The sequence below is a fragment of the Streptomyces sp. JLBG701 genome, assembly GCF_058544905.1.
This window is the reverse complement of the sequence record NZ_CM178588.1, coordinates 10,771,303-10,998,916: the sequence shown is the minus strand read 5'-3', so window position 1 is coordinate 10,998,916 and position 227,614 is coordinate 10,771,303. Positions and strand designations below refer to the sequence as shown.

The 227,614-nt window shown below is 69.6% G+C and carries 206 protein-coding genes and 13 pseudogenes (2 of these 219 running past the window's edge); 93 read left to right on the top strand and 126 right to left on the bottom strand.

Going from position 1 to position 227,614, the window contains the following annotated elements:
• Together AC5DRG_RS50350 and AC5DRG_RS50345 are read left to right on the top strand one after the other, a co-directional pair.
• Window positions 1–1,269, top strand: a pseudogene (locus AC5DRG_RS50350) (reverse transcriptase/maturase family protein); it begins 544 nt to the left of the window's first position.
• Between the two features lie 135 nt (window positions 1,270–1,404).
• Window positions 1,405–1,929 carry a transposase gene (locus tag AC5DRG_RS50345; RefSeq protein ID WP_491807072.1) on the top strand — a complete coding sequence of 175 codons (525 nt, stop codon included), beginning with the start codon at window positions 1,405–1,407 and terminating at the stop codon, window positions 1,927–1,929.
• Here the strand turns inward: AC5DRG_RS50345 and AC5DRG_RS50340 are convergent.
• Window positions 1,883–2,317, bottom strand: a pseudogene (locus AC5DRG_RS50340) (hypothetical protein); the annotation flags it as partial. The gene AC5DRG_RS50345 and the pseudogene AC5DRG_RS50340 sit on opposite strands and share 47 nt — an antisense overlap.
• 309 nt (window positions 2,318–2,626) lie before the next feature.
• Here AC5DRG_RS50340 and AC5DRG_RS50335 point away from each other — a divergent pair.
• On the top strand, window positions 2,627–3,184 hold the full coding sequence (locus AC5DRG_RS50335) for a TetR/AcrR family transcriptional regulator (RefSeq protein ID WP_491807071.1): 558 nt from the start codon (window positions 2,627–2,629) through the stop codon (window positions 3,182–3,184).
• Between the two features lie 58 nt (window positions 3,185–3,242).
• Here the strand turns inward: AC5DRG_RS50335 and AC5DRG_RS50330 are convergent, their stop codons facing one another.
• Entirely contained in the window at window positions 3,243–3,527 is a 285-nt protein-coding gene (locus AC5DRG_RS50330) for a hypothetical protein (protein WP_491807070.1), read from the bottom strand.
• Window positions 3,524–4,342 (bottom strand): phytanoyl-CoA dioxygenase family protein, encoded by an 819-nt coding sequence (locus AC5DRG_RS50325; protein WP_491807069.1) that lies wholly within the window; start codon window positions 4,340–4,342, stop codon window positions 3,524–3,526. The genes AC5DRG_RS50330 and AC5DRG_RS50325 overlap by 4 nt, the downstream gene beginning before the upstream one ends.
• Before the next feature lie 70 nt (window positions 4,343–4,412).
• Here AC5DRG_RS50325 and AC5DRG_RS50320 point away from each other — a divergent pair, with 70 nt between their 5' ends.
• The gene (locus AC5DRG_RS50320; protein ID WP_491807068.1) at window positions 4,413–5,198 is read left to right on the top strand and encodes a helix-turn-helix domain-containing protein; all 786 of its coding nucleotides are present in this window, start codon (window positions 4,413–4,415) and stop codon (window positions 5,196–5,198) included.
• Window positions 5,199–5,211: 13 nt separating this feature from the next.
• Here AC5DRG_RS50320 and AC5DRG_RS50315 read toward each other — a convergent pair whose 3' ends face one another.
• Together AC5DRG_RS50315 and ltrA are read right to left on the bottom strand one after the other, a co-directional pair.
• Complete coding sequence (locus tag AC5DRG_RS50315) at window positions 5,212–6,477, bottom strand: RNA-guided endonuclease InsQ/TnpB family protein (RefSeq protein ID WP_491813384.1); 1,266 nt, start codon at window positions 6,475–6,477, stop codon at window positions 5,212–5,214.
• A 60-nt stretch (window positions 6,478–6,537) separates the two neighbouring features.
• The gene (gene ltrA / locus AC5DRG_RS50310; RefSeq protein WP_491805665.1) at window positions 6,538–8,289 is read right to left on the bottom strand and encodes a group II intron reverse transcriptase/maturase; all 1,752 of its coding nucleotides are present in this window, start codon (window positions 8,287–8,289) and stop codon (window positions 6,538–6,540) included.
• Window positions 8,290–8,981: 692 nt separating this feature from the next.
• Between ltrA and tnpA (AC5DRG_RS50305) the strand changes: the two are divergent.
• Window positions 8,982–9,281, top strand: a pseudogene (gene tnpA, locus AC5DRG_RS50305) (IS200/IS605 family transposase); the annotation flags it as partial.
• A 184-nt stretch (window positions 9,282–9,465) separates the two neighbouring features.
• Here tnpA (AC5DRG_RS50305) and AC5DRG_RS50300 read toward each other — a convergent pair.
• On the bottom strand, window positions 9,466–10,044 hold the full coding sequence (locus AC5DRG_RS50300; RefSeq protein WP_491807067.1) for a TetR/AcrR family transcriptional regulator: 579 nt from the start codon (window positions 10,042–10,044) through the stop codon (window positions 9,466–9,468).
• 91 nt (window positions 10,045–10,135) lie between these two features.
• On the opposite strand from AC5DRG_RS50300, the gene AC5DRG_RS50295 reads away from it, so the two are divergent.
• Window positions 10,136–10,582: an anthrone oxygenase family protein gene (locus tag AC5DRG_RS50295; RefSeq protein WP_491807066.1), complete on the top strand. Its 447-nt coding sequence runs from the start codon at window positions 10,136–10,138 to the stop codon at window positions 10,580–10,582.
• 125 nt (window positions 10,583–10,707) lie between these two features.
• Here the strand turns inward: AC5DRG_RS50295 and AC5DRG_RS50290 are convergent.
• Window positions 10,708–11,738, bottom strand: a pseudogene (locus AC5DRG_RS50290) (IS5 family transposase).
• Window positions 11,739–11,830: 92 nt separating this feature from the next.
• Between AC5DRG_RS50290 and AC5DRG_RS50285 the strand changes: the two are divergent.
• Window positions 11,831–11,923 (top strand): annotated as a pseudogene (locus AC5DRG_RS50285) (transposase); the annotation flags it as partial.
• 402 nt (window positions 11,924–12,325) lie between these two features.
• Here AC5DRG_RS50285 and AC5DRG_RS50280 read toward each other — a convergent pair.
• Together AC5DRG_RS50280 and AC5DRG_RS50275 are read right to left on the bottom strand one after the other, a co-directional pair.
• A complete protein-coding gene (locus AC5DRG_RS50280; RefSeq protein WP_491807065.1) occupies window positions 12,326–12,976 on the bottom strand; it encodes a response regulator transcription factor in 651 nt (216 codons plus the stop codon).
• Window positions 12,964–14,931 (bottom strand): sensor histidine kinase, encoded by a 1,968-nt coding sequence (locus tag AC5DRG_RS50275; protein ID WP_491807064.1) that lies wholly within the window; start codon window positions 14,929–14,931, stop codon window positions 12,964–12,966. The genes AC5DRG_RS50280 and AC5DRG_RS50275 overlap by 13 nt, the downstream gene beginning before the upstream one ends.
• A gap of 134 nt (window positions 14,932–15,065) precedes the next feature.
• Between AC5DRG_RS50275 and AC5DRG_RS50270 the strand changes: the two genes are divergently transcribed.
• From AC5DRG_RS50270 to AC5DRG_RS50260, 3 genes are read left to right on the top strand one after another with little or no spacing between them, the layout of a single operon-like run.
• On the top strand, window positions 15,066–15,758 hold the full coding sequence (locus AC5DRG_RS50270; protein ID WP_491807062.1) for a DUF4386 family protein: 693 nt from the start codon (window positions 15,066–15,068) through the stop codon (window positions 15,756–15,758).
• Between the two features lie 9 nt (window positions 15,759–15,767).
• Window positions 15,768–16,691, top strand: coding sequence for an ATP-binding cassette domain-containing protein (locus AC5DRG_RS50265; RefSeq protein WP_491807061.1), 924 nt, complete (start codon window positions 15,768–15,770; stop codon window positions 16,689–16,691).
• A complete protein-coding gene (locus AC5DRG_RS50260; RefSeq protein WP_491813403.1) occupies window positions 16,688–16,870 on the top strand; it encodes a hypothetical protein in 183 nt (60 codons plus the stop codon). The genes AC5DRG_RS50265 and AC5DRG_RS50260 overlap by 4 nt, the downstream gene beginning before the upstream one ends.
• On the opposite strand, the pseudogene AC5DRG_RS50255 reads toward AC5DRG_RS50260, so the two are convergent.
• The 3 genes and pseudogenes from AC5DRG_RS50255 to AC5DRG_RS50245 form a co-directional block, all read right to left on the bottom strand.
• Window positions 16,825–17,022, bottom strand: a pseudogene (locus tag AC5DRG_RS50255) (helix-turn-helix domain-containing protein); the annotation flags it as partial. The gene AC5DRG_RS50260 and the pseudogene AC5DRG_RS50255 sit on opposite strands and share 46 nt — an antisense overlap.
• A gap of 250 nt (window positions 17,023–17,272) precedes the next feature.
• A complete protein-coding gene (lexA, locus tag AC5DRG_RS50250) occupies window positions 17,273–17,944 on the bottom strand; it encodes a transcriptional repressor LexA (protein WP_491807060.1) in 672 nt (223 codons plus the stop codon).
• Window positions 17,945–18,269: 325 nt separating this feature from the next.
• Entirely contained in the window at window positions 18,270–19,376 is a 1,107-nt protein-coding gene (locus AC5DRG_RS50245; protein WP_491807059.1) for an NAD(P)/FAD-dependent oxidoreductase, read from the bottom strand.
• A gap of 253 nt (window positions 19,377–19,629) precedes the next feature.
• Between AC5DRG_RS50245 and AC5DRG_RS50240 the strand changes: the two genes are divergently transcribed.
• Window positions 19,630–20,829, top strand: coding sequence for an AAA family ATPase (locus AC5DRG_RS50240; RefSeq protein WP_491807057.1), 1,200 nt, complete (start codon window positions 19,630–19,632; stop codon window positions 20,827–20,829).
• Window positions 20,830–20,980: 151 nt separating this feature from the next.
• Complete coding sequence (locus AC5DRG_RS50235) at window positions 20,981–22,633, top strand: VWA domain-containing protein (protein WP_491807055.1); 1,653 nt, start codon at window positions 20,981–20,983, stop codon at window positions 22,631–22,633.
• A 524-nt stretch (window positions 22,634–23,157) separates the two neighbouring features.
• Here the strand turns inward: AC5DRG_RS50235 and AC5DRG_RS50230 are convergent.
• The gene (locus AC5DRG_RS50230) at window positions 23,158–23,817 is read right to left on the bottom strand and encodes a YceI family protein (RefSeq protein WP_491807054.1); all 660 of its coding nucleotides are present in this window, start codon (window positions 23,815–23,817) and stop codon (window positions 23,158–23,160) included.
• A gap of 625 nt (window positions 23,818–24,442) precedes the next feature.
• Between AC5DRG_RS50230 and AC5DRG_RS50225 the strand changes: the two genes are divergently transcribed.
• On the top strand, window positions 24,443–24,958 hold the full coding sequence (locus tag AC5DRG_RS50225; protein WP_491807053.1) for a hypothetical protein: 516 nt from the start codon (window positions 24,443–24,445) through the stop codon (window positions 24,956–24,958).
• A gap of 347 nt (window positions 24,959–25,305) precedes the next feature.
• Here the strand turns inward: AC5DRG_RS50225 and AC5DRG_RS50220 are convergent, their stop codons facing one another.
• Complete coding sequence (locus tag AC5DRG_RS50220) at window positions 25,306–26,445, bottom strand: FAD-dependent oxidoreductase (protein WP_491807052.1); 1,140 nt, start codon at window positions 26,443–26,445, stop codon at window positions 25,306–25,308.
• A gap of 544 nt (window positions 26,446–26,989) precedes the next feature.
• The gene (locus AC5DRG_RS50215; protein WP_491807050.1) at window positions 26,990–27,961 is read right to left on the bottom strand and encodes a Clp protease N-terminal domain-containing protein; all 972 of its coding nucleotides are present in this window, start codon (window positions 27,959–27,961) and stop codon (window positions 26,990–26,992) included.
• Between the two features lie 68 nt (window positions 27,962–28,029).
• Between AC5DRG_RS50215 and AC5DRG_RS50210 the strand changes: the two genes are divergently transcribed.
• Complete coding sequence (locus AC5DRG_RS50210) at window positions 28,030–28,389, top strand: excisionase (protein WP_491807048.1); 360 nt, start codon at window positions 28,030–28,032, stop codon at window positions 28,387–28,389.
• Window positions 28,390–28,738: 349 nt separating this feature from the next.
• Here AC5DRG_RS50210 and AC5DRG_RS50205 read toward each other — a convergent pair whose 3' ends face one another.
• The 9 genes and pseudogenes from AC5DRG_RS50205 to tnpA (AC5DRG_RS50165) all read right to left on the bottom strand — a co-directional run.
• Window positions 28,739–29,575 (bottom strand): HD domain-containing protein, encoded by an 837-nt coding sequence (locus AC5DRG_RS50205; protein WP_491807047.1) that lies wholly within the window; start codon window positions 29,573–29,575, stop codon window positions 28,739–28,741.
• The gene (locus AC5DRG_RS50200) at window positions 29,572–29,919 is read right to left on the bottom strand and encodes a PadR family transcriptional regulator (protein WP_491807046.1); all 348 of its coding nucleotides are present in this window, start codon (window positions 29,917–29,919) and stop codon (window positions 29,572–29,574) included. Before AC5DRG_RS50200 ends, AC5DRG_RS50205 begins: the two co-directional genes overlap by 4 nt.
• 302 nt (window positions 29,920–30,221) lie before the next feature.
• Window positions 30,222–31,244, bottom strand: coding sequence for an N-acetylglucosamine kinase (locus AC5DRG_RS50195; protein WP_491807045.1), 1,023 nt, complete (start codon window positions 31,242–31,244; stop codon window positions 30,222–30,224).
• Complete coding sequence (locus AC5DRG_RS50190; protein WP_491807044.1) at window positions 31,237–32,520, bottom strand: 6-phospho-beta-glucosidase; 1,284 nt, start codon at window positions 32,518–32,520, stop codon at window positions 31,237–31,239. The genes AC5DRG_RS50195 and AC5DRG_RS50190 overlap by 8 nt, the downstream gene beginning before the upstream one ends.
• A 33-nt stretch (window positions 32,521–32,553) precedes the next feature.
• Complete coding sequence (locus AC5DRG_RS50185) at window positions 32,554–33,369, bottom strand: carbohydrate ABC transporter permease (protein ID WP_491807043.1); 816 nt, start codon at window positions 33,367–33,369, stop codon at window positions 32,554–32,556.
• Between the two features lie 44 nt (window positions 33,370–33,413).
• On the bottom strand, window positions 33,414–34,412 hold the full coding sequence (locus AC5DRG_RS50180) for a carbohydrate ABC transporter permease (protein WP_491807042.1): 999 nt from the start codon (window positions 34,410–34,412) through the stop codon (window positions 33,414–33,416).
• Between the two features lie 2 nt (window positions 34,413–34,414).
• Window positions 34,415–35,764: an ABC transporter substrate-binding protein gene (locus tag AC5DRG_RS50175; protein ID WP_491807040.1), complete on the bottom strand. Its 1,350-nt coding sequence runs from the start codon at window positions 35,762–35,764 to the stop codon at window positions 34,415–34,417.
• A 143-nt stretch (window positions 35,765–35,907) separates the two neighbouring features.
• Window positions 35,908–37,119, bottom strand: coding sequence for an ROK family transcriptional regulator (locus AC5DRG_RS50170; RefSeq protein WP_491807039.1), 1,212 nt, complete (start codon window positions 37,117–37,119; stop codon window positions 35,908–35,910).
• 429 nt (window positions 37,120–37,548) lie between these two features.
• A pseudogene (gene tnpA / locus AC5DRG_RS50165) lies at window positions 37,549–37,842 on the bottom strand (IS200/IS605 family transposase); the annotation flags it as partial.
• 203 nt (window positions 37,843–38,045) lie between these two features.
• Here tnpA (AC5DRG_RS50165) and AC5DRG_RS50160 point away from each other — a divergent pair.
• Window positions 38,046–39,464 carry a DEAD/DEAH box helicase gene (locus tag AC5DRG_RS50160; protein ID WP_491807038.1) on the top strand — a complete coding sequence of 473 codons (1,419 nt, stop codon included), beginning with the start codon at window positions 38,046–38,048 and terminating at the stop codon, window positions 39,462–39,464.
• Between the two features lie 430 nt (window positions 39,465–39,894).
• On the opposite strand, the gene AC5DRG_RS50155 is transcribed toward AC5DRG_RS50160, so the two are convergent.
• Window positions 39,895–40,809: a peptidoglycan-binding domain-containing protein gene (locus tag AC5DRG_RS50155; RefSeq protein ID WP_491807037.1), complete on the bottom strand. Its 915-nt coding sequence runs from the start codon at window positions 40,807–40,809 to the stop codon at window positions 39,895–39,897.
• Between the two features lie 224 nt (window positions 40,810–41,033).
• Between AC5DRG_RS50155 and AC5DRG_RS50150 the strand changes: the two genes are divergently transcribed.
• Window positions 41,034–41,837, top strand: a complete 804-nt coding sequence (locus tag AC5DRG_RS50150) for an SDR family NAD(P)-dependent oxidoreductase (RefSeq protein WP_491807036.1) — start codon at window positions 41,034–41,036, stop codon at window positions 41,835–41,837.
• Window positions 41,838–41,853: 16 nt separating this feature from the next.
• Window positions 41,854–42,603: an SDR family NAD(P)-dependent oxidoreductase gene (locus tag AC5DRG_RS50145; protein ID WP_491807035.1), complete on the top strand. Its 750-nt coding sequence runs from the start codon at window positions 41,854–41,856 to the stop codon at window positions 42,601–42,603.
• On the opposite strand, the gene AC5DRG_RS50140 is transcribed toward AC5DRG_RS50145, so the two are convergent.
• The 17 genes from AC5DRG_RS50140 to AC5DRG_RS50060 all read right to left on the bottom strand — a co-directional run bounded on the left by AC5DRG_RS50140 (window position 42,600) and on the right by AC5DRG_RS50060 (window position 57,385).
• Window positions 42,600–43,670 carry an MBL fold metallo-hydrolase gene (locus AC5DRG_RS50140; RefSeq protein ID WP_491807034.1) on the bottom strand — a complete coding sequence of 357 codons (1,071 nt, stop codon included), beginning with the start codon at window positions 43,668–43,670 and terminating at the stop codon, window positions 42,600–42,602. The genes AC5DRG_RS50145 and AC5DRG_RS50140 overlap by 4 nt on opposite strands.
• On the bottom strand, window positions 43,667–45,208 hold the full coding sequence (locus AC5DRG_RS50135) for a class I adenylate-forming enzyme family protein (RefSeq protein WP_491807033.1): 1,542 nt from the start codon (window positions 45,206–45,208) through the stop codon (window positions 43,667–43,669). Before AC5DRG_RS50135 ends, AC5DRG_RS50140 begins: the two co-directional genes overlap by 4 nt.
• A 59-nt stretch (window positions 45,209–45,267) precedes the next feature.
• Window positions 45,268–45,588, bottom strand: coding sequence for an EthD family reductase (locus tag AC5DRG_RS50130; RefSeq protein ID WP_491807032.1), 321 nt, complete (start codon window positions 45,586–45,588; stop codon window positions 45,268–45,270).
• Window positions 45,589–45,607: 19 nt separating this feature from the next.
• Complete coding sequence (locus tag AC5DRG_RS50125) at window positions 45,608–45,991, bottom strand: nuclear transport factor 2 family protein (protein WP_491807031.1); 384 nt, start codon at window positions 45,989–45,991, stop codon at window positions 45,608–45,610.
• A complete protein-coding gene (locus tag AC5DRG_RS50120) occupies window positions 45,988–46,338 on the bottom strand; it encodes a nuclear transport factor 2 family protein (RefSeq protein WP_491807030.1) in 351 nt (116 codons plus the stop codon). Before AC5DRG_RS50120 ends, AC5DRG_RS50125 begins: the two co-directional genes overlap by 4 nt.
• Before the next feature lie 92 nt (window positions 46,339–46,430).
• On the bottom strand, window positions 46,431–47,057 hold the full coding sequence (locus tag AC5DRG_RS50115; RefSeq protein ID WP_491807029.1) for a TetR/AcrR family transcriptional regulator: 627 nt from the start codon (window positions 47,055–47,057) through the stop codon (window positions 46,431–46,433).
• 117 nt (window positions 47,058–47,174) lie between these two features.
• A complete protein-coding gene (locus AC5DRG_RS50110) occupies window positions 47,175–47,963 on the bottom strand; it encodes an enoyl-CoA hydratase-related protein (RefSeq protein WP_491807028.1) in 789 nt (262 codons plus the stop codon).
• Window positions 47,960–48,724 carry an SDR family NAD(P)-dependent oxidoreductase gene (locus AC5DRG_RS50105; RefSeq protein WP_491807026.1) on the bottom strand — a complete coding sequence of 255 codons (765 nt, stop codon included), beginning with the start codon at window positions 48,722–48,724 and terminating at the stop codon, window positions 47,960–47,962. Before AC5DRG_RS50105 ends, AC5DRG_RS50110 begins: the two co-directional genes overlap by 4 nt.
• On the bottom strand, window positions 48,721–49,497 hold the full coding sequence (locus AC5DRG_RS50100; protein ID WP_491807025.1) for an SDR family oxidoreductase: 777 nt from the start codon (window positions 49,495–49,497) through the stop codon (window positions 48,721–48,723). The genes AC5DRG_RS50105 and AC5DRG_RS50100 overlap by 4 nt, the downstream gene beginning before the upstream one ends.
• A complete protein-coding gene (locus AC5DRG_RS50095; protein ID WP_491807024.1) occupies window positions 49,494–50,708 on the bottom strand; it encodes an acyl-CoA dehydrogenase family protein in 1,215 nt (404 codons plus the stop codon). Before AC5DRG_RS50095 ends, AC5DRG_RS50100 begins: the two co-directional genes overlap by 4 nt.
• 9 nt (window positions 50,709–50,717) lie before the next feature.
• A complete protein-coding gene (locus AC5DRG_RS50090) occupies window positions 50,718–51,689 on the bottom strand; it encodes a phosphotransferase family protein (protein ID WP_491807023.1) in 972 nt (323 codons plus the stop codon).
• Window positions 51,686–52,897: an acyl-CoA dehydrogenase family protein gene (locus AC5DRG_RS50085; protein WP_491807022.1), complete on the bottom strand. Its 1,212-nt coding sequence runs from the start codon at window positions 52,895–52,897 to the stop codon at window positions 51,686–51,688. Before AC5DRG_RS50085 ends, AC5DRG_RS50090 begins: the two co-directional genes overlap by 4 nt.
• 34 nt (window positions 52,898–52,931) lie before the next feature.
• Entirely contained in the window at window positions 52,932–54,080 is a 1,149-nt protein-coding gene (locus tag AC5DRG_RS50080; protein ID WP_491807021.1) for a thiolase family protein, read from the bottom strand.
• Complete coding sequence (locus tag AC5DRG_RS50075) at window positions 54,077–54,451, bottom strand: Zn-ribbon domain-containing OB-fold protein (protein ID WP_491807020.1); 375 nt, start codon at window positions 54,449–54,451, stop codon at window positions 54,077–54,079. Before AC5DRG_RS50075 ends, AC5DRG_RS50080 begins: the two co-directional genes overlap by 4 nt.
• On the bottom strand, window positions 54,436–55,224 hold the full coding sequence (locus AC5DRG_RS50070) for an enoyl-CoA hydratase/isomerase family protein (protein ID WP_030616158.1): 789 nt from the start codon (window positions 55,222–55,224) through the stop codon (window positions 54,436–54,438). Before AC5DRG_RS50070 ends, AC5DRG_RS50075 begins: the two co-directional genes overlap by 16 nt.
• A gap of 103 nt (window positions 55,225–55,327) precedes the next feature.
• Window positions 55,328–56,461 (bottom strand): acyl-CoA dehydrogenase family protein, encoded by a 1,134-nt coding sequence (locus AC5DRG_RS50065; RefSeq protein WP_491807018.1) that lies wholly within the window; start codon window positions 56,459–56,461, stop codon window positions 55,328–55,330.
• Window positions 56,462–56,578: 117 nt separating this feature from the next.
• The gene (locus tag AC5DRG_RS50060; protein WP_491807016.1) at window positions 56,579–57,385 is read right to left on the bottom strand and encodes an SDR family NAD(P)-dependent oxidoreductase; all 807 of its coding nucleotides are present in this window, start codon (window positions 57,383–57,385) and stop codon (window positions 56,579–56,581) included.
• Window positions 57,386–57,444: 59 nt separating this feature from the next.
• Between AC5DRG_RS50060 and AC5DRG_RS50055 the strand changes: the two genes are divergently transcribed.
• The 5 genes from AC5DRG_RS50055 (at window position 57,445) to AC5DRG_RS50035 (ending at window position 64,841) form a co-directional block, all read left to right on the top strand.
• A complete protein-coding gene (locus AC5DRG_RS50055) occupies window positions 57,445–58,512 on the top strand; it encodes an NAD(P)-dependent alcohol dehydrogenase (protein ID WP_491807015.1) in 1,068 nt (355 codons plus the stop codon).
• Window positions 58,513–58,641: 129 nt separating this feature from the next.
• A complete protein-coding gene (locus tag AC5DRG_RS50050) occupies window positions 58,642–60,024 on the top strand; it encodes an FAD-dependent oxidoreductase (protein WP_491807014.1) in 1,383 nt (460 codons plus the stop codon).
• A 162-nt stretch (window positions 60,025–60,186) separates the two neighbouring features.
• The gene (locus AC5DRG_RS50045) at window positions 60,187–61,056 is read left to right on the top strand and encodes a branched-chain amino acid ABC transporter permease (protein WP_491807013.1); all 870 of its coding nucleotides are present in this window, start codon (window positions 60,187–60,189) and stop codon (window positions 61,054–61,056) included.
• A 12-nt stretch (window positions 61,057–61,068) separates the two neighbouring features.
• Window positions 61,069–63,606, top strand: coding sequence for an ATP-binding cassette domain-containing protein (locus AC5DRG_RS50040; RefSeq protein WP_491807012.1), 2,538 nt, complete (start codon window positions 61,069–61,071; stop codon window positions 63,604–63,606).
• A 38-nt stretch (window positions 63,607–63,644) separates the two neighbouring features.
• Window positions 63,645–64,841: an ABC transporter substrate-binding protein gene (locus AC5DRG_RS50035; RefSeq protein ID WP_491807011.1), complete on the top strand. Its 1,197-nt coding sequence runs from the start codon at window positions 63,645–63,647 to the stop codon at window positions 64,839–64,841.
• Window positions 64,842–64,952: 111 nt separating this feature from the next.
• Here AC5DRG_RS50035 and dapA read toward each other — a convergent pair whose 3' ends face one another.
• From dapA to AC5DRG_RS50020, 3 genes are all read right to left on the bottom strand, one after another.
• Complete coding sequence (dapA, locus tag AC5DRG_RS50030; RefSeq protein WP_491807010.1) at window positions 64,953–67,394, bottom strand: 4-hydroxy-tetrahydrodipicolinate synthase; 2,442 nt, start codon at window positions 67,392–67,394, stop codon at window positions 64,953–64,955.
• Between the two features lie 31 nt (window positions 67,395–67,425).
• The gene (locus tag AC5DRG_RS50025) at window positions 67,426–68,814 is read right to left on the bottom strand and encodes an NAD(P)/FAD-dependent oxidoreductase (RefSeq protein ID WP_491807009.1); all 1,389 of its coding nucleotides are present in this window, start codon (window positions 68,812–68,814) and stop codon (window positions 67,426–67,428) included.
• Between the two features lie 104 nt (window positions 68,815–68,918).
• Entirely contained in the window at window positions 68,919–69,497 is a 579-nt protein-coding gene (locus AC5DRG_RS50020; RefSeq protein WP_491807007.1) for an MFS transporter, read from the bottom strand.
• 297 nt (window positions 69,498–69,794) lie between these two features.
• Here AC5DRG_RS50020 and AC5DRG_RS50015 point away from each other — a divergent pair, with 297 nt between their 5' ends.
• The 5 genes from AC5DRG_RS50015 to AC5DRG_RS49995 all read left to right on the top strand — a co-directional run bounded on the left by AC5DRG_RS50015 (window position 69,795) and on the right by AC5DRG_RS49995 (window position 73,552).
• Window positions 69,795–70,463: a GntR family transcriptional regulator gene (locus AC5DRG_RS50015; protein WP_491807006.1), complete on the top strand. Its 669-nt coding sequence runs from the start codon at window positions 69,795–69,797 to the stop codon at window positions 70,461–70,463.
• Between the two features lie 348 nt (window positions 70,464–70,811).
• Window positions 70,812–71,744, top strand: coding sequence for a transporter substrate-binding domain-containing protein (locus AC5DRG_RS50010; protein WP_491807005.1), 933 nt, complete (start codon window positions 70,812–70,814; stop codon window positions 71,742–71,744).
• Entirely contained in the window at window positions 71,744–72,115 is a 372-nt protein-coding gene (locus AC5DRG_RS50005; protein WP_491807004.1) for an ABC transporter permease subunit, read from the top strand. The genes AC5DRG_RS50010 and AC5DRG_RS50005 overlap by 1 nt, the downstream gene beginning before the upstream one ends.
• Window positions 72,079–72,714, top strand: coding sequence for an amino acid ABC transporter permease (locus AC5DRG_RS50000; RefSeq protein ID WP_491807003.1), 636 nt, complete (start codon window positions 72,079–72,081; stop codon window positions 72,712–72,714). Before AC5DRG_RS50005 ends, AC5DRG_RS50000 begins: the two co-directional genes overlap by 37 nt.
• 31 nt (window positions 72,715–72,745) lie before the next feature.
• Window positions 72,746–73,552 carry an amino acid ABC transporter ATP-binding protein gene (locus AC5DRG_RS49995; RefSeq protein ID WP_491807002.1) on the top strand — a complete coding sequence of 269 codons (807 nt, stop codon included), beginning with the start codon at window positions 72,746–72,748 and terminating at the stop codon, window positions 73,550–73,552.
• 43 nt (window positions 73,553–73,595) lie between these two features.
• On the opposite strand, the gene AC5DRG_RS49990 is transcribed toward AC5DRG_RS49995, so the two are convergent.
• The gene (locus AC5DRG_RS49990) at window positions 73,596–74,261 is read right to left on the bottom strand and encodes a GntR family transcriptional regulator (RefSeq protein ID WP_491813383.1); all 666 of its coding nucleotides are present in this window, start codon (window positions 74,259–74,261) and stop codon (window positions 73,596–73,598) included.
• Window positions 74,262–74,376: 115 nt separating this feature from the next.
• On the opposite strand from AC5DRG_RS49990, the gene glyA reads away from it, so the two are divergent.
• The 6 genes from glyA to purU are packed head-to-tail and all read left to right on the top strand — an operon-like array spanning window position 74,377 to window position 81,560.
• Complete coding sequence (glyA, locus tag AC5DRG_RS49985) at window positions 74,377–75,693, top strand: serine hydroxymethyltransferase (protein WP_491807000.1); 1,317 nt, start codon at window positions 74,377–74,379, stop codon at window positions 75,691–75,693.
• Complete coding sequence (locus tag AC5DRG_RS49980) at window positions 75,690–76,910, top strand: sarcosine oxidase subunit beta family protein (RefSeq protein ID WP_491806999.1); 1,221 nt, start codon at window positions 75,690–75,692, stop codon at window positions 76,908–76,910. Before glyA ends, AC5DRG_RS49980 begins: the two co-directional genes overlap by 4 nt.
• A 10-nt stretch (window positions 76,911–76,920) precedes the next feature.
• Window positions 76,921–77,217 carry a sarcosine oxidase subunit delta gene (locus AC5DRG_RS49975; protein ID WP_030611117.1) on the top strand — a complete coding sequence of 99 codons (297 nt, stop codon included), beginning with the start codon at window positions 76,921–76,923 and terminating at the stop codon, window positions 77,215–77,217.
• Window positions 77,214–80,081 carry a sarcosine oxidase subunit alpha family protein gene (locus AC5DRG_RS49970; RefSeq protein ID WP_491806998.1) on the top strand — a complete coding sequence of 956 codons (2,868 nt, stop codon included), beginning with the start codon at window positions 77,214–77,216 and terminating at the stop codon, window positions 80,079–80,081. The genes AC5DRG_RS49975 and AC5DRG_RS49970 overlap by 4 nt, the downstream gene beginning before the upstream one ends.
• On the top strand, window positions 80,074–80,694 hold the full coding sequence (locus tag AC5DRG_RS49965) for a sarcosine oxidase subunit gamma (RefSeq protein ID WP_491806997.1): 621 nt from the start codon (window positions 80,074–80,076) through the stop codon (window positions 80,692–80,694). Before AC5DRG_RS49970 ends, AC5DRG_RS49965 begins: the two co-directional genes overlap by 8 nt.
• Complete coding sequence (gene purU, locus AC5DRG_RS49960; protein ID WP_491806995.1) at window positions 80,694–81,560, top strand: formyltetrahydrofolate deformylase; 867 nt, start codon at window positions 80,694–80,696, stop codon at window positions 81,558–81,560. The genes AC5DRG_RS49965 and purU overlap by 1 nt, the downstream gene beginning before the upstream one ends.
• Window positions 81,561–81,739: 179 nt before the next feature.
• Here purU and nicT (AC5DRG_RS49955) read toward each other — a convergent pair whose 3' ends face one another.
• The 15 genes from nicT (AC5DRG_RS49955) to solA all read right to left on the bottom strand — a co-directional run bounded on the left by nicT (AC5DRG_RS49955) (window position 81,740) and on the right by solA (window position 99,481).
• Window positions 81,740–82,903, bottom strand: coding sequence for a Nickel transporter NicT (gene nicT / locus AC5DRG_RS49955; protein WP_491813382.1), 1,164 nt, complete (start codon window positions 82,901–82,903; stop codon window positions 81,740–81,742).
• Between the two features lie 203 nt (window positions 82,904–83,106).
• A complete protein-coding gene (locus AC5DRG_RS49950; protein WP_491806994.1) occupies window positions 83,107–84,903 on the bottom strand; it encodes a serine/threonine-protein kinase in 1,797 nt (598 codons plus the stop codon).
• A 146-nt stretch (window positions 84,904–85,049) separates the two neighbouring features.
• On the bottom strand, window positions 85,050–86,222 hold the full coding sequence (locus tag AC5DRG_RS49945) for a N(5)-(carboxyethyl)ornithine synthase (RefSeq protein ID WP_491806993.1): 1,173 nt from the start codon (window positions 86,220–86,222) through the stop codon (window positions 85,050–85,052).
• A gap of 225 nt (window positions 86,223–86,447) precedes the next feature.
• Window positions 86,448–87,731, bottom strand: a complete 1,284-nt coding sequence (locus tag AC5DRG_RS49940; protein ID WP_491806992.1) for an NAD(P)/FAD-dependent oxidoreductase — start codon at window positions 87,729–87,731, stop codon at window positions 86,448–86,450.
• A gap of 14 nt (window positions 87,732–87,745) precedes the next feature.
• The gene (locus tag AC5DRG_RS49935) at window positions 87,746–88,411 is read right to left on the bottom strand and encodes a haloacid dehalogenase type II (RefSeq protein ID WP_491806991.1); all 666 of its coding nucleotides are present in this window, start codon (window positions 88,409–88,411) and stop codon (window positions 87,746–87,748) included.
• A 55-nt stretch (window positions 88,412–88,466) separates the two neighbouring features.
• On the bottom strand, window positions 88,467–89,411 hold the full coding sequence (locus AC5DRG_RS49930) for an aldo/keto reductase (protein WP_491806990.1): 945 nt from the start codon (window positions 89,409–89,411) through the stop codon (window positions 88,467–88,469).
• The gene (locus AC5DRG_RS49925; protein WP_491806989.1) at window positions 89,408–90,868 is read right to left on the bottom strand and encodes an aldehyde dehydrogenase family protein; all 1,461 of its coding nucleotides are present in this window, start codon (window positions 90,866–90,868) and stop codon (window positions 89,408–89,410) included. The genes AC5DRG_RS49930 and AC5DRG_RS49925 overlap by 4 nt, the downstream gene beginning before the upstream one ends.
• Entirely contained in the window at window positions 90,865–91,818 is a 954-nt protein-coding gene (locus tag AC5DRG_RS49920; RefSeq protein WP_491806988.1) for a succinylglutamate desuccinylase/aspartoacylase family protein, read from the bottom strand. The genes AC5DRG_RS49925 and AC5DRG_RS49920 overlap by 4 nt, the downstream gene beginning before the upstream one ends.
• 26 nt (window positions 91,819–91,844) lie before the next feature.
• On the bottom strand, window positions 91,845–93,236 hold the full coding sequence (locus AC5DRG_RS49915; protein WP_491806987.1) for an aminotransferase class III-fold pyridoxal phosphate-dependent enzyme: 1,392 nt from the start codon (window positions 93,234–93,236) through the stop codon (window positions 91,845–91,847).
• Entirely contained in the window at window positions 93,233–94,099 is an 867-nt protein-coding gene (locus tag AC5DRG_RS49910; RefSeq protein ID WP_491806986.1) for an ABC transporter permease, read from the bottom strand. The genes AC5DRG_RS49915 and AC5DRG_RS49910 overlap by 4 nt, the downstream gene beginning before the upstream one ends.
• Window positions 94,096–95,013 (bottom strand): ABC transporter permease, encoded by a 918-nt coding sequence (locus tag AC5DRG_RS49905; RefSeq protein ID WP_491806985.1) that lies wholly within the window; start codon window positions 95,011–95,013, stop codon window positions 94,096–94,098. Before AC5DRG_RS49905 ends, AC5DRG_RS49910 begins: the two co-directional genes overlap by 4 nt.
• Before the next feature lie 2 nt (window positions 95,014–95,015).
• Window positions 95,016–96,161 carry an ABC transporter ATP-binding protein gene (locus tag AC5DRG_RS49900; RefSeq protein ID WP_491806984.1) on the bottom strand — a complete coding sequence of 382 codons (1,146 nt, stop codon included), beginning with the start codon at window positions 96,159–96,161 and terminating at the stop codon, window positions 95,016–95,018.
• On the bottom strand, window positions 96,154–97,254 hold the full coding sequence (locus tag AC5DRG_RS49895; protein ID WP_491806983.1) for an ABC transporter substrate-binding protein: 1,101 nt from the start codon (window positions 97,252–97,254) through the stop codon (window positions 96,154–96,156). Before AC5DRG_RS49895 ends, AC5DRG_RS49900 begins: the two co-directional genes overlap by 8 nt.
• 101 nt (window positions 97,255–97,355) lie before the next feature.
• Window positions 97,356–98,342, bottom strand: a complete 987-nt coding sequence (locus tag AC5DRG_RS49890; protein WP_491813381.1) for a succinylglutamate desuccinylase/aspartoacylase family protein — start codon at window positions 98,340–98,342, stop codon at window positions 97,356–97,358.
• Between the two features lie 5 nt (window positions 98,343–98,347).
• Window positions 98,348–99,481, bottom strand: coding sequence for an N-methyl-L-tryptophan oxidase (gene solA, locus AC5DRG_RS49885; protein ID WP_491806982.1), 1,134 nt, complete (start codon window positions 99,479–99,481; stop codon window positions 98,348–98,350).
• A gap of 262 nt (window positions 99,482–99,743) precedes the next feature.
• On the opposite strand from solA, the gene AC5DRG_RS49880 reads away from it, so the two are divergent.
• Window positions 99,744–100,490, top strand: a complete 747-nt coding sequence (locus tag AC5DRG_RS49880) for an IclR family transcriptional regulator (RefSeq protein ID WP_491813380.1) — start codon at window positions 99,744–99,746, stop codon at window positions 100,488–100,490.
• 30 nt (window positions 100,491–100,520) lie between these two features.
• On the opposite strand, the gene AC5DRG_RS49875 is transcribed toward AC5DRG_RS49880, so the two are convergent.
• The 4 genes from AC5DRG_RS49875 to AC5DRG_RS49860 are packed head-to-tail and all read right to left on the bottom strand — an operon-like array spanning window position 100,521 to window position 107,098.
• Entirely contained in the window at window positions 100,521–101,510 is a 990-nt protein-coding gene (locus AC5DRG_RS49875) for a D-2-hydroxyacid dehydrogenase (protein ID WP_491806981.1), read from the bottom strand.
• Window positions 101,503–102,984: an NAD-dependent succinate-semialdehyde dehydrogenase gene (locus AC5DRG_RS49870; protein ID WP_491806980.1), complete on the bottom strand. Its 1,482-nt coding sequence runs from the start codon at window positions 102,982–102,984 to the stop codon at window positions 101,503–101,505. Before AC5DRG_RS49870 ends, AC5DRG_RS49875 begins: the two co-directional genes overlap by 8 nt.
• Window positions 102,984–105,845 (bottom strand): FAD-binding and (Fe-S)-binding domain-containing protein, encoded by a 2,862-nt coding sequence (locus AC5DRG_RS49865; RefSeq protein WP_491806978.1) that lies wholly within the window; start codon window positions 105,843–105,845, stop codon window positions 102,984–102,986. Before AC5DRG_RS49865 ends, AC5DRG_RS49870 begins: the two co-directional genes overlap by 1 nt.
• Complete coding sequence (locus tag AC5DRG_RS49860; RefSeq protein ID WP_491806977.1) at window positions 105,842–107,098, bottom strand: aspartate aminotransferase family protein; 1,257 nt, start codon at window positions 107,096–107,098, stop codon at window positions 105,842–105,844. Before AC5DRG_RS49860 ends, AC5DRG_RS49865 begins: the two co-directional genes overlap by 4 nt.
• Window positions 107,099–107,446: 348 nt before the next feature.
• Here AC5DRG_RS49860 and AC5DRG_RS49855 point away from each other — a divergent pair, with 348 nt between their 5' ends.
• The 4 genes from AC5DRG_RS49855 to AC5DRG_RS49840 all read left to right on the top strand — a co-directional run bounded on the left by AC5DRG_RS49855 (window position 107,447) and on the right by AC5DRG_RS49840 (window position 112,772).
• Window positions 107,447–108,805 carry an MFS transporter gene (locus AC5DRG_RS49855; protein WP_491806976.1) on the top strand — a complete coding sequence of 453 codons (1,359 nt, stop codon included), beginning with the start codon at window positions 107,447–107,449 and terminating at the stop codon, window positions 108,803–108,805.
• Between the two features lie 39 nt (window positions 108,806–108,844).
• A complete protein-coding gene (locus AC5DRG_RS49850) occupies window positions 108,845–109,510 on the top strand; it encodes an HAD-IA family hydrolase (RefSeq protein ID WP_491806975.1) in 666 nt (221 codons plus the stop codon).
• 44 nt (window positions 109,511–109,554) lie between these two features.
• Entirely contained in the window at window positions 109,555–110,949 is a 1,395-nt protein-coding gene (locus tag AC5DRG_RS49845; protein WP_491806973.1) for an NAD(P)/FAD-dependent oxidoreductase, read from the top strand.
• Window positions 110,950–111,176: 227 nt separating this feature from the next.
• Window positions 111,177–112,772, top strand: a complete 1,596-nt coding sequence (locus AC5DRG_RS49840) for a PucR family transcriptional regulator (protein ID WP_491806972.1) — start codon at window positions 111,177–111,179, stop codon at window positions 112,770–112,772.
• 62 nt (window positions 112,773–112,834) lie between these two features.
• Here the strand turns inward: AC5DRG_RS49840 and AC5DRG_RS49835 are convergent, their stop codons facing one another.
• Both AC5DRG_RS49835 and AC5DRG_RS49830 read right to left on the bottom strand, forming a co-directional pair.
• Window positions 112,835–113,209: a YbaK/EbsC family protein gene (locus AC5DRG_RS49835; RefSeq protein WP_491813379.1), complete on the bottom strand. Its 375-nt coding sequence runs from the start codon at window positions 113,207–113,209 to the stop codon at window positions 112,835–112,837.
• Window positions 113,206–114,132, bottom strand: coding sequence for a DMT family transporter (locus AC5DRG_RS49830; RefSeq protein WP_491806971.1), 927 nt, complete (start codon window positions 114,130–114,132; stop codon window positions 113,206–113,208). The genes AC5DRG_RS49835 and AC5DRG_RS49830 overlap by 4 nt, the downstream gene beginning before the upstream one ends.
• Window positions 114,133–114,214: 82 nt before the next feature.
• On the opposite strand from AC5DRG_RS49830, the gene AC5DRG_RS49825 reads away from it, so the two are divergent.
• Entirely contained in the window at window positions 114,215–115,159 is a 945-nt protein-coding gene (locus tag AC5DRG_RS49825; protein WP_491806969.1) for a LysR family transcriptional regulator, read from the top strand.
• A gap of 111 nt (window positions 115,160–115,270) precedes the next feature.
• Here the strand turns inward: AC5DRG_RS49825 and AC5DRG_RS49820 are convergent, their stop codons facing one another.
• From AC5DRG_RS49820 to AC5DRG_RS49810, 3 genes are all read right to left on the bottom strand, one after another.
• Window positions 115,271–116,287 (bottom strand): DNA-directed RNA polymerase subunit alpha, encoded by a 1,017-nt coding sequence (locus AC5DRG_RS49820; protein ID WP_491806967.1) that lies wholly within the window; start codon window positions 116,285–116,287, stop codon window positions 115,271–115,273.
• Between the two features lie 184 nt (window positions 116,288–116,471).
• Complete coding sequence (locus AC5DRG_RS49815; RefSeq protein WP_491813378.1) at window positions 116,472–117,212, bottom strand: SDR family NAD(P)-dependent oxidoreductase; 741 nt, start codon at window positions 117,210–117,212, stop codon at window positions 116,472–116,474.
• 114 nt (window positions 117,213–117,326) lie between these two features.
• Window positions 117,327–118,178 (bottom strand): LysR family transcriptional regulator, encoded by an 852-nt coding sequence (locus AC5DRG_RS49810; RefSeq protein ID WP_491806966.1) that lies wholly within the window; start codon window positions 118,176–118,178, stop codon window positions 117,327–117,329.
• A gap of 213 nt (window positions 118,179–118,391) precedes the next feature.
• On the opposite strand from AC5DRG_RS49810, the gene AC5DRG_RS49805 reads away from it, so the two are divergent.
• A complete protein-coding gene (locus AC5DRG_RS49805; RefSeq protein ID WP_491806965.1) occupies window positions 118,392–118,754 on the top strand; it encodes a DoxX family protein in 363 nt (120 codons plus the stop codon).
• A 21-nt stretch (window positions 118,755–118,775) separates the two neighbouring features.
• On the opposite strand, the gene AC5DRG_RS49800 is transcribed toward AC5DRG_RS49805, so the two are convergent.
• Entirely contained in the window at window positions 118,776–119,084 is a 309-nt protein-coding gene (locus tag AC5DRG_RS49800) for a hypothetical protein (RefSeq protein WP_491806964.1), read from the bottom strand.
• Between the two features lie 50 nt (window positions 119,085–119,134).
• Window positions 119,135–119,827 (bottom strand): DJ-1/PfpI family protein, encoded by a 693-nt coding sequence (locus AC5DRG_RS49795; RefSeq protein ID WP_491806963.1) that lies wholly within the window; start codon window positions 119,825–119,827, stop codon window positions 119,135–119,137.
• Window positions 119,828–120,213: 386 nt separating this feature from the next.
• On the opposite strand from AC5DRG_RS49795, the gene AC5DRG_RS49790 reads away from it, so the two are divergent.
• The gene (locus AC5DRG_RS49790) at window positions 120,214–120,429 is read left to right on the top strand and encodes a DUF4177 domain-containing protein (protein ID WP_491806962.1); all 216 of its coding nucleotides are present in this window, start codon (window positions 120,214–120,216) and stop codon (window positions 120,427–120,429) included.
• Between the two features lie 197 nt (window positions 120,430–120,626).
• A complete protein-coding gene (locus AC5DRG_RS49785; protein WP_491806961.1) occupies window positions 120,627–121,187 on the top strand; it encodes a hypothetical protein in 561 nt (186 codons plus the stop codon).
• A 14-nt stretch (window positions 121,188–121,201) separates the two neighbouring features.
• Here the strand turns inward: AC5DRG_RS49785 and AC5DRG_RS49780 are convergent, their stop codons facing one another.
• A complete protein-coding gene (locus AC5DRG_RS49780) occupies window positions 121,202–122,047 on the bottom strand; it encodes a DUF1963 domain-containing protein (RefSeq protein WP_491806959.1) in 846 nt (281 codons plus the stop codon).
• Window positions 122,048–122,687: 640 nt separating this feature from the next.
• Here AC5DRG_RS49780 and AC5DRG_RS49775 point away from each other — a divergent pair.
• Complete coding sequence (locus AC5DRG_RS49775; protein WP_491806958.1) at window positions 122,688–123,482, top strand: GntR family transcriptional regulator; 795 nt, start codon at window positions 122,688–122,690, stop codon at window positions 123,480–123,482.
• A gap of 56 nt (window positions 123,483–123,538) precedes the next feature.
• On the opposite strand, the gene AC5DRG_RS49770 is transcribed toward AC5DRG_RS49775, so the two are convergent.
• The 14 genes and pseudogenes from AC5DRG_RS49770 to AC5DRG_RS49705 all read right to left on the bottom strand — a co-directional run bounded on the left by AC5DRG_RS49770 (window position 123,539) and on the right by AC5DRG_RS49705 (window position 140,765).
• On the bottom strand, window positions 123,539–123,880 hold the full coding sequence (locus tag AC5DRG_RS49770) for a metallopeptidase family protein (protein ID WP_491806957.1): 342 nt from the start codon (window positions 123,878–123,880) through the stop codon (window positions 123,539–123,541).
• A gap of 467 nt (window positions 123,881–124,347) precedes the next feature.
• Window positions 124,348–124,674 (bottom strand): GYD domain-containing protein, encoded by a 327-nt coding sequence (locus AC5DRG_RS49765; protein WP_491806956.1) that lies wholly within the window; start codon window positions 124,672–124,674, stop codon window positions 124,348–124,350.
• 178 nt (window positions 124,675–124,852) lie between these two features.
• A complete protein-coding gene (locus AC5DRG_RS49760) occupies window positions 124,853–125,173 on the bottom strand; it encodes a GYD domain-containing protein (RefSeq protein WP_491806955.1) in 321 nt (106 codons plus the stop codon).
• A gap of 328 nt (window positions 125,174–125,501) precedes the next feature.
• Window positions 125,502–125,858, bottom strand: a complete 357-nt coding sequence (locus AC5DRG_RS49755) for a DUF7660 family protein (RefSeq protein WP_491806954.1) — start codon at window positions 125,856–125,858, stop codon at window positions 125,502–125,504.
• A gap of 40 nt (window positions 125,859–125,898) precedes the next feature.
• Complete coding sequence (locus AC5DRG_RS49750) at window positions 125,899–127,665, bottom strand: ABC transporter ATP-binding protein (protein ID WP_491813377.1); 1,767 nt, start codon at window positions 127,663–127,665, stop codon at window positions 125,899–125,901.
• An 860-nt stretch (window positions 127,666–128,525) separates the two neighbouring features.
• Window positions 128,526–130,415: a glycoside hydrolase family 97 protein gene (locus AC5DRG_RS49745; RefSeq protein ID WP_491806953.1), complete on the bottom strand. Its 1,890-nt coding sequence runs from the start codon at window positions 130,413–130,415 to the stop codon at window positions 128,526–128,528.
• Window positions 130,416–130,470: 55 nt separating this feature from the next.
• Complete coding sequence (locus AC5DRG_RS49740) at window positions 130,471–132,786, bottom strand: glycosyl hydrolase family 95 catalytic domain-containing protein (protein ID WP_491806952.1); 2,316 nt, start codon at window positions 132,784–132,786, stop codon at window positions 130,471–130,473.
• 522 nt (window positions 132,787–133,308) lie between these two features.
• Window positions 133,309–133,928 (bottom strand): annotated as a pseudogene (locus tag AC5DRG_RS49735) (glycosyltransferase); the annotation flags it as partial.
• A 230-nt stretch (window positions 133,929–134,158) separates the two neighbouring features.
• On the bottom strand, window positions 134,159–134,995 hold the full coding sequence (locus AC5DRG_RS49730; protein ID WP_491806951.1) for a fumarylacetoacetate hydrolase family protein: 837 nt from the start codon (window positions 134,993–134,995) through the stop codon (window positions 134,159–134,161).
• Window positions 134,996–135,037: 42 nt separating this feature from the next.
• On the bottom strand, window positions 135,038–136,636 hold the full coding sequence (locus AC5DRG_RS49725; protein ID WP_491806950.1) for a sensor histidine kinase: 1,599 nt from the start codon (window positions 136,634–136,636) through the stop codon (window positions 135,038–135,040).
• Window positions 136,633–137,379, bottom strand: coding sequence for a response regulator transcription factor (locus AC5DRG_RS49720; RefSeq protein ID WP_491806949.1), 747 nt, complete (start codon window positions 137,377–137,379; stop codon window positions 136,633–136,635). The genes AC5DRG_RS49725 and AC5DRG_RS49720 overlap by 4 nt, the downstream gene beginning before the upstream one ends.
• 85 nt (window positions 137,380–137,464) lie before the next feature.
• A complete protein-coding gene (locus AC5DRG_RS49715; RefSeq protein ID WP_491806948.1) occupies window positions 137,465–139,246 on the bottom strand; it encodes a CotH kinase family protein in 1,782 nt (593 codons plus the stop codon).
• On the bottom strand, window positions 139,246–139,923 hold the full coding sequence (locus AC5DRG_RS49710) for a DUF4956 domain-containing protein (RefSeq protein WP_491806947.1): 678 nt from the start codon (window positions 139,921–139,923) through the stop codon (window positions 139,246–139,248). Before AC5DRG_RS49710 ends, AC5DRG_RS49715 begins: the two co-directional genes overlap by 1 nt.
• Complete coding sequence (locus tag AC5DRG_RS49705) at window positions 139,920–140,765, bottom strand: polyphosphate polymerase domain-containing protein (RefSeq protein WP_491813376.1); 846 nt, start codon at window positions 140,763–140,765, stop codon at window positions 139,920–139,922. Before AC5DRG_RS49705 ends, AC5DRG_RS49710 begins: the two co-directional genes overlap by 4 nt.
• 492 nt (window positions 140,766–141,257) lie before the next feature.
• Here AC5DRG_RS49705 and AC5DRG_RS49700 point away from each other — a divergent pair, with 492 nt between their 5' ends.
• A complete protein-coding gene (locus tag AC5DRG_RS49700; protein ID WP_491806946.1) occupies window positions 141,258–141,509 on the top strand; it encodes a hypothetical protein in 252 nt (83 codons plus the stop codon).
• 74 nt (window positions 141,510–141,583) lie between these two features.
• Here the strand turns inward: AC5DRG_RS49700 and AC5DRG_RS49695 are convergent, their stop codons facing one another.
• Both AC5DRG_RS49695 and AC5DRG_RS49690 read right to left on the bottom strand, forming a co-directional pair.
• Window positions 141,584–143,194 carry an MDR family MFS transporter gene (locus AC5DRG_RS49695; protein ID WP_491806945.1) on the bottom strand — a complete coding sequence of 537 codons (1,611 nt, stop codon included), beginning with the start codon at window positions 143,192–143,194 and terminating at the stop codon, window positions 141,584–141,586.
• A 48-nt stretch (window positions 143,195–143,242) separates the two neighbouring features.
• On the bottom strand, window positions 143,243–143,857 hold the full coding sequence (locus AC5DRG_RS49690) for a TetR/AcrR family transcriptional regulator (RefSeq protein WP_491806944.1): 615 nt from the start codon (window positions 143,855–143,857) through the stop codon (window positions 143,243–143,245).
• Window positions 143,858–144,011: 154 nt separating this feature from the next.
• Between AC5DRG_RS49690 and AC5DRG_RS49685 the strand changes: the two genes are divergently transcribed.
• The 3 genes from AC5DRG_RS49685 (at window position 144,012) to AC5DRG_RS49675 (ending at window position 149,316) form a co-directional block, all read left to right on the top strand.
• Window positions 144,012–145,229 carry a sensor histidine kinase gene (locus AC5DRG_RS49685; RefSeq protein WP_491806943.1) on the top strand — a complete coding sequence of 406 codons (1,218 nt, stop codon included), beginning with the start codon at window positions 144,012–144,014 and terminating at the stop codon, window positions 145,227–145,229.
• Window positions 145,226–145,900 (top strand): response regulator, encoded by a 675-nt coding sequence (locus tag AC5DRG_RS49680; protein ID WP_491806942.1) that lies wholly within the window; start codon window positions 145,226–145,228, stop codon window positions 145,898–145,900. Before AC5DRG_RS49685 ends, AC5DRG_RS49680 begins: the two co-directional genes overlap by 4 nt.
• A 194-nt stretch (window positions 145,901–146,094) precedes the next feature.
• Window positions 146,095–149,316 (top strand): efflux RND transporter permease subunit, encoded by a 3,222-nt coding sequence (locus AC5DRG_RS49675; protein ID WP_491806940.1) that lies wholly within the window; start codon window positions 146,095–146,097, stop codon window positions 149,314–149,316.
• 244 nt (window positions 149,317–149,560) lie between these two features.
• Here the strand turns inward: AC5DRG_RS49675 and AC5DRG_RS49670 are convergent, their stop codons facing one another.
• The 4 genes from AC5DRG_RS49670 to AC5DRG_RS49655 all read right to left on the bottom strand — a co-directional run bounded on the left by AC5DRG_RS49670 (window position 149,561) and on the right by AC5DRG_RS49655 (window position 153,594).
• The gene (locus AC5DRG_RS49670; RefSeq protein WP_491806938.1) at window positions 149,561–149,932 is read right to left on the bottom strand and encodes an MFS transporter; all 372 of its coding nucleotides are present in this window, start codon (window positions 149,930–149,932) and stop codon (window positions 149,561–149,563) included.
• 705 nt (window positions 149,933–150,637) lie between these two features.
• Complete coding sequence (locus AC5DRG_RS49665) at window positions 150,638–151,288, bottom strand: FMN-dependent NADH-azoreductase (RefSeq protein WP_491806937.1); 651 nt, start codon at window positions 151,286–151,288, stop codon at window positions 150,638–150,640.
• A 99-nt stretch (window positions 151,289–151,387) separates the two neighbouring features.
• Window positions 151,388–152,698, bottom strand: coding sequence for an FAD-binding oxidoreductase (locus AC5DRG_RS49660; RefSeq protein WP_491806936.1), 1,311 nt, complete (start codon window positions 152,696–152,698; stop codon window positions 151,388–151,390).
• Window positions 152,695–153,594 (bottom strand): LLM class flavin-dependent oxidoreductase, encoded by a 900-nt coding sequence (locus tag AC5DRG_RS49655; RefSeq protein WP_491806935.1) that lies wholly within the window; start codon window positions 153,592–153,594, stop codon window positions 152,695–152,697. Before AC5DRG_RS49655 ends, AC5DRG_RS49660 begins: the two co-directional genes overlap by 4 nt.
• Window positions 153,595–153,681: 87 nt before the next feature.
• On the opposite strand from AC5DRG_RS49655, the gene AC5DRG_RS49650 reads away from it, so the two are divergent.
• Window positions 153,682–153,849 (top strand): winged helix-turn-helix transcriptional regulator, encoded by a 168-nt coding sequence (locus AC5DRG_RS49650; protein ID WP_491813375.1) that lies wholly within the window; start codon window positions 153,682–153,684, stop codon window positions 153,847–153,849.
• Between the two features lie 169 nt (window positions 153,850–154,018).
• Here the strand turns inward: AC5DRG_RS49650 and AC5DRG_RS49645 are convergent, their stop codons facing one another.
• A complete protein-coding gene (locus AC5DRG_RS49645) occupies window positions 154,019–155,236 on the bottom strand; it encodes a low temperature requirement protein A (RefSeq protein ID WP_491806934.1) in 1,218 nt (405 codons plus the stop codon).
• Window positions 155,237–156,494: 1,258 nt separating this feature from the next.
• Between AC5DRG_RS49645 and AC5DRG_RS49640 the strand changes: the two genes are divergently transcribed.
• The 4 genes from AC5DRG_RS49640 (at window position 156,495) to AC5DRG_RS49625 (ending at window position 160,735) form a co-directional block, all read left to right on the top strand.
• The gene (locus AC5DRG_RS49640; protein ID WP_491806932.1) at window positions 156,495–157,145 is read left to right on the top strand and encodes an alpha/beta hydrolase; all 651 of its coding nucleotides are present in this window, start codon (window positions 156,495–156,497) and stop codon (window positions 157,143–157,145) included.
• Window positions 157,146–157,281: 136 nt separating this feature from the next.
• Window positions 157,282–158,499, top strand: coding sequence for an acyl-CoA dehydrogenase family protein (locus tag AC5DRG_RS49635; protein ID WP_491806931.1), 1,218 nt, complete (start codon window positions 157,282–157,284; stop codon window positions 158,497–158,499).
• 100 nt (window positions 158,500–158,599) lie between these two features.
• Entirely contained in the window at window positions 158,600–159,244 is a 645-nt protein-coding gene (locus tag AC5DRG_RS49630; protein ID WP_491806930.1) for a TetR/AcrR family transcriptional regulator, read from the top strand.
• Window positions 159,245–159,409: 165 nt separating this feature from the next.
• On the top strand, window positions 159,410–160,735 hold the full coding sequence (locus AC5DRG_RS49625; protein WP_491806929.1) for an amidohydrolase family protein: 1,326 nt from the start codon (window positions 159,410–159,412) through the stop codon (window positions 160,733–160,735).
• Between the two features lie 11 nt (window positions 160,736–160,746).
• Here the strand turns inward: AC5DRG_RS49625 and AC5DRG_RS49620 are convergent, their stop codons facing one another.
• The 4 genes and pseudogenes from AC5DRG_RS49620 to AC5DRG_RS49605 form a co-directional block, all read right to left on the bottom strand.
• Window positions 160,747–161,751 carry an SDR family NAD(P)-dependent oxidoreductase gene (locus AC5DRG_RS49620; RefSeq protein WP_491813374.1) on the bottom strand — a complete coding sequence of 335 codons (1,005 nt, stop codon included), beginning with the start codon at window positions 161,749–161,751 and terminating at the stop codon, window positions 160,747–160,749.
• A 1,011-nt stretch (window positions 161,752–162,762) separates the two neighbouring features.
• A pseudogene (locus AC5DRG_RS49615) lies at window positions 162,763–164,142 on the bottom strand (LLM class flavin-dependent oxidoreductase); the annotation flags it as partial.
• 263 nt (window positions 164,143–164,405) lie between these two features.
• Window positions 164,406–164,891 (bottom strand): hypothetical protein, encoded by a 486-nt coding sequence (locus AC5DRG_RS49610; protein WP_491813402.1) that lies wholly within the window; start codon window positions 164,889–164,891, stop codon window positions 164,406–164,408.
• A gap of 259 nt (window positions 164,892–165,150) precedes the next feature.
• Window positions 165,151–165,378 (bottom strand): annotated as a pseudogene (locus tag AC5DRG_RS49605) (MBL fold metallo-hydrolase); the annotation flags it as partial.
• Window positions 165,379–166,616: 1,238 nt separating this feature from the next.
• On the opposite strand from AC5DRG_RS49605, the gene AC5DRG_RS49600 reads away from it, so the two are divergent.
• Window positions 166,617–166,967 carry a winged helix-turn-helix transcriptional regulator gene (locus tag AC5DRG_RS49600; RefSeq protein ID WP_491806928.1) on the top strand — a complete coding sequence of 117 codons (351 nt, stop codon included), beginning with the start codon at window positions 166,617–166,619 and terminating at the stop codon, window positions 166,965–166,967.
• Window positions 166,968–167,029: 62 nt separating this feature from the next.
• On the opposite strand, the gene AC5DRG_RS49595 is transcribed toward AC5DRG_RS49600, so the two are convergent.
• From AC5DRG_RS49595 to AC5DRG_RS49570, 6 genes are all read right to left on the bottom strand, one after another.
• Window positions 167,030–167,530: a helix-turn-helix transcriptional regulator gene (locus AC5DRG_RS49595; RefSeq protein ID WP_491806927.1), complete on the bottom strand. Its 501-nt coding sequence runs from the start codon at window positions 167,528–167,530 to the stop codon at window positions 167,030–167,032.
• Between the two features lie 722 nt (window positions 167,531–168,252).
• Window positions 168,253–169,290: an SPFH domain-containing protein gene (locus AC5DRG_RS49590; RefSeq protein ID WP_491806926.1), complete on the bottom strand. Its 1,038-nt coding sequence runs from the start codon at window positions 169,288–169,290 to the stop codon at window positions 168,253–168,255.
• A 4-nt stretch (window positions 169,291–169,294) separates the two neighbouring features.
• Complete coding sequence (locus AC5DRG_RS49585) at window positions 169,295–169,726, bottom strand: NfeD family protein (protein WP_491806925.1); 432 nt, start codon at window positions 169,724–169,726, stop codon at window positions 169,295–169,297.
• A gap of 318 nt (window positions 169,727–170,044) precedes the next feature.
• A complete protein-coding gene (locus AC5DRG_RS49580) occupies window positions 170,045–170,716 on the bottom strand; it encodes a DUF2637 domain-containing protein (RefSeq protein ID WP_491806924.1) in 672 nt (223 codons plus the stop codon).
• A gap of 681 nt (window positions 170,717–171,397) precedes the next feature.
• Complete coding sequence (locus AC5DRG_RS49575) at window positions 171,398–172,084, bottom strand: cation efflux transmembrane domain-containing protein (RefSeq protein ID WP_491806923.1); 687 nt, start codon at window positions 172,082–172,084, stop codon at window positions 171,398–171,400.
• Entirely contained in the window at window positions 172,084–172,419 is a 336-nt protein-coding gene (locus AC5DRG_RS49570; protein WP_491806922.1) for an ArsR/SmtB family transcription factor, read from the bottom strand. Before AC5DRG_RS49570 ends, AC5DRG_RS49575 begins: the two co-directional genes overlap by 1 nt.
• 53 nt (window positions 172,420–172,472) lie before the next feature.
• On the opposite strand from AC5DRG_RS49570, the gene AC5DRG_RS49565 reads away from it, so the two are divergent.
• Window positions 172,473–172,673 carry an SbtR family transcriptional regulator gene (locus tag AC5DRG_RS49565; protein WP_491806920.1) on the top strand — a complete coding sequence of 67 codons (201 nt, stop codon included), beginning with the start codon at window positions 172,473–172,475 and terminating at the stop codon, window positions 172,671–172,673.
• 73 nt (window positions 172,674–172,746) lie between these two features.
• Here the strand turns inward: AC5DRG_RS49565 and AC5DRG_RS49560 are convergent, their stop codons facing one another.
• On the bottom strand, window positions 172,747–173,172 hold the full coding sequence (locus AC5DRG_RS49560) for a heavy metal-responsive transcriptional regulator (RefSeq protein WP_491806919.1): 426 nt from the start codon (window positions 173,170–173,172) through the stop codon (window positions 172,747–172,749).
• A 77-nt stretch (window positions 173,173–173,249) separates the two neighbouring features.
• On the opposite strand from AC5DRG_RS49560, the gene AC5DRG_RS49555 reads away from it, so the two are divergent.
• The 3 genes from AC5DRG_RS49555 (at window position 173,250) to AC5DRG_RS49545 (ending at window position 177,103) form a co-directional block, all read left to right on the top strand.
• Window positions 173,250–173,957: a tRNA-dependent cyclodipeptide synthase gene (locus AC5DRG_RS49555; RefSeq protein WP_491806918.1), complete on the top strand. Its 708-nt coding sequence runs from the start codon at window positions 173,250–173,252 to the stop codon at window positions 173,955–173,957.
• A gap of 20 nt (window positions 173,958–173,977) precedes the next feature.
• Window positions 173,978–176,179, top strand: a complete 2,202-nt coding sequence (locus tag AC5DRG_RS49550; RefSeq protein WP_491806916.1) for a heavy metal translocating P-type ATPase — start codon at window positions 173,978–173,980, stop codon at window positions 176,177–176,179.
• 93 nt (window positions 176,180–176,272) lie between these two features.
• Window positions 176,273–177,103, top strand: a complete 831-nt coding sequence (locus AC5DRG_RS49545; protein ID WP_491806915.1) for a DUF2182 domain-containing protein — start codon at window positions 176,273–176,275, stop codon at window positions 177,101–177,103.
• 310 nt (window positions 177,104–177,413) lie between these two features.
• Here the strand turns inward: AC5DRG_RS49545 and AC5DRG_RS49540 are convergent, their stop codons facing one another.
• The 5 genes from AC5DRG_RS49540 to AC5DRG_RS49520 all read right to left on the bottom strand — a co-directional run bounded on the left by AC5DRG_RS49540 (window position 177,414) and on the right by AC5DRG_RS49520 (window position 181,045).
• Window positions 177,414–178,037 carry a DUF1326 domain-containing protein gene (locus AC5DRG_RS49540; RefSeq protein ID WP_491806914.1) on the bottom strand — a complete coding sequence of 208 codons (624 nt, stop codon included), beginning with the start codon at window positions 178,035–178,037 and terminating at the stop codon, window positions 177,414–177,416.
• A 335-nt stretch (window positions 178,038–178,372) separates the two neighbouring features.
• Entirely contained in the window at window positions 178,373–178,630 is a 258-nt protein-coding gene (locus tag AC5DRG_RS49535; protein ID WP_491806913.1) for a heavy-metal-associated domain-containing protein, read from the bottom strand.
• Window positions 178,627–179,718, bottom strand: coding sequence for an urease accessory protein UreH domain-containing protein (locus AC5DRG_RS49530; RefSeq protein ID WP_491806912.1), 1,092 nt, complete (start codon window positions 179,716–179,718; stop codon window positions 178,627–178,629). The genes AC5DRG_RS49535 and AC5DRG_RS49530 overlap by 4 nt, the downstream gene beginning before the upstream one ends.
• Before the next feature lie 113 nt (window positions 179,719–179,831).
• Entirely contained in the window at window positions 179,832–180,227 is a 396-nt protein-coding gene (locus tag AC5DRG_RS49525; RefSeq protein WP_491806910.1) for a hypothetical protein, read from the bottom strand.
• 50 nt (window positions 180,228–180,277) lie between these two features.
• A complete protein-coding gene (locus AC5DRG_RS49520) occupies window positions 180,278–181,045 on the bottom strand; it encodes a cytochrome c biogenesis CcdA family protein (RefSeq protein WP_491813373.1) in 768 nt (255 codons plus the stop codon).
• 116 nt (window positions 181,046–181,161) lie between these two features.
• Here AC5DRG_RS49520 and AC5DRG_RS49515 point away from each other — a divergent pair, with 116 nt between their 5' ends.
• The 10 genes from AC5DRG_RS49515 (at window position 181,162) to AC5DRG_RS49470 (ending at window position 188,504) form a co-directional block, all read left to right on the top strand.
• Window positions 181,162–181,803 carry a class I SAM-dependent methyltransferase gene (locus AC5DRG_RS49515; RefSeq protein WP_491806909.1) on the top strand — a complete coding sequence of 214 codons (642 nt, stop codon included), beginning with the start codon at window positions 181,162–181,164 and terminating at the stop codon, window positions 181,801–181,803.
• 49 nt (window positions 181,804–181,852) lie between these two features.
• Window positions 181,853–182,224: a BlaI/MecI/CopY family transcriptional regulator gene (locus AC5DRG_RS49510; RefSeq protein ID WP_491806908.1), complete on the top strand. Its 372-nt coding sequence runs from the start codon at window positions 181,853–181,855 to the stop codon at window positions 182,222–182,224.
• The gene (locus AC5DRG_RS49505; RefSeq protein WP_491806907.1) at window positions 182,221–183,027 is read left to right on the top strand and encodes a M56 family metallopeptidase; all 807 of its coding nucleotides are present in this window, start codon (window positions 182,221–182,223) and stop codon (window positions 183,025–183,027) included. Before AC5DRG_RS49510 ends, AC5DRG_RS49505 begins: the two co-directional genes overlap by 4 nt.
• 264 nt (window positions 183,028–183,291) lie before the next feature.
• Window positions 183,292–183,819: a cytochrome c biogenesis CcdA family protein gene (locus AC5DRG_RS49500; RefSeq protein ID WP_491806906.1), complete on the top strand. Its 528-nt coding sequence runs from the start codon at window positions 183,292–183,294 to the stop codon at window positions 183,817–183,819.
• Window positions 183,820–183,855: 36 nt separating this feature from the next.
• Window positions 183,856–184,257, top strand: a complete 402-nt coding sequence (locus AC5DRG_RS49495; RefSeq protein WP_491806905.1) for a hypothetical protein — start codon at window positions 183,856–183,858, stop codon at window positions 184,255–184,257.
• A 181-nt stretch (window positions 184,258–184,438) separates the two neighbouring features.
• The gene (locus tag AC5DRG_RS49490; protein WP_491806903.1) at window positions 184,439–184,660 is read left to right on the top strand and encodes a hypothetical protein; all 222 of its coding nucleotides are present in this window, start codon (window positions 184,439–184,441) and stop codon (window positions 184,658–184,660) included.
• Window positions 184,657–186,597 (top strand): copper resistance CopC/CopD family protein, encoded by a 1,941-nt coding sequence (locus tag AC5DRG_RS49485; protein WP_491806902.1) that lies wholly within the window; start codon window positions 184,657–184,659, stop codon window positions 186,595–186,597. Before AC5DRG_RS49490 ends, AC5DRG_RS49485 begins: the two co-directional genes overlap by 4 nt.
• 54 nt (window positions 186,598–186,651) lie before the next feature.
• A complete protein-coding gene (locus tag AC5DRG_RS49480; protein WP_491806901.1) occupies window positions 186,652–187,074 on the top strand; it encodes a hypothetical protein in 423 nt (140 codons plus the stop codon).
• Window positions 187,075–187,176: 102 nt separating this feature from the next.
• Window positions 187,177–187,833, top strand: coding sequence for a thioredoxin-like domain-containing protein (locus AC5DRG_RS49475; RefSeq protein WP_491806900.1), 657 nt, complete (start codon window positions 187,177–187,179; stop codon window positions 187,831–187,833).
• Window positions 187,830–188,504, top strand: a complete 675-nt coding sequence (locus tag AC5DRG_RS49470; protein WP_491806899.1) for a DUF305 domain-containing protein — start codon at window positions 187,830–187,832, stop codon at window positions 188,502–188,504. The genes AC5DRG_RS49475 and AC5DRG_RS49470 overlap by 4 nt, the downstream gene beginning before the upstream one ends.
• 90 nt (window positions 188,505–188,594) lie before the next feature.
• Here the strand turns inward: AC5DRG_RS49470 and AC5DRG_RS49465 are convergent, their stop codons facing one another.
• The 4 genes from AC5DRG_RS49465 to AC5DRG_RS49450 form a co-directional block, all read right to left on the bottom strand.
• The gene (locus tag AC5DRG_RS49465; RefSeq protein WP_491806898.1) at window positions 188,595–189,200 is read right to left on the bottom strand and encodes a cadmium resistance transporter; all 606 of its coding nucleotides are present in this window, start codon (window positions 189,198–189,200) and stop codon (window positions 188,595–188,597) included.
• A 102-nt stretch (window positions 189,201–189,302) separates the two neighbouring features.
• Window positions 189,303–190,823 (bottom strand): FAD-dependent monooxygenase, encoded by a 1,521-nt coding sequence (locus AC5DRG_RS49460; RefSeq protein WP_491806897.1) that lies wholly within the window; start codon window positions 190,821–190,823, stop codon window positions 189,303–189,305.
• A gap of 126 nt (window positions 190,824–190,949) precedes the next feature.
• Window positions 190,950–191,843, bottom strand: a complete 894-nt coding sequence (locus AC5DRG_RS49455; protein WP_491806896.1) for a ClpX C4-type zinc finger protein — start codon at window positions 191,841–191,843, stop codon at window positions 190,950–190,952.
• Window positions 191,844–191,889: 46 nt separating this feature from the next.
• The gene (locus AC5DRG_RS49450) at window positions 191,890–192,297 is read right to left on the bottom strand and encodes a heavy metal-responsive transcriptional regulator (RefSeq protein ID WP_491806895.1); all 408 of its coding nucleotides are present in this window, start codon (window positions 192,295–192,297) and stop codon (window positions 191,890–191,892) included.
• A gap of 51 nt (window positions 192,298–192,348) precedes the next feature.
• On the opposite strand from AC5DRG_RS49450, the gene AC5DRG_RS49445 reads away from it, so the two are divergent.
• From AC5DRG_RS49445 to chrA, 6 genes are all read left to right on the top strand, one after another.
• Window positions 192,349–193,350, top strand: coding sequence for an alkylmercury lyase family protein (locus tag AC5DRG_RS49445; RefSeq protein ID WP_491806893.1), 1,002 nt, complete (start codon window positions 192,349–192,351; stop codon window positions 193,348–193,350).
• A 124-nt stretch (window positions 193,351–193,474) separates the two neighbouring features.
• Window positions 193,475–194,104, top strand: coding sequence for an ankyrin repeat domain-containing protein (locus AC5DRG_RS49440; RefSeq protein WP_491806892.1), 630 nt, complete (start codon window positions 193,475–193,477; stop codon window positions 194,102–194,104).
• A 143-nt stretch (window positions 194,105–194,247) separates the two neighbouring features.
• The gene (locus AC5DRG_RS49435; protein ID WP_491806891.1) at window positions 194,248–195,231 is read left to right on the top strand and encodes a hypothetical protein; all 984 of its coding nucleotides are present in this window, start codon (window positions 194,248–194,250) and stop codon (window positions 195,229–195,231) included.
• A 299-nt stretch (window positions 195,232–195,530) separates the two neighbouring features.
• The gene (locus tag AC5DRG_RS49430) at window positions 195,531–196,175 is read left to right on the top strand and encodes a hypothetical protein (RefSeq protein WP_491806890.1); all 645 of its coding nucleotides are present in this window, start codon (window positions 195,531–195,533) and stop codon (window positions 196,173–196,175) included.
• A 22-nt stretch (window positions 196,176–196,197) separates the two neighbouring features.
• Window positions 196,198–197,400, top strand: a complete 1,203-nt coding sequence (locus AC5DRG_RS49425) for an NAD(P)-binding domain-containing protein (RefSeq protein WP_491806889.1) — start codon at window positions 196,198–196,200, stop codon at window positions 197,398–197,400.
• Window positions 197,401–197,642: 242 nt separating this feature from the next.
• The gene (gene chrA / locus AC5DRG_RS49420) at window positions 197,643–198,827 is read left to right on the top strand and encodes a chromate efflux transporter (RefSeq protein WP_491806888.1); all 1,185 of its coding nucleotides are present in this window, start codon (window positions 197,643–197,645) and stop codon (window positions 198,825–198,827) included.
• Window positions 198,828–198,988: 161 nt separating this feature from the next.
• Here the strand turns inward: chrA and AC5DRG_RS49415 are convergent, their stop codons facing one another.
• Window positions 198,989–200,152: a cysteine desulfurase family protein gene (locus AC5DRG_RS49415; RefSeq protein WP_491806887.1), complete on the bottom strand. Its 1,164-nt coding sequence runs from the start codon at window positions 200,150–200,152 to the stop codon at window positions 198,989–198,991.
• Complete coding sequence (locus AC5DRG_RS49410) at window positions 200,149–200,817, bottom strand: ArsR/SmtB family transcription factor (RefSeq protein WP_491806886.1); 669 nt, start codon at window positions 200,815–200,817, stop codon at window positions 200,149–200,151. The genes AC5DRG_RS49415 and AC5DRG_RS49410 overlap by 4 nt, the downstream gene beginning before the upstream one ends.
• An 86-nt stretch (window positions 200,818–200,903) precedes the next feature.
• Between AC5DRG_RS49410 and AC5DRG_RS49405 the strand changes: the two genes are divergently transcribed.
• The 5 genes and pseudogenes from AC5DRG_RS49405 to AC5DRG_RS49385 all read left to right on the top strand — a co-directional run bounded on the left by AC5DRG_RS49405 (window position 200,904) and on the right by AC5DRG_RS49385 (window position 206,284).
• A complete protein-coding gene (locus AC5DRG_RS49405) occupies window positions 200,904–202,262 on the top strand; it encodes an MBL fold metallo-hydrolase (RefSeq protein WP_491806885.1) in 1,359 nt (452 codons plus the stop codon).
• Window positions 202,259–203,512: an MFS transporter gene (locus tag AC5DRG_RS49400; RefSeq protein ID WP_491806883.1), complete on the top strand. Its 1,254-nt coding sequence runs from the start codon at window positions 202,259–202,261 to the stop codon at window positions 203,510–203,512. Before AC5DRG_RS49405 ends, AC5DRG_RS49400 begins: the two co-directional genes overlap by 4 nt.
• Window positions 203,513–203,885: 373 nt before the next feature.
• The gene (locus tag AC5DRG_RS49395) at window positions 203,886–205,394 is read left to right on the top strand and encodes an ISL3 family transposase (protein ID WP_491813372.1); all 1,509 of its coding nucleotides are present in this window, start codon (window positions 203,886–203,888) and stop codon (window positions 205,392–205,394) included.
• 54 nt (window positions 205,395–205,448) lie between these two features.
• Window positions 205,449–205,583: pseudogene (locus AC5DRG_RS49390) on the top strand (DUF3105 domain-containing protein); the annotation flags it as partial.
• Window positions 205,580–206,284, top strand: coding sequence for a DUF305 domain-containing protein (locus tag AC5DRG_RS49385; RefSeq protein ID WP_491806882.1), 705 nt, complete (start codon window positions 205,580–205,582; stop codon window positions 206,282–206,284). The pseudogene AC5DRG_RS49390 and the gene AC5DRG_RS49385, both read left to right, overlap by 4 nt.
• A 59-nt stretch (window positions 206,285–206,343) precedes the next feature.
• Here AC5DRG_RS49385 and AC5DRG_RS49380 read toward each other — a convergent pair.
• From AC5DRG_RS49380 to AC5DRG_RS49360, 5 genes and pseudogenes are all read right to left on the bottom strand, one after another.
• Window positions 206,344–207,643, bottom strand: a pseudogene (locus tag AC5DRG_RS49380) (MFS transporter).
• Window positions 207,640–208,749, bottom strand: a complete 1,110-nt coding sequence (locus AC5DRG_RS49375) for a PLP-dependent cysteine synthase family protein (RefSeq protein WP_491806881.1) — start codon at window positions 208,747–208,749, stop codon at window positions 207,640–207,642. Before AC5DRG_RS49375 ends, AC5DRG_RS49380 begins: the two are co-directional and overlap by 4 nt.
• A 105-nt stretch (window positions 208,750–208,854) precedes the next feature.
• Window positions 208,855–209,103 (bottom strand): hypothetical protein, encoded by a 249-nt coding sequence (locus AC5DRG_RS49370; protein WP_491806880.1) that lies wholly within the window; start codon window positions 209,101–209,103, stop codon window positions 208,855–208,857.
• Window positions 209,104–210,207: 1,104 nt separating this feature from the next.
• Entirely contained in the window at window positions 210,208–210,834 is a 627-nt protein-coding gene (locus tag AC5DRG_RS49365) for a DUF305 domain-containing protein (protein WP_491806879.1), read from the bottom strand.
• 86 nt (window positions 210,835–210,920) lie between these two features.
• Complete coding sequence (locus AC5DRG_RS49360; protein WP_491806878.1) at window positions 210,921–211,337, bottom strand: DUF6153 family protein; 417 nt, start codon at window positions 211,335–211,337, stop codon at window positions 210,921–210,923.
• A 403-nt stretch (window positions 211,338–211,740) separates the two neighbouring features.
• On the opposite strand from AC5DRG_RS49360, the gene AC5DRG_RS49355 reads away from it, so the two are divergent.
• The 6 genes from AC5DRG_RS49355 (at window position 211,741) to AC5DRG_RS49330 (ending at window position 217,178) form a co-directional block, all read left to right on the top strand.
• Window positions 211,741–212,115, top strand: coding sequence for a BlaI/MecI/CopY family transcriptional regulator (locus tag AC5DRG_RS49355; protein ID WP_491806877.1), 375 nt, complete (start codon window positions 211,741–211,743; stop codon window positions 212,113–212,115).
• Complete coding sequence (locus AC5DRG_RS49350; protein WP_491806875.1) at window positions 212,112–213,023, top strand: M56 family metallopeptidase; 912 nt, start codon at window positions 212,112–212,114, stop codon at window positions 213,021–213,023. The genes AC5DRG_RS49355 and AC5DRG_RS49350 overlap by 4 nt, the downstream gene beginning before the upstream one ends.
• A 157-nt stretch (window positions 213,024–213,180) precedes the next feature.
• A complete protein-coding gene (locus AC5DRG_RS49345) occupies window positions 213,181–214,206 on the top strand; it encodes a C40 family peptidase (protein WP_491806874.1) in 1,026 nt (341 codons plus the stop codon).
• Between the two features lie 33 nt (window positions 214,207–214,239).
• Window positions 214,240–215,112: a F510_1955 family glycosylhydrolase gene (locus AC5DRG_RS49340; RefSeq protein WP_491806873.1), complete on the top strand. Its 873-nt coding sequence runs from the start codon at window positions 214,240–214,242 to the stop codon at window positions 215,110–215,112.
• Window positions 215,113–215,163: 51 nt separating this feature from the next.
• On the top strand, window positions 215,164–216,474 hold the full coding sequence (locus AC5DRG_RS49335) for a type II restriction enzyme NmeDI-related protein (protein ID WP_491806871.1): 1,311 nt from the start codon (window positions 215,164–215,166) through the stop codon (window positions 216,472–216,474).
• 143 nt (window positions 216,475–216,617) lie between these two features.
• A complete protein-coding gene (locus AC5DRG_RS49330) occupies window positions 216,618–217,178 on the top strand; it encodes a hypothetical protein (RefSeq protein WP_491806870.1) in 561 nt (186 codons plus the stop codon).
• A gap of 49 nt (window positions 217,179–217,227) precedes the next feature.
• Here AC5DRG_RS49330 and AC5DRG_RS49325 read toward each other — a convergent pair whose 3' ends face one another.
• The gene (locus tag AC5DRG_RS49325; protein WP_491806869.1) at window positions 217,228–217,779 is read right to left on the bottom strand and encodes a hypothetical protein; all 552 of its coding nucleotides are present in this window, start codon (window positions 217,777–217,779) and stop codon (window positions 217,228–217,230) included.
• Between the two features lie 11 nt (window positions 217,780–217,790).
• Window positions 217,791–217,958, bottom strand: coding sequence for a hypothetical protein (locus tag AC5DRG_RS49320; protein ID WP_491806868.1), 168 nt, complete (start codon window positions 217,956–217,958; stop codon window positions 217,791–217,793).
• Window positions 217,959–218,071: 113 nt separating this feature from the next.
• On the opposite strand from AC5DRG_RS49320, the gene AC5DRG_RS49315 reads away from it, so the two are divergent.
• From AC5DRG_RS49315 to AC5DRG_RS49305, 3 genes are all read left to right on the top strand, one after another.
• Window positions 218,072–218,731, top strand: coding sequence for a TetR/AcrR family transcriptional regulator (locus AC5DRG_RS49315; RefSeq protein WP_491806867.1), 660 nt, complete (start codon window positions 218,072–218,074; stop codon window positions 218,729–218,731).
• A gap of 142 nt (window positions 218,732–218,873) precedes the next feature.
• Window positions 218,874–219,995 (top strand): Nickel transporter NicT, encoded by a 1,122-nt coding sequence (gene nicT / locus AC5DRG_RS49310; protein WP_491806866.1) that lies wholly within the window; start codon window positions 218,874–218,876, stop codon window positions 219,993–219,995.
• Window positions 219,996–220,063: 68 nt separating this feature from the next.
• Window positions 220,064–220,876 carry an aminoglycoside adenylyltransferase domain-containing protein gene (locus AC5DRG_RS49305; protein ID WP_491806864.1) on the top strand — a complete coding sequence of 271 codons (813 nt, stop codon included), beginning with the start codon at window positions 220,064–220,066 and terminating at the stop codon, window positions 220,874–220,876.
• Between the two features lie 225 nt (window positions 220,877–221,101).
• Here AC5DRG_RS49305 and AC5DRG_RS49300 read toward each other — a convergent pair whose 3' ends face one another.
• Entirely contained in the window at window positions 221,102–221,716 is a 615-nt protein-coding gene (locus AC5DRG_RS49300) for a DUF2218 domain-containing protein (protein ID WP_491806863.1), read from the bottom strand.
• 28 nt (window positions 221,717–221,744) lie between these two features.
• Window positions 221,745–222,377: a class I SAM-dependent methyltransferase gene (locus tag AC5DRG_RS49295; RefSeq protein WP_491806862.1), complete on the bottom strand. Its 633-nt coding sequence runs from the start codon at window positions 222,375–222,377 to the stop codon at window positions 221,745–221,747.
• Between the two features lie 223 nt (window positions 222,378–222,600).
• Between AC5DRG_RS49295 and AC5DRG_RS49290 the strand changes: the two genes are divergently transcribed.
• From AC5DRG_RS49290 to AC5DRG_RS49265, 6 genes and pseudogenes are all read left to right on the top strand, one after another.
• A complete protein-coding gene (locus tag AC5DRG_RS49290; protein WP_491806861.1) occupies window positions 222,601–223,014 on the top strand; it encodes a hypothetical protein in 414 nt (137 codons plus the stop codon).
• Window positions 223,015–223,219: 205 nt separating this feature from the next.
• Window positions 223,220–223,951: a hypothetical protein gene (locus AC5DRG_RS49285; protein WP_491806860.1), complete on the top strand. Its 732-nt coding sequence runs from the start codon at window positions 223,220–223,222 to the stop codon at window positions 223,949–223,951.
• Between the two features lie 94 nt (window positions 223,952–224,045).
• A complete protein-coding gene (locus tag AC5DRG_RS49280) occupies window positions 224,046–224,303 on the top strand; it encodes a hypothetical protein (protein WP_491806859.1) in 258 nt (85 codons plus the stop codon).
• 52 nt (window positions 224,304–224,355) lie between these two features.
• A complete protein-coding gene (locus AC5DRG_RS49275; RefSeq protein WP_491806858.1) occupies window positions 224,356–224,778 on the top strand; it encodes a hypothetical protein in 423 nt (140 codons plus the stop codon).
• 180 nt (window positions 224,779–224,958) lie between these two features.
• Window positions 224,959–225,557, top strand: a pseudogene (locus AC5DRG_RS49270) (carbonic anhydrase).
• Window positions 225,558–225,646: 89 nt separating this feature from the next.
• Window positions 225,647–227,086 carry a SulP family inorganic anion transporter gene (locus tag AC5DRG_RS49265; protein ID WP_491813371.1) on the top strand — a complete coding sequence of 480 codons (1,440 nt, stop codon included), beginning with the start codon at window positions 225,647–225,649 and terminating at the stop codon, window positions 227,084–227,086.
• Between the two features lie 133 nt (window positions 227,087–227,219).
• Here the strand turns inward: AC5DRG_RS49265 and AC5DRG_RS49260 are convergent, their stop codons facing one another.
• On the bottom strand, window positions 227,220–227,614 hold the 3' end of the coding sequence (locus tag AC5DRG_RS49260) for a tyrosinase family protein (protein WP_491813370.1). It continues 436 nt past the right edge of the window; 395 of the gene's 831 nt are visible here — the last part of the coding sequence; its start codon lies off the right edge, out of view; its stop codon occupies window positions 227,220–227,222.

The window sequence follows — 227,614 nt, the reverse complement described above, 5'->3', positions numbered from 1 at the left end:
ATGGCCGGTTCCTGCGGCTGATCCGGGCCATGCTCAGGGCCGGATACTTGGAAGACTGGCGGTGGAACGCCACGCTGAGTGGGGCTCCCCAAGGCGGTGTGGCATCGCCCGTCCTATCCAACATCTATCTCGACAGGCTCGATCAGTTCATTGAGCAGAAGCTGCTGCCGGAATACAACCGCGGCATCATCCCGAGTACCATCGGCTCGACAGCCGGATGTACTGGGCGAAGCGGCGCGGAGATCGCGCCGCAGTACGGCAACTCCGGCTCCAAATGCGGAGCCTGCCGAGCAAAGACCCTTATGATCCAGGCTTTCGGCGCCTACGGTATGTCAGGTATGCCGACGACTGGCTGCTCGGTTTCGCTGGGCCCAAGCACGAAGCCGAGGAAATCAAGGCGCGGATCACGGAATTCCTGCTGAATGAACTCCGGTTGGAACTCTCCGAATCCAAGACCCTGGTCACGCACGCCACCAGCCAGGCGGCGCGCTTCCTCGGCTATGAGGTGAGAGCCCACCGATGCGACACGAAGCTCACGGGACCACGACGCTCAGTCAACGGTGCCATCGGGCTTTCGTGCCACGTGAGGTAATCAGGCAGCGTTGTGCCTCCTACATGGGTGGCGGTAAACCGAAACTCCGTGGTGTGCTTCTCCACGACAGCGATTTTTCAATCGTGGCGACATACCAAGCCGAGTACCGGGGACTCGTGCAGTACTACCTTCTCGCCCAGGACGTCGCCCGCCTGAACCGCCTGCAATGGGTGATGGAGACGTCCATGCTCAAGACACTGGCATCGAAGCACAGATCGACCGTCACAAAGATGGCCCGCAAGTACAAGGCGACCATCGACACCCCGGACGGCCCTCGAAAATGCTTTGAAGTCATCGTCGAGCGCGAAGGTGAGAAGAAGGCACTGGTTGCCCGCTTCGGCGGCATCCCGCTCAAACGGCAGCGCACAGCGGTAATGGCCGACCGAGAGCCGTTGAAACCCAACAACATCAGCACCACCGAGTTGGTGAAGCGGCTCCTCGCGGACTGCTGCGAGATGTGCGGATCAACGAGCCGGATTGAGGTCCATCACATCCGGAAACTCGCCGATCTCAAGCAACAGGGCCGAGCCGAGCGCCCCGCGTGGGTGAAGTTGATGGCAATGAGACGACGCAAGACCCTGGTCGTCTGCCGGCCTTGCCACGAGGACATCCACGCGGGACGAGCGACCTCATCCACCCGGAAAAGATCACTGGAGAGCGGTGTGCTGGGAAACTAGCCCGCACCGTTCGGGAAGGGGCCGTCGGAAAAGGACCCGGGCCACGGGCACCTCGTCGGCGGCCTACTTCACTCCGCCGCTGGCGCGACCACGGGCTGATCACCGAGTTCCACGACCGGCTGCGCGGACAGGTCCGTGAACGCGAAGGCCGCGAGGCCGAGCCCACGGCGGGAATCAACGACGCGCAGTCGGTGCGGGCCGCCGCGACAGTGCAGGCCGCCTCACGCGGCTACGACGGCGGGAAGAAGGTGCCGGGCCGCAAACGGCACATCCACCCTCGGTCTGCTCCTGGTCGTCGCGGTCACCGCCGCGAACATCGGCGACCGGGACGCCGCGGCGGGCCTGCTGACCCGGCTGCACCGCCTGCACCGCGACATCACCCTCGTCTGGGCTGACGGCGGCTACACCGGCGCCCTCGTCGGCTGGTGCCGGGACAAGCTCGCCCTGGCCTTGGAGATCGTCAAGCGCACCGACGACATGGAGGGGTTCGTGGTGCTGCCGAGGCGGTGGGCGGCAGAGCGCACGTTCGCATGGCTGATGAACTCCCGCCGTCTGGCCCGGGACTACGAGACCCTGCCCGCCACCAGCGAGGCGATGATCCGGTGGTCGATGGTCACGCGGATGAGCCGGCGTCTGGCACAGGCCGCCGACCTGCGCTGAACGCCCCCGACGCCTCCAGGAGGAGCCACCCGCGCTCCGCCAGGCGCCGGGCTTTCGACCGCAACCCCTCGACCTTCGCCGGCGTCGCCCCAAGGCCCAGCTCCACCGCGATCTCCTTGGCCCGAAGAGGCCCTTGCCCCATGGATCGCTGCTGTTCCACCACGCCCAGAATCCGCTGATAGTCCTCCGCCAGAACCGTCACCGGCAGCCCTTCCCGCCAGGGCGGCATCGGCGAGCCCGGCACCGGCACGAGCGACAGCGTCGCTTCCTCCTCCGCCTCGGTCCCGGCCACAGCAGTGGACTCCGCCGCAGAGACTGCCAGGGCCTCGACCAGTTCCTCCCGCGCGATCACCCGCTGGTCCAACTTGATCTCCGCAGCCCGCTCGACCAGCGTCTTCACCGGCCCGTCCGCGCACAGCACCGCGTCGGTGAGCTCGAAGAGCGCATCCGCGTGGGCGTAGAGGCATTCGTAGAACTCGACCCGAAAGCGGGACAACACGTCCAACGCCTCGCCTGCGGGCGCGTCGACAGACAGACTCACCACAGCGGTCGTTCTCTTGCACTTCGTGACTCGACATCTCGAAGCGTGGACAACGGCCGCCTCCGCTGTCTCGGAAAGAACCGCAGATCAGCAAGTCGAGTGACCTGCGACGTTAAACGCCAAGCTGAGGGGCTGCGGGAGCGCAAGAAGCGGCCGTTGCGGCAGCAGCTGTCCGACACGGCCACCGAGATGTTCATGGAACGGGGCTTCGACGCCGTGCGCGTCTCCGAGATCGCCGAAGCCTGCGGGATGTCGGAGAAGACCGTGTTCAACTACTGCCCCACCAAGGAGTCCCTCGTCCTGGACCTGGGCGAGGCCACGTTGGGCTCTCTGCGGACCACACTGGCCGATCCGGATCTCTCGCCGGTCGAGGCCGTGCTGAAGATCTTGTCCGGCGAGCTGGCGGCCATCACATCCTGGCTGACCGAACAGGACGACCTCGCCCAGGCGAAGAACATGCTTCTGCGCTTCGGCATGCTGATCAGATCCACTCCGTCGCTGCGGGCATATCAGCGCGACATGGCTGACCAGCAGGTCGCCGTAGCCGCCCTGCTCGCCCTGTGGCCCATCCAGTTCCAGGCGCTACGCAGGCACCTGAACCGCGTCCAGGCCCCCGAGCAGCTGCACGAGGTGGTTGGCGCCGACGTCCGACGCGCAGCCCACCTCATCGACACGGGACTGGCCTCGCTCGCCCACGTCCGGCGCAGCAAGTGAAATCGCCCTGGAGCGGCGCCCGACGCCGCGCCCCAGGTGAGCGGCGGTGCAGCTCGGCTCACACCGCAACGAGTTTCTCGAAGAAGAACTCGTGCTTGAGGAACGACGTCTCGTGCTCCGCCCCCGGATACGGCGGGATGAGCTGGGCGGCCTGGATGAGGCGCCAGCCGTCCTGCAGTGCGGCGACGGCGCTCTCGTACGGCGGCTCGTCGCTGTCGCCGGTGGTGGGGCGGGTGGCGCCGGTGCCGTCGTAGCGGGCCCATCCGACGACCGGGGAGTCGAGCGCGGATGTGCCCAGGTACAGGACGAGGACCTGCTGCCGCACGGTGTTCGAACTGGTCATGCGTTGCTCCTCTGCGCGGGCCGGTTGGCGATCCGGGTGGCCCAGTACTCGATGTCGAAGTCGGGGTCGGCGGACAGGAAGCGCCAGAGCTTGATCCGGTTGTGGATCTCCAGGCGGCCGGTGGCCGGTTCGTACCAGGGGAAGGTGCGCCCCAACTCCTCGCGCACAGCCGGGTCGTACAGGTCCGCGGTGTCCCAGAGCCGCACCTGTGGCACGGTCGGGTTGAAACGGATCTTGTACATGTGGCGGACGGTGTCGCTGTCGTTGCGCCGTCCGCCGTGCCAGATGCCGTGGTGGAGCAGGATGACGGTGCCCGCCGGGCAGGTCAGGCGGGTCTGGCCGCGCAGGTTCTGGTAGCGGCCGGTGTCGGACTCGTTGGTACGGCGCAGATGACTGCCGGGGACGATGAGCGTGCCGCCCATGTCCGCGGTGACCTCCTGCGGGTAGTACATGAGCTGCACGTCGAAGGCGTCGGTGCGGACGTCGATGAGGGCGTCTGCGTGCAGTGGTTGCGCGCCGCCCTGGCGCGGTTCGCGGGTGTGCACGTAGTGGTGGTCGACGGTCGGATCCGCACCCAGCAGGCTCTCCAACGCGCCCGCGACGGCGGGGAGTTCGACGAGCCGTCGAGTGAAGGAGCCCTCAGGGAACGCCTTCGGCACAGGAGTGCCGTACGGCACGGAGGGCAGCCCCGCGGCGAAGACGCCGAGCGCCTCCTCGTTGAGCTCCCGGGGCACGACACCGTCCAGGCGCAGGAAACCCTGGGCCACGAACCGCGCCACCTGGGCAGAACTCAGCAGTTGTCGTGTGGTTGGCATACGGCAACCGTAGGAAGAGGCAGGCCCGAAGTAGTGGGCTGCAATCGGCGTCCACTGGTAATTTTCCGCCATGACGGATTCCGTGGAGCTGACCCTCGACCTGCCTCCCCAGGTGGCGAACGCGGGCGTGGGTGTCCACGGGTACGCCGGCCCCCACGACGTGTTCCGGCTGCCGCGGCTGTGGCAGCTCCATCTGTACGGCTACTCCGGCACCCTGGAGTTCGGCGGCTTCCGGCATCCGATCCGCCCCGGGCACGTGAGCCTCGTACCGCCTGACACAGAGGTGCACTTCCACTACGACACCACACCGAGCGAGCACCTGTACGCGCACTTCCGGCTGCCGGGCGAGGGCGAGCGGCGCCGCGTTCCGGTGATGCAGGACGCAGGTCCGGACGCCGCGGTGCTCCGCGGGCTGCTGCGGCAGACGGTCGCGGCCGGCACGCAGTCCCCGGCGCGGGCCGCCGCGGAGCTCTGGACCGTGCTGTGGCGCATGACCGGCCTGGCCGGTGCCTCCGGGAGCGGCGAGGAGTCCCGGCATCCTGCGCTGCGGACGGCCATGGCCCACATCGAAGAGCACCTGGCCGCGCCGCTGGGCGTTCCGGACATCGCCCGTGCCGCCGGGATCTCGCACACGCAGCTCACGCGGTTGTTCCGTAAGCACACCGGGCTCACGGTCGTCGGCTACATCCGGCGCCGCCGCATGGAACGTGCCCGGCACCTCCTGATCGCCTCGACGCTCGCCATCCCGGCGATCGCCGCGACCGTCGGCATCCCCGACCTTCAGGCGTTCAACAAGACCTGCCACAGGGAACTGAGCGCCTCACCGCGAGCTGTCAGAAGGTCAGCACTCAGTTGACGTGCTCCCTGGCCTAAAGTCCAGGGTTTCCGGCCTGGGTCGGTTGACCCTTCCGGGGGCTTCCTGCTTCACCGCGCTGTGCCGGGACTTTCGTCCTGGTCTTACCGGCGCTCCACGAGGCGTTTAGCGTCTCCGCCCGTCCGGCGGCGACGATTCGGCGTCCTTCGAAGAGGACGTTGCGGGCTGCGTTGTGGTCGCGGTCGTGCACCGTGCCGCACTCGCCGCACGTCCACTCGCGGACGTGCAGGGGCTTGGGTCCGTCCCGGAATCCGCAGGCCGAGCAGGCCTGTGAGGACGGGAAAGCGCGGTCCACCTTGGCGAAGGTGCGGCCATGCCGGACCGCCTTGTACTCCAGCATGCCGACGAACGCGGACCATCCCGCGTCGTGCACGGACTTGGCGAGCCGGGTACGCCCCAGCCCGGACACCGCGAGGTCCTCCACGAACACCGCTTGGCTGTCGCGGATGATCTGTGTGGATGCCTTGTGGTGGAAGTCCCGGCGTCGGTCGGCCACCCTGACGTGCTGGCGTGCGACCTTGATACGGGCCTTGGCCCGGTTCTTCGATCCCTTCGCCTTGCGGGACAGTTCCCGCTGCAGGCGCCTGAGCTTCTTCTCGGCCCGGCGCAGGAAGCGGGGGCTGTCGATCTTCCGGCCGTCGGACAGGACGGCGAAGGCGGACAGGCCGAGGTCGATGCCGGTGTCCGCCTCCACGCCGGGGAGGATGTCCGGCTCAGTGTCCACGACGAAGCTGAGGAAGTACCGGCCGCAGCTGTCCTTGGTGACGGTCAGGGACGTGGGTGCGGCCGGCAGCCGGCGGGACCACTTGACCTTGAGGTTGCCGATCTTGGCCACGTACACCGTGCCGTTGTCCTGGAGGGAGAAGGCGTTGGCGTTGAGGCGGATCGACTGCCGGGTGTCCTTCTTCGACTTGTACCGGGGAGGACCGGCCCTGCGGCCCTGCCGTCTGCCCCTGAGGCTGTCGAAGAAGTTCTTGTAGGCGGTATCGAGGTCCCGCAGGGACTGCTGCAGGACGACCGCCGACACGTCGGCGAGCCAGGCACGCTCATCGGTGCGCTTGGCCTGGGTGAGACGCACCCGGGACAGCTCCGCCGATGTCACATACGCCAGCCCCGCCGCGTGCGCTTCCCTGCGGTCGCGCAGGCAGTCGTTCCACACCACGCGAGCGCACCCGAACGCCTGCGCCAGCGCACGGCGCTGGGAGGTGTCCGGGTAGGCGTCGGGTAGCCGGGATGCATTACTGCATCCCGGCCCCCTCAGAACCGTGCGTGCACCTCTCAATGCACACGGCTCAAGCTCGCCCCATGGGCCAGCGCAGTTTCACTTGGTCTGCACGTCATCTTTGGCATGGAGCTGTCGATGGCATGCGGAGTGCACGAGACGGAGGTTGGTTCGATTGTCGGAGCCGCCGTCTCGCCGGTAGACGAAGTGATGCTTGTGGAGCATCTTCTTCGAGGCCGCGAACCAATTGATCCACTCACGTGGACTGTCCGGCTCGTACTCGGCCCCGGCAATGAGCGCCTGATTGCAGAGCGGGCACAGCCCCCTCTGCTTGTATGCCAAGGACAGACTCACCTTGTCCATCGGCGGTGGCGCCTTCTTGCGGCGGCGTCCTTGCCAGTATCCGGCCAGGGCAGGGTCGTCGGGAGACGCCGCACCCTTCACCTGTACATGGCGGACAATCTTCGTCCAGCCGAACTTGGGGAGATAGGCACCGCTGACACGGTCGCCGAACACCCACTTGTCGTTTCTGGACTCGTTGAACCTGCCGAAATATCTGTGGGCTACCCAGACCCTCGACTTCCTCGGGTGGCTCCTTCTCGCCCATTCCCAGAGCAGCCCCCACACGTAGTGGTCGAGGCTTGAGAATGTTTGAGAGGAAACCGCCTTCCGGTAGTACGCCGACCATCCACGGATGATGGGCGTTAGCGCCCTCAGCATTCCTGCCGCGTTGGAGCCGTACAGCCCCTTCACTTCGGTGCGTAGGGTTTCCCGGAGTCTCTTGACAGCATCAGCACTTGGCTTGATGAGTAGCTTTCCGTCGTAGCGGCGGATGTTGAAACCGAGGAAGTCGAACCCGTCCTCCATGTGGACGATTCGGGTCTTTCCTTCGTTGAACCGAAGTCCTCTCGGCTCCAGCCACTCTGCCAACCGTTCCTTGATCTCTTCTGCTTCGGACTTGCTGTGGCACATGACCACAAAGTCATCCGCATAACGGATCAGGATCGGGGTCCTAGGGGCAGCCTTCGGCTCGTATGTCTTCGCCTCGGCTCCCCAGTACCGACACCCTGCTGCCTCTTCCATCCCATGAAGTGCCACGTTCATCAGCAGCGGACTGATCACACCGCCTTGTGGAGTTCCCTCCTCAGTTGGCGTCAAGCGGCCCTCTTCGACCACACCGGCCCTCAGCCACGCACGGATGAGACTCCGGCCGGGGAATCCCCCGACGGCGTTCATCAGGCGAGGATGGTCGATGCGGTCGAATGCCGCCGACAGATCAGCATCGAGAACCCAGAGGCGCTTGGCGTTCTTGCGTGCCGTTGCCCCGAAGATGGCCTCGATCGCGTCGTGGCACCCTCTCCCCGGACGGAAACCATACGACCGGGGTTCGAAACGGGCTTCCCACTCGGGTTCCAGCGCATTCTTGACACGGGCCTGCATGGCCCGGTCTCGAATCGTCGGAATACCGAGCGGGCGTTGCTTCCCGTTACTCTTCGGGATGTACACCCGCCTGACCGGCAAGGCTCGCCAGGGTTTCTCGACCCGCTGGACCTCTGTCGCGAGATTCCAACGAGCCTCGGGCGTTACCGCCTTCTTCCTGTCGACGCCGGCCGTCTTGCGGCCAGTACTCAGCTGAGACACTCGCCTCACGCTTACCAGCGTGTTGGAGTAGCTCCGCAGCATGAGTTTTTGAAGATTTCTGACCTTGGGCCAGTCCTCTTCCTGCGCGGCCTTGAAGATCCGCTGTCTCAGTCGCCGTACTTCCCCCTCGTATTGGCTCCAGTCGATCTGGTGCCACAGCGTGGAGGCGTCCTCGGGTCCGTTCGCCGGGCTGAGCGGCAGAGCAGACACGTCCACCGTCCTCCCGGTGTCTAACTTGCCCCTCGGTTCGGGCTTCTTCTCAGTTCACTTCAAAGGCTTACCCGGTTCACGTCTGCTCCCTTTCGGGCCGGGGAAAGCCCCGTATCCGGCAGGTTATACGGGCGCGTTCGCCCGATTTCCCTCTCCCTTTCGGGGACCGGCATTCGCTTCTTGAACCATCCTGTCCGGCTGAGGGGTTCCGCTTTCCTTGCGGTCGGCCTACCAGATCCCTCTGGACCTCATCCGGGTTTCCACGTTCCGCACCGTCAAGATGCGTCCGGGGAGGGTGCCCCCTATTGCCCCGTGGCCAGCGGTGTTCGCGAACCTCGGGTCCGAACCCTCGGCTCCGCTCGACGTCTCTCAACGTCCGGGCCATGACCGCCACTCGTGCACGGCATCGTGCGGGCTACAGTGACGAGGCTTTGACAGGGGTTCACTTTCGTTCACCCTTCCGGACTGTCCCTCGGCCTGTGACGTCAGATGCCTTGACGTTCTTGGGCCTTGAGCGTTCAGCTTCACACCCCGCCGTTGCCAGCGACGCATGTGAGCGTGGGACCAGACCTCAGAACACTGGTCTGGGATAACCCCGTTGAGGCGGTGTTGTCCACTTGAACGGTGCGACCTCGTGTCGCACACGGAAGCTGTACCGAAGCTGCATGACAACCACCGTACATACGTGAGTTATGGGCGAGATGCATAAGATCAGAACTGGTCGGCACTGTATTTTCGTGATGCATGTTCACTTGGTCTTCGTGACCACGTTCCGGCACAGAGTGTTCACCGATACTCATCGGACGCGCATGGAGGAGATCATGCGGTCGGTGTGTGCGGACGTCGAGTGCGAACTGGTGGAGTTCAACGACGAGGACCACCACGTCCACCTCCTGGTGAACTTCCCGCCCAAGGTCGCCGTCACCAAGCTCGTCAACTCCCTCAAGGGCGTCTCTTCCCGCCGTCTGCGCCAGGAATTCCCCGACCTGGTGCGGCACTAGGGCGCGTATCGGGTCGTGATCAATGAGCATCGCAGCTTGCGGGGCGGGTGCCCGTCTGGGGTACGGGCCCCGGCGGTCTGCGGCTGCGCCGTGCGGGCGCGAGTGACCGGAAGCAATGCCGGAGGCAGGCAGCGGGGTCCGGGGACCCCGGCTGCGTGCCCGCTGGGGCAGCGTGTCAGACCATGGCGAGCCGGTCCACCAGCAGCTCCACCCTGCGCTCGGTGTCCTCCGGCGGGAGCCGTCGCGCCCGGGTCAGGGTGGCCAGTCCGTGCAGGGCCGCCCAGAACACCTCGGTGAACAGTCCCGGGTGGACGCCGTCCCCGGCGACCTCGCCGAGGCTTTCCAGCAGGGCGGCGAAGGCGTCCTTCAGAGGCTCCGGGGTGTCCTCGTTCGCGAAGGCCAGGCCGCCGTCGAGCTGGAACAGGGCGTCGTAGACCGCCGGGTTGCGCTCGGCGAAGTCGAGGTAGGTGCGGGCGAGGGCGGTGACCCGGGTGCGGGGGCCGTCCGCGGCGGAGGTCGCGGCCCGCAGCGCCGCGGCCATCTCGGTGGCGCCTTCGAGGGCGACGGCGCCGATGATCTCGCGTTTGCCGCGGAAGTGGCTGTAGAGGACGGGCTGGCTGTATTCGATGCGCTCGGCGAGCCGGCGGGTGGTGACCGCGTCCCAGCCCTGCTGCTCGGCGAGTTCGCGGGCTGTCGCCACGATGAGGCGTTCGCGCTCCGCCCGTTCGCGCTGCTTGCGTTCCTGTACCGACATGACTTGATCCTAGCATCGCTAGACAATCGAGCGGCAGTAGTACTAGCGTTGCCTCGCCATCTAGCGACACTAGATTTCAGGAGGGGTAGTCATGCTCAACGCACTTGAGGTCTTCACCACCGTGGTCGTCGGCCTGATGGTGGGGGTGGAATTCTCCGTCGCCTTCGTCATGAACCCGATCCTCAACGCCCTCCCCGAGGACAGTGGCCAACTCGGCCACGCCCACGGGGGCCGGATGCTCGGCGCCCTGATGCCGTTCTGGTACATCGGCTCGCTCGTCCTGAGCGCGCTCTGGGCCATCGCCGGATGGCATCACCACGGCGCCGGCCTGGTCGTCATCGCCGCCGCGCTGCTGATCCTCAGCGTGATCATGTCGCTCCTGCTGCTCGTCCCGATCAACAACCGGAACAAGACGTGGACCCCCGAGAACCGGCCCGAGGACTGGAAGGAGCAGATGAACCGCTGGCTCCGCTTCCACTACGTCCGCGTCGCCGTCATCATCGCCGCCTTCACCCTGCTCGTCGCCGCCCTCGCCTGAGCCCGCGGGCCGACACCACGCTGGCGGCGCACAATCCCCACGCCCCGGGCGGCAGCGGGCCACCGAAATCCCGACATCCGGGAATGCGACTGCCGCTGAGAGCCCGCCACTGCGATCCCGACAAGCTACGCCCTTCGGTGACCTGCGCGGCTCTTGGCTCTGGTTCGGGTGAGGTCTTTGATCCAGATCACCGAGGCACGCAGGTGAAACCCGGCGAGGCAGCTTTCCGGGGTCTTGTCGAAGCGGGTCGCGATGCCCCGCCACGCCTTGAGCTTGTTGATCAGGCGCTCGACGGTGTTCCTCTCCTTGTAGAGCTCGGCGTCGTGGTCGACGGGGCGTCCCCCTTTGCGGCCCTTCGTCTTCCGGTCGGCGGCCTGGTCCCGTTTCTCCGGGATGACGGCCTTGATGCCGCGCCTGCGCAGGTGGGCGCGGTTGCCGCGGGACGAGTACGCCTTGTCCCCGGCGACCGCGTCCGGGCGGGTGCGAGGCCGCCCCACTGGGCCGCGGACCCGGATCTTCCCCAGCACCGGGATGAACTGTGGGCTGTCGGCCGCCTGTCCCGCGGTCAAGACGAACGCCAACGGCCGGCACTTGCGGTCGGCGGCGAGATGGACCTTTGACGTCTGCCCGCCCCGTGAGCGCCCCAGCAGAGCGGCCTTCAGCCGGACCCTGCGCCGGCGCCGGGCGCGTCGCCGCTCGTCCCGCTCGGGATCGGCACCACCGTCCTGCCCGCTTCGTCCCTCGGGACCGCCCCCTTTGACCTGGCCTCCTCCTCTTCGGCGGCAGCCTTCTCCAAAGCGGCGAGCACGTCCTGGCTCGTGTGCATCCCGGCGGCATCGTGATGGGCCCGCACGGTGGTGGAGTCGATACTGACCAGCGACAGATCCACCTCACCCCGCTTCGCGGCCTCCGCGATCAGTCCCTCCAGCAGGGCCTCGAACACGCCGGCGTCACGCCACTGCCGGAAACGATTGGACACCGTCGCCCAGGCACCGAATTCCGGCGGCATCTCCCGCCACTGCCCGCCGGTCCTGAACCGCCAGACCACGCCCTCGAACTGCTGGCGCAACCGCTCGAGGTACGGGCCATACTCGCCGATCGGCAGGTACGGCTCGATGAACTCCCACTCCACATCGGTCAGCTGCGCACGCGTCACGCAAGACGATCTACCGGATCGAAGATCAGCACGAGGGGAGAACCCGCTCATTGATCACGACCCGATACGCGCCCTAGTGGCGCGCCAACAAGCTCTGGTCCGGTTCTTACTTCGCCGCAACCGTCGGCGGCGCCCCGCTCTCGGTGGTCAGGCAGTACATAGAACAGCAGAGCCGTCCCGTGTGAGCATCGCCGGGCTCCGCCGGGAACAGCCCTCGCGACGCTCCGTGCCACGGGTGGGGAACACCATCCGGCTCCGCCGGACAGGAACCTGCGACGCTCCGCGTCGCAACCATCAGATTCGCTTCACCACCGGGCCGAAGCCCGATGCACTGCGAAGGAATTCCGGTAGCGCAGGGTCTGCGTGGACAGCGACAGCCGGCACTGGTGGACAAGCTCGGTGTGGTCCCCGGCCGGGACCGTTTTTGTAGGCATACTTCACCAACCCGTGCCGAGGACCCGCCCGTTACGGGCTGACGGGCGGGGATCACAGCCGGGTGGTGAAGGTGCCGTTCGGGAGTTTGTGCAGCCAGCCCCGAGCGGCCGGCTTCGACAGCTTCCCGCGCCGACGGTTGCCTGCGGCTCAGCTCAGCTCCAGTCGTGCACCGTCCGCAGATGCGCCAGGACCGCGAGCACGCGGCGGTTGCCCTCGTCGCTCTCGGGAATGTCCAGCTTCAGCAGGACATGACGTACGTGCGCTTCGACGGTGCGTTCACTGAGCACCAGCCGCCGCGCGATGCCGGTGTTGGTCAGGCCTTCGGCCATCAGCTCGAGCACCCGTCGCTCGCGCTCGGACAGCCGATCCAGCGGGCTGCCGGACGCCGCCTGCACCAGCGTTGCGACGACCGCCGGGTCGAGTGCAGACCCGCCCGCGGCGACCCGGCCTGCGGTGGTGAGGAACTCGTCGACCTCAAGCACCCGGTCCTTGAGCAGATAGCCGAAGCCCGGCCGGCCGACGAGGTCGACCGCGTGCGTCGTCTCGATGTGCTGGGAGAGCACGAGTACGCCGACTCCGGGGTGCCGGTCCTTGATCGCCCGGGCCGCCCGCGTGCCCTCGTCGGTGTAGGTCGGTGGCATCCGGACGTCGACCACGACCAGGTCGGGGATCTCCCGATCCACGACCTCGACCACCGAGTCGCCGTCGCCGACGGTGGCGACGACCTCGTGCCCGCCGTCGACGAACAGCCGCGCGAGCCCTTCGCGCAACAGCACCTGGTCCTCGGCGATCACGGTACGCACGGCAGCTCCGCACGGAGGGTGGTCCCGCAGCCGCGGACGCTGTCGACCATCAGACGGCCGCCGCGCGCGGCGACGCGGTCGGACAGGCCGGTCAGCCCGGACCCGCGCCCCAGGGCCGCGCCGCCCACTCCGTCGTCGGCGACCCTCACGACCAGGGTCGAGTCCTGGCGCGCCACCTCGAGCCGCACCTCCGCCGCGCGCGCGTGTTTGACCGCGTTGGTCAGCCCCTCGCACGCGACGAAGTACGCGGCGGTCTCGACATCGGACGGGAACCGGTCGCTGGGCGCGGACACGACGACCGGCACCGGCGACCGGCTGGCCAGCTCGCGCAGTGCCGGGCCGAGACCCGCCTGCAACAGCGCCGGGCGCAGTCCGTGCGCCAAAGCACGAAGCTCTTCGATCGCAGTGCTGATCTCCACGACGGCACCGTCCAGCGTGCGTCGAGCCTCCTCGGGATGCCCGGCCAGCTCGTGCTGCGCGTGCCGGAGCGCGAGGCCGATCGAGACCAGCCGCTGCTGGGCACCGTCGTGCAGGTCGCGTTCCAGGCGCCTGCGCTCGTCGTCGGCGGCAGCCGCGATGCGAGCGCGGGACTCGTCCACCTGGTCCAGGCGCTGCCGCAGCTCCACCCGAAGACGTGCCATCTCGATCGCGATCGACGCCGCGGCGATGACTGACGGCAGGAGGGCACGGTCCGCGTCGCTGCGCGGGGACCAGACGACCTGACCAAGGGTCGTCCCGCCCCGCTGGACCGCGACGCTTTCGCGATCTCGGTCGACTCCCGCGGCCGGCCGCCCACACTCATCGACGGGAGGCTCGTCGCGTTGCAGGACGAACCGCAGCTCGAGGCTCGGGTCCCGCATCGCCGCACGAAGCGCGTTCGCGACCTCCTCCGGCTCGGCGCGGTCGTGGTGCAGGTCATCTGCGAACCGGGACATCACGCTCAGCGCGTCGTGGCGTTGCGGGCGGAAGCGCCGGTCCACCTGCTCCTGCACGCGATGGTGGAGGAGCTTGAACGTCGCGGCGGCGAGCAGCGTGGCCCCCGCGGTTGCCCACACTGATTGGCGACCGATGACCGCGCCGAGGGCGACGACGGCGCCGGCGTACACCGCGGCGAGAGCTGCCGTCAGCGTGGCGTAGGTGAAGGTCAGGCTGATGACGAGGTCGATGTCGTAGAGCCGGTAGCGCAGGATCGCGACGCAGATGGCGATTGGCCAGGCGGTGACGACCAGCGCCGGGATCACGTGCGTGATCGGTGCGAGCCACCACAACGCGCCCGCGAGCGGCAGCCCTATGGCGAGGGCGCCGCTGGCAAGAACGAACCACTTCAGCTGTAGTCGTTCGACTCCGGTCGTTGTCCGGAACCGGACAACGACGGCGACCAGAGCAGCGAGCAGCGACACCGCCACGAGCGAGAACCCTCCGACGAACAGCGCGCCGGTCGGCAGCCATTCCACGGCGTACGGGTTGTGCCCGGCGACGTACTCGCTGCCGGCGCTCGGGTTGAACACCCAGCCGGGCTCGGCGGCCAGCACCCCGATGACGCTCAGCCCGAGCACCAGGGACCATCGCCTCGCGAGCAGACGTCCCGTTGGGAACAGGAGCAGCACGGCGACCCCAAGCGGCGCCGTCGGTAGCCAGCTCGCGGTCCCCACGAACTCGGCCGGCTGGGCGAGTGGCCAGCCCTCGGCCGCCGCACGCCGCCCCCACCCCTGGGCAAGGTCGCCGCCCAGCGCGTCCGCGAGGCCCTGCGCGGCCAGGAGCCAGCCGATCGCATGCCGGGGGTGGCGGCTGAGGATCAGCGCACCGGCCGCAGTCGTGACACACGCGGACACGGCGAGCAGCAGCGTGTCCCATGCCGGCTCAAGGCCCCAGGACAGCACAACGGAAGCCAGCTCCGCCAGCACAGTGAGTGCGAGCAGCGAGGCGGGAACGGGCCGGAGCCTCGGGAAGGACACGCACAAATCTTCCTGTCGCCACGAGCACCGGCGCAATGGTGGGAGCACTGCACGCGGAATGAGTGCTGGCGCTGATGTGGAGCGCCGTCGGGGGTCCCTACGGTCGAGCAGACCCCTCACCGACGGAGGACCCGATGACCCAAAACACCGCCACGCCGGACGCCGTCGCATCGACCCGGCAGCGTCTGCATCTCGCCCGCATCACCGGGGCGGCCGGCCTGATCACCCTGCTTGTCGTGCTGGGAGTCTCGCTCGCCAACGACTATCAGAGCGCTTCCGTCACCAGTGACGCCGAGGAGACCGTCGCGTTCTTCCGGTCGATCGACGACGCGTTCGGAGCCTTCAGCTCGTTCGCGACCGCGGTCGGGCTGATCGCGATGCTCTGGTTCGCCCTCGGCCTCGCCCTGCTGCTGCGCCGCTACGAGGACGAGCTGCCGTGGCGCTCGGTCTTCCTCGGCGGTGCCGGCGTCGTCAGCGTCGTCTCGGGGCAGATCGCGACGTGGGACGCCGCGGCATTCCGCTCCGACGACATCGACCCGCAGGTGGCGCGCTACGCGTTCGACCTCGGCAACCTGTCGTTCGCGAACGGCTGGGTCGCGGCCGGCGCCGTCGGGATCTGCACGGGTGTCATCGTGCTCAGGACTCGTGACCTCCCGCACTGGCTGGGATGGTGGGCCCTCATCGCCGGTGTCGGCTCGGTGCTCGCGCGGGCGGTCTGGACCGAGGGCTACGCGTTCGTGCCGTTCACCGCGTTCTGGATCTGGGTGGCGGTCTTGTCGGTGGCACTGATGATGGGTCGCTTCGCCGTCACCAGGGCCGAGCGGTGATGCCCAGTCATGGCCCGCGCAGTGGAGCTGAGAGGCCTCACCAAGACCTTCGGTGACTTCCTTGCCGTCGATGACGTCAGCGCCGTCGCGCTCCCGGGGCGAGTGACGGCGTTGCTCGGGCCGAACGGGGCCGGCAAGACCACGACCTTGCGGATGCTGCTCGGGCTCGTGGCGCCGAGCAGCGGCACCGCCACGTTCGACGGGCAGCGCTACAACGAGTTGTCGGACCCGGTCCGCCAGGTCGGCGCCCTGCTCGAGGCGTCCGGCTGCCATCCCGGGCGTACGGCATTGGCCCACCTGCGCATCCTTGCCACCGCGGCCAAGTTGCCGCGGCAGGCGCCCGAGCGGGTCCTCGAGGAGACCGGCCTCGCAGGGGACGCACGGCGACGCGTGGGTGAGTTCTCCCTCGGGATGCGCCAGCGGCTGGGTCTGGCGGCCGCGATGCTCGGTGACCCCTCGGTACTCGTCCTGGACGAGCCGACGAACGGCCTGGACTCTCCGGGTGTGCGCTGGCTGCGGGAGTACGTGCGTCGCCTCGCCGACGAGGGGCGGACCGTGTTGCTGTCCAGCCATGCGCTGAGTGAGGTGGAGCTGACCGCGGACCACGTGCTCGTGGTGGCCCATGGCCGGCTGCTCCGGTCCTCGACGCTCGCCGAGGTCCGTGCCGAGGCCGGGGTCGGTTCCCGCGTGCGGACCCCCGACCCGGGTCGGCTCGGCGCGGCGCTCTCCGCCGCGGGCCATGCCTACCGGCTCACCGACGACGGGCTCGCCGTCGAGGCGCCACCGGAGCGGGTGGGTGAGGTCGCGGCGGCGCACGGCGTGGTGCTGCACGGCCTCGTGGGGACGGCGGATCTGGAGCAGGCGTTCTTCCGGCTCATCCAGGAGGGCGAACACGTCGCGTCACCTGAGTCAGCCCAGGAGGCGGTCTCATGAAGGCGCTCATCCATGCGGAAATGCTCAAGCTGCGGACCACGCGGACGCCGGCGTGGCTGCTGCTTGCGACGCTCGCCCTGGTGGTGCTGGCCGTCGCCGTGAACCTCCCGCAGGCAGGCGACGAGGTGTTTGGGGCCTTGGAACGGGTGCGCAGGTCCTCGATTCCCTCGGCCTGGTAGCGGCGGTACCACGTGTAGTACGCCTGCCGGCTGATCCCGAAGTACCGGCAGGACATCGCGACGTTGCCACTGACCTCTTCGACATGGCGTATCACCGCCAGGCGCCGCTTGGCCTCACGGTCGAGCGGCGGGGTGGGGTTGGACTTCGACATGTGGATCTCCGTAGTGATCAGAGACCCAGGTGTCAACGATGATCGGCAGTTTTGGACAGCCACCGCAACAGGGCGAACGCTGCTTGAAGCGGCATGAGAGAGGCGTGGTCCGCCACCACGGGGGGAGTGACGGGCCACGCCTGCCTCCACGGTGCCATACCCCTCCCTGACGCGCGCGGCCTGCGGGTGAAGTCGTTGCGGAACAAGGCGACTTCGTTCGAGCAGGCCCTTCACGCACGGGGCCCACCGTTCAGAGCAGGCGCATAACGCCGACGACCTTGCCGAGGATCTGCGCGTGGTCGCCGGGGATCGGCTCGTAGGCCCGATTGCGGGGCATGAGCCACACCTGCCCGTCCTGGCGGCGCAGCACCTTGACGGTGGCCTCGTCGTCCAGGAGGGCGGCGACGATGTCTCCGTGGTCGGCGCTGTCCGTCTTGCGTACGGTGACGATGTCGCCGTCGCAGATCGCCGCGTCGATCATGGAGTCGCCGGAGACGGTCAGCGCGAACAACTCGCCGTCGCCCACGACCTGACGGGGCATGCAGTAGACGTCCTCGACCATCTCCTCGGCGAGCAGGGGCGCGCCGGCGGCAATCCGCCCGACGAGCGGCACGGCAACCAGGGCTTCGCTCCTGTCCCCCAGGTCGGGTGCCCACGAGGGACGCACACGGTACGCGCGGGGAGTGTGCGGGTCACGGTAGACAACACCCTTGCGCTCCAGAGCCATCAGCTGATGGGCGACCGACGACGTACTCGCAAGATCGACAGCCTGGCCGATCTCCCGCATCGACGGCGGGTACCCCTGCCGGTCGACCGCCAGCGCGATGCAGCGGACGATGGCCGCCTGGCGGGCCGTCAGATCCCCCTCAGCGGCCCGCGCACCCGGGGGACGGCCCCGACGGGCGGGCACGGCTTTCTCCATCCGGGACACCTCCATGCAAGATCACTCGCAATGACCCTAACCCGCCCCGCCCCACAAATGGAACACCTAGTCGAATCCCCGAAGTCCGGGAGGCGGGTGTCCCGTCTCAGATGATCCGGTTCTGTGTCCGTGGCCACCGGACCCTGGGCGTGTGCCGGCACCGTGTGAGCGGCATGCGCCGGGCCGAGCCCTGAACGGATCACGGCCGCCCCAGCCGGCCCCGCGCACCGTACCGGCCGCGCCCAGCCGAACACGCGGACGGCCAGCCCACGTCACCAGGGGCCAGGGGCCGGGGGCCGGGGCGGTGTTGAACTCGCGAGGGCTGTCACAGGGGGAACCGCTCCGGGCGGAAGTCCGCAAGCAGCTCGTCTCTCGTCCCGCTGAGGATCTCCGAAGCGAGCAGCCGGCCGATGACCGGCCCGAGCGTGATGCCACTGTGGGAGACGGCCTCGTAGTAGCCCGGCACCGACGGCACCGCTCCCACCGAGGGGAATCCGTCGGCCGGGATCGGACGGAAGGCCACCCGGGTCTGCGCGACGCGGGAGTCGCCGAGATCGGCAACGACGTGCCGCGCCGATGCGTGCAGCAGCCGTGCCAGTTGCGCCGGGTCTTCGCCAGTGTCGATGAGTGCGTCGATCTCGCGGCTGTGGAGGACCATCGACGCGTCCGAGTCAGGACGGATCTCGATGTGCGGCGCGTGCACGGCCCGGTGAACGGGAAGCTGGGCACAGTCGATCCGGGTGACGACGCCGGGTTCCCGGCGTATCGGCAGCTGCCGTGCGATGAGAGCGGCGACCTGGGAGGCGGCAGGGCCTGCCGCGTTCACGACGACGTCGACGTCCAGACGGCTCCCGTCGGACAGAACAACCCTCCGGACGCTCCCGTCGCCACCGGTGCCGATGTCCGTGACCGCGGTGCCCGACCGGAGCCCGGCACCGGACGCGACGGCCTGGCCGACCAGGCGGCCGACGAGATGACGCCCGTGCACCCAGGCCTCGTCCGGGTAGAACAGCACCGGAACCTCGCCGGGCATCCTGAGAGCAGGCTCCAGGCGGCGCGCCTCGGCCCCCGTGGACACCTCGACCCGGTAACCCCAGTCGGCCAGCAGCCCAGCCGTCTCCAGGAACCCCGCCTCCACCACGGGATCGTCCGCCCACCGCAGGTGGCCGCCTGGAAACCACCACGAGTGCGGCCCGATGACCGCGGCGAGCTCACGGTGGGCTGCCATACCCGCGACATTCAGGTCGAAGTAGGACCTGCGCACGGTCTTGTTGCTGGCATTCACCCACGAGAAAGACCAGTTGGTGACACCCTCACCCGGGCGGCCGGCGTCGATGAAAACCACCCGGGCGCCGCGCCGGGACAGATTCCAGCCCACGCTGGCCCCCACAATGCCCACCCCGACGACAGCAACACGTACAGCCCCCTCCACAGACCCCACCCCCACGAACGCCCCCCACCCCAGACCACCGGTGAACACCCGCTTCCAGCATGCAAGCACGCCGAACAGCCAGCGGGGAACGGTCGCTGCCCTTCGGGTTCCGGCACAGATCCTGGGGAGCGGTCGCGGAGGATCACCGCGGTGGTCGATCAGGCCCTCGGGGAGCTACTTTTCACCTCGTCGCAGCTGTGGCGGGAGGGCCCTCTCGTAAGCCCGACAGGGCGTCGCAAGCAAGGAGTTGAATGTGGACTTAACGGACGCGCAGGACACGGCCACGAGGCTGCGGGCGATCAGCGACGAGCTGTCGGACCGTTTCTACGAGCGGGCCGACGTGGTGCGGACGCTGGTGGTGACGCTGCTGGCCGGGCAGCACTCGCTGGTGCTCGGCCCGCCCGGAACGGCCAAGTCCGAGATGGCCCGGGAGCTCACCGGCAGGGTCGAGGGGGCGGCCTACTGGGAGATCCTCCTGTCGAAGTTCACCGCACCGACCAGGATGTTCGGCCCCATCGACGTCGCCGCCCTGGCCCGCGGCGAGTACCGCCAGGTCTACGACGGACGCGCCACGACCGCGCACATCGCGTTCATCGACGAGATCTTCAAATGCTCCACCGCGGCACTCAACGAGACACTCGGCTACCTCAACGAACGGATCTACCACCCCGAAAGCGGCGGCCAGCCGATCCACTGCCCCCTCATCGGCGCCATCACCGCGAGCAACGAACTCCCCAGCGGAGACGATACGGCCGCCATCTACGACCGGCTGCTGGTACGGATCGAGGTCGGCTACCTCGAAGACCCCTCCAACTTCGCCGCACTGGTCCGCTCCGCCGTCAGCCGCCCCGCAGCCCCGGCCCGGACCACCATCGAACTGGCCGCGCTGCAGCACGCCGTGACCCAAGCCGTCCCGGCCGTCGACGTCCCCGACCTGATCGTGGACGCGGTGTGCACCCTGCGGGCCGCCCTGCGCCGCAAGGAACTCCACGCATCCGACCGCCGCTGGCGCCAAGCCGTGAGCCTGCTCCAGGCCTCCGCCTACCTCGACGGCCGCCCCGCCGTCACCGAGAACGACCTGTCCGTGCTCACCCACGTGCTGTGGGACTCCCCCGCCCAGCGCCCGGCCGTCGAACGCGAGGTACTGCACCTGGTCAACCCCGACGCCAAGGAGGCCCTCGACCTGGCCGACACCATCGACGAACTGGAAGCCCAACTCGACGCCATGGCCGGCCAGTCCCGCGAGGCACTGAGCGAATGGGTCATCAAAAAGGCCCACAACCAGCTCGCCACGGCCGGGACACGGCTGGAGAAACTGCGCCAGGAGGCCGCGAGCGCCGGCCGCTCCACCGCCGCCATCGACCGGGTCACCGGCCGGCAACGCGCCGTCCGCGCCCGCGTCCTCACCGAAGCCCTCGGCATGGACGCCAGCATGCTGCAGACCCAGCCCTGAACACCGGACAACACCTCGAACACCGCGACAACGCCTCGAACGCCGGGATGACTCTTTGAACACCGGGACGACTCTTTGAACACCGGGACGACTCTTTGAACGCCGAGGCAACGGGGACGGGGCAACGGCCACAGGAGGAAGGATCAGGCACATGGGCGAAACACCCGGCACGCTCGACGACCTGGCACGCCGGGCCGGGAAGCGGCTGAGCCCGACCGCCACAGCTCCCGAGCGGCACACCGCGGCCGTGGCCGCGGACCGGTTCGACCAGATCACATGGCGCGACACCTACCAACAGTCCGCCGCTCTGCGCGAGCTGGCCGGGGAACTGACCGAGCTCTACGACCACTCCACCGCCGGCCTCCTGACCACCGCCGACCTCCTGACCGACGTATTCCTGGCCGCCTACAAGGTCCGCCCCCATGTGCGCGAGCCCTCGGAAATGGACACCTCCCGGCTGGTCAACCACCAGATCGTCACCTCGCTCATGGCGTCACCGGAGTTCGCCGAGTTGCACCGACAGACGGCAGGCGATCCCTACGCCGCCGCCATGGCCGTACTCGCCCAAGCCACCGCGCTACGCCGCATGCTGGAGCACTCCCGGGCCGCCCGGGAACAGGCCGAGCAGGCGAAGAAAGCACAGCAGGACGCCGAAGACGCGGCGACCGCCGTGGGCAAGGCACTCCAGCAAGCTGGCGACGAGACCGGCGGGACCGACGAGGACCGCACCGTGCCGGCCCCGGCCGCCGCCGAGGCCGTACAACAGGCGATCGAGACAGCCGAGACCGCTGAGCACTCTGCGCGGCAGGCCGCCCAAGCCGCCGCGCAGGCCCTCGCGGCGGCCGTCCCTGGTATCCGTGCCAGCGCGCGGAACGCGGCGGCGCAGGCCGCCGAGGCTCTTCGGGAAGAAGCCGCGCTGATGCGGGCATGGGGCGTTGGGCCAGGCCGGCTGGAGCGGATGCCGTTCGACCAGCGCGCCCATCTCGCCGAGCGACTGCGCACCAGCCGCCTCGCACAGTGGGCCGAACTGATCGGCCGTTTCCGGCAGATGGCCGACGGCGAGCGCGCCCGCAAAGTGGAGAACACCACCGGAGAACTGGTCGGCGTCACCCTCGGCAACGACCTCTCCCGCGTCATCCCCTCCGAACTGGTGGGCCTCGGCCTGCCCGAACTGCGTGCCGTCTTCGCCGCACGCTACGCCGCCGGCCAGCTGATGCTCTACGACAGCCAGGGAGAACAGGCCACCGGCCAGGGCGCCGTCATCGCCTGCGTCGACACCTCACACTCCATGTACGAGGCAGGGCCCGGCAACGTCACCCGGGAGGCGTGGGCCAAGGCGTGCGCCCTGGCCCTGCTGGACCAGGCCCGCCACGCCGGACGCGATTTCGTCGGCATCCTCTTCTCCGCCGCCGACAAACTCCAGATTTTCCGCTTCCCCGCCAACCAGCCCGCCGGCATCACCCACGTCCTCGACTTCGCGGAAACCTTCCTCGGCGGCGGAACCAGCTACCAGACGCCGCTGTCAGCGGCCGCGAGACTGCTGGAGGAGGAGTTCAACGACACCGCCCGCACACGCGGCGACATCGTGATGATCACCGACGACGACTGCGGCATCACCCAGGAATGGATGCGCGGCTGGAACGACGCCAAACACCGGCTGGGCTTCCGCGTCTTCGGCGTGGCCGTCGGCACCCCCCGCACCGCCGAAGCCGACTCCGTCCTTCAAGCCCTGTGCGACAACCTCCGCTCCCTCGAGGACCTCACCGACGTCCACGCCGCCGCCGACCTCTTCCGCCTGATCTGACCCCACCCCCACAACCCTGACACAAGAGAGGAACCACTCCACCGCGCACAGAAACAGGACGACGGCTGTACAGACACTTCCGACACACCCCCAGGACAGATCCCGAGCATCCGAGCCCGTTCAGCGGACTGCTCCAGCAGGGCTCGTGTGTGTCGGTAACAGCTCATTGAGCCGTTACCGACATCGGTATGCTGCCGGGAAAAAAGCGGACGTCCTTGGCAGCGTCAACCGACTGTCCTTACGCGCGGGCCCGGGAACCAGCGTCCGCCGCCTCCGGCCGGGCCCCGCAGCGGTATCGCGCACCCTGGCAGCTGCCGGTCGGGCCGACTACCCCTGAACCTCGGCGGCTTCCGTTTGGTCTCGGATCGCCGATGCGAAGTCGAGTAGTGCGTACGCGACGGCCGCGAGGCCCTCCCCCATCGCGTGGGTCAGGTCATGGCCCAACCGCGGCAGCCCGGGCCCGAACCTCCCCGTGGTGGCCTGGTGCCTCGAAGACGCATCTGTGACGCGCGCCGGGTATTGGGTCAGCCGACCGGGGCGGTACGGATGGCGGCGATGTCGAGTTGCAGGCGCACCTTCTCACTCACCATGGCGCCGCCGTCGGCCAGTCTGTTGCTGTAATGCAGGCCCCAGTCGGAGCGGTTGATCGTGGTGGTGCCGTCGAAGCCCACCCGCTGGTAGCCGAAGGGATCGGTGACGTAGCCGATGTAGGTCAGCTCCAGCGTTACGGGGCGGGTGGTGGCCTTGATGGTGAGGTCGCCGGTCATGCGGTAGACGTCGGCACCGGCCAGTTCCACGGCGGTGCTGGTGAAGCGCATACGCGGATAGGTCGCCGCGTCCAGGAAGTCGCGGCCCACCAGGTGGGCGTCGCGCTGTTCCACGTCGGTGTCGACGCTGCCGGTGGACAGTGTGATCTCGGCCTGCGAGCGGGCCGGGTCGCGGCCGTCGAAGTAGAGGCGGCTTTGGTAGTGCGTAAAGGATCCACGCACCGTGGTCACCATGGCATGCCGCACCGAGAAGCCGATCCTGCTGTGGGCGGGGTCGATCACCCATTCCCCGGTCAGGGCCGCCAGAGTGGGATCCGGCAGGACCGCTGTCGCGGCAACCGGCGCTCCGGCAGGGGGCAGAGGAGGCGCGGCGGGCTCCGGGCGGCGCAATGAGGCGCCACGGCTGAACAGATTCATGATTCACGTAATTACTGCACGGGAATTGCTGTCGCAAGCCGTCATCGGGCGCCGGGGCTTTCCCCACCCGCACCCCGCACAGTGGCCATTTCTCGCACATACGAGGGGAACAGAAAATCCACATCTTCGCCCGCACGGCACCCGTGAAGCAGAAGGGGGAATCGGCCCACCGCACGCTGGCCCGCCCTTCCGCGACGCCGGCGACTCAAGGACCTTGAATGCGAGTGTCGTCATGCTGGGGGCGCAGATGTGGCGCACCCCGTTTCCGGTCAGATCTGCCGCAACGGCTCGCACGTGTCCGCGCCGATACCGAACGGCCAGGCTCTCCCCCACGTGCCATACGTGTCGTCGCCCGTGGAACGGGCGTGACGCAACAGGCGTACAGCTCGAACCCGTCTGCGCGGCTGAACGCCGGACCATCGCCCTGGTCCAGGCGTCCCGCGTCGCGCGCCACGGCGGTCAGGCCGACCAGGGGGTTATTGTTCCCTGAAGCCGATCCTGCTCGCGTGCCCCGCCGCGACGGCTGTCCGCGCCGGCGTTGGTTGGTTGGGCATTGTCACCGGAGGCTGGTCACCACTAGGTTCGAGCCGCTGACGTTCCAGCGACAGGGGATGCGGAGCCTGGGGTGGCACTGCTGGACACACTGCTGACAACGGCCGTCGGGGCGCTGTCCGCCACGATCGGGGTCCTGGTCGGCGGCATCGTCACGCACCGGGCCCAGGACCGGCAGTGGCTGCGGGACAAACAGCTGATCGCCTACCAGGAACTGATCAGCCACTACGCCAAGTTCACCATGACACTCAGCCGCGCCCATGGCGGCCGACAAGGATGGGACTACGACTGGAGCGAATGGAGCGCAGCTCTGACCCGCGCCAGCCTCGTCGCCCCCGCGTCCGTCGCGGCGGAGATCGACAACTTCACCGAGGCCATCGGCACCTTCCTGGACCAGGTGGCGCGTGACCCGGCGCGCGACCCGGCGCGTGATCCGTTGAGCGCGGAGGAGTTTGCCCAGGCCAACCGTGCGCCCGCCCAGGCGCAGGTGAGGTTGGTCAACGCCATACGACGGTCACTGAGCAAAGACCAAAAGAGCCTGCCCTTCTGGATGGGCGGATCCCTCGCGGGCCGTCCCGACGACACCTGACAGAACCATGCCGCCTCCAGCAACTTGACCGAAGTGGCCGGACCCGAGGTCCTCCAGCAACTGGAGCGCCACCGCTCCCACAAGCTGCCCGTTGGATCACAACGCGCACGCAGCACTCAACGCCTCGACCAGCACAGCTACTTCGCTCCCGACGATGCAGATGCAGTGGCCGACCCCTTCACCCCGGTGGTGTCGCCCTGCTGGGCGGCGCCCTCTCGCCGTCGGCTTTGCCTCTGTCCGGGCACTGACACTCATGTCGCGTAACATCCCGTGAGACAACCGAGGGACCTGAACCGCGGGTGATCGCACTGGTGGGCGGCCGGTTGCTTGGTCGTATTCGGTTGCCTTCAGCCAGGTTGGAAGAAAGCGAGCATTTTCCGGCCGGCGTCCGGCGACATGAGCATTTCCTGGATGCGCGCGGACTGCCGACCGACGGCGCTGGTGCGTTCGAACATCTCGCGTTCGTATTCCTTGACGGCGGCGGGACAGTCGTCCGGGTGAGCGGCCAGTGTGAGGCCGAGCAGGGCGCCGTCGAGCAGCGCCATGTTGGCGCCCTGCCCCACCGGCGGCATCAGGTGCGCGGCATCGCCGAGCAGTGTGACGTCTGGCGTCGACGGCCAGGTCAGACCGACCGGGAGTGTGGTTATCGATCGCCTCCAGACGGTGTCGTCGCAGGCGGCGATCAGTGCGGTGAACCGTGAGTCCCAGCCGGTGAACAGCTCGATCAGCCGCACCCGGGCGGCGGCTGGGTCGTCGAACGGTATCCCGCTGGTCGCGAACCAGTCCTCTGCGGTGTTGTAGAAGCTGACGTAGATGCGTACGCGGCCGTCGCCGTTGCGCTGTGCCGAGAGGGATTGTCCGTTGCCGAGCACCCAGTAGTTGCCGCGCCCGACCATCGCCGCGAGGTCTGGGTGGGTGCGGTCGATGTCGGGAATGCCGAGCTCGACGGCGTTTTGACCGGTGTGTGCCGGGCGGGCGTCGGTGAGCAGTGCGCGGACCCGGGAGTCCGCGCCGTCGGCGCCGACCAGCAGGTCATACGTCGCGCTACTGCCGTCGGCGAAGTGCAGCAGGCCGTTGTCGGCAGATTCGAACGCGCGCCCCCAGCGAACCGCGTGTTCGGGGAGGGAGTCCAGCAGCAGGTTGCGCAGATCGGCGCGGTCGACCTCGGGTCGTTCGAGCGGGGCGTCGTCGGGCGTGTCCTCCTGTAGCAGCAGGGTGCCGTCCGGCTCGAGAAGTCGCAGGTCCTGGCCTTCACGACGGGCAATCGCATGGAACTGGTCGATCAGTCCGGCCTCGCGCAACGCCCGCTGCCCGGTTCCGGAGTGCAGATCGAGCATGCCGCCCTGACCGCGCGCGCCGCGCGACGATTCCCGTTCGTAGACGACGGCGTCGATGCCGTTCATGTGCAGTACACGGGCAAGGGCCAGGCCGCCGAGCCCGGCGCCGACGATGGCGATGGTTGTGGCTGTGGTCGTGGTTGTAGTCATGGTCGTGGGTGCCTCCGATTCGGCGTGTTACCTGTTCGCGGGAGATCGACCCGTAGTGCGCGGGGGCCACCACCGGCGGGGCGCCGTACGCGATCCCGGACTCGCCGATCGCCTCGGCCCGTTCGGTGACCAGGTCGTTTCAGCCGGGCGGTGAGCCGCTCGGCAGGCCCGCGGGAGTCGGCGAACACGATCGTCGACCGACGTTCGCCGTCCGGCGGCGCCCGCGGGTTGCGCTCAGCGTCCACTGGCGGCGCCTTCAGCGGCGACACATGCGGCGACAGGCAGCATGCCGGCGGATCCGCCGGCGCCGGGCCGGTGGCCGGCCGGTGCGGTGCGCGGAGAAGCACGGCCGACCTCATGCCGAAGCCGCTTGGCGCGACTACCAGCGCCCTGCCAGGCGCCGCGCTGCGCCTTGGTGGGCGCGGCGAACTCGCCTGTGAACACGCCCTGGTCGCCGGCGAGGACGGCGTCGGCGTATCGCCGCCCGCCACGACCCCGTCCTCGCCTGTTCCACCGGCAGTTTCCGGCCCGCTGATCAGCCGGTTCACCGGCGGAGCCGAGGCGCGAGCACCGTGCGCACGACCTTGGCCACGTTGCTCGCGGCGGATCCGCCCTCTTCTTCGGGTTCCGGTTCCAGCACGCGCTGGATCTGCAGCAGCAGCTGGTTGGTCGACCGCCAGAGCGGGACGAACATGCCGGCCACCGGTCCGACGCCCTGGATCGGGCCGCCGGACAGCTCGGTGACCTTCTTGGCGATCGTGACCGTTGTCGGGTCCCGCAGGATCAGGTGCACCTCGTCGTCGACCAGCCGGATTTCCATTCTGCGCGCGGCGGTCTCCTCCGGGTTCGCGTCTGTGGTCGTCTCCGGATCCAGTTCGTCGATCTTGGCGGCGACCGTGTCCGGGTCGACCCCGAGTTCGCGCAGCACCCTGGCCGCCATGCTGTTCTCCGCCCGCAGCATCGCCTCGAGCAGGTGATGGCTGCCGACCGGTGCGCCACCGGCGAGCGCGCTGGCGGCGGACACGGTGTCCTCGGTGGCAGGTGTTCCGGTCGGCCATGGGCCGGCCGCGACGTCCTGTGATCCCTCCAGCGATGCCAGCACCGCGGTACGGATCTTGCCGATCGGATTGATCCGCTCGGCAAGGACCTTCGCGCCGACGCCGTCACTTTCCCTGACCAGGGCGAGCAGGATGTGTTCCGTTCCGATGTAGGTGTGGTGCAGGTGGAGCGCCTCGCGCAGGGCGAGGTCCAGCGTCTTCTTCGCGCTCGGCGCGAACGGGATATGGCCGCTCAGCTCCTGTGTGCCGGGCTTGACCACCGCGGCGATGTCGACCTGGGCCGTCTCCTTGTGGTACCCGAGCTGGTGCAGAACTTTCGCCGCCATGGTGTCCGGCGCGTCGAGCAGCCCCAACAGGATGTGCTCCGTGCCGATGTGGTTGTGCTTGAGCAGCCTCGCCTCCTCCTGAGCCGTGACGACCACCTTGCGGGCTTCCACCGTGAACCGTTCGAATGCCATGGTTCCATGCTCTCAACCATGTCAATACACTGTTATTGATAGGGTCACCATGGTGAAGGGAGGGTGTGATGGAGACACCGTCGGACTGGGAGGACCGGCTCGCGCGCTGGCAGAACGAGCTGGAGCTGTTCGAGCAGCTGGACGAGACACCCTGGGTCACGCTGGCCAAGGCGGCAGCCGAGACCGGCGTGTCCCGCTCGGCCCTGCGGTCCTGGTACCGCAACGGCGAGATCGAGTCCCGGCTGGTGGACGGCCCGAACGGGCCGCAGCGCCTGGTCCAGTTGGACGCGGTGATCGAGCGCGCCTCAGCGTCACCGCGCATCCAGCGCAGGGCGGAGCGGGAAGTCAGCCTGGAAGCCCAGGTCACCCTGCTACGGCACCGGGTTGACCGGCTTGAGCTGCGGCTGGCCGCACTGGAGCGGAAGTGACCGGCGCGAGCAGCGCCACGCCATCATCGGCCCGGAACGGGACCGCCGTCACCGGCCAGTGGGCGCCCTCACGACCTGTCAGGTGCCGTTTCGGGCTGGTGAGGTTGGTGTCGCGGAGGACCGGCCCGGCTCCGGCCCCACGACGGTTCCGCCGGGTTTCGCCAGGCCTGGATGAGCTGGGCCAGGCGGCGGGCCGGTGTCTCGCTGGGAATGAACAGAACGACCACTACCAGGACAAGAGCGCCTGCCGTGAGCCCTGCCATCGCCCAGGCTGACAGGCCTCCGCGCGCCATGGCCAAGACGAAAGCTGCCGCCGCCCCCAACACGCCGCCGAAGCGGGCCGCCATGCTCACCATCGTCGTTCCCGGCAGGCCGGGCGGCGCAGTGTCAGGGACAGCCTGGGTGTGCCGAGCAGGACTCGGAAGGTGAAACGAGTGCGGGTACGGCGCGTGGGGAGAGTGGACAGTTCGGCGTGCCATTCCTCCCTCCATCGGGCTCGCTGCGGGGTGGGGAGGAGCAGGGTGAGCATGCCCAGCAGGCGTGGGGTGACGGCGAACGCGGAGAATGTGGGTCGGAGGACGGCTGCGGAAAGGTCGTGCAGTTCACGGCCCATGTCGGTCAAGCCTGCCGCCCTAGCCAGCGGCGCGAGGACGTCTAGGGTTTCGCGGGCTTTGCGCTGCTGCGTGGCCGGGGACAGGAACGTGATGGTTCGCAGGTTGTGGAGCCGGTCGGCGAGGCGGATGGCCAGTACGGCCTGCTCCCGAGTCGGCGGGGCAGCCAGCCTTGTGGCTTCAAGATCGAGGCTGTTCGGTGGGATCGCACCGAGGTTGGCGGTGCGGACGGCCGACACCAGTTGGGCGATGTCCTGGCCGAACTGCTCGACCACACGGTTCGGCGGGCAGAGGGTGTCGTCGATGTCGTGCAGCAGAGCTGCGCAGACCACGGCTGGTGGCATGCCGAGGTCTGCGACGATGGCGGCGACGGCGAGGCAGTGGGTGATGAATGGGTCTCCGCTGCGGCGGGTTTGTCCCTCGTGCCAGCGGGTGGCCTCGTCGTGGGCGTGTTCTATGAGTGAGACGTCGGCGGCGGGGTGGTGAGCACGTACGACGGCCAGGATCCTGTCCAGGGATGGGGTGTTGCCGTGGCGCTTGCTCAGCCGGGGCGCTAACCGGTGCCGGGCCTTCATGGCGCTCCCCCGTCAGCGATGGGACGGGTTGCCGCCCAGCCGGGCAGGGGCTGTTTGCGTGCGCGGTAGGCCCTGGCGAGAGCACCCCGCGCCTGTTCTGCGCCGTCCTCGGTGATCTGGTAGAAGCGGCGGCGCGGGCGGCCGGCGGCTTCGTGGACTGTGGGGTCTTCCCAGGTGCTGTCCAGCCAGCCGGCTTGTTCCAGGCGGGCGAGGATGGGATAGATCGTGCCTGACGGCAGTCCCGCCAGTTCGCACAGCTCAAGGCCGTAGCGCTGTGTGGCGGGGTCTTCCAGCAAGGCCCGCAGGACCAGTTGGGTCTGCAGGGTCATACGCGGCATACCCATACTCGTACTCTACATAGCCTATATAAAGGCTGTCTAGAGAAAGCCGCATCGCGTCAACGCCTGACGGGTTCTCGGGGCAGCCGACAGGCACTCACACGCGGCGCCGCAGGGCGGCCCTCGTGAAAGGCGAAGCGGGTAGGGGGCCGTACGGGGCGCCCCGCGAAGGAATCCCGCACAACCGCCGAGGCCCGCAAGACCGCGGAAGCCCGCGCGGCGGCCCGGGTACGCAAGAGCCGCTGACGCCGGGCAGAGGGCGGTTCATCACCGCGGGCGAGCCGGGGTCTCCCCGAGGGCACGCCCCGCTACGGCGGCGGGCCCTCGGCAGCCCGCGCGAGCAACGGCGGCGGTTTCCGGTCGGCGATGGCCTCGCGGAGGCGGCGTTGAGCGGCGTTCAGGGCGCCTGCCGTCAGGAGTGCCTCCCTCAGGGCGCCCGCGACCGGAGGGACATCGAGTACCCGGGGCCGGGCCAGCGGTGCCTCGGTGGCCAGGCGGGCCGCGATGTGGTCCCGGAGCAGGACCTGGTCGTTCTGCAGCGTGCCGCCGCCGAGTACCACCGGGGTCGGGGTGCGCAGGAGGCGCAGTCGGCGCAGGAGGGCGGTCACCATGACGACGATCTCGTCGCCGAGGCGTTCCACGATGCCGCGTGCCACGGCGTCGCCGCCGGCCGCGGTGGCAAAGACCAAGGGTGCCAGGCCGTGCAGTGCGGTCACCGGTATGTCGCCGCTGCTGACGGCCAGCGCCACGGACTCCACGCTGTCCAGGCCGAAGTACCCGGCCAGTTCCTGCCGCAGCCGGGTCGCCGGTCCCCGTCCGTCGCCCGCTCGGACGGCGGCGCCCAGGCCCGCCCGGGCCACGGCGAGTCCGCCGCCCCAGTCCCCGGTGATGTCGCCGAGGGAGAGGAAGCGGGCCGAGCGGCCTCCCGGGTGGACCGCGGCCGCGTTGATACCGGCGCCTGAGACCACCGCCACTCCCCAGCCGTCCGGTGCGCCGGCCTGCAGGACGGCGAGTGTGTCGTTGCGTACGAGGGTCTGCTCGGCAACTCCCAGCCCGGTCAACTGCCGTAGTGCCAGCCGCTCCTGGGCCCGGCGGTCGACGTTGGCCAGGAAGTACGCGCCGACCGAGACCGCAGTGGTGTCGGGAAGGCCTGCCTGCGCGAGCGCGTCTCGGCCCAGGCGGGCGAGCCGCTCCGTGGTGGTCTCCATGCCCTCGGTGTGCGGGCGGGTGCCCGCGCCGCGCACCCAGGACAGCAGACGTCCCTCGGTGTCCGCGAGGATCAGGTCGGTCTTGGAGTTTCCTCCGTCGACGCCCACCACGAGGTCAGGCATCGGCGGCCTCGCTCGCGAAAAACCGGGGCAGATGGCGGCGGTTGGCCTCCAGCAGTGCGTCCAACAGTGCGTCTGCCCGCGCCCATTCGCGGACGAGCGGGTTGGTCATGAGGGCGCGCCGGGCTATCGTCCGGTCGCCCGTCAGGGCTGCCTCGACCGTCAGCGTCTCGTACGCGGTGACCGCCTGGACGAGCCCGAGCATCTCGGGCGGCAGGGGCTGCACGGGGACGGGGTGCGGTCCGGCGGTGTCGACGTGGGCGGGCACTTCGACCACGGCCTCGTCCGGCAGGCCGGAGAGGACGCCGCCGTTGCGTACGTTCACGTAGTGGTGGGCGCCGTCGCCGGTGAGCAGGCTGGTGACCAGGGCGGCCGCGGCCTCGCTGTAGTGGGCCCCGCCCCGTTGCTCCAGCAGGTCGGGTTTGCGGTCCAGGCCGGGGTCCGCGTACAGGGTGAGCAACTCCCTTTCGATGGCGAAGACTTGGTCGGCGCGGTGGGTTCCGTTCTGCTGGGCTTGGACCTCGTCGTCCGTGCAGTAGAAGTAGTGGAGGTAGTACGAGGGGATGGCGCCGAGGTCGCGCAGTGCCCCGGCGGGGATGCGGGTCTGGGCGGCGAGTTCGTCGAGTGTGTCGCCGCTGAGCAGTTCCGGCAGGCGCTCCACTCCGTCCACGGTGACCGAACGGATCCAGGACAGGTGGTTGAGGCCGGCGTGGCCGAGCCGTACGCGGTCGTGGGTGGTGCCGAGCCGGTCGGCCAGCTGCCGCTGGAACTTGATCGCCACGTTGCACAGGCCGATCGCGCGGTGCCCGGCGTCCAGCAGGGCGCGGGTGACGATGCCGACCGGGTTGGTGAAGTCGACGATCCAGGCGCCGGGTTGGGCGCGGCGGCGTACTTCGGCGGCGATGTCGAGCACCATCGGCACCGTGCGCAGGGCCTTGGCGAAACCGCCGGGGCCGGTGGTCTCCTGGCCGAGCAGGCCGAACCGGTTGGGCAGGGTCTCGTCGACCAGTCGGGCCGCTTGTCCGCCCACCCGGAGCTGGACGAGCACCGCGGCGGCTCCCTCCACCGCGTGGGTGAGGTCGGTCGTGGTGGTCAGGCGGCCGGGGAAGCCGTGCCGGGCGAGGATACGGCGGGACAGGCCGCCGATCACGGCAAGGCGCTCGGCGTCGATGTCGTGCAGGACGAGTTCGTCGACCGGCAGCACGTCGGCACGCCGGGCGAAGCCCTCGATCAGTTCGGGTGTGTAGGTACTGCCACCGCCGACAACAGTGATCTTCATTCTGCTCCCAGAAGTATGTGCGGGTGCGGGAGTTCAGCCCTTGACGCCGGTCAGCGCGATGCCCTCGACGAAGACCTTCTGGGCCAGGAAGAACAACACCAGGACGGGCAGCAGGAACATCAGCGAGGCCGCCATCTGGAGTTCGTAGGCGTTCTGGTGGCCGTTCTTGGCGAGCTGGCTGAGGGCCACCGCGAGGGTCTGGCCGGTGTCGCTGTTGCCGGTGTAGAGCAGCGGGTTGTAGAAGTCGTTCCACGCGTACAGGAACGCGAAAAGCCCCACGGCGGCGATCGCCGGTTTGGCCATGGGGATCAACACCCGGCACAGGATGCGCAGTTCGCCCGCGCCATCGACCCGGGCCGCCTCGGTGAACTCGTCGGGGATGGTGAGGAAGAACTGGCGCAGCAGGAAGATACTGAAGGCGTCGCCGAAGAAGGCCGGGACGATGAGCGGTTTGAGGGTGCCCACCCAGCCGATGTGGGCGTACATGACGTACAGGGGCAGGCTGGTGACCTGGGCCGGGATCATCATCGCGGCGAGGACGACCAGGAAGACGCCCTCGCGGCCGCGCCACCGGAGCCGGGCCAGCGCGTAGGCCACGGGAACTGAGGACACGACGACGCCGATCGTGGAGAGTCCGGCGTACAGCATGGTGTTCAGCAGGTCGCGGCCGAACGGCATGGCCGAGAAGACCTTGCGGAAGTTGCCGAACTCCCAGGGCGAGGGCCACAGCGAGCCGGTGCCGGCCTGGTGCTCGGTCATGAACGCGGTGAGCACGCCGATCGTCAGCGGCAGCAGGAAGCAGAGTGCGATGGCTACGGCGGGCGCGTGCTCCGCCAGGAGGTACAACAAGCGCCGCCCCACTCGGGATTGACGCTTCGTCACTTCGAGAGTGCTCATCGGCCACCGCCCGCGTGGTGCACGAAACGGCGCGAGAGGCGGATGAACACCACGGTCGCCGCGAAGATGACGAGGAACAGCAGCCAGGCCATGGCCGAGGCGTAGCCGGTCTTGAAGTACGAGAAGCCCTGCCGGTACAGCTCCGTGGAGTAGAACAGCAGCGACCCCGCGGGATAGCCGATCAGGTCGTTGCTGGAGGAGGTGGCGTTCGCGGAGCTGGAGGCGACGAACGCCTCGGTGAAGTACTGGAAGGTGTAGATCATCCCGGTGAGCAGGGCGAAGAAGATGACCGGGGAGATCGCCGGGAGGGTGACGCTGCGGAACTTCTGCAGCGCGCCCGCGCCGTCGAGTTCGGCGGCCTCGTACAGCTCGCGCGGTACGTCGAGCATGGCGGCGGAGAAGATGACCATCACGTTTCCACTGGCCCACAGCGCCATCATGACGAGGCTGGGCTTGGACCAGGCGGGATCGGAGAACCACCCGGGACCGTCCACGCCCACCCAGCCCAGCAGCCGGTTGAGCGGTCCGACCGGGTTGAGCAGCACGATGAACGACAGGGCCGCGGCCACAACCGGCACCATGGACGGCAGGAAGAACAGTGTGCGGTACACGGCCCTGCCGCGCTTGACGCGGATGATCACCCAGGCGGTGAGCATGGCCCAGCCGGTGCGCAGCGGCACCATGACGAGGACCATCCACAGCGTGTTGCGCACGGCCACCCAGAAGGTGTCGGACTGGGTGAACAGCGCGCGGTAGTTGCGCAGTCCGACGAACTGCACCGGCCGGTAGGAGCCGGCCTGGAAGTCGGTGAGCGAGTAGTAGAGCGTGGCCGCCACGGGGTACAGCACGAAGACGGCGAAACCGATGACGAACGGGGACAGGAAGCCGAGGACGACCCACCAGCGGGCCCTGCTCGGACGGCGCCGCCCGCCCCGGGCGGGGCGCGTTCGCGCCGAGCCCGGGGCCTCACCGACAGGGGCGAGAACGGTCGTCATCTCTACTGCCCGCTCTCGGAGTTGAGCGAGTCGATCTTCTTCCCGACCGTGGCCAGTCCGCCGGCCGCGTCCTTCACCTTGCCCTGCTCGTACTCGAGCAGGAACGCGCGCCAGGTGTCCATGTCCTCGATGCCCGCCGGGGTGAGCGTCTTGTAGGAGGAGTGCGGGTTCTCGAAGATGTCGACGAACGGCTTCCAGTGCGGGTCGTCCGCCTTGTCCCAGGCCTTGAGCGCGGCGAACGTGGAGGGGATGTTGTAGACGGTGTCGGCGAGGGTGTTCAGGAACGTGGTGTCGGTGGTGAGTTGCTGGAGCGCGAAGAACGCCTCCTGCTTGTGCTGCGAGCCCGCGGACAGGTAGGCGACGGTGCCCAGCGTGCTGCCCGCGCCGTAGGTTCCCGACGCTCCGTCCAGGACCGGCATCGGCACCACGCCGTAGTCGAAGTCCTTCTTGAAGGAGGCGATTTCGCCGATGTGCCACTCGCCGTCGAGCTCCATGGCGGCGGCGCCGGTCAGGAGCGGGTTGCCCGCGTCGTCGGCGTGCGGCTGGTAGCGGCCGACGAACTTCTGCACGTTCGCCGTGCCGTAGTAGTCGATGAGGTCCTTGTCCCAGGTGAGCAGCTGCTGCCACTTGGGGTCGGAGGCGAAGGTGGTTTTGCCGTCCTTGCCGTAGAAGTCGGTGTCGCTGTGCGCCCCGGTGAAGAGGTACCGGTTGACGTCGAAGTCGGAACGCGGGACGAAACCGAAGGTCTTGATGGAGCCGTCCGCGTTCTTCACGGTCAACTTTTTCGCGGCGGCGGTCAGTTCGGCGAGCGTCGTGGGCGGCTTGGTGATGCCGGCCGCGGTGAACATCTTCTTGTTGTAGTAGAGCGCGAAGGCGTCGGTCAGCAGCGGCAGCGCGCACTGCTTTCCCTGGTAGCGGGTGTAGGCCAGGGTCGCCGCCGGGAAGGTCTTGGCCGCGTCGGTCTTGGCCGAGGACAGATACGGGCCGAGGTCGGCGACCGTGCCGTTGTAGCAGAACTTCGCCACGTTGTCGGGCACGGAGCCGATGAACACGTCGGGCGGATCGCCCGCGGCGACCGCCTTGGCGTAGGCCGCGTCGTCCTTGTTGGGCACGAACTTCACGGTCAGCCATGGGTACTTGGTGTGCAGCCGGTTCAGTGTCGCCTTGAACGCCGCGACCTCGTTGGGAAGGTGGTTGAACGTCCAGACGGTGACGGTGGTGGCCTTGTGCGAGGCGCCCGGTGAGATGGCGGAGTCGGGCTGTGAGGAGTTGGGTCCGGCGGACGTACAGCCGGCCAGCAGCAGTGCGCCGGCAGCCGTGGCGGCTGCAGCCCCGGTGATACGTTTGAACACTGATCGTCCTTCCTCGGAGATGGCATTCCCTGGGTGACGGATCGGTCGACAGGTCGATCGGGCGCGGCAAACGTCCGGTGACCTCGGCGGCGACGCTGTCCGGCAAGACGGCGTCGCCGCGGTGTATCAGGACAACAGGTGGTTCAGGACAGAGACGACGGTGGCTCTGCCGCTGCGACGGGAGTGGTGGCGGCGGCGAAGGCGGCCTCCCTGGCCAGCTCCGCCGACATGGTCGTGGCTCCGGAGAGCACGGCTTCCTGGCCGAGGGCCGACGCGACGATGGGCGGCCGGAACGTGGAGAAGTCGGCCAGGTGGCGGGCGACCGGTTCCAGGAGCAGGTCGCCGTTGGCGCCGATGGCGCCGCCCAGCACGATGAGTGCCGGGTCGATGAGGGGTACGACGCAGGCCACCACGTAGGCGACGCTGCGGGCGGTGTCGTCCACGATCTCCAGCGCGCCGGGGTCGCCGGTGCGGGCGAGTTCGAAGACGGTGCGCGGGCTGCCGTCGCCGGTCAGTTGGCGCCGCTGGGCCTCGGCGCTGATGTAGCGCGCGCCCAGGTGTTCCTGCACGAGGTCCCGGCGCTGTCCGGCCGGCGCGACCATGCGGTCGCTGGGCAGATAGCCGGCCTCGCCGGCCACGCCCGTGGCGCCTCGCCGGACCCGGCCGTCCACCACCAGGCCGAGGCCGAGCCCGACCCCCAGGCTGACCAGGACGAAGTCGTCGGTGTTGGTGCCCAGTCCATGGGTGCGCTCGGCCAGTGCCGCGAGGTTCACGTCGTTCTCCAGGACGAGCGGTACCGGGATCGCGCGGCCGAGTGCCTCGCCGAGCCCCCGACCGGCGTCGGGCAACCCGGCGGCATACGACAGGTGGCGTCCGTCCGGGCCGACCGCGGCCGGCAGTCCGGCGACGACCTGGGTGATGTCCCGCAGCGATCGCCCTACCTGCCCGGCCAGGCCCTCGCACATGTCCAGGATCTGTCCGACGAGCGCGTCACCGCCCCGATGCCCCTGCTGCTCGGACTCGGCACGCCCCCGTACCCGGCCGGTGACGTCGGCGAGCGCGGCGCGGATCTTCCGGTGTCCGACATCCACGCCGATCGCGAAGGCGCAGTCGGCGTTCACCCCGTACTGCGCCGGTGCCGGACCCTTGCGGCCCGTCACCGGGCCCACCTCGGTGATCACTCCGCGCTCCAGCAGCAGCGCGACCGCGGCGGCCACGGTGGGCCGAGACAGCGTGATCCGGCCGGCCAGGTCAGTGGTCGTGACCGGGCCCGCCTCGTCGATCGCCTCCAGCACGGCACGGCCGTTGAGCGAGCGCAGCAAGCGCTGCGGGCCTGCTGGATAGCGGCGGGTCACGGTGTCCTCGTCTCGGCATCAAGTCTCTGTAAGAAAGAAAGTTGCTTATTTATACGCTCGCGCATGTCCTGAATCAACTGTCAGTGCACAAGGAATACGTGCGCGAAGGGTTCGTAGGGGCGACCGCGGCTGTGGCGGTGATGGCCGTGGCCCTCACCGCCGTACCCGCGTCCGCGGAGCCGAGAGTGGCAGCCGCCCACCACCGCGCGACGCGGCAGGCGATCTGGCCAAGGACAGGCGCGGGGTCTGGAAGGCCACTTCGGGTGTCGGCGATCTGGAAACCGGCGAGCCGCGCAGCGCCCGTGACCGGTACCGCGCGGGCAGCATCACTCTGATCTTGGCCAGTGCTCCGCCGTTTGCGGCGGGGGTGAAGGCCATCTCAGGGCTGCTGTGACCCGCGCTGTGTGCACGGGTCCCGCGGTGTTGTCCTCAGCCGGCGGGGCGTTGCTGGTTCTCGATGTACTGCTTGACGACGGTCAGGGGTGCCCCGCCGCAGGAGCCGGCGAAGTAGGAGCCGGACCAGAAGTGTCCGCCCCACAGGTAGCGGCGGACGTGGGCGTCGTACTCCTGGCGGAGCCTGCGGGAGGAGACGCCCTTGAGGCTGTTGACCAGCTTGGAGAGCTGGACCTTGGGCGGGTAGTGGACGAGGAGGTGGACGTGGTCCTGTTCGCCGTTGAACTGCTTCAGCTCGGCCTCGAAGTCCTGGCAGACCTCGCGCATGACCTCAGGCTCCAGAGTTTAGACAGAAGCAGCGCACGCAACCTCCACGAGGCCCCGAAAACTGGAACCGCGAGGTCCGCACCATCGAAAACCAGCCGCTGGGCTCCCGCTGGTAAAATGGGGTCACGCTTCGACACTGCTGGGGCCCGTACCGAAGGGGTACGGGCCCCGGCGCGTTCCGGGCGCCACATCAGAAAGGTTCCCCCATGAACGCGAAGCCGCCCGCCCCTGGACGCTCCCCTGCCGGCAGGCCCCAGCGGGCGACAGCGCCGCCCGGCGAGATCTCGACCCCGCAGACGGTGTCCCCTGGCCTGCCGCCGGCCGAGTCCTTCGACGCGCTCGGGCTTCCGCCGGAGGTGCTGAAGACGATGACCGGTCTCGGTGTGACGGAGCCTTTCCCGATCCAGGCGGCGACCCTGCCCAACGCCCTGGCCGGCCGCGATGTGCTGGGCCGTGCGCGGACCGGCTCCGGCAAGACGCTGGCTTTCGGGCTTGCCCTGATCGTCCGGACGGCAGGCCTGCGAGCGGAGTCGAAGCGGCCGCTCGCGCTCATCCTGGTGCCGACCCGGGAGCTCGCGCAGCAGGTGGGCGACGCGCTGACGCCGTATGCGCAGACGCTGAACGTGCGGCTGGCGACGGTGGTCGGCGGGCTGTCGATCAACCGGCAGCAGGCGTTGCTGCGGACCGGTGCCGAGGTGCTCATCGCGACGCCGGGGCGGCTGGCCGACCTGGTGTCGCGCCGGGACTGCCACCTGAACCAGGTGCGGATCACGGTGCTGGACGAGGCGGACCAGATGTGCGATCTGGGGTTTCTGCCGCAGGTCTCGGACATCCTGGACCAGGTCCGCGCCGACGGACAGCGGCTTCTGTTCTCCGCCACGCTCGACCGCAACGTCGACGAGCTGGTGCGCGGCTACCTTCACGACCCGGTTCTCGCATCGGTCGACCAGGTCGCGGGCTCGGTCACCACGATGGAACACCACCTCCTGAACATTCACGCCGCCGACAAATACGCCACCGCGACCGAGATCGCCGCACGGGACGGCCGGGTCCTGATGTTCCTGGACACCAAGGCCGGCGTGGACCAGTTCACCCGACACCTGCGGGCCAGCGGCATCCGGGCCGGCGCCCTGCACAGCGGGAAGTCGCAGCCGCAGCGCACGCACACGCTCGGCCAGTTCAAGGACGGAGAGATCACCGTCCTGGTGGCCACCAATGTCGCCGCACGCGGCATTCACATCGACACCCTCGACCTCGTCGTCAACGTCGACCCGCCTGCCGACGCCAAGGACTATCTGCACCGTGGCGGGCGCACGGCTCGCGCCGGGGAGTCCGGGACCGTGGTCACCCTGGTCACTCCCAACCAGCGGCGCGAGGTGAACCGGATGATGTCCGACGCCAAGATCAGGGCGACGGTCACACAGGTGCGCTCCGGCGAGGAGCAGCTGACCGCCATCACCGGGGCGAAACGCCCGCCTGCCGGGGTGAAGACCAGCAGCGGCAACGCCCCCTTCCGCGGACTCGGCAATCGTGCGGGGCGCCCCGCGAAGGAATCCCGCAAAACCGCCGAGGCCCGCAAGGCCGCGGAAGCCCGCGCGGCGGCCCGGGTGCGCAAGAGCCGCTGACACCAGGCAGACGGCGGTTCATCGCCACGGGCGAGCCGGGGTATCTCCTAGGGCACGCCCCGCTACGGCGGCGTGTCCTCGGCTGCCTGCGCGAGCAACGGCGGTGGTCTCCGGTCGGCGATGGCCTCGCGGAGGCGGCGTTGTGCGGCGTTCGGCGCGCCTGCGGTCAGGAGTGCTTCTCTCCGTGCGCCTGCGACCGGAGGCACATCGAGTACCCGGGGGCGGGCCAGCGGAATGTCGGTGGCCAGGCGGGCCGCGATGTGGTTTCCGGAGCAGTACCTGGTCGTTTTGGGTGCCGCCGCCGCCGAGTACCACCGGGGTCGGGGTGCACAGGAGGCGCAGTCGGCGCAGGAGGGCGGTCACCATGACGACGATCTCGTCGCCCAGGCGTTCCACGATGCCGCGTGCCACGGCGTGGGCCTGCCGCAGATCACGGCTCCGACGTCTCGGATTCGAGCGAGGCCCGGGTCGCCGCGCCGTAGACGCCCGCCTCGTCCTGGAGGATGAGGCGGGTGAGCTGGTAGCCGCGGACCGCGTTCTCGACCTCGCGGTCGTAGTCGCCGTCGGCGTCCCCGTCGTAGACGCCGATCTGCCGCATGCGCAGCTGGAGTTCGACGACCTCGGGCCCCTTGTCGCCGAGGCGGAGGACCGGGGCCGGTCCTTCCGACTCGCTCGGTGCGGGGGCCGCCGTGCCGGTGGCCCCGGACGGGGTCGCGGTGGGGACGCCGGGGCCGATCGGCGTGATCGCGCTTGTGGCCGGGGCCGTATCCGGTGAGGAGGCGGAGGGATCGGGCGACTGTGCCGAGGGTGCCGTCCGGGACGGGCTCGCTGACGACGGGCCGTTGCCGGACGACTCCTCTGGTACGCCCGCGCGCACGCCCCCGGTCACGGAGCCGTCGCGCGAAGGGCTCTTGTACGAGAAGAGTCCCCCGACGAATCCTCCCGTCACCACGACGGCCGCGGCAGCTCCCAGCCCGGTGGTGACCATCAGCCGCCGGCGCCGAGGGGCGTGGGCGCTGTCCGTCGGGGACTGTGTGGGCGGCTCGTCGGGGGGTGGAGGGGCGACGCCGCGCGGCTCGTCATCGATCTCAGCCGTGGGTGCGTCACCCGGGTTCGGTAAGGAGATGGGGTGTTGTGGCTGCTCGGCATCCTCCGAGGTGTCGTCGCCGACCTCCACGAACCGCCGTATGCGCACCGGGTCGAAGTCCTCCGCGGCCGCCGCCTCCGCCGTGCGTGTCTGGCGGTGGGCATCGGAGGCACGACGCGCGCAGGAACAGGCTGGAGTGCCGTCCGCCGTCCTGGACACACCGCACTCCGGGCAGACGGGGCCCGTCCCTTCACCCACGTGCGCATCCTCTCCATGCAGGCTCCAGAGTTTAGACAGAAGCAGCGCACGCAACCTCCACGAGGCCCCGAAAACTGGAACCGCGAGGTCCGCACCGTCGAAAACCGGCCGCTGCGCGGAGAGCCTCAACCCTGAACCTTGTCGCCCACACGACAGGAATCTAGACTCGCACCCAAACTGAAGTTGGTTCAGTTTTGCGATTCTTGTGGACTGGAGTGGACGGGATGGCGGGTTCCCTTGAGGGCAGGACCGCACTCATCACTGGCGCAGGCCAGGGCATCGGGCGGGCGATCGCCGTGGAGATGGCCCGCCAGGGGGCGTCGGCAGTGGCCGTCGCCGACCGGAACGGCGACACCGCGGCCGAGACGGCCGAGCTGGTGCGCGCCGCAGGGGCCAAGGCCGAGGCGATCGTGTGCGATCTGCGCGTCCGCGACGGCATCGAGGCCATGGTGACGCGGACGGTCGAGCGCTTCGACGGGCTCGATGTGCTGGTCAACAACGCCGGGGTGATCGAGACCGCGTTCACCACGGATCACAACCGCGGCGTCGACTCGCTCGCCGAGGAGGTCTGGGACGCCGTCTACGAGGTCAATCTCAAGGCCGTCTGGCTGACGATCAAGTTCGCGGCACCGTTCCTGCGCCGCTCCCCGCGCCACCCGGCGATCGTCAACACCGCCTCGGTCTCCGGTCTCGTCGGCTTCCCCAACTCCCCCGCCTACGGCGTCACCAAGGCCGGTGTCATCCATCTGACCAAGGTCACCGCCGTCGACCTGGCCCCGGTGCGCTGCAACTGCTTCTGTCCCGGCGTCATCGACACCCCGCTGGCGCAGGACTTCTTCGCCTCGGCGGAGGATCGCGAGGCGATGGAACGGGAGTTGGTGGCCCCGCAGTTGGTGGAGCGGATGGGCCGGCCGGAGGAGGTGGCGCAGCTCGCCTGCTTCCTGGCCTCGGACAGCGCGGCGTTCATCACGGGTTCCGCCTATGTGATCGACGGCGGCGCGCTGGCCTGGCGCGGGGTCAAGGGCTGAGGGCGGGGTGGGCGTGATGGAGGCGAGGCTGGCCGGCAAGGTGGCGCTGGTGACCGGCGCCACGGGAGGCATCGGCGACGCCGTCGTACGGCGGCTCGCGGCCGAGGGCGCCGCGGTGGTGGTGACCGACGTGGACGCGGAGCGCTGCGAGAAGCTCGCCGATGACGTCGGAGGTGGGGCCCTGGGGCTGGCCCTGGACGTCACCGACGAGTCGGCCTGGCGGGCGGTCGTCGACCACGTGATCGGCCAACTGGGCTCTCTGGACGTGCTGGTGAACAACGCCGGCATCGCCGCGATGGGCACCGTCGAGACGGAGACGAGGGAGACCTGGGACCAGGTCATCGGGGTCACCCAGACCGGGGTATGGCTCGGCATGAAGCACGCCGGCACGGCCATCGAGCGCTCCGGCGGCGGCTCCGTCGTCAACGTCGCGTCGATCTTCGGGACCGTTGGCGGCTTCGGCGCCCAGTTCTCGTACCACGCGGCCAAGGGAGCCGTACGCCTCATGACGAAGAACGCCGCGCTGCACTGGGCGAAGCGCGGCGTCCGGGTCAACTCCCTGCATCCCGGTTTCATCGAGACGCCCCGCTCCCGCGAACTGTGGCGCGGCACGCCCCGGTTGACCGCCATGGTCGAGGGCACTCCGCTCGGGCGCCTGGGTACGCCCGAGGAGGTCGCGGCGGCGGTGGCGTTTCTCGCCTCCGACGACGCGAGCTTCATGACCGGCTCGGAGTTGTACGTCGACGGAGGCTGGACGGCGCGCTAACCGGGGACGGCGGTGCCGTGGACGGCGGTGTAGTGGTCGACGCCGCCGTCCGAGCGCGTGTGCCGGGCCAGGCCGCGGGCCACCAGCACGTCCAGGTGGGCCGCGGTCTCGTTGACGGCGAGCATCTGGTTGAAGGCGTTCAGATCGGCGAAGGACACCTTGCGCCGCGTCCAACCCAACTCCCCCGCCACCGCATGGGCGTTGAGCGTGCGGTCGCCGAGGACCGCGAGGGTCTGGGCGAGCCGGTCGTCGTGATGGGCCAGCAGCTCACCGACCCGGGTGTGCACGCTGTCGCCGACCGGGCCGTGCGCGGGCAGCAGTCGGGCGTCCGCGAGGGTCGTCATCCGGCGCAGCGAGTCGAGATAGTCGCCCAACGGCAGTGCGGTCGCGCCGAGTTCGAAGCCGATGGACGGGGTGATGTGCGGCAGGACGTGGTCCCCGGAGAAGAGCAGCCCGCGCGCCTGGTCGAGGTAGACGACATGTCCCCGGGTGTGGCCTGGTGTCGGGATGACCCGCAACTGCGCCTCGCCGAACCGGAGTTCCTCCGCCTCCAGCCAGCGGTCGGGCGCCTCCCACACACTCGGGTCGAAGTCGCCGTGGTCCATCGCGGCCACCCGCTCGGCGAGTTCATGGGCTCCGGCCCTGCGCAGCGTCTCCAGCGACCCGGCGGGCTGAGTCGTGCTCAGTGATCCCAGCAGCTCCAGGCCGGGCCGTTCACCCGAGCCGAGGTAGACCCGCGAGCCGAGCAGTCGGCGCAGCTCGACGGCCTGGGTGTAGTGGTCGCGGTGGATGTGGGTGACCAGGATGTGGCTGATCTCGCCGAGGTCGTGGCCGAGGTCGGCGAGCGCGTCCTCCAGCGCCTTGCGGGACTCGGGGATCGACCACCCCCCGTCGACCAGGACCAGCCCCTCCGCCAGGCCTTCCAACGCGTAGACGTTGACGGCCCGTAGTCCGTCGTCCGGCAGCGGGAGCGGGATGCGGTGGACGCCGGGTCGTACGGTCTCGGCTCCTGCTTCCGCCCAGCGGCCGCGGTCGAAGCGGGGGGTGCGGGTCGTGGGGGTAGTCATGCATCTCCTTGCTGGTGCGGTTGCCTGGTCGGCTCCGAGGCGAGCCGGGCGTGCAGTTCGTGTGCGAGCCTGCGGGCTCCGGACCGGTCGAGTTTGCCGACCGTCGTCTGGGGCAACTCGCCGACGGTGAAGGCGAATTCGGGCCACTTGGCCTTGGAGAGACCGGTGCGGTCGAGGTGTTCGGTGACCTCGTCGAGACCGATGCCGTCGAGGCCGTTCTCGGTGACCACGAGCACGGCCGCCCGTTCGCCGAGCAGCGGGTCCGGAACGGGCACCACACACACCCGGGCGATGCCCGGGTGGGCGGCGACGGCACGTTCGATCTCGGTGATGTCGAGGTTGCGGCCGCCGCGGATGATGACGTCCTTCTCCCGGCCCATGATGGTGACCGTCCCGTCGTCGCCGGTCATCAGCAGGTCCCCGGTGGGGAAGAAGCCGTCCGGGGTGAGGGCGGGCGGCTCGACCTTGCCGTCGCGGGCGTAGCCCTGGAAGAGGGAGGGGCCGCGGACCTGGGCGCGGCCTGTCCGGCCGGGACCCAGGACGGTGCCGTCGGGGGCGAGGGCGCGCAGTTCGGTGCCGGGGAACGGACGTCCGTCCCGGTCCAGGCGGATCTCCTCGGGGTCGTCGGGCCGCGGCGAGGTGTGCCCGAGGCACTCGGACATGCCGAAGACCCGCAGGATCCGTGTGCCGAGGGAGCGTTCGGCGCGGGCGAGGGCGCCGCGGTCCATGGGGCCGCCGCCGACGGTGAGGGAGCGCACTCCTGCGAGGACGCGGGATCCGGCTGCCGCCGAGCCCATCTGGAGTGCCATGGTCGGCACGCACATGGTCCACCGGACGTCGTTCCCGGCCATCCGGGCGAGGGCTTCCTCGCGGTCCCACCGGCCGCTCAGGACGAGGGGTCCGCCGAGCATCAGGGCCATGCAGACGCCGAAGCAGTACGCGGCGGTCGAGGAGAGGGGCACGACGGCGGCCACCGCGTCGCCTTCGCGCAAGCCGTTGATGTCGGCGGTGCAGGTACAGGCGTAGCGCAGCGCGCTCTCGGACTGGACGACCCCTTTGGGCCGGCCGGTGGAGCCGGAGGTGAGGCCGATGAGCGAGCCTCCGGACCAGCGGGAGGCATCGCGCGGGCCATGGCCGGCGAGGACCGTCCAGCCGTCGAGAGCCTCGGCCGTGATGGCTGCGTCCGGCGCGCTCCGGCGTGCCTGCCACTCCTCGAACGCGGACGGTTCGGCGATGACGACGTCGGGGCGGATGTCCTCCAGGGCCGCGGAGAACTCGGCCTGCGTGGTGTGCCGGTTGACCAGTGCGAGGACACCGCCCGTCATCCCCACGGCGAGGGTCGCGGCGACGGTGCGCCAGCAGTTGTCGGCCTGCAGGAGGACGGTCCCGCCGGGCGTGCCGTCCGCTGTCATGGCGTCGGCCAGTTCGGCCGCCCGCTCCAGCAGGTCGCGCGCACTGTGCCGTCCGTAGTCGTCTACGACGGCTGTGAAGTCCGCTTTCTCGGCGCGTTCCTGGAACTCCCGCACTGTCTGTCGCATCCGCTGCTTCCTCGCCTCGTCGCGCGAAAGGTGGTGGTGCCTGCCTTGGGCGGGCGTGATCAGCCCGCGTACATCTCCATCTCGCCGCCCATGACGGCGATCCGCCGGCCCCGCATGTCCCCCACCTGCGCGACGGCGGCGGCCCACTCGGAGCTGTCCAGTGCCTTGCGCAGGTCCTCGGCGGTGTCGAAGCCCAGGACGGAGACGCCGTCCCAGCCTTCGGAGCGCGGTTCGAGGGCCGCGTCGATGTCGGTGTGCCGCCAGGACCTCAGTCCGGGCAGGGTGCGGGTGAGCTCGGCGTGGTCGCCGCGCCACCAGTCGATGAACCGCTCGTGCGTCCACTCGGGCGGGCGGGCGGCCAGCAGGACCAGGGTGTACATCGCGCCCTCCTCGGGCTTCTCAGGTGAACAGCACCGCGGGTGAACGGCCGATGAGCAGCCGTCGTACCCGGCCGGTGTCGTCGAGCCGGGCGCCGGCCACGAAGGTCGCCTCCGGTTCGCCGCAGCGGCGTACCTCGCCGAGGAACAGTTCGTCCCGGCCGACGGTGGACGCCGTGAGCAGGTGGTGCGTGCGGACGCCCACCTCGCGCTGGGCGAGGTAGCCCTCCATCTCGGCCCGGCCGCCCCGGAAGTCGGTCGCGCCGTCGCCCCCGGTGGAGAACAGGATGGAGAACTCGAAGTCGTCGCTGGTCAGGTCGAGGATCCGGTCGGCGTCGTCGCTGTCGAGGATCGCGAACCACCGGGTCAGGAACGGAGCGGTGGACGACGGGGCCGGCGCGGTCACGGCCGGTCCACCAGGTCGAATTCGGTGGTGAAGAAGGACTGGTAGCGGGCCATCAGCCCGCCGGGCGAGACCTGTACGGCGGACAGGAACGCCCCCGTGGTCACCCCCTGCTCGACCACGAAGCCGTACGCCGTCTCGACGTCACCGTCGACCGCGTACCGCTTGATCTCGTGCCTACGGTCCACCGCCTGGCGCCCGGCTATGTACGCGGCGAAGTCCGCGCGCGACTCCCCGCTGCGCTGACCGCCGGGCAGGGCGATGAGGAAACGGAAACCGGGCTCCACCAACTCCAGGGCCTTGTCCGGGTCCTGGCCGTCCATCCGGGCCATGTATTCGCGAAGCACCACTGCTGATCGCCCTCCCCACGAAACAAGCTGAGTTCAATTCAGTTTGACTGTAAGACGGTCGCCCCGCCCCCGACAAGAGGGCGGGGCGGAGGCTATTCGGCGACCATGCGCACCACGCATTCCTCGATCATCTCGCTGATCTCCGAAAGCGGGATCGCCCCGGTCGGGCGGTACCAGCGCCAGACACTGACGATCATGCCGAGAACGGCCAGGCCGAGGGTGTGCGCGTCGCGGACCGGGAAGGCGCCCTTCGCCATGCCGCGCATCAGCAGGCTCGTCCAGTCCCGCTCGACCATCTGCACCAGCTGGCGTGCGGCGACCCGCTCGGTCTCCTCGCGCTTGGACTTGCGCGGGTTGGCCAGCAGGGACATGTTGGCCTGCAGGATGCGCATCTGGTGGATCTCCTGCTCACTGACCGCGAAGGCAGAACGGACGGCCGCGCGCAACGCGTCCACCGGGTCCGACTTGTCCGCCGTGGCCTCGACGAACATGTCGTGGGAGCGCTGGAGTTCCAGACGCATGATGGTGAGCAGGCAGTGGGCCTTCGACTCGAAGTAGTGGTAGAGAGCGGTCTGCCCGATGCCGACGCGCTCGGCGACCTCGGACCACTTGGTGTTCTCGTAGCCGTCCTCGCCGAACCGCTCCACGGCGGCCACGAGGATGGCCGCCCGCTTCGACCTGGGCCCCTCTTCCGGATCCACGATCCGCGCCCTTGCCATCGTCTCTCCCTCTCCTCCACGACCGGATCCGATCACCGCCCGGTCGTCCGAGAGTAGACCCAAGTTCAGGTTGGCTTCGAGTCGAGGCGGCCGCGCCCTCATGGGCGACCTCGCTGTTCACCGGGCCACCGCTCGCGCGAAGTCCGGCCGCCGCTTGGCGAGGAACGCGGCCACGCCCTCCCTCCCCTCCGCGGACATCGCGGCCGCACCCAGCAGGCGAGCCTCCTCGTCGAGCTGTTCGTCCAGCCCGGCCGACAGCGCCCCGGCGACCAGGCGCCGCGTCACGCCGTAGGCCCCTGTGGCCCCGCGCGCCAGCACCCGCGCCGCGCCGGCGGCCTCCTCCTGGAGCCGCTCCGGCTCGACGACCCTGCTCACCAGCCCCATCTCCAGCGCCTCGACGGCGCAGATCCGGCGGTTGGTGAGCAGCAGGTCCATCGCCCGCTTGGGCCCGGCCAGCCGGGGCAGCAGCCAGCTGACCCCCGCGTCCGGCGAGTAGCCGATCCCCGTGTACGCCGCAGTGAAACCGGCGTCCGCGGCGGCGAAGCCGAGGTCGGCGGCGATGGCGAGCCCGAGTCCGGCCCCCGCCACAGCGCCCTGCACGGCTGCGACCAGCGGCGCGTCGAGGCCGGCGAAGATCCGCAGCGCCCCGTGCAGCGCGTGGGTGACGTCGGTCAGATGCCCGGCCAACTCCTCGCCGGACAGCCCGCCGAACTCACTCAGGTCGCCGCCCACACAGAACGACCGCCCCTGTCCGGTCAGCAGCACCGCTCGTACCCGCACCGCCTCGCACTCCCGCGCCGCGTCCAGCAGCCCCCTGGCCATCGCAAGGTCGATCGCGTTGCCCGAACCCCTGCACATCTCGACGTGGGCCACCCCGTCGCCGTCCACCTCGACGGTGACCCTCATCGCGCCGTCCACCCGCCGTCCACGGTGAGCACCTGGCCGGTGCAGTACGAGGACGCGTCCGAGGCCAGGTACAGCAACGCCCCGTCAAGCTCGCCCTGTTGACCGCCTCGCCCCAGCATCGTGCCGCGCCCCACCCAGCGTCGTGAGCGCTCGTCGGCGAACAGCCCCTCGGTCATCTCGGAGCGGAACCAGCCCGGGGCGAGGGCATTGACGCGTACCCCGGCCCTCCCCCACTGCCCGGCCAGCTCACGCGTCAGCCCGATGAGCCCGGCCTTGGAGGCGGCGTAGGCCGCACCCCCGAGCGGGGCGCCGGACACGAGCCCGAGAACCGAGGAGACGTTCACCACCGATCTCGTAAGGTCGCCACCGCACGGCGTCTCGGCCAGCAGCCGAGCCAGGTGGAACGGCGCCACCAGGTTCACGGCCAGCACATCCGAGAAGTCCCCGGGGCTCTCGTCCTGTGCCCGAACGGCTCCGGGCGCCGCCGCGTTGTTGACCAGGACGTCGAAGCGTCCGCTGTTCTCCAGGGCTGTCTCGACCAGCTGTTGCCGGTCCTCATCGCGTGACACGTCGCAGACGACCGGGTGGATGCGCGGCTCGCCGTCCGCCAGTTCCTTGAGCCGGTCCAGTCTGCGAGCCGCCGCGAACACGGTGGCGCCGGCCGCGGCGAGTACGGTCGCGAATCGGGCACCCAGCCCGGACGAGGCTCCGGTGACCACGGCCGTGCGGCCCTCCAGCGAGAACAGGTCGGCGACGGTCATCCGTCCACCCCGATCGGCAGCGCGGTCGCCCCGCCGTCCAGGACCAGCGTCTGCCCCGTCATCCACGACGACGCCTCGGAGGCGAGGAACACCGCCGCGTTCGCCACGTCCTCCACCGTTCCCAGCCTGCGCAGCGGCAGCTTCGCGGTCAGGACCGGCTCCCTCGGCTCCCACACGGCCCGCGCCAGCTCGGTCTTGATCAGACCGGGCGCGATCGCGTTGACCCTGGCATACGGACCGAGTTCGTAGGCGAGCTGCCGGGTCAAGTGGAGCATCGCCGCCTTGGTGGCGTTGTACCAGCCGATCTGCGGATCGACGACCAGCCCGCCGACGGAGGCGATGTTGACGACCGCTCCCCCGTGCTCCCGCATCCATGCCCGCCAGGCATACCGGGTCCAGACGACCATGCCGTACTGGTTGACCTGCACGGTCTTCTCGGCCCGCGGCGGGTCCAGGTCGAGGAGCGGGCCCATGTACGGGTTGGTGGCCGCGTTGTTGACCAGGACGTCGAGCCGCCCGAACCGGGCCATGCTCTCCTCGACACAGCGCTCGGCGTCCTCCGGCCGGCCCGCGTGGGCGACCACGTCGTACACCTCGCCGTCGCCCTTGACGCGCAGCAACTCCTCACGTGCGGCGGCCAGTCCGTCCGGCTTGCGGGCGGCGATCACCACATGGGCGCCCGCCTCCCTGTACGCCTTGGCTATGCCGAGGCCGATCCCCCGTGAGCCGCCGGTGATCACGGCCACCCGCTCGTCCAGCACCTGTCCGTTCACACCGACTCCTCGGGATACTTGGCGAGTTCACGCCGGGCGACGGTCCGCAGATGGACCTCGTCCGGCCCGTCCGCGATCCGCAGCGCCCGGGTGATCGCGTACAGCCGCGCCAGTACGGTGTCGTCGCTGACGCCGGCCGCCCCGTGCGCCTGGACCGCCCGGTCGACCACCCGGTGGGCCACCTCCAGTGCGGCCACCTTGATCGCGGCGACTTCGGTACGGGCGGCCGCGTTGCCCGAGGTGTCCATCAGCCAGGCCGACTTGAGGACCAGCAGCCGTAGTTGCTCGATCTCGATCCGGCTGCGGGCGATCCACTCGCGGACCACGCCCTGTTCGGCGAGCGCACCTCCGAATGCCCTGCGGGTCAGGGCACGGCGGCACATCAACTCCAGTGCGCGCTCGGCGAATCCGACCGCGCGCATGGCGTAGTGCATACGGCCGGGCCCAAGGCGCCCCTGAGCCAGGGCGAACCCCTCCCCCTCACCGCCCAGCAGCGCGGACACCGGCACGCGTACGTCCTCGAAGAGCACGTCGCCGTGGCCGCAGCGGTCGGTGTAGCCGAACGTCGGCAGGTCACGGAGGATCGTGATGCCCTGTGTCTCACGGGGGATCAGCAGCATGCTCTGCTGCCGATAGGTCGGCGCGTCGGGGTCGGTGACCCCCATCAGGATGATCAGCCGGCAGTCGGGATCGAGGATCCCGGACGTGTACCACTTATGGCCGTTGACGACGTACTCGTCGCCGTCCCGGGTGATCCGGGTACGGATGTTGCGCGCGTCGGAGCTGGCCACCTCGGGCTCGGTCATGGCGAAGCAGGACCGGATCTCGGCGGCCAGCAGGGGCCGTAGCCAGCGGTCCTGCTGTTCGTGCGTGCCGAAGAGGGTGAGCAGTTCCATGTTGCCGGTGTCGGGGGCCGAGCAGTTGAACACCTCGGGGCCGATGACGGAGCGTCCGGCCAGTTCGGCGAGCGGCGCGTATTCGAGGTTGGTGAGGCCCGCGCCCCAGTCGCCGTGTGCGAGGAAGAGGTTCCACAGGCCCTCGGCCCGCGCCTTCTCCTTCAACTCGCACATGATCGGTGGCAGTTGGTGTGGGTCGTCCGCCTCGGTGAGCTGGCGGTCGTAGACGGGCTCGGCGGGCAGGACGTACTCCTCCATGAACGCGGCCATGCGTGAACGGAGTTCGTCAGCCCTCGGTGAGAGTCCGAAATCCATGAGGCTCCTTCAGGACCGTCGGGCGAGGATGCCGCGGGCCGTGCGGATCATCGCCGCGATGGTCGGCGGCAGCCGCTCCTGGTCGGGGTCGTGGTGTTTGCCCTCGCGGTGCCGGCGCAGGTTGTGGCCCATGATCGCGGCCATCTTGGTGCGGGCCAGGGCGCGGAACCAGTCGAAGTCGGGGGGTGCGGGTCGTCCGTCGAGGTAGGCGCTCAGCAGCTCCTCCTCGGTCGGCAGGCCGGGGACGGCGCGGCCGAGTCGGGGGAAGTTGCGGTGGTCGGCGAAGAGGAGGAACCACGCGAGGTCGATGCGCGGATCGCCGTACCCCCAGATCTCCCAGTCGACGACGGCGACCGGCCGCTCGTCCTGACACAGGACGTTGCCGAGACGGAAGTCGCCGTGCGTGAGGGTGGGTTTGATGTCCTTGGGGAGTTGCGCGGCCAGGTCGCTCAGCAGGTCCTCGACCCCAGGGCGGAGTTCAACCGGCACCGCACGCATGGTGCGGGTCCACCGCGTCAACTCCCCTGCCATGTCGAGGGGTTCGGCGGCCTCGGTCTTGGTCGTCCCGTGCAGATCTCGCAGCACGTCGGCCAGGGCCAGCATCCGGGTCCGGCACAGTGCGGGGTCCAGGTGGTGCTCGTCGAGGACGGGCTCGGTCGCGTCGCCGTCGACGAACTCCATGGCGAACCAGCCCGGTTCACGTTCGTCGACGGCGACGACGCCCGGCACAGGCACCGGTGATCCGGCGAGCGTGCGCAGGACCCGGACCTGGCGCAGCACATCGTTGCGACCGACGGGCCGCTGTCCCGGCGGTACCGCCTTCACGACGTACGAGACCGGTCCCGCTGTAATGGAGTAGGTGAGTCCCGAGTGGCCGCCGGGCAGGGTCCGCAGGTCGCCGAGGGGGTCGGCGGGGTGTCGCTCGGCGAGTCGCTCACGGACTCGTCGCGCGAGTTCCGTCACCTCGGTCGTCGTACTCAACTCCCGGCCCCCTTCGACTCCTTGGGCAGTCGCAGCACGCGCTCGGCCAGGATGTTGTGCTGGATCTCGTCGCTGCCGCCGGCGATGCGATAGCCGGGAGCGCCGAGCAGGTGCTCGGTCCAGGCGAACGTGCCCCACTCCCCCGTGTCGGCGGCCAGGCGCGGCCCGAGGAGTTGCTGGACCAGGTCGGTGGTGGCGCGCATGGTCGCCGTGGCGTGCAGCTTGCCGACCGAGGCCTCGGCGCCCGGTTCGCGGCCGGCCGCCAGGGCAGCCGTCACACGTAGTCCGGTGAGCCGCTGGACGAGGGCGCGGACGTACAGGTCGGCCGTCTGCTGTTGTTCCCCGCCGGTGAGCGGGCGGGGCAGGTGCCGTGCGAGGTCGACGGCCCGTTCGGCGTTGTCCAGGCCGAGGCCGCCGGAGTCGAGGCGTTCGGCGGCGAGGACGGTGAGGGTCACCCGCCAGCCCTCGCCGACGGGACCGAGCCGGTCGGCGTCGGGGACGAACACGTCGTCCAGGTAGACCTCGTTGAAGCTGGAGCCGCCGGTCATCTGCCGGATGGGCCGTACGGTCACGCCGGGTGCGTCCATGCGGACCAGGAAGACCGTGATGCCCGCGTGCTTGGGCACATCGGGGTCGGTGCGGCAGACGGCGACGCCCCAGGTGGCGACCCGGGCGCCGGACGTCCAGATCTTGTGGCCGCGCAGGAGCCAGCCATCGCCTTCCCGCACGGCCCGGGTGCGGACGGCGGCGAGGTCGGAGCCCGCCTCGGTCTCGGAGAACAGCTGACAGGCGAGTTCGTCGGTGCGGAGCATGGGGCGCAGCCAGCGCCGCTTCTGCTCCTGCGTGCCCCAGCTACGGATGGCGGGGGCGACGAGTTGCTGGGTGACGGGGAAGATCTCGGTGCGCCGTGGCACGTCGAAGGCGGCCTCTTCGGCGCGGTACAACTGCTCGTAGTACGACGGCAGTTCACGCCCTCCGTACTCCGGCGGCCAGTCGAGCGCACCCCAGCCGTGGTCGTATCGGGTGCGTTCCCAGTCCCGCGTCCGGTCGGTGTGCGTGCGTTCCTCGGCTTCGGTCCAGTTCTCGAAGACGGCCACCGAGTCGTCGCCGCGGCCCTGTTGCTGGCGTGCGGCCCGCTCTGTGGCCACGCCGGTCAGCCAGTTCCGGGCTTCGGCGCGGAACTCCGCGGGCTCGGGAATGCCGCTCATGGTGCTCTGCCCTCCCTTCTCCTCATCGTTCGACTCAGCGGGTCAGTACGGTGCAGGCGCTGACGCCCGGCGCCCCGTACACGTGGGTGAAGCCGGCCGACGGATCGCCCGGCACCTGCCGCTCGCCCGCCCGGCCGCGCAACTGCTGGACGACCTCGTGGACTTGGCGCAGTCCGGAGGCGCCGATGGGCTCGCCGTTGGCGATGCAACCGCCGTCGGTGTTGACCGGCAGCGAGCCGCCGATCCCGGTCGCCCCGAACGGGATGAGCGACTCCTGTTCGCCGTGTTCGCAGAACCCGCACTCGGCCATGTGCATCACCTCGGCCCCGCTCTCGGTGTCCTGCAGCTGGCACACGTCGATGTCCCCGGGCCCCAACCCGGCTTCTTCGAAGGCGTGTCGCGCGGCGTCCGCGCTCACACTCGTCGGCGTCCCGGGCGGCGCCCAGGGGCTGAACACCTCGAAGGAGCCGAACCGGCGGGTCCGTACGACGGCCGCCCGCAGCGCGATCGGTGTTCCGCCGAGTTCGCGGGCCACCGCCTTGCTGCACAGGATCAGCGCGATGGCACCCTGGCCGGGCGAGCAGAACATGTAGCGGGTCAGGGGGTCGTTGACCATGCCGGACGCCAGGATCTCGTCCGCGTCCAGCGGCTTGCGGCGCCAGGCGTGGGGGTTGAGAACTCCGTTCGCGTACGCCTTCTCGGCGACCTGCGCGAGGGTGCGGGGGCTGATGCCGTGGTCGTGCATGTACCGCTGGATCTTCATGGCGAAGAACTGTGTGGTGACCATCAGCCCGTCGCGGCCGTAGGCCTCGTCGAGTCCCCAGTCGGCGGGCCGCGGGGCGAAGGCGCCGCGCGGGTGTTTGTCGAAGCCGATCGCGAGGGCCACGTCCGCCGCCCCGGAGCGAATCGCGTTGACGGCCGACACCAGCGCGCTGCCGCCGGTAGCGCAGCCGTTGCGCACGTTGGTGAACGGCACCCCGGTCAGGCCGAGTTCGGCGACCAGCGTGTCGGCGTTCCCGGAGGCATCGCTGCCGCCGTACGCGGCCCGCACCCGGGACCAGGGCAGTCCGGCGTCGGCGAGAGCGGCCCGTACGGCCTGCACGGCCAGCTGTCGGCCGCTCGCCTCCGTACGGGCGAAGGAGGTGATCCCGGCGCCGCAGACGAGTACGTGCTCGCCGCTCATACGACGGCTCCCCTGGCCCTCGGCACGCCGTCGCCCACCGTGATCGTGAGCGGCATGCCGATCTCCGCGTCCTCGGGCCGGACGTCGAGGGCGACCAACACGCGGACGCCTTCGGGTAGTTCGACGTAGCCGACGGTGAACGGTGCGAATCCGGCGGCTGGAGGCACGTACGGCGGCGACTTGGGCGCGTACCGCTGCACGGTCCAGGTCCACAGGGTGCCCGTACCGGAGAGCGCGACCGGCTCGGCCGGTCCCCCGCAGCGCGGGCAAGCCGGCCCGGCGGGATAGCTGGCCACCGCGCAGTCGGCGCACCGGGAGCCGCGCAGCCGCCTCCCGGTCTCCTCCGGCAGGGCGTTCAGCGGCCCTTCCACTGCGGCTCCCGCTTGTCCAGGAACGCCGCCACGCCCTCCGCAGCGTCCTCGGAGTTGAGCATCACGCCGACCGCGAGGTGCTCCATGACCATCAGGGACTGGATGTCGGCGTCGAGGCTCCGGTCGATGGTCATCTTGGTGATCCACATGGTGAACGGGCTCTTGTCGGTCAGGTCCCCGGCGAACTCCTCGACGGTGGCGTCGAGCTTGTCGGCGGGCGCCGAGGCGTTGATGAGGCCGAACTCGGCGGCCTCGACGCCGGTCAGCAGCTTGCCGGTGAGCATGAGTTCCTTGGTCTTGCGGACGCCGATCATGCGCGGCACCCGGTAGATCGGCCCCGCCCCGCCGAACAGTGCGCGGCGGATGTGGAAGTCGCCGATCAGGGCGTCGTCCGCGGCGATCGCGAAGTCGCAGGAGATCATCAACTCGAAGCCGCCCGCGGTGACATGCCCTTCGAGGACGGCGATCGACGGGGTCCTCATCGAGTACAGCCGGTCACAGACCTTCGCCGACAGCACGGCGACGTCGATGGCGTTGGACCTGCCGACGAAGTCGGCCTGGAGGCTGTCCAGGTCGAATCCGGAGCAGAAGGTGTTGCCGCGTCCGCGCAGGACCAGCACGCGCAGTTCGGGGTCCGCGTCGACCTCGGTGATGATCTCGTCCAGCCGGTTCAGGATCGGCACGGTCACGCAGTTCTTCTTGTGCGGGCGGTTCAGCCAGACCCGCGCCACATGACCGTCCCGCTCGAACTGGATCTCGTCTTCGACTGCCATGAGCTCCTCCAAACTGAACTGAATTGAGTTCGATTCTCTGGCCAGTAGTTGCCCGTGTCAATGGACCGGGAAGCAATGGCCGCTCCGCGCGGCCCGCGCAGGATCAGTCCGCAGGACCGGTGAGTCCGAGCAGACCGGCCAGGCGCAGACGGTGGTCGTCGCCCGTACCGAACAGCGCCTCGTCGGCCCGCGCCCGGCGCAGATAGAGATGGGCGGGATGCTCCCAGGTGAAGCCGATTCCGCCGTGGAGCTGGATGTATTCCGTGGCGGCAAGGCGGTACGCACCGGTGCACGCGACCGTAGCGGCGCTTGCGGCGAGCGGGAGTTCCGGTGTCTGCGCGGCGAGGCAGGCGCTCGCGTACGCCGACGCAGAGCGGGCACCCTCGACCTCGACCAGAAGATCGGCCAGTCGGTGTTTGACCGCCTGGAACGACCCGATGGCGCGACCGAACTGTGTTCGGTGCGAGACGTATTGCACTACGGCCCCCAGGGCGTGCCCGCTGCCGCCAACGTGTTCGGCGGCCAGCGCCACCCGCCCGGCGTCGAGCACGGCGGCGACGATTGTCGACGCCTGCCCGGCCGCACCGACCGGCTCGGCCGCCGCTCCGCCGAAGCGGACGTGCGCCTGACGGCGGGTCGGGTCGAGGACCCGGCGAGCCGTACGGTCGCAGGTAGCGGCGTCCGGCTCACAGGCGAACACCCGCTCCCCGTCCGGCGCGTGGGCCGCGACCAGCAGCAGATCGGCACCCTCTGCGTCAAGCACGAAGTCGACCTCGCCGCGCAGTACCCAGCCGTCGGGGCCGCGCTCGGCCGTCACGTCCGCCCGGTGCGGGAATCCGGCCACGGTGGCCGTGAGCGCGCCGGAGGCGACACCGGGCAACCAGCGTTCGCAGGCCCGCCGGTCGCCGCTGCTCAGCAGGGCCTGACCGGCCAGCACGAGGGTCGGCAGCAGCGGCACGGGACACAGCACGCGGCCCGTCTCCTCCAGGACGACGGCGAGTTCGGCGAAGGTATACCCGGCCCCGCCGTACTCCTCGGGCAGGGCGAGCCCGTGCACTCCGATCTCGCCGGCGAGCCGGCCCCACAGCACCTGGTCGTATCCGCGCGGGCTCTGAGCCTGCTTGCGGACCTCCTCGGACCCAGAGGTCTCGGCGAGCAAGTCCCGTAGGACAGCCCGTAGTTGGCGCTGTTCGTCTGTCTCCAACAGCAGCAGGGGATCGATATCGACCCGAAACATCAAAACCTCCCTCGACCACACCCACCCCAGGGGCGCGGGGCTGTGACATATGCGGCTCCGCCGCGTGGGCGCGACCAGCCACGAACAACCCGCAGCCGACCACCCGGAGTTGAGCCCTCACACCGTGAACCGCCCCCCATTGGCCAGCAGCACGGCCCCCACGAGATTCGCCGCCTCCTCACTCGCCAGAAACAGAGCAATGTCGGCAATCTCCTCCGGCGTGGCATACGGACGCACACGCCGGTTGACGAACCCCTGCCGAAGCGCCGTCGGCGTCCGCGCCGCCATCCCCGTCTCCGTCGGCCCCGGCGCCACCGTGTTGACACGGACGCCGAACGCGATCGCCTCCTTGGCGACGGCCTGGCTCAACGCGTGCACTCCGGCCTTCGACGCCGCGTAGTGCGGATAGCCGGCCTGGGTGTCGAAGGCCGACGACGAGCCGACGGTGACGACGGCGCCGCGGCCTTGGGGCACCATGACGCGCAGAGCGGCACGCAGAACGTGGAAAGTGCCGTCGAGGTTGACGCGCAGGACGCGCCGCCAGGCGTCGTCGCCCAGTCTTCCGGTCACCTCGGGCGGCCGGCCGGCGAGCAGCGCGTCGGCGATCCACTCCTTGGCCGTGGGGTCGTCGACCCCGGCCGCGTGCACCATGACATCCAGGCGCTCACGCATCCGTACCGCCTCGTCGAAGGCCCGCTCGACCTGGACGGAGTCCGCGACGTCCATGGTCAGCGCGTGCGCTCCGGGAAGGTCCTTGGTGACGGCCTCGGCCGCCGCGCCGTCGATGTCCGCGGCGAAGACCTCGGCACCCTGCGCCGCGAGCCGCCGGGCGACCGCCGCGCCGATGCCGGAGCCCGCGCCGGTGACCAGGGCGACTCGTCCGGCGAAGCGTTCCGTCCGCCCGCCGCCGAGCTCGTCATCCATGCCGGATCACCCCTCGCTCGGTCTACTGAACTGACTTCATTTTTGCTAACGTCTCACACATGTCAACAGGCGGGACGAGAGCGGTCCGGCTGACCCGCTGGGGCGGCCCACCGGTCCTCACCGAGGTGCCGCGGCCCGCGCCGGCGGGCGAAGAGGTGCTGGTGCGGGTCGAGGCGGCCGGGGTGTGCCGGTCGGACCTCCACGTGATCGACGCCCGGGCGGGCAGCCTCCCCTACCGAACTCCCTTCACCCTCGGCCACGAGGTCGCCGGCCGGGTGGTGGAGCGCGGCCCGCGGGCCGTGGGTCCGGGGGTCGGTGAGCGCGTGGTCGTGTACGGCCCCTGGGGCTGCGGGCACTGCGCGCGGTGCGCGTCGGGCGCCGAGAACTACTGCGATCGGCGCGCGAGGCTCGACGCGGAGCGGACCGGTACCGGAGTGGGACTCGGGCGCGACGGCGGGATGGCCGACGTGCTGCTCGTCCCGTCCGGGCGCTTGCTGGTCCCGGTCGGCGACTTGACCGCGATCCAGGCGGCGCCTCTGACGGACGCCGGGCTCACCGCGTACCACGCCGTGGCCACCGCCGGGCGCTCACTCGTCGACGGCGGAAGCGTGGTCGTACTCGGCGTCGGCGGGCTGGGGCATCTGGCCGTGCAGATCCTGCGGGCCACGACGACCGCGCAGGTGCTGGCCGTGGACGTACGGGAGGAGGCCCTCGCTCTGGCCGACGAGTGCGGCGCGCACTTCGGCACGCTCCTGCGGCCCGGCACCGCGGAGGTCCTCCGGCGTTGGACGGGCGGGGCTGGAGCGGTCGCCGTGCTCGACTTCGTCGGCAGCCGCTCCAGCCTGGAGCTCGCGGTCGCCGTCCTTCGGGCGGGCGGGGAGCTGGCCCTGGTCGGCAGCGGAGGCGGCGAGCTGACGGTCCGTAAACCCGGTGCGCTCCCGCCTGGAACGCGGATCTCGTTGCCCTTCTGGGGAACCTTGCCCGAGCTGGAACGGGTCGTCGAGCTGGCCCGCGAGGGCTTCTTGACCGTGGAGGTCGAGCAGTTCGCGCTGTCGCGAGCGACAGACGTGCTGGAGAGGCTTCGCGCGGGCGCTGTGCGGGGGCGTGCGGTTCTCGTTCCCGACTGACCCCCGACTGACCGAAACCCGCACTTCCCTACCGCACCTCGACCGAGCTATCGACTACAGAAGTGAGTTCAATTAGCGTCTGGTCCCGCGCGACTTCCACTCGGCGACACGAGGGCGGTGGGACCCGCTATGGGTGCGGACACGGTGGATCTGTTGGTGATAGGCGGCGGCATGGCCGGTCTCTCGGCCGCCGCCCGGGTGGCCGCCGAGGGCGGCTCGGTGGTGCTGGTGGAGAAGGCGGAACGCACCGGCGGCTCCGCCCGCTTCGCCGGTTTCGTCTGGACCGCCCCGACCGTCGAGGAGTTGCGCCGGGTCAATCCGGACGGCGACGCGGGACTGGTCGGCGCCCTGGTGGGCGGGTTCGCCGACGGCGTGGCGTGGATCCGGTCGCTCGGCGTGGAGTGCAAGCCACCGGTGCCCGTTCTCGGCTTCGGCCGCGGGCATCAAGTCGACACCGGCCACTACCTCGACACATGCGAGCGGCTGATCCGCGACCGGGGCCAGGAAATGCTGACCGGCACCTGGACCCGCACGCTCCTGACGGAGAACGGCATGGTCAAAGGGGCCGAGTGCCTCCTGCCCGACGGCTCCGAACGCCGGATCGAGGCCACCTGGACCCTGCTTTCCACCGGCGGCTTCCAGGGCGATCCACGCCTGCGCGCCCAGTTCCTCCACCCCCAGGCCGCGGACATCGAACTGCGGGCCAACCCGCACAGCCGGGGCGACGGACTCGCGCTCGGCCGAGCCGCGGGAGCGGGGTTCGGCAAGAAGGACGCGGGGTTCTACGGGCATCTGATGCCGGCGGGCGTCTCCCTGTCCGACCCCGCGCGCTTCGTCGACCTCGCGCTGTACTACAGCGAGCACGCCCTGCTGTTCGACACGACGGGCGAGCGCTTCGTCGACGAGACGGTCGGGGACCATCTCACCACCATGGCACTGCTGGAACGGCCGGGCGCCCGCGGCCTGTTGGTGGCCGACGCGCGCGTGCACCGGGAGTGGATCAGCGCCTCGTACGTGCAGGGCATCCCCGGCGTGGACAAGTTCCAGCTGTGCCATCGCGCCGGCGCTCGCAGCGCGGTGGCGGACAGCCTGGAGGACTTCGCGTCGATGCCCGAGGAGTGGGGCTATCCCGGCGCCACGATCCGGGACCGTATCGAGGAGTTCAACGCGACCGTGGGCGCGGGCGGCATCACGATACCCGGGCGCCTGCTCGACTCCCGGCCGTTGGACGAGCCGCCCTTCTACGTCATCGAGGCCGCCCCGGCGATCACGTTCACCTTCGGGGGCCTGCTGATCGACGCCGGAGCCCACGTCATGTCCGCAGATGCGGACGGGGACGGGGGCGCCGACACGGGCGGGCACAGTCCGGTGCCCGGCCTGCTGGCGGCGGGTGGGGACGCGGGCGGGCTGTACCGACGTGCCTACGCGGGCGGTCTTGCCCCCGCGCTGGTGTTCGGTCTGGCAGCGGCACGGACCGCGCTCACGGAGACGCCGACGGCCGCCGGACGCTGAGCCTCGGCCGGGCAGGCGGCACAAATCCCGTGCACGAGTCTTGCCCGCCCGGTACCGCAATGCCTAGCTTACTGAAGTGAGTTCACTTTAACTTCGCGATACGTGATGTTGACGCGCTGCCTTCCTGTGTGGCGTGAACGCGCTCTTCCAGAGGGAGGGACTGTGAGTCAGTTCCTGCTTGTCCTGGTCAGCGGCGTGGCCAGTGGGGCCGTGTACGGCCTCATGGGTCTCGGGCTGGTCATCATCTACCGGGCCACGGACGTCGTGAACTTCGCGATGGCGTCCCTCGCGACCCTGGGCCTGTATGTGGCGGTCTCGCTCCACGACCGCGGTGTGGCGACGGTGCTCGGCCTGCTCGCCGCCGTCGCGATCACCGTCGCGGCGGGCCTGCTGGTGCGCGAAACGGTGATCAGACCGCTGGGGCAGGGACAGTTGTTCTCCGCGCTCGTCGTGACCATGGGCGTCTCGCTGGTGGCCGAGAGCCTGGCCGGATCGGTCTGGGGCGACCAGCCGAAGGCCTTCCCCAGCCTGGTCGACGGCACCGTGCGCTGGTCGGGCGCTGCTGTGCCGGTACAGAGCCTGGTGACGATCAGCGTCGCCGCGGTGGCGATGGCACTCGTGGGCTATCTGTTCTCGCGCACCACGCTCGGCTCGGCCATGCGCGCCGCCGCCGAGTCGGCCGGAACGGCCCGCGTCATCGGCCTCGGCGCACAGCGCCTGGCCCGGATCTCCTGGGCACTCGGCCTCGGCCTGGCCGCGCTCGCCGCCTGCCTGTACGCACCGCGGTCCGGCCTGGCACCCACGGCACTGGTCGCGCCCCTCTTCCGGGCCTTCGCCGGAATCTTCCTGGGTGGCCTGACCAGCATGTACGGCGCCGTCCTCGGTGGCCTGACCATCGGCGTCCTGGACAACCTGGCGGCGAACTACGTCTCCGCCAGCTTCCGGGACACGTTCGTTTTCTCCTTCACCGTGCTGGTGCTGCTGATCCGCCCCCAGGGCATGTTCGGCACCCGCACCTTCCAACGGGTCTGAGGGGTCGCATCCATGGTCTTCAACCGTTCCCTCCTGGCGAAGGCCGCCCTGGGCCCGGCCGCCGGCGCGGTGCTCATGGCGTTCATGGCCTCCGGCGCGATCCCCGCGTACCAGATGTACTCGGTGGGACTCGCGGCCGTGTACACGATCGTCGTGCTGTCGGTCGGCCTGCTCGCCGGCTGGTCCGGCATCTGGTCGGTGGGCCACCCCGCGTTCTTCGCCATCGGCGCCTACTTCGCCGCCTACGGCAGCGGCCACGACTGGCCCCTGGAAGCAGTGGTCATCGGGGCCGTCGCGACCGGTGCCGCCCTGGGCGCCTTCCTGGGCTACGCGGGCGCAAGGTTCTCGGTGCTCTACATCGCCCTGCTGACCCTCGCCTTCACCACGGTGACCCTGGAACTGGTCAACCGCTGGAGCAGCGTGACCGGCGGCGACCAGGGAGTACCGGTCCTCCAGCTGCGCAGCGCCCTCGGCCTGGGCACCCTCCTGGGTGGTGGCACCGAGGCCCAGTACCTCGCGGTCGGCGCCGCCGCCGCCGTACTGGGACTCGCCGTGCCGGCCGCCGCCTCGGGGCTGCGGATGCGGCTGGTGGCCGCCAAGTCGCATCCCCTGGCCGCCCGTACGGTCGGTATCGCGCCGGAGGCGCAGTCGTCGCTGTCGTTCGCGGTGAGCGGGGCGTGCACCTGCTTCGCGGGCGTGCTGCTCGGACTGCTCACCGGGTTCGTCAGCCCGGATCCGTTCTCGCTGGCCTTCGGCATCTCACTGATCGCGGCCTGTGTGCTCGGCGGGGTCGGCACCATCCTCGGCGCGGTGGCCGGCGGCATCTACCTGACCTGGAACCCCTCGCTCTCCTCCGCCGTGGGACTGCCCCAGCCGGTCGTGCAGGGCCTCGTACTGATCGGGGTCCTCCTCTTCCTCCCCGGTGGAGTCGTACCGTTCCTCGCCAGGCCCGCGCGCAGCGTCCTGCGGCGCGTGCGGCGACGGCCGGACGCCCAAGTCCCGTTGCCGGCCGAAGCGTCGGCGGACCTCTCACCGCTGCGGCCCCCGTCCGAGGCTGCGGGCGGCGGCCCCGCACTGCTGCGCCTGGAGCATGTGTCGGTCTCCTACGGCGGACTCAAGGCCCTGGAGGACGCCTCGCTGACCCTCCGGCAGAACGAGATCCTGGCCGTCATCGGCCCCAACGGGGCGGGAAAGACAACCCTGTTGAACGCCTTGTCGGGGCTGACCGGCAACGGCCGGGTGAGCGGGAGCGCCGACTTCGCCGGCCGGCCCCTTCTCAAGGCGAGGGCGACCGCACGGCGGCGGCTGGGCATCGGCCGCACGTTCCAGCACGCGGAGGTCTTCTCCGAACTCACCGTCGCGGAGAACGTGTTGTGCACCCGTCGCCGCATCACCGCCAGGGACCGGGCCGATGTCGCGCGGCTGCTGCACTCCGTCGGTCTCGCGGACGTGGCCGAACGCCGCCCCGGAGAGCTGCCGTTCGGCCTCCAGAAGCGCCTCGACCTGGCCCGCGCGATGGCCGAGGAACCGAGACTGCTGATCCTGGACGAGCCGTTCGGCGGCCTCGACGCGGGCGAACGGGCGTTGCTGGCCCAGCACATCAGGCGCTTGCACGCCGACGGCACCGCCGTGGTGGTCATCGACCACGTCCTCGACGACCTCTTCTCCGTCGCGCACCGGGTGCTCGCGTTCGACTTCGGCCGCACGATCGGCGAGGGCACCCCGGACACCGTTCTGCAGGACCCGAAGGTGCGCTCGTCGTACCTGGGAACGGTCGACGGCAGGACACGGCCGCCCGAGCACGTGGGCGAACGGAGCATGGTCCGCCTGCACGGGGTCGGCCACACGTACGGCGGCGTGGTCGCGCTGCGAGGCGTCGACCTCGACGTCCGCCAGGGGGTCGTGCTGGGAATCGCCGGAGCCAACGGAGCGGGCAAGAGCACGCTGGCCGGCATCCTGCACGGCTCGCTCCAACCAGCCAGTGGAGTACGGGAATTGGGCGGAACAGTCCGCACCAGCCTGGCGCCCGAAGGTCGGGCCCTGTTCAAGACGCTGTCCCTGCGCGAGAACCTCGAAGTCGCCGCCTACGCGGCGGGCATCACCGGCGCGCCGCTGCGCGAGCGGATGGAGGAGACCGTCCAGTGGCTGCCGGCGCGGCTGCGCGACCGGATGTCCGCCTCCGCCGGTGGACTGTCCGGCGGAGAGCAGCAGATGCTGGCCATCGCCCGGGCCCTGATCGTCGCGCCGGACGTCCTGATCGTCGACGAACCGGCACTCGGGCTGGCCCCCGCCCTGGTCGACGAGGTGTACGACCGGCTGGCCAGGCTGGCCCACGACGGACTGACCGTCGTACTGCTCGAACAACTCCTCAGCCGGGCCATGTCCGTGTGCCACGAGGTGGCCGTGCTGCACGAGGGCGTCGTCGCGGCCCACGGGCGGGCTGGCGACCCGGAGTTCGCGGGCCTGGCGGAAGCGGCCTACTTCAACGGCGGCCCGGACCCGGCCGCCACGACCGCGGCGGTCAACGCCCGGACCTCCCCAGTGAATTGACAATCCCGTTGTGAACGAGGTGGACCGTGTTCCGGACAATGAGAAAATTCCGCCGCGCCGCAGGCGCGATGGCCGTCCTGGCGGCGGTGGCGCTGACCGCCAACGCGTGCGCCGGTGAGGACTCCGCAGGGGCCGCCGACAGCTCGTCCGAGATCCATATCGGCGCGTGGCTTCCCCTCACCGGCGCCACCGCCACGTACGGCGTGGCCGAGAAGGCGGGCGCCGACGCCTACTTCAAGATGGTCAACGCCCAGGGCGGCATCAACGGCCGCAAGGTCCGATGGACCGTCAAGGACAACGCGGCCGACCCGCAGCAGACCGTGCAGATCGCACGCGAACTGGTCGGCCAGGACAAGGTCGTGGCCATCGTCAACGCGAACGGCACCTCCCAGGCGGAGGCGGCCTTCCCGTTCGTCCTCAACCAGTCCAAGGTGCCGGTCCTCAACGAGGTGGGCGGCACCGAGTCCTGGTACGAGCCGCCGCGCCCCGGCCTGTTCGGCACCCAGACCCTCTACGAGGACCAGGCCGCGGCGATCGCCGCCTGGGCGGTGCAGGACGGCGCGAAGAAGATCCTCGTCGTGCACAGTGACCCGGCGGCGTTCGTGAACGTGGCCGAGCAGGTGGAGCCCATCGCGAAGAAGGTGGACCCCTCGGTCGAGGTCGACAGGCTGCCGGTCAAGTACCAGACCACCGACTACACCCCCGTGATCAGCAAGGTGAAATCCGCGAATCCGCAGGCGGTGGTCCTGATCCTCACCTCCCCCGAGGCGGCTGCGTTCCTCAACGAGGCCAAGTTGCAGGGTCTTTCCCTGCCCACCTACGCCTACGCGCCGGTGGCGGCGGAGTCGACGGTCTCCCTGGCCAAGGATGCCGCCGAAGGTCTCAAGGCCGTACAACTGGTCAAGGCGCCCACGGGCGCGGACCCGGCGGTGAAGGAGTTCCGTACCGCCATGGCCAAGTACGAGCCCGGTCAGACCGCGGGGTTCCTGGCCCTCTGGGGGTGGAGCAACGCGAAGGTGTTCGCCGAGATCGCGAAGACCGTCAAGGGACCCGTCACGGCCCAGTCCCTCACCGCGGCGTACGAGAAGGCGACCAAGGTGGACCCGGGGGTTTCGCCGGTGATGAACTTCAGCACGAGCAACCACCTCGGCACACGCAGCGTGCAGCGGGTGGTCGTGAAGAACGGCGTCTGGACCTCCGTCGGCGACTTCTACACTCCCCCGGCACGCGACTGAGCGCCTGCGCCGGCACGACCGGGCACTGCGTGCGCAGGTGGTGCCGGCCGGGGACGGGTTTCTGCTACCCGCTCCCCCGGCCGACACCGGCGCCCGGCGGCAAGGTCGAATTCAGCGCCCGTGGTTGTGCATCACGTGCTTGGTGCGCGAGAAGTCGTCCAGTGCGTAGATCGACAGGTCCCGTCCGTAGCCGGATCCGTTGAAACCGCCCCAGGGGACCTCGCCGGCCAGTACCAGATGGGAGTTGACCCAGACGGTTCCGAAGTCGAGGCGTGCGGCGATGTCGTGGGTGCGGCGGGCGTTCTCGGTCCACACCGACGCCGACAGGCCGAGCGGGACGTCGTTGGCGCGCCGCACCGCTTCCTCCTCGTCGGCGAAGGTCTCGACCGTGATCACGGGGCCGAAGATCTCCTCGCGGGCGACTTCGGCCCCTTCGGGGACGTCGACCAGCACGGTCGGGGCCACGAAGTAACCGGGCCCGTCGAGAGCCCCGCCTCCCGTCGCCACTCGGACGCCGTCGTGCTTCGCCCGCTCCAAGTATCCCGTGACACGGTCGAAGTGTGCCTTCGAGACCATGGGGCCGACCTCGACGTCGTCGCCGGAGGTCGGCTCACCGACGACCAGAGACCGGACCTCGTCGACGAGTTGCTCGACGAACTGCTCGGCGACCGATTCGTGGACGAGTACGCGGCAGGCGGCCCCGCATTCCTGGCCCGAGTTCCAGAAACTGGCGGTGCGCAGGGAGGATGCGGCGGCCGCGAGATCGGCATCCGGGAAGATCACGACCGGGGCCTTGCCGCCGAGTTCGAGGTGCACGCGCTTGAGGGTGTCTGCGGCGGCCCGGGCGACGGCACGACCGCTGTTGACCGAACCGGTCAGGGCGATCATGTTCACGTCCGGGTGCTCGGCGAGCCGTGCGCCGGCGACCGCGCCGTAGCCGTTCACCACGTTCAGCACACCGGGCGGCAGGAGGTCGGCGACGAGTTCGGCGAACTTCAGGGTGGTCAGCGGAGTCTGCTCGGACGGCTTGATGACCAGGGTGTTGCCGGCGGCGAGAATGGGCGCGATCTTCCAGGCCGCCATGAGCAGGGGGTAGTTCCACGGGGTGATCACGCCGATCACGCCGAGGGGTTCGCGCAGGATGACCGAGAGGTGGTTCTCGGCGTAGTCGCCGGCGGCCATGGAGGTGGTCGCGCGCATCGCACCGGCCATGAAGCGGAAGGTGTCGATGGTCATGGCGACGTCGTCCCGTGACACGGAGAGGGGCTTGCCGGTGTTGGCCGACTCCAGTTTGGCCAGGAGCTCGGTGTGCTCGGCCACTCGGTCGGCGATGGCGTGCAGCACCTCCGAGCGGTCCTTGGGGACCAGCCGTGCCCACTGGTTCTTGGCCGCGACCGCGGCGGCGACCGCCCGGTCGATGTCCTCGGGGGTTCCTTCGGGAATCCGGGCGATGACGCTCTCCGTGCTCGGGTCGACCACGTCGATGAGGCGGTCGGTCGAGCCGTCGAGGAATTTCCCGTCGACGAAGTGGCGGGCAGGGGGAAGGTCGGCCTCGGAGATCAGGGGCGGTGCGTCCGCTACGCGTCGCACCGTGGGCGTCGTCGGACCGGCGGTGGTGGTCATGAACGGTGACTCCTTGAGTGTGCCCGGGGGGTACAGCGGCGCCGACAGCTGCGGAAGCGCCTCGATCAGGGAGGTGATCGTGGCGGTCGTGGCGGCGTCGAGGCCGCGCAGCGGCTCGCGGGGCGGTCCGACGGGGATTCCGACCGCGTTCAGGGCGGCCTTGACCGCCGGAATGAACGGGGCGGACATGATCGCGTCCATCAGCGGGTAGATCCGGGCCCATTCGGCTCGCGCGCGGTCGAGGTCGCCCTCGCGCAACGCGCGGTGGACCGAGACGAGTTCGGCCGGCATCACGTTCGCGGTGCCGGCCATGACACCGGCAGCGCCCTCGGAGAGGGCCTGCAGAAGGAGGCTGTCCCAGCCGATGAAGGTGGAGATGACGTCGCCGTAGCGGTGGATCAGCTGCCCGGCCTGAGCCATGTCGGCGCTGGTGTCCTTGATGTACTGGATGTTCTCGACCTCGCGGGCGAGCTGTCCGACGGTCTCCGGGGAGAGATTGACGCCGGTGGCTCCGGGCAGGTTGTAGAGCATGATCGGAATGTCCACGGCGTCCGCGACAGTGCGCAGGTAACGCAGCGTCTCGTCGAGCGTGAGCGGCTCGTAGTACGGGGTGACCACCATAAGGATCGACGCTCCGGCGGCCTGTGCGTGGCGGGACAGCTCGATCGCTTCCCGGGTGCTCACCGCACCGGTCTGGGCGATGACCGGAACACGTCCGGCGGCCTGCTCTACGACGGTCTCGACCACCTGGCGCCGTTCCGCTCCGCTCATGGCCGCGAACTCGCCCGTGGATCCACAGGCGACGACGCCGTCGACCCCACCGTCGATGCTGCGGTCGACCAGACGGCGCAGTGTCTTCTCGTCGAGCTTCCCGTCCGGCGCGAACGGTGAGGCGAGGGCGGTCAGCACACCGCTCAGCTGTGACGACATTCTTGGGTCTCCTTAGGGGGAAGCAGTGTTCTTACGACGCGACATGCACCGGCGCCAGGCCGTGCGGTGTGGTCTGCCGGTCGGTGGCCAGCAGGCTCTGGGCCTCCTGCGCCGCCGACAGGCCGGTCTGGATCGCGGTCTCGGTGTAGAGGGTGCCGAGGTAGTCGCCGGCCAGGAGGACCCGTCCGGTGCGGCGGGTCAGCGTCTGTTGGAGCTTGCCGCGGCCGGGGAAGCAGTAGGGGGCGCCGGTGGGCCAGCGCTGGATCTCGGCTTCGACGACGTTTTCGGCGAAGCCGGGCAGAACCTGGTCCAGGTCGTCGAGGTAGATCCGACGGATCTTGTCGTCGTCGTGCTCCAGCAGTTCGCGTGCCAGGCTGCCCGGCGAGAAGGTCATGATGCTGCTGCCCGGCCGGCGCTCCTGCTCGTAACCGTGCACGACGTTGGACATGTTCAGCGCGACGTTGAAGGACCGCTTCGGCGTCGCGATGCCATAGGCGTCGTCCCAGACCTGGCGCTCGGTCTCGTTGGTGAGGAACGCCGCGCTCACGTAAGGGCCGTAGACGATCTTCGACAGGGCCTCGCGGACATCGCGGTCGAGGTCGACGGCGACCCGGTGGCTGACGGTCGCGGGAGTGGCCAGGACCACGCAGCGGGCCTCGACCTCCTTCTCGACGCCGTCCTGCCGGTAACGGACCACGACGGAGCCGTTCTTCTGCACGATCTCGTCGACGGTCGCGTTCAACCGCACCCGGTCCGACAGGGCCGCGGCGATGCTCTCGGTGAGGGTGGACGGGCCGCCGAGGATGCTCTCCGAGAGGCCGGCGCCGATGTTCCACACCAGGCTGAAGTAGCCCACGCCCGCGCCGGCCGAGAGCTGGTCGATGTCGGCGGCGGAGCGGGTCACGGTGGGCTTGAACAGGGCTTCGGCGTCCTCGGGCAGGTCGCCGATGAAGTCCTTGAAGGAACGGTCGTTCATGAAGTCGTAGACCCGCTGCTGGCGTTGGGCCTCGGTCTCGCCCCGCCGCCGCTGCACGATACGGGCGTAGCGGGCCACCGACAGGGCGACCTTGGCACCCGCCTTGACCATGCCGACCCGCGCCGACATCGGCATCGGGATGCGGAACGGGTAGGTCTCCACCCGGCCCTTGAGCAGCAGTTTGCCGTTCATCGACAGTCCGGCCAGTGAGCCGGGCACCGGTATGGAGTCGACCCCGGTACTGTTCAGCAGCCACGACGTCGCCGAGTTCCCGCCGGCGTAAACGTGCCCGCCCCAGTTGAGCCAGTACGGTCCCCGGCGTTCCGACCGGATGCGTCCGCCGATCCGTCCCTCGGACTCGAGCAGGAGCGTGTCCCAGTGCCGCAGTCGCCAGCCCGCGGCCAGTCCCGCGATGCCGCCTCCCACGATCACTACATCCTTCATCGGTACCCTCCTGCAGGTTTTCGGGTCAAAAAATTCGTGCACGAGGAACCTGGCCGTGCTGCCAGGGCCGGGCAGGCCCCAACAGGTGGGGCCCGCCCGGCCGATCAGACGCCCACGGGGCGGACGGCTGGTTCGGGTCGGGGTGTCAGCGCGGCGGATTCGTGCAGGGCCATGCCGCGTGTCTCGGGTGCCCACAGGATCGAGACGACGGCGCCTACGACGTTGATGGCGGCGGCCGCGAGCATGGTGCCGCCGATGCCCCAGCCGGTCAGGGCCATCGGGACGAGGTAGGTGCCGACGGCGGCGCCGATCCGGCTGGCGGAGGAGGCCAGGCCCACGGCGGAGCCGCGTACCTCGGTCGGGAACAGTTCGTTCGGGTAGACCCACTGGAGGATCTGGGTGCCGCCGATGACGATCGCGTACAGGGCGAAGAGGGTCATGACCACGCCCGAGGGGGCGTCGGGGAAGAGGCCGATGAGCGCGGACGCGCCGATGAGGCCCTGCGCGGAGTCGGACAGGTTCAGCTGCGGCGTGATCTGCACCATGGCGACACCGATGACGCTCAGGACGTAGCCGTCGAGGAACGGCCCCCCGGAGGAGTACAGCGCCAGCTTCTTGTGGAAGCGCGACAGGGGCGCGTCATCCAGTCTGTTGCCTGCGATCGGTCCTGCGTCTGCGGTCATCACAGCCTCCGGGAGCGGTTCCCGGACTCACCCTTCAAAGGTAGGTCCGGGCCAGGTGGGGGTTGATGTCTTGTTGTCGCGGGGACGTCGTCACGCGATGCCCGAGGGAGCTCCGGTCTCGCCTCGGCTGTCCGCCACCATAAGATGTGATCACAGATCACACAATGGGTTGAGTGGAGTTCAGGTGGAGTTTTCGAACACTGCTCCCTGTCGGGCCGCGCAGTCGAGGGCACGGCGGGCGTGAGCGTTCGTCGAACCCCTGCCGCCGACCAGGCTGTTTATGATTCAGTCGTGCGTATGTCCAAACGTGTCGAGCCCGCGCCCTCCATGGCCGATCAGGTGTACGCGGTGCTGCACGCGGCGATCACGAGCGGCGAGTATCCCGCCGGCTACCGCTTGCGCATCCGCGACCTCGCCGCGGAAGTCGGCACCAGCGTGATGCCGGTCCGTGAGGCGATCCGGCGCCTTGAGGAGGCCGGCTTCGCCGAGCGCGTCCCGCACAAGGGCTCGGTGGTGAAGGGCCAGCACCTCGCCGAACTGCTCCACATCTACGACACCCGCCAGATCCTGGAGGTCGAGGCCGCGCGCCGCGGTGCCGCGCAGATCAGCGAGGCGGACGTCGCCCGCATGCGTGAGGAATTCGAGCTCATGCGGACTGCGATCACCGAAGGTGCCGTCGTGCCGTACCTCGACCACGACGAGGCCCTCCTCACGATCCTGTACGAGGCCGCCGGCAACCCCGTACTCCTGAACACCATCCGCACCCTGTGGCAGCACTGCCGCGCCTACAAGATCGTCGGCGCCCGGGCGTCCCTCGACACACTCGAGGACGACGCACTGTGGCGATACCAGGAGCAACTACTCAAGGCCGCCCATACGCACGACGCCGACGCGGCGGCCGCCATCAACAACGAGTCGCTGGCCAACGCCACCGACCGGATCAAGGCGCAGCTGGTTTCGCGATAGACGCCTCGGCGGACCGAGCAGCGACGCGCGACTGGTCATGTTCAGCCCCACTGATTTCCAACCGGTTGCCGAATTGCCAAGAGTCGCGATGACCCGCGCGGCCGGATGGACGAGGGGTGCGAGCGGGGCGTGATCGCCCCCGCGCTCGCTTGTCAAATTCGTTACCGGAGACTTTCCCCAGGTCAGAGCAGGTTTCACGAACGTCGAGACAAAATTGATCTGTGATCACATCTTGTCAGACCTCGGTGAAGGTGCGAAGTTACCTGCCATCACCGAGCCCTGAAGACTTCCGACACAGGGCCCATGTCGTGATTAATCCGCTCAGGCATTTCAGCCACAGGGAGAGTCATGAAGCGTCTACGCGATTCACGTCTGGTTCGCTTCGGGGCGATCGCCGGATCCGTCGCCCTCATCGGGTCGACGGCGGCGTGCGGGTCGTCCGCCACCGATTCGTCCACCACCGCGGCGGACACCGTGTCGAAGAAGGTCGACTCGATCGCCGCCATGGTTCCCAAGTCGATCGCCTCGAAGGGGACCTTGACGATCGCCGCCGCCACCTACCCGCCCGCGGTGATCGAGCCGGCCAACGGCGCGACTCCCACCGGCTGGGACATCGAGAACGTGCGTCAGATCGCCGCGGTCCTGGGCCTGAAGGTCCAGATCAAGATCGCCCCGTTCAACGGCATCATCACCGGCCTGCAGGCAGGCCGTTACGACGCCGCGACCGGGGAGATCTACGCGACGGACGAGCGCACGGCGACCGTCACATTCGTGACCAACCACTCGTCGAGCGACGCCCTCATGGTGCCTGTCGGCAGCAAGATAACCAGCGCCGCCAGCGAAACGGATCTCTGCGGTCACACGCTGGCCGCATCGCTCGGTTCCGCCGAGGCGGCGCTGGCCGAGAAGCTCGCCGACAAGTGCAAGAGCGCCGGCAAAGACCCGATCACCGTCAAGACCTTCGACTCGCAGGCCAACGTCAACCTCGCCCTGAAGGGCGGCCGGGTCGACGCGGCGGTCAGCAGCGCGAGCCAGGTGGCCTATGTGATGAGCCAGGCCAAGAACCAGTTCAACCTGGTCGAGTTGGACTGGGCCCCCAAGTACAAGACCGGCATGGTGCTGGCGCGCAACAGCGACACCGAGAAGTTCGCCGAAGCGGTTCAGGCGGCCACCGACCACCTGATCGAGAACGGTGAACTGCAGAAGATCCTCGACAAGTTCAACGCCGGCCAGGGGCTGATCAAGAAGGCCGAGATCCTTCCCGCGACGGGGAGCAACTGATGAAAGCAACCACCGTCATGGACTCCACACGCGTGGACCCGTCCGCCACCCCGCCCTCGGAACTCGTTCCGATGCGCTATCCCGGCCGGCGCCTCGCCGCCCTGCTCGTTCTCCTCGTAGCGGCGAATCTGGGCTACTCCATGATGACCAACGCCAACTTCGAGTGGCCGGTCGTCTGGGACTACCTGTTCCACCCCGAGATCATGGCGGGCCTGCGCACCACACTGATCCTCACCGCGTCGTCCATGACGCTGGGCATCATCCTCGGGATCATTCTGGCCGCCTGCCGGATGTCGGAGAACCGGGTGCTCTCCACGCTGTCGGGCGCCTACCTGTGGTTCTTCCGAGGTACGCCGCTCCTCTCCAGCTGATCTTCTGGTTCAACCTCTCGGCCCTCTACCCCCGGTTGTCGCTCAGCGTGCCGTTCGGCGGGCCTGAGATCGTCGGCGCGGCCACCAACGGCGTGCTGAACCTGTGGGCCGTCGCCATCATCGGCCTGACCCTGAACGAGTCGGCCTACATGGCCGAGATCGTGCGCGGTGGCCTTCTCTCGGTGCCCAAGCACCAGAGCGAGGCGGCCATCGCGCTCGGGATGAACCGGTGGCTGACCTTCCGCAGGGTGGTCCTCCCCCAGGCGCTGCGGGTGATCGTCCCGCCCACCGGCAACCAGGTCATCGGCATGCTGAAGCACTCCTCGCTGGTGAGCATCATCGCTCTCGCCGACCTGCTGTACTCGGCGCAACTGATCTACTCGCAGAACTTCCGCACCATCCCGCTGCTCGTCGTGATCTCGCTCTGGTACCTGGTGTGTACCACTGTCCTGTCCTACGCCCAGAGCCACATCGAGCGTCACTACGGGCGCGGCGTCCACGTCGGCGGGCAACGACCCGGCGGACTCGCCAAGCTCCGCTCGCTCGGATCCCGGCTCTCGCAGCGGTCCCAGTCGAACGACAACCCGACTCCGGCGTAACCGGCGTAACGAAAGGACCGGTGAAGATCCGATGAGCGCAACGACATCAGCACCCGACGGCACTGACACCTCGATGGCCGATCCCATCGTCCGGATCATCGACCTCCACAAGAGCTTCGGACCCGTCGAGGTCCTCAAGGGCGTAGACCTGGAGGTGCACCGCGGCCAGGTGGTCGTCATCCTCGGACGCTCCGGCTCGGGCAAGAGCACCATGCTGCGCTGTGTCAATCACCTCGAGCGCCCGTCCCGCGGCACCGTCGTCGTGGACGGCGAGGTGATCGGTTACCGCATCAAGGGCGACAAGCTGCACGAACTGTCGCCCTCGGCCATCGCGAAGCAGCGCACCAAGACCGGCATGGTCTTCCAGGCCTACAACCTCTTTCCGCACATGACGGTGCTGGAGAACCTCATCGAAGCGCCTCGCCGCGTCAAGGGCGTGGACAAGGCCCAGGCCGTGACGGACGCACGGCAGGCGCTGGAGGAAGTGAGCATGGCCCACAAGGCCGATGTCTACCCCAGCACCCTGTCCGGCGGCCAGCAGCAGCGCGTGGCGATCGCGCGAGCCCTGGTCATGAAGCCCAGCGTCATGCTCTTCGACGAGCCGACCTCGGCCCTGGACCCCGAGCTGGTCGGTGAGGTGCTGGCGGTCATGAAACGGCTGGCGACCAGCGGCATGACGATGATGGTGGTCACCCATGAGATCGGCTTCGCCCGCGGCGTCGCCGACGAGGTGGTCTTCATGTCCGAGGGACGGCTCGTCGAGAAGGGGCCGCCGTCCCAGGTCATCGACGCGCCCGTACACGAGTCGACGCGCACCTTCATCGACAGCATCCTTTGACCCCTCCCCCAGCTCAGCCCTCCCCGAGCTGAAGCAGGGAGATTCAGATGGCGTCGCGGATGGCCTGTTCGAAGCCCTCGACATGGCTGCGGGCGAGCCGGGCCGCCGTGTCGGAGTCACCTGCGACGATCGCCTCGATCAACGGCTTGTGCTCTTCGACGTGGCCGGCCATGCCGGGCAGTCGGTCGATGAACAGGCACCAGATACGGGTCGCCAGGTTGTCGTGGCGGACGAGGGTGTCCTCCAGGTACGGGTTGTGCGTGGCGGCGTAGGTGGCGCGGTGCACCCGGAGGTCCAGGCGCATGAGCTCGGCGGCGTCGTGCCGACGGGAGTCCACGCTCTCCAGGTCCCGCAGCAGGGCCGTCAGGGTCGCGCGATCCGTGGCCGTGGCGCGCCGCGCGGCCTGGGCGGCGGCCAGGGGTTCCAACTCCTGGCGTACCTCGGAGATGTGGGCCAGGTCGGTGATGTTGACGTCGGTGGCGAAGGTGCCGCGTCGGGGATAGGTCGTGATCAGGCGCTCGTACTGGAGCCGCTTGAGTGCCTCGCGCACCGGGGTCCGTCCGACGCCGAGGGACTGGGCCAGTTGGTCCTCGTTGATCGGCGCGCCCGGTCGGATGTCGAGCATCACGAGCTGGTCGCGGATGGCGCGGTAGGCGCGCTCGGCGAGGGAGAGCTCCTCGCCCGTGGGCTCGGTCGCCACCTGCTGCATGAAGCCCCCTACCTGCTGCATGAGGCCCCCTTGACCTGTTCGGCAGACTCCCATACCGTACCGCAGAGGCTGATATATCAGTTGCTCTTTAGTTGGCTCTCAGGATGGTGCACAGATGGCAACGAACCCGTCGCTCACCCCGGTCGCCTCCCCTCTCTCCCGCCCGCTCAGCGTGCTCGACCCGGAGGTCGCCGCCGCGGTGGACGCCGAGCTGCGGCGTCAGCAGTCGACCCTCGAGATGATCGCCTCGGAGAACTTCGCCCCGGCCGCGGTCATGGAGGCCCAGGGCTCGGTCCTGACCAACAAGTACGCCGAGGGCTACCCGGGCCGCCGCTACTACGGCGGCTGCGAACACGTCGACGTCATCGAGCGGCTCGCCATCGACCGGGTGAAGGAACTGTTCGGCGCCGAGGCCGCCAACGTGCAGCCGCACTCGGGCGCCCAGGCCAACGCGGCCGCGATGTTCGCGCTACTCGACCCCGGCGACACGATCCTCGGCCTCGACCTGGCGCACGGCGGGCACCTGACCCACGGCATGCGCCTCAACTACTCCGGCAAGCTCTACAACGTCGTGCCCTACCACGTACGCGAGTCCGACCTGCGCATCGACATGGACGAGATCGAGCAACTCGCCCTCGCGCACCGGCCCAAGATGATCGTCGCCGGCTGGTCGGCCTACCCCCGCCGGCTGGACTTCGCCGAGTTCCGGAGGATCGCCGACTCGGTGGGCGCGTATCTGATGGTGGACATGGCGCACTTCGCCGGCCTGGTGGCCGCCGGCCTCCACCCGAACCCGGTGCCCTACGCCGACGTCGTGACGACCACCACCCACAAGACCCTCGGTGGCCCGCGCGGCGGCGTGATCCTCAGCCGTGCGGGCCTCGCCAAGAAGATCAACTCCGCGGTCTTCCCGGGCCAGCAGGGTGGCCCGCTGGAGCACGTCATCGCGGCAAAGGCGGTGGCCTTCAAGGTGGCGGCGGGAGAAGAGTTCAAGGAGCGCCAGCAGCGCACCCTGGACGGCGCCCGCATCCTCGCCGGACGGCTGCTGTCCGACGATGTGGCCGAGGCCGGGATCACGGTGCTGACCGGTGGCACCGAAGTGCACCTGGTCCTCGTCGACCTGCGGAACTCCGCGCTCGACGGGAAGCAGGCCGAGGACCGGCTGCACCGCGTCGGCATCACCGTCAACCGCAACGCGGTGCCGTTCGACCCCCGTCCGCCGATGATCTCCTCCGGGCTACGGATCGGCACCCCCGCCCTGGCCACCCGCGGCTTCGGCGCGGAGGAGTTCCGCGAGGTCGCCGACATCATCGCCCAGGCCCTCAAGGACGAGCAGCTCGGCGACGAGCGCGCGGGCCTGTTGCGCGACCGGGTCGAGAAGCTCGCCTCCGCCTTCCCTCTCTACCCCCACCTGAACGGAGACGCGGCATGACCAGCACGCCGCTGCCGGAGCACCCGGACTTCCTCTGGCGCAACCCCGAGCCGCGCTCCTCGTACGACGTCGTCATCATCGGCGCGGGAGGCCACGGCCTGGCCACCGCCTACTACCTGGCCAAGAACCACGGCATCACCAACGTGGCCGTCCTGGAGAAGGGGTGGCTGGCGGGCGGCAACATGGCCCGCAACACCACGATCATCCGCTCGAACTACCTGTGGGACGAGAGCGCGGCGATCTACGAGCACGCGCTCAAGCTGTGGGAGCAGCTCCCGGAAGAACTGGGCTACGACTTCCTGTTCAGCCAGCGCGGTGTCCTCAACCTCGCGCACACCCTGCAGGACGTCCGCGAGGGCATGCGCCGCGTCAACGCCAACCGCCTCAACGGCGTCGACGCCGAGTGGCTCACCACGGAAGAGGTCGGCGAGGTCTGCCCGATCGTCAACCTCTCCCCGCGCACCCGTTACCCGGTCCTCGGCGGCACCTTCCAGCCGCGCGCCGGCATCGCCAAGCACGACCACGTGGCCTGGGCGCTGGCCCGCCGGGCCGACGAGATGGGTGTCGACCTCATCCAGGGCTGCGAGGTCACAGGTTTCCTCAAGGACGGCGACCGGGTCGTCGGCGTCGAGACCAACCGCGGCCGTATCCACGCCGGCCGGGTCGGACTTGCGGCCGCCGGGCACAGCAGCGTGCTGGCCGAGCGGGCCGGTTTCCGGCTGCCGATCCAGTCGCATCCGCTGCAGGCGCTGGTGTCCGAACTGCACGAGCCCGTGCACCCGACGGTCGTCATGTCGAACCACGTGCACGTCTACGTCTCCCAGGCCCACAAGGGCGAGTTGGTGATGGGCGCGGGCGTCGACTCCTACAACGGCTACGGTCAGCGCGGCTCCTTCCATGTGATCGAGCAGCAGATGGCCGCCGCCGTGGAGCTGTTCCCCGTCTTCGCCCGCGCGCACGTGCTGCGGACCTGGGGCGGCATCGTCGACGTCACCCCGGACGCCTCCCCGATCATCGGCACCACACCGGTGGAGAACCTCTACGTCAACTGCGGCTGGGGCACCGGCGGTTTCAAGGCCACTCCGGCCGCCGGCTGGGCCTTCGCGCACACCATCGCCACAGGCGAGCCGCATCCGCTGAACGCCCCCTTCGCCCTCGAACGCTTCACGACGGGCGCGTTGATCGACGAGCACGGCGCCGCAGCCGTGGCCCACTGAGGAGGACACCGTGCTGCTGATCACCTGCCCATGGTGCGGACCACGGGACGAGACCGAGTACCACTACGGCGGACAGGCCCACGTCCCCCACCCCGAGACCCCCGCCGACCTCACCGACGAGCAGTGGGCCGAGTACGTCTTCTACCGCGACAACCCCAAGGGCCCCTTCGCCGAGCGGTGGATGCACAGCACCGGCTGCCGGCGCTGGTTCAACGTCCTGCGCGACACCGTGAACTACGAGGTGCTCGCCGCCTACCGGCTCGACGAGCCCCGCCCCGAACTGCCCCAGGCCGGAGGGAACCGATGACCGACCAGCACTTCCGGCTGCGGCAAGGAGGCCGCGTAGACCGCGGCACCGTGCTGCGATTCACCGTCGACGGACGGGAGTTGACCGGGCACCCCGGCGACACCGTCGCCTCGGCGATGCTGGCGAACGGCCTCGTCGAGGTCGCTCCGTCGATCTACCGCGGCCGCCCGCGTGGCATCGTCTCCGCCGGTGTCGAGGAACCCAACGCCCTGTTGCAGATCGGTGGTTCGTACTCGGAGGGCATGCTGCCGGCGACGGCGGTGGAGCTCTACGACGGCCTGTCCGCCACGACACTGTCCGGCATGGGCCGACTCGACCCATCCCCCGACCCCGCCGTCTACGACAAGAAGTACGTGCACACCGACGTCCTCGTCGTCGGCGCCGGACCGGCCGGACTCGCGGCCGCCGCCGCTGCCGCCGGCTCCGGCGCCCGCGTGATCCTCGTCGACGACCAGCCCGAGCCCGGCGGTTCGCTGCTCTCCGGTGCGCAGGCCGACCTCACGTGGGTCGCCGACGTCCGCGCGGCGCTCGACGCCGCCCCCGAGGTCGTCGTACTGCAACGCACCATGGCCTTCGGCTCGTACGACGACAACTACGTGCTGGCTCTCCAGCGCCGCACCGACCACCTGGGCGCGGACGCCCCCGAAGCCGCCACCGGTGTCTCGCGCCAGCGGCTGTGGCACATCCGGGCCCGCCAGGTGGTCCTCGCGACCGGCGCGCACGAGCGTCCGCTGGTCTTCGCCGGCAACGACCGGCCCGGGGTGATGCTGGCCGCGGCCGTGCGTACGTACCTCAACCGGTATGCGGTGGCGCCCGGTTCGCGGGCCGTGGTGAGCACGACCAACGACAGCGTGTACGACACGGTCGCCGACCTGCACGCCGCCGGGATCGCCATCGCCGCCGTGGTGGACGCGCGCCCCGAGCTGTCCAGTCGGGCCGCCGAGGTCGCCGTGGCGACGGGGGTGCAGGTGCTGACGGGCAGTGCGGTGGTCGACACCGCGGGCGAGGGCCGGCTCACCGGCGTCACCGTCCAGGGCCTCGACGCCGAGGGCCAACTCACCGGCGCACCGCAGTCGTTCGACTGCGACCTGCTCGCCGTCTCCGGCGGGTGGAGCCCGGTGGTGCACCTGCACAGCCAGCGCCAGGGCAAGCTCCGCTGGGACTCCGGGCTCGTGGCGTTCGTGCCCGACGGCACCGTACGGGACCAGCAGGTCGTCGGTGCGGCGCGCGGGACGTACGACCTCGACGGCTGCCTGGCCGAAGGGGCGCGGGCCGGTGCGCGGGCCGCGACGGAGGCCGGGTTCACGGTTCCCGTGCCCGCACCGCCTTCCGGGGATGCCCAAGGCCCGGGCCCGGTGCGGGCGTTGTGGCTGGTGCCTGCCCCCGAGGGCGAACCCGGCTCCTGGGACACCCACTTCGTCGACCTGCAGCGCGACGTCACGGTCGCCGACGTCTGGCGCTCCACCGGCGCCGGCATGCGCGGTGTCGAGCACGTCAAGCGCTACACCTCGCTCGGCACAGCCAACGACCAGGGCAAGACGTCCGGCGTCAACGCGATCGGCGTGATCGCCGAGGCGCTCGGCGGTTCACTGGGAGAGATCGGCACCACGGCCTATCGGGCGCCCTACACACCTGTCGCCTTCGCCGCCCTGGCCGGGCGGGAGCGCGGCGAGCTGTTCGATCCGGAGCGCACGACCTCCGTCCACGACTGGCATGTCGCGCACGGGGCGTTGTTCGAGGACGTCGGGCAGTGGAAGCGCCCCTGGTACTTCCCCCTGCCCGGTGAGGACATGGACGCCGCCGTGGCCCGCGAGTGCTGTGCGGCCCGTGAGGGGGTGGCGGTCCTGGACGCCTCCACCCTCGGCAAGATCGAGATCTGGGGCGCGGACGCGGGCGAGTTCCTCAACCGCATTTACACCAACGCCTTCAAGAAGCTCAAGCCCGGCCTCGCCCGCTACGGCGTCATGTGCAAGCCCGACGGCATGATCTTCGACGACGGCGTGACCCTGCGCCTCGACGACAACCGCTACTTCATGACCACCACGACCGGCGGCGCCGCCAATGTCCTGGACTGGCTGGAGGAGTGGCTGCAGACCGAGTGGCCCGAACTCGACGTCCACTGCACCTCGGTGACCGAACAGTGGACGACGATCGCCGTCGTCGGCCCCAAGTCACGCGAGGTCGTCGCCCAGCTCGCGCCCGACGTCGACCTGTCCGCCGAGGCGTTCCCCTTCATGGCCTTCCGCGAGACCACCCTGGCCTCCGGTATCCCGGCCCGCATCTGCCGGATCTCCTTCTCCGGCGAACTCGCCTACGAGATCAACGTCTCCGCGTGGTACGGCCTCTCCGTCTGGGAGCAGGTGTACGAGGCGGGGCAGCCGTACGGCATCACCCCGTACGGCACCGAGACGATGCACGTCCTGCGCGCCGAGAAGGGCTACATCATCGTCGGCCAGGACACCGACGGCACCGTCACCCCGCAGGACGCGGGCATGTCCTGGGTGGTCTCCAAGCAGAAGGACTTCATCGGAAAGCGGTCCTACACCCGCGCCGACACCGCCCGCACCGACCGCAAGCAACTGGTCGGCCTGCTACCGGCGGACCGCACGACCCGGCTGCCCGAGGGTACCCAACTCGTGGCCCCCGACATCCCCTTGGAGACGGTGCCCGTGCCGATGCTCGGCCACGTCACCTCCAGCTACCACAGTCCGGCCCTCGGCCGCCCCTTCGCCCTCGCCCTCGTGGCCGGCGGGCGGGCCAGGATCGGCGAGACCCTGCTCGCCCCGGTGGGCGACGAGCTGGTGCCCGTCGAGGTGGCCGACTTCGTCCTCTACGACCCCGAAGGGACCAAGCGAGATGGCTGAGCTGACCGAGGCCGGCCCGGTGCACCTGCGCCGCAGCCCGCTGGCACATCTGGAAGAGCGGATGCGCGCCGCCGCCGTCACGGGCGCCCGCGGCGTCACGCTGGCCGAGTGGCCGTTCGTCACCATGGTGAACCTGCGCGTCGACCCCGCCTCCGAGGCGGCCGACCGCATCGGGAAGACCCTGGGGGCACCACTCCCCCGGCAGTGCGGCGACACCTCCGCATCCGGCCCACACACCGTCGTCTGGCTCGGGCCCGACGAGTGGCTCGTGCTGTCCCAGGCCGAAGAGACCGTCGTGGCCGCCGAGTTGAAGGAGGCACTCGGAGGAGACCCGGGCTCGGCCGTGGACGTCTCGGCGAACCGCACCACGCTGGAGCTGAGCGGCCCGGCCGCCCGGCAGGTGCTGGAGAAGGGCTGCCCGCTGGACCTGCATCCCCGGGTCTTCGGTCCCGGCCGGGCGGTGTCGACGATGGTGGGACATGTCGCCGTGCTGCTCTGGCAGGTCGACGAGACGCCGACGTATCGGCTCTTCCCACGCTCCTCGTTCGCCGACTACCTGGCGCGCTGGCTCATCGACGCGATGAGCGAGTACCACGGTCCGGAGGTGCCCTGATGGACACCACACCGGATGTCGAGTACGTCCTCACCCTCGACTGCCCCGAAGGTCCCGGCATCGTGCTGGCCGTCTCGCGGTTCCTGGTCGAGCACGGCAGCGACATCATCGACAACCAGCAGTTCGGCGACCGCCGTGACGGCCACTTCTTCATGCGGGTGCACTTCACCTCCTCCGGCGGCGAGAGCACGACGGAGACCCTGCGCCGCGACTTCGCCACCATGGCGGCCCCCTTCGCCATGCGGTGGCACCTCGAACCGGTCAGCACCCGGCGCCGCGTGCTGATCATGGCGTCCCGCTACGGCCACTGCCTCAACGACCTGCTCTTCCGCACCCGCAGCGGCGACCTGCCCATCGACGTGGTCGGGGTGGTCTCCAACCACCGCGACCACGAGTCGCTCGTCGCCTGGCACGGCATCCCGTTCTTCCACGTGCCGGTCACCGCCGCGACCAAACCCGAGGCCGAGGCCCGACTCCTGGAGATCATCGACGAGTTCGCCGTCGACCTGGTCGTGCTGGCGCGCTACATGCAGGTGCTCTCGAACGACCTGTGCAACCGGCTGGCCGGCCAGATGATCAACATCCACCACTCGTTCCTGCCCAGCTTCAAGGGCGCCAAGCCCTACCACCAGGCCCACGAACGTGGCGTCAAGCTCGTCGGCGCGACGGCCCACTACGTCACCGCCGACCTCGACGAAGGCCCGATCATCGCCCAGGAGGTCATCGGCGTCGACCACAGCCACACCCCCGACGACCTGGCCGCCATCGGCCGCGACGCGGAGTCGGCAGCCCTGGCCCGGGCGGTCCGCTGGCACTGCGAAGGCCGGGTGTTCGTCAAGGGGAGGCGCACGGTGGTCCTCCGTTAGCAGCCCGCGCGCACGGCCGACAGGGCCGGCGCGCCAGCCGCAGCGCGTCCCCACGCCGCTGCCCCGGACACACGCATCACCCGCGCGCAGCATCACCGCGAGCTCGTCCGGGGCGGCGACGGCGGTCGCGCTCGCGGGGCGGGGAAGACGTCCGGGATCTCTGTGACGGGCCCTTGGCCCTACTCGGCGCCTTGTTCGCCGGTGGCGGGCTGGGCCAGTCCGGCTGTCCACTTGTCCTCGATCCGGCCTACCTTCCACACCAGCATGGCCACCGCCCAGGTGGCGAAGAACAGTCCGACGATGACGTATCCGATGATGTTGAGGTCGAGTCCGGAGACCCGGTCCCAGAACGGACCGTGCAGGTCCGCCTGTTCGGCGATCAGGCCGAGGAGTTCGACCGTGCCGATGATGAGCGCGACGGCGACCGACAGGCCGGTGATGGTGAGGTTGTAGTAGACCTTGCGGACCGGCTTGGAGAACGCCCAGCCGTAGGCGAAGTTCATGAACGAGCCGTCGATCGTGTCCAGGAGTGACATGCCGGCCGCGAAGAGGACGGGCAGGCACAGGATCGCGTACCAGGGCAGCCCGGAGGCCGCGCCCGAACCCGCGAGGACGAGGAGCGCGATCTCGGTCGCGGTGTCGAAGCCGAGGCCGAAGAGCATGCCCAGCGGGTACATCTGCCACGGCTTGGTGATCGACTTCATGAGGCGGCCCAGGAGGCGGTTCATGAAGCCCCGATTGTTGAGCTGCTCCTCCAGGGCCTCCTCGTCGAAGTGGCCGGTGCGCATCCGCCGGAAGACCTTCCAGATGCCCGTCATGATCACGATGTTGATGATCGCGATGACGTAGAGGAACGTCCCGGAGACGGTGGTGCCGATCCAGCCGGTGATGTCGTGCAGTTGGGAGTCGTCGTTCTCGACCGGTCCGGCCACCGCCTTCACGCCGAGGGAGAGCAGGAGGGCGAGCACGAAGACGATGGTGGAGTGGCCCAGCGAGAACCAGAAGCCGACCGACAGCGGGCGCTGCCCCTCGCTCATCAGCTTGCGGGTGGTGTTGTCGATGGCGGCGATGTGGTCGGCGTCGAAGGCGTGCCGCATGCCGAGCGTGTAGGCGGTGACGCCGATGCCGACACCGAAGGTCTTGGTGCCCAGGCTGTAGTGCTCCGGGGCGACGATCGCGACCAGTGTGAACCAGCCGATGATGTGCAACGCCATGACGAAGGCGGCCATCCCGCCGAGGCTCGCCCACTCCTTGCGGGTCATCGACGTACGGATGCGGTGCCACGAGACGCCGCGTCCGCCGACTGTCATGGCCGGGCGGGCGGAATCGGGAGCGGTGAGCATGGGGACGGTGGCCTTACGTCTCGGCAAGTGGCTGTCTTCAGCCACACCCTCCAGGCTTCTGCGAATGAGTTGCAGGTACAAGCTTAGAGCGGCAAAGACCGGGCCAGGTTTCGGCCAGCGGCGGGAAAAGCTCGCCGACGACGAGCTCATCCCCGGTGGACCACCTGCGGCAGATCGAGCGCCGAGGCCACTGGGGTGAGCGGTCAGTCCTCTGCGGGTACCACCCGGGTCACCTTGCCGGTGATGTCGGCCTCCAGGAAGCCGGTCTGGTGGTACTTGTCGGTCAGGTAGACGGTCATGTCAGCCGGAGTGTCGAAGGTGTCGTTGGGCCCGCTCACCGACAGGTAACGGGATTCCGGATCCGAGATGTTGAGTTTCCTGTCCGCCTCCTTGAGGAGTGCCGGGACTTTGTCCCACTTGAAGCCGTCCAGGCTGACGGGCTGATTGCCGCCGGACAGGGTGCCCGAGCTGGAGCCCTTCTCCACGCCCTGTCCGGGACGGTAGCTGTAGACGTCGTACTTGCTGTTGCTGCCGCTGACCATCATCTGGGCCGACACGTAGTCCGCGTAGACGCTGAAGTGACCGAACATGTCCCGGCCGGACTCCTTCTTGATCGCCTTGATGGCGGTGCGGATGGCGTCCGGGGTAAGCATGTTGGCGCTCTCCGGCTCCTGGGACTGCTCGGCGGCCGGGGCAGCGGTGGTCTGCGAACCGGTCGTCGACGGCCCCGACGTGCTCGACGAGGCGTCCGCGCCCGAGTCCCCGGTGCCGTCCCCGAACGGCTGAAGCCACCACAGCAGGACCAGCGTGCCGGCGAGCACCGTTCCCGAGACGCTCAGCAGGACGCTCAGGCCGGGGAGTCGTCGGCGCTCGGTGCGCATGGGCGAGGTCACCGGCCGAGGCGTGGCCTGTACCGGCCCGGGGTAGGCGGGTGGCGGCCCGAACCCGGGAAAGGTTGCCGCACGCGCCGGATCGGGCGTGCCAGGGCCGTCGGGTGTGCCGGAATCGGGGCGAAGGACCGGGGGCACAGGAGTGCCGGCCGTGGGCGGCTCGGCAGCAACCCACGGGGGTGAAGGAGCTGGAGAGGCGGAGACGGACGGCGGGCTCAACGGGTAGGACGTGGGCTCCTCGCGCGAGGACCCGGGAGCGGACGGCCCCGCCTCGGCCTCGGCCAGCCGTCGCTCCAGCACGGCGGCGGACGGCCGCGCCGACGGGTCCCGTACGAGCACGCTCATCAGGACATCCCGCAGGGCACCGGCCCGCACAGGTGGCGGGACTTCGTCGTTCAGGACCGCTGCCAGGGTGGCAAGGGTGGTGGCCCGGCGCAGCGGATGGCGGCCCTCCACGGCGGTGTACAGCATCATCGCCAATGACCACAGGTCAGAGGCGGATCCGCCCTCGTGGCCCGAGATGCGCTCCGGTGCCATGAAATCGGGCGTACCGATGATGGACCCGGTGGCGGTGAGGCTGGTCGCCTCGCGGATCGCGGCGATGCCGAAGTCGGTCAGGAGGGGGCGGCCGTCGGGCCGTAGCAGGACGTTGGCGGGTTTGACGTCGCGGTGCTGGATGCCGGCGTCGTGCGCGGCACCCAGGGCGGCCAGCACCCCCCTGCCGATGCGCGCCGCCTCGGCCGGCGGCATCGGCCCCCGGGCCAGCCGGTCGGCCAGCGAGCCACCGCTGACCAACTCCATCACGAGCCAGGGGTACGTGCCCTCTCCGCCGTCGACTATGTGGTGAATCGTGACGACGTTGGGGTGGTCGATCCGGGCCAGGGCCCTGGCCTCGCGCAACACCCGCTCCCGCAGCTCCCGCGCGCCGGCCGGATCGTACTCGGCGAGGTCCCGATCAGGCGGGCGGACCTCCTTGACCGCCACCAGCCGGTGCAGCACCAGGTCCCTGGCCCGCCAGACCGTCCCCATCCCACCGCCACCGAGGCGGGCCTCCAACTCGAAGCGTCCGTCGACGACTCGTCGCCCGGTGCCTCTGTCTGACTCACTCATATGCCGGAGCTTAATTGCCCCCACCGACACCATCCGCAGCAGCGGAGCGGACAGCTCATCGGCGACAACGAACCGCCCCGCAGCCGACGCCCGGTCAACCCCCTTGCCCAACTGGATCGACCGAGAACACCCACCATGAACGCCCGCTAGACCTCTGAGCCCAGTGGAATCGCCAGGACCTCGGGAGCGTGGGGGTAGGCCGCTGACCGGTGCTGGAAGGAGAGGATCTTCGGGTTCTGGACGACCCCGTCGCGGATCTCGATGGCCTTTCTTACCGTGACGTCGGTGTCCCATGCCACCGGGCCGCTCATGACCTTGCGCAGGTAGGGAAGAAGCGCCTCACTGATTTCCCAGGTGGCGGAGTTCCACAGGTGCGACGGGCTGTGGTCCACCGCGTAGTAGTGACAGCCCGACCCGACCGAGGGCATGGGGTCGCCGAAGGTGGTCGGGTGGGCCCATCCGAAGCCCATGCCCTCGTCGCAGGCGACGTCGATGAAGAAGGTTCCCGGACGGAAGAGGGCGAGTTCCTCGTCGGTGACGAACGTGAGCGGCGCGTCGGTGTCCTGCAGGACGCAGTTGACGATGATGTCGAATCCGGCCAGGTATTCCGCCAGCGGCATGGAACCGGCCGCGGTCACTGCCCGCAGGCGCGTCGGATCGTCCTCCCGCTCCTCGAAGTGGGCCATCACCACAGAAGGCATCGGTGAGGCCACCGCCGCGGCGGCGCGCTGGGTGAGCACCGTGACGTCGGTGACCCCCATGGCGCCCAGGCCCGTGACCGCTCCGCGCGCAGTGGCGCCGAAGCTGATGACCACCGCGCGCAGGCGGCGGCCGTAGTGGCCGGTCAGCCCGCCGAGCTGCAGGGCGTGCAGCACCGAGCAGTAGCCGGCGAGTTCGTTGTTCTTGTGGAACACATGGACGCTGAAGGCGCCCGTGGAGGTCCAGTGGTTCATGGCTTCCCAGGCGATCAGGGTCAGCCGTCGGTCGATGGCGATCTGGGTCATCTTCGCGTCCTGCACGCAGTGCGGCCATCCCCACAGCACCTGGCCCTCGTGCAGCTCTGCGATGTCGTCGTGCATGGGTTTGGGCAGCAGCAGGACGTCGCACTCGGCGAGGAGTCGCTCGCGGGAGCGCAGGTCGGCCACGAGGGGGCGCAGCGCGTCGTCGGCTACGCCGAAGCGTTCGCCGTAGCCCTGTTCGAGGAAGATCCTCTCGCGTATGTCCGGGGCGATCCGGTCGAGGTGGCGGGGGTGCAGCGGCAGCCGGAACTCGTTCTCCTTGTGGGAAGAAGCAAGTACTCCGAGACTCATCAGGCTCATGTGGGGCGGCTCATTTCCTGCCGGACGCGATGCGTTCCGGTCCCTGCCGTTCCCCGAGGGCGACGCCGAAATGGATGACGGCGTGCGAGGTGCGCTCGGTAACGCCACCGTACTCCCGTCCCGGCCGCGGAGCGCCCGCCGCTCGTTTGAGCTCGAAGAATCCGCAGGTCCAGGTCCCGCGGTCGCTCCTGGCGGGCGTTCGTGCGATGTCAGTGTGGCGGGCGCTCAGCGCAGCCGGTCCTTGGCCTTGTAGTAGGCGCCGCCGAAGGGCAGGAACCAGGCGGTGCCGTTGTAGAAGGGGACGGGGACCTTCGGGAAGCCGAGGCCGCGCAGGGGGTTGGCTTCGGGGTGGCCGTCCATGACCTCGGCGATCGCCCGGCCCATGTAGGTGGCCATCTGGACGCCGTGGCCGCAGTACCCCATGGAGTAGTACAGGCCGTTCACCTCGCCCGCGTGCGGGATGCGGTCCCAGGAGAAGCCGACGCTGCCGCCCCACACGTAGTCGATCCGGACGTCGGCCAACTGCGGGAAGATCTCCGTCAGTTCCCGCTTCAGGACGTCTCCGCTCCTCAGATCGGAGGCGGGGTTGGAGGGCGCGAAGCGGGCCCGGCCGCCGAAGGCGAGGCGGTGGTCCGGCGTGAGGCGGATGTAGTGGCCGATGTTCTTGGAGTCGACCACCAGGCGGGAGTTGGGGATGAGTTCGCGGGCGCGCTCCTCGCCGAGCGGTTCGGTGACGACGATGAAGCTGCCGACGTTGATCAACCGCTTGCGGAACCAGGGCATCGCCTTGTCGGTGTACGCGTCCGTGGCGGCCATGACCTGTTTGGCGCGGATGGTGCCGTGCAGGGTCTCGACCAGGAAGCCGCCGTCCGGCAGTCGGGTGAGGCCGGTGGCCGCGTTGCGTTCGTGGATCTGCGCGCCGGCGCGTTCGGTGGCCTCGGCGAGGCCGTGGACGTACTTGCCGACGTGGAGTCCCGCGCTGAGCGGGTCGAGGAGGGCGCCGTGGTAGTAGTCCGAGGCCAGCTCCGACCTGAGTGCGCTTGGGGAGAGCAGGGTGGTCTCGTGGTCGAAGTTCTGGGCCAGGTCGCGCTGAGTGGCCTTCATCGCCTCGAAGTGCTGCGGCTTGTACGCCACTCCCAGGCGCCCGGAGCGGTTGAAGTCGCAGTCGATCTGCTCCTTGTGCGTCAGCTCCTCCACGACGTCGACGGCCTCGCGGAACGCGCCGTACAGCTCGCGGGCGCGCTGTTGTCCGAAGCGCTTGCGGGCCTCGGCGACGCCGATGGTGATGCCCTGGGTGCACATGCTGCCGTTGCGGCCAGACGCACCGGAGCCGACTTTGTCCTTCTCTACGAGGACGACGTGGGCGCCCTTGCCGGCGGCGTGGTAGGCGGTGGACAGGCCGGTCAGGCCGCCGCCGATGACGACCACGTCGGCCGACTCGGGCAGGTCCCTGCCCGAGCGGTCGGGCAGGGGCGGGGCGGTGTCCAGCCAGTAGGGGATCTGCTTCATGGCGGGGCTCCTGATCAGCAGCCGAGGAGGGCGGGCAGGCCGGACAGGTCGGGCAGTTCGTCGTAGGGCTGGTAGGCGGTGCTGCCGGGGCGGCCGTAGCGGTTGATCCACACGCGGCGCTTCAGGCCGAGGTCACGGGTGGGGATCAAGTCGTACTCCCAGCCCTGGGCGGTGTGGATGACCTGGGACGGGTCGACGCCGATGGTCTGGTAGGCGTGCTCGAAGGTCTGGCGGTCCGGCTTGTACGCCTTCGCCTGCTGGGCGGTGATGACGTGGTCGAACTCGACGCCGATGTGGGCGATGTTCTGCGCGATGAGCTCATCGTCGGTGTTGGAGATGATGGCGATCTCGTAGCGGGCCTTCAACGCGCGCAGGGCGTCCGGGACTTCGGGGAAGGGACCGAAGGTGGGGACGGCCTCGACGAGGGCGTCGCCGTCGGATGCGCGGTACTCCAGGCCGTGCAGGCGCATCGCCATCCGAAGGCTGGAGTGCAGGACCTCGTGGTACGGGCGGTAGGGCTCGAGGACTGCCTGGAAGCGCATGACGCGGAAGTCGTCCATGAACTCGTCGACGTCCAGGCCATCCAGGTCGAGTCGGTCGGCGAGGACCTTGAGGGTGGTCGGGCCGAGCTGGAAGTCGACCAGGGTGCCGTAGGCGTCGAAGGTGACGATCTCTCGCATGAAGTCAGCCTCGTTTCAGGGGAGTTCAGGGGGGTCAGGGGTTGGGCTTCGGTGGTCAGACGACCCGTTCGCCGGGGTGCACGATCTCGTCGAGTGCCGCCAGGTCGGCCGCGTCGGGGATCCAGTCGGCCGCGGCCGCGTTGGCGGTGACCTGCTCGGGGGTCATCGCTCCGCAGATGACCGAGCCGACGGCCGGGAGGGCGGCGAGTCCGCCGACGGCCACCTGCAGCAGGGTCAGTCCGCGTGTGGTGCCGTAGGCGGTGAGTGCCTCGACGCGGTCGAGGGCGGCGTCGGTGAGCCAGCCCTGCCGCCAGGACAGCCGACTGCCGGGCGGGGGCTGTTCGCCGCGCCGGTACTTGCCGCTGAGCAGGCCGTTGGCGAGCGGGTAATACGGCAGCAGACCGACGCCGGCGCGCAGACAGGCGGGGATCAGGTCGGTGTCCGCGCTGCGGTCGAGGAGGTGGTAGCGGGCCTGGGTGCTGACGAAGGCGTCGGTGAGTTGCGCGGCGGGGAGGTTGGAGCAGCCGATGTGGCGGATCTTGCCCTCGGCGATGAGGTCGCGCAGGGCTGCGAGGGTTTCGGCGAGCGGGGTGGCGCCGTCGGGCTCGTGGTACTGGTACAGGTCGATCCGGTCGGTGCCCAGCCGGCGCAGGGAGGCTTCGACGGCGTACCGGATATAGGGGCGGGAGCCGCGGGGACCGTGTTGGGCGGCCTCCCCGTCGGGGGACATCTCCATGCCGAACTTGGTGGCGAGGACGATGTCGTCGCGGTGGCCCTTGAGGGCGGCGCCGAGGAGTCGCTCACCGTCGCCGCGTGCTCCCCCGCTCTCGCCGAAGCCGCCGTACACGTCGGCCGTGTCGAACAGCGTGATTCCCGCGTCCAGCGCGGCGTGGACGACGGCCTTCGTCCCGTCCTCGTCGAGCCGGGAGCCGAAGTTGTTGCCGCCGAGGCCGACCACCGAGACGGTCGGCCCGCGCTCGCCCAGCGTGCGGTACCTCATGACCCGTTCCCGAAGCCTATGCAGACGTTCTTGGTCTGCGTGTAGCTCGCCAGCGCTTCCAGTCCTTTCTCCCGGCCCCAACCGCTGTGCTTGTAGCCGCCGAAGGGGAGCTCGATGCCGGTGCCGACGCCGGTGGCGTTGACGTAGACCTGGCCTGCCCTGATCCCTTCGGCCATGCGCATCGCCTTGTTGATGTCGCGGGTCCAGATGTACGAGGCGAGGCCGTACGGGGTGTCGTTGGCGATCGCCAGGGCTTCCTCGGTGTCGTCGAAGTCGATGACCGTGACGACGGGGCCGAAGATCTCCTCGCGGGCGCAGCGGGCCTGGTTCGTGAGGCCGGTGAGGACCGTCGGCTCGATGTAGTAGCCGTCGGCGAGTGCGGGGGCGGCGGGGGCTCCTCCCCCGGTGCGCACGTCGGCTCCCTCCTGCCGAGCCAGGTCCAAGTAGCCCTGTACCCGGTCGCGTTGGCGGGCGGCCACGAGCGGTCCGACGTCGGGGTCGTCGAGGCCTGGGCCCAGCCTCAGCGAGGCGGCATGGGCGACCAGCTTGTCGAGGAACTCCTCGGCGCCGCGTTGGAGCAGGATCCGGGTGCCGGCCGAGCAGGTCTGTCCGGCGTTGCCGAAGGCGGAGCCCGCGACGGCGCCGAGTGCCAGGTCGAAGTCGGCGTCGGCGAAGACCACGACCGGTGACTTGCCGCCCAACTCCACCACCGAGGGCACCACGTTGGCCGCAGCCGCCTGGGCGACCTTGATGCCGGTCGGCACCGAGCCGGTGAAGGTGACCTGGTCGATGTCCGGGTGTCCGGCGAGGGCGGCGCCCGTCTCGCCGTCGCCGGGCAGGACGTTCAACACGCCTGGCGGCAGTCCGCATTCGAGGGCGATGCGGCCGATCTCCAGTGGTGTGAGGGGCGCCTCCGGGGAGGGCTTGAGTACGACGGTGCAGCCGGCGGCCAGTGCCGGGGCCGAGCCCCTCGCGGTGTTCTGGAGGGGGTAGTTGAACGGGATGATCTGGCCGGAGACTCCGATCGGCTCGCGGACGGTGTAGTCGAGGAGACCGGGGCCGAGCGGGATGGTGGAGCCGCCGAGCTTGTCGGCCACGCCCGCGTAGAACTCGAAGTAGCGGGCGGTGGCCTCGACATCGGCCTTCGCCTGGCTGAGCGGCTTGCCGACGTCCCGGCTCTCCAGGCGGGCCAGTCGCTCGCCGTCCGAGCGAATCGCCGCGGCGATGCGGTTCAGGAGCCGGCCCCGGTCGGCGGAGCGCATCCGGGCCCATTCGGGTGCCGTGAAGGCCGCCTGGGCCGCGGCCACCGCCTGGTCCACGTCGGCCGCACCGGCCAGCGCGACGCGGGCGATGGGCGTCCCGTTCGACGGGTCGAGGACGGTGAAGGTACGGCCGTCGGCGGCTGGCAACTGCTTGCCGTCGACCAGCAGTTCGGTCAGCACGAGGTCATCGCTCACGGCCGGATCTCCCCCTCCACCGCACCGAAGATGACGACCTCGTCGCCGGGGTGGACCGTGCGGATCCGGCGCACCCACAGCACGACGCCGTCCTGCGGGGCGCGGACCTCCTCCAGCGTGTTGCCGTAGTGGTCGACGACGTGGGCGATCAGGTCGCCTTCCTTGCAGCTCTCCCCCGGCCCAGCGTGTCCCACGAAGAAACCGCCGGCGCTGGAGCGGGCGAAGGTTCCGGTGACCGCCGTGTAGGTGTCGCGCAGTTCGGGCTCGCCGTCGGTCATGCCGAGCTGGCGCATGATGTTGCGCACGGAGTTCATGTGCAGCTCGACGGTGGACTCGCGGTAGGTGCCGCCGCCCGCCTCGATGGTGATGGCGGGCTTGCCCGCCGCGAGCGTGGGGTGGCGGACCGTGCCGCCCCACTTGCCGCCCTTCCACACCAGCTGGTGCCCGGCGGCCAGGCCGATGCCGGTGGCCAGGTCCTCGTAGCCGCCCTGGACGATGACCAGCGGGGCGATCTCGCCGAAGGTGCCGCCGGTGTGCAGGTCGACGAGGACGTCTATGGCGGGGACGACCTGCTCGACGAAGGTGGCGGCCAGGCGCAGGGAGTACGAGCCCTCGGCGTCGCCGGGGAAGATGCGGTTGAGGTTGAGGTGGTCGAGGCCGCTGCTGCGGGCGGCGGCCTCGAAGGCCGGGGTGTTCATACAGGGGATGCCGACGAGCGTGCCGCGCAGAGTGGCCGGGTCGGTCTCGGCGAGAACGCGGCGGATGGCTTCCTGGCCGTCGTACTCGTCGCCGTGCACGCCCGCGTCCACGCACAGCACCGGGCCGGGCTCGGTGCCGTTGACGACGATCAGCGGTATGCCGAGTTCCACGCCGTAGGTGCTGGTGCCGACCGGGATCAGGCCCTGGGCGCGCTCGCCGGGGGCGACGGTCAGCGGACCGATGGAGTACATGAGTTGCTGCCTTTCGGATGCGGGGGTCACAGGCGGGCGGACGCTTCGTCGAGGGTGTCCGCGATGATGTCGGCGATACGGTCGAGAAGCTGGCGGTCGCTGATCAGCGGGGGCGCGATCTGGACCAGCGGGGCGGCGCGGTTGTAGACACGGGCGAGGAGGCCGGCCTCGCGCAGCCGGCGCGGGATGAAGTCTGCGACGAGTGCGGCGCGGGTCGGGTCGCTGAAGCCGCCGTCCTCCAGGTCGCCGACGAGTTCGCAGGCGTAGAAGAAGCCGGCGCCGCGGACGTCGCCGACGATGGGCAGGGTCGCGAGGGACGTCATGCGGGTGGCGAGGTGGTCCTGGAGGGCGCGGACGTTGTCGAGGATCCGGTCGCGTTCCATGATGTCGAGGCTGCGCAGGGCGATGGCCGCGCTCAGCGGGTGTCCGGCGAAGGTGTAGCCGTGGTTGAGGACGGCGCCGGGCTGGTTGAGGACCTCGGTGACCTTGGTGCTGACGAGGGTGGCGCCCATGGGGGCGTAGCCGGCGGTGATGCCCTTGGCGACGGTGACGATGTCGGGGCAGACGCCGTAGCGGTCGCCGCCGAACCAGTCGCCGAGCCGGCCGAACGCGGTGATCACTTCGTCGGCGACGAGCAGGAAGCCGTGGCGGTCGGCGAGCGCCCTGAGGCCGGGCCAGTAGCCCTCGGGCGGGGTGATGCAGCCGCCGCGGTTCTGCACCGGCTCGGCGATCAGCATGGCGATCGTCTCCGGGCCCTCGGCCAGGATCGCGGCCTCCAACTCGCCCAGCAGATGGGCGGTGAAGGCGGTGTCGTCCGCCAACTCGCCCGGTAGACCGAAGCGGTTGGTGTTGGACACGAATCGGGTCTCGATCGCGGGCGGGCCGTAGGGCTCCTTCAGGCCGGGGTCGTCGGTGAGGGAGAGGGCGCCGATGGTCAGGCCGTGGTAGGCGCCGCGTCGGGCGATCGCCTTGGTGCGGCCCGTATCACCGCGCAGGGCATGGTACTTGCGGGCGATCTTCCAGGCGGTCTCGACGGCTTCGGCGCCGCCGCCGGAGAAGAAGGTGTGCTCGATGTCGACGGGGGCGATCCGGGACAGCCGTTCGGCGAGTTCGATGGCGACCGGGTGCGCGGAGGCGGACCACAGCGGGCTGAAGCACAGTTCGCGCAGCTGCCGGTCGGCGGCCTCGGCGAACTCCGCGGCGTAGGAGTAGCCGAGCTGACAGCAGTACAGGCCTGAGAGGCCGTCGATGTAGCGTCTGCCGTCCGCGTCGACGACGTACGGGCCCTCGCCGCGCCGTACGACGAAGAGGTTCTCTCCCTCGGTGCCGAGCGAGCCGCCCGGGGTCATGTTCAGCAGCAGGTGTCTGGCCGCGGAGGCGGACAACTCACCTGACGGGGTGCGGGTGCTGGTGGTCATCGGGTCTCATTTCCGGCGGGTAGGCCCACGGCGGTCTCCGTCGGCAGCAGGCCGTCCTGCCTGCCGGAGCCGCCGAGCCGGCGCACCACGCCGACCAGTGCGAGGGCCACGACGGCGACCGCGATGAGCAGCGCGCTGACGGCCGTCACGGACGGGTCGACGTCGTACTGGAGGACGTTGAACACCTGGACCGGCAGCGTCACGGTGTCCACGGAGGACAGGAACTGGGAGATGAAGAACTCGTCGAAGCTGGTGATGAAGGAGAAGATCGCGGCGGCGACCAGTCCGGGCATGGCCAGCGGGAAGGTGATGCGCCGGGCGACGGTGAGACGGCCCGCTCCCATGCTGGCCGCGGCGTCCTCCAGCCGTTCGTCGATGCCTTTCAGCGTGGCCATGAGGATCATCACGGCGATCGGCGAGGCCAGCACGGTGTGGCCCAGTGCGATGGCGATCGGGCTGCCGAGCATCGCGGCGGGCTCGAAGAGCAGGAACAGGCCGAGGGCGATGACGACTTGGGGGATCACCAGCGGGGCGAGGACCAGTCCGTAGACCGCCGAGCGCAACGGCAGTTCGCTGCGGACCAGCGCGGTCGCCGCACTCAATCCGAGGACGAGGGAGAACACCGTGGTCAGCGCGGCGACCAGGGCACTCAGGGACAGAGCGGCCGGCCATTTGCTGCCGTCGGCGAACAGCTGCTTGTACCAGCCGAGCGTCCAGGAGTGGGGCGGGAAGGAGCCGAAGGCGTCGTTGCCGAAGGAGGTGACGACGATGACGACGATCGGCATCGCCAGGAAGAGCAGGATCAGGGTGGAGAAGACGGCCAGACTGATGCGTCCGGCGAGGGTGGAGCGCAGCTCGATCACGAGGCCGTACCCCGTTTCCGGTATGCCTCGCCCGCCGACTTCAGGAGCCGCAGGAGCAGGAGCCCCACGAAGGTGAGGAGCAGCAGGATGATGCCGAGCGCGGAGGCGCCGTTCCACTGGTTCTGCTTCATGACCTGCTCGTCGATGAGCGAGGCCACCATGGTCTGCTTCGGGCCGCCCATCAGGGCCGGGGTGAGGTAGTAGCCGAGGCAGAGGATGAAGCACAGCACCCCGGCGTTGACCAGTCCGGGAGCGACCAGCGGCAAGTAGACGCGACGGAAGATGGTGATCCGCCCCGCGCCCATGCTGGCCGCTGCGGCGAGCAGCCGCCGGTCGACGCCGCGCATCACGGCGTACAGGAGAAGCACGGTGTACGGGAGCATCACGGACGTGGTGCCGATGACGACCCCGACCTCGTTGTAGAGCAACTGGAAGGGTGCGCCCGGGATGTGAAGGTCCGTCAGGACATTGTTCACCACGCCGTGTTCGCCGAGCAGGATGATCCAGCCGTAGGTGCGCACCAGCGCGCTGATGAAGTGCGGGACGACGACCACCAGCATCACCAGGCCCGCCCACAGCGGCTTGAGCCGGGACACGGCGGAGGCCAGCAGGAAGCCGATGACCAGGCTGAGCAGGGAGGTCTCGGCGGAGATGCGCAGGGTGGTGAGCAGGATCTCCAGGTTGGCCCCTTGGAACGCGTCGGCGTACCAGTGCAGGGTCCAGCCGCCTTCCTCGCCCTTGAGGCTGAGGAGGAGGGTGCTGAAGATCGGGTAGACGAAGAGGATCAGGAGGTAGACGACGACCGGTGCGGCGTTGAACAGGCCGAAGCGGGTGCGGCGGTCGTTGAATGCCCGGCGCAGGCGGCCGGGTGCGACGGTGGGTGCGGGCTTCGTGGCGAGGAGGGATCCGGCCATGCTCACCCCTCGTGTTCCGGGTCGGGGAACACGCTGACGTCGGCCGACTCGGCGGTCAGGCCGACGCGTTCACCGAGAGCCGGGGCGCGTCCGGCCGGAAGCTCCAGCCGTACGGCATCGGCGTCCGCGCCGCCGGCAGGGCGGACCGTGACACGTACCAGGGTTCCGACATAGGTGACCGTCTCCACGGTCCCGGTACAGAATCCGTCGCCGGCGGGACACAGTCCGATCCGGCCGGGCTGGATCGCGGCCCGGACCCGTCCGCCGTCCGCGTCCGCCATGGGGCGCGTCTTCAGCAGACCGCCCGTGTCGAGCCGTACGAGTGTGTGCTCCGGTGCCCGCTCCTCGACGCTGCCCTCAAGGAAGTTGGCGGCCCCCAGGAAGTCCGCGACGAACGGGGTGCGCGGGCCCTCGAAGAGCTCCCTCGGGGTGTCGAACTGGTCGATGCGGCCGTCCCGCATGACCGCGATCCGGTCGGAGAGGACGAGGGCCTCTTCCTGATCGTGCGTCACATAAATGACGGTGAGGCCGAGTTCGCGCTGGATGCGCTTGATCTCGGTCTGCAGCTGGTCGCGCAGCTTCTTGTCGAGGGCGCCGAGCGGCTCGTCCATGAGGATCACGGGTGGCCGGTAGACCAGGGCCCGGCACAGGGCGACGCGCTGCTGCTGGCCGCCGGAGAGTTCGCGCGGGCGGCGCCGGGTCATGCCGTTCAGCCCGGCCATCTCCAGCGTCTCGCCGACCCGGCGGCGCAGCTCCGCCTTGGGTACGCCGCGCAGTTGGAGGGGGAAGGCGACGTTGTCCCAGACCGTCATGTGCGGGAAGAGCAGGTACTGCTGGAAGACGAAGCCCAGGCCGCGCTTCTGCGGGGCCAGCCGGGTCACGTCACGGCCACCTACGACGATGCTGCCGGAGTCGGGTTCGCAGAACCCGGCGATCATCATCAGGGTGGTCGTCTTGCCGGAGCCGGAGGACCCCAGGAAGGTGACGAACTCGCCCGCCGCGATCTCCATGGAGACCTCGTCGACGGCCGTGACGCCGCCGTACGTCTTGCGAAGTCCCGTCACGGACACGGGTTTTCCGGTGCCGGTGCCGGTCCCCGGCGGCGCTGACGCCACCGAGGGCTCGGACCGCACGTCCAGTTCAGGCATGCGTCCACTCCTGCCAGCGCTTGGAGACGGCTTCCTGGTTCTCGATCCACCACTCGACGTCCAGGTCGAAACCGGACTCCAGGTGCGCGGCCGAGCCGGCGAGGTTGGCGGCGGTGGCCGTGGAGAGCTTCTTGTAGGCGGCGGGCACGGTCGGGGCCATCGGGTACAGCTCGGCGTAGTGCGCCTGCACCTCGGGTCGCAGCGAGAAGTCGATGAGCTGGTAGGCGGCGTCGAGGTTCGAGGCGCCTTTGGGGATGGCGAGGCCGTTGCTCTGGCGGCGGGCGCCGTTCCACTGGTAGGCGAGCGGCGAGCCCTGTTTGATGAGGGCGTCGAGGCGGCCGTGCCACACGCTGGAGGCGACGACCTCGTCGCGGCCAAGGAGCACGCCGGGCAGGGCGCCGGTGTCCCAGAACTTCTTGACGTCGCCCTTGATCGCGTCGAGGGACTTGAAGGCCCGGTCCACGTCGAGGGGGTAGAGCTTGTCCGGGTCCACGCCGTCGGCGAGGAGCGCGAACTCCAGCTCGGGCAGGTCCGCGTCCAGAGCCTGCAGGGCGCGGCTGCCCTGGAACGTCTTGGTGTCCCAGAAGTCGGCCCACGAGGACGGCTTCTTCCCGCCGAAGGCGTCCGTGCGGTACGCCATCACGCTGGCCCAGTAGTTCTTGCCGACCGCGTTGGTGGTGAGCAGGGACTTGGCGATGCCGGCGTTCTTGGAGTTCTTCAGCCGGTCGTAGTCCAGTGTCTCGGTGGCGCCCTCCTGCTTGAAGAGCACGAAGTCGGCCATCGAGTCGTCGATGACGTCGAACTGGGGGCGGCCCTGTTTGATCTGGGCGAGCATCTGCGCGTACTCGATGTTCACCACCTTGACCTGGATGCCGGTCTCCTTGGTGAACGGGTCGTAGATCGCCTTCTGGTTGGCGTCGCCGTAGGTGCCGCCGCTGTTGCGGACGACGAGCGTCTTGGAGTTCTTGCCGTCGCTGTCGACGGACCGGCTGGTGCCGGTGCCGCAGGCGGTGAGCGAGGTGGCGGCGATGCCTGCGGCGACTCCGCCGACTCCGCGCAGGAACACTCTGCGGTCTATCCGGACATCTCTCACCGGGGGCCTCCTGGTGGTGCGGTACGTGATGAGGGCATTGCGTGCTGGGTTCTCGTGCCTGTCGTGCGGTGGGGGGTGGCGACTTGGGAGGGACTCGGGCGTCAGTGGCCGGAGTCTCGGGGAGTGGCGATGGCGGCCAGTTCGGCGCCGGGCGTGACCGTGAGGCCGTGCATCCCGTAGAAGACGCGTCCGCCGGCCGGGGCGTGGACCTTGTGTTCCTGGCCGTCGGCCGGGTCGATGACGCGGCCGATGACCTGGCCCTTCGTCACGTCGTCCCCGGCGGTGCACTCCGGGTACCACAGGCCGGTGGCCTCGGCGGTGACGCCTGCGGCCCAGACCCATTCGCGTACGGGGGCGGCCTCGTCTGCCGTGTCCTGCGGCTCGATGACACCGAGTTGGCGCAGCAGTCCGTACAGGCCGTCGACGAGGCGGGCGGCCGTGTCCGGGTCGCGTTCGCCGAGTTGGCCGGTTTCGACGAGGATCGCCGGGATCCCCGCACGGGCGGCGGCCGCGTGGCTGTTGCCGCCTTCGGCGTCGAGGCCGAGGATGATGTCCTCGATGCCGAGTGAGCGGGCCATGTCGGCGGTCTTCGCATCGAGTTGGGCGTCGCCGGTGAGGCGGTAGCCGACGAAGTCGCGCAGGACCTCGTCGATGCCGCCGGCGTGCAGGTCGACGTAGGCGTCGGCGCCGTCCAGCAGGTGGGCGAAGAGCCAGGCGGCCAGCCGTGCGGTGGGGCCGCCGTCGGGGTCGCCGGGGAAGACGCGGTTGATGTTGACGCCGTCGAGCGGGGAGATGCCGAGCCGTCCCTGGTAGACGGCCGGGGGGTTGGCGACCGGGCAGATGATCACCTGGCCGTTCACCTGGCCGGGTTCCAGGAGCGAGGCGAGCCGGGTGGCGGCGTCGATTCCGGTGAACTCGCCGCCGTGGACACCTGCGGTGATCAGGACACGGGGGCCGGGGTGGGTGCCGTTGACCAGGGTCAGCGGGATGTCGACGGTGAGGGTGCCGAGGTCGGCGGGGGCGGTGCCGCGGGTCTTGGTGCCGAGGGCGGCGCGCAGAGTTCCGACGGACAGAAGGTCGTTGGTCATCGCCGTCACGCCGCCGCTCGTTCGAGGGTGGAGATGAAGTCGATGGGCTGCGGCGAGGCGCCTTCCAGCGCGAGGTCCGCCGCGATGTCGCCCATGGCGGGCGAGAGTTTGAAGCCGTGGCCGGAGAACCCGGCGAGCAGCACCACGTTGTCGTGGCCCGGCAGCGGGCCGACGAGCGGGCGGCTGCTCTCGGTGTAGCCCTCCATGTAGACGGAGAGGCGGACCGGGTCGGGATGCAGGTCGGGCAGGTAGCGGCCCAGCAGTTCGGTGAAGACGTCCAACTCCCCTGGATCCACGGTCCGGTCGAGCCGGTTCGGGTCGCCGGCCGGGCGGTGCAGGGCGCGGGAGAGGCCGAACTTGACGGAGACGCCGTCCGGGGAGGGCAGGCCGTAGCAGTGGGTGGGCGCCGTACGGATGAAGGCCGGGCGTTCCTCGCCGGACCAGTCCTCGGTGGTGGGCACGTACCAGGCGTTGATGAGCCGGCGGATGTCCACCTCCCACGGCAGGTCCGGCAGCAGGTCGTTCACCCACGGGCCGACGGTGACCACGGCCGTGTCGAACCGCTCGGTGCCCGCGTCCGTGCGGATCTCCACTCCCCCCGTGACCGGCACGATCTCGCGGACCGGGGTGTAGCGGTGGATGCGGGCGCCGAGTTGCTCCGCGCGACGGGCAGCGGTCTGGATCGTCAACTCGGGCCGGATGAAGCCCGCGTGGCGGTCGAGCACGGCGGCGTCGCCGTCCTCGATGCGGAACTGCGGGAAGCGTTTGGCGAGTGCCTCGGCGTCGAGGACCTCGTGGTCGAGGCCGTGCTCGGCGATGGACTGAAGGACGGTCGCCATCTGTTGGTGTTCCGTGGGACCCATCAGGAGGCATCCGGTCAGGCGGCGCAGTTCGCGGCCGGTCTCCCGCTGGAGCTCCTCCCACAGGGCGTCGGCGTGCTTCAGCAGCGGGACGTAGCGGGAGTCCTCGAAGTGGGCGCTGCGGAAGATCCGGGTCTCGCCGCCGGCCGCGCTGCGGTCGTGGCCGGGGGCGAAGCGGTCGTAGCCGACGACCTCGGCTCCGCGGGCCGCCAGGCGCCAGGCGGCCTGGCTGCCCATCGTTCCGACGCCGACGACGGCGACGCGCTTGCTGGCTGACACGAGGGGTTCCTTTCGTATCCCGGGGGCAGAAGTGCCGGACATCCCGGTATGCGGAGTTGGAAATTCCGGTAGAGGCGGCGGCTGCGGGGTCACATCTCGCGCTGTCCGGAGGAGCGGGGCCGCGGAACACTCCCTTGAAGAGCCGTGCCACAATGTGGCACGCTGTGCTAGAATCTGGCACGAGAATGGCAGTGGCCGTGACGGGGGTCAAGAGGTTGCCGTCAGACCATTCGCAGGATTAACAGGGGGAAATCAGATGGAAATGAAGAGCGTGACCAGGTCACTGCGCATCCTGGAGGCGGTCGCGCAGCACCAGCCGGTGACGGTGGGGGAACTGACCAAGCTCTTCGGACTGCCCAAGTCGACCGTGCAGCGCACGCTGGTCACGCTGAACGAGGCAGGGTGGCTGCGCGCCAACCGCAAAGACACCACGCGCTGGGAGATCGGCGCCCGGGTGCTGGCCGTACGACCGGCGGCGCTCCAGGGATCGAGCCTGTTCGCGGCCGCACGGGAACCCATGATCCGGCTGCGGGACGCGGTCAACGAGACCATTCACCTCTCGGTACCGGACGCCTTGCAGTGCATGGTGGTCGTGGACCGGGTGGACTGCGATCACGCGGTACGGACGTTCCACACCATCGGCGACACCTCGCCGCTACACGCCACCGCCACGGGTCGCACGATCCTCGCCCATTTGCCCAGGGCCGACGTGGACGAGCTCGTCGGCCGCGGGCTGGAGAGCTACAGCGAGTCCACGCCCACGGAACCCGACCGCCTGCGGGCCGAGTTGGAGCGGGTGCGGACCGACGGCTACGCGCTCAACCGCAATCAGTACCGGCCGGATGTGTGTGCGGTGGCCGCGGCGATTCTGGACGAGGACGGCACGCCGCTCGCCTCCGTGGCCGTGTCCATGCCGGACTCGCGGTACGAGGCCGAACGGCTCCCCGAATGGGGGCGGCTGGTCGCGGACACGGCTGCGGAGATCGCCGCACGGCGCATGGGGGTGTGAGGCGGGCATGGAGCGGACCGGCGCCCGAACTCAGCGCGGCTCCATGGCAGTTGCGTCCCTGACGTAGCCCTTCTCCTTGTCGACCACGTTCCGCAACGGCCGCCCTTGTCTCCTGCGTCCGAGGTTCTCCAGGAACAGGTCCGCCAGGTCGGCGCGCCAGCCGGTCACCTCGCCCGCCGTGTGGGGGGAGACGATCACGCCGGGCATGTCCCACAGTGGTGAGGCGGCGGGCAGCGGCTCCTGTGCGAAGACGTCCAGGGCCGCTCCGGCCAGGCGGCCGTCCGCGAGGTGCTTCACGAGCGGCTCCTCGTCGACGAGGCCGCCCCGGCCGACGTTGACCAGCCGGGCTCCCGGTTTCATCGCCGCGAGGACGGAGGCGTCGACCATGCAGCGGGTGGCCGGTGTGAGCGGGGCCGCGAGGATGACGTAGTCCGCCTCGGCGAGCGCGGTCCGCACACTCGCGCCGTCGTGCACCGTCCCGAAGTCCGGATCGTCGGCGCGTGCGGTGCGCCCGGCGCCGCACACCCGCATGGCGACGGCGCGCAGCATGCGGGCCACGGCACGGCCGATGGGCCCCGTCCCCCACACCAGTGCCGTGCGGCCGCCGATGCGCTCGCTGTCGCGGGGCCGCCATTCGCGGCGCCGCTGGTGCTCCCAGGTGCCGGGGAAGTCCTTGGCGAGGGCGAGGATCAGGCCCAGTACGTATTCGGCGATGGCCTGGTCGTAGACGCCCCGCGAGTTGGTCAGCACCACGTTCGGGTTGTCGACCAGCGCCGGGAAGAGCAGCGGGTCCACTCCGGCGGCGGCCACGTGGACCCAGCTCGGGGCCACGGCCGGATCCTCGGGCCAGGCCGCGGCGACCGCGGAGGTGAGCGAGTGCCAGCACAGGAGGATGTCCGCGCCGGGCAGCAGGAGCGGCAGTTCCTCCTCGGTGGCGTACACCGTGTCCGCGAGACGTTCGATGTGCTCGGCGTTCGGCGGCAGGACACCCTGGTGCAGGATGACCAGCCGGTCAGCCACGGCCGTCCGCCACGGAGACCACGGGGATGGCAAGGTACTTGTACTCCAGGAACTCGTCGATGCCGACCCGTCCCCCCTCACGGCCGAGCCCGGACTGCTTGACTCCGCCGAAGGGCGCGGCGGGGTTGGAGACCAGGCCGGTGTTGATGCCGACCATGCCGGTCTCCAGCCGCTCCCCCACGCGCAGCGCGCGGTCGAGGTCCTGGGTGAACAGGTAGCCGACCAGGCCCCATTCGGTGTCGTTGGCTGCGCGGACGACCTCGCCCTCGTCGTCGAAAGTGAGGATCGCGGCGACCGGGCCGAAGATCTCCGCCCGCATCAGCTCCGAGTCCGCGCGGACCTCGGTGATCACCGTCGGCGGGTAGAAGTGGCCCGGCCCGTCCGGGACTTCGCCTCCGGTCAGCACCTTGGCGCCGCGCGTCACGGCGTCCTGGACGAGGCCGTCGGCCTTGACGCGCCCGGCGGCGTCGATCAACGGGCCCACCTGGGAGCCGGGTTCGGTGCCCGGCCCGACAGCGAGTGCGGCCATGCGTTCGGCGAGCCGTGTGGCGAACGCGTCCGCGACCGCGCGGTGCACGAAGAAGCGGTTGGCGGCGGTGCACGCCTCGCCCATGTTCCGCATCTTCGCGACCATCGCGCCCTCGACCGCCCGATCCAGGTCCGCGTCCTCGAAGACGATGAACGGCGCGTTGCCGCCCAGCTCCATGGAGGTGCGTACGACGGTGTCGGCGCACTGGGCCAGCAGCAGCCGCCCGACCTGGGTCGAGCCGGTGAAGGACAACTTGCGCACACCGCCGCCGCGCAGCAACGGCTCGACCACCCCGGCGGCGTCCGTCGTGGTCACCACGTTGAGCACACCCTCGGGCAGCCCCGCCTCGGCGAGGATTGCGGCGAGCGCCAGGCTGGAGAGCGGGGTCTGCGGGGCGGGCTTGAGGACCATGGTGCAGCCCGCCGCGATCGCGGGACCAATCTTGCGAGTGCCCATGGCGAGCGGGAAGTTCCACGGCGTGATCAGCAGACAGGGGCCCACCGGCTGCCGCATGACCAGCACGCGGTTGGCTCCGTCGGGGGTCCGGGTGAACCCGCCGTCGATCCGCACCGCCTCCTCGGAGAACCAGCGGAAGAACTCAGCCGCGTAGCCGACCTCCCCGCGCGCCTCGGCGAGGGGCTTGCCCATCTCCAGGGTCATCAGGAGGGCGAGTTCCTCGCGCCGGTCGAGGATGATCTCGTAGGCGCGGCGCAGGATTTCGCTGCGGGCGCGGGGCGCGGTCGCCGCCCAGGCCTCCTGCGCCGCCACCGCTGCGTCGAGGGCGCGTTGCCCGTCGGACGGTGAGGCGTCGGCGACCTCGCACAGCCGCTCGCCGGTCGCCGGGTCGTCCACGGCGAAGCGGCCGCCGTCGGCCGCGTCCTGCCAACTCCCGCCGATGAACAGCTGCTTGGGGACATTGTCGACGACAGACGTGGTGGTGGTCATCAGCGGGTGCCTCCGGGCGGGTTCGGGTCGAGCAGTTGGGCCAGGTGCCGGGCCTGCGGACCGTCGGGGCCGGTCAGGTGGGCCGCCTGGGTGCGGCAGCTGAAGCCGTCGGCGAGGACGGTGGCGTCGGGGTCGAGTGCGGCGAGTTTCGGGGCGAGGGAAAGGGCGCCGACGGCCATGGAGGTGTCGTAGTGCTCCGTCTCGAAGCCGAAGTTGCCGGCCAGTCCGCAGCAGCCGTTCGCCTCGTCGACATGCCCGACGCCCAGGCGGCGCAGCAGCACGCTCTGGGTGGTCTCGCCGAAGACGGCGTACTCGTGGCAGTGGGTCTGGAGGGTGACGCGGTCGGGGACGGCCGCGGGTTTCCAGTCGGCGTCGGCGAGTTCGGTCAGCGCGCCGGAGAACGTGCGGATGCGTGCGGCGACCCGGCGTGCGGCGTCCGTGCCGAGGAGGGCGGGTGCGTCGTGGCGGAGTGCGGCGGCGCAGCTCGGTTCGGGCACGACGATCGGCAACTCGCCCTCGGCGTCGAGTCGTTCGACGGTACGGGTCATCACGCGCCGGGCGATGCCGAGTTGGCCGGTGCTGACCCAGGTGAGCCCGCAGCACAGCCCGTCGCGCACGGACGCGGGGACACCGGCATCGGCCAGGACCCGGGCGGCGGCTGCGGCGATGTCGGGGCGGAAGGCGCGGGTGAAGGAGTCGACGAGCAGCACGGCGGCCGGGGTTGCCGGCTGTGGCGGCAGGTGCGCGCGAAGCGCTCGACGCGGGGCGAAACCCGGCAGGGTGCGCTCAGTCGTCACTCCGCCGAGCCGTACGACCAGCCGGCCCAACGGTCCGCCGAGGACGGCGTTGACCGGGCGGGCGAACCAGCGGGCCAGCGCCGCCCACCAGGGCAGCCAGCCCAGGCTGTAGTGACTGCGCGGGCGCAGCCGACGCCGGTAATGCCGGTGCAGGAACTCCGACTTGTACGTCGCCATGTCGACGCCCACCGGACAGTCGGCGGCGCAGGCCTTGCAGGACAGGCACAGGTCGAGGGCGTCATGCACCTCCGTCGAGCGGCTGCCGTGGGTGATCACCGTCTCCGGTCCGCCGCGCAGCATCTCCTGCAACAGCCGGGCGCGGCCTCGCGTGGAGTCGCGTTCGTCGTGGGTGGCGCGGTAGCTCGGGCACATGGCTCCGCCGGTGTCGCTACGGCAGCGGCCCACACCGATGCAGCGGCTGACCGCTTCGGCGAGGCCGCCCGGGTCGTCGGGGAAGGTGAAACCCCCTTCCGGCGCACGGGAGTTGATCGGATAGAGCGCGAGGTCGGCGTCGACAGCCGAGGGGTCGACGATCACCCCCGGATTGAGGATGCCGTCGGGGTCGTACAACCGCTTGTAGAAGGCGAACGCAGCCCGCATCCGCGTGCTGTACATGGTGGCGAGGAGCGCGCTGCGGGCGCGTCCGTCGCCGTGTTCGCCGGACAGGGTGCCGCCGTGCGAGACGACCAGCGCGGCGGCTTCCTCCAGGAAGGCGCGCATGGCCGCGGCGCCCTCCTCGGTCGCGGGGTCGAAGTCGATGCGGACGTGGATGCAGCCCGCGCCGAAGTGCCCGTACAGCACGCCGGTGAAGTCGTGCTTGGCGAGGAGAGCGCGGAAGTCCCGGAGATAGTCGGCGAGTTGGCGGGGGTCGACAGCGGCGTCCTCCCAGCCCGGCCAGGACGTGCCGCCGTCGACGAGGCGGGCGGCGAGTCCGGCGCCGTCCTCGCGCACGCGCCACAGGGAGCGGCGTTCGGCCGGGTCGTCGATGACGCGACCCGCCACCATCCGCTCCCCCGCGCGGAGTTCGCCGAGCAGATCGGCGGCCCGCTCGTCGGCGTCGGCCTGGTCGGTGCCGTCGAGTTCGACGTACAGCCAGGCGGCACCCTCGGGCAGACCGGTGACCGCCTGCGGGCCACGCCGGTGACGCAGGGTCGCCACGATGGCCTCGTCCATGCCCTCCACCGCGGTGGGTCGGTGACACAGGATCTCCGGGACGTCCAAGGCGGCGTCCACCACGTCCCGATAACCGAGCGCGAGCAACGTGGTGGCCGCGGGCAGAGGATGCAGTCGTACGGTCGCGCGGGTGATGATCGCGCAGGTGCCCTCGGTACCGACCAGGGCGCGGGCGGCGTGGCGGCCGTGCTCCGGCAGGAGGTGGTGGAGTTGGTAGCCGGAGACCTGGCGGGGGATGCGGCCGAGTTCGGTGCGCAGGGCGGCGAGGTTGTCGTCGACGAGCCGGGTCAACGAGGTGTCGAGGGCGGCGATTTCCGCGGCGTGCTCGCCCTCGATCGCGCGCACTCCCCCGGCTCCGGCCACCGCGCGCACACCCGTGGACGTCACGATCTCCAACTCCTCGACATGCTCGACCGTCCGGCCGTAGCGCACCGAGTGGTTGCCGCACGCGTCGTTCCCGATCATCCCGCCCAGCGTGCAACGGCTGTGGGAGGACGGGTCGGGGCCGAAGAACAGGCCGTACGGTGCGGCGGCGCGCTGGAGGTCGTCGAGGACGACGCCGGGTTCGACGACGGCGGTGCGCGTGTCGGGGTCGACTGAGATCACCCGGTTGAGATGGCGGGAGAAGTCGAGGACCACACCGGGCCCGATCGCGTTGCCGGCCATGCTGGTGCCCGCCCCGCGCGCGGTGAGCGGGATACGCAGGTCGCGGCAGGCCCGTACGAGTGCGACCACGTCCTCGGCGGAGCGCGGGAAGGCGACGGCGAGGGGCGGCACCCGGTAGTTCGACGCGTCGTACGCGTACTGGGCGCGCCGCCCGTCACCGGAGTCGACCTCCAGGCCCGGAGCCGTCCGGGCCAACAGGTCGACCAGGGAGCGGGCGTCGCTCATCCGGCCGTGCCCGCCGCGACCGCGGCCGACCAGGCGCGCAGCCCCTCGTCGATCGCGGCCGAGTCGACGATCAGCGGCGGGATCATGCGGACGACGTTGCCCCAGGGGCCGCAGGGCAGCAGGAGCAGCCCCTCCTGGACGGCGGCCCGCATCACCTGGGACGCCGTCTCGGGGTCGGGCTCGCCCGTCTCCGTAACGAACTCGCTCGCCAGCATCAGGCCAAGGCCGCGCACGTCACCGATCGCGGGGTTCTTCGCGGCGACCTCCTCCAGCCCCGCGCGCAGCCGGGCGCCCATGGCGGCGGCGTTCGCGACCAGGTTCTCCTCCTCGACGACGTCGAGCGTGGCGACGGCCGCGGCGCAGGCGACCGCGTTCCCGCCGTACGTACCGCCCTGCGAACCGGGCCGGGCCTTGCGCATCAGCTCGGTGGAGGCGGCGATCCCGGACAGGGGGAAGCCGCTGGCCAGGCCCTTGGCCGTGATGAGGATGTCGGGGCGGACGCCGAAGTGCTCGTGGCCCCAGAAGCGGCCGGTGCGGCCGACGCCGGTCTGGATCTCGTCGAGGATCAGCAGGATGCCGTGGCGGTCGGCGCGTTCCCGCAGGCCTTGCAGGAAGGCGGAGTTGGCGGGGACGTAGCCGCCCTCCCCGAGAACCGGCTCGACGATGATCGCGGCGGTGTCGTCCGGGTCGGAGACGGTCTGCAGCAGCTGGTCGAACTCGCGCAACGCGAACCGGGTCGCCGTCTCCTCGTCCCAGCCGTAGTGGAACGCGTGCGGGAACGGTGTGATGACGACACCGCCCATGAGGGGGCCGAACCCGGTGCGCACCTTGGTACCGGAGGTGGTCATCGACGCGGCGGCGACCGTACGGCCGTGGAAACCGCCGTGGCAGACGACGACGTTGGGGCGGCCGGTGGCCTGGCGGGCGAGCCGCAGCGCCGCCTCCACCGCCTCGCTGCCGGAGTTGGCGAAGAAGAGGCTGTCCAGCCCCTCGGGCAGGACCGTCCCGAGCCGCTCGACGAGACGCTTCAGCGGCGGGTGCATGACCGTCGTGTACTGGCCGTGGATCAGCGTGGCCACCTGCTCCTGCGCGGCGGCGACCACCCTGGGATGGCAGTGGCCGGTGCTGGTGACGCCGATGCCCGCGGTGAAGTCCAGATAGCGGCGGCCGTCGGTGCCGAAGAGGTGGACTCCCTCGCCGCGTTCGGCGACGACCGGTGTGGCCTGGCGCAAATGCTCGGACAGTTGGCTCATACGGCGGTCTCCCACGGCGTAGAAGGTGCGGGCGGGGCACCTTTCACCCTGTGGGCGGTGCGGCAGGAGGGTCAACGGCCAACATGTTCCCCCGGCACGCCCGGTGTGGACGGTCTGTCAACCGGAAGGCGGCCGCGGAACAGACTGTCCACCCGCCGCACGCAAAGCGAACACGGTGTTCATTGACGGTGGCCGTGCGCTGAACCAGGGTGAAGGCCAACCCCGGACCGCCTCACCGCCCCACTTCTCACCTCGGTGACCTGTCGGTCTCTCCGGCGTACAGCGGCGTACGCCTTCGAATGCTTGACGCACGACCTCCTCCGCCCCGCGTCCCCAGGAGCCTCAAGCATGTCCGTGACCTCGTCCTCCACCACCCCAGGGGCCTCGTCGCTCGACGACGCGCCCGTCAGTTCCTTCCACCGCCGGATCATGGCGGTCGCCATGGGCGGCCCGTTCTGCGACGGCTATCTGCTCGGCGTGATGGGCGTCGCCCTCGGCCTCATCACCCCGGCCCTCGGCCTCGACACCCTGTCGACCGGCCTCGTCGCCGCGTCCGTCCTGATCGGCGTGTTCATCGGCGGTGCGGTCTTCGGACCGATCACCGACCGGGTCGGCCGTCATCTGATGTACGTCCTCAACCTGGCCGCCTTCGTGGTCTTCTCGGCGCTGCAGTTCTTTGTCACCGAGGCCTGGCAGCTCATGGTGCTGCGGCTGCTCATCGGTATCGCGATCGGCGCCGACTACCCCATCGCCTCCGCCCTCACCACCGAACTGGTCCCCCGCCGGCTGCGCGGCCCGGCGCTGTCCGGCCTGGTGCTGGCCTGGTGGGTCGGGTACGGCGTGAGCTACTGGGTGGGCTGGGCGCTGACCGGTCTCGGTGACGACGCCTGGCGCTGGATGCTCGCCTCCGGCGTGGTGCCCGCGGTGATCTTCCTCGTCTTCCGGGCCGGCATACCCGAGTCGCCGCGCTGGCTGGCCTCGCGCGGCCGGATCGACGAGGCGCGGGCGGTCGTACGCAAGCACCTGGGTCAGGAGGTCGACACCGCCGAACTCCTCTCCGAGACACGTCAGGAGAAGCGCGGCGGTTCGGGTCTCGGCAACCTCGTCGAGATCTTCAAACGCGGCTACGCGGTCCCGGTCGTCTTCTGTTCCGTCTTCTGGATCTGTCAGGTCGCGCCCGCCTTCGCGGTCCGCTCCTTCCAGCCGCAGATGCTGTCCGCGTTCGGCGTCGAGAGCACCTACGGCGCCAGCGCGCTGATCACCACCATCGCGGTGGCCGGCATCGCGCTCGGCCTGGTGGTCGTCAACCGGATCGGCCGCCGCCCGCTGCTGATCAGCACCTTCGTCTGCATCAACGTCTCACTCATCGCGCTGGCCGTGCTGCCGCTGCACTGGGCGTTCCTCGTGGTGGCCCTGTTCGCCGCCTTCCAGTTCTTCGAAGCGGCAGGCAGCGGGCTGCAGTTCGTGTACCCGAGCGAGCTGTTCCCGACCGACCTGCGCGCCACGGGCGTGGGCATCGCGACCGCGATGAGCCGGGTCGGCTCTGCCACCTCCACCTTCCTGCTCCCGATCGCCGCCGACGACCTCGGCGTGCGCGGCACGCTCGGCATAGCGGTCGTCATCACCCTGGTCGGCCTCGCCGTGTCGTACTTCCTCGCCCCCGAGACCAAGGACCTGGGCCTGACCGAGGCCAGCAGCCGTTCCTGAAGATCCTGAACACCCCTCCCCCAGCAAGGAGTTCAGTCCATGCGCAAGGTCGTCAGCTTCGACTGCTACCGCACCCTCATCAACTTCGACACCCGGGCCGCCACGCACGAGATCGTCAAGGACCGGCTCGCCGAACTCGGCGTCGACCCGGACCAGTTCCACCACGACGCCTACGTCATGCGCTTCCAGGGCGTCGTCGACGAGTACCGCCCCTACCGCGAGATCGTCCGCCGCACCCTGCGCAACGTCATGCTGCTGCACGGCCTGGAGTACCGGGACGACGACGGCGCCGCGCTCATCGAGGCCATCACGAAGTTCAAGCCGTTCCGCGAGGTCCCGGACGCGCTGCGCCGCCTCAAGGGCGAGTACGACATCGCCATCCTCTCCAACAGCGAGGACGACCTCATCTCGTACGCCGTCGACGAGTTGGGCGTCGAGTGGGACTACGTCCTGACCGCCGAGCAGGCCGGCGCGTACAAGCCGCTGCCGCAGGCCTTCGAGTACCTGATGAAGGCGACAGGGCGTGGCCCGGAGGACATCATCCACACCGCCCAGGGCTGGGAGTACGACATCATGCCGACCAAGCGGTACGAGGGCATGCGGCGGATCTGGGTGAACCGGTACGGCTTCCCGGGCTCGGCCGCCTACCAGCCGTACGAGGAGATCAAGGACCTGTCCGAGCTGCCCGGCCTGCTCGGCGTCTGAACTCCCGGCACCCGCACGCCCAGCCGCTTCGAAAGGAACACCCCGTGAGCGCGACCACGCTCGGCCGGCCCGGCCCGGTCAACGGCCGGATCTCCCACTGGTTCACCGAACTCCCCACCCCCCGTCCGGCGTTGCCCGGGGACCGCGATACCGACGTGTGCATCGTGGGCGCCGGTCTCACCGGACTGTGGACCGCCTACTACCTCAAACTGGCCGACCCCACGCTGCGGATCACCGTCCTGGAGGCCGAGTTCGCCGGTTTCGGCGCGTCCGGGCGCAACGGCGGCTGGGCGTCGGGGCTGGTCCCCGGGGCGCGTGACCGGCTGGCCAAGCGGTACGGCCGGGACGCCGTGCTCGAATTCCAGCGCGCGATGAACGAGGCCGTCGACGAGATCATCGCCGTCGCCGAACGCGAGGGCATCGACGCCGACATCGTCAAGGGCGGCACTCTGCGCGTGGCCCGTACTCCGGCGCAGGCCACCCGGTTGCGCCACAAGACCGAGGCCGATCACGAGTGGGGCGTCACGGACGCCGTGCTGCTGACGCCGGAGGAGGCTGCCGAACGTATCCGCATCGAGGGGATGACGGCGGCGGCCTGGACGCCGCACTGCGCCCGGCTGCAGCCGGCGGCTCTGGTGCGCGGGCTCGCCGACGTGGTCGTACGACTCGGTGTGAGCCTCTACGAGCAGTCCCCGGTCACGGTCGTCGAGCCGGGGCGGGCGGTCACCGCGCACGGCACCGTACGCGCGCCGATCGTCCTGCGCGCCACGGAGGGGTTCACCGCGTCGCTGAAGGGGCTGCGGCGGGCCTGGCTGCCCATGAACAGCTCGATGATCGTGACCGAGCCGCTGGCGGAGGGGGTGTGGGAGGAGATCGGTTGGGCCGGGCGGGAGACCTTGGGTGACACCGCGCACGGCCATCTGTACGCCCAGCGCACGCCGGACGACCGGATCGCTATCGGTGGGCGTGGGGTGCCGTATCGGTTCGGATCGCGGACCGACTCCGATGGGCGGGTGGCCAACCGGACGATCGGCGAGCTCACGGACACCCTGTACAACGTGTTGCCGCAGACCACCGGCGCCCGTGTCGACCATGCCTGGTGCGGGGTGCTCGCGGTGCCGCGCGACTGGTCGGCGACCGTGGGGCTGGACCGTGCGAGTGGGCTCGGCTGGGCCGGCGGCTACGTGGGGCATGGTGTGACCTCGACGAACCTTGCCGCCCGGACTCTCACCGACCTGGTGCTGGGTCGTCAGTCGCGGCTGACTCGGCTGCCGTGGACCGGGCATCGGCCCGGTACCTGGGAGCCGGAGCCGTTGCGGTGGCTTGGTGTGCGTGGGCTTTACGTTGCCTATCGGCTGGCGGATCTGCATGAGGCGGGTGGGCGTGTGCGGACGTCGCCGATCGCCACGGTTGCGGATTTGATCGCTCGGCGGCCCTGAAGTGGGTGGCGCCTTCGCCGCTTCGCCGTAGGGCGCCTGGTGCGTTGGCGACTGGCGGTTCGTTGGGGTTGTTCGCGCAGTTCCCCGCGCCCCTTTCGGGGCGCTGCCGTGTACCGGCTCTGAGCAGCGCCGTCGGGCCTTGCGCTGCACGCGCCCCACCCTTCAGAGTGGGGCGGAACCACGTGTCGCAACCGTCGGCACGACGTCCCCGGGAGCCAGCGCCGCCCATGCCGTTTCTCACGGTCGCTGACGTACTGCGACTCCCCGTCATCGCCGCCGGTCTGCCCCGGGTGGCGGCCGGCGAGGGGCAGTTGGGGCGCACGGTCCGCTGGGTGCACGTCACCGAGCTCCTCGATCCCGCCTCGTTTCTGGAGGGCGGGGAACTGGTCCTCACCACGGGCATGCCGCATCCGTCGGACCCGACACAACTGCGTAGCTACGTCGACCAGTTGGCGGACGTCGGGGTGGCGGGCCTGGTCGTGGAACTGGGCCGCCGGTATCAGCAGGCGCCCCCGGACCTCGTCACCGCGTGCCGGGAGCGCGACCTGCCCCTGATCGTGCTGGCACGCGGGGTGCGCTTCATCGAGGTCACCCAGACCGTGCACGCCCTGATCCTGGACGCGCAGGGCGAGTTGCTGCGCCGGGCCCAGCATGTGCACGAGCTGTTCACGTCACTCACTCTGCGCGGCGCCGAACCGGAGGAGTTCGTGCAGACCGCCGCGGATCTCGCGGGTTGTCCGGTCGTACTGGAGAACCTGATCCACCACGCCGTGATCTGGGCGGCGGCCGGCTCCACGGACGGGCAGGTCCTGGACGCCTGGCCCCGCCGCTCGCGCACCGCCGAGACACCCGACCGGGCGGCGGTCAGCGGACCCGAGGGCTGGCTCGTGGCCCCGGTCGAGGAGCGCAGCAGCCGCTGGGGGCGACTGATCATGCTGCCCCTCGCGGCCGGACCGCCCTTCGGCCCGGAGCACACGATGATCCTGGAGCAGGCCGCCACCGCCCTCACCCTGGCCCGGCTCACCGGCCACCCCGAATGGGACCGCCGTGCCCACAGCTCCGTACTGCTCGATCTGCTGCACTGGCGCTATCGCAGTCGCACCGAGGCCCGCCTGCGGGCCGAAGCGCTCGGACTCCCCACAACCGGCCACCGCCTCGTCCCGGTCGTCGTCGACCACTCGGGCGTAGAGGCCGGCGACACCACCGTGACCGGCCACCTCGCCGGAGAACTCCACACGTCCGGCGTCAAGGCCCTGGTGGGAGACCTGTCCGGGCGGCGCACCGGACTGCTCCTGGCACTGGCCCGCGCGAGTGCCTGGCAGCCCGTCGTGGAACGCATCGCCCGCGACCTGCGGGCCACGTTCGGGGAGGACGCCGTCATCGCCGTCGGCCCGGGCGTCACCGAACTCGGCCAGGTCACCCGGTCGTTCCGCGAGGCCGAGCAGGTGGCCGACGCCATCGGCCCCACCTCCCGAGGCCGCCCCTTCCATGTCGCCTCCGACGTGGGCCTGCCGGAACTGCTCTACTCCCTGCGCGACGACGTCCGGGTCCAGAAGTACGTGGAACAGCGGCTCGGGCGCCTCGTCCAGCACGACGCGCGGCACGGCAGCGACCTCCTCACCACCCTGCGCGAATACCTCGACGCCGCCGGCAACAAGTCGATCGCGGCCAAGCGCGTGGGGCTCTCCCGGCAGGCCTTCTACCAGCGCCTGCACACCATCGAACGACTCCTGGGCGCCGACCTGGAGTCCGGCGCCGAACGCACCCAGTTGCACGTGGCCGTGACCGCCCTGGAGGTCCTGCACGGGACGTCGACGGACTGACCTCCGGCGCATCGCAGTGGAATCAACTCGCGGACACGATGCGATGAGAGGGGACAGGTGCGTCAGTACGAGCCCGGACTGGCGATGCGCTCGACGCGCGGTTCGGCAAGCCTGGCGCAGTCCACGCCGGAGATGGCCAGCGAGCGGTCAAGACAGGCGGCGTTGAAGTAGAGACGGGGCTGGGCGATGACGTCCGGGTCCGCGACGACTTCGAGTTCGGGGTCGAAGCTGAAGGGCAGAACGCCACGCCGGTCCCCCGGGACGACCGCGAGGACGTGGCGAGTGACGCGACGGTCGATCTTGACGATCAGGATGAGGCATTTCGCGGGTTCCGACACCGGGTGTCCGCGCAGTTCGCTGACGGTTTCGGTCGTGCCTTCCGGTTCGTGGTCGATGAGTTTGTACGCGGTTGCGGTGCTGTCGAGCAGGCTGATCAGGCGCTGGTAGGTGCCAGGGTCCGGCGTGGGGACTCCTCCTTGTCGGTGGTGCGGTGGGCGCGTTCGATGTTCTGTCCCCAGTACGTTCCGGAGACCATGAGCGCCGCCCCGAGGCCGGCAAGGATGGTGAACTTCTCGCCGCCGAGGCCGATGCCGATCACGAACGCCCAGACCGGTTCGGTGCCCAGAAGCAGACTGGCCCGGCTGGCGGAGCTCTTCTGCACCGCCCAGGTCTGGGCGAGGAAGGCGAAGACGCTGCAGAACAGGGCGAGATAGACGAGCTGGCCCCAGACCACGGCCTCGACCTGAACCAGCGCCGGCATGCCGCTCGCGGCCGGCACGGCGAACAGCGCCGAGCCGACAACCGTCTGGACGGCCGTGAGCTGCAACGACCGCACAGCGCGGCCCTTGGTGAGCCGCCCCACGAGCGCGACATGCGCTGCGCGGACCACTGCGGCGGCGAGCATCAGCAGGTCGCCCGTCCGGGGCGTGTCGAAGCCACTGCCCGACATGAGCAGTACGACGGCGAGCAGGCACACGCCCGTGGCGGCGAAGAAGCGCGAGGGCAGCCGCCCCTTGCCTGCGGTGCGGTCCAGCAGCGGGGTGAGCACGATCGTGAGGCTGATGATCAGGCCGGCGTTGGCCGCACTGGTGTGCGCGACGCCATAGGTCTCAAGCAGCAGGACAGCAGCCTGTGTAACCCCCAGGACTGCCCCGACACGAACCTCATCTCGCGTGTAACGCCCCTTCCGGCGGCGGGCGGCGACGAGCACGAGGCAGGCGATCGCGGAGATCGCGTACCGCGCGAACAACACCATCAGGACCGTCAGGGCAAAGGTGGCCGTCTTCGCGGCCAGGTAGCTGGAGCCCCAGACGATGGCGACTAGGAGAAGCACTGCGTCAGTGCGGCGGGCTTGAATCATCCCCCTACGCTGCATCGCTTCCGCCCTTGAAGCCAAGGACGAGGTTCTTCAATAACCTTGAAGTATTACTACACTCAGAGAGATGAACGAACGGCAGTTGCAGATTTTGCGGGAGCTCGGCGAGCTGGGAAGTGTCACCGCGACCGCCGAGGCGCTGTTGATGACGCCCTCGGCGGTCTCCCAGCAGCTACGGTTGCTGCAACGTTCGATCCCGGTCCCACTCACCGAACGTGACGGTCGGCGGTTGGTGCTCACCGATGCCGGGCAAGTCCTGGCCGGCGCGGCGATCGCGGTGGAGACCGCGCTGGCCAGAGCGCGGCACACCATCGAGGAGTTCGTCGACCAACCGGACGCGGGTGTGTCGGTGGCGGCCTTCCACAGCGCGGCCGCCACATTCTTCCCACTGCTGCTCGGCCAGTCCGGCCCCGGACGCCCGCAGCTCTCGCTCGCCGACGAGGACGTCGCACAAGACCATTTCCCGCGACTGACCCGGGACTACGATCTCGTACTCGCCCACCGTCTCGACCAAGCACCACCCTGGCCGACCACGGTCACTGCCGGCACGCTGCTGCGTGAACCGCTCGACGTCGCCCTGCCGGCCGACCACCCCTTGGCCGCCAAACGACGCCTCACCCCGCAGGACGTCGCGGACGAACCCTGGATCACCGTGCACGACGGCTTCCCGCTGATGGCCACCATCGACGCCGTCTCGACTGCCGCGAACCGACGGCTCGACATCGTCCATCGCATCAACGACTTCGCGGTGGTCGCCGAAGTCGTGGCCGCCGGAGGCGGCCTGGCCTTGATGCCCCGCTGGACTACCCGTCCGCACCCCGCACTGATCCTCAGACCTCTCAGCGGCGTGCACACCCGACGCCATATCGATGTGCTCCATCGCCCCGAACGTGCCGCACGGCGAGCCGTAAGGATGGTGCTCACCGAACTGCACCGCGCAGCCGCAACGATCCGGGACCGAGACATCAGCGCGGGTTCCGACGCGGATGAGACTCGCACTGTCGAAACCTGAGGCGGCGGGTCGCCTTCTGAAGTCTCACCTCGAAGGGGCGCGAGCCGGAAGGCCTCGTCATCTGCCTGGTCGCGCGGTCCACAGTGGCTCCCGCGCGACCCGGCAAAGCCCTCAGTACTGCTCGGTCTCCACGAAACCGGCGTCCGCGTTGTCGTCCGCGCCGAAGGCGGCGGCGGTCGGGTCGAATCCGGGCGGGCTGTCCTTCAGGCCCAGACCCAGACCCGCCAGCTTCGCCTTGACCTCGTCGATCGACTTCGCACCGAAGTTACGAATGTCGAGCAGGTCGGCCTCGGAACGAGCCAGGAGTTCACCCACGGAGTGGACGCCCTCACGCTTGAGGCAGTTGTACGAGCGGACCGTGAGCTCAAGCTCCTCGATCGGCAGGGCGAGATCGGCGGCGAGGGCGGCGTCCGTCGGGGACGGACCCATGTCGATGCCCTCGGCGTCGATGTTGAGCTCGCGGGCCAGCCCGAACAGCTCGACCAGCGTCTTACCGGCGGAGGCCATCGCGTCACGCGGACGCATCGCCTGCTTGGTCTCGACGTCGACGATCAGCTTGTCGAAGTCGGTGCGCTGCTCGACACGGGTCGCCTCGACCTTGTAGGTGACCTTCAGAACCGGCGAGTAGATGGAGTCGACCGGAATACGACCGATCTCCTGGCCCACCTGCTTGTTCTGCACGGCGGAGACGTAGCCGCGACCGCGCTCGACGGTCAGCTCCATCTCCAGCTTGCCCTTGCCGTTGAGCGTGGCGAGGACCAGGTCGGGGTTGTGCACCTCGACACCGGCCGGCGGCGCGATGTCGGCAGCGATGACCAGACCCGGGCCCTGCTTGCGCAGATACATGACGACGGGCTCGTCCTGCTCCGAGGAGACGACCAGCTGCTTGATGTTGAGGATGAGGTCGGTGACGTCCTCCTTGACGCCCGGCACGGTGGTGAACTCGTGCAGGACACCGTCGACACGGATGGACGTGACAGCCGCACCCGGAATCGAGGAGAGGAGCGTGCGGCGCAGAGAGTTGCCGAGGGTGTAGCCGAAGCCCGGCTCCAGCGGCTCGATTACGAACCGGGAGCGGAACTCGTCGACGACTTCTTCGGTAAGGGACGGACGCTGAGCGATCAGCACGGGGTATTGCCTCCAGTGTTTGGCGCCCGCTATGTGACGCCGTAGACAACACGAAGGGTACGTGCGATACGGCCCCCGGAGAGACCGAACCGCCCGACCCCGCCCGACGGCCGACCAGTCGGCGGACCGAACTCCAGCTGAAGCGGAACTTGACGATCAGCTGCTGCGGGGAGTCAGTCACCCGTCAGGCGGTGAACCCTCCGTCGACGTTGATCGCCGCTCCGGTGATGTACCCGCCGTCCGTGCTTGCCAGGTGAGCGACGGTGGCGGCGATCTCGGCCGCGGCTGCATAGCGGCCCAGCGCGGTGAATCCGGCGATCGCCGCCGCGTTGGGACCGTCGGCGGGGTTGGCGTCCGTGTCGGTGGGACCGGGGTGAACCAGGTTGACGGTGATGCCGCACGGGCCGAGTTCCCGGGCCAAACCCTTGGTCATCCCGACCAGTGCCGTCTTACTCATCGCGTACAGGGCCAGGCCCGGGAAGACCGCGCGCTCCGCCACATTGCTGCCGATACTGACGATGCGTCCGCCCAGGCCCATATGACGCGCCGCTGCCTGGGACGCCACGAACGGCGCCCGGACGTTCACCGCCAGGGTGCGATCGATCTCCTCCGCACCCATGTCCTCAAGCGGGCCGACAGGGAAGGCGCCGGCGTTGTTGACCAGGACATCCAGCCTGCCGAACATCTCCACGGTCTCCTCCACCGCCGCCGTCAGCCTCTCCGAGACCGCGCTGTCGGCCCGAATCGCCAGCGCCCGGCGGCCAACGGCCTTGATCTGCTCCACCACCCCGGCCGCAAGCTCTGTGCTGTTCTCGTACGTCAGGGCCACATCGGCGCCCTCTTCGGCCAGCCGCAGCGCCACGGCAGCGCCGATCCCCCGGCTTCCGCCCGTCACCAAGACCACAGTCCCTACAAATCGGTTCATGGCGTCGAGCTTCACGCCGACCACCGCCGCACGCTGGCGCAAATCGGACCTCGTTGTAGATCTGCGAGGAGCTGGAGGCCCTGAGTACCGTTGCCGCGCGCGCGGTTGGGATGTTCACTCGCGGTAGGCGGCCGTGGCGATCTCGGCGAACGACCGGATCAGCGGGTTCGTGTCGTCCTGGTTCCACGCCACCACCACGCGGCTCGGGGCCATGTCGATCAGCGGGACCACGGCCAGTTGATCGGACGGGTCGTGCCCGAGCGGGGTCATTCCGACCGTGCCGTTCCAGAGCACGGCCTGCAGGCACTCCTGTACGGCGCGCACCACCGGGCCCGGGCGGGGCTCGCCGCCGTTCCAGTACGACTGCCAGATCGGGTCGGTGCCCTCCGGAAACTGGAACCAGTGCCGGTCGGCCAGGTCGGCCAGCTTCAGGTGGTCGCGGTCGGCCAGCGGATCGTCGGCGCGCAGTACCGCACCCACCGGGTCACTGCGCAGCTCATGCACCGTCAGACCGGTCTCGTCGAACGGCCCGCGGGTCAGGGCGACGTCGACCAGCCCGGCGCGCAGCCCGCAGGTCGGATCGGTCAAGTCCGTTTCACGGATGCGGATTTCGATGCCGGGATGCCGAAGGCGGTAGGCGGCGGCCAGCCGCGTCGCGCCCCGGTCGGTGCTGTCGCCCAGGATGCCGACGGTGATGGCCACGGCACCGGCCGCCGCGGCCACGCGCACGCGTGCCTGCTCGGCCTGGTCGAGCAGGGTACGCGCCTCGTCCAGCAACGCCGCCCCGGCCGACGTGAGCGTGACCCCCGCCGAAGAGCGGTGCAACAGCAGGGCACCGACGTCGGTCTCCAGTTGCTTGATCGCGCGGCTCAGTGGGGGTTGGCTCATGTGCAGCCGTGCGGCCGCCCGGCCGAAGTGCAGCTCCTCGGCGACCGCCACGAAATAGCGCAGCGTGCGTAGCTCCATGACCGGCGACGATACCCGTACAGTATCGGCCTTACTCAATCGGTCTTGGACGACCGGGGTACCCGGCCGCTGGAATCGGAGCATGACTGACGAACAGAGGTCCGGCGAACCGATGGCCGACCCCGCCGTATCGGTGATCGGTCCGGGCGACGGTGCACTGACCTCACGCGCGAACATTCAGGCCCCGAAGCCGGAAGGTCGTGGAGAGGAGTCGTGAATATCGCCTACTGGATCATCGCCGGCCTGCTCGCCCTCTTCTACCTCTACGGGGGTGGAGCCAAGGTGGTCCAGAGCCGTGAACAGCTCCGCCCGATGATGGCCTGGGTGGACAGCACACCGATGTCGGTCGTGAGAGCGCTCGGGGTGATCGAAGTGCTCGGTGCGATCGGGCTGATCCTCCCGCCGCTGACCGGCATCGCGCCCTGGCTGGCCCTGGCCGCGGCCATCGGCTTCGTGATCCTGCAGATCGGCGCGATCCGAGTCCACCTGAGCCGCGGGGACCGTCAGATCGCCCTCAACATCACGCTCGTTCTCACTGCGGCCGTGACCGTCTGGCTGGCGACGACATGGCTGTGACGCGAGCGGTGGTCGGCTCAGTCAGCGCTGCTGGGGTCGGCGCCGGCCGCTGACCTTCGAGGAAGGCAGGCGACCCGCTTTTGACTTACCAGTGAGAACGTCACCCTCGATGGTGACTTCGAAGGTCAGATTGAGGCGCAACGGCTTGGTGACCGCCTGCTTCCACGTGATCCGTTCGCCGTCGACGACGATGTCCTGGAGGGGCACCTCCTCGCCCAGGCCAAGAGCGACTCCAACGAGCATTTCGTCCTCTCGGCTGAGTTCGATGACGGGTTTGATGCGCCCGATGGGCGTGGCGATGGTCAGGTCCCAGACGCCTTCAATGGACATGGATGGTGCTCCCCTGCGCGAGTCGGAACGGGTGAGTGCCGGGTCGGGTGTCACATGGCTGCGGGGGCAGGGCCGTCGGCCCGCCAGGTGGTTCCGCGGCGCTCGTGTGCGAACAGTTCCTCGACGGCGTGGGCGATCTGGGGACCGATTTCGCGCTCCAGCAGGTACAGACCCAGGTCGAGGCCGGAGGTGACACCGGCGCCGGTGACCAGGTCGCCGTCGTCGACGACGCGGGCGTGCACGGCGTGAACGCCGGTGGCATCGAGCATGTCCAAGCCCAGATGGTGAGTGGTGGCGTGACGTCCCTCGATGAGTCCGGCCATGGCCAAGACGAGCGAACCGCCGCACACCGCGGCCATGGTGACCTGCGGGTTGTCCATGGCGGCCTTCAGCAGCCCGGGCAGTTCGGTGGTCAAGGTGCGTCCGAGCAGGACGGGGATGAACTCGTCCTGCTGCCACTCCGCGGCACTGCCGACGTTGGCGTCGGGCACCTCGCCCGGCGTCCCGACACGGCCGGAGGCTCCGGGCAGGAGCACGAGACCGGCGCGGGCAGGATCGAGTGTGCCGGTGGCTCGCAACATCAGGCCACCGGTGCCGCTGACAACGTCCCGGGGCCCTTCGGCCGAGACCAACTCCACGGTGACGGCGCCGCCGGAGGCCGTGCCGCCGGCATGGAGGACCTCGAAGGGAGCGATGACATCGAGCGGGTCGAAGCCGTCGAACAGAACGATCTGGACGTGCACTTGGCGTCCTTCGTAGGAGCGGGTGCCGGCCTGCTTCCGGCTTGTCCCTCGACCGTAAAAGGGGGGTACGGAAGGCAACCAGGGAGGTGAGTGACAGGTACCGACGGGATCTCGCCACGCCCCCTGCCATGCAGGGTTGTCTGCTCAGGGGCGGCGGTTCAGTCGCGCTCAGGGCTACGGAAGGCTGCACGGTAGCCGTGCGGCGTGGTCCCGGTGACGCGCTTGAAGCGCTCGCGGAGCGAATCCAGACGTCGTGCCAACTCGCGTTTCCCCACAGGGTGCGGACCGCACCGGCCGACCCCTCCCCCGCCGATAAGGATGAGCGTCGCTCCATGATTGGCTGGCCCCGGCCACCGCAAATCAATACGCAGGAGGACACCCCAGCCATGAGCAACGCGTACGCCTACGAGTACAAGGTCGTCAACTTCAGGGAATCGCTGATCGGTGACGCACTGGACAGCGACAAGCTGGAGAAGGTCCTCAACAAGCATGCCGAGGACGGTTGGGGGCTCAAAGCGATCACCGCCGCCGATGTCAAGGGCCGTATAGGCCCCGGAGCGGTCGAGGGCCTCCTCCTCACCTTCGAGCGCCCCCGCGCGTAACACCGGCGACACCACCGCGCCCGGCAGGGGCCCGCACAATCCACGGGCGATCGGCAAGAAGAGCCGCCACCACCGCCCATGACGCTACGGTGACCCCAACTGAACGGCCCCGGGGCGGACATGACCCCGGGGCCGCTCCACCGGCTGACGGGCGACCCGGCGGTGAGCACGAACAGCCTGACGGCGAGGGGAAGTCCATGGAAGCGCAGACCTGGGACGCACTGGTCGCATCGATGCAGCACGCCTACGCCACGGGCTTGAGCGAGGGGGCGGTACCCCGCCCGGTCATCATGCCGCTGGTCCGAGGCGAACTGGTCGCACTGGTCTGGGCCCGCCCCCTCAAGCCCGGAAAGGACGCGCTCACCGGCATCGCCGAACTCTCCAACATCGCCGCGGCGGCCGGCGCCGACGAAGTCGTCCTCGCCTGGGAGACCAACGACGTCGCCACCGCCTGCGAACTGCCCATCACAGGCCCGGCCCCGTGCCTGAACATGGTGCACGCCACGAAGGACGCCCACGTACTCCACCAGTTCCCCTACACCCAGCAACTCCCTGAGGGCACGGCCTCGACCGAACCCCAGTGGCTCCCCGCCCCACAACCCCAGCCGAACGGCGAACTGGTCCCCCCGATCCAGGCAGCGGTCGACTTCTCCTTCACCCCCCTCGAACTCGACCACCCCTCCCCCTTCGGCGTCACCGTCGTCCTGATGGAGGAAGACGGCTACACCGTGCGCCTGACCGAGACGTTCACCCCCTGAGCCCCAGGAACAGGTCAGGGGTTCCAGAACACGCTGGTGAAGGCTCGGTCGAAGCGCCGCGCGGTCAGGTCCTCGCGCTGGATCACCCAGTGGACGGTGGAGCTCTCCCAGCCTCGTACGTCCATGCCGACCACCCAGTCGGCCAGCAGTACCCAGTCCGAGACGTCGTCCGACACCGGTCCGTCCCACTCGCCTGCTGCCACGGCGTCCACCGCCCTGGACACGGCGTTGCCGACCGGGTCGAGTTCGATGGCCTCCTCGTCGGCGTATCCCCCGATCTGGAAGGGCCCCTCGGGGGCTATGTCGGCACGGATACTCTCCCAGACCGCGACGAGCTCCGCGGAACGGGGATGCCCGGGAAGCGGCCCGAACCTCGGCTCGCCGGACTGTTCGACCATGTGATGGCAGGGCAGCGACACATGGGCCGTCGCCCGCAGCGGCCCCTGCGGGAACTCCTCGAGCATCGCCTCGTTCTCCTCCCAGCCGAAGGAGTCCCAGGCGAGCTTGTCCCGTTCCACCACGGCCGTGCCGACGGGGAGGTACACGACACTGCCATTGGATTCGCAGCCGTCGCTCTCGGGGAAGGCGAAGAACAGCAGCTGGCCGTCGGGAGGCAGGGGCAGGTCCGTCATGTCGGCGGGCAGAGCCGCGAGGTCGATGGTGGCGACGTAGGGGTGCTCGGGGTCCGGGGTGTCGGCCGGAAGCAGGAGCGGGCCGCCGAACCGGCCCACGATCGGGCCGTCCCCGTCCCGTGTCAGCGTCGCGCAGGGTCGGGCGGTGGTCAGCCATCGCTCTACGTCGTCGGCCGGTATGCCCTCCGCGATCGCCTTGTCACGGAAGGGATTTAAGCGGTCCCGCATCTCAGGAGTCATGCGCAAACCCTAGAGGGAGGGACTGACACAGCGGCTTCGAACCCGTGGCGGGCCGCCGAGGAGCCGCCTGGAACGGAGTGAAGGGCCGTGCAGGGTATTCCGTCGTACACCCTTTGGGGAGGCTGCTGCCAGAGTCGGGGTAGTGGGCTGTACGGCAGACGGCATGCGGGCATCCCTCATCGAGTCTGGATCCACCGCCAACCCGCAGCGACCATCCCAGAGCCCATGGCCGCGGCGGCACCGCGCACCGCAGCGAACATCGCCGCCCTGACTAGGCGCCGCCTCGTGGACCTGCCTGCCATCCACCCCACCTCCTTGACCAAGCGCCGGCCGCACTGCGGCCTCTTCAGCTATTGACGCGCTCGTCGGCGCTCAATGGCAGCGATGTCGGATGACGTCGGAAAAACCGGAGTCTCGGGCCACACACTGCTTTTCCGAGTCGGAATTTCCGACGGGGGCTCGGAGGGGGAAGCTTGTGGTTGCCCGGCGTTCGCCCTCCGATTCGGCTCCTGAGGTTCTGATAGCGCTGAGGGCTCTGTGGCAGGCTGCGCAGGAGCGCCTGGGCACGGCCGGTTCCCGGCTCACCCTCACTAGAGCCAGCCGTGCCACCGGCGTACCTGTGGCTACCGTGAGCGACTGGTTGCGTGGCAACCATCTGCCGCGCGAGGCGGACGAGTTACTGAAAGTCGTTGATCAGCTGGCTGAATGGGCCGGGCAGACGCCACCTTCACATGTCCGCTGGCGACGTCTACTCGAAGCGGCTGGTCAGAGGGCAACCTCGTCGGCGTCGCCAGGCGTCTCATCGTCCGGCCAGGCTTCCACTGTTGCCGCTCTGGGGGATCGACTGACGGCCGCGTTCGCTGAGCAACACGTGCGTATCGACGCGATGTGTCTGAACGGACAGTCACTGTCTATTGCCATGGGGCGTCCCATTCACGCCATCCATACTGGTGATGTCCGCCCCGAACGGATCAGCCTGCGGGTCATGCTCCCCAGCCGCGACATCGACCTGGCCTTTCCCTGCGCCGCATCCGTCGACGAAGACCAGCCGCAAATCGTGCACCGACGGTGGTTGTCACAACGCAACGCTCACGGACAGTCCGTGAGTGCTGCCTTACGATCACTGCGCGACACACACGACATCGACGTTGAGGTCAGCTACCGAGCCTTACCCTTTACCCCCATGGCCAAGCTCTACCTGGTGAACGGCAAAGAGGCTCTCTTCTCCTACTACACCATCGTGCGTCGGCAAGCAGAGATCGAACAGCGCCCGATCGAGGTGTTCGACCCAAGTCCCATGGGGTTGGTTCGGCTGTTTGGTACCGACAGCACCAGCGATGACACGGCGTTCGTCAAACAGTCCCAGCTCTGGTTCGACTCCCTGTGGGAGTCTGTCACCACCGACCTCACCTTTAGTAGCTGAGCCTGCAGAGTGGAGGCTTCGGATGCTCGTACCGGACCGAAGCCGAGCACTCCGTGTCAGCCCCAGCCCAGCTCGTGAAGGCGTTCGTCGTCGATTCCGAAGTGGTGAGCGATCTCGTGGATCACGGTCACGGCGACCTCGTGCACCACGTCTTCCGTGGTCTCGCAGAAACGCAGCGTCGGTCCCATGTAGATCGAGATGCGGTCGGGGAGTACTCCCGCGTACCACTCGCCACGGTCCGTGAGCGGGGTGCCTTCGTAGAGGCCCAGTAGCTCGGGGTCATCGGCTGGGGGTTCGTCCTCCACGAACACGGCAACGTTGTCCATGACCCGGGTCAGTTCCGGCGGGATCTGGTCCAGGGCCTGGCTCACGAGTTCCTCGAACGCGTCGCGTGTCATCTCCAGCGCAGAGCCATTGTCAGGGACGAGGCGTCTGTGGCGGAGACACGGAGGGCTCTTGTCTCTGTTGGGGGGAGATAGCCGGTGGCTCCTGTCCATGGATCCGTCCGCTCTCTCAGGGAAGAGCGCGCGGGCGCACGTTGGCGAGCATCAGCTTGGGAAGCTGCGGGGCTCTGGGACCTACCGGGCCGCTGACCTGTGCGAACGGGTGGTCAGCGTCCTCGTTGGTCACGGCGGCTTTCACCGTGATTCCCCGCTGTTCCCCGCTCGATCCGGTGTGCTTGTGGTGCGCCCGAACTCACGACCTCTTCGTCCCGAACTACCGGCGGGACAGTCGTTGATGCCATTCGGGCCGATCACTCGGGGGATGCAGGCGTGCGACGCATGGTGGTCGTCACGGTTGCTGTGCTTCTCTGCAGTACCGCAGCCTGATGCCTGAACCCGGTTGCTGTAAGTGATCTGGACCGCTACGCGCCCGGAGGCCGGTACTGGACTTGCTCGGCTTTGCGCAGGGCATCCATGGTTTCTTCGACGGTCAGGAGAACAGTCGTCTCAAACGAGCTGAGCGCGCCGCCTCCACTGATCGCCAGGCCAACCGCGGCCATGGACACGTTGTCGGGGGCCTCCCACAGGTTGTAGCCGTCGTGGGTGCCGAAGGCGTACCAGAAGCCGTGGAGCTTCCCGCCGACGGACTCGATGTACGACTGAGCGGCCTTTGCGCGGTCTTCGGGGTGGCCGATCAGCCTCGCCCAAGTCTCCGGCGTGTAGCTGAACCTCGATAGATAGAGCGGCATCATGTCTCCCTTTCGTTCCGTCAAGGGATGCCCCCGCGGGGCAGGAAACGCGCCGGAGGCGGCCCGCGTATCCCCCGAACGGCCGGAGACGATGACCGGCACGGTCATAGCCGCCGGGTGAGCGATGCACCCGGCGGAGCCATGCTCCAGAGCTCTGGATCGGCCGCGGGGTGGTGTGTCAGGCGCCGGGTGCCCGGTACTCCACCTTCTGGCGGACCGCCTCGTCGATCTCCGAGGGTGTCAGCAGCACGACCGTGCTCGTGCGAACGCCACCGGCCGCCGACGTGACCAGACCCATGGCGGCGGCGGACGTGTTGCCCGGCAGCTCCACCGTGACGTAGACGTCCTCCTCGCCGAATGCCCAGTACATCGATTCAAGCTGGCCTCCCAGGCTTTGGACCATGCGTTCGACGACCTCGCGGCGCCCAGCGGCGCCCTCTTTGAGCAAGCCCTTCAGTCCATCCACGGTCAACCTGACCCTGAAGAGATACTTCGGCATGGGTTTCCACCTTTCGCCTACTTCTCTGCAATCCCCCTTATCCGAATCCTCCTTCTGCTCCGCGTCCACCGTCGCGAGGACCGCCGCCATACGGCTTACGCCCTGGCCGAGACGGTGTCGAAACGATGGCGGCGTAACCGCGCTCTGGGCTTGGGAAGCTAAGGGCTTTTAGGGCTTGCTCCTGGGCTGACCTGCGGGGGACATGGAACAGCGGCCGAGCGGCTGCTGCCTCGTTTCCCCGCTGTTCCCCGTGGTTGTCCGCGAGATCTGGCACGTATCTGGCACGTCTATTTGATGCATGGCCAGTCGCTAGCCAAGCGCGCGAGTTCTACTCGTACATGGTCGCTGCCCGTGGAGCCCGTGCAAAGAAGTTCCAGTCGCCGTTCGGGGGCAACTCGCGGCCGGCATTGCTGTACCAGCCGTCGGCGTCGTCGATCCATGCAGCCAGGGCCTCCAGGAACCCAGCGAGGTCCTGGTTCTCCCACGAGTCGTCCTCCTCGGCTTGGCTGCGCCTGGCCCGCTCGCCCATCGGCACACCGAACATCATGAACTCCTCGTGCCTTCGTGCGAGCCGCCATCGCCGCGAGTCCGGGGAACCGTGGTGCTCGGACACGGTGATCCGCGCACAGCCCAGCCGGTCGGCCCACTCCGCCATGTCCAGGGCAGCGGCATAGCGGTCCGCCATGGCCGTCCCGGCCAATGACCCTCTCATAACCGACGCATGCTCAGGACGCCTGTCCGCCGTAGTAGTAGTCGGCGGGGCCGTCGGGCAGCGAGTACGGGTCCCTGGGAGTCTCCTTCCGGGAAGTGTGCAGGCGGGCGTAGGTTCCGCGCAGGGCGAGGAGTTCGTCGTGGCGTCCCGTTTCGGTGATGCGGCCCTGGTCGATGACGAGGATGCGGTCGGCGTCGGGTGCCAGGTCAAGGTCGTGTGTGATGACGATGGTGGTGCGGCCGGCCATCAGGCGGCGCAGCGGCTCGACGATGCGGCGGGCGGCGATCGCGTCCAATCCGGTCGTCGGTTCGTCGAGGACGAGGACCGGCGCGTCGCGCAGTACGGCCCGGGCGATGGCGAGGCGCTGCATCTGACCGCCGGACAAGCGTGCGGAGTTGGGGTCGACCCGGGTGTCGTAGCCGTCGGGGAGCGCCGTGATGAAGTCGTGCGCGTCGGCCGTGCGGGCCGCCTCCTCTATGGCGTGGTCGCTGGCGCCGGGCCGGCCGCAGGCGATGTTGGCGCGGACCGTGTCGTGCAGGACCAGAGTCTCCTGCGGGAGAAGGGCGACGTACTCGCGCAGCCGTTCCAGCGGGAAGGCGTTCAGCGGGGTGCCGTCCAGGAGGACGGAGCCGGAGTCGGGGTCGTAGAAGCGCAACAGGAGTTTGGAGAGGGTGGACTTGCCGGCGCCGCTCGGCCCGGTGATGATCACCAGTTCGCCCGGTTGGACGATGAAGGACAGCTCTTGGAGTGCCGCCGTGTCGGTGCCCGGGTAGCGGAAGGACACATCGCGTACCTCTACGGTGCCATCGGGGCGCCCGATCCCGGTGTGCGCGGGGGCGGCCGAGTCGGTGACGGCGGGCCGGGCGTTGAGCACCTCGATGAGCCGTTCGGCGCCGGCTGTGGCGGCGGTGACGAGGAGGCCCAGTTGGGCGAGGCTGCGGATGGGCGGGTAGAGGTAGCTCAAGAGGGCGGCGAACGCGAGCAGTTGGCCGAGCGTCATCTGACCGGCGGAGATCTCCCACACGCCGATGCCGATCACGGCCAGGACGCAGATTGTTTCGATGACCTGGACCAGTTGCCCGTACGCCTGGTTGAGGCGGGCCGAGCGCACGGAGGCACGGAACCACGCCGTCGCCTCCTGCTTCAGCCGGCGGCGCTCGGCGTCCTGGCGGCCGTACGCCTGGGTGAGGACGAGGTTGCCGAGTGACTCCTCCACCACGGAGGTGACCGCGCCGTCCGCCACCCGGCCTTCCCGGGCTACGGACTTGACGCCGGCGGAGAACCTCCGTGCGGCCAGCCAGAACAGCGGGGCGAGGGCGAAGGTGACCGCCGCGAGATCCCACTGCAGCCAGAACGCGGCTGCCGCGTAGAAGACGGCGCTGAACAACGCGGAGGCGGTGCCGATGAGCCCGGAGACGGCCATCTGCTCGATGGCCTCGATGTCACCGGTCAGCCGGGAGAGCAGATCGCCCTGACGGTGACGCTGGAAGAAGTGCGGGGGCAGTTTCTGCACGTGGTCGAAGACGTGCTCGCGCAGCCGCATCACGAACCGCTCCGACGCCCACACGGAGAGGGAGCCGCCCGCGTAGCCGATGACCGCGCCCACCACGGCGATGCCGAGCCACTGGGCGGCGGGGGTCCAGAAGGCGTCCAGTGAACCGTTCTGCAGCGCGTTGTCGGTGAGATCACCGAAGAGCAGGATGGCGGCCGTCTCGGCGAGCGCGCCGAGCACGGTGCACAGCCAGACAGCCACGAGCCAGCGCCGCAACCCCTTGGTCATGGGCCAGAAGCGGCGGAACGCGGTGCGGGCGGGTACGGAGGGGGTGCGGGTGGCGTACGGGTCGTCGTACGCGTCGTCCGGTTCTTCGTCGTCGCCGAACCTGCCGTGCCCCTCGTACTGATCGTACGATTCGTAGCCTTCGAAGCCCTCGCCCTTTTCCGAGTTCCCGGGCGGGCGGTCGTCGTCCGGTGGCGCATTTTCGCGTGCCCGGACAATAGGAAACCCGTACGCGGACAATTCAATGCCCGGCGGGACGCTTCGAGGATGGTCAATCCCTGAATAACCCTTGGTCGCGCGCATTTTTCTCCTGTGCTGCATGACCAGGAGCACGCTTCGAATACGTTACGAACCGAGCTCCCGCAGTTTCCGGGACTTTGCCCGATCGCCAGGTGTTTCCGGGGAGATCCACAGTCCGCGCACAGCGCTGCGGAGCGGATCGGACATGCCGGGAGGGTCGGTGGTGCACCACCGACCCTCCCTCGTGAGCAGGGCTTTTACGTCAGTTGCCGGCCCTGGGCGGCACGGGCTCCCCGGGACGCGGGCGGCGACGGCGCGCCTGCTGTGCCTGCTGCGGGGGCGGCGGGAACTGATCGGCGTTCGGGTCCGCGTTCGCGTTCCGCCGGGGGGTAAGCGGGGCAACAACCCTGAAGCTCATACTGACTCCTTCTGAGTTTCCAGTACTGCACGGGAAGGGAATTCCGCACGGACGGAGAGGTGATCAGAGACATCGTCCTGAGCAACCCCGCCGCTCGATGAAAGGAAACTTAACACAGCCCCGTGCGACCTAAGTTGAAATCTCAGAATTCAATTCCCATGTACATGCTGTGAAAACCTTGGTAATTCCTGGGTTTCGATTCCACTCAGCGGTAGCAGCTTGTCATGCCCCGGTGCCAGGGGCAGGCAATGCCCGCGAAGCCGCCGCCCGCGACGACATCGATGCTGAGCGTGTCCCCGCCGCGCAGTACCTGCTGGTCCTTGACCAGGCCGTCGGTGCCGTCCCGGATGGTTTCGACCAGCCACTGTCCGGGGCCGATGGTCAGCGGTACGTCGGCCGTGTGGGCGGCGCCGGCGTACACCCCTCCCAGGAACCAGCGGTCGCCGCTGCGTCGGGCGAGGGCCGCCTCCTGGCCGGGTACACCGGCGAGCAGCCGGGTGTCCTCCCAGGCGGCGGGGACCTGGTCGAAGAAGTCCCGGGCGAGCGGCCGGGCGTCGTAGGACTCGGGGGTGCCCGCGAACATCTGCAGGCCCGACTCGTAGACGACGGTGAGGCCGACCTCGGCCGCGTCGGAGTTGGGGCGCAGGCCCACGCGTTGGAAGGCGCCGGGGGTGAAGTCCATGGAGCCGATGACGTTGCGGGTGAAGGGGAGGGTGGTGAGGTGGGCGGAGGTGTTGGTGCGCTTCTCCTCGCCGCCGACGCCTTCCAGGGTCATGACCTGGGGCCAGGTGCGCTGGATGCCCTTGGGGACGGTGGAGCCGTGGAAGTCGACCATGAGGTGGTGGGCGGCCGTCTCCGCGAGGATGGCGTCGTACCACTGGAGCATGGACTGCGCCTCGGAGTTCATGAAGTCGATCTTGACGCCCTTGACGCCCCACTGCTCCAGGGTGGGCAGCCACTGGGCGCGTTCTTCGGGTGTGTCGAGGTCGCGCTGGTGGATCCAGACGATGATCCCGACGCCCTTGGCGCGCGCGTAATCGACAAGCTCCGGCATCCAGCTGTTGGTCTGCCAGTTCGGGTCGGTGGTGTCCCACTCGTCCGTCTTGAAATACCAGCCCGCGTCGACGGCCTCGTAGGGCCAGTGCCGCTCGGCGGCGTAGTCGACGTAGGCCTTCTGAGCCGTGAGGCTCTGGCCTGCCGCGCGGCCGCCGGCGAGCCAGGTCCACAGCACGGTGCCGGGCCGGATCCAGGAGGTGTCGGCGACCTCGGAGGCGGGTGCGAGGTCGTCGGTGAAGGTGGAACGGGTCACGGTGGCGAGGTCGCCGGCGATCACGGCCCGCCAGGGGGTGGCGAGGGGGCCGTCGGTGTGGATCCGGTCGTCGGCGAGTGCGATCCGGTAGGTGCCGGTGCCCTGTTCGTGGGCGAGCCGTGAGCCGGAGTAGCTACCGGTCAGGTCGGACTCGGCGAGCAGGGTGTAGCCGCCGTCGGTCGCGAACAGCGCCTGGTCGGAGTAGGCGCCGGTGGGGGCGGTCGCGGCGGTGTACTGATTGAACTGGCCCTCGTTGTCGACCCGGTAGGTGCTGAGCCACGCGCCCGCGTCCGGCGGCAGGTTGAACGCGGAGGTCTCGCCGAGCACGTCGCCGTACCCGGAGGGCACAACGTACCGGTAGGCGACTCCGTCGGCGGAAGCACGGACGACGAGGTCGAGACGGGCGCCGGCGGGGGTGGCGTACGACAGGCGCGTTTCGTTCATGCGGACCCGGCGTTCCAGTCGTTTGCCGGACTTCGTCCGGTACCGCTCGTCGACCAGCCGGTCCTTGCGGTACAGGAAGCGCAAGTTCTGGGAGAAGTCGGCCTGTTCGGTGACGATACCGACGGGCGACGGTTCGATGACGGTGCGGCCGTCGCGGGACACCGACAGGCTGAGCGTGCCGGTGGTGTCGTCCAGGGAAATCTGCGCGCGCGGTGCGTGCGCTGTCGCGGAGACGGCCCAGACATGGTCGTTCTGCTCGGCCCGTGCGGGCGCGGTCGTGCAGAGTGTGGCCGCCAGCCCGGCGCAGAGCGCGGCGACCGCTGTTCTGAGGGGAACAGCCATGAAAACCCTCCCTGTTCATGAGGTGGGGTGGTGTGGGTGGCCGAACGGGCGATCTCTACGGCAGTCCCCAGGCGGCGCCCGGTTCGCTGACGGCGACGGGTGCGATGACGAGGTCGGGCCGGGAGCCGGAGTGGACGAGTACCTCGCGCCCCCGGGGCAGGTCGATGGCGAGAGTGCCGTCGCCGAGGTCCTGGGTGCGGGCCGGGGTGCCGTCGTCCAGCAGGACCGTCACGGTCCCGCTGAGGCCGTGCCGGAGTTGGAGCGGCTCGCCCGCCAGGCTCCTGATCCGGATGAACCGAGTCTCCCCCGCCTTGCGCACGGCACTGACCAGGAAGGCGCCCTGGGTACGGAAGTTGTGCAGGGTGACGTCCGCCCAGGCGGTCGGAACGGCCGGGAAGACGCGGATCACGCCGCCCCAGCTCTGGCAGAACATGTCGTGCAGGGACTGCGAGGCGGACAGCGGGGTCTCGATGACCGGACCGGCCTCGGTGTAGTGCGTGTTGGGCCGGCAGGGGTAGCGGGTGGTGGTGTCGAAGAACTTCCGCAGGTACCCGATCGCGGTGTCGCCGTCGCCGGTCATCGCGTACATCGAGGCGGCCCCGGTGTAGCTGTAGCCCCGGTGGGCGCCGGTCAGCGCGTGCCAGCGGACCACCGACTTCGTGATCAGGTCGCGGCTTTCGGGCTGGTCCCAGTTGACGAGGTACAGCGGGTAGACCATCAGGAGGTGCGAGTAGTGACGGTGGGACTGGGCGTACGGCGTGTCGGCTCCGATCATGAAGCCGTTGTCGTCGACCGGGTACGGCGTGAGCCTGGCCAGTACCTCCTGCCAGCGCGGGATCAACTCGTCGTCGATGCCGAGGAGTTCGGCCGACTCGATGAGCGTCTGGCAGCCCCAGCGGATCAGGGCCAGGTCGTAGTTGGTGTCCTGCGGCGGCACGACGGGGTATTCGGGCGAGAGGGTGCTCGGCAGGTGGAGCTTGCCGTCGCTGCCCGGGGTGAGGAAGTGCAGGTAGTAGTTGATCGCCCGGCGCAGTACCGGATAGATCGTGTCGCGTAAGAGGGCCTTGTCCATGGAGTGCTGGTAGGTCAGCCACACGTTGTGGAGCGCCCAGGTGAGGTCGCCGGTCTCGGCGCCGGTGCCCGGCTCCCCCACCGCCCGGTTGGCGAACATGTCGGAGCTACGGCCGATTCCTGAGCTGTCGGCGCGGTAGGCGGCTGGCACGTTGGCGATGAGCTGTTCCTGGCTCTGCCGCAGTGTGGTGGCGAGCGCGTCGAGTTCGGGGTGGTTGAAGCCGTGGATGAGCCAGTACTCCAACTGGACGTTGAGGTTCCACCAGACCGCCGGCCAGGGCGTGGGCTCCAGCCACGGCCCCGAAGTGGCCATGACGGGGCCGCCCGCGCGGCTCGCGGAGGCGACCTTGTAGAGCTGGATCCAGTGGAAGCTCTGCAGCCGCTGGTCGGGGAAGGAGACGAAGCTCTTCTGGTAGAAGGCGTGCCACCAGCGCGTGTGCCGTCGCCTGAGGGTGTCGTACGACCTCACGCGCCGCAGCTTGCGCAGCGAGTCGGTCTCGGCGGCTGTGTCGGAGGGCGAGCTGTGGCCGACACTGAGCAGCAGGTCGTCGCCGGTGCGGTGGTACGCGGTGGCGGTCTGGCCGCCGGTGAGGGGCTGGAGCACCTGCTCGGTGCCGTCGGCGGAAGTCCGCGTGGTCCAGGGCGGGTTGGCGGTGTAGCCGGCGGGTGGAGCTTCGCTGATCTTCCGGGGGCTGATGGCCTCCTCGGGGTGGAAGGTCCAGGTGGCCTGTTCGCCGCCGTCGGCTGTCACCCGTACGGCCAGGACCTCGTCGTGGATGAGGGCGGCGAGGGTGAGTGTGCCCGCGGTGGTGGTGACGGTTCCGGTGAGTTCGGCGTTCCACAGGCTCAGTCGCCAGTCGACGGCGGTGATGGTGCCGGCCGGTTCGAGCGTGAGGTGCCCTACCGGTAGCCGGCAGGTGCCCCAGCCGCTGCCGAACTCGGGCCGGTGGTCCTGGACATGGCCGTGCTGGACGGTGAAGCGGACCTGGTTCGCGCCCGGTTCCTGGTAGACCATGCTGCCGAGCAGCCCGTCGCCGAGGAACGGGCCCTCGTACCAGAGGGTCGGCAGCCTGGTCCACAACAGGTCCTGGCCGCGCAGGAATCTCTCCCAGGCGCCGTCGGTGGTCATGGTGTCGCGGAGTCTCCAGGGGTGTCTGCCGTCGCTTTCGGTGGACACCGTCTGTTCGTGCTGCTCGGCGTGGGCCGTGCCCGGCAGGGCTGCGGCTGCCGCTCCGCCCAGTGCGGTGCCGAGTACGGCTCTGCGGGGCACCTTCGAGTGTTTCTCCGGCTGTGAGGTCATCATCGTCCTCCAGACCTGACGGATCATCGATACATCGGGTGTATCGGCGAACCTAAGCGCGCTTCGTGTACCTGTCAATTACTCTGACGGTTGCGAAATCGGGCTCACTACAGGTGGATAGCAGATAGATTCGGACGCCACGCCTAACGCCACACCCCGCCCGAAGCCCTCAACTCATCCGATGTATAGGGGTGGTCTACGCAAGGGGCACCAGGCAGGTTCGGGCCACCCCGCTACAGGTCTGGGCAACTACCGACACCGGTGCTGTGGTGCCCATGCCAGCTTCTTTCTCACACCGGAGGAGTGCCAGCATCGTGCGACATCTCGTGGCCGCCGCATCGGTCCTGACGCTGTTCGTCAGACCATCCGCTGCCGGAGCACCCCCGCCCCCAGCTCACCCGGCCCGACTGGGCCAATCTCAACGGGATCTGAGACTTCGCGGTGACCGCTCGTGACGCCGGGCTAGCTGGCGACGTTCGGTAAGCGTATCCGGGTGCCCTTCGCACCGGAGTCCGCGCTCTCGACCCGGGCGTCGCCGGAGGCCTTGAGGCGCGCCATGCGCCACAGGCCCCGCAGGTCGTCCCTGGCGGTGCTCACCACGTCCACCCGGGTGTCGACGTCCTCGACCCAGTCGACCGGTACCTCGTGGACGCGCAGTCCGTTGTGCTCGGCAAGCAGCAGCAGCTCGGTGTCAAAGAACCACGCGTCGACGAACTCGCGGCGTGGGCCGCGCACCGTGCGCGCGCCGGGAGCCGGCCGGGAGCCGATCGCGAGGTCCGAGTGCCCGCTGGCCAGCGGTGCGACGAGCGGGAGCAGCCCGTCCAGGCCGGTGGACAGGTCCACGTCCATGTACGCCACGATGTCCGCGTCGCTGGCACCCCAGACGGTGCGCAGTGCGAGCCCGCGGCCCTTGCGGTCCAGGTGGACGACGCCGACGCCGGGCAGCTCGTCCGCGAGGCGGCGGGCGGTGGTGAGGGTCTGGTCGGTGCTGGCGTTGTCGGCGACGGTGATCCGCCAGGGGAAAAGGAAGCCCGCGCGCTCAGGCGGGCGTGGAGCGTGCGCAGGCAGCCGGGCAGGGCCCGTTCCTCGTTGTAGACCGGCACGACGATGTCCACCGTCGCGTTACCGGCGTGCGGGAGCACAGAGCGCTCGGCGGGCTGGAACTCGGCCGGACGCTCCGTGCGGACGGCGGATGCGGTGAGGTGGGGGTGGGAGTCCTGGCTTCCTCAGGCATGAGGGGACGGCAGACTGCGGCTCACAGGCCCTGATCCAGGGCCGCGACCTCACTGTTGCCGCCTCGACTGTGGGGGTGGGGGGAGAATGCAGGGAACTGACGGTGAGTCAGATCAATGGCCGAAATCGTTCCCGCAGTTCACTGTGAGCACGACCGCATCACGGCGTTCCGGAGTTCACCGACACCTTTGATCGAGGCGACCACCTTCATTCCCGGATGGAGGCACATCCCGGGTTCGCGGCCGGTGCGCGAGGCGGCCGGCGTTCCGGTCGTGATCAGGTCTCCGGGCAGCAGAGTGACGACGGTACTGACGTGGGCGATGACCGTGGCGACGTCGAATATCAGCTCCGAGGTGTTCGCCTTCTGTCTGACTCGTCCGTCGACGAGGCCGTTCATCGTCAGGCCACGACCACCCATCGGTGCGTCCTCGATGGTGACGAGGGCGGGCCCCACAGCGGTGGCGACGGCTGGAGACGGCCCGGCGTCGAGGACACCGCCCGGGCGACTTCGTACGGTGACGTCGTTGACCACGGTGTAGCCGGCGACGTGGCTCAGGGCGGTTTCGGCCGTGACCCCACGGGCCCGGCGCCCGATCACCAGGCCCAGCGCCACGCCCCAGTCCACGTCCTGTTCCTCGGACGGCAGGCAGATGTCGTCGTGGGCACCTACGACACGGCGGCCGTCCCGCACGCGGAACTCCGGAACGGCCGGGATGGGCCGCCCCGTCTCCCGGGCACGGGCCGCGTAGCCGGGATCGACGCTGACGACCTTGCCCGGCCGGACGATCAGTGGCGCGTACGAGACATCGTCCAGTCTGTGACGCTCTCCGGTCTCGGCGGCGGCCCGTTCCCGCCAGCCGTCGCCGGACGCGATCAGCGCTCCGACGTCCCGGTACGGCAGCACCACGCAGTGCTTCTTCTGCAGACGCGCGGCGGCCGTGCGGTCTCGTCCCAGTCGTACGGTGCTGAGCTTCACCGGTGGAACTCCTTCGGTAGGGAGAACGGACAAGGGGCCGCGTCAGGTGCTGGAGGCCGGAATGGGCAGCGGTGGGTCCGCCCGTTCCCCGGGGCATCGGGTGAACTCGGTGGCGGGACGGTACGGCAGGAGCAGGCGGAAGGTGCAGCCCTCGCCCGGCCGAGTGTCGAGCTCCAGACGCCCGCCGTTGGCCTCCGCGGCGCTGGCGGCGATCGCCAGTCCCAGGCCGGAGCCCGCCACGGCCCGCGCGGCGGAGTCGGCGCGGTAGAAGCGCTCGAAGACCCGCCGCGCGTCCGGCGCGGCGAGGCCGGCCCCTTCGTCGGCCACCTCGACGGCACAGACACGGATGCCTGGGGCCAGCGGTGGGTTGACGCTCGTACGGCCCGGCACATCCGTGCCCTGACCGTGCGGGCGGACGCGGAAGGTGCCGACGCGCACCTGGATCCGTGTCCCGGGCGGGGTGTGGAGGCAGGCGTTGGTCAGAAGGTTCGTCAGGACCTGCGCCAGCTGATGAGGATCACCGACGGCATCCACGACGTCCAGCGCGGCCTCGTCACCGGAGTCGTCCCGGCTGTCCGTGAGGGCACCGAGGCCGATACCGCGATCGGGATGGCGTACGGCGACGGCAGCGATGCTGTCGGCGGCCAGCGAGAGCAGGTCGACGGACTGCCATCGCGTCGCGGGCAGGTCCCCCAGCCTGGCCAACTGGGACAGGCTGTCGACGAGACGGCTCATGCGCTCGGCGTTCCGCACGATCAGCTGCTGCGCCTCCTGGCGTCGCTCCGGACTCATCCCCGGTTCCTGTTCGAGCAGTTCGGCGAAGCCCTGCAGCGAGGTGAGCGGCGTGCGCAGTTCGTGGCCGGCATCCCCCAGAAAGTGGCGCAGCCGCTGTTCGGACGCCTCGGCCCGGTGCAGGGCGGCCCGCAACCGGTCGAGCATGGTGTTCAACGCGCGGCTGAGGTGACCGACCTCGGTGGCCACGTGCCGGTCCGGAACACTCAGCTGCAGTTCACCATCGGCGATGCGTCGGGCGGTGCGCTCGACACGAGCCAGCGGCCGCAGTCCCAGTCGCACGACAAGATTACCGAAGACGATGACGCCGGCCGCGACGGCCGCTCCCACAACGAGGCTGAACCACAGCATCCTGGAGGTCGCGTCGTCCACCTCTCTCAGAGGCAGCGCCACCACGACCCTGGTGCCGTCGGTGCCGGTTCGGGCGATCACTCGCCAGGTGCTGCCGCCATCGGTCGCGGCGACCGTGGTGGGCCGGCCGTTCTTCAGGCCGAGGGCCGACTCCGCTCGCGGCAGCCGTGGCCCGCCACTGCCCCCGCTACCGTTCAGCGACGTGGCCAATCTGTGACCGCCGCTGTCGTAGAAATACACCCGGTAGTCCGAGGGGAGCGTGTCTTTCCCGGCGGGCTCCCCTGCTGCTGTCCGGCCGTTGGCCGCGTCCTGGTAGAGCTGGGGCACTGGCTGGAAACGGGTGAGCCTGCCGTCGACCTGGTCGGTCAGCCACGTGTGGAGCAGGGCGAGCCCCGCGGCCTGGCAGAGCAGCACCGCCGAGGTGGCCAGCAGGGTGGCCCCGAGAACAAGCCGGGCCCGGAGCGAACGCGGCTTCAGTCGCCGCAGCCAGGGCCTCACAGCGCCGCCGCTCCCCGGCCGTGGTGTTCGGCCCGCAGACAGTAACCGACGCCGCGGATCGTCTGGATGAGCTGAGGTTCGAACCGGTCTATCTTGCGCCGCAGATTGCGTACGTAGGTGTCGACGATGCGGGCGTCGCCCGCGAAGTCGTAGTGCCAGACCTGGGACAGGATCTCCTTCTTGCCCACCACACGTTCGGGCTGGGTCAGCAGACAGACCAGCAGCCGGAACTCGGTGGGTGACAGCTGGATGGGCAGGCCGGCCCGCCGCACATCGTGGGTCTGCTCGTCCAGGTCCAGATCCGCGTACCGCAGCGGCACCCGCTTGGTCCCGCCGCCCGGTGGCATGTCGCTGCGGCGCAGGATGGCGCGGATACGCAGCAGCACCTCCTGTACGTGGAACGGCTTCGTGACGTAGTCGTCGCCACCGGAGCTGAGGCCGATGATGCGGTCCTCGACGTCGGTACGGGCCGTCAGGAACAACACGGGTGTGTAGACGCCCTCCGCTCGAAGGTGCCGGGTCACCTCGAAGCCGTCGGTGTCGGGGAGACCGACGTCCAGCACGATCAGATCAGGCTGGCCGCGGCCCGCTTCGAACATGGCCCTCTGGCCGGTGTCGGCGGTGCTCACCGCGTATCCGGCGGCATGAAGGGCTGAGGTGAGCAGGGTGCGGATGCTGGGGTCGTCCTCGACGACGAGCACGGTGTGCCTGGGCTTCGCGGGCCCTGACGGCGCGATGGGCATGGAAGTTCCTTCGCTGGTACGGGGTTCGAGGTGCACCGAGAGCCCGGACGGCGTCCCACGGGGAACGCCGTCCGGGCCCCGGAGATCAGCCGGTCACCTCCTTGTCCTTCGCCAGCGCCTCGGAGCGCTCGGTGACCGTCTTGCGCAGCTTCTCGACAGCGGAGTTCAGTTCCTCGCCGTCGGCGCCGGCCTGCCGGGCCTGTTCGGCGATGCCGTCCAGGTCCTTCAGGGCGGTGCCGGAGCCGTAGAACTTCTCGTACAGCTCCTTGTACGCCTTCTTGTAGACGGAATCGAAGGCGTCCGAGTCCAGGAAGCGATCCTTCAGAGGGTGGCCCATCATGCTGCCGAACCCACCGGCTTGGCCTTGATCGCCCTGGCCGTTCTGGTCGCCGCCTGCCGCGCCGCCCGGCATGCCCGACGGCATTCCTTCCGGCATTCCTTCCGGCATTCCTTCTGGCATTCCTTCTGGCATGTCCGATGGCATTCCCTGGGGCATCCCAGACGGCACTCCCTCCGGCAGGTTCTCGGGCATCCCTGACGGCGCCCCGGAGGGCGTGTTCTGCTCGCTCTGGCCGCCTGTGCCCTGGCCGCCTTGCTCGCCCTGCCCATTGGCGGTGCCTTCGCCGCCACCGAAGGCACCGCCGATGCTTATCTCATCGTCAGGCCCCGACGTCGCGTCGCCGGTGAAGGTGAGGTTGTAGTCCCAGCCCAGGACCGAGAACTTCTTGGTGTCCAGGTCGTAATAGAGCATGTAGTTCTTGCCCGGGCCGGCCATGTCGTCGAAGTTCAGCAGCAGGTTCTGCGCGGCGAGGTACGTGGCCAGGGACTCTACGTCCACGTACTGGTCGAGCTCCTCCTCGAACTCCTTGTCCGATGCCTGGTCGGCCCACTTGATGAGCTTCATGACCGGCTCCAAGTCCTGGCTGCCGACCTTGTTGAGCTGCTCGAAGGAGGTTTCGTAGTCGGTCGGGTCGTCTCCGCGGTACTCGAAACTGCCGCCTGCCCGGGCCTTGTAGAGCACCCCGTTGCCGTCCCCGACGGACTCGGCGTACTCGGTGTCGGGGCTCTCGACCATCAGGCGGGTGGTGACCGGGCGGTTGTTGACCTTCACCGAGGTGAAGGCGTACCGCTCGTTCTTCTGACCCGTGGTGTCCGTCAGGCTCAGCGAGAGTGCCTCGTTCACCGGCACCTGGCCGTCGCTGCCGGGCCGCAGCGAGATCTCTCGTTCGCCCTGGTAGGCACGGCCTTCGACATACTCGTCGATCTTGATGAGCCAGGGCAGTTCCTCCGGCTTCTTCTCGGAGAGGTTGTACTGGGTGATCCCGCCCATGCCCCCGGCCATACCGCCGGCTCCTCCGCCGTTGCCCTGCCCCCCGGCCCCGTCGCTCTGCGACGGGGCGGGGTCGCCCTGCGCGACACCTTCGGGCATGTCCCGGCCGCCACCGGGCATGGTCCCGCTGCTGCCGCGCAGGGACATCAGGGTGGAATTCCCTTTAAGGCGGATCCCGACGTCCTCGAGATACACGCCGTCGATGGTGAGGTCGGCCTCGATGTACTCCTTGGTGCCGTCCTCCCGGAACTCCTTCATCATCTTGTCGAACTCGGTCTGGTCGTACTCGAGTTGGACGGAGTGGGACACGGACGTGTCATACAGGCCGACTGTGCCCCGCACGTCATCCGTGATGATGTCGGCCTCCACGCTGGAGGAGGAGGTGACGTACGGCGATATGCGGGCGTCGCCGAAGAAGAAGACCATCACAGCCAGACCCGCGCACAGGGCCGCGGCCGGCTTCCAGTGGTGCCGCAACCGTACGGGGACGCGGTCCCGCAGCCGCCGCGGCCTGCGTGCCGTCGCCTCGCCGCTCATCACAGGTCGGTCGTGTCGTAACCGGTCAGGACGGTGACCCGCTGGCCGGATGTGCGTTCCTGCAGCGCGATCACCAGGTCGCCGGGTTCGGTGCCCTTCTTCATGCGCACCGTGTAGAACACCTCGGTCAGCGCCCCGCCCCGGATCGTCTCGGTGCTCACCAGCTCGAACTCGCTGGTGTAGCGGATGAGGACGTCACGAATGTCCGACGAGTAGTCCTCGCCGGCCGGCACCTGGACCTTGACGACCTGGCGCTGGACGTTGAGCGCGAACCAGTTGAACTTGAACATCACGATGATGACGACGCAGATCACCACCGCGGCGACCGCGGCGAGGGTGTAGAAGCGTGCGCCTGCGGCCATGCCCACGGCCATGGCCAGGAAGATGAAGCCGACGTCCCTGGTCTCCTTGACCGCGTTCCGGAACCGGACGACGGACAATGCTCCGACCAGCGAGAATGCCCGGGCCAGGTTGGACCCGACGACCAGCATGATCAGCGCGACGATCATGCCGACGATGACGAGGGTCTGGACATAGGACTGGCTGTAGGAGACGTTGCGGTGCGTGTACCGGTACACGTAACCGATCATCGTGCTCAGGATGAACGACAGCGCCATGGCCACGACCACGTCGGTGACGCTGAACGTACCGCTGAGTTCCTGCAGATCGAAGTTCACTGTGCTCCTGCTTTCCAGGGCGCCTCGGGCGCCGACCGCTGCTGGGGCAGCGACTGCTCGGTGGGGGTGGGCGGCGGGTAGTCCGCCTCGTTGACATGGAAGACGGATCGGGGTGCCAGGCCGAACGCCTCGACGGACTGCACGTACTTGGAGATCCGGATGAGGTTGAGGTTCCGGCGTGCGGCGAGGTCCGTGATCCAGTGCGGGGTGCGCTCGTTGACCTTGATCTCCATCACCGACATGTGGGGTGGGATGGTGAACCGGTTCTCGGGTCCGGCGATGCCGAAGTGGAAGTCCCGGTCCCGGCCGCGGATGCGCCGGTCGAAGGTCACCCGCAGTCCGGTGTCAGCGTCGCGGCCGACCAGTGCCTCGCGCTGGTAGCCGGTGATCGCGGTGGGCTGCAGGTTCAGCCGTACGACCAGTTCGAGCACCTCGTGGATGAAGGCCCGTTCGTTGGGTGAGTGCTCCACCAGCTGCCGGCCGTCGCACAGTTGCCGGGCGGTGCCGTAGGGGAGAGTGATGCGGCGCTTCTGCGTGACCCGGTTGACCCGTTGCTTGATTTCCACGCAGACCGGAGACTCGTCGGTGACGCCGTCCAGGTTCCCGTAGTGGCGGATTCGCAACTTGCGCCGGAACTTCAGGCCCTCGATCTTCTCCCAGTAGAACCGCAGCTGCGGGGTGTCGTAGTACAGGCTCCATACGCCGTAGCCTCCGACCGGGCTGTTCAGATCGCGGTCCATCCGTTCGGCCAGCTCGTCCCGGATCTCGGCCGCCTCCTCGACCGGCACGAGGTACTTCAGCTCGAACCGGTTGAACGCGTGGAGCCTGCTGGCCACGTGCAACGGCTGCTCCCCCGCCGGGTCCTGGTCCTCCTCCTGGCTCGGGGACTTCCGCCATGTGGTCACCGGTAGTGCCACTATGCGCCTCCTTCGTCGTACGGCCCGGTCGGGCGACGCAGCACACGAAACCGGCGGGACGTGAGAAGCCACTGAGAATTGCGGGGTAATTTCAGGAGTATCTGACGTGACCATCTGGTGAACTGCGCGCGTTGGCAGAAGCACCAGTGCGGGCAATTGCCGCATTTAGTTGACGTGTGACCGTCGGGCTACAGGACCCGGACCGTCACGTGACGACCTCGTCCTCGTCAGTTCGCATTCCGTGCCGCGCCCTCACGGCTCTCTCGCCGTTCTCCGCGCCATGTGCAGGGCGTCGCGGTCGTAGCGCAGAGGCACCCGGGCGACGTCCACACCAGCGGACCTACTCGCCGGCACGGCGGAAACGTGGTCGCCCTGAGAGGGGTTCCCGCGAGCAGATCCACCTCTACGGCTGCCGCCGTGGAACCGACCGACGACGAGGGCGTCGTCCACGTGACCTTGCTGGCCGAGAAGCCCTCCCGCCAGAACGCGCCGAGCGCCTACGCGGTCATCGGCCAATTCGTCGCCGACGGCACAGTCCAAGGCGTCGACTTCGACGGCCGCATCACGGCACCAGCGACAAGGCGGACCATCTGTGCACGATGGTTCAGCTGGCCTGCGACAGCCCACACTGATGACACGTTCGTACGCGGTCACGTACCTGGCGCGTGACTCGCATAGCCGGGCGCACGTGTCAGCGGGGAACAGGGGAACCCGACGATCGTTCTTCTCAGCTCCCCCTTCCATCATTTCCGCTTCAGCGCCGCGGCCTCACTCGTATCAGGTCCTGTATCACCGGCACTTGGAGTCACCGGATCCGTTCCGGGGCCATTGCCGTCGGACAACCTCTTCTCCGGGAGGAGGAAGGCCAGCACGAGGCCGAAGGCGAACAGCGGGGTCATGTAGCGGAACACCGGGGTCAAGGCCTGTTGGTAGGCGAGGATCACGGCTTCCTGGATCTTGTCCGGCAGTGCGTGGACGAGGGCCGGGGTCAGCGAGTCGGTCGAACCCACGACCTTGGCGTCGGCGGCCGAGAGCCGACTGGTGAGCTGATCGGTGAGGCGGTGCGTGAACACAGCACCGACCGCGGCGGTGCCCAAGGTGGCGCCGATCTCGCGGAAGAAGTTGTTGGCGGAGGTGGCGGTGCCGACGTCACTCGGCGGGAAGGCGTTCTGCACGGCCAGGACGAGGTTCTGCATGATCAGGCCAACGCCCGCACCCAAGAGGAACAGGTATCCGCAGACGACCGCGATCGAACTGCCGGTGTCCAGGGTGGACATCAGCCACACGGTGACGCCGGCGACCGCGGTGCCGAGGATCGGGTAGATCTTGTAGCGGCCGGTCCGGCTGATCAGCTGCCCGGACGGGAGGGCCGTGGCGATGATGCCGACGACCATGGGGATGAGCAGCAGTCCGGACTCGGTCGCGCTCTTGCCATACACCATCTGCAGGTAGGTCGGCATATAGCCGATGACCGCGAACATCCCGACGCCGATCACGACCATGCCGAGCAGCGTGGCGATGTTGAAGATCCGGCTCCGGAACAGGCGCAGCGGGATGATCGGTTCGGCCGCGCGGCTCTGGGAGAACAGGAACAGGGCCCAGGCGGCGACGGCGCCTGAGGCGAGGCCGAGGACCAGCGGGTCGGTCCAGGCGTAATCGGTGCCGCCCCAGTCGGCGACGAGCACGGTGCAGGTGACGGCGACTGCCATCAGCGTGATGCCGAGGTAGTCGATCGCGACCTTGACGCTCCGGCGGGGCAGGCGCAACGCGAACGCGGCGACTGCGAGGGCAAGCGCGCCCAGCGGCAGATTGATCCAGAAGGCCCAGCGCCAACCCACACCGTCGGTGAACCAGCCGCCGAGCAGCGGTCCGGCAACCGAGGAAAGGCCGAAGACGGCACCCATCGGCGCCATGTACTTGGCGCGCTGCCGCGGCGGCACCAGGTCGGCGATGATCGCCTGCGCGGTGATCATCAGGCCCCCGCCGCCGAGGCCCTGTACGGCACGGCCGATGATCAGCACGGTCATGTCCTGCGCCATGCCCGCGGTCGCGGATCCGGTGACGAAGACGACGATGGCACCCAGGAAGAGCGTCTTGCGGCCCATCAGGTCACCGAGGCGGCCGTAGACGGGCATGGCGATGGTGGCGGCCAGGATGTACGCGGTGGTCACCCAGGCCATGTGGTTCACGCCGTGCAACTCGCCGACGATGGTCGGCAGCGCGGTGCTGACGATGGTCTGGTCGAGCGAGGCGAGCAGCATCGCGGTCATCAGACCCGCGAATATCAGGCCGAAGTGTTGCGGAACCCCGGAGAAGCCCTGCTCCTCCGTCTCCGCCGGGTTCAGTCCACTCATGAAGTTCCTCAACAACGAAGGGGGACAAGGTCACACAAAGGGCGGGGATCAGTCGGCCGACAGGGTGCGGAGGAGTTCCATGGCCCGCTCGACGTACGGGATCGGAGAGTCGTCCTCGGCGCTCTGCGGGACCTCGCGCGACCAGCGCTCCAATCCGGTGCGCACCGCGGCCAGCGCGAGTGCCGCGATAAGGCTCGGCACCTCGTCCTCCGGTCGCTGCCCCATCCGCTGGGCGACCGCGTCGGCGAGGGACCTCTGGAAGCCCTCGATACGAGCCAGCAGCGCGGCATGGATGGGGGGATGCGTCTGCGCCAGCGCGAAGACGTCGTGCATCGTCGCGCGCTCGGGCGAGTTGTCGGCCATTTCCCGCAGGAGCAGCCGGGTCACATCCGCGAGCACCTCCCTGGGTGACGCGGCGCCGGCCGCGACGAACTCCGCGGCCAGCGCCGGGGGCACCTCGGTCGGCCCCAGCAGCAGGGCCGCCTCCTTGTTCGGGAAGTAGTTGAAGAAGGTACGGGGCGAGACCCCGGCCTCCGCGCTGATCATGTCGACGGTGATCTTGTCGAAGCCGTGCTTCCGGGCCAGCCGCAGTGCGGCCCTGTGGATTTCCAGCCGCGTCTCGCGACGCCGTCGGTCACGCAGACCTTCACCCTGGGGAGTCATGGAACAATTCTTGCATGCTCTGCAAACTTTGCGGACTATGCAAGATATGCCGCTGATTCGATACCTGAGCCGCCGTCCGTACCGCGATCGCGGTACGGACGGTTGCCGCACCTGGGTGACGAGCCGTCGCCGTGCCGCCACCTACGCTGACGCCATGCGAACGATCGGCCGACGCGGCAGAGCGGCGGTCCACGGCCGGCTGAGGGAGGCTCGCCTCGTCGGATGCGTGGGCCTGACGTCCTTGGCGACCGCCTGCGGTGATCCGACCCGGTTTCCCGGGTGGCCCACCCCACTGGACATCGTCTTCGCCTGCCTGGCGAGCGCCGTGCTGCCGGCCCGCCACCGCAGTCCGCTCGGGGTGCTTGGGGCGGTCTCCGCGCTGTCCGTGGTCCATCAGGCCGGTGGAGGCCCGTTCGTCCCCTCGCTGCCTCCGCTCATGGTCGCCCTGTACACCGTCGCGCTCCGCTCCGGTCGGCGCCAGGCCTGGACCGCCGCCGCACTGACCATGGCCGCCCTGTCCCTGACGGCCATGTTCTTCCAGGCCGGGCCGCTGCTGGGTCCACAACGCGTGGGGGCCATTGCCTGGATGGGCCTGGCCACGGCCGTCGGCGACTCGGTCCGCAACCGTCGCGCCTACGTGCGGGCTCTAGAGGAACGGGCCGACCGGGCCGAACGGACCCGCGAGGAGGAGGCCGCCCGCCGTGTGGCCGGGGAACGGATGCGGATCGCCAGAGAGCTGCACGACGTCGTCGCCCACGAACTCACGCTGATCAACGCCCAGGCCGGCATCGGAGTCCATGTGGGACGGGGCGATCCGGTCCAGATGGCCGAACTCCTCGAGGCCATCAGAGACGGTTCGAAGGGCGCACTCGGCGAACTGCGTTCCATCGTGGGGCTACTGGGCCAGCCCGGGGACCCGGTGGCGCCACGCGAGCCCAGCCCAGGGGTAGGCCGGCTGGAGGACCTCGTGGTCTCCTTCGACCGGGCCGGACTGCGGGTGGCCGTGGACCGGGAGGGACAGGAACGGCCGGCGCCGTCCGCGGTGGACGTGGCGGCGTACCGGATCGTCCAGGAGGCACTGACCAACGTCCGCAAGCATGCGGGGGTGGACACCGCGCGGGTACGGCTGCGCTACGGCCACGACGCGCTGCACGTCACCGTGGAGGACGACGGCAACCCGCTTCGGCGTCCGGGTGAAGGGGACGGCACCGGACGTGGCCTGATCGGCATGCGCGAACGCGCCGCCGCGGTGGGCGGGAGCACGGCGGCCGGTCCGCGCCCCGGCGGCGGGTTCGTCGTGGAGGCGTGGCTGCCGCTCAGCCCCGCGCGCGTCCCGGTACGTGAACGAGTGGGGAACGAGGGCGACCAGTGACGATCCGGGTCCTGCTGGCGGACGACCAGGCGCTGCTGCGCGGCATGCTCAGACGGCTCGTCGACAACACTCCGGGCATGGACGTGGCGGGCGAAGCCGCGGACGGCGCGGAGGCGGTCGAGCTCGTACGAGCGAGGGGCGCGGACGTGGTGCTCATGGACATCCGGATGCCCGGAACCGACGGCATCGAGGCCACCCGGGCCATCACCGCGGATCCGGCTCTCGCCGACGTGAAGGTGCTGATCCTGACCACGTTCGAGATCGACGAGTACGTCGCCGAGGCGGTGCGGGCGGGAGCGAGGGGTTTCATCGGCAAGGGGGCCGACCCGGAGGACCTGCTGGCGGCGATCGAGACCGTCGCGGCCGGTGAACCCATGTTGTCGGCGGCGGCGACGGCCGCCCTCATGGCGCGTTTCCAGGCCCATGCCCCGCGTCACTGGGCGAAGGAGACGGAGCGGCTGGCGGAACTCACGCCCAGGGAGCGCGAGGTGCTGGTTCTGGTGGCGAGCGGCCTGACCAACGACGGCATCTCCCAGCGTCTCCGGCTGAGCCGACATACCGTCAAGACGCATGTCAACCGGGCCATGACCAAGATCGGCGTCAGTGAGCGCGCGCAACTCGTGACGCTCGCCTACGAGAGCGGCTTGGTGGAGCCGGGCGAGATGCTCTAGAAGCGCGTGGGTCCTCGGACGCGGTAGGACACCGTACGGATAACGCGTCCGCGGTAGGCGAAAAGCACCGCGAGCGGCTGACGACCGTGCGCCCGGGTGCGGGACAGGCTGGGGCACGCCGCCCCGAGGCCGGGCGAATCCGGCCGGGAGGGCTCGTACGACTCCATCCGTTCCCAGAAATGAGACCCGTCTCGATGTCCTGGCTGTCCCGGATCAGTCTGGCCAACCGCAAGTTGGCCGCCCTGATCACGATCATCGTCGTCGCCTTCGGGGCGTACGCCGCCTCGTCTCTCAAACAGCAGCTGATCCCCAACATCTCCTTCCCCGCAGTCACCGTGACCGCCACCTACGCCGGAGCCTCACCGCAGGTGGTGGAGGACCAGGTCGTCAAGCCGATCGAGGACGCGGTCAAGAGCCTGGACGGGGTCGAGACGGTCACCTCCACGTCCCGACAGGGCTCCGCTTCCGTCCAGCTGCAGTTCGACTACGACGCCGACGTCGCCACCAAGGCGAACGAGGTCCAGCAGGCACTCTCGAAGGCCTCCACGCAACTGCCCGAGGCCGTCGACCCCCAGGTCCAGAAGGGCAGTTCGGACGATCAGCCGACGATGACGCTGGCCGTGACCTCCGACGAGGACCAGCAGGACCTGGCGAAGATGCTCGATGACAAGGTGGTACCCGAGTTCAAGGCCGTCGACGGAGTCAACCAGGCCACGGTCACCGGGGAGCGCGACCGGGTCGTCGTCATCACGCCGGACGTCGGCGAACTTGAGGACAACGGCCTTTCCGTCCAGTCCATCAAGAGTGCGCTGACGACGAACGGCTCGGCTTCTCCCGGCGGGTCCGTGAACTCCGACGGCAAGTCGCTCAGCATCCAGGTCGGCGGTGCCCTGACCTCCGTCCAGCAGATCAAGGACCTGTGGCTGAGCACGGACTCCGGTTCCGGCAACGCCTCGGGGGCGAGTGGCATCAGCGGAACGCCGTCGACCGGATCCTCCGCTTCCACCGGCGGTTCCGCCTCTCAGAGCCCCGTACAACTCAAGGACGTGGCAACGGTCGAGCTGAAGGACTCCGACGCCACCACGCTGACCCGGACCGACGGCAAGGAGAGCCTCGGCGTCTCGATCACGATGGACCAGGACGGCAGTTCGTCCTCCATCTCCGAGGACGTGCGCGGCAAGCTGTCCGGGCTGGAGAAGGACCTCGGCCATGACGCCCGGATCACCGTCGTCTCCGACAACGGCCCGCAGGTACGGCAGTCTGTCGTCGGCCTGTTCGAGGAGGGCCTGCTCGGGCTGCTGATGGCGGTCGTCGTGATCGTCCTCTTCCTGCGCTCCGTCCGCTCCACCCTGGTCACAGCCGTCTCGATCCCGCTGTCCCTGCTCATCGCGCTGACGGCGCTGTGGATGAAGGACTACTCGCTCAACGTCCTCACTCTCGGCGGCCTCACCCTGGCGGTCGGCCGGGTCGTCGACGACTCGATCGTGGTCCTGGAGAACATCAAACGGCACCTCGGCTACGGCGAGGACAAGCGCACCGCCATCCTGACCGGGGTGCGCGAGGTGTCCACCGCGGTCACTCTCTCCACCCTGACCACGGTGGCGGTGTTCGTCCCCATAGCGCTGGTCAGCGGGCTGGTCGGGGAGTTGTTCGGCCCGTTCTCGATCACGGTCGTGGCGGCGATGCTGGCATCGCTGCTGGTCTCACTCACGATCGTGCCCGCGCTCGCCTACTGGTTCCTCAAGCCACCGAAGGAGGCCGAGGGCGCCGACCCGGAGGAATTCCGCAGGAAGGTCGAGGAAGAGGAACGAAGCGGCGCGCTGCAACGTGCGTACGTCCCCGTCATCGACTGGGCCGTCGGTCACCGCAAGTCGGTCCTCGGTATCGCGGCCGTACTGCTCGTCTTCACCTTCAGCCTGGCCGCCGGCCTGAAGACGAGCTTCCTCGGCGACTCCGGTTCGGACTCGGTGAGCGTCACCCAGACCCTGCCCGAAGGCACCAGCCTGCAAGCTACCGACGGGGCTGCGAAGAAGGTCGAGAAGGCCATCTCCGCTGTCGACGGGGTCGACTCCTACCAGGTCACCATCGGCTCCTCGGGCGGCTTCGCCGTCATGGGCGGCGGCAGCAGCGCCAACAGCGCCTCGTACAGCATCGCTCTCAAGGACGACGCCGACTCCTCGACGGTCGAGGACACGCTGCGGGACAGGTTCGACGACCTCAAGGGCGCCGGTGACCTGACGGTCGGCTCCAACAGCGGCATCGGGTCCAACAACGACATCCAGGTCGACGTCAAGTCCGACGACGACACGGACCTCAAGACCGCCACCGACAAGATCGAGAACGCACTCAAGGGCGTCCGGGAGGTCACCGACGTCAGCAGCGATCTCTCCACCCAGTCACCGCAGATCAGCATCCGGGCCAAGGGTGAGGAGGCTGCCTCGTACGGACTGGGCGACACGAGCATCGCCTCGGCCGTCAGCGAGGCCGTCCAGGGCAGCACCGTCACGCAGATCACCGTCGACGGCTCGACGCGCGACGTGCTCGTCAGCACCACCTCCACCGCGCCGAACAGCGTCAGCGCCCTCAAGTCGCTGACGATCTCGACCTCGCAGGGAGAAGTTCGGCTGGACAAGGTCGCCACGGTGACGCAGACCGAGGCGCCGACCAAGCGACAGCGCGTCGACGGCTCCGGGGCCGCCTCCGTCACGGCCACCCCGGTCGGAGACAGCACCGGCACCGCGAGCACAAAGGTGCAGCAGGCGATCGACAAGCTGGACCTGCCGTCGGGCGTCACGTACGAGATGGGCGGCGTGACGGCCAGCCAGGGCGACGCCTTCAGTCAGCTCGGCCTGGCGATTCTGGCCGCGATCGCGATCGTCTTCCTGCTGCTGGTCGGGGTTTTCCGCAGCATCCGCCAGACCCTGGTGTTGCTGGCCTCCATTCCCTTCGCCTTCACCGGCGCGTTCGCCCTGCTGCGCATCACCGGCGCTCCGCTCGGCGTGGCAGCGCTGATCGGCATGCTGATGCTCATCGGGATCGTGGTCACCAACGCCATCGTGCTGATGGACCTCGTCAACCAGTACCGGGCGCAGGGCATGAGCATCGAGGAGGCGGTCCGTGAGGGCGGTCGTCGCAGGCTCCGCCCCATCCTGATGACCGCGCTGGCGACCATCTTCGCGCTTCTCCCGATGGCCCTTGGCATCACCGACTCGGGTGGCTTCATCTCCACCCCACTCGCCGTGGTGGTCATTGGCGGTCTCTTCAGTTCCACCCTGCTCACCCTGGTCCTCATCCCGACCCTGTACACGATGGTCGAGACCCGGCGCGAGCGCCGCGCACAACGCCGTGCCCGCCGGGCCGCGCGGAAGGCCGCTCCGGCAGCACAGGAGGGCCCCACGCTGCAACCGCAACCGTAAATGCTCCGTCAAGAACGCCGTGTGTCCTGCGGTCCTGGTGCATCGGGCCGCAGGACACACCTGTCGATGAGCCGAGTCACCGGTCCTCCTGTCCGGCGGAAAAGACCCAGCAACACCCTCAGCTCCAGAGCTCTGCGCGCCGGTCGAGAAGGAATGTCAACGGCCATTTGTAATCCCCGGTGGCGGCCAGATGTCCCTCGCACAGTCATCACCACAGGCCCTGCGGAGGCGTCAAAGGCGTGGATCACCTCGGGCCGGGTTCCGGGCAGCAGGAGCGCGCGGGAGCGTTTCTCGAAGCTCCGGTCGGTGGCGGTGAGGCGGCTGTGGTGCTGGGGGGGAGATACTCGGCCCAGGAACCGACCAGGTAGTTCTCGATGAACCGGCCGGGTTCGTTGCCATCCTGGAACAGCCCCCAGGTGAGGGCACCGGTCCGGCGTTGGGAACGGGCGACGTGGTCCATGGCGTCGATGAACGCGGCGCGATCTCCCGGCGCGACCTGGTAGACCACGGAGACCAGCACCGGACCGTCGTTCGGGCCGGGCTCGAAGACCAGAGGCGGGGTGGGCCAGTGGTCGGAGAGCGTGGGGTCGATGCCCTCCGACTTCCTGCTGAGCAACGGCGATCTCCTCGGCAGTCGCCCCACTCAAATCGGTGTCCGTGGCCCACTCCAGGCGCGACAGCAAGTCGGCCAGAGCCTGCTTTTGAGCGGGATGAGTGACCGGCACAGAGTCGAGGTCCGTGCTCATCAGCCAGTCGAACAGCACGATGGCATCCGCACGCCACAAGCGCACCGTCACGGTCGGGAGATCGTCTTCCGTCCGCCAATGGTGTCCGGTCGACGGCAGTGCCTCGACCAACCCGCACGACCCCGGGGGTCGATTTTCCGGGACTCGCAGGTGTTCAACTTTGCGAGAGCGTTGACAGGCCTGGCCCAGCGGACGGTCGGCCGCGGTCAGCGTACTGCCGGTGGTCGGCATGCCCGCCTCGGAGGCCACCCTACTGGTGACCGAATTGCGAATAGACCGGCGGCCTACCGGACGATCTCTCGTCCTGCGAAACGCCGCAGCCCCAGCGGTCCTGAAAAACCTGGCCTCGACGGTTGAGTAACCACGGGTGAGGACCGCGCGGCAACAAAGCACCCCGTCGATAGCGCGAAGCGGCGTGTGGGTACCTCCGCCAGCAACCCCTGCGGGGCTCCGGTCGTTGACGTGCTCGGCGTACCAGGCGGACACGCCGCGTACAACTGCGGCACACGGCCTCCTGCTTGCCCTGGCTTCGACAACCGCGAGCACACCACGCAGGTCGGAAGGACAACGACTTCTCATGCGGCGAGGCGTGCGGCGAGGGCTTTGGCCTTGGCGGCCGCGTCCTGGTGAGCGCGGTCGCGGGAGGTCTCGAAGAGCGGGATCAGTTCGGCCATGGCCGGGTTGTGGGGGGCCATGGTCAGTTCCGGGACGATGAAGTCGACGTCGAGACTGAGGGTGTCGGCGAAGATCGCCGTCAGGTAGTTCACGACGTACTCGTAGGGCTCCTTCGGGGTGCCCGGCCTGTAGGAGCCGCCCCGGCTGGCGACGACCGTGACGGGGGTGCCCTGGGCGGAGGGGGTCTCGCCCGAGGTGCGGCCGAAGAGGATCACGTTGTCCAGCCACGCCTTGAGCGTCGACGGGATCGAGTAGTTGTACATCGGGGCGCCGATCAGCAGCGCGTCCGCCTGCTCCAACTCCTCGATCAGCTTGAGACGTTCGGCGAAGGCCGCGGCCTGCCCCGGCGTGTGGGCGTCCGGATCGGCGAAGCCGGCGGTGTGGGAGTGGGCGGTGATGTGCGGGACCGGGTCGGCAGCGAGGTCGCGGTAGATCACCGTGCCTTCCGGGTGCTGCTCCTCCCAGATCCTGCGGAAGGTCTCCGTCACGGCGCGGGAGGCGGAGGCGCCGCTCGCGAACAGGGAGGAGTCGATGTGCAGCAACGTGGCCATGACGTATCTCCAGTAAACCAGTAAGGGGGTGGCATGAAGGGGTGGGCACCCGCGGCGGGTGCCGCGGGGCTCGTGGTCGGTGAGGCCCGGGGGGGGTGGTCAGGCCTGCGGTTGAGGGCGCAGGACGCCGTCGGGGTCGTAGCGCCTCCACAGGTCGGTGACGCGGGTGCCGGTCGGTCCGGGGTAGGCGCGTGCGAACGTGGCCTCGTCGGGGGCGCTCTCGAAGTTCACGTAGGCGCCGTCGGTGTGCCGGGCGAGAGGGGCCCAGGCGGCGGCCAGCATCGCGCGGTCGTCCGGCGGGAAAGCCGAGGCGACGACGAGGGTGTTCTGGTGGCGGTGTGCGAACGCCATGGCCGAGGGGGCCGGATCGTGGGTCGCGCCGCCGAGCGACCGCAGCTGGATCAGGACCGGGTCGGGGGTGGCCGCCGCCGTGACCAGGGCGCGAGCGGCGCCCGGGGTCATGTCGGTGAGCAGTCCGTTGGTCGTGCTGGACGGCATCTGCCCAGCGTTGGCGTGCAGATGGAGCGAGGGGACCAGCTCCGTGTAGGGGACGACGTGGGCCTGCTGGGCCGTCACGTCGCCGATGCCGAGCAGCGGTTCGACGACGTCACGGATGACGGACGGACTGTCCGAGGACACGACCGCGGTGATGAACGCGGCAGTGGTGGCGCCCTGCGAGGACAGCATCACCGCCGTCGAAAGCTCGCGTGGCGCCCGCGCCATGACGTCGGCCCAGCGACGCAGCGTCTCCCCCGCCGGGTCCACTGCCGCGACCAGTTGCGCATAGCCGATGTCACGAAGCTCCATGGCCTCGATCTCGAAGGCCACCGCGATCCCGGCTCCCGCGCCGGCCCCGCGCATCACCCAGAGCAGGTCGGGCTCGGCATCGGCGTCCGCGCGTACGAACGTTCCGTCGGGCAGGACGATCTCCACGGCACGGATGTGGTCGACGGTGAGTCCGTACTGCCGTACCAGCCAGCCGACGCCGCCCCCGGTGGCGATGCCGCCGACGCCGACGTTGCCGTGGTCGCCCGAGCTGATGGCGAGCCCGTGCGGGGCGAGCGCCTGGGCGACCTGGGCCCAGCGGGCACCCGCCTCGACACGGACCAGTCGGGAGCTGCGGTCGAGGACGTCGACCCGGTGCAGCGCGCTCAGGTCGATGACGAGCCCGCCTTCGTTGGTGCCGCTGCCGGACAGGCCGTGCCCGCCGCTGCGGACGGCCACCCGAAGCCCCGTCTCCCGCGCGAACCGCAGCGCCGCCGAGATGTCGCCCGCGGATTCGGGAAGTGCGACGGCTGCCGGGCGTCCCACGGTGGTGTAGGTGGAGCGGAGCAGCCCGTAGCGCCGGTCGTCGCGGGTGACCACCTTGCCTGCCAGTTCGGCCGGCACGGTGTCGAGGGTGGCGCTCATCGTCCGCTCCGGACAGCGTCGACGCGCTGGCGTACGGCGGGCACGATCTCGCCGGCGAAGAGCGCAAGCTGCCGCTCGGGATCGGTGGCGGGCCAGAACACGAAGGTGTCGAAGCCGAGTTCCACGGCCCATTCGGTGAGGGTGTCCACCCACCGCCGCACATCGCCGACGAGCCCGGGGCCGTCTCCATGGTCGCCGATCACGCCGATGACGTTGTAGACGCGGCGCAGTGTCCTCGGGTCGCGGCCCGCGTCGGTGGCCGCCTGGTCGATGATCCGCTGCCGTGAGGGCACCTCCTGCGGCGGAACGTAGATGTTCAGCGGAGAGATCCAGCCGTCGGCCACCCGGCCGGTGACCGCGAGCATCCTGGGCTTCTGGGCGCCGAGCCAGAGCTCGACGGGCTTCGGGGGCACCGGTCCGGCGCGGTAGCCCGCGACGGAGTGGTACTGACTGTGCAGTTGTACGGCGCCTCCGGACAGGGCCGTGCGCAGCAGCCCCAGGGACTCCTCGGCGAACGCCACCATGTCCTGGCCGCGTCGTGCCGGTCCGCCCATCGACGCGATGGCATCGGGGATGCCACCCCCTCCGAGACCGAGCTGGATCCGTCCGTCGGTGAGCACGCTCAGCGACGCGGCGGCCTTGGCAAGCATCACCGGCGGCCGCAGCTGCAGGTCGGCGACGTCAGTGAGGAAGGAGATGCGGTCCGTGACCGCGGACAGGTGGGTGATCAGGGTCCAGGCGTCGAGGTGACCGGGCTGGTAGGGATGATCCTGGATGGCGAGATGGTCCAGTCCCAGGTCCTCCGCCGTCCGGGCGAGGCGCCGGGCCTCGGGCCATGTCCCGGCGGAGGGGTCGAGGCTCAGTCCGAAGGAGAGTGGGCGCTGGTAATCGGTCATGCCTCTACGGTGCGCCGGTCCGCCCCAACGGCAAAACAATAGGTAAGGCGCTAATCTTTTGTAAGTGGACACCATTCATGACGACACCTGCCCCGCTTCGGCGAGTACCGGGCAGTGATCGACGGCATCTCCGACCGGCTCCTCTCCCAGCGTCTGAAGGAACTCGAGACGGTGGACCTCATCGAGCAACCCGGCCATCCCACCAACCCGTACAGATCCGCTGCCAACTCGCCCCGGACGGCCAAGCATTGGTGAACCGCCGGATGCTGATCTCGGGTTGGACAGGCCTTCACCGGCGAGCCCGGCCGTCCGCGGTTCTCACAGGGTCGTCAGATCGGTGCCGGTCTCGACGGTCCGCTCGCGGGGCGCCCTCCCCTTCGGCCCGCAACCAGGTTCCGGCTCACCGATGCGCCTGCACGCCCCGTCAATCCCCTGGCCTCGAAGAGGCTTCAGCGGCATCGGGATCCGTGGAGCCCCCGAAGTATCCCGAGTCGAATGGAGCCGATTCACTCTCGGTGGTTCCGGGTCCGCGCGCCAAGATGTGGTGGTCGACGGCGGCGACCACCGCCAGCAGAACCACGACGGCGGTCACGCCTGCCCAGCCCGCGAAACCTGCCGTGGCCCCCAATGGCACCGCGCAGGCCGCCCCGACCATGCGGTCGACGATCCGTCCGCTTCCCAGCAGACCACGGTAGATCGCGTGCCCGACGAGGAAGACCGCGGTACCGGACCCCAGCCACCACCGGTTCGCATGCCCCTCGAAGTGGTGGATGGCGTCCGTGATGCCGGCTGCGACAAGGATGATGCCGATGATCATCACAAGGTGCGCGCCTGTGAACGCGTAGTAGGCCAGCATCTGTCGCCGGTGCTCGGACGCCTTCTTGAATTCGGACTCGGCCCGGACCTCGTCACCGTCGAAGTACACCCACCACAGACCCGACGCAACCGCGATGCCCAGTGCCACCCCCAGCGCCAGGGAAGCGTCCACCGGGTGGTTCTCCGAGCCCTCCGCGCCGATCCCGATGGCCACCACCGATTCGCCCAGCACCACGAGCAGCAGCAGGGCATGGCGTTCCACGAAGTGATGCGGCTCGATGACGAATCCCCGGATGCGCCCCAGAAACGGCGAGAGGTAGAGGACCGCCACCGCCGCTGCCCAGGAGACCCAGCCCCATACCTCTGGCAGATGCGGCGCGATAAGTACGAGAACGCCGGCGGCGGCGTTGAACGGCGCGTTCCGCAGGATCGCCTGACGAGCGGAGGGAACGCTGGCCGTGACATACACGAGGCAATGGATGGCGACCACGGCGAGATACGCCAGAGCGAAAGCCCAGCCCTCGGGTTCGAAGGCGTACGGCACATCCAAGCCCATGATGAAGAACGCCACCATCGCGAGCGTCAGAAGGAGGCGTACGGGCACCGCGTCGGGCCGCACCGCGTTGGTGAGCCATCCGAACCCGCTGAACATCCACCACGCGACGACCATGGGGAAGAGGCCCTTGAGGAGGCCCTCCCAGCCAGGATGCGTCTCCACCGCATGCGTCACCTGGGTGACCATGAAGACGAACACCAGATCGAGAAAGAGCTCCGGCGGCGTCACTCGACCGCTGGCACCCTCGGAATTCCACAGGCGCCGACGCACAGGGAAAGTAGTGGTCCGTCCCGTTGCCCTCATGGCTGTTCTCTTACCTCCGCGGCACGTCGGACGGCCCACTCGTCGCGCGACGCCGACCGCCGCGATGAACAGACTCTGCATCACGATGCTCAGTCCTTACAAGGGCCGCTTCGGACTGCCGCACCGACCCTGCCGACCGCACGCACGCGGCAGGTGACGACAACGTCTCCGGGTGCTACCCGGAGGTGATCGGTCACCGGCGGGCGCCAGGAGCGCTGCCGCCGTGGCCATTCCGTCGTTTCCTGCAAAAGCCCTGATCACTCGGTGACCGGTACCACCGGGCCGGTCCAGTGCCACCCAGGCCCGTCGAGCTCCGGCCCGGCCCGGAAGGGCACGTAGCGCTCGGCCATCAGCTGTTCACGCATCCAGGGAAGCGACATGTCCACGCCCCGTTGCGCTCAGTCCTGCGTCCGTTGCCCGGCTCGGGTGCCGACCTCCATCTGATCAAAGGGGCAGTGATCGTTACCCCTGTACGCCCGCTCTCATCGACGTCGATGCCATGACGGGCGGGCGGCAATAACTTGTGTCCCGCACGGGCTTGTTGCCGCGTCCCGCGGGCAGTACTCCTCGCCTCCGCATTGGTGGTGTCGACGGCTCCTACAGAACTGCTGACGGTGAGGCCTGTGCCGGCGGTAGTGCATCGTCTTGAGTCGGTGCTTCAGATAGTGGGTTCGGAGGTGTCCCTTCGCCACAGGGCTCGAACACTGGGCGTTTTCCGTTGCGTACCTCGCCGTGGTCGCCATCCATGGGCCGATCCGTCCGGCGGTCGATGTGCCGTCCGTGCGGCAATCGCGCCGCAGCACTTCGCAGAGTGGCACGCACTGCTGTCGCCGGTGGTCCTGGGCGAGTCGGTCGACGCCATCGGGGTCGGGATCGGCGCCGAAGGCTCCGAGAGCCGCTCCGGGAGGCCCGGGGTACGGCGGCTGTACAGCAACGTTCCTCATCGGACACGCGATTGGTCGTCCCGCGACGGCGGCGCCGGTGTGATGTCGAAGGTACGACAGGCCGGGCCGGCATCCGTCCGGGCCTCATTCGACCTCATCATCCCCCTCGCCTCCTCGGCCGCATCCCTGCGCGAGCGCACGATTGATGGACATCACGTTGGACACCCTGTCCGACGATGCGTAAGCTGCAAAGCAGGCACCATCGGGCGCCTCATATTCCAGACGGATCAGGAAAGTTGACTATCGTGACTGACGGGCCTTCAAGGCCGACTCTCCTACTGGTGCACGGGGCCTGGCACGGCGCGTGGTCCTGGGAGAAGCTGACACCGGTGCTGGGCGCCGAGGGATGGCAGACCCGGACGGTCGACCTGCCCAGCGCAGGCGGGCGAGCCGGTGTACAGGAAGACACGCAGGTGATACGCGCCGAGTTGGAGAGCATCGACGGCCCGGTGGTCGTTGTCGCCCACTCCTACGGAGGCATACCGGCAAGCCAGGCCATCGCCGACGCCGGCAACGTGACCCGCATCGTCTACCTCTCGGCGTTCCAACTCGATGTCGGGGAGAGCCTTCTCGGCTTCTATGGTGTGCCCGCTTCAGCGGAGCGGGAGGACTTCGAGACCTGGCCGGGCGATCCTGTCGAGATGTTCTACGGGGACCTGCCCCGAGCCGAGGCCGAGGAGGCTGCCAAGCGGCTGGTGCCGCAGAGCGCGAAGTCCTTCAGCGACGCCCTCACCAAGGCGGGTTGGCACACCGTCCCGTCGACCTACATCGTCTGCGAGGACGATCAGGCCCTGCCCGCGCAGAGCCAGCAGGCGCTGGCGGCGCGGTCCGGCACCGTCCACCGGATCGCCGGCGGCCACTCGCCGTTCCTGGCGAAACCGGTGGAACTCGCCGCCCTCTTGGCGACGATCATCCTCGAACCGGACGCGTGACCCGGTCCGCGAAGCCCTCACAGCAACCCAGATCACCTTCCGGCAGCGTTCACTGCCACCTTCTGCACGCCGTCGGGCGGGCAGGCGCGGTCGGGCAGTCCTGCCGGGCGGGAACAACATGAACAAGGAGAACGTGGTGAACAGCACCAACTCACAAAACCATGCGGGCGCACCCTCCCGGGAATCCGTCAGGGCAGGCCTCGTGGCACGAGCCGTCGAGCTGCAGCCCCTGCTGCGGGAGAACGCGGCGCACGGCGAGGCGGATCGGGTCCTGCCGGCGGAGGTCGTCGACGCTCTGGCCGAGGCGGGCATCTTCCGGCTGCTGACCCCCAAGCGGTACGGCGGTCACGAGACCGACCTGCGGACCCTGACCGAGGTGAGCGAGGCCCTGGGGGAAGCCGATGGGTCCGCGGCCTGGGTCGGGATGATCATTGCCGTGACGAACTGGCTGGCGTCCCTCTTCCCGGACAAGGCCCAGGAGGAGGTGTTCGGAGCCGACCCGGATGCTCGAGTGGCCGGCGTAGCAGCTCCGACAGGCATGGGCGAGCGGGTGCCCGGCGGCTGGCGCGTCAGCGGGAAGTGGTCGTACAACTCCGGTGCGCCGTTCGCCACTTGGGCGGCGGTCGGTGCGCTCCTGAAGGGTGAGGACGGGAGCGTCCAGGACCAGGCGCTCGTCCTGATCCCAGCCTCCGACCTCGCTGTCGAGGACACCTGGAACACCGCGGGGATGAGGGCCACGGCCAGCAACACCCTGATTGCGTCGGACGTGTTCGTGCCCGAACACCGTGTGTTGTCAGTGCCCGCGGCCGCGGAGGGCGTCTACCCGCGCACCGTCGGGGACGAGGCACTGTACGCGTCGATGTTCGGGCCGATGCTCCTGCTGTGCCTGGTCGGACCGCTGCTCGGGCTGGGCAGGGCGGCGTTGGGGACCGTGGTGGGCGACGCCACGGCGAAGCCGCTGTCCTTCACCGTCCACCGTCGGCAGGCCGACTCGGTAGGTGTCCAGATACAGGTGGCCGAAGCGGCACTCAAGCTGGAGACCGCCCGCCTGCACACCTATCGAGCCGCTGACGAGGTGGACCAGGCCGCCCGCTCCGGCGAGCTGCTGGACTACACGGCACGCACGCACATCAGGGCGCGCGCGGGTCTGGCGGCGCAGCACGTGCTCGAAGCGATCAACATACTGTTGAACGCCCACGGCTCCTCCGGATTCGCCGACGACAAGGCGCTGCAGCGGGTCTGGCGTGACGCCAACGTCGCCGCGCGCCACGCCGGACTCGTCCCGGCGGTCGGCCTGGAGGTCTACGGCAAGTCGCTGCTCGGCGTGAGCGAGCGCGTCAGCCTCATGGTGTGAGTGCGCTGTGAGCCCTTGAACGCCGGACATCTCCCGGCGTTCAGGGCCCACACAGTGAACTGCGAAATGTGCTCCCCGGTCGGTTCTCTAGGATGTTGACATGGCTTCCACTACTCGACGTCCCTCCAGCGCGGCCGACCGGCGGGCGGCACTCGAAAAGCGGATTCTGTCCGTGATCGAGGACTGTCTGCGCACTGGTGTGACGTACACCGAGCTGAGTGTGGAGCAGATCGCGAAAGCCGCGGGCGTCTCCCGCTCGACGTTCTATCTGTACTTCCGCGACAAGGTGGACGTGTTGCTTCGGCTGAGCGGTTCGCTCAAGCAGGAGAGCTTCGCGATCACCGCGGCCTGGAGGCCCACGGGTCCCGGCGGCGGCGTCGGCGGCCTGGCGCGCACCTACGAGCTGATCCTTCGTCACTACCGCGAGCACGCGGCCCTGTTGGCCGCGATCAATGAGGTGGCCGCGTACGACCCCCTGGTGCGCGAAGCGTGGAGCGCGGACCAGGACCGCTTCGTCGAAAACCTCGTGACAGTGCTGGAGGAGGAGCAGCGGGCCGGCCGGACTCCGGCCGACATCGACCCCCGGCTCGCCGCCAAAGCGATCGTCCAGGGGGGCAGCCAGGTCATCGCTCAGCAGGTGTCCGACAGCGATGGCGCCGACGACGCCGCCGTCGCCGGTGAGCTGGCCCGCGCGTACTGGTACGGCGTCTACCGCCGGCCCGCAGGAGACCCTGCCGCGGGCTGACGTCACCGCCCGCCGTTCGGCGCCTGATGCAGCGGCCCCGGCCGCACATGCTCCTCGGACCAGGTCGTGACAAGCCCGACTTCGGCCTGCTCCCCGTTTCGCAACCGGACTGTTTTCTACCTGATTCCCGGCCTGTCCGTGCGGCCGGAAAACCCTGGAGCAATCATGAAACTCGCACGCCGTTTTCACGCCCCTGTCGTCCTGCCCGCCGATGCGACGTTCTCGGTCGTCCGGGACGCTGTAGTCGACGTGGGAAACGACGGCCGCATCACGTACTGCGGGCCTCTGTCCGAAGCACCCCCGGCCGACGGCAGGCCCGTCACCTTACTCCCCGGCATCCTGATGCCCGGCCTCATCAACGCGCACGCGCACAGCGCCATGACCCCCCTACGCGGCGCGGGAGGCGACCTGCCGTTGATGTCATGGCTGAACGAGGTCATCTGGCCGGCGGAGGCCCGTATGCGGCCGTCGGACGCCTACGCCGGCATGCTGCTCGGCTGCGTCGAGATGCTGCAGCACGGCGTCACGACCAGCGCCGAGATGTACATGCACGGCGAGTCGGTGGTGCAGGCGGCACTCACCGCGGGCAGCCGAATACTTCTCGCCCCCGCCTACTTCGACCGGCCCGGAGAGGGATGGCAGAGCGCTCTCAAGGAGATCGAGAAGTGGATCGACGCGGACGGCCTCAGGTTCGGCCCCGGCGACCGGGTCGAACTGTGCTACGGCCCGCACTCCGCCTACACCCTCCCCGTCGAGGCCCTGCGGGCGACAGCCGAGTCGGCCGCCGCCCGAGAAGCCCTGGTACACATCCACGTCGCAGAGTCCCTGGCGGAGGATCAGGCACAGCGGGCGGAGTACGGATCCGTCCCCCAACTCCTCGGCAAGACAGGGCTTTTGAACGGGCGTCTGCTGGCGGCACACGCCGTGCACCTATCCGCCCACGACATCCGGCTCCTCGCCGACCACGGCGCGGGAGTCGCCCACTGCCCGGGATCCAACGCCAAGCTCGCCTCGGGGGTGGCCAGGCTCACCGCCCTGCGGGCCGGCTCCGTCGCCGTGGGCCTGGGCACGGACGGCCCGGCCAGCAACGACGACCTCGACCTGTGGGAAGAGATGCGCCTCGCCATGATGCTGGCCCGCGCTACGACCGGAAATCCGCTCGCCCTGACCGCCAAGGAGGCGCTGTCGATGGCGACGCGCGGCGGAGCCGCAGCACTTGGGCGGGACGACATCGGTGTGCTGAGCCCGGGCGCGTGGGCCGACCTGGTTCATGTCGCGGTGGACGGGCCGTACTTCGCCGCGGGACTGGACGTGCCGGACCCGCAGCTGCTCGCCAACCTGGTCTGGGCCGCGGGCTCCCGAGCCGTTCGCGACGTCTGGGTCGCCGGTGAGCAGGTCGTCGCCGCCGGAGAGCCCCTGCACGTCGACCGTGTCGCCGCCCAGCAGGCGGTCGCCGCGGCGGCAGCCCACATGCTGCCTGCCGCGGCGTAGCACGCGCTCGGTCAGGCACCGCGGAGGGCGCCGGTGGCGTACTCCCAGAGCCGGTCCGCCGCCTGCGGGTCGAGCGCGTGGGCGGCCACGCCACCACTGGGCTGATCCTCCTCATCGGCCGGGACGGTCCGCGCCTCCTGGTTGTCCTCGAAGTAGCGGCCGGTGACACCCTTCAGCAGGGGCGAGGCGGCCAGGAGGACAGACGTGGCGGCCCCCTGGGCGGGATTCTTGTAGTACGGCAGCGGAGTCAGATTCCCTTCGCTGTCCATCACGCCGAACGCACGCATGGTGTCGTCGTCGAGGTGCCGCTGAAGACGAGTGAGGATGTACCCAGGGTTGAGCGCGTTGGCCGTGATCCCGTCGGCTGCCCAACGGCGGGCCCCCACCGCGAACAGGACATCGGCAGACTTGGACTGCCCGTAGGCCACCCAGGGGTCGTACGGCCGCCGCTCGAAGTGGGGGTCCTCGAAGTCGAAGGGCACGCCCAGGTGGGCGCCGGAGCTGACGGCCACGATGCGGGCGGAGCCGGCGTCCCGCAGTGCCGAGTGCAGACCGGTGGCCAGGGCGAAGTGCCCGAGGTAGTTGGTGGCGAGCTGCATCTCCCAGCCGCCCGGGGTGAGGGTGCGCGTGGGAAGAGCCATGATCCCGGCGTTGGCGACGAGGATGTCGAGAGGCCCACGCCATGCTCGCACGAAGGCGTCGACCGAGGCGAGATCGGCAAGATCGAGTGCCTCGACGCGTACCCGGCCCGCGCCGTCGACGGCGGCGAGCTCCTGGACGAGCGGCTCCGCGAACTCCGGACCGCGGGTGGCGATCGTGACCTCCACTCCGGCGGTGGCCAGGGCCCGGACGGTCTCGGCGCCGATACCGGAGGCACCGCCGGTGACCACGGCTCGGCGACCGGTGAGATCCACGCCGTCGATCACCTCTGTGGCACTGGTGTGGGAGGAGAAGGGAGTGGTCAGGAGGTCGGTGTCGTTCACTGAGAGCCTTTCGGGCGGGAGGATTGGCGTCATGGAGGATCTTGACGGGGGCAAGGTGCCGTGGAGGACGGGCCGTTCGGTGATGCACAGTGCCGCCGAACGGACGTGTGGCCAGGGCTTGTTCACTTGACCGGCGCGGTGAGGTCCGTGTCGTGTGCCAGTGCGGCGTCGTCGCTCGGCGCCGGCGGGATGTTGAAGTTGCGGTTGAAGACGTCGTCCGGGTCCCAGGCGGCCTTCAGGGCCCGCAGGCGGGTCAGGACGGGCTCCGGGAAGGCGTCGAACAAGCGGGCCGGGTCGGTGTCCGTCTCGAAGCTCAGGTACGTGCCGTTCAGGTGCGGGTAAAGCCGGGCCCAGTGGCTGTCCATGCGCGGGACCCACGTCGGCGCGGTGGCGGCAACGACGGAGAAGTGCTGGGTGCGGTGTGTGTGACCAGGCCATGGCGTCCTTGGGTATGTCGTGCACCGCGCCGCCCATCGAGCGGAACTGCATGACCAGGACGTCGCCCGACTTCATCGTCTCCTCGATGATCTCGGCGGCCTCCCGGGTGATGTGCTCCAGCAGCCCGCTGCGCGTCTCCTCCAGGCCCTGGCCCTGGTGCTGGTTCCCGAGCGGGGCGACGATCAGGTGGTACGGGACGAGCTGCGCCTGCTGGTCGATGACAGGCCCGGTGCCCAGGAACGGGGTGAGGGCCTTCTGCGCGTCCTCGACGTCGTCCCCGGCGTACACCAGAGTGACCTGTGCGGTCACCGGATCTCTGCGCCGGGCGGGGAACAGGGACAGGAATCTGGTGATCTCGCGCGGGGCAGCCTCGACCAGGCGCCCCCATTCCATGAGGAAGTCCGCCGTGTCGGTCGCGTCCATCACGAGCGTCGCGTAGGTGACGTTCTTGAGGTCGTACGCCTGGAGCTCGAACGCGCTCACGATGCCGAAGTTGCCGCCCGCGCCGCGGATCGCCCAGAACAGGTCGGGATGGTGCTCGGCGTCGACACGGAGCCTGCGGCCGTCGGCGACGACGATCTCGGCGGCCGTGATGTTGTCGATGGTCAGCCCGTACTTGCGGGCCAGGTAGCCGAGACCGCCGGCCGTGGCGAGGCCACCGACGCCGACATCGCCGTAGTCGCCCGAGCTCATGGCCAGGCCGTACGGCGCCAGCGCGCGGGCGACGTCTCCCCAGCGCGCGCCGGGCTCGATCCGGATGCGTCCGGTGGCCCGGTCCAGGACCTCGACGGAGTTCATCTTCGACAGATCGATGACGATGCCGCCGTCAATGGTCGACCGGCCGCTGATGCCGTGGCCCCCGCTGCGCACCGCTATGCCGACGTCCTGGCCGCGGGCGTAGGCGAGGGCCGCCACGACGTCGTCGGCGTTCTCGGCCAGGACGACCAGTGCGGGGGATCCGGTGCGGGTGTAGGTGTGACGCACGTTCTCGTAAGCCCGGTCGCCCGGCTCGACGACCTTCTTCGCGAGGGACTCCGGGACGGCGTCGTAGCTGATGGTGCCGTGCCGCTCGGCGAGGGCGACGGCCGGGCGGGCGGGCGCGGCGCTCGTTCCTGCCGTCGCCCGCTCACGCGCCACCGCCTCGCGCAGCGCGGGGGCGACCTCCTCGCCGAAGGTGCGGACCAGCCTCGGGTCGTCGCGGCCGATGAAGAACCCGGAGAAGCCATGGTCGAGGACGAGCGTGAGTAGCTCCTCGACCCACTGCTCCGGCGGTCCCTGCAGGTGGCCCCGGCGCACGGAGGAGAAGTCCACCTTCATGACGTTGAGCAGACGCCGGATCTCGCGCGGATCGCGCCCCGCCGCGAGCGCCGCGTCGTCGATGATCTTGTTCGCGTCCGCCATCACCGGGGTCTCGATGTACTCCAGCGTCGGCAGCCACCCGTCCGCCTTGCGCCCCGTCAGCCGGAGCATCCGCGGCTTGTAGGCGCCCAGCCAGATCCCGATGTCGTGGGCCGGACGCGGACCACGCTTCATACGCGGGATCTTGTAGTGCTCGCCGTCGAAGCGCAGCGGTCCGGGCTGATCGATGTCCCAGACGCCGCGCACGATGTCGATCGCCTCGTCGAGGGCGTCGACACCCTGGCCCGCCGTCAGGCGGCGGCCGCCCATGGCGCGTACGGGGTCCGGAAAACCGCCCGCGCCGAGCCCGAGTTCGAACCGGCCGCCCGAGAGGAGGTCGAGGCTCGCCGCCGTGCGCGCGAGCACCGCCGGGGGCCGCAGGGGCAGATTGGTGACGTTCGCCGAGACATGGATGCGGCTCGTGCGGGCCGCGACCCAGGACAACAGGGTGTAGGTCTCCAGGAAGTCCGCGTTGTAAGGGTGGTCCTGGAAGGTCGCGACATCCAGCCCGGCCGCTTCGGTGAGTTCCGCCAGCACCACGGCCTGTGCCGGGTCGTGCGCGGTGGGGGTGATGAAAGTGCCGAGCATGAGCTCATGGCCGTAGTCGGGCATCGAGTGATCCTCTGGTCGCCTGGTTGCCGTGCGTGGGCGCTGTGCAACTTCTCGCGGTGGGTGCTTCTGTCTGGGCGCGCTTCATTTCCGTGCGCTGCCCCGTGGTGGGGTGAGTCCCGCGTTGGAGGGCGGGTTGGCGGCTTGGAGAACGCGCCGACGTCGCCGATCTCGGCCTTCTGTCCGGCCGAGGGCGCGGGCCGCCGGATGCCGTCGCTCGCGCCCCGTGATCGGCATACTGATCAGGCGATGCAGAAGGGACCGCCGTTGCCCTCGGCCTGGTAGCCGTGGTGGGTTCGCTCGGTGCGGGTGGTTTCCGCGACGGTCCACGCCTGGTACTTGGTGAACACGGTGGCGCCTGCGAGACGCTCCGGCCAGGTCTGGCCGTTGGACGTGGTCTTGGTGAGCGTCTTCTCGGTAGCGTAGTTGGCGCTCGAGTTGATCCAGTTCTCGGCGCCGACCATCTGGTGCTCGCGGCCCAGCCCCACGACGAAGCCCTGCAGGGCCTCGGAGTTACTCATCTCCCTCAGTGCCTCCTGGGAGAAGTCCAGTACGTCGTGCCAGTACTCACGCGCGATCTCCACGTCCTCCCGCGTGCCCCAGCGGGAAATGTGACCGCCTATCAGGGCCTTGAAGTCGTAGGACAGGATGTCGTCGTGGGCCTGGTAGAACCCGCTGATGTTCTCCGAGGCACCGCAGTGCATGAACATCACCGAGCCGGGACTCACGATGTCGATCTTGGTGAGTACCTTCTGCGCCGGCCCGTAGATGTAGATGTTGCCCGGGCAGTGGCCGGCGCCCTTGTAGGACAGCTCGAGCCTGGTGCCGCCCGTCGAGGGTCTCGTCGGTGGTGAACGTGTCGGTGGGCAGCGGACGGTACTTGTCGGGGAAGCGGGTCAGCAGTTCCCGTGTGATGTCATGCGCGATGATCTTGACTTCGGAGCCGAACTGGGACGCCGCGCCGATATGGTCGGAGTGCCAGTGGCTGTAGATCAAGTGCGTGACCGGTTCGTTGGTGACGGACCGGATCGCCGACCGCAGGTTCTCGCCGAGTCCGGGCGGGGCGTCGATCACGACGACGCCGCTTCCCGTCACCACGAACCCCGCGTCGTAGCCGGCCGGGCTCGTGACCCAGTAGAAGTTGCCACCGTCACCCACGTTCTCCAGGTGGTAGCCCTTCCCATAGAACGCCGGGTCGTTCAGGTACTCGGGCATGAACTGCTTCGGAGAAGGTGCGTGTTCCGGAGCGAGGGCCTTAGGAAAGCCCCACTTCGTCGGGTAGAAGTCACCGAACTTGGTCGACATACTTCTTGCTCCTGTTGGTGTCGGGCGGTCTCCGCGAACGCCGTGTTGATGACGTCGAATTCGTTACTGATGATCTCGGCGTCGTGTCGCCGAAAGGTCGCCGAGACCTCCAGGTCAGACGCGCCTTCGTCGGGCGACATCACGCCCGGAATCTCAGTAGAACCGCACCAGCCAGTGGCTCGGGATGACATATCGAGCGCGAACTCGGCGGGGTACAGCGGCGTCCGGTGCCGCGCCGGTGTTCTCGCAGAGCCCGCTGAGCGGCTACTGCTTCGAGGTGAGCGTCACCCTGGCCGGACTCCAGCCTGCTGTCCATGCGACTGAATGCGCCCCGGGACAAATCATGTGCGCGGTCTGTCTCTCGATCGTGGTGATCTCGCGCCCTTCGTACTGGTTCGCTCCCATGAGGCCCAGGAAGTCACGTAGTCCGTTGGGGGAGGATGGCATCGGCTTTGGACCCTTCAGGCGGCGGGTGGCCGGAAAGGCGATTTACGAAAATGATTGCGTTACAACTCTTCCCGGGCGCGGCCCAGATCGCACCCGGGTAGGACACTGGTCGAGTCCCTGGCGCGAAGGCGAAGGTGCGGTCTGCCCTCGGTTTGAGGTGTTACGGCGCTGCCGACGGGGTTGGGAGACAGTCGTCGGCCAGGGACCAGGTTCTGTGGAGCTGCCTGCGTGAGGTGACGCCGAGCTTGCCCAAAACCTTGCGCAGACACCATTGGACGTGCGTGGGCCGAGGAAGAGCCCTGCCCCGCTTTCGAGGTTCGTGAGGTTCTCACGAGCCGGTGCGGCATTACGACCGTCGAAAGCCCGCGCGACGAGCTGTGCGAATCCGACGTGGCGAAGTTCGACGGCTTCGATCTCGAAGGCCACCACAATGCCCGCGCCGCCCCCGATGGTGAGCCCGTCATACCGTACAAACCATCCGAGCCGCCGACAGTGACGAGGCCGCCGACACCGATGTTGCCGTGGCCACTGAAGCTGGGCACGGCGGCGTCAGGGCAAGGTGCCGGGTCTCGGGCCATGTCACAGCGGAAGGATCGAGGCTCACCCCGCAGGAGAGTGGGCGCTGGTAATCGGTCATGCCTCTACAGTGCGCCGGTCCAGCCGCATGGCAAAACGACGAGTAAGGCGCTAACCTTTTATAAGTGGACACCATTCATGACGACACCTGCCCGAGCTTCGAAGGCACACTCGAACTGATCGGACGCCGCTGGACAGGATCGGTACTCCAGGCCGCCGCCCAAGGAGCCCGACGCTTCGGCGAATACCGGGCACTGATCGACGGCATCTCCGACCGGCTCCTCTCCCAGCGCCTGAAGGAACTCGAGGCAGCGGACCTCATCGAACGCACCGTCATCCCCACCACCCCCGTACAGATCCGCTACCAACTCGCCCCGGACGGCCGGGCACTCGTGAACGCCCTGCAACCGCTCGCGCAGTGGAGCATGCGACGCGCCTCGAGCCCCAGCAGCGCCGGACGGGTCCAGGCGGCCTGACCTCCGGAACCCACACCATCAGCCCGACTCCCCCGCCGAACCAAGGCCGCCGGCCCACACCGTCACCGGCGAGCCTTGCCGTCCGAGGGTCTCGCGGGGTCGGATCCGTCCGGAATCGTGCTCTGGAGTTGTCTGCGTGAGGTGACCCCGAGCTTGCCGAAGATCTTCCGCAGGTGCCATTCGACCGTACGCGGACTGATGAAGAGACGGGCTCCGATCTCGGCGTTCGTCAGGCCCTCACGGACGAGTCTGACGATCTGAGTCTCTTGGGAAGTGAGTTCGCTCTGGGTGTGGGCGGTGCGCTTGCGGACGTTTTCGCCCGTGGCGAGCAGCTCACGCGTGGTCCGCTGCGCGAAGGCCTCCATGCCCATCGTGGTGAAGAGCTCGTGGGCGATGCGCAACTGGTCGCGGGCGGCCTGCCGACGGCGCTCGCGGCGTAGCCATTCCCCGTAGAGGAGGTGGGCGCGGGCCAGCTCCCCGCGGACAGTGGTGCGGCCCAGCCGGTCGATCGCTTCCCGGTAGTGGCCTTCAGCCTCTGCGGTTTCGGCCAGGAGGGCACGCATGCAGGCCTCTATGCCCCCGGTGCCCAGTCCGTGCCGCTCGGCCGAGTCAGCTCCATGAGGCGGCGCACGGCATCAGGGCAAGCTCCTGGTGTGCCTCGGGCGGCAGTCTCGATGTACTCGACGAGGGTGAAGGTCGCGGTGCCCATCGCCAGTTGGCGGTATCCCTGGATGACCCCTTCCGCGGCCGAGAACGCCTCCGTGTAGCGGCCCTGTTGTACAGGAGGGCCCTGGCCCAGCCGCCGATTTTGGGACCGTTCCCCTCACCCCGCGAGTGGCCCCCTCGGCGGCATCCTTGATCAGGTCGGTACATTCCGCCTCACGGCCTCGCCAGGCACTGAGCAGGAGCGCGCCGTAGAACGGAGCCGTGGTTCCAACCGCCCCGGAGACCGTATGTACTTCTTCCACCAGCGATACGGCCTCGGCCAACTCGTCGGCGAAAACGTGCACAGCGCTGCGCATGGCCAGGGCAAGCGGAAGTCCCGCAACCCGTCCTATCTCCCTGGTCAGTTCCAGGTGACGGGTAGCCAGCAGGGCCCAAGCTTCGTCGTCCCACGGGCTCGTGGCGGTCACACCGGCCACCCACAGGCAGCGCAGTCCCTCCTGGTTGGAAAGGTCCGGCTCGTTGAAGGCACGGAGGGCCAGTTTCAGGTTGGGCGCACCGGCGGCGTGGCCTTCGACGATCCGTGCCGCGAGGCATGGATGTTCGGTAATTGTCGCCCCGGTCAGCGAGGGGGCTGGGACGGAAGGGCATCAGGGGTAACGCGATCGACCTTGGCTGCGTCGGCGAGGGCGGCGGCAGCGGCTTCCGCGGCCTGAGCCGTGTCGTCGGCTGCCTGGGCGGCCGTGTCGTCCGTGGGTTTCTCGCGAGTGGCCGGCGACTGCGGCAACACCTCACTGAAGGCGCGGGACACGCCCTGGAGGGCAGCGGTGACCTCGCTGGGAATCACCCAGAAGGTGCTGCCCGGGCCCTGCGCGAGTTGGGGCAGCATCTGGAGATACTGCCAGGCGAGCAGCTTGGGGTCGGGGTCGTTGCGATGCACGGCCTGGAAGACCTCATCGATGGCCCGGGACTGGCCCTCGGCCTGGAGGATCGCAGCGGTCCGGTTGCCCTCCGCGCGCAGAACGGCGGCCTGCTTGTCGCCCTCGGCGGTGAGAATCTGCGCTTGGCGCTGCCCCTCGGCCCCGAGAACCGCGGCCCGCTTGTCCCGCTCGGCCCGCATCTGCTTCTGCATCGCGTCCTTGATGGTCTGCGGAGGGTCGATCGCCTTGATCTCCACCCGGTTGACCCTCAGCCCCCACTTGCCGGTGGCCTCGTCCAGCACGCCACGCAGCTGGCTGTTGATGGTGTCCCGTGAAGTGAGGGTCTTTTCCAGGTCCATGGACCCCACGACGTTGCGCAGGGTGGTGACGGTGAGCTGCTCCACCGCCTGCAGGAAATTGGCGATCTCGTAGAAAGCCGCTCGGGGGTCGGTGACCTGGAAGTACAGGACGGTGTCGATCTCGACGACCAGATTGTCCTCGGTGATGACCGGCTGCGGTTTGAAAGACACGACCTGTTCCCGCAGATCGATCACCGGATGAACGCGGTCGATGAAAGGGATGACGAGGCTGAGGCCGGGTTTGAGTGTCCGGTGGTAGCGGCCCAGTCGCTCGACATTGCGAGCGCGCGCTTGGGGCACGATACGCACCGCCCGCACCACGGTGAAAATCGCGATCAGTGCGACGATCAGGCCGGCAATGAGGAACGCCGAGGTTTCCATGGTTTCAGTCCCGGGGGTAGACGATCGCGGTGGCGCCGCTGATCTCTATGACGTCGACGGTCTTTCCGGCAGGAATCACCAGCGTCTCGTCGTAGGCGCGGGCCGTCCATTCCTCGCCGTCGATACGGACCCTGCCGCCCAGGCCCGTCACCTCCGAGACGACATAGGCAGCCCTGCCGACCAGCGCGTCCACGCCGAACCGCTCCGCCTGGGGCTGGAGCACGTGGCGCAGCGCAATGGGGCGCACAAACAGCACAGTGACTGTGGCGACGATGGTGAACACCAAGAACTGGAGGGGCAGCGGCAGCCCGACCGCGGCGGACCCCGCCGTGACCAACGCGGCCGCACTCAGCATGCCGAGCGCAGCGGTAAGGGTGAAGATCTCCGCCGCAGCCAATACCGCCGCGATGATCAACCAGATCAGCCATGGATCCATTGCGTGCCTCTTCTGACCGGTGCGGGCGCGGAAGGGCTGACTCTCACCATTGGACCCCGATACGGGACAGCCGCGATACCCCTGGGAAAGGAAACCCTCCCGGACGAGCGGAGATGTAATCGCGCAACGCATCCCAAGCGATCACTTCGCACATCGACAGCGATTTTACCTGTACAGAGAAGGTCGCTCCTTCGTAAAAGGTCGCCGCAGGGCGACATCCAGGGCCGCTCCGGTTGCCTGTGCCACGCTTCGGGTCCGTACGGGGCTCCACGCCTTCAGGTACCGCGGGTAGACGAGTCCGCAGTACGCGCCAGGCACTCAGCGAGCGTTGCCGCTACGGCTCGCACGCACCAATGCCACCAACTGCCTCGACCGGTCAGCGCCAATCCGCAGTGCCTTCCGAAGCGACTCAGCCGAGACAGGACGCTGATGTGCTTCCCGGTGTCGAGCATCCAAGTGTCGGGCACGCTCCAGCAGCGGATCAGCCTGGGCGCGATCACGGCCTGCGCCGCTCTCGGCTTCCTCCCAAAAACCGAGTTCCGCCTTCGCCCTGACGACAGGCCGGTGAGCCAACAGCTCCACCGAAAGCAACAGCGCGACCGGCGGCCACCCGGCAACCAGCACCGGCTTCCAGGCCAGCACCGGCGCAGCCGCGACGTTGGCCGCCAGCGACACCGCGATCCCCAGCAGAAAAGCCAGCCAAACGGCGTAGCGCGCCCGGCACCCACCACGTCCCGACGGCTTCAGCAGCCCGACTGTCGCCAGCAGCAGCAACCCGTCAACCGACAGCGGCCACAAGGACGCGCTCACCTCATCCGCACCGCCCTGCAAGGCGAAGTCCCGCTGATGGACGTACGAGGCATACGCCGCAACCCCCGCGACCACCAGCGCACAGCCACATCGCAGCCAGGCATCAAGATCAGGCGACTCTCCCCTCGCCGTCCGGCGCGGCCCTTCGCTCGGGACAGACCCCATGTCCGGGTCGCCCATCACACCGACCCATCCCACGCCGCAGGACAGAACCGCCCCTCCACCACCAGCCGCCCGACAGGAAACCGCTGGTCAGCCCTGCAACCATCTGCATGTGGCCCCGCCGGGGGCACCAGTCACACTCCGTGTTCTCGCAGGTCAGGGCCAACAACGGCCCTACCTGCGAGACTACCTATGGTTCATACGTAAGCGGCCACGCAGGACGATCACATGCGTCCACAACGTGCCCTCACACGCCATTACCGCAGGTGAGGGGCACCACCACAGCGGTCTAAGCCACGCTGGGTGACCATCGCAGGTTCGAACCATACGGGGACTTCCAATAGCAGGCACTTCAGTCACGCTCTGCAGTTCGACCTGGTCAGGGCTCCTTGTTGCGCTCGCACCGTTAGATCACTCTTCTCGACTGTTCGAATGCCCGAAGGGCAACCAACGCGAGCTGCGAGGCATGAGCGTGCGAGAGACGAACTGGCGGTGTCGGACGTGTTCGAGATGCCGCTGCGACAGCTCGACTCCGCCCAGCCGCGGATGTTCGCCGGCTGGGTCCGGTGTTCAGTACGGCGGTAGGTGTGGTGTTCCTGGTCCTGGCCGCGCTGGCTCCGTTCCAGAACTGGTTTCTGCCAGGACTGGAGCATTCGGGGCCGTCGATGCGGCCGATGACGTAGGCGGCTGAAGGGTTGATCAGCCGCAGCAGTCGGCCACCCGCGGTTCAGCAGCAGTCGCATCCCGAGCCGGGGTCGCGCAGCACCCCTTGCCCTGCCAGGCGTCGCGGCCTTCCTTGACCGCGATGGCGGCGATGACGAGTGCTGCGACGGGGTCGGCCCAGGACCAGCCGAGGGTGGCATTGGCGACCAGGCCGATCAGCAGGACGGCGGAGAGGTAGGTGCACAGCAGGGTCTGCTTGGAGTCCGCGACCGCGCTGGCGGATCCCAGTTCGCGTCCGGCCTTGCGCTGGGCCGCGGACAGGAACGGCATAACGGCCAGGGACAGGGCGGCGATCACGATACCGGGAAGAGAGCGGTCGGCCTCGCCGGCGCCGGCCAGGGCGCGGACGGCGTCGACGGTGACGTACGCGGCGAGCGCGAAGAACGACACCGAGATGATCCGCAGTGTTGTCTTCTCGCGCGCCTCGCGGACCGCGTGCTCGCGGGCGGAGAACTGCCAGGCGACCGCGGCGGCGGAGGAGACTTCGATGACCGAGTCGAGGCCGAAGCCGATCAGCGCGGTGGAGGAGGCGATCGTTCCCGCGGTGATCGCGACGATCGCCTCGATGACGTTGTAGGTGATGGTGGCGGCGACCAGCAGACGTATCCGTTTGGCCAGCGCGTCACGGCGGGTCGGGGACGGCCCGAGGGAGATGGATGCCATCAGCAGCAGCCCTTCGTCTCCGCGTCCGGGCAGCTCTTGTCCGCCTCGACCGCGGCCACGGCGCTGCGCAGGTCGTCCAGCGCGTGCCCGAGGCGTTCGTCGGCCAGTTCGTAGCGGGTACGGCGTCCGACGGGCACGGCGACGACCAGGCCGCAGTCCCGCAGGCACGCCAGGTGGTTCGACAGCCTGGTGCGGGAGATGCCGAGCGCGTCGGCGAGGTCGGAAGGGTGGGCCGGGGCCTCGCGCAGCGCGAGCAGCAGCCGGCAGCGGATCGGGTCGGCGAGCGCGCGGCCAAAGCGGGCCAGCACCTTGATGTCGGAGGCAACAGTCAGCACCCCACGAGAGTACACATGATCCTGAATTCAGGAAATCATGGACTATCGGGTGGGTGCGCGGCGCCTGGACCGACCTGCACAGAGACCTGATCGCCGAGGCCGCGGAAACCGGCGACGCCCGGGACGACGTCGCGCCCGACGAGCTCGCGGGCTGCTGCCTCCACTCCCTCGCGGCGGCAAGTGCCCTGCCGTCCAAGGCCGCGGTCAGCCGACTCGTCAACGTCACTCTCAGCGGGCTGCGCCCACCACACTGACCTCGGACGAGCAGGCCCACCCCTGACCGGCAGCCGGAATCCCGCCGCCGAACGTCAGTTCCGCATCGGCAAGTTACGCCCCCTCGGGCTCCGCCGCCGGGGCCGCGTTCTCGATGATCCGGCAGACCAGGGCTTCGTCCCCGCGGCCTGCGGCCTGGTCCGCCTGGGCGTGAGCGCGCTGGAGGGTCGTACGGAGGGCCTGGAGGTCGGCGATACGGCGGTCTATGTCGGCGAGGCGCTTGTCGAGGAGGTCGGTGACGAGGCCGCAGGGCTGCTCGCCGCTGCGCTGCAGGTCGAGGACGTCCTTGATCTCCTTGAGGCTGAGGCCGAGGGCCTGGGCCTGGCGGATGAAGCCGAGGACGGGGACGGCGTCGTCGGTGTAGGTGCGGTAGCCGGCGGCGGTGCGCTCGGGCGGGTCGATGAGGCCATGGGCCTCGTAAAGGCGTACGGCCTTGGGGCTGAGCCCGGTCTGGGCGGCGATGCGGCCGACGGTGAGCATGGTGGGGCTCCGTTCGTGGTGCGTGTTTCCAATGTCGCCTTGACTTTGCCCTAAGGGCAAGGTTTTAGCGTCCAGGCATGAGCACGGATCAAGGGGACGGCTGTCCGGCGATGACGGTGGAGCCGCTGAGCGCCGCGTGTGCGGCCGTGGTGGCGCGGGGCGAGCATGCCTGCTTCGGGATCAGCCCGTTCAACAGCTACTTCTCCACGAACCGGATCCGGGACCTGGCGGCGTGGGGGCTCGCCCGCTTCGAAAGGGTGGACTTCCTCGTGCCGGACGCGCCCAGCGCCTTCACCTTCGAGGCGTTGGGGTACGCGCCGGAGAAGGCCGCGTGGAAGGCGCGTCGGCAGGGCCAGTACACCCGCAACAAGATTGCTACGGGCCTGAGTTCGCTGGGGGTGACCGACCCCGGCGCGCGGTTGCTGGGCTGGGCCGAGTTGGAGAGCAATGCGGCCTTCGGGCGGCTCCACGAGCACGGGCTGAAGCGGTACGCCGAGGACGCGGACTTCCGGGACGCCTGCCGGGAGGCGTCCGGCTGGGTGCTGGCCGGCAAACCGCCCGCCGGACGGACGCCGGACGAGGAACAGATCGAGCGGGCGGTGCGCTACTTCGTCGCCGAGCTGCCGCTGTTCCTCGACACCCCTTCCATCGTCGGGGCCGGGATATCGGTCTTCTGCTACCACCAGCCACCCGCCGTACTACGCCGCCTGTACGCCGGTGAGCTGAGCTGGCGGCCCGCTGCCGGACAGGGCTTCGCCGTGGTCACACCGGCCGGCCGAGAATGAACACGGAAGGAACCTCCACTATGTCCACCACGACCGACACCGGCCCGATAGAGCTGGAGCTGGCGATCACCGGGATGACCTGCGCCTCGTGCGTGGCGCGGGTTGAGAAGAAGCTGGGCGTGCTGCCCGGCGTGAGCGCCACGGTGAACCTGGCGACCGCGACTGCGCACGTCACCCGCGAGGACCCCGGGGTCAAGGTGGCCGAGCTGGTCACCGCCGTCGAGGCCATCGGTTACGGCGCCGAGGTGGCCGGGACCGGCCCATCGGGGGCGGAGGAGGCCGAGACGGTTGATGCCGAGCAGGCACACGTCGCCGGGCTGCGGCGTCGTCTGATCGGTTCGGCGGTGCTCGGGCTGCCCGTGGTGGTCATATCGATGATCTCCGCCCTGCACTTCGCCGGATGGGAGTGGCTCGCGCTCGCGTTGGCCACGCCAGTGGTGGCGTGGGGTGCGTGGCCGTTCCACCGGGCGGCGGCGGTCAATCTGCGGCACGGCGCGGCGACCATGGACACATTGGTGTCGCTGGGGGCGCTGGCCGCGTATCTGTGGAGCGTCGGTGCCCTGGCCGTCGGCGGGGAGCACCTGTATCTGGAGGTCGCCGTCGTCCTGACGGCGTTCCTGCTGGCCGGGAGGTTCTTCGAGGCGCGGGCCAAGAGGCGGGCCGGGGAGGCGATCCGGGCGCTGATGGACCTGGGCGCCAAGGACGTCGCCGTGCTCCGCGACGGGACCGAAATACGCATCCCCGTCGAGGAGTTGGCGGTCGGGGATCTGTTCGCCGTACGGCCCGGAGAGAAGATCGCCACGGACGGCGAAGTCGTCGAGGGTGCGTCAGCGGTGGACGAGTCGCTACTGACCGGAGAGAGCGTGCCGGTGGAGGTCGAGCCGGGCTCGGCGGTGACCGGCGCGACCGTCAACAGCCACGGACGGCTGGTCGTCCGGGCGACGCGGATCGGGTCGGACACCAAGCTGGCGCAGATCGCCGCGCTGGTGGAGCGGGCGCAGACCGGCAAGGCGGAGGTGCAGCGGCTGGCCGACCGGATCTCGGCGGTGTTCGTGCCGGTCGTGATCGCGCTGGCGATCGGCACGTTCGGGGTGTGGCTGCTCCCCGGGGCCTCGGCGGCGACCGCACTGACCGCGGCCATCGCCGTGGTCATCATCGCCTGCCCGTGTGCGCTCGGGCTGGCCACGCCCACCGCGCTGATGGTCGGTACCGGGCGCGGGGCGCAGCTCGGGCTGCTGATTCGCGGGCCCGAGGTGCTGGAGTCCACCCGGCGGATCGACACCGTCGTCCTGGACAAGACCGGCACCGTCACCGAGGGCCGCATGCGCCTGGTCGACGTCGTACCGGCCGCAGGCGAGCAGCAGGACGACGTGCTGCGCCTGGCCGGCGGACTTGAGCACGCCAGCGAGCATCCGATCGCCGCCACCATCGCCAACGCCGCGCGCGAGCGGCTCGGTTCGCTCCCCGACGTGGTCGGCTTCGCCAACACCCAGGGCAGGGGCGTCACCGGGCAGGTCGAGGGACGTACCGTCCGCGCGGGGCGCGCCGCCTGGCTCGAAGCCGAGCAGGGGCAGGGCCTGCCCGAGGAGTTGGCCCGGGCCGCGAAGAAGGCGGAAGGTGAAGGCCGTACGGTCGTCTTCGTCGCCTGGGACGGGCAGGTGCGCGGCGCGCTGGTGGTCGCCGACACCGTCAAGGCGACCAGCGCCGAGGCAGTGGCCGACCTCAAGCGGCTCGGCCTGACCCCGGTGCTGCTGACCGGCGACAACACCGCCGCCGCCCGTGCGGTCGCGGCCGAGGTGGGCATCGATCAGGTGATCGCCGAGGTCCATCCCGAGGACAAGGTCGCCGAGGTCGAACGCCTCCAGCAGCAGGGCCGGGTGGTGGCGATGGTCGGCGACGGCGTCAACGACGCGGCCGCCCTCGCCCAGGCCGACCTGGGCCTGGCCATGGGCACCGGCACCGACGCGGCGATCGCGGCGTCCGATCTGACGCTGGTACGAGGAGACCTGCGGGCGGCGGCGGACGCCATCCGGCTGGCGCGGCGCACTCTCCGTACCATCAAGGCCAATCTGTTCTGGGCGTTCACCTACAACGTGGCCGCACTGCCGCTGGCCGCGCTCGGCCTGCTCAACCCGATGATCGCGGGCGGGGCGATGGCGTTCTCGTCGGTCTTCGTCGTGTCCAACAGCCTGCGACTGCGGCGCTTCCAGCCCCTGCGCTGACCTCTGGGCCTCCGTTTTCGGGTCCCGTGGTTCTGTGATCTGCTGGAGATGTCTTCAGAGTGTGCGTCGCTCGCTCCTGGAAGAAGGCAGCCCATGCCGCACGTCAGACTGGCTGCACCGGCGCCCACCCGGCCGGGAGTCCTGCTGCCGGGGCGTGATCTGGCCGTCGCCTGGATCCTGATGGTGCTGATAGCCGCTCTCGCCTGGCTGGTCACCATCGGCCAGTCCCGCCACATGGGGATGGAACCCGGCACCATGGGCCTGGCGCTCCCGCTCTTCCTCCTGCTGTGGGTGGTCATGATGGCGGCGATGATGCTGCCCTCGGTGGCGCCCGTGGCCATCACCTGGGTCCAGGCGATCGGCCGCCAAGCGGCGGGCCCGGTCCGGGCGCTGCGGATCGGCGAGTTCGTCAGCGGCTACCTGCTCGCGTGGGCGGGGTTCGGCCTGGTGGCGTACGGCCTCCTCGCGGCCACGGACCGGTTGTTGGACAGCCATGCCGAGGCGGGGCGCTGGATCGGTGCCGCCGCGTTCCTGCTCGCCGGACTGCAGCAGTTCGGGCCGCTGAAACGGGTCTGCCTGCGGCACTGTCGCAGCCCAATGTTCCAGCTGCTGCGGTATGCGCGCTTCCGGCCGTGGGCGAAGGATCTGCGGGTGGGCGCGCACCACGGGGTCTACTGCGTCGGCTGCTGCTGGGGGCTGATGATCGTCCTGATCCCGCTCGGGGTGATGAATGTGGCGGCGATGGCGGGACTGGCCGCGGTGATCTTCCTGGAGAAGTTGTGGCGCGGCGGTCCCTGGCTCAGCTGGGCGGTCGGCGTCGCCTTCCTCGTGCTGGCCGTGCTCGCCCCGTTCCAGGACTGGCTGCTGCCCGGCCTGCAGATGTCCGGCCCGTCGATGGACCAGATGCTGGGTCCGGCGCTCTGAGCGGAGGCCGGTCGCTCCGCCAGGTGGCCCTTCGGCAGCTGAAGTATCCGGCGCTCGACACACAGAACGGCACGGCGAAGTTCACCGCCACGCGCGCGGCCGTGGCCACGCCGGCCTCACCGGACGCGATGACGGAACCCTGGTTGACCAGGGACAAGACCGTACCGACGAGAAGTGCGATCGGAATGCACCGCCTCAGGGACGCACGGGAGAACACCGTTGCCAGCAGTCGCGGTCGCGCCTGTGCGGGAGGAGGCATCCCCGTCCTCCTCCCGTGCCGACGTGTGCGACGTAAGGGCGACCTGCACGTCTACAGGCGCCCGGTGGACGAGCCCTCGGGCTGTTCGCTGGCGAACGCGTACTCGGACACTTCGCCGTACGCCGGCTCGAAGGTCAGGCCGAACGCCTGCGAACTGCCGGTGGTGGTGCCGATGGTGAACTCGGGCGCGAATCCGAACAACGCGTTCTTCACCGTCGTAGGTCCCCCGTCAGGCCCGCGCAGGGCCTCGAATTCGAGCTGGGTCTTCCCGTCGACGCTGAGCCGGGGCTTCTCCCCGTCCGTGAGGGAGATGCTCGCCCGCTCCACGCCCAGGTTCTCGCCGAAGAACTGCGAGAGCTCGCCGAACGCGCCGCCCTCGTCCCCGGACACGATGCGTTCGAGCGCGGGGGCCTGGGCATCGCTGGCTCCGTCGTCGATGACGAAGCCGACCTTCCAGTTACCCGCGGTCAGATGAGAGGGGAACTGGAAGTACAGGGCGAAGTCCACGCCGGAGAGGTCCACCTCGTCCAGGTGCCCTTCGGACACGTGGAAGGCGGCGCACCCGAGGCATTCCTCGCGTCCTTGAGGGTCGTGCGGCATCGCGTCGACCGCGCACCCGCAGACCACTGCGCACGAACAACCAACCAGGTAGTTGCCAGAGATACTCCACGTCATGACTGCTCCCGATTCCTGCGCGAATATCGTCATCCGGCGGTGCGGACGACGCTGACGACGTCAGGAATCGGCGGGTGGAGAACGCTCGGTCGGTGAAGGGAGCAGGAGATGCGCTCCGAACCCACACCCGCCCCTCGCGGGGACGGCGCGACGCGATGCGCCGCCGCCCCGCGTCAGGATTCCGACCGGTGTGGTGGCATCCATCGGCTCCACTCCACGGGCACACGCTCACGACGTGCAGACCCGGGAAGCCTTCTCCTTCCAGGCTAGACACGCCCCCAGAGGGTGTAAAGGCGAGGGGCGACCGCCGAGACCGCGGCCGCCCCCTGCCCGTGTCAGCCGGCGACGACAGCCTGGTAACCGGCCCGCTCGACCGCAGCGATCAGTGCCGCATGGTCGGTGGCGCCTTCGTCGTCGAGGCGGACGGTGGAGCGGCCTTTGCGTACGTCGGTACGGGAGGAACGTACGCCCGGCACCTCTTCGAGCTCGTCGTCGACGAGCAGACCACAACTGGCGCAGTGCATGCCCTCGACGTCGAGGACGACTTGGGGACCGATCTCCTCCGAACGGGCCTTGCCACGCAGCCATTTCATGCCGCGCCCTCCTTGAACTCGATGGCGCCGCCCTGCATGCCCATGGCGCAGGAGAAGATCAGCTTGCCGGGCTGGCGGGTGCCCAGGTCGATGCGGATGTCGCCGTCGCGCTTGGCGATCTCCTGCACGCCGAGCTCGGGGATGGTGAAGGCGCGGGCACAGCCGCCGGAGTCCTTGCCGCGCAGGATCAGGGTGGTGGGGGCACCGGCCCTGGCGGTGAAGGCGGTAGGTTCGTAGAAGTCGGTGACGGTCAGGACGATGGTCTGCTTCCCGGCGGCGTCGAGGGTGACCGGGCCTTGCAGGGCAGGCGTGTTGGGCTTGGCGGACGTGCCCGGCTGCGGTTCCGTCGCGGCGGCGGGAGTGGTGGTGTCCACCGTCGAGTACCAGCCGCCTGCCTGGAGTCCGGAGACCATCGTCCAGGCCGCGACGGCGAGCACCACCAGGCCGGTGACGACGCCGAGCCGCCCGGAGAACGCCTTTCCGGCCTGGCGGAAGACGTAGCCGAGGGCGGCGAACAGCGGGGCCGTGCCGAGGACGAACCCGGCCATCACGGCCGCACCGGCCACCGCCGACCCGGAGGTGATCGCGACCAGTTCGACGGAGAGCGTCACCCCGCACGGGACGAGGACGGTGGCGAAGCCGAGCAGGGCGGGGGCGAGTTTGGCACCGGACTTGGACTTGCGCCGCACCAGTTGCCCGAAGGCGGCGGGTGGGCGGGGCACCAGGCGGGCCACCGCCTTGACCCCCATCAGGTCCAGGGCGAACAGGACCATCAGGACACCGGCGGCGATGAGCAGGACCGCCCGGGTACGGGGACTGGGCTGCAGCGCGGCGCCGAAGATCCCGAGCAGGGCGCCGAGGAGGGTGTGGGAGAGGAGTTTTCCAGCGAGGAAGGCGCCGACCGGGGCGAGTGGCTCGGCAACCCGCTGACGTGCGCCGACCTGGCGCGGCGGATGGTCCTGCGGGGCAGGGGTCCGGCGGCCGACGGCACCGGCCAGCAGGCCGCCTTGTACGGCGGCGCAGGAGGCGCCTCCGGCCAGCAGGCCGGTCCCGGCGCTGGTGAGGAACAGGGTGAGAGTCGAGGCCATGCGTGGGGTTCTCCATCGGGAATCGGGAGGAGGGCACGCGCGCATGACGGCGTGCCGGGCTGATCGGGCATCCGGGTCCCGCCGGTCGGCGACCGGTGGGAGTGGGGGTGCGATCAGGTCCGGCTCACGCACAGCCTGTGGAGATCGGGTCCTTCACGGGAGGCGGGGGACGGCCGCGCCCGCTCCATGCCGCCCGCTGCAGCCACGTCGTTCGCGGCCGTCGAGGAGATGTTCGCCGCGAGCGGCAACGGGGCGGTGGAGGGACGGTGTTGGGCGGACGGCTGACAGTCCATGACCATGTCGTCCATGGGGCACGACGGTTCGGCCATCTCCTGAGCGTCCGCCCGGTCCGCCGAGAACGACGATGTCGTCGAAGCCGCGGGCATCGCGTTCATGGGAACCGCCATGGCAGGCTGCGCGAGCCCCGTGGTGCACAGGGCCAGGGCGAGCACGGCCAGCAGCCCGGCCCATCGCCGGGCCGAGAGCGGCTGCACACGCGTCCGGGCCATGGCACCGGATGCTAGCCCGTGCCGAAGCCTCCGCCTCGGGTTTGCGGAGTTCACAGGGCCGGCTGGTAGTCCGCGACCCAGTAGCGCAGCAGGCCGGTCAGGTACCCCCACGCGCCGCTGACCTGCAGAATGCCGACGACGACCAGCATCGCGCCGCCGAACCGCATCACAGTACGGGCGTTGCGGCGGGCGAACCCGAACGCCCGCAGCGCACGCCGGAAGCCGAGGGCCGCGACGAGGAAGGGCAGGCCCAGACCGACGCTGTAGACGAAGGCCAGCAGGGCGCCGCGTCCGGCGCTGCCGGTGGTGAAGGACAGGCTCATCACGGCGGCGAGGGTGGGCCCGATGCACGGGGTCCAGCCCAGGCCGAACATCACCCCCAGCAGCGGTGCCCCGGCCAGGCCGGCGCGCGGGTGGTAGCCGACGCGGAAGGTGCGTCCGGCGAGCGGGATGCACTCGAAGGCGCCGAGGAAGAGCAGGCCGAGCAGGATGGTCAGGGTGCCGAGGATCCGGGTGATGAGGTCCTGGTGTTCGAGCAGCGTGTTGCCGGCATAGCCGAGCGCGGCCCCGTAGCTCGCGAAGAGGACGGAGAAGCCGAGGATGAACAGCGCCGTCCCGGCGACCATCCGGCCCCGGCTCTCCCGACCGGCCTGCACGTCGGCCGCCGACATGCCGGTGGCGTACGAGAGGTGGCCGGGCACCAGCGGCAGACAGCACGGCGAGAAGAACGACACCGCGCCGGCCAACAGGGCGAGCGGCGCGGCCAGCAACAGCGGCCCGTCGGCGACGAGGTCGGGTATGGCGGCGCTCAAGGACAGCCTCCAGAACGGGGCACGAAGGAACGGTGCGCCGCGCTGGACGCCCCCGCGACAATACTCCTAACCTGATTAGGTGAGGCGGAGGGGCCTCCCTCGCCGCGACCGAGGAGGACGTCATGGCCAAAGCTGCCGTGTCGCACCCGCTGTTCGCCCGGATCTACCCGCGCATCAACGCCTTCACCGAGGCCCAAGGCTCCGTCGAGCACCGCCAGGAGATGCTGGCCGGCATCCACGGTTGGGTGATCGAGATCGGCGCGGGCCTGGGCTCGAACTTCGCCCACTACCCGGCGGAGGTGGAACAGGTCGTCGCCATCGAGCCGGAGGAGAGGCTGCGCGCGGTCGCCGAGCAGGCCGCCGCGAAGGCCGCCGTGCCGGTGGAGGTGCGGGCGGGCCGCGCCGAGGAGCTGCCGGCGGACGACGACAGCTTCGACGTAGCGGTGTTCTCGCTGGTGCTGTGCACCATCACGGACGTGCCGGCCGCGCTCGCCGAGGCCCGGCGGGTTCTCAAGCCGGGCGGAGAGCTGCACTTCTACGAGCACGTGCGCTCCGACAACCCGCGCTTCTTCCGGATGCAGCGGATCATCAACCCGCTGTGGCGCACCCTGGGCGGCGGCTGCAACGTCACCCGCGACACCGAACGGGCCATCCAGGAAGCGGGCTTCACGGCCAAGGAGATCCGCCGCTTCGTCTTCCGGATCAACGGGCGGGCCAATCCCGGTTCCCCGTCGATCATCGGGACCGCCCGGCCGTCCACCTAGGCCGCTTAGGATGTCCGTACGGCAGTGGTTCGGTCCGGGAGGAGGACGCATGGCGCAGTTCGGCGAGCTGGAGGCCGCGATCATGGACGCGGTGTGGGACGCGGGCGAGCCGCTGCGCGTCCGCGAGGTCCTCGAACGCCTCGGCCGGGACCCGGAGCCCGCGTACAACACCGTCCACACGGTCACCGAGATCCTTCACCGCAAGGGCTGGCTGTCGAAGGAGAAGGACGGCCGGGCCTACCGGTACGGCGCCACCAGGAGCCGCGAGGAGTACGTCGCCGGGCTGATGGACGAGGCCCTGTCCGTGGCCGGGGACCGCACCGCGACACTGGCCCGCTTCGTGCAGCAGATGCAGCCCGGCGAGGCCGAGGAACTGCACCGCCTGCTCGGCCAGGCCGTGGCCAGGGAGGTGTCGGAGTGATCGTCGCCGCCGTCCTCTTCGCGTACGCCGTCCTGCTGTGCACCCTGGCACCCCGGCTGTTGCGCGGTGCGGGCTGGGCCGAGCGGGCGCCCCGGCTGGGCATCGTGGTCTGGCAGGTGCTGGGCGCCTCGGCGCTCACCGCCGCCGTGCTGGCCGGGCTTGCGCTGACCGTACCCACCGTCCGGGTCAGTGCCGACCTCGCCGAGGTGCTGCAGGCGTGCGTGATGGCGCTGACCGCGCAGTACGCCTCGCCGGGCGGTGCCGCCGCCGGGGCGGCCGGGGCGGTGCTCGCCCTCGCCGTGCTGGGCCGGGTGGCCTGGTGCGTGGGCGCGGCCCTGCTCCGGATCCGGCGCGAGCGCAGGGAACACCGCGAGGTGCTGGACATGGTCGGCCGTCCCGACGCGGCACGTGGAGTGGTCGTCCTCGACCACGACGAGCCCGCCGCCTGCTGCCTGCCCGGCCGCCACCGCCGCACCGTCCTCACCACCGGCGCCCTGCGCACCCTGGACGACGACCAGCTCGAGGCCGTCCTCGCCCACGAGCACGCCCACCAGACAGAACGGCACGACGCCGTACTGGCCTGGGCGCAGACGCTGGCCCACGCCTTCCCCCGCGTCCCGCTGTTCGGTACCGCCGAGGCGGAGATCGCCCGGCTGGTGGAGATGCGCGCCGACGACGTGGCCGCCGGCCGCTCCGGCCGGCTGACGACGGCCGCCGCGCTGCTCGCGGTCGCGGGCGGACGCACCCCGGCTGTTGCGCTCGCGGCGGGTGGCTCCACGGCGGCCCGGCGGGTTGCCGTCTGATCGAGCCGCACCGGCCGCTGAGCCGCGAGCGCATCGCCGCCGGTTCACTGACGGCCGCCGCCGCGCTCGCCCTGCCGCTGCTGGTCGTCGGCGGCCCCGCGGCGGCCGCGACACAGCTGAACTACTGCCCGGACGGCACCCCGGTCGCCCAGGTCACCACCATGCGCTGACCAGCACAGCAAGCCCCTTCCTGGACATCGCCACACTCTTTTACCTAATCCCCTTAGGAGTTCAGGTTTCAGGTCGAGGAGAGGCGTCGTACGCATGGGAGAGCTGCTGTTCGGCACCACGCTGCTGGCGTCGTTCCTCGGCGGAGTCGTGGCGCTCCTCGCGCCCTGCTGCGTGTCCGTGATGCTGCCCGCGTACCTGGCGACCGGCTTCCGCCGCCGCACCGGGATCCTGGCCGCCACACTGGTCTTCGCCGCCGGGGTGGCCACGGTGATCGTGCCGATCGGGCTCGGCGCCGCAGCCCTCGTCGCGCTAATCTCCGGCCACCACCTGCTGGTGTTCTCCATCGGCGGTACGGCGATGGCGGCCGGTGGGATCGCCCTGCTGGCCGGGTGGAAGCCGCAGCTGCCGATGGTCTCGGGCCGGGCCCCGTCCGGACACGGCTTCGGCTCGGTCTACGGGCTCGGCGTGTTCTCCGGCGCGGCCAGCTCCTGCTGCGCACCGGTGCTCGCCGGGGTCGCCGTGCTCTCCGGTGCCGCCGCCTCCTTCCCCGCCGCCCTCGCCGTCTCGCTAACGTACGTGGCCGGGATGGTCGCCCCGCTGTGCCTGCTGGCCCTGGTGTAGGACCGCCGCAACTGGGGCGCCGGCCACCTGCTGCAGGTGCGTCAAATCACCCTGCGCTTCGGCTGGTTGAGGCGGCGGATGCCGCTGGGCAGCGCCGCCTCGGGGATCCTGCTGATCGCGATGGGCGCGCTGACTCTCGTCCAGGCCGTGCGCGGTCCGGACACGGCGTCGGACGGCTGGCGCGTCCGCGTCGCCGCCGACCTGCAGCACGCAGCCTCCGTGATCACCAAGGCACTCGACTGGCTGCCCGGCGGGGCGCTGGCGATCTTCCTCCTTGCGCTCATCGCCTTCCCCGTACGGCAGGCGCAAGCCCACCTGGACGCCCCCGTCCGGCGCTCCCCCGGCGCCGCGGCGGGGGCGTCCCCCACCGACTGCTGCGACGAGCCGCAGGTACCCCTCACCACCTCCTCCTCCTCCGGAGAGGACCGCCACGCATGAGTTCCCTGAGTCAACCTCTATGCCGCCAGAGGCTTCTCGGCGGGCGTGTTGATCTTGTTGTTGGTCTGGTGGGTGACGGGGTCGTAGCAGGTGCCGGTGCGCCAGCAGGCCCACCTCACGCGCAGCCAGGCGCGGGCCAGGATGCGGATGGCGTGCGGGTGTCGCTTCTTGCGGGCCCGTCATGACCGGCAACTGGCTCCCCCTCGCGGCCACCGTCCTCGCCGCCGCATTGACCTGGTGGTGCTGCATCCGCCCGATGGCCAGGAACCGCTCCTGCCACGGCACGTCCGACCCCGGGCTGCAGGAGGAGCTCCGCGCCGCCCGCGAGGAGCTCCAGCGCCTGCGCGGCGAGACCACCCCGCCGACCGACCCGACCGACAGACCGGAGACCCTTAACCGGTGACCGTCCTCGCACCATCCCTCCGACGCCCGGCCACCACGCTCCTCGCCCTGGCCACGCTCGCCCTGGCCGTGCTGCTGGGCACCGCCACCCCCGCGTCCGCGCACGCCACCCTGCTGTTCACCGGCCCGGCCGCGGACGCGACGGTCGCCGACTCGCCGAAGTCACTGGTGCTCGTCTTCGACCAGCCGGTGAGCCTCGGCGGGAGTTCCGTACGGCTGAAACCGGCGACGCCCGTCGGCACAGCCGCCCTCAGCCAGGGCACCCGCACTGTCACCGTGCCCGTACGCGGCACACTGGCCGAGGGCGTGTACACCGTCGACTGGCAGGTCACCGCCCGTGACGGCGACATCATGACCGGCAGCTACCGCTTCGCCGTCGGCCCCCGCACGATCGCCCTCGCCTCCGGCCAGACCACCACGGCCAAGGACCCGGCCCCGACCACCGCCCTGCGCTGGATGCTCTTCACGGCCCTCGCCTTCCTTCTCGGCGAAGCCGCCACGAAACGCCTCGCCGCCCGCGTCCCCGACGCCCCGTCCCGGCGCCCGCCCTCCTGGGCCCTGCCCGCCGCACTCGCCGGCACCGCGGCCGCCGTCGCCCTCGCCGCGCTCCAGGTCAGCCAGGGGTCCCTCACCTCCTTGACCGACTCCCGCCCCGGCGTCCTGGCCCTGGTCGAGATCGCCGGCTTCGCCCTCGCGACCCTCGCTGTCGTCGTACGCCGCCGATCCTGGGCCGTCCTCCCGCTGACCGCCGTGCTGGTCGCCGAGGCGCTGCGGGCCCACCCGCAGGCCGAACAGGCCGTCGCCGGACCGCTGTTGACCTTCGTCCACCTCGCGGCGGCCGCACTGTGGACGGGCACCCTCATCCACGTGCTGCGCACCATGGCCGCCTGGCGGAGCGACCGCGGCGCCACCCGCACCCTCCTGCTGGCCTACGCCCGCCTCGCCGCCTGGCTGTTCGCGGCCGTCGTCACCACCGGCGTCATCGCCGCCCTGCTCCTGGTCCCGCTCGACGACCTCGCCACCACCGCCTACGGCCAGGTCCTCCTCGCCAAGACCACCCTGGTCGCGGTCGCCGCCGCTCTCGCCTACACCGCACGCCGCCACCTGCACCGCCGTACGACCGGCAGCCTCCGCTACCGCCCGGCCCGCCTCGAAGCCTCCGTCCTGGCCGTCGTCCTCGCCGTCTCCGCCACTCTCACCGTGCTGCGCGTGCCCGCGGACGCCGACCGCCCACTGCCCTTCGCGCCCCCGACCACCGGCCCGGTCGTGCCCGCCGGAACCCGCGCCGGGGAGATCGGCATCAGCGCCCGCGCCAGCACCGGCCAGATCGTCATCGACCTGACCGCACCCCAGATCGGCGCCACGGACGACCAGCCGTACGACCTGTCCGCCACCCTCGCCGACCCGCGGGGCAACCGGCGAGCCCTGAAGCTCCGCGGCTGCGGCACCGGCTGCTTCTACACCCCGCTGACCTGGCGCAAGGGCACCAGCCGCCTCACCCTCACCGCCTCCGCTGGCGAGGAATGGGCGGGCGGACACGCGGGCCTGACCATCACCTGGCCGCCCCGCCCCGACACCGCCCTGCTCCGCGAGACGGTCGCCGCCATGAAGCAGGTCCCCCGCTTCACCCTGCACGAGCTCGTCACCAGCAACACCGCACGCGGCCTCGGCGACCTCAGGCAACTCCCCCTCACCGGCAAGGAGTTCCTCGCCTCCGAGCCGTACGGCAGCGCCACCGCCCCCGTGATCACCCGCCTGCCCGACGAGAGCGGCCACCGCAGCCTCGCCCTGGCCTACCCCGCCGAACACACCCAGCTCGACCTCACCCTCGACGAGACCGGCCGGATCCTCCACGAGACCCTGACCGCCCCCAACCACCTCGTCACCCGCACCTTCGTCTACCCGGAGCCGGAGGAGGAAGAAGGCCATGAGCACTGACCTTCCGAGCCCGGCCGAAAGCGTGTTCACAGGCGCCGCTTAGCATCAGTGGTGATGACCAGCCGGAGCCAGCTCAGGACTCGCGGCGCGTGGCGGACCACGCGACTCGCGGCGCTCTGTCCTGCCCTGGCTGTGCTGCTCGCCGCGCTGGTGGTCTGTCTGGGTCCCCTGGCACACGCCACCAGCGCCCCGGCCGCCGCCCCAGCGACCACCATGTCGGCCATGGCGGTGAGCCCTGCGGACCACGAAACCAAGACGGTCACGCAGCCGGCCGACTGCCCCGCCGGCGACACATGCTGCGCTCCGGCCGCCCACGGCGTACACGGGGTGCTCGCTGCCCCCGTCCAACCTCTGCCGGTGCTCCTGCCCCGCATGCCGGACCTCCCCGGGCCGCCGGACAGCGCTCCGCGCCGCACCGAGCCCCCGCCCACCACCGGCGCCCCCGATCTCCACGTCCTGCAGGTGCAGCGGACCTAGACGGATGCCCTGACGCCGTGCGCTCACGCGTGCGCACGCGCCGAACGACATCCACCAACCCCTGCACCCACCGCCGCACGGCGGGACGAAGGACACACAGCCATGAGCAGGACCAGCAGGAAGGCCGCCGCGACCACGCGCAAGGCCCGCATCGAGGAGATGCGCCGCGCCGAGAAGGCCCGCGAGCGCCGCAACCGGATCATCACCATCACCCTGAGCACGGTCATCGTCGTCGGCCTGGTCGGCTGGGGCGCGTACTACATCAACAGCGCCAACGAGAAGGACGAGCAACAGGCCGCCGAGGCGAAGAAGCCCGTCAGCGGCGAGAAGACCTGGGACGCCAAGAAGCTCGGCCGCACCCACGTCACCGGCACCGTCAAGTACCCCATGAACCCGCCCGTCGGCGGCAACCACAACCAGGCATGGATGACCTGCGACGGCACCGTCTACACCCAGGCCATAGCGAACGAGAACGCCGTCCACTCCCTCGAACACGGCGCGGTCTGGGTCACGTACAACGGCAAGGCCACCGCCGCCGACATCAAGAAGCTCGCCGACAAGGTCACGAAGACCCCGTACACGCTGATGAGCCTGGACAAGACCCAGTCCGGGACGATCATGCTGTCCGCCTGGGGCCACCAGCTCAGCGTCAACACGGCGTCCGACGCGAGGGTCGAGCAGTTCCTCACCAAGTACGTGCAGGGCGCGCAGACCCCTGAGCCGGGCGCCGCCTGCACCGGCGGTCTGACCGCGTCATGACCGGTACGACGGATCCGGGCGAGGGGCACATTCGCAGGCCCGCCCTCTCCCGGTGGCTGATCACCGGCGCGGCGGCGTTGGTCGCCCTGGTCCTGGCCCTGGGGCTCCTGGCCACGACCCCCGGCGAGGGCGGCAGGGCGATCGACGTCCCGGCCGCCGACTCCGCCGACGCGGGCTTCGCGCGCGACATGGCCGTCCACCACCAGCAGGCGGTGGAGATGGCGTACATCGTCCGCGACCGCACCGCCGACGAGGACGTCCGCCGCCTCGCGTACGACATCGCCCAGACCCAGGCCAACCAGCGAGGCATGCTGCTCGGCTGGCTCGACCTGTGGGCCCTGCCGAAGACGTCACCGGACGGCTACATGGTCTGGATGCAGGGCGGCCACATGGGGCACGAGGTGAAGGACGGCTCGCTGATGCCGGGCATGGCCACCGACACCGAGCTCGCTGAACTCGGCAAGGCCAACGGCAGGCAGGCGGAGATCCTCTATCTCCAGCTCATGTATGACCACCACATGGGCGGCGTCGACATGGCCCGCGCCTGCATCCAGCATTGCGAGGTCGAGCCGGAGAAGAAGCTCGCCCAGGGCATGGTCGAGGCCCAGCAGTCGGAGATGCAGTTGATGACCGACCTGCTGAAGGAACGCGGCGCCGCGCCCCGGAAGTGATCGCCTCTCGGTCGGGCGTCGCCTGCTGCGGCGCCCGACCGGCTCACCCCGGTTCCGCAGGCGTGACCCCGTGACCGACTGCCAGCCACGTCACAGGCCGAAGGCGCCGCCCTTGATGAGGATGAGCAGGCCGAGGGCGATCAGGAGCAGGGGCAGCAGGATGTGGCCCCAGCGGGACAGGGCCTTGGCGATGACCGGGCGGATGGCGAAGAACCGGCCGGCGAAGCACCACACCGCCACCAGCACGAGGAACACCACGGCGTACACGCTCATCCCGCCGATGCCGGCGGTGGCGAAGACGGGCACGTAGACGCCGATGTTGTCGCCGCCGTTGGCGAAGGTGACCGCGGCGACCTCCAGCGGGCTCGGCCCGCCCTCCTTGGCCTGTGCCTCCTCCTCGTCCCCGTCGCCGTCGCGGTGGTTCTTCCACGCCTGCCAGGCGGCCTTGAGGCCCAGCGCGAGCGGTAACAGGCCGAGGTAGGGAATGGCGGACTCGGGCAGGAACGTGGCGCCGAACGCGGCTGCCGCCGCGACAGCGAGGATCGCGGCGAAGCCCAGGTACTGGCCGAGCACGATGCGGCGCGTGGAACCGCGGTGCCCGGCGCCCTGGGCGAAGAACAGCGCCAGGATCAGGATGTCGTCGATGTTGGTGACGGCGAACAGCCCGGCTGCCTGCCCGATGATGCCCAGGTCCACGAGTAGCTGTTCTTCCTTGGAGTCGGTGTCCCGGTGACGCTACCGAGAGCCCGGACCGAGCCCCGCACGGGGCCGACGCTCAGTGCCGAGTTCCGCCGCGAATCAGGAGGGGAGCCAGTGGTCGAGGTAAGCGCGAAGACCCTCCAACTGGAGGCCGCGCGCGACGTAGCCGAGGTAACCGTCCGGGCGCACGAGGCCCTGTGCGACGCCTGGCCACGAGCTCTCCGCGCCCAGCCGGTGGACGCTGATGAGGTCTTCCCTGCCGCATATGACCGACGCGAGCCGCTGGTCCGGCCAGAGGCGGGGCGGCCCGGTCAGCAGCAGGTGATAGCCCGGTCCGGCGGTCCGCGCCTGGAGCCCGTGCGGAAGATCGGGCAGCCGGTCACCCGCCCGAGGCCCGCTCCTCCTCAACGCACGCGAACCCACACTGACCGAGCTGCGGCGGTAGTGGATGTCGAGCTCTGAGACGGTACGGAAGACACGGTTGCGCAGCCAGCTCGCACGCAGTGCCAACGGGGCGAGCCGCGGGGCGAGTTGGACGCGGGCGAGGCGGAGGACGGGGTTGCGGCTGGTGGCGATGGTGAAGGCTCGGTCCGTGAAGCGCAGGACGCTGCGGCCGACCGGGGCGCGTTCCGCCTCGTACGTCTCCAGCAGTTCCTCGGGGGCGGCGCCCCGGCAGACGAGGGCGAGCTTCCAGCCGAGGTTGAGGGCGTCCTGGATACCGGTGTTCATGCCCTGCGCACCGGCCGGGCTGTGGATGTGGGCCGCATCCCCGGCCAGGAAGAACGGGCCGGATCGGTAGTGGGCCGCGCCACGGTTGTGGAGCCGGAAGTCGGTCATCCAGACCGGGTCCCGCAGGCGCAGCTCCTCGCCGGCGTATCGGTCGACGATCTCCTGCATCAGCCCCAGCGTCACCTCGGTGTCCGGCGTGCCAGGGGGCCGCATCGCGAGCATCCGCCAGGTCGCGGGCTCGCCGAGGGGGAAGAAGAACAGCATCCCGGCATCGGTCATGAAGGTGTGCGCGGCACCCGGCTCCAGACCGTCGGCCTCCAGGTCGGCGAGGAGGAAGGTCTGCGGGTAGGCGGAGCCGAGGAAATCGATGCCCGCCTCGCTTCGTACGGTGCTGTGGGCGCCGTCGCAGCCGACGACGTACCGGGCGCTCACGGTCTCCTCCCTGCCGTCCTGCCGCCGCAGTCGACAGGTGACGTACACGCTCTGCCTCTCCAGCCGTAGCAGTTCTGTGCCGCGCTCCACCGTCACGCCCTCCCTGCCCAGACGCTCCGCGAGGACGCACTCGGTCTCGGCCTGTGAGAGGAACAGCAGGAAGGAGTACGGGGTGTCGGTGAGCTCGCCGGAGAAGAGCGGTATCTGGACGACGCGTCCCGGAAGGTGCATCCGCAGCTGCACCGCAGGATTACCGCGCCTGACCAGCTCGTCGGTCACTCCGAACCCGGCCAGCGCCTCCAGTGTGCGCGGCTGGATGGCCAGCGCCCGTGACTCACGCACACGGTCAAGGGAGCGGTCGACGATCCGGAAGTCGGCGCCATGGGCGCGGAGTTGCGCGGCGAGGGCGAGCCCGGTCGGCCCCGCACCGACCACCAGCACATCCAGCGGTGCCGTCATGCATCCACGGTAGTGCTGACAGGTCCCGGCCGTCGGAGTCATCGGCAGCCGCGGGCGCCGTGACCACGACCCCAGGCGCGACGTCGTCCTCGTCGAGCGCCGCACCCCGTACCTCGGAACAGGGTCCTACTTGCTGCGCGCGTCCGCAGGCTGGGCAAGGATCTCCCCGCACAGGGCGACACAGTCGGCGCAGATCCACACGTCGGGGCCGGCGACAAGACGGCGCTCCTCGCTTTCCGTGTGACCGCAGAAGGAGCAGCGGGCCTGGGTGTCAGGGCGGGGCTTGCGGCGGGAGCGGCGGCCGAGGGCGGTGCGGGGGACGTTGATGTGGCAGTGGAGTTGGCGCTTGATGTCCGCCACGTCCACGTCCAGGGCCTGGAGGACGCGATGGGCGCGGGAGGCGGGGTTGGTGGCGATGACGGCCAGCAGCTGCGGCGTGGAGACGATGACAGGGGCGCAGGTCGGGGTGCGTTCGGTCGCCAGGTGTTCGGCGGCGGCCAGGGCCGCCCGGGCGTCGGCGGAGAAGGCGGCCTGGAGGGGACGGACTGGTGTGGCGGGTTGCCCGAAGAGCCGGTGGCCGGCGTCCCGGATCTTGTCGCGGGTGACGCCGAGTTTCTCCAGGATGGTGGCGGCCACGCCGTCGGTGAGCAGGCCGAGCAGCATGTGTTCGGTGCCGGCTTCGGCGAGCCCGTCGGCCTCGGCCGCGTCGAGAGCGGCGTCCAGGCAGCTCTGCAGGTTGCGGGCGCGTATGAGGCCGAGCGTCTTGGGGGGTTCCTCGACGCGGTCGGCATAACGCTGGCGGGCGGCCTGGCGGGAGACGCCGAGGTGCTCGCCGATGACGGTCCAGGAGTGTCCGGCCTCGCGTACGCGTCGTACGACCTGGTCGACGGCGGCTTCCGTGTGCGTGGACATGTCCTGGGAGAGGGCGATGACGGCGTCCAGCAGGGCGAGTTCGTCGTCGCTTCCGGCGCGGGCGTGGGCCGCTGCGATGAGCTGCTCCACGGTGGGCTCTTCGCTCATGCTGACAACCGTAGATTGTCATTCTCTGGGTGACAATCCCTTGTTGTCACCTGCCTGCCGGGCCGCCGATGATGCTGCAGATGTCCACGTCCGTGCAGCCACTCGGGTCCGTCGTCGCGGCGCGTTCGGCCAGGCCGCGCAGCGCGGTACGGGTCTTGCGCAGCTCGGCCATGCGCCGCTCGATGTCCGCGAGGTGTTGCTGGATCAGGTCCGTGACGTGCACGCACGGCGCCTCGCCCGAGTCGCGCAGGGTGAGGATCGAGCGGATCTCGGCGAGTGTCAGGCCGGCCGACTGGGCGTCGCGGACGAAGGCCAGCCGGGTGCCGGTCTGTGGCGGGTAGTCGCGGTAGCCGCTCGGCGTGCGGGGAGGTGCGGGCAGCAGCCCGGCCTGCTCGTAGAAGCGGATGGTCTTGGCCGTCAGACCGTTCGCGGCGGCCAGTTCTCCGATACGCATACGACCGAGGCTACGCCTTGACCTTCCAGTGCGCTGGAAGGTCTAACGTCGGTGGCATCCGCAGTGACCTGGGAGGACACGGCCATGCGCATCACGGTTCTGACGGTGCCCGACTGCCCCCACGGGCCGCTGGCGCGCGAGCGGATCGACCAGGCGCTCGACGGCCGGAGCGCGGAGGTGGAGCTGGTCAAGGTCGCCGACGAGGCAGACGCGGCCCGGTTAGGCATGACCGGCTCGCCGACCATCCTCATCGACGGCGTCGACCCCTTCGCCGTGCCGGGCGCAGCCGCCTCCGTCTCCTGCCGCCTGTACCGGGGACCGGACGGGCAGGTCGAGGGGGCACCGAGCATGGCCGACCTGCAGCGTGCGCTGCACGTCGCGGACGCCACCGCGGACTGCGAGGATCTGCCGATGGATGCTGCCGGGCGCGCCGGACGAGGGCGCCTCGCGCCGACCGCCGGCGGCCTGCGGGCCGTACAGCAGGCGGTTCTACGGCACTTCGCGGCCACCGGCCACGCACCCGACCCCGGCGACCTGGACGACATTGCCGCCTCGCACGGTCGTGGCGCCGCCGACGTGCTGGCGGAACTGGCGGCCGAGGACTTCATCACGCTCGACGGCCACGGCCGGATCCGGGCGGCGTACCCCTTCTCGGCTCTGCCCACGGCCCACCACGTCCGCCTCCCCGACGGCACCCAGCTGTGGTCGATGTGCGCGGTGGACGCCCTCGGCATCCCCGCCATGCTCGACACGGACGCGGTGATCACCTCCAGCGACCCCGTCACCGGCGATGCGATCACCGTCATAGCGGCCGACGGGCGGATGGACTGGACCCCACCCACCGCCGTCATCTACGTCGGCCAACGCTCCTGCGCCGGCTCTGCGGCCGACGTCGCCTGCGGAGCCCTGAACTTCTTCACCAGCCGCCGCACCGCCCGCATCTGGGCCGGGCAACATCCCGACTACACCGGTAAGGCCGTCGATCAGACCCGTGCCGAAGCCCTGGGCCGGGCCGTCTTCGGCTCCCTCCTGACAGAATCGGGGCTTGCCTGAGCACCGGGAGGCCCGCGCATGGAGACCCTCGACTCGAAGGACCCGCTGGCCGTCGCCGTCACCGAGGCAATCCGCACCGGAGACCTCCCCCGCGCTTGAGCGGCTCCTCGCCGAGAACCCCGGCGTGGCCACCGCGCACATCTCCGGGGACTGCGGCAAGCAGGCCCGTAGCCTCCTGCACATCGCCACCGACTGGCCGGGGCATTTCCCCAACGGCCCGCAGGTGGTCACCACCCTGGTCGCGGCCGGCGCGGACCCCAACGCCCGCTGCTCCGGCCCCCACACCGAGACTCCCCTGCACTGGGCGGCCAGCAGCAACGACATCCCGGTCCTCGACGCGCTGATCGCCGCCGGCGCCGACATCGAGGCACCGGGCGCCGTCATCGGCGGCGGCACCCCGCTCGCCGACGCCCGCGCCTTCGGCCAGTGGCGCGCGGCCCGCCGCCTCGTCGAACACGGCGCCCACGTCACCTTCCAGGACGCCGCCACCCTCGGCCTGCTCGACCAGGTCGAGACGTATGTGGCGTCCACCGGGCCCCGTACTCCGGAAGAGATCACCCGCGCGTTGTGGGGCGCCTGCCACGGCGGGCAACTCGCCACGGCCCAGTACCTGCACCGGCAAGGCGCGGACATCAACTGGATCGGCTACGACGACAAGACACCTCTGGACATTGCCCAGGCCGAGGACGCCACCGACGTGGTCCAGTGGTTGCTCGTGCAGGGCGCCAAGACGAGCGCCCAGCTCCTTGCATAGCCGGGCAACGAGATATGCCGCAGTCCCGCCGCCGGGCTCCTGGCGCCGATCGCGGCTGAACTCCCGGCGTTGTCAGTGCTGGGCGTCACAATCAACTCATGCGGAACAGACGTGGGTTCAGAATGCCGCAGGGTGCGGAAATCGTGAGCCATCAGGGCGATGAGTTCAGGGTTGATGTGAGCGTGCCCCTCGACGAGGATGGGTACCTCGGCCGCCAGTGCCCCGAGTGCTCGATGAGCTTCCGGATGAACGGGGAGGACTACAAAGCCCTGCCCGACGACCTCGAACTCTGGTGTGTCTACTGCGGCCACCACCAGGAGCATTCGGAGTTCATGACCGACCAGCAGCGGAATCGCGTCATGCGGGCCGCGGGCGACCTCGGCATGCAGATCGCGAGCCAAGCCCTGAGCGACGCCTTCCGAGGTCTGTCGAGGGGCAGTTCACACCGGTCCGGCCTATCCGTCTCCATCTCGTACAAGGAGAAGCCCTTCTACCCGCGCCCCCTTCCGGGCATCGACGAAGAGCGACTGGCCCGCGTCCGCACCTGCACCGGCTGCCAGGTCCGCTATGCCGTCTTCGACGAGCACCGGTTCTGCCCCGTGTGCGGTCGCCTCCCCGCCGCATCGGTCGCCTTCGACGCCCTCCAGGCCGAGACGGCGCGTCTCGACGCCCTGAACGCCGTGGCCGACGAGGCGAAGGCGGTACTGCGCGAGCAAGGGGTCTTCACCCGCAGTTGGGTCGACACGATCGAAAACGTCGTGGGGGTTGTCGAGGCCCTGGCCTCCGCTGTCTTCGAAGCCGCGGTGACGGATGCCGCCGACCGACTCCGGGGCAAGGGGAACGTCTTTCAGCGTCTCGACGACATGGCCGACCTGTTCGTGGCCGCCGGGTACGACGACCTCCGCGGCACTCTGGGACCGGAGAGCTGGCAGCGCCTCATCGCGACGTGGGCCGCCCGCCACGTCTTCACCCACAACGACGGCATCGTCGACGAGAAATACCTGCGAAAGGTCCCCACCTCGTCCGCACAGGTCGGCCGGCGTCTCGTCATCTCCGAAGCCACCTGCCGCCGGGCCGTCGAGGACACCACAAGCCTGTGCACGGCGCTGGCCGAGCTGACCGTCTAGGGCCGCACCCTCAGTTGCGGAAGACGCGAAAGGCCAAGCGGCAGCGATCAGGGGGTAGTCGAAGGCTCAGCGAAGTGCGGTCGTGCGGTCGAAGTTCTTGCCGTGACACCGGTGACGGCGATGCGGCCGGCGGTCCGGTTCCCCCTCTGATGTGCCCAGGGCGCGCTGGTGACAGCGGCGGTTGGATGCCCCATGCTGGGTGGGTTATGACGCCTTCGGCCTGGATGCCTCATCCGCGACCGCGTGGCCGTGTGCCGGCCGCGTTGCCGATGGCAGTGGTGCGGGCCGGAGTTTTCGCGGTGGCGAGCACGGGGTTGGCGATCGCCTCGTATCACTTCGTCTTCGGCGGCATGCCTTCCTGGAGCGCCGGGGCCCTGGCTGTCGCCGGGCTGTTCGGCGCTGCGCTGCCGCGTGCTTCCCATTCGGCGTCCGTGTGGCGGTGGCTGGCCGTCGTCTGCGGAGGACAGGCCGCCGCCTGCTGGTGGTTCCATCTGGCGAGTGGCGGTACGCCGGGCGCCGCACGCGACAACTGGCTGCTCATCCCGGTCCACGCGCACCGGCCCCTGATCGTCATGCAGCTCGCGCTGACCCTGCTCGTGGCCTGCATGCTGCACGGCGCGGACGCCGCCTGCCGCCGCCCGCTGCGGAACGTGGGTCGCGAACTGCACCACATCCGGGGCTATTTGCGGCGGCTGCTGCATCCGGTGTCCGTCCCGCTCACGGTTGCCCTGCCCCAACCGGGTCCACACCGCTCCCCGGGCCCGGCCCGGGCTTCCCCTCCCCATGTCCTACTCGCGGACGTGGTCGTACGGCGGGGCCCCCGTCACGGCTGCCGCTCGCCGTCCAACCGTGCTGACGCACGGGGACGGGAGCGGCTTCGGCATGCCCAACAGCCGTTTGTGACATCGCCGTCGGCGGTGTCAGGGGGGAACACTCATGTCTGAAACATCCACGCCTGGAACATCCATGTCCGGAACGTCCGCGACTGTTGTCGTCATCGGGGCGGGCCCGTACGGCCTGTCCACCGCCGCGCACCTGCGGGCGCGCGGCCTGACCGTAAGGATCTTCGGCTCGCCCATGGCGAGCTGGGCCGAGAACATGCCGAACGGCATGCTCCTGAAGTCACCGCCCAGCGCCTCCGCGCTGTCCGCGCCGCGCGCGGGCTTCACCCTCGACGACTACTGCCGCAAGGCCGGCGAGACCCTGCTCGGCGAGCACGACCAGGTGCCCATCGAGCTGTTCGTCCGCTATGGGCTGTGGTTCCGCGACCAGTTGGTGCCCGACGTCGAGGACGTACGGGTGTCGACGGTCGACCGGCACGCGGGCGGCTTCCGCCTGAAGCTGTCCTCGGGCGAGGAACTGCGGGCCGCCGCCGTGGTCGTGGCCACGGGTCTCACCGGCTTCGCCCACCTGCCCGCGCCCCTGGCCGCGGCCGTCCCCGACGGTCCCTCCGCCCTGGGCTCCGTCTCGCACAGTTCGCAGCACACCGACCTGACCCGTTTCACCGGACGCAGGGTCACCGTTGTCGGCGCCGGGCAGTCGGCACTGGAAGGCGCCGTCCTGCTCCAGGAGGCCGGAGCGCAGGCACAGGTCCTCACCCGCAGCCCGCAAGTGGCGTTTGGCGCCCCGCCGACGCCGGGCCCGCACTGGCAGCCGGACACCCCGGTGGGCCGCTCCTGGAGGCTGTACGGCTTCGTCCACCACGCCGCCGCCTTCCGTCGCCTGCCGCAGAACACCCGGCTCTGCCTGGTCAAACGGGTCCTGGGCCCGTGCGGCGCCTGGTGGCTCAAGGACCGCTTCGACGGCCGGGTGCCGGTCCTGGCCGGGCAGCACCTCACCGGCGCGGACACGCACGGGGCCGGCGTCACCCTGAGCACCCGGGCGACAGACGGACGTACGCACACGATCGAGACCGATCACGTCATGGCCGCCACCGGCTACCGCGTCCACCTGGAGGCCCTGGACTTCCTCTCCCCCGAACTGCGCGCCGACCTCGCCCGGAGCGGCGGATTCCCGCGCCTGGACAAGGATCTCGCCTCCACTGTGCCCGGCCTGTACTTCACCGGGCTCCCGGCCGCTGCCAGCTTCGGGCCCGTCCTGCGGTTCGTGTGCGGCACGGCGTTCGCCTCACCGCGGCTGGCCGCGGCGGTAGCGGCGCAGCGGGCTTGAGGCGCTCACGGTCAGCGGCTCCGTCTTCCCGGAGCCGCTGACTCAGAGCAAACGGCGAACGCGGCGGACGATCTTCGGAGCCGTGGCCACGGCTCCGTGGCCGCCGAGCTGTTCGGTGACACATCCTCCGCGTCACTGCTGGCCAGGCACAGCGGGTCCGGCTCCGTGCGCCCCGTCCGTTCAACCGGGCCGGGTAGGGTCGCGCCGCGGTGCGGGCCGAGCACGCGGGAGAGGAAAGCGACGTGGCGGTGGCGGGCGAGGACCGGGTCGAAGAGGTCCGGGTGGGGCTGGGGACGATAGCCCGGGAGTGGGGCCGCATCGGCTGTATCGGGTTCGGCGGACCGCCGACCCATATCGCACTGCTCCGCCAGCTGTGCGTGGACCGCCGCCGCTGGATCGCCGCTGCCGAGTTCGAGGACGGCATCGCGGCGACCAATCTGCTGCCCGGCCCGGCCTCGACCCAGCTGGCGATCTTCACCGCATGGCGGCTACGTGGCCTGGCCGGGGCGCTGGTCGGCGGGGTGTGCTTCATCGTGCCGGGCCTGGTGCTGATCCTGGCTCTGGCCGCGCTGTTCCTGGCCGGACACCCGCCGCTGTGGGTGAGGGGCGCCGCAGCGGGCGCCGGGGCCGCGGTCGCGGCGGTGGCAGTGCAGGCGGCCGTCAGCCTGGTGCCGGCGAGCTGGAAGCGGGCCGGGCAGGCACGGGCGGCACGGGCTCGGTGGATCGGCTACGGCTTGGCTGGCGGGGCTGCAGCCACGCTTACCGGGCCGTGGCTGGTCTTGGTGCTGCTCGGCGCCGGCCTCGTGGAGGTCGCGGTCCGGGCGCGCGCGTCGGGGCATCCGGCCCGGCGGGCCGCCTCGTGGCCGTTGCTGGCCGCCGCGCCGGTGGCGAGCGGGGGTCTGCTGGCACTGGCGTGGGTGGCGCTCAAGGTCGGCGCGCTGTCCTACGGCGGCGGGTTCGTGATCATCCCGCTGATGCAGGCCGACGCGGTCGACCACTACCACTGGATGACCGACGGACAGTTCCTCAACGCCGTCGCGCTGGGCCAGATCACGCCGGGGCCGGTGGTACAGACCGTCGCGGTCGTCGGATACGCCGCCGCCGGAGTGGGCGGCGGGCTGCTCGCTGCGGCCGTGGCCTTCGCCCCGTCGTTCCTGTTCGTGATCGTCGGCGGGCCCCGGTTCGACCGGCTGCGGGCCAACGACCAGGTGCAGGCGTTCTTCACCGGGGCCGGACCGGCGGTCATCGGCGCCATCGCCGGATCGGCGATCCCCCTGGCCCTGGCACTGCAACATGCATGGCAGTACGGCGTCCTCGCCGCAGCAGCGGTGTGGCTGCTGGCCGCCCGCCGGGGCGTGGTCAGCGCGCTGCTGGGAGCGGGAGTACTGGGAGTGATCGTGGTGCTCGCCGGGTGGCCGGTGTCCTGACCGTTCTCCCGATCTCACCGGATGCACCCCGTCCGTGAGGGAGCGGGGAGTGCCGGCCACGCTCGGCCCGTGAGGGAGGCCACTGAGCTCAGCCTCGGGTCCGGTCGGTCGTAGTTTTCCTGCCCGTCGTCGCTCTCACGGTGAGGCCGATGGCCCCGTTCTCACAGCGTGGCAGCCGTCTTGAGTAGCGCGGTTGCCGCCGTTTCAATGTCCTCGGGCGTGCTCCAGCGGCACAGCGACAGCCGCAGAGCCCCCAGCGCGCGGTCCGCATCGAGGCCCATCGCGGTCAGTACGGGCGAGGGGGTGTGGGCGCCGCTGTGGCAGGCCGAGCCTGTGGAGGCCGCGATGCCGGGTGCGGCGGCGAGGAGTTCGTGCCCGAGCACGCCGTCGATGCTGACGTTCAGCGTGTTGGGCAGGCGCTCGGCGCCGGGTCCGTTGAGGTGGACGCGGCCGGGCAGGGCGTCGGCCAGGCGCCGGTGCAGGCCGTCACGGAGTGCCGCGATACGGGCCGGTGCCCCGTCAGCCAGTTCTGCGGCGGCGAGTTCGGCGGCCGTGCCCAGCGCAACGGCAAGCGCGACGTTCTCGGTGCCGGCGCGCAGGCCGTGCTCTTGGCCGCCGCCGTAGACCAGCGGTTCGAGGGCGACACCCTGGCGGACGTACAGAGCGGCGATGCCCTTCGGTGCGTACATCTTGTGGCCGACGACCGTCAGCAAGTCGACGCCCAACACTCGTACGTCCAAGGAGATTTTCCCGACCGCCTGGGCGGCGTCGGAGTGGAAGAGCGCCCCGTGGGCGCGGGTGCTGCGGGCCAGTTCGGCGACGGGCTGGAGTGCGCCGGTCTCGTTGTTCGCAGCCATGACCGAGACCAGGACGGTGCGCTCGGTGAGGGCGGCGGCGAGCGCCGCCGGGTCGACCAGGCCGTCGCCGTCCACGGGCAGGTACGTCACCTCGGCGCCGTGGAGGCGTTCCAGGGCGCGGCAGGTCTCCAGGACGGCCGGGTGCTCGGTGACCTGGGTGATCACATGGGGGCGGTCGGCCTTGGCGCTCAGTACGGCGCCGCGCAGGGCGAGGCCGTCGGCCTCGGAGCCGGAGCCGGTGAAGACGATCTCGTCGGGCCGGGCCCCGATCAGGGCGGCGACCTGTGCCCGTGCCTGATCGAGCGCCTGGCGGGGCTGATCGCTGTAGGAATGACTGCTGGAGGGGTTGCCGAACCAGTCCGCCAGATACGGGCGCATCGCCTCGATCACCCGCGGGTCGACCGGGGTGGTGGCGTTGTAGTCCAGATACACCGGACCGTCCGCCAGGCCCGGGTGGGTGGGGATCACGCGGCTGGCTCCGTCTCCACGGGCAGCTCCGCCAGCCGCCACTCCAGCATCCCGTCCACCAGACGGACCGCCCTGCGACCCTGCTCGCGCAGGAGCCGTACGGCGTCATGGGCCAGCACGCAGTACTCGCCGCGGCAGTAGGCGACGACTTCGGTGTCGGCGGGCAACTCGGCGATCCGGTCGGCGAGTTCCTCGACCGGGATGGAGATGGCTCCGGGGATGTGACCGGCGGCGTACTCCTCGGCCGGACGCACGTCGAGGACGACGACCTCGCCCGCCTGCGCGCGGGCCAGCAGCACCTCCCGTCCGACTCCCTCCGGCTGGTCGTCGCCGAGGTAGGCGGTGCGGGCGGCCTCGACGCCTGCCTGGTGGGTCTGGGCGACCCGGCGCAGCAGGGCGTAGAGGGCGGCGACGTCGTCTCCGGCCAGCCGGTAGTGGATGCGCACGCCCTCGCGGCGGGTGGCCACGAGCCCGGCCTGCTTCAGGGTCTGCAGGTGCGCGGAGGCGGTGGTCAGGTTGAGCCCAGCCGCCTTGGCGAGGGCGTCGACGGTGCGCTCGCCCTGCGCCAGCAGATCGAGCAGTTCCAGACGCTTCCCGCTGCTCAGCGCCTTACCGGTGTGGGCGAAGGCGTCGTACAGAGCCGACTTGCGCGCGGGGTCTCCCATGGCATCCTCCATAGATCCATGGAATATTGTATCTATGGGCGGGCGCCGCGACCACCCGGCGCCTACCGTGACCCCAGGAGGACCCGATGGGCTTCGCCGACGATCACCTGATACCGCTGGTCGACGAGGGGCTGGGCAACAGCTCCTACCTCGTCGACCTGGGCGACGGACGCGCCCTGGCGGTGGACGCGAGCCGGGATCTGCGCGCCCTGCGGGCTGCCGCCGGGCGGCGCGGACTCAGGGTCGCGTACGCCGCCGACACCCACCTGCACGCCGACTTCCTCACCGGCGCGCTCCAACTCGCCGCCGACGACGGCGCGACCGTCCTGGCCTCGGCCGCCGGACACCGCGCCTTCCCGCACACCGAGCTCGCCGACGGCGACGAGACCGAGCTGGGCGGACTGACACTGCGGGCCCTGGCCACCCCCGGCCACACCGACGAGCACCTGTCCTTCCTTCTGCTGGACGGCACAAGGGAGTTGGGTGTCTTCACCGGCGGCTCGCTGATCGTCGGTTCCGCCGCCCGCACCGACCTGCTCGGCCCCGAACGCGCCGACGAACTCGCCCGCGCCCAGTACCACTCGTTGCGCCGCCTGACCCAACTCCCGGACCCGACCGCCGTATGGCCCACCCACGGCGCCGGATCCTTCTGCTCCGCCCCACCCGGCGCCGAGCGCACCACCACAATCGGCGCCCAGAAACAGGCCAACTCCCTGCTCGCAGCGCCGGACGAGGACACCTTCGTACGGCAGTTGCTGGGCAGCCTCGGCTCCTACCCCGCCTACTTCGACCGCCTGGGCGAGATCAACCGGCGCGGCCCCGCGGTCCTCGGCACCACCCCGCCCATCGCCGCACTCTCGGCGGCCGAGACACGCCAACTGCTGGGCCAGGGAACCCAGATCATCGACGTACGATCCGTCACGGACTTCGCCCACGGCCACATCCCCGGCGCGATCTCCATCCCGCTGCGCGACCAGTTCGCCACCTGGCTCGGCTGGCTGCTGCCCGACGACACCCCGCTCATCTTCGTCACCGCTCCCGGCCAGGACCTTACCGAACTCACCTGGCAGGCCCTGAAGATCGGATACGAACGGCTGGCCGGATACCTGGAGTGGGCCGTCTGGCAGACGGACGGAGGAGGGCGGCAGACCATCGGCCTGCTCACCGCCGACCGCATCGGCGAACGTCCGGTCCTCGACATCCGGCAACGGGCCGAGCACCTCGCCGGACACATCCCCGGCGCCGTCGGCATCGAACTCGGTGAACTGACCGCCCGTGCCGACGAAGCACCGGCCGGGGCCGTCGTCGCCTGCGGGCACGGCGAGCGCGCCATGACCGCCGCCAGCCTCCTCGCGCGTGCCGGACACCGCGACCTCGCCGTCCTGGACGGCGGACCGGGCGACTGGGCCAAGGCCACTGGCCGCACCCTGGTGGAGGGCGCGTGACCGCCACTGCCACCCCCGGCGGCATACGGCTCGGACTGCGCGCCAACCTCGCCCAGTTCACCCTGCTCGTCGCGGTCAACGCCCTGGTCGGCGGCGTGCTCGGCCAGGAACGCACCGTACTGCCACTGCTCGCCGACGACGTCTTCCACCTGTCCGCCTACACCGCCGCCCTCACCTACATACTGGCCTTCGGCGCCACCAAAGCCATCACCAACTTCTTCGCCGGCACCCTCTCCGACCGCTACGGCCGCAAGCCCGTCCTGATCGCTGGCTGGCTGATCGCCCTGCCGATACCCGCCATGCTCGCCTGGGGCCCTACCTGGGCCTGGATCATCGCCGCCAACGTCCTGCTCGGCGTCAACCAAGGCCTGACCTGGTCCACCACCGTCATCATGAAGATCGACCTGGTCGGCCCGGAACGCCGCGGCCTGGCCATGGGCTTCAACGAGGCCGCCGGCTACAGCGCGGTCGCCGCCACCGCGATGGCCACCGGCGCCATCGCAGTACACGCCGGACTACGGCCCGAGCCATTCCTGCTCGGCGCCGTCTATGCCGTCCTGGCCCTGGGCCTGTCCACCTTCGCCGTCCGCGAGACCCGCGACCACGCCCGCGCCGAGGCCACCGAGCACCCCGAACAACCGGGCTCCGAAGCCGAGTTGACCACCGGACAGGTCGCCCGCCGCACCAGCCTCACCGACAAGGCCCTGTCCGCCGCCAGCCAGGCCGGCATGGTCAACAACCTCAACGACGCCCTCGCCTGGGGCATCTTCCCCCTGCTCTTCGCCGCCCACGGCCTGAACGTGGGTCAGATCGGCATCCTCGCCGCCCTCTACCCCGCCGTATGGGGCGCCGGCCAGATGCTCACCGGCTGGTGGTCCGACCACATCGGCCGCAAACACCTCATCACCGCGGGCATGCTGCTCCAGGCCGCCGCCATCGCCCTCGTCGCCGCCGCAACCACCTTCCCCGTCTGGGCCACCGCCCAGATCCTCCTCGGCATCGGCACCGCGCTCGTCTACCCGACCCTCCTCGCCGTCATCGGCGACGTCGCCCACCCCGCCTGGCGCGCCCGCGCCGTCGGCGTCTACCGCCTGTGGCGCGACGGCGGCTTCGCCATCGGCGCACTGATCGCCGGCATCCTCGCCGACGCCTACAACCTCACCACCGCCATCTGGGCCGTCGCCGCCCTGACCGCCGCCTCCGGCCTCGTCGTCGCGATCCGCATGTACGAGACCCATCCGCGCACCTGACGCCGATCAGTCAACAGCAGTCGCACCTGGCGCATCACCAACCGGAACCCGCCATCGCCTTTTGGCTACTGCAACTCTTGGCTGGAGGCCCTGCGAGAAAACCGCTCCAAACGGGTGCAATCGGAGGTTGTCAAGGCAGTCTTGAGGCGTCGGCACTCACTCTCGGACGCCGCCATTGCGGTTCGCACGCAACAGAGCCACCAACTGCCTCGACCGATCCGCGCCGATCCGCAATGGGTGCGGCTCTCTTCTGCAGTGAGCTGGTGATGCCGTGGGGAGTGTAAATCTAACGGCCCTGTCTCACATTCGGTGGTGACGGAGCGTCGTGACGCGTCGTTGACTTCGCGTGAGGGATGTCAACGAGCTTGTCGAGATGGTGTTTTCGGGCCTGTGCCCGCTGGTCATAGACGACGTGGTCGATGAGGGTGAGCGGATCGTGGTGCGGGCGCGGACGCCGCAGGACATGGCGACGTGTCCGGTGTGCGGGGTGTCGTCTGGGCGGGTGCACGGCTACCACTGGCGGACTGTGGCTGACGTGCCGGTCGACGGGAGGCGGGTGGTGGTCCGTGTGCGGGTGCGGCGTCTGGTGTGCCCCACGCGCGGCTGCCGACATACCTTCCGCGAGCAGCTGCCCGGAGTGCTCGACCGATACCAGCGGCGTACCACTCGTCTGGCCAGGCAAGTCAAGGCCGTGGTCAAGGAGTTAGCGGGCCGGGCGGGGGCTCGTTTGCTGGCGATACTCACGGCGGGCGTCTCGCGTCATACGGCTCTGCGTACCCTGATGCGCATCCCCCTGCCCGCAGCGCGGGCGCCCCGCGTGATCGGCGTCGACGACTTCGCTCTGCGCCGGCGCCACCGCTACGCCACCGTGATCATCGACGCCGAGACCCACGAGCGGATCGCCGTGCTGCCCGACCGCACGGCCGACACCCTGGAAGCGTGGCTGCGCGAACATCCGGGCGTCGAGGTCGTGTGCCGTGACGGCTCGGCGACCTACGCCGAGGCCATCCGCCGCGCTCTGCCCCGTGCGACGCAGGTCGGTGATCGATGGCATTTGTGGAAGAACCTGTGTGAAGCCGCCCTCGGAGAGGTGAAGGCACACAGCACCTGCTGGGCCACCGTACTGGACGCACCCATCTACGACGGGCCCCGTGCCCAGAGCACCCTGGAACGCTGGCACCATGTGCACGATCTGCTCGAACAGGGCGTGGGCCTGCTCGAATGTGCCCGCCGCCTGCAACTGGCCCTGAACACCGTCAAACGCTACGCCCGTGCGGACCAGCCCGAGCGGATGCTCCGTGTCCCCAAGTACCGTGCCAGCCTGGTCGACCCCTACCGCGAGCACCTGCGAAAACGCCGGGCCGAGGACCCCGGCGTCCCCGTCCTGCACCTCTTCGAAGAGATCAAAGCCCTGGGCTTCACGGGCTGCCTGAACCTCCTGCACAAGTACATCAACCAAGGCCGCGCGGACGCCGACCGCAGCCACATCTCCCCGCGCCGGCTCGCCCGGATGCTGCTGACCAGGCCCGACAACCTCAAGGCCGAGCAACACGAACTCCTGGCCAAGCTCACCGCCACCTGCCCCGAGATGATCCAACTGGCTTCAGTTATCAGGGACTTCGCCCCGCTCCTTGCACCTCACGCCGACAATGCCGACGCGCTCTCACGTTGGATCGTCCAGGTCCGCGCAGCTGACTTGCCCCACCTGCATGCCTTCGCCCGAGGTCTGGAACGAGACCGCGACGCCGTAAACGCCGCCCTCACACTTCCGTACAGCAACGGCCCCACCGATGGCGTCAACACCAAGACCAAGCGGATCGCGCGCCAGATGCACGGACGAGCAGGCTTCACCCTTCTTCGCCACCGCATCCTCCTCGGATAGCGACACGCTCCGTCACCACCGAATGTGAGACAGGGCCGTTGAATTGACACACCCTCCGCCTGGGGCAAGCAGCTCAGCGTCGAGAAGGCGTCCGATCCCCGCGTCGAGCAGTTCCTGACCAAGTACGTCCAGGGCGAGCAGACTCCCGAGCCGGGCGCCGCCTGCACCGGTGGGCTGACCGCTTCATGAGGGGCACCAGCGATACGACCGAGGAGCCGCTGGACGTGAGGGATTCCGGCGGCTCGGGCACCCGTCGCCCCGCCCTCGGCCGGTGGGCCGTCGCCACTGCGGTGGCGGCCCTGGTCGCGCTCGCTCTGGTCGTCTGGTTCGTGGCCGCTCCCGGCGAGGACGCCGTCGCACTCGATGTGCCGACGGCAGACTCCGCCGACGCGGGCTTCGCCCGCGACATGGCCGTCCACCACCAGCAGGCCGTCGAGATGTCCTTCGTCGTCCGCGACCGCACCACCGACGAGGACGTCCGCCGCCTGGCGTACGACATCGCGCAGACCCAGGCCAACCAGCGCGGCATGCTGCTCGGCTGGCTCGACCTGTGGGACCTGCCGAAGACGTCGTCCGACGGCTACATGGCCTGGATGAGCGGCGACGGCCACATGGGTCACCAGATGAAGGACGGCTCCCTCATGCCGGGCATGGCCACCGACACCGAACTCGACCAACTCCACAAGGCCGGAGGCAAGGAGGCCGAGATCCTCTACCTCCAGCTGCTCACCGATCACCACATGGGCGGAGTCACCATGGCCCGCGCCTGCGCCCAGCAGTGCGAGGTCCCCCAGGAGCAGAAGCTGGCCCAGGGCATGGTCGACGCCCAGCAGTCGGAGATGCAGCTCATGGCCGACCTGCTCAAGGAGCGCGGCTCGGCACCCCGCTGATCATCCCGTGGGTGGGAGCGAGCCGATGCCTCCGCTCGTCCCCACCCCAGCTGGTTCGGTCAGGCCACTGCGGGCTCGGGTACAACAGTGACAGGTGTCAGACGACCGCTGCGGTGCAGCCCGTACAGAGACCCGGCGCAGACCAGGCCGAGAACGAGCAGCGCGAGCCACGGCAGGGCGGACATGCCGGCTGCCCGGGCGGCGTCGAGGGCCGCTCCGGTGAGCATGTTGCCCAGCGTGATGCCGATGCCGCAGATGGTGTTGTACAGCCCGTAGTGGGTGGCGACGACGCGGTTGCCGGAGAGCTGGACGATGGTGTCCATCTCGAAGGGGTACGCGATCATCGTGCCCAGCGCGAGCAGCAGTGCGGTCAGGGTCGGCGGCACCGCGGCGAGCAGCCAGCGTCCGATTCCCTCGTCCGGAACGGGTACGGCCGTCGCCGCGAGCAGCGGTACGAACGCGGCGCCCATGCTCAACAGCCCCCAGGCCAGGGCCTGTCCGGGGGCCAGCCGCTCCTTGCACCACGCCGTCACCCGGGTCTGCCCGAAGATCGTGGCCAGCCCGGACGCGGCGAACAGCAGCGCCACGGCCGCCGTCCCGAACTCCCCCTGGCCGCCCAGCCGTCGTACCTCCAACGGCAAGGCCAGATAGACCTGGGAAGGACAGGACGTACGAGCCGATCATGGCCGTGGAGAACAGGAGAAACGCGCGGTTGCGCACCACGCCCCGCCACTGCGCCAGCACACTCTCCCGCCCCTCGGTGTCCGCGTCCGCAGCCTGGTCGGCTCGGCGAGCCGGCAGCGACCGGATCTGTACAACGCTCAGCAACGCGAAGATCGCCGCCGAGACCAGGCAGGTGATCCGGAAGTCGAGGCCGGTCAGCAGCATCCCCACCAGCGGGCCGAGCATGATGCCCGCCTGGTAGAAGACGTTGAACAGGGCGAAGGCCTCGACCCTGCGCTCTCCCGCGTCGGCCGCGAGGTAGGCGCGGACGGCCGGGTTGAACAGCGCGCCCGCGAAGCCGGTGGCCGCCGACGCGGCCAGCAGCGCCGGGACCGAGTCGACCAGGCCGAGCGCGGCGAAGCCGACGGTGCGCAGAACGCATCCGGCGACGATCAGGGGCTTGTAGCCGAGCCGGTCGGCGAGCGTGCCACCGACGAGGAACATGCTCTGCTGGCTGAAGTTCCGTACCCCCAGGACGAGTCCGACCAGCCAGCCGGCGAGGCCGAGCGTGCCGGACAGGTGGGCGGCCAGGTACGGCATCAGCATGTAGAAGCCGAGGTTGATGGTGAACTGGTTCAGCAGGAGCAGCTGGACGTTCCGCTCGTAGGAGCGGATCTGCGTGAGCGTCGTCTTCACTTCTCCCCGCCCTCCGCACCGGCCACCTCGGCCATCAGCGAGAGCGGGTCGATCACCTCCGTGCAGCGGGTCCAGCGGGTGACCTCCTTCTCGTCAGAGCGGCCGACGACCTCCGGCTCGGCTGCCGGTGTCAGGTCCAACAGCCCGTGTTCGGCGCAGTATTGGTCGTCGTAGACGGTTTCCAGATACCGCTGCGGCCCGTCGGGGAAGATCGCCACGATGCGGGTGCTCGAAGGGCTCGTACGAGCGAGCCAGCCGGCCACCAGCGCGACCGCACCGACGCTCCAGCCGCCCGTGGCGTAGTGGGAGCCGGCCAACTGCCTGCAGGCCCAGACCGATTCCCCCGGGGCCACCCAGTGCACCTCGCCGAAGTTCTCGTAGGCGACGTTGCGCGGATAGATGCTGGAGCCTAGGCCACGCATGAGGCGGGGCCGGGCGGGCTGACCGAAGATGGTCGAGCCGACGGTGTCGACGCCCACCAGCCGCATGTCGGGATACAGCTGGCGCAGCACACGGGAGATGCCCGCCGAGTGGCCTCCGGTTCCCACGCTGCAGACGAGAACGTCGATGTGCCCCAACTGGGAGGCGAGTTCGAGGGCGAGCGGCGTGTAGGAGGCGACGTTGTCGGGGTTGCTGTACTGGTCGGGGCACCAGGCACCAGGGCTCTCCGCCAGCAGTTCGGCGACCCGCTCGCGGCGCGCCTCCTGCCATCCGCCGGTCGGATGCGGCTCGACCACCATGTCGACGGTCGCGCCGTACGCGGCGAGCAATCGATTCATCGACGGTTCGAGGCCGGGGTCGGTGACGAGGGTGACGGGGTGTCCGTAGACCATGCCGGCCAAGGCGAGGCCGAGGCCGAGGGTGCCGCTGGTGGACTCGATGATCGGGCACCCGGGCTTCAACTCGCCGCGAGCCCTGGCTCGTTCGACCATGTGCAGGGCGGGGCGGTCCTTGATGCCGCCGGGGTTGAAACCCTCCAGCTTGGCCCAGAAGCCGCGGTCGGGCGGCGTGATGGGCTGGGCGACACGCAGGACGGGGGTGTTGCCGACGAGCCCTTGGAGGGTGGAGCCGACAGGGGTGAAGTCACTCGTGGTCAGGGAGTGCATGTCTTTCGCTCTCGTTCGATACGGGCGCGTGCGGATGCTCGTCTCGCGCGGCGGCCAAGGCACACCGCGGGGCAGACCGACCAAGGCCGACCTGCGGGGCGGCATCTATATGCGCCACCAGCAGATGGCGGTGAGAGCGGACCGACCGCCGCTCCGCGGCAGTCTTCGCACGGCGCCGGAGGGTTCGCGCAAGGAGTTGTCCGTCGTGTCCGTGAGTGCCACCGCGGTGACGGCGGGCGGCGGGACGCGAGCCGACGACTGCGGGAGCGCGACGGCCCCGAGGCGGGAGCCGAGATACCGGTCGGGGGATTCGAACGCGTCGAGGATCTCGCCCTCGGGATTCCCCTCGGGCAAGGGCGCTTCACTCGACGCGACGGCTAAACGATCGTACGGCTGCTCCGGCCCGTGGAGCCGGTCGCCGAGACACGCCGGCAGCATGAACAGCAGGACGTACACCGTGCTCCGGGCAAGGCGGCTCCTGCGGAGCGAACATGCCCATGAGGCATGGGCACGGGAGGTGACAGAGGTGGGCGGCACACGTCCTCCGCGCGGCTGCTGCCCTCGCCGGAACTCCCTCGGCAGGGACAGAGATCAGTGGGGGGTGGTGGAAGAAGTCGTCGACCATCCCCGCGCCGCACTGTGGAAAGCCGTGCGCAGGAGGTCAGACGCCATGCACCGGTCGCGGAGGGAAGGACGGACAGTCACGGCCTTGGGCCGAGTCCGCGAACCCCCTGGAGACGTCAACCGGTCCGGGAAGCCTGACCTAGATACGAAGAACCGCCGAGTCCGCTGCATGCGCTACCGGGGCCACGGCGTCGCGTGTTGCGAAGTGACGCGGGTGCAGCGGCTGGGGTGCAGGTCGCCGTCACCGCTCTCCGAGCTAAGCGGAGACAAGCACGGCACGGCCACAGCGGGGCCCTGCGGAGGTTGCCCCAACGCGCAGTCCTCGCCGGTGTACTGCTGTCCATGACCGTCGTGATGGTCTGCCGGTCGCTCGTCCGAGGACTGTGCCAAGGTGGCACTCGCAACGTTCTCATCTTCGGCAGTGGGCTCGAAATGAGCGCCGGAAGCCGAGACGCCCCCGCCCGCTACGAGGTGACTCACCGTCGCATCAGGGCTGACGGCGTGCGTATACAGCAGGCCGAAGAGGAACAGGCCCAGTCCCAGCAGACGCCACAGAGCCGCTGATGAGCGGCTTCGCTGCGCGCCGGAAGGAGACCAGGCCGTAATCACGCCGTGAGCCTAACCCGACGCGGCAGCCCTGGCATCCCGGGCTACGAGGACAGTGCGTGAACAAGCCACTTGCCAACGCCGAGGTCACCCGGCAGGCCCAATCTCATGCACTGGCTGGGCACTTCACCGATCGCAAACGATCCGATCGGCCTCCTGTGAGGACATGGAAAACGGTGTGGCCGACGGCGATGCATACCGCCGGCCACACCGTCTCCTGGCGATGCGTCAGCTCTTGCCGAGCATCTTGTTCATCTGCTCGATCTCGGCGGTCTGGGCCGTGATGACGTCGTCCGCGAGCTTCGTCGCGGGACCGTACTTGCCGTCGACCTTCTCCGACTTGGCCATCCCAATGGCACCCTCGTGGTGCTCGACCATCATCTCGAGGAACATCTTGTCGAACTCGGCGCCGGAAGCCTTCTCCATCTTGTCCATGTCCTCGCTGCTCATCATGCCGGGCATGGAGGACGACGTGTCGTGGCCCTCCATGCCGGACATGTCCGCGGGGACCCCCTCGCCCCACGAGGTGAGCCAGCCGGACATGGTCTTGATCTCCGGGTCCTGCGCAGCCTTGATCTTCGTGGCGAGGTCCTTGACGTCCTGCGAGGAGGCGCGGTCGGCGGCCAGCTCGGCCATGTCGACGGCCTGACGGTGGTGCTGGATCATCTCCGTGGAGAAGGAGACGTCCGCGTCGTTGTGGTCGCCGGCCTTGGCCGAGGCGGAAGCGGACGGGCTGGAGCCGGACCCCATGGAGCTCATGTCGTGCCCGCCGCCACAGGCAGAGAGCACAAGGGCGGCCACTCCGGCGGTGGCGGCGAGGGCGGTACGGCGGATGAGCTTGCGGCGTGCGGTCAAGGTGGAACTCCTGGGATCGAATCTGCGAAGGGCATGCCGATGCGCGGCGCCACGCCCCGATGGGCATGCGGCGACGCGCGGCCGCTCTAGATCCGCAGGAGCTGGAGTTCGGAGAGTGAGGGCGGGGCGCGGCCACCGTCGGGCCCGCTGCCGACCGGAGACGTGAGCGCCCGCGCCGACGCGGCACAGGCCACCGTGTCGAGCAGCAGGACCGGCATCACCACAGGAGTTCCGGCAATGGAAGCCGAGGCGCAGGTCGGATCCGCATGGTTCGCGTGGCCCGTGCAGCCACCATCGCCGTGATCGCATCCATCCGGCATCGACGCCATGACGTCCGTCTGCGCGGCAACCTCCATCCGATCGTGCCCGGACGAACCGGCGGCGGCCCCGGGTACCGGCCCGAGGCCGTGCATGCTGAGCAGACCCAGCAGCAGCGCGCACACGAGCAGCCCACAGGACCGCACCAACGAGTGCGGTCGCGCGGACTGTCCGAGGCGGGTCACGGCCTCATCCTAGGCATGGATCACCAGCCTCTTGCGTCTCGGGCGTCACCGGAGTAGACACGGAGAACGTGATACCCACCCAGGGTATGTCAGCCTTCACCGGAGGTACCGTGCCCGGCGTACTGACGACCGAATACCACGTGTCCGGCATGACATGCAGCCACTGCGAGAACGCCGTGAAGTAGGAGGTCTCGGCGCTCGAATCCGTCGTGGACGTGCGGGTCGACGTCCCCACCGGACGCGTCACCGTGACATCCGCCACGCCGCTCGACGACGCCCTCGTGCACGAGGCGGGCCACGAGCTCACCGGACGGATGTGACCCTCCGCCTTCACCCCGGAAAACTGACAGGACAGGCGCCTACTATGGCCTTGCGTATTCGGTGGCGAAAAGGAGTCAGGACCATGCGGCGGCTGGGGGATCTTGAGGCAGAGATCATGGATCGTCTCTGGACGTGGAACCGTCCGGCGACGGTGCGCGAGATAGTGGATGACATCAACAAGATCCGCCCCGTCGCGTACACCACGGTGATGACCGTCACCAACATTCTGTATGGCAAGGGCTGGCTGCTGCGCGGCAAGCACGGCCGGGCCTGGCTGTACACGCCGGTACGCAGCCGCGAGGCGTACGCCGCCGCACTGATGGAGGACGGTTTGGGAGAGAGCAAGGACCGCCCCGCCGCGCTGGTCCACTTCGTGGAGAACATGTCCGACGAAGAACAGGCCGCCCTACGCAAGGCCCTGCGGAACGCGAGCCGGCAGGCGAAGGCCGAGTCGTGAACGCGGCTCCGGCGCTGGTCGGCTACACGGCAGCAGTGGGCTTCGTCGCTCCGCGCCTTCTGCTGCGCAGCAGCTGGCCGCACCGGGCCCCGGCCCTGGCAGCGGCGGTATGGCACGCTCTGGCCGTCTCGTTCTCGATCGCGGCCGCGCTCACAGCGGCCAGCCTTGCCCTGCCGACCGAACATCTGCACGCCGGTCTGGTCGGCCTGCTGCACACCTGCGGACTGAGCGTGGGCACGGCACAGCCCAACCCCGACATGGCGGACCGCCTGGCCGTCGGCGTCCCCGCCGCCATCGGGATCGCCCTCCTCGCGAGCTTCGCCTTTCACGTCGTACGAGCCCGCCGGGCGCGCACGCAGCACCGGGAGGCCGTCGACCTGGTGGGCCGCCACTCGGCCCGGCTCTGCGCCACCGTCCTGCCGTACGACATTCCCGCCGCCTACTGCCTGCCCGGCCGCCGCCCGCGGATCGTGATCAGTGACGCGGCCGTGCGTGAGCTGACGCCGGAGCAGCTCGGTGCCGTACTGGAGCACGAGCAGGCGCACATCGCGGGCCGCCACCACCTGGTCCTGGCCGCAGCGGAGGCATTCCACTCGGTCTTCCGATGGGTGCCGCTGGCCCGCCACGCCCGGGCACAGACGGCGCTGCTGCTGGAGATGATCGCGGACGACCGGGCGCTGCGCAGCCACTCCCACGAGGTGCTGGCCACCGCGATGTACGAGATGGCCGCGGCCCGCACCCCCAAGGGCGCGTTGGCGGCAGGCGGCCCGAACGCCCTGATCCGCATAAAACGGATCCTCGGCCCACGCAAGGCACCGCACCCCGCCCTGTGGACGTCGGTCGCCGCCGTAGCCATGGCGGTCCCCCTGCTTCCGCTCCTGGTCGCCTGCCCGCCCGGCCTCGGCTGAACGCTCCTGGTGAGACCCCTGTGACTCGGACTCACTTGCGATGCCGTCTACGAAGCTACTAAGTTCTGACGCGCCAGCCTCGGCCGTTGCCGCGGCACCGACCCAGCGGACACCGCTCGTCGCTCGGTCCACAGACGCGCAGAGGAGTCACCCCACGATGGGAACGCACCGCCGGCCGAAGCCACCCAGCCGAGCCCGGATAGCCACCCTCGGCATGGCCGCCGGCGCGGTGAGCCTCCTTCCGACGCAGAGCCAGGCGGCGCCGAACCCCTCGGTGGACGACGTGCGCAAGCAGGTGGAGAAGCTCTACGAGGAGGCCGAGGCCCCCACCGAGGAGTACAACGGTGTCCTCGAGAAGCAGCAGAAGCTGCAGGGCGAAGTCGACGCCGCCCAGGACCGGCTGGCCCGCAAGCAGCAGGAGATCAACGAACTGCGCGAGAGGATAGGCCCGTTGGCGGCGGAGCAGTACCGCACCGGCGCCATCGACCCGAGCGTGCAGCTCTTCCTCTCCAGCGACCCCGACGAGTACCTCGACAAGGCCCAGGCGATCAGCCGCACCAGCGACCGGCAGGCCGCCGCCCTGCGGGCGCTGGAGAGCAAGCAGCGGGAAGTCGCCCAGGAGCGTGCGGACGCCGCGAAGCAGCTGAAGTCCCTGCAAGAAGCGCGCACGAAGGCCAAGGAGACGAAGGACGAGGTCCAGGCCAAACTCACCAAGGCCCGCAAGCTCCTCAACAGCCTGACCGCCGAACAGCGCGCCAAGATGGAGGCGGCCCAGGAGCGCGAGGACGCCGCAGCGGGCGCCAGCGACTCCCCCGCGAGCTACAACGGCCCCGCCAGCGGCCGCGCCAAGACAGCCATCGAGTTCGCGTACGCCCAGCTCGGCAAGCCGTACGAGTGGGGTTCGACCGGCCCCAACTCCTACGACTGCTCAGGCCTGGTGGGCGCGGCCTGGCGCTCGGCAGGAGTCTCCCTACCGCGCACCGTCAAGCAGATGTACGACGCCGGCCGCAAGGTGTCCCAGTCGGACCTGCAGCCCGGCGACATCATCTACTGGTACAACGACAACCAGCACAACGGCATCTACATCGGCAACGGCAAGGCCATCCACGCCCCGCGCACCGGCAAGAACATCGAGATCACCCAGGTGAGCTACATGCCGTTCTACGCCGCCAGCAGGCCCTGAGCACCAACACCCCGCACCACCCAAGGAACTTCTGTGACCGCACGTCCGGCCACCCGTCCCCTGCTCACCGCTGTTGGCACCGCCCTCGCTTCTCTGGTCCTCACCGCCTGCGGAGGCGGGTCGTCCGACACGGGCGCGTCGTCCGAGGCGTCGACGTTGTCGGAGCCGGTACTCGCCCACGTGCATGGTCTGGGCATCGACCCGGCCGACGGGCGCGTGTACGTCGCCACCCACAACGGCCTGTGCACGGTCGCCGAAGGCCACGATCCGGAGCTCGTCGGCGACCGCAAGGACGATTTCATGGGCTTCACCGTGACCGGCGAGAACACCTTCGTCGCCAGCGGGCACGGTGCCCCGGGCAGCGGTAGTCCGGGCAACATCGGCCTGATCGAGACCCACGACGCGGGCCGCACCTGGACGTCCTGGTCGCTGTCGGGAGAGGCCGACTTCCACTCCCTCGACTCGGCCAAGGGCACGGTCTACGGCTACGAGGGCGGCCGGATCCGCGTCAGCACCGACCTCAGGACCTGGGACGACCGGGCGACGCTGGAGGCACTCGACATCGCGGTGAGCCCGACCGGGGACAGGCTGCTGGCCACCACGGCCGAGGGCGTCGTCGCCAGCACCGACGGCGGCCGCACCTTCGGCAAGGGCACCAAGCCGGTCCAGGCGTTCGTGTCCTGGCCCGCGGAGGAATCCCTGTTCGGCATCGGCCCGTCCGGGGAGCTGAGCCGCAGCGCCGACGGCAGCAGGACGTGGAAGCAACTCGCGGCCGTGCCCGGCGGACAGCCCCAGGCGCTGACCGCCGTGGACGCCGACCATATCCTCGCCGCGACGACGACGGGCGTGTACGAGTCGCGTGACGGCGGCAAGACCTTCACCGTGTTCGTGCCCCTTGATTCCTGAGTCGTTCCACGGCGGGACGAACCGTGAAGTCGGGTGCCACAATGCTCTGTTGTGACGATCTCTCCCGCTTCGTCCGCCGTGCTCGGCCTCGACCACGAGGCCGTCGGCGCCCTCATCCGCCGGTGGCGTGACGACCCCGGCAGCACCTACCGCACTTGGTTCCTGTGGGAGGAGCGGACGAAGAACTTCCGGTCCATCAGGCGCGGGATCGAGCAGGTCGTACGGGAGATCGAGGCGGACACCTTCGGGGTCGCCTACAAGGGCTCGTCGCTGGAGACCGTCGTCGGCTCGATCTCGGAGCAACGGCAGATGTTCAAGGGGGCCGACCACGCCTTCCTGTGGAAGCCGAAGCTGCGTATCCCCGACATCTACGAGGACCGGGAGAACCAGCTCGCGTTCGCCCGGATGCTGGAGACGTGCCGGTGCTGCACCACCGAGGCGCAAGTCCTGGGCGCGATACGGACGCTGGCGGACCGCCGCATCAAGGGGCTCGGCCCGGCGGCGGCCAACCTCCTCTACTTCCTGCACCCCACCATCGCGTCGCCCTTCAACACCGCCATAGTCAATGGCTACAACGCCCTGACCGGAGCAAGGGTCAAGCTCGGGAAGTGGGACGAGTACCTCGCCATGCGCGAGGGGATCCTGGCGCTCAACTCCGCCCACCGCAACCTGCTCTCCAACGACCTGGGTGCGGTCGCCGGGCTGCTCTTCGACCTCGGCTCCGGCCGTTACGTCGCCCCGCCGCGCGGCGAGGAGGACACTGCGGCGGCCCGCGCCGCCTGGCAGGCGGACTTGGAGCAGGTCCGCTCGGACGCGAAGGCCGAGAAGGTCCGGGCGGAGGCCGAGCGGCAGGACGTCTCGCACACCGAGGTGCAGGCATGGCTGCGCGATCTCGGTAGGGCGCTGGGCTTCCAGGTGTGGATCGCCGCCAACGACCGCAACCGTCAGCACGAGGGCCGGCGGCTGGCGGACGGCTGTCTCATCAAGCTCCCTCCGGAGTTGGCGAAGGGCCCCGCAGGTGAGGCGATCAGTCTCATCGACGTGCTGTGGCTGGAACCGGAGGGCAAGGTGGCCGCGGCGTTCGAGGTGGAGCACACCACCTCCATCTACTCCGGCATCGTGCGCATGCTCGACCTGGCACTCAGCGGCGACCCCGACGCCGCGCACGGCATGTACCTCGTCGCGCCGGACGCCCGAGAGGACGAGGTCCGCGCCCAGATCCGGCGGCCCGCCTTCAGCCGGGTCGCGGACCTCAAGGTGCGCTACCTGCCCTACGGCGAGCTCCGAGCCAACCGGGAGGCGATCATCCGGTTCGGCAAGGGACTGCATCCCATCGAGGCCCTGGCCCGCGATCTGAGCTGAGCCGGCTCGGCGGAGCCTCGCCGAGTCCGGACGCCGCCGATGGTCAAGACTCCGTCATGTGCCACCAGTGACTGAACGGGGCCGGAGTTCCCCGACGTACTAAGGGAGTAAGTAGAAGCAACTCCCGACGGAAGGGAAACTCCTTGATCCGGCAACGCATGGTCCTCGCAGCGGCCGCAGGGCTCGCCTCCACGCTCCTGCTGGCGGCTTGCGGCTCCTCGACGGACAACGCCTCCGATACGAGCCCCGGCAACGCCGCTCCGGTCGCCACGGCCAGCTCGGCTCCCGCGACGTCCGCAGCGGCCGACAGCGGTGACTCGGGCAGCGGGGACATGGCCACGACCACCATGCTGATGGCCAAGGAGATCGAGGGCATGGGGAGCCTGGTCACCGACGACAAGGGGATGACGCTTTACCGCTCCGACATGGACCAGGCCACCCCGTCCATGTCGATGTGCACCGGCGACTGCGCGAAGACCTGGATGCCGGTCATGGCGCAGGACTCCGTCCAGACGATGGGGGTCGAGGAGAGCCTCCTCGGCTCCGTCGACCGCTCGGACGGCATGAAGCAGCTCACCCTCGGCGGCTGGCCGCTGTACCGATACATGGGCGACACGAAGGCCGGACAGATGAACGGCCAGGCCAAGGACAAGATGTGGTTCGCCGTCACCCCGTCCGGCAAGAAGTCCACCATGACGGGCTGAGCGCAGTTCCGCAGCCGTGGGCTGTCGGTGAGGGCGGCGCCGGCGGCCGTCAGGCCGCGACGGCCGGGTCCTCCTGGACGGCGAGCCGCTGCCGCGCCCGAGACTCGTTCCGCCTGCGCCATCCGTAGCGGGTCAGGCCTTTCGGCTTGTACACCGACAGCACCACGGCGACCAGAAGCACGGCCAGGGCCGCTGCGGCGTCGGCGAGCAGCTGAACCCTCATCCCCAAGAGGTCACCGCTGAACAGGCTCGCCACGGCCGCGGCGTCGGCGACATGACCGACCACCTGCATGTGCACAAGCAACAGAACGGTGGCTACGACGTTGATCAGCAGCTTGAACAGGACCCAGTAGTGGCGGAACAACCCCCAAGAGGTCCCCAGGGACTGAGCGAGCCCCGTCAGTAGCGAGGCGAAGCTGAGCGGGACCAGGACGAACCAGCCCGTCGGCCCCATCGCGAGATAGGCGCCGCGCACGGTCTGGGCATCGTCGCTGGTCAGACCGACGGTGGCAAGGACGAGGAAGACGGCGACCGCACCGAGCCAGCCGACCGAGGCGGTGACGTGCGCGGTGAGGGTGAGCTTGCGGAGGCGGGGGTTCATGACCACGGCGATCAGTGGCCGCCCATGCCGCCGCTGAGCAGGTGCATGAGCACGAACGCCACCAGCAGCGCGGCTACAGCGGTGATCACGGACACCTTCGCCCAGCGGGGCATGCCCGGATGGGCCGCGGAGCCGGGCCCGAGGTCGGTGGCGTCGGGGGGCGAGTGCGGGTCAGCCATGTGTGCGTCCTCGGGTGCTCGATCACCGGACAGTCGACTCCCGCATTTTACGAGACACACTGTCTACTGGTCAATCAGAGTGTATCAACATCGCCGCCGCGTACACTGTTCCGGTGCCGAAGCTGTGGAACGAGACGATCGAGGCGCACCGCCGTGCCGTGCGCGAGGCGATTCTGAACACCACGGTGGAGCTGGCCGCGGAGCACGGGGTTCGGTCGGTGACCATGTCGCAGATCGCCGAGCAGGCCGGCATCGGACGGGCCACGCTGTACAAGTACTTCCCGGACGTCGAAGCGATCCTCCTCGCGTGGCACGACCGCCAGATCACCGAGCACCTGGGACAGCTCGCGGAGGTCCGGGACCAGGTCAACGGGGCCGGCGAACAGCTCGAAGCGGTCCTCAGGGCGTTCGCCCACATCTCACGCCACTCCCGTGGGCACCACGGCACCGATCTCGCCGCGTTCCTTCACCGGGACGAGCGGGTCGCGCACGCCGAAGCGCAGCTCCACGGCATGATCCGGGACCTGCTGGCCGCCGGCGTGCCGACGGGCGACTTCCGCGGCGATGTCGCGCCGGACGAGCTCGCGACGTACTGCCTCCACGCCCTCACCGCCGCTGCCGCACTGCCCTCCGAAGCGGCGACGGACCGCCTGGTCGCGGTCATCCTGTCCGGGCTGAGCGAGGGGCACCCCGTAGCGGACGACCAGGAGCCGACGAACCGGCGCGAACGCTCCGAACATCACGAGCACCGCGCACGGCACTCCGGTCACTGAGCTTCCCCGCCCGTTCCCCCAGTCCCGCGTCGGACTGTCAGCAGTCTCACGTCGGTTATTGCAATCCTTTGGCACCTGAGCACCGAATGCCATAGGGGATGGACCACGACGTCAAGCTCGACCAGGAACCAAGGACACCGCCATGACCGTTGCGACCCAGCCCGAGCCGGGCCTCCTCCGGCGTATACGCGGAGCACTCACCCCGCGCGAATGGGCTCGGGCCGGCGCGCTGGCGGCCGCGATCCTCGCGCTGCACGTGATCGGCTGGGGCACACTCCTGCTCATCGTCGTCCCCCAGCACTTCGAGCTCGGCGGCGGCCAGGGAGCCTTCGGCATCGGGCTCGGCGTGACGGCGTACGTGCTCGGCATGCGGCACGCCTTCGACGCGGACCACATCGCAGCGATCGACAACACGACCCGGAAGCTGATCTCGGACGGGCAGCGCCCGCTCTCCGTCGGCTTCTTCTTCTCTCTCGGACACTCGACGGTCGTGTTCCTGCTGGCCCTGCTCTTCGCGCTCGGGGTGCGCTCGCTCGCCGGACCCGTGCAGGACGACGGCTCCAGCCTGCACGCCACGCTCGGCTTCGTCGGCACCTCGGTCTCCGGCGTCTTCCTGTACGTCATCGCCGCCTTCAACCTCGTCGCCCTGATCGGCATCCTGCGCGTCTTCCGCCGGATGCGGTCGGGCGGCCACACCGAGGCGGACCTGGAGGCTCAGCTGAACGCCGGCGGCGGTGTGATGACCCGGATCCTGGGCCGGGCGACCCGGGCCGTCGGCAAGCCCCGGCACATGTACCCGCTGGGCTTCCTCTTCGGCCTCGGCTTCGACACCGCCACCGAAGTGTCGCTGCTGTTCCTCGCGGCGGGCGCGGCCGGTGCGGGCATCCCCTGGTACGCCATCCTGTGCCTGCCGGTGCTGTTCGCGGCGGGGATGAGCCTGCTCGACACGATCGACGGCTCGTTCATGAATTTCGCGTACTCCTGGGCCTTCTCCAACCCGGTCCGCAAGGTCTTCTACAACATCACCATCACCGGCCTGTCGGTCGCCGCCGCCCTCATCATCGGCACGGTCGAGCTCCTGTCGATCGCCGCCGAGAAGCTCTCCCTGCACGGTGCGTTCTGGGAGCGGGTCGGCGGCATCGACCTCAACAGCGTCGGATACGCCGTCGTCCTCCTCTTCGTCATCACCTGGGCGGCCGCGCTGCTGATCTGGCGCTACGGCCGTATCGAGGAGAAGTGGGCCCTCGCGCCGGCGGAGGACTGAGCGGCACGGCGCGGAACCGCGGAATACACACTGGCGCGAACGACGCCTCACGGGCAGGCTCTGCCCCCATGATTCTGGACCCTTCCGTCTATGTAGTCATCCAGACCTATCTGGGCACCGTCGATATGGAGGCCCCCGGGCTCATTCAGGGCCTCTACCTCGTGGGGTCAGTCGCTCTGCAGGATTACCGCCCTGGGGCCAGCGACATCGACTTCGTCGCCGTAACGGCGGCGCCCCTGGACGACCGGCAGGTCAGCCTCCTGGAGCGGGCTCACGCGCGCCTGGCCGACGCGTATCCCCGGCCGCACTTCGACGGCTCGTACGTCACCTGGGAGGACCTCTCCGCCGACCCGCTTCAGGCCGCACCGGGTCCGCACGTCCACGAGCACAGATTCAGCCGCGCGTCCCGCGGCGACCGCCACCCGGTGACCTGGCACACCCTGGCCGACCACGGCGCCGCGCTGCGCGGGCCGCTCCCGGGCGACTTCGCCCTTCACACGGACCGGGCCGGTCTCGCAGCGTGGACGCACGAGAACCTGGGTGACTACTGGCGGCCCTGGTGGCGACGTGCGTCACGGCTTCCCTCCCCACTGGGCCTGGCCTGCCTGGGCAGTTGGGGGCCCACCTGGGGTGTCCTCGGCATCAGTCGCCTGCACTACACCCTGGCCTCGGGAAGGATCACCTCCAAGCTCGGTGCCGGGGAGTACGCGCTCACTCGATTCGACGACAACTGGCACCGCATCGTCGAGGAGTGCCTGCGCATCAGGGGCGGTACCTCCGGGGGATCCCTGTACCGCAGCCCCTTCGAACGCCGCGGCCAGGCACTCGAGTTCATCGACATGGCCATCCACGACGCCCAGCAAAGTGCGCATAACTCCTAAGTACTTTCGTGGATCCGGACGCGATCCAGAGTGCTGAAATCCGACAGCGGGATCTCTGCGCACCTCGAATCCATCGCGCCGGCGTGCGCGCCCCGGATCCGGTAGTTCGGGCGCGACACATCGGTGCTCGAAAGACACGCTCACCGTCGGTGTGCGGACGCGCAGGCCCCCCAACCCGAGCCTGGCGGGCGCTTCTTGTGGACGGGCGACGGCCCGTCGACCGTGTCAGCGGGCGCGCCCGCGGTGGTGGCGGACGGCGAAGCCGCCCACACCTATGGCCTTCACGAGGACGACCGCCAGGACGATGGCGCCCGCGCCCCAGCCCCACCACCGCGAGGCCGCCAGCACGGAACCGCCCAGCAACAGATGCGCGCCGACGAGCAGCGCCGCTGCTCCGACAACTGCCCTCAGAGTCCACCGGCGTGTGGTGCTGCCTGAGCGGCCATGTGCCGTCAGGTGCGCGGTGGGTAGCCGGTTGCCTGCGCCGGGAGGGTCATCGGCCGCTTCAGGCTGTTGCCAGGCCACCGTCAGGTGGTCGCGTCTGCCGATCTTCTCGATGCGGGCGGTGATGAGATCCCGCATCTGCTGCAGGTACTCCTCGCCGGCGGCCTCGATGTGCAGCACGAGTGCGTCCGGGGTGGCCTGCAAAGTCCACTGGCCCAGGCTCAGACGAACGGTGCCCTGGGTGTCGGACCAGTCGACGTCGTACACCTGGGGAGGCCGGTGACTGCCACCCTGACGGTAGTGGGAGTGGAGTCCCATCTGCTGGGTGTGTCGGCAGAGTTGGTCGAGATAGCGGCTGGCGCGTTCCGTTTCGACGCGGGCTTCCGCGGTCGGCATTGCGTTCCCTCCTGGGCTTCTCATGGATTCAGGTCCTGGTGAGGGCGACGAGCCAGGCCCGGATGCCGTCCGGGTCGGTGGTGATGTCGATCGTGCTGGGGTCGATGGAGTCGATGCGCCATCCATCGGCGAACGAGGCCTCGATCTCGGCCCTTGTCAGCTTGTGCACCCGCCCCCACTCGCCGGTCTGCCGGTCGCTGAAGCAGAGCATGAAGTAGCGGCCGCCCGGCCGGATCACGGCCCGTAGGTTCTCGACGTAGGCGGCGCGGTCGTCACCGTCGAAGACGTGGAAGAGCCCGCAGTCGAGCACGGTGTCGAAGGTTTCCCGCAGGTCGGCCAGCTTCAGGGCGTCCCAGTGCAGGAAGCACGCCGCGCGGCCCCGCTCGCGTGTCTTCTCCTTGGCCGCACGCAGGGCCCGGGTGGCGAGGTCGATGCCCGTGACGTCCAGGCCGAGGCCCGCGGACATGAGTGCGTGCTCGCCGGTGCCGCAGCCGACGTCGAGCACCCGGCCCCGGATGCCCCCTCCTCCGGCAAGTGCGACGAACGCCGGTTGTGGCCGTCCGATGTCCCAGGGTGGCGGAGCGGCATACAAATCTTCGGGCCCTGGCGGCTCCTCGGAACCGGGGTGGGGGTGGTGCGGGTAATGGGGTGAGCCGGCCATGCCGGGGCCTTCCCGTCGCGTCTGGCGTTCCGGATCGGCGTCTGGACCTCATGACAATGAACAGCTTTATCGAGACACTCTGTCTCTGTCAAATTCACAGTGTCTCGACAATCAGAGCGGCGCACACATCCCACAGCATCGAAGCCGGTGACGACGGATCCGCATGGCGCGAGCGGCACTGAAGGCGACCGCACGGCCCTTCCGGACTGGTTATGATCACGCCGTGCTCATGGAACGGACGGCCGCAGCCATGCCGCGAGCCCGCACGCGGGCTCCGCAGCTGTCCCGTCTGTTGTGGCTCGCGGTGCTGCTGTTCGGTCTGCTGTTCACCCACGGTCTGCACGGCGAGAGCGCCGCCGGGCACCTCGACGCGGGCGTCACCGCAACGCTGCCCGCGGACGGATCAGAGCCCTCCGCGGACCACGATCACGACCAGCGCGAGGACGGCGAGTCCGGCACCTCCGCACACAAATGCGCACCGGGTCAGCCGAACGACCTGCTCGACGTACCCCCGCCCGGCACCTCGCCGCTCGAAGTGACCGGCCCCTGCGGCTTGTTGCCGCACTCCGGAATGAGCGCCGTCATCGCAAGCCCCGACACCGGCTCTCCTCACACGACATCCGTGTTGCGCATTTAGGCGGACGGGCACGTCCAGCCAGCAGTGCCGTTCTGCACCGGCGCCTTCGCCGACTCCGCGAAGGGCTTTGTGCGCCCCTGTTCGGTGACACGGCAACCCATGCCCCTCGGCCGCGGCCGAGCGCCCGGCGCTGCCCCCATGCCTGGTTCCGCCCTGCCGCCACATCCTCCTCCCTGCTCCCTTCGAGCCGCCGAAAGGCCCTCCCTTGCCCCTTGTCACCGACCGCCCCGCACCCTCGACACCCCAGCCCAACCCCGGAGGCGGCCGAGCGGCCGCCCGTCGCGCCCGCAAGCGCCACCGCGCCCGCAGACCGGCCCCGCTCGCGGGCCGCTACATCGGGTACGTGCTGTACTTCGTCGGCGCGGGGCTGATCAGCGGTGCCGTGGTGCACCACCCGCTGGATCCGGCCCGGTACACGAAGATCGCTGTCATCGGCGTCCTGGTGTTCCTGGTCGCGACGGTGGTCAACGAGTTCCTGCTCGCCACCGAGCGCCCCGCACCGTCCCGCGCGATCCTCGTCATCGCGGCATCGCTGCTGCTCTCGTTCGGCATCGGCATGCTCAGCGGCGGTCTGCAGCACTTCGAGGACTTCCCGGCGCGGGGCGCCGCGCTCGTCCCCCTGGGGATAACGGTCTCGTTCATCGCGTTCGTACTCAAGGACGCGCAGTCCTCCTGGCGCCGCATCTTCGGCCCCGTGGGGCTGGGCGTCCTCCTCATCGCGACCGTCAGCTTCTTCGGGCTGCGCACGATCGCGGACGGGCTGGCCGAAACCTCCGGTGAGAGCGGGCACAGCCACGGCGACGGTGCGGAAGAGGAAGCGGATGAGCATGAAACCGGAGACGAGCCCTCTGCGTCCTCCTCGGAGTCGGCGACACCGGAGGCGACCGCCTCCACCGATGCGGAGTCCGGTCATACGTCCGACAGCCACAGCCACTGAGCCCACCGGCATCCCCGGCAATCTACTAAGTTGCTTAGATTCAGTCGGGTAACGTAGGCGTCGCATCCCGCACGGGTGCGGACCGGAGGGATCCATGGCCGGATACAGCGACGCCTACACCCCGCGAATCGTCAGCGACACCATCCAGGTCGCATCAGACATCAAGGAGGACCAGAACGAGCTCGTCTCATGGGCCTCCGTCTTCAGCACCAGCGCAATAGTGCTGGCAGTTGCCCTGGTGGTGTTCTCGACGATAGAGCTGGCATGGCGGGAGAAGCGACAGCGCAAGCAAGAAGAACAGACAGGGCCAGCCCCTGAAGCCGACCCCCACAAGGGTGAAATCTCGCCTTAACCACAGGGCCGCCCAGTACATCTAATGTACTAATGCCCTTAGCGGGTGACTCTTGTCTCTGCTGCGCAGCATCATGCTGCACGAATCGACGTACGACCAGGAGCTGAACGCGGTGTCACAAGGCAAGTCGGTCTGGGCCGTGTTCGCGGCCCTCGCTGCCGCGCTGCTGGCCGTTCTGCTCTTCACGCATACGGCTCCCCTGGCCGCCGCCCACGAACAGAAGACGACGACGTCCCAGGGCGAAGCCCTGATCTGCGACGACTCGCACGTCCCCGAGGAGACGTCCGAGCACTACCTGACCCGCGACCGCCAGCGGACCGAGCAGGCCTCGGGCGGCCCCGCTCGCAGCGCCGCGGTCATGGACGCCGCCGTGGTCGCGGCATCGTCGGCTTCCTCGCCGCCCAGGCCCGCGCTTCGCCTGTCGAGACCGGTCACGGACCTCTCTCCGGCGGCGATCCAGATCTTCCGCTGCTGATCAGGCCTGCGGGAAAGAGCTACTTCGGACGGCTGACGCCGCGCGCTCAACCGTCCCGCGCCCTCGCGCGCACTAACAGCGCCCGGGGCCCTTCCTCTTGCCCGCCGCAATGACATTCCACACCTGAACGCACCTGAGAACCGACGCGCCCTCGTGGCGTGCACCCAGGAGGCAATTCACATGCAGCCCCTCATCGACCACGCCCGGTCCTTCCACCTGAAGACCGCGGTGCGACCCGAGGAGTTCGCCCGCCTGGCCGAGGGCCAGGCCCCGCAGGCCCTGTTCATCACCTGCTCCGACTCGCGGGTCGTCCCGTCCCTCATCACCGGGGCTCGCCCGGGCGAGCTCTTCGAGCTGCGCGCCGCGGGCAACATCGTCCCCCCGTACACCCCGGGCCGGCCGACCAGTGAGGCCGCCACCATCGAGTACGCCGTGGAGGTACTCGGCGTCACCGACGTGGTCGTCTGCGGTCACTCGCACTGCGGCGCCGTCGGCGCGCTCGTCCGCGGCGAGGACCTGACCGCCGTACCCGCCGTCCGCAACTGGGGCTCGCCCACGCCGCGCCCCGGCAGAACGGCGCACCGGCTCAGGACGACCCGGCGATCGCCGACGCCGTACTGTCCCACGTGCTGGCGCAGATCCTCAGGCTGCGCTCCTACCCGTGCGTCGCCCGGCGGCTCGATGCGGGTCAACTCCGCCTGCACGCCTGGTTCTACGAGATCCACACCGGCACCGTGCTGGCCCACCAGCCGCACGCCGACACCTTCGTCGCGCTGTGAGCGCGCACAGGAGGGCCGCCGGTCAGGCGTCGCCGGGAAACCGGGGCGGGCACGGCCGCCGCAGGAAGTCCGCGGGCTCGCGATCGACGCTGCGGCAGGACTTGGCCGCCTCGCTCGTCGTCTTCCTCGTCGCCCTGCCACTGTGCGTGGGCGTGGCCGTCGCCTCCGGCGTCCCGGCCGAACTCGGCCTGGTCACCGGCATCGTGGGCGGCCTCGTCACCGGGCTGTTGCCCGGCAGCAGCCTTCAGGTCTCGGGTCCGGCCGCGGGTCTGACCGTGCTGGTCTTCGAGGCCGTGCGCGAGTTCGGGCTGCCCGTGCTCGGCGTCCTCGTGCTCGCCACGGGCCTGCTCCGACTCCTCATGGGTGCACTGAAGTTGGGCCGCTACTTCCAGGCCAGCTCGGTGGCGGTCGTCGAAGGAATGCTGGCCGGGATCGGGCTGGTCCTGATCGCGGGTCAGCTGTACTCCATGGCCGGGGCCAAAGCCCCGGTCGAGGGCCTCGCCAAGATCGCGGGGCTGCCGGGGATGCTCGCCGACGCGATCGGTTCGCCCGGCGCACGGGCCGCTCTCGGCCTCGGCGCGGGCACCATCGCCGTACTCGCGCTGTGGAAGAAGCTGCCGAAGGCGGTCCAGGTGATACCGGCGCCGCTCGCCGCCGTCGGACTCGCCACCGGCGCCTCGGAGTTCATCGGTCTGCCGGTGGCCAAGGTGGGGGTGCGGGGCCTGCTCGGCGCCATCCAGCCTCCGGCGCCCGGGGACTTCGGAGAGCTGCTGGACGTCGGAGTCCTCGGTACCGTCCTGGCCTTCACGCTGATCGCCTCCGCCGAGAGCCTGTTCAGCGCGGCCGCTGTGGACCGGCTGCACGACGGGCCGCGTACGCAGTACGACAAGGAGCTGATGGCCCAGGGTGCGGGCAACGCCGTATGCGGAGTGCTGGGCGCGCTGCCGATGACCGCGGTGATCGTGCGCAGCGCGGCGAACATCCAGGCGGGCGCGAAGTCGAAGGCGTCCCGGGTTCTCCACGGCGTCTGGCTGCTGCTGTTCGCGGCGCTGCTCCCGGCCGCGCTGGGCGTCATCCCGATCCCGGCGCTCGCGGGCATCCTCGTGTACTCGGGATTCAAGCTGATCCCCGTCAAGGAGGTGAAGGGGCTGTGGCGGGAACACCGGGGCGAGGCGCTGATCCTGGCCGTCACGGCGATGTCGATCGTCGCGGTGAGCATGTTCGAGGGCGTGCTCACCGGCCTGGCCCTGGCCGTGGTCAAGACGGCGTGGGAGTCCTCGCACGTCCAGCTGGAGATCATAGACAGGGGCGCCGGTCCCATCCAGGCGTATCTCTCCGGCAACGCCACCTTCCTGCGCCTGCCGAAGATCCTCGACAGCCTGGAGGCACTGCCGCAGAACCGCCCTGTCGAGGTCGACCTGTCCGGGGTGCACCACCTGGACCACGCCTGCCGTACGGCCCTGGAGAACTGGGCGGCACGGCACAGCGCGGACGGCACCGAGCCCGTGAAGGTGACGTCGGCCGTCTGACGGACCGATAACGCCGCGGTACCTGGAGACCTTCCGGTACCGCGGCGTTGTTCGCGCTGCGCCTCGCGGCGAATTGTGAAGCCGCAGGTCGTTCGCTCGCCTCTGGGTCCCGCGACAGACCCTAGGTCATGGCCTACGCGGGGATGAGGGACTTCACCGCCTCGCGTAGAGCGGGGTCCTCGAGCAGGTGCCGCAGCTCGTCCAACTTCCGTTGGGTGGCCGCGCCGTCCCCGACCTCTGCGAGGATCGGAAGCGTGTCGTACTGCGGCGGCGTGACGACGCTGGGGTGCTGGTAGTTCTTCAGCACCCGTTCTCTCTCCGGGGGAGACCATGGGCGGATCTGGCCCGTTCCGTCCCAGGGGCGCAGGTTGCGCACATACCAGAGAGGGTCTTGGGGGTCGAGTCCGTACACGGTCTGCGGGTCGAGACGCTGGACAGGCAGCTGGTACTGCCACATCGCGAAGAGGCGGTCAATGTTCGCGTGCAGGAGGAAGACGAAGGGGTCACGGAAGGCGGTGTGCCCGTTGG

Coding starts and splice junctions, on each gene's coding strand:
- AC5DRG_RS50330 (WP_491807070.1), bottom strand. CDS start 3,527: ATGACCAGTTCGAACACCGTGCGGCAGCAGGTCCTCGTCCTGTACCTG.
- AC5DRG_RS50325 (WP_491807069.1), bottom strand. CDS start 4,342: ATGCCAACCACACGACAACTGCTGAGTTCTGCCCAGGTGGCGCGGTTC.
- AC5DRG_RS50320 (WP_491807068.1), top strand. CDS start 4,413: ATGACGGATTCCGTGGAGCTGACCCTCGACCTGCCTCCCCAGGTGGCG.
- AC5DRG_RS50300 (WP_491807067.1), bottom strand. CDS start 10,044: ATGTCGGTACAGGAACGCAAGCAGCGCGAACGGGCGGAGCGCGAACGC.
- AC5DRG_RS50295 (WP_491807066.1), top strand. CDS start 10,136: ATGCTCAACGCACTTGAGGTCTTCACCACCGTGGTCGTCGGCCTGATG.
- AC5DRG_RS50270 (WP_491807062.1), top strand. CDS start 15,066: ATGACCCAAAACACCGCCACGCCGGACGCCGTCGCATCGACCCGGCAG.
- AC5DRG_RS50265 (WP_491807061.1), top strand. CDS start 15,768: ATGGCCCGCGCAGTGGAGCTGAGAGGCCTCACCAAGACCTTCGGTGAC.
- AC5DRG_RS50260 (WP_491813403.1), top strand. CDS start 16,688: ATGAAGGCGCTCATCCATGCGGAAATGCTCAAGCTGCGGACCACGCGG.
- lexA (WP_491807060.1), bottom strand. CDS start 17,944: ATGGAGAAAGCCGTGCCCGCCCGTCGGGGCCGTCCCCCGGGTGCGCGG.
- AC5DRG_RS50235 (WP_491807055.1), top strand. CDS start 20,981: ATGGGCGAAACACCCGGCACGCTCGACGACCTGGCACGCCGGGCCGGG.
- AC5DRG_RS50230 (WP_491807054.1), bottom strand. CDS start 23,817: ATGAATCTGTTCAGCCGTGGCGCCTCATTGCGCCGCCCGGAGCCCGCC.
- AC5DRG_RS50220 (WP_491807052.1), bottom strand. CDS start 26,445: ATGACTACAACCACGACCACAGCCACAACCATCGCCATCGTCGGCGCC.
- AC5DRG_RS50215 (WP_491807050.1), bottom strand. CDS start 27,961: ATGGCATTCGAACGGTTCACGGTGGAAGCCCGCAAGGTGGTCGTCACG.
- AC5DRG_RS50210 (WP_491807048.1), top strand. CDS start 28,030: ATGGAGACACCGTCGGACTGGGAGGACCGGCTCGCGCGCTGGCAGAAC.
- AC5DRG_RS50205 (WP_491807047.1), bottom strand. CDS start 29,575: ATGAAGGCCCGGCACCGGTTAGCGCCCCGGCTGAGCAAGCGCCACGGC.
- AC5DRG_RS50200 (WP_491807046.1), bottom strand. CDS start 29,919: ATGGGTATGCCGCGTATGACCCTGCAGACCCAACTGGTCCTGCGGGCC.
- AC5DRG_RS50195 (WP_491807045.1), bottom strand. CDS start 31,244: ATGCCTGACCTCGTGGTGGGCGTCGACGGAGGAAACTCCAAGACCGAC.
- AC5DRG_RS50190 (WP_491807044.1), bottom strand. CDS start 32,520: ATGAAGATCACTGTTGTCGGCGGTGGCAGTACCTACACACCCGAACTG.
- AC5DRG_RS50180 (WP_491807042.1), bottom strand. CDS start 34,412: ATGACGACCGTTCTCGCCCCTGTCGGTGAGGCCCCGGGCTCGGCGCGA.
- AC5DRG_RS50160 (WP_491807038.1), top strand. CDS start 38,046: ATGAACGCGAAGCCGCCCGCCCCTGGACGCTCCCCTGCCGGCAGGCCC.
- AC5DRG_RS50150 (WP_491807036.1), top strand. CDS start 41,034: ATGGCGGGTTCCCTTGAGGGCAGGACCGCACTCATCACTGGCGCAGGC.
- AC5DRG_RS50145 (WP_491807035.1), top strand. CDS start 41,854: ATGGAGGCGAGGCTGGCCGGCAAGGTGGCGCTGGTGACCGGCGCCACG.
- AC5DRG_RS50140 (WP_491807034.1), bottom strand. CDS start 43,670: ATGACTACCCCCACGACCCGCACCCCCCGCTTCGACCGCGGCCGCTGG.
- AC5DRG_RS50135 (WP_491807033.1), bottom strand. CDS start 45,208: ATGCGACAGACAGTGCGGGAGTTCCAGGAACGCGCCGAGAAAGCGGAC.
- AC5DRG_RS50130 (WP_491807032.1), bottom strand. CDS start 45,588: ATGTACACCCTGGTCCTGCTGGCCGCCCGCCCGCCCGAGTGGACGCAC.
- AC5DRG_RS50115 (WP_491807029.1), bottom strand. CDS start 47,057: ATGGCAAGGGCGCGGATCGTGGATCCGGAAGAGGGGCCCAGGTCGAAG.
- AC5DRG_RS50110 (WP_491807028.1), bottom strand. CDS start 47,963: ATGAGGGTCACCGTCGAGGTGGACGGCGACGGGGTGGCCCACGTCGAG.
- AC5DRG_RS50105 (WP_491807026.1), bottom strand. CDS start 48,724: ATGACCGTCGCCGACCTGTTCTCGCTGGAGGGCCGCACGGCCGTGGTC.
- AC5DRG_RS50095 (WP_491807024.1), bottom strand. CDS start 50,708: ATGGATTTCGGACTCTCACCGAGGGCTGACGAACTCCGTTCACGCATG.
- AC5DRG_RS50085 (WP_491807022.1), bottom strand. CDS start 52,897: ATGAGCGGCATTCCCGAGCCCGCGGAGTTCCGCGCCGAAGCCCGGAAC.
- AC5DRG_RS50080 (WP_491807021.1), bottom strand. CDS start 54,080: ATGAGCGGCGAGCACGTACTCGTCTGCGGCGCCGGGATCACCTCCTTC.
- AC5DRG_RS50070 (WP_030616158.1), bottom strand. CDS start 55,224: ATGGCAGTCGAAGACGAGATCCAGTTCGAGCGGGACGGTCATGTGGCG.
- AC5DRG_RS50065 (WP_491807018.1), bottom strand. CDS start 56,461: ATGTTTCGGGTCGATATCGATCCCCTGCTGCTGTTGGAGACAGACGAA.
- AC5DRG_RS50060 (WP_491807016.1), bottom strand. CDS start 57,385: ATGGATGACGAGCTCGGCGGCGGGCGGACGGAACGCTTCGCCGGACGA.
- AC5DRG_RS50055 (WP_491807015.1), top strand. CDS start 57,445: ATGTCAACAGGCGGGACGAGAGCGGTCCGGCTGACCCGCTGGGGCGGC.
- AC5DRG_RS50050 (WP_491807014.1), top strand. CDS start 58,642: ATGGGTGCGGACACGGTGGATCTGTTGGTGATAGGCGGCGGCATGGCC.
- AC5DRG_RS50040 (WP_491807012.1), top strand. CDS start 61,069: ATGGTCTTCAACCGTTCCCTCCTGGCGAAGGCCGCCCTGGGCCCGGCC.
- AC5DRG_RS50035 (WP_491807011.1), top strand. CDS start 63,645: ATGAGAAAATTCCGCCGCGCCGCAGGCGCGATGGCCGTCCTGGCGGCG.
- dapA (WP_491807010.1), bottom strand. CDS start 67,394: ATGTCGTCACAGCTGAGCGGTGTGCTGACCGCCCTCGCCTCACCGTTC.
- AC5DRG_RS50025 (WP_491807009.1), bottom strand. CDS start 68,814: ATGAAGGATGTAGTGATCGTGGGAGGCGGCATCGCGGGACTGGCCGCG.
- AC5DRG_RS50020 (WP_491807007.1), bottom strand. CDS start 69,497: ATGACCGCAGACGCAGGACCGATCGCAGGCAACAGACTGGATGACGCG.
- AC5DRG_RS50015 (WP_491807006.1), top strand. CDS start 69,795: ATGTCCAAACGTGTCGAGCCCGCGCCCTCCATGGCCGATCAGGTGTAC.
- AC5DRG_RS50010 (WP_491807005.1), top strand. CDS start 70,812: ATGAAGCGTCTACGCGATTCACGTCTGGTTCGCTTCGGGGCGATCGCC.
- AC5DRG_RS50005 (WP_491807004.1), top strand. CDS start 71,744: ATGAAAGCAACCACCGTCATGGACTCCACACGCGTGGACCCGTCCGCC.
- AC5DRG_RS49995 (WP_491807002.1), top strand. CDS start 72,746: ATGAGCGCAACGACATCAGCACCCGACGGCACTGACACCTCGATGGCC.
- AC5DRG_RS49990 (WP_491813383.1), bottom strand. CDS start 74,261: ATGCAGCAGGTGGCGACCGAGCCCACGGGCGAGGAGCTCTCCCTCGCC.
- glyA (WP_491807000.1), top strand. CDS start 74,377: ATGGCAACGAACCCGTCGCTCACCCCGGTCGCCTCCCCTCTCTCCCGC.
- AC5DRG_RS49980 (WP_491806999.1), top strand. CDS start 75,690: ATGACCAGCACGCCGCTGCCGGAGCACCCGGACTTCCTCTGGCGCAAC.
- AC5DRG_RS49970 (WP_491806998.1), top strand. CDS start 77,214: ATGACCGACCAGCACTTCCGGCTGCGGCAAGGAGGCCGCGTAGACCGC.
- AC5DRG_RS49965 (WP_491806997.1), top strand. CDS start 80,074: ATGGCTGAGCTGACCGAGGCCGGCCCGGTGCACCTGCGCCGCAGCCCG.
- purU (WP_491806995.1), top strand. CDS start 80,694: ATGGACACCACACCGGATGTCGAGTACGTCCTCACCCTCGACTGCCCC.
- nicT (WP_491813382.1), bottom strand. CDS start 82,903: ATGCTCACCGCTCCCGATTCCGCCCGCCCGGCCATGACAGTCGGCGGA.
- AC5DRG_RS49950 (WP_491806994.1), bottom strand. CDS start 84,903: ATGAGTGAGTCAGACAGAGGCACCGGGCGACGAGTCGTCGACGGACGC.
- AC5DRG_RS49945 (WP_491806993.1), bottom strand. CDS start 86,222: ATGAGCCTGATGAGTCTCGGAGTACTTGCTTCTTCCCACAAGGAGAAC.
- AC5DRG_RS49940 (WP_491806992.1), bottom strand. CDS start 87,731: ATGAAGCAGATCCCCTACTGGCTGGACACCGCCCCGCCCCTGCCCGAC.
- AC5DRG_RS49935 (WP_491806991.1), bottom strand. CDS start 88,411: ATGCGAGAGATCGTCACCTTCGACGCCTACGGCACCCTGGTCGACTTC.
- AC5DRG_RS49930 (WP_491806990.1), bottom strand. CDS start 89,411: ATGAGGTACCGCACGCTGGGCGAGCGCGGGCCGACCGTCTCGGTGGTC.
- AC5DRG_RS49920 (WP_491806988.1), bottom strand. CDS start 91,818: ATGTACTCCATCGGTCCGCTGACCGTCGCCCCCGGCGAGCGCGCCCAG.
- AC5DRG_RS49915 (WP_491806987.1), bottom strand. CDS start 93,236: ATGACCACCAGCACCCGCACCCCGTCAGGTGAGTTGTCCGCCTCCGCG.
- AC5DRG_RS49905 (WP_491806985.1), bottom strand. CDS start 95,013: ATGGCCGGATCCCTCCTCGCCACGAAGCCCGCACCCACCGTCGCACCC.
- AC5DRG_RS49900 (WP_491806984.1), bottom strand. CDS start 96,161: ATGCCTGAACTGGACGTGCGGTCCGAGCCCTCGGTGGCGTCAGCGCCG.
- AC5DRG_RS49890 (WP_491813381.1), bottom strand. CDS start 98,342: ATGACCAACGACCTTCTGTCCGTCGGAACTCTGCGCGCCGCCCTCGGC.
- AC5DRG_RS49880 (WP_491813380.1), top strand. CDS start 99,744: ATGAAGAGCGTGACCAGGTCACTGCGCATCCTGGAGGCGGTCGCGCAG.
- AC5DRG_RS49870 (WP_491806980.1), bottom strand. CDS start 102,984: ATGACCACCACCACGTCTGTCGTCGACAATGTCCCCAAGCAGCTGTTC.
- AC5DRG_RS49865 (WP_491806978.1), bottom strand. CDS start 105,845: ATGAGCGACGCCCGCTCCCTGGTCGACCTGTTGGCCCGGACGGCTCCG.
- AC5DRG_RS49860 (WP_491806977.1), bottom strand. CDS start 107,098: ATGAGCCAACTGTCCGAGCATTTGCGCCAGGCCACACCGGTCGTCGCC.
- AC5DRG_RS49855 (WP_491806976.1), top strand. CDS start 107,447: ATGTCCGTGACCTCGTCCTCCACCACCCCAGGGGCCTCGTCGCTCGAC.
- AC5DRG_RS49850 (WP_491806975.1), top strand. CDS start 108,845: ATGCGCAAGGTCGTCAGCTTCGACTGCTACCGCACCCTCATCAACTTC.
- AC5DRG_RS49840 (WP_491806972.1), top strand. CDS start 111,177: ATGCCGTTTCTCACGGTCGCTGACGTACTGCGACTCCCCGTCATCGCC.
- AC5DRG_RS49830 (WP_491806971.1), bottom strand. CDS start 114,132: ATGATTCAAGCCCGCCGCACTGACGCAGTGCTTCTCCTAGTCGCCATC.
- AC5DRG_RS49825 (WP_491806969.1), top strand. CDS start 114,215: ATGAACGAACGGCAGTTGCAGATTTTGCGGGAGCTCGGCGAGCTGGGA.
- AC5DRG_RS49815 (WP_491813378.1), bottom strand. CDS start 117,212: ATGAACCGATTTGTAGGGACTGTGGTCTTGGTGACGGGCGGAAGCCGG.
- AC5DRG_RS49810 (WP_491806966.1), bottom strand. CDS start 118,178: ATGGAGCTACGCACGCTGCGCTATTTCGTGGCGGTCGCCGAGGAGCTG.
- AC5DRG_RS49800 (WP_491806964.1), bottom strand. CDS start 119,084: ATGTCCATTGAAGGCGTCTGGGACCTGACCATCGCCACGCCCATCGGG.
- AC5DRG_RS49790 (WP_491806962.1), top strand. CDS start 120,214: ATGAGCAACGCGTACGCCTACGAGTACAAGGTCGTCAACTTCAGGGAA.
- AC5DRG_RS49785 (WP_491806961.1), top strand. CDS start 120,627: ATGGAAGCGCAGACCTGGGACGCACTGGTCGCATCGATGCAGCACGCC.
- AC5DRG_RS49780 (WP_491806959.1), bottom strand. CDS start 122,047: ATGCGGGACCGCTTAAATCCCTTCCGTGACAAGGCGATCGCGGAGGGC.
- AC5DRG_RS49770 (WP_491806957.1), bottom strand. CDS start 123,880: ATGACACGCGACGCGTTCGAGGAACTCGTGAGCCAGGCCCTGGACCAG.
- AC5DRG_RS49765 (WP_491806956.1), bottom strand. CDS start 124,674: ATGCCGCTCTATCTATCGAGGTTCAGCTACACGCCGGAGACTTGGGCG.
- AC5DRG_RS49760 (WP_491806955.1), bottom strand. CDS start 125,173: ATGCCGAAGTATCTCTTCAGGGTCAGGTTGACCGTGGATGGACTGAAG.
- AC5DRG_RS49755 (WP_491806954.1), bottom strand. CDS start 125,858: ATGGCGGACCGCTATGCCGCTGCCCTGGACATGGCGGAGTGGGCCGAC.
- AC5DRG_RS49750 (WP_491813377.1), bottom strand. CDS start 127,665: ATGACCAAGGGGTTGCGGCGCTGGCTCGTGGCTGTCTGGCTGTGCACC.
- AC5DRG_RS49745 (WP_491806953.1), bottom strand. CDS start 130,415: ATGGCTGTTCCCCTCAGAACAGCGGTCGCCGCGCTCTGCGCCGGGCTG.
- AC5DRG_RS49740 (WP_491806952.1), bottom strand. CDS start 132,786: ATGACCTCACAGCCGGAGAAACACTCGAAGGTGCCCCGCAGAGCCGTA.
- AC5DRG_RS49720 (WP_491806949.1), bottom strand. CDS start 137,379: ATGCCCATCGCGCCGTCAGGGCCCGCGAAGCCCAGGCACACCGTGCTC.
- AC5DRG_RS49715 (WP_491806948.1), bottom strand. CDS start 139,246: ATGAGCGGCGAGGCGACGGCACGCAGGCCGCGGCGGCTGCGGGACCGC.
- AC5DRG_RS49695 (WP_491806945.1), bottom strand. CDS start 143,194: ATGAGTGGACTGAACCCGGCGGAGACGGAGGAGCAGGGCTTCTCCGGG.
- AC5DRG_RS49690 (WP_491806944.1), bottom strand. CDS start 143,857: ATGACTCCCCAGGGTGAAGGTCTGCGTGACCGACGGCGTCGCGAGACG.
- AC5DRG_RS49685 (WP_491806943.1), top strand. CDS start 144,012: ATGCGAACGATCGGCCGACGCGGCAGAGCGGCGGTCCACGGCCGGCTG.
- AC5DRG_RS49675 (WP_491806940.1), top strand. CDS start 146,095: ATGTCCTGGCTGTCCCGGATCAGTCTGGCCAACCGCAAGTTGGCCGCC.
- AC5DRG_RS49665 (WP_491806937.1), bottom strand. CDS start 151,288: ATGGCCACGTTGCTGCACATCGACTCCTCCCTGTTCGCGAGCGGCGCC.
- AC5DRG_RS49660 (WP_491806936.1), bottom strand. CDS start 152,698: ATGAGCGCCACCCTCGACACCGTGCCGGCCGAACTGGCAGGCAAGGTG.
- AC5DRG_RS49655 (WP_491806935.1), bottom strand. CDS start 153,594: ATGACCGATTACCAGCGCCCACTCTCCTTCGGACTGAGCCTCGACCCC.
- AC5DRG_RS49630 (WP_491806930.1), top strand. CDS start 158,600: ATGGCTTCCACTACTCGACGTCCCTCCAGCGCGGCCGACCGGCGGGCG.
- AC5DRG_RS49625 (WP_491806929.1), top strand. CDS start 159,410: ATGAAACTCGCACGCCGTTTTCACGCCCCTGTCGTCCTGCCCGCCGAT.
- AC5DRG_RS49620 (WP_491813374.1), bottom strand. CDS start 161,751: ATGACGCCAATCCTCCCGCCCGAAAGGCTCTCAGTGAACGACACCGAC.
- AC5DRG_RS49595 (WP_491806927.1), bottom strand. CDS start 167,530: ATGCGTGCCCTCCTGGCCGAAACCGCAGAGGCTGAAGGCCACTACCGG.
- AC5DRG_RS49590 (WP_491806926.1), bottom strand. CDS start 169,290: ATGGAAACCTCGGCGTTCCTCATTGCCGGCCTGATCGTCGCACTGATC.
- AC5DRG_RS49585 (WP_491806925.1), bottom strand. CDS start 169,726: ATGGATCCATGGCTGATCTGGTTGATCATCGCGGCGGTATTGGCTGCG.
- AC5DRG_RS49580 (WP_491806924.1), bottom strand. CDS start 170,716: ATGGGCGACCCGGACATGGGGTCTGTCCCGAGCGAAGGGCCGCGCCGG.
- AC5DRG_RS49575 (WP_491806923.1), bottom strand. CDS start 172,084: ATGGCATCCATCTCCCTCGGGCCGTCCCCGACCCGCCGTGACGCGCTG.
- AC5DRG_RS49560 (WP_491806919.1), bottom strand. CDS start 173,172: ATGCTCACCGTCGGCCGCATCGCCGCCCAGACCGGGCTCAGCCCCAAG.
- AC5DRG_RS49555 (WP_491806918.1), top strand. CDS start 173,250: ATGAGCACGGATCAAGGGGACGGCTGTCCGGCGATGACGGTGGAGCCG.
- AC5DRG_RS49550 (WP_491806916.1), top strand. CDS start 173,978: ATGTCCACCACGACCGACACCGGCCCGATAGAGCTGGAGCTGGCGATC.
- AC5DRG_RS49545 (WP_491806915.1), top strand. CDS start 176,273: ATGCCGCACGTCAGACTGGCTGCACCGGCGCCCACCCGGCCGGGAGTC.
- AC5DRG_RS49540 (WP_491806914.1), bottom strand. CDS start 178,037: ATGACGTGGAGTATCTCTGGCAACTACCTGGTTGGTTGTTCGTGCGCA.
- AC5DRG_RS49535 (WP_491806913.1), bottom strand. CDS start 178,630: ATGAAATGGCTGCGTGGCAAGGCCCGTTCGGAGGAGATCGGTCCCCAA.
- AC5DRG_RS49530 (WP_491806912.1), bottom strand. CDS start 179,718: ATGGCCTCGACTCTCACCCTGTTCCTCACCAGCGCCGGGACCGGCCTG.
- AC5DRG_RS49525 (WP_491806910.1), bottom strand. CDS start 180,227: ATGGCCCGGACGCGTGTGCAGCCGCTCTCGGCCCGGCGATGGGCCGGG.
- AC5DRG_RS49515 (WP_491806909.1), top strand. CDS start 181,162: ATGGCCAAAGCTGCCGTGTCGCACCCGCTGTTCGCCCGGATCTACCCG.
- AC5DRG_RS49510 (WP_491806908.1), top strand. CDS start 181,853: ATGGCGCAGTTCGGCGAGCTGGAGGCCGCGATCATGGACGCGGTGTGG.
- AC5DRG_RS49500 (WP_491806906.1), top strand. CDS start 183,292: ATGGGAGAGCTGCTGTTCGGCACCACGCTGCTGGCGTCGTTCCTCGGC.
- AC5DRG_RS49490 (WP_491806903.1), top strand. CDS start 184,439: ATGACCGGCAACTGGCTCCCCCTCGCGGCCACCGTCCTCGCCGCCGCA.
- AC5DRG_RS49480 (WP_491806901.1), top strand. CDS start 186,652: ATGACCAGCCGGAGCCAGCTCAGGACTCGCGGCGCGTGGCGGACCACG.
- AC5DRG_RS49475 (WP_491806900.1), top strand. CDS start 187,177: ATGAGCAGGACCAGCAGGAAGGCCGCCGCGACCACGCGCAAGGCCCGC.
- AC5DRG_RS49470 (WP_491806899.1), top strand. CDS start 187,830: ATGACCGGTACGACGGATCCGGGCGAGGGGCACATTCGCAGGCCCGCC.
- AC5DRG_RS49460 (WP_491806897.1), bottom strand. CDS start 190,823: ATGACGGCACCGCTGGATGTGCTGGTGGTCGGTGCGGGGCCGACCGGG.
- AC5DRG_RS49455 (WP_491806896.1), bottom strand. CDS start 191,843: ATGAGCGAAGAGCCCACCGTGGAGCAGCTCATCGCAGCGGCCCACGCC.
- AC5DRG_RS49450 (WP_491806895.1), bottom strand. CDS start 192,297: ATGCGTATCGGAGAACTGGCCGCCGCGAACGGTCTGACGGCCAAGACC.
- AC5DRG_RS49425 (WP_491806889.1), top strand. CDS start 196,198: ATGTCCGGAACGTCCGCGACTGTTGTCGTCATCGGGGCGGGCCCGTAC.
- AC5DRG_RS49410 (WP_491806886.1), bottom strand. CDS start 200,817: ATGGGAGACCCCGCGCGCAAGTCGGCTCTGTACGACGCCTTCGCCCAC.
- AC5DRG_RS49405 (WP_491806885.1), top strand. CDS start 200,904: ATGGGCTTCGCCGACGATCACCTGATACCGCTGGTCGACGAGGGGCTG.
- AC5DRG_RS49395 (WP_491813372.1), top strand. CDS start 203,886: ATGGTGTTTTCGGGCCTGTGCCCGCTGGTCATAGACGACGTGGTCGAT.
- AC5DRG_RS49385 (WP_491806882.1), top strand. CDS start 205,580: ATGAGGGGCACCAGCGATACGACCGAGGAGCCGCTGGACGTGAGGGAT.
- AC5DRG_RS49375 (WP_491806881.1), bottom strand. CDS start 208,749: ATGCACTCCCTGACCACGAGTGACTTCACCCCTGTCGGCTCCACCCTC.
- AC5DRG_RS49355 (WP_491806877.1), top strand. CDS start 211,741: ATGCGGCGGCTGGGGGATCTTGAGGCAGAGATCATGGATCGTCTCTGG.
- AC5DRG_RS49345 (WP_491806874.1), top strand. CDS start 213,181: ATGGGAACGCACCGCCGGCCGAAGCCACCCAGCCGAGCCCGGATAGCC.
- AC5DRG_RS49325 (WP_491806869.1), bottom strand. CDS start 217,779: ATGAACCCCCGCCTCCGCAAGCTCACCCTCACCGCGCACGTCACCGCC.
- AC5DRG_RS49320 (WP_491806868.1), bottom strand. CDS start 217,958: ATGGCTGACCCGCACTCGCCCCCCGACGCCACCGACCTCGGGCCCGGC.
- nicT (WP_491806866.1), top strand. CDS start 218,874: ATGACCGTTGCGACCCAGCCCGAGCCGGGCCTCCTCCGGCGTATACGC.
- AC5DRG_RS49305 (WP_491806864.1), top strand. CDS start 220,064: ATGATTCTGGACCCTTCCGTCTATGTAGTCATCCAGACCTATCTGGGC.
- AC5DRG_RS49300 (WP_491806863.1), bottom strand. CDS start 221,716: ATGCCGACCGCGGAAGCCCGCGTCGAAACGGAACGCGCCAGCCGCTAT.
- AC5DRG_RS49295 (WP_491806862.1), bottom strand. CDS start 222,377: ATGGCCGGCTCACCCCATTACCCGCACCACCCCCACCCCGGTTCCGAG.
- AC5DRG_RS49280 (WP_491806859.1), top strand. CDS start 224,046: ATGGCCGGATACAGCGACGCCTACACCCCGCGAATCGTCAGCGACACC.